Origin of the sequence: Pseudonocardia sp. ICBG1293 (genome assembly GCF_020131355.1) — a bacterium.
GTDB lineage: Bacteria > Actinomycetota > Actinomycetes > Mycobacteriales > Pseudonocardiaceae > Pseudonocardia.
In genome coordinates this window covers 284,305-510,780 of the sequence record NZ_JAHLEL010000051.1, presented here as the reverse complement: position 1 = coordinate 510,780, position 226,476 = coordinate 284,305, and the positions used below count along the sequence as shown (strand labels likewise).

Genomic DNA, 226,476 nt, shown 5'->3' with positions numbered 1-226,476 from the left:
CAGCGCGGCGGCGAAGCCCGCGAACCCGGCCGTCGACCCGACCACCGACAGCGCGACGGCGGTGAGCACGACGAGCAGCAGGATCGCCCCGACCTGCGGGAGCACTCCCTCGCTCGGGAGGCCGACCGCGACCCCGGCGGCCATCAGCCCGAGCACCAGCGCGGCGCAGGACCAGCCCAGGTAGAGGCCCAGCGGCAGCCGCGTGGTCAGCCGTTCGGCCCAGCCGTCGGCGGTCGTGCGCGACAGCCGGCCGTAGACGACGCCGAGCGCGACGACCAGCAGGACCAGCACGACCTCGGCGGTGACGACCATCCGGTTCGTGAACGCGACGATCCACACCGGGTTGAGCACCGCCGTCGCCGCGACCCACCAGCCGATCCGGCGGTGCACCTCCCGGCCCCGCTGGCCGGGCAGCAGCGCGTACCCGGCGTAGACCAGCACTCCCAGGTAGATCGGGCCCCAGATCGCGAACGCCCAGCCCGCCGCCAGCAGCGGGGTGTCGTTGTCCCGCGCCACGGCGCCGACCCCCGACCCCCCGGTCGCCGAGACGAGCACCTGCAGGATCGCCAGGACCGCCACGACGACCCCACGGACCAGGTCCGCGGTCGTCGGGCGCGGGGTGAGCACGGTCATGGCCCACATGGTGGACCGCGCGGACGTCGTCTGCCATCCGGCCGACGGGGGGAATCGATCTTCCCGCGGGCCGCGGTCAGCCGAGCCGCAGGAAGAACAGGTGGACCTCGCGCGAGTCCTCCGCGGACAGCCGTACCCCGTCGGGCAGCCGGCCGTACTCGACGAAGCCGCGCGCGGCGTAGAACGCGGGCAGCGGCGTGCCGCCGCGGGCGCCGAGGGTCAGCATCGCCAGGCCCGTCTCCCGGGCGTGCGCGACGGCCGCGTCCAGCAGCAGCGTCCCGAGGCCGCGCCCCTGCAGGTCCGGGCGGACCATGAGACGCGCCACATCGGCGCGGTGCGCGGCGATGCCGGTGTTCGGCACCAGGAAGATCGTGCCCAGCGGGGCGGTGTCCGCTCCCAGCACGAGCATCCGGGCCGCGCCGGACCGCACCGCACCGACGGTCTCGACCGCCAGCGCCCGGATCTGGTCCGGGTCGGCACCGGGCACGAAGTCCACGGCGCCGCCGGCCTCGGTGACGGCGATCCAGAGGTCGCCGAGCGCGGCGGCGGCGCCGGGGTGGGGGTCGACGACCCGGCGGACGGCCGGGACGTCCGGGGTCACAGGTTCGGGAACCAGAGCTTGATCTCCCGGTCGGCCGACTCCGGGGAGTCCGAGCCGTGCACCAGGTTGGAACCGGTCTCCAGGGCGAGGTCGCCCCGGATGCTGCCCGGGGTGGCCTTCTCGACCGGGTCGGTGCCGCCGGCGATCTGCCGCCAGGCGGCGATGGCGCGGGGACCCTCGACGACCGCGGCCAGGACCGGGCCCGAGGTGATGAAGGTGAGCAGCTCCTCGAAGAAGGGCTTGTCGTCGTGCTCGGCGTAGTGCTGGGCGGCCAGCTCGCGGTCCACCGTGCGCAGGTCGAGGGCGACCAGGTCGAGGCCCTTGCGCTCGATGCGCGAGACGACCTCCCCGACGAGCTTGCGCGCGACGCCGTCGGGCTTGACCAGGACGAGAGTGCGTTCAGTCACGTGCGACAGGGTAGCGACGACCCGATGCGGTCCCGGCACCCACCGTCACCCGTCCGTCCGACGGCCGCCGGTGGACCCCGTCGGCACGGCGACGGTCGCCGGGGAGGTCGCGCGCGACGCCCTCCGGCGCCGCGCCCACCCGGGCGATCCCGGACTCCGAGGGGACCGGAGACGACACCGCGCGGGCGCTCAGTCCTGCTGCTGGGACGGCAGCGTCCCCGCCGCCATCCGCCGGGCGACCTCGCGCCGCATCCACACCAGCACCGCCCAGACGACGATGAACACCGCCGCGATCACCACCAGCGACGGCAGGAACACCAGCGCCGCGACGAGCAGCGCCACCTGCAGCCCCAGCGCCGCGCCGATCCCCCAGGGCCGCCGCTGCACCCCGGACGCCAGGATCATCACGACCGCGATGCCGGCGACCACGCCGAAGCCCAACGCGGTGGAGCCGGTGCCGAACCGCGGCAGCACCAGCAGCGCCAGGAGCACGACGATCGCCTCCAGGATCAGCGTCGCCGCGAACACGCCGCGGGCGCCCCTCATCGGGTCGGTGGGCGGGGGCCGCACACCCTCGGGGACGCCGGGGACCTGGCTCATTCCGGTTCCTTCCCGAACAGCGCACGCGCCTCGCCGACCGTCACGACCGAGCCGGTGACGACCACGCCGACACCGGACCCGCCCGCCTCCTCGGCGATCTCGCGGGCCTGCTCGAGGGCCTCGGCCAGGGACGGCTCGACGCTGACCCGCTCGGACCCGAAGACCTCCGCGGCGAGCGCGCCCAGCTCGTCGGGGTCCATCGCGCGGGGCGAGGAGTTGGTGGTGACGACGACCTCGTGCAGCGCGGGCTGCAGCCCCTCCAGGATGCCGCGGGCGTCCTTGCCCTGCAGTACCCCGATCACGCCGACGAGCCGGGTGAAGCGGAACTCCGCGCCCAGCGCGGTGGCCAGTGCCTGTGCCCCGGCCGGGTTGTGTGCGGCGTCGAGCAGCACGGTCGGGCGGTCCGGGCCGCCCTCGACCGGTTCGAGCCGGCCCGGCGAGCGGACCGAGGCGAACGCGGCGCGGACCGCGTCCGGGTCCAGCGGCTGCGCGGTCCCGGCGCCGACCAGTGCCTCGGCCGCCGCGAGCGCGACGGCGGCGTTCGACGCCTGGTGCTCGCCGTGCAGCGGCAGGAAGACGTCGTCGTAGCGGCCGGACAGCCCCTGCAGCTCCAGGCGCTGGCCACCGACGGCGAGCTCGCGCTCCACCACGCCGAACTCGGCGCCCTCCCGGGCGACCTGCGCGCCGACCTCGGCGCAGCGCTCCAGGAGGATCTCCGCGACCTTCCTGTCCTGGGCGGCGAGGACGGCGACCGAGCCCTCCTTGATGATCCCGGCCTTCTCGCGGGCGATGTCGGTGATGTCGTCGCCGAGGTACTCGGCGTGGTCGAGCCCGACCGGGAGGACCACCGCGACGTCGCCGTCGGCGACGTTGGTGGCGTCCCAGCGCCCGCCGAGCCCGACCTCGATCACCGCGGCCTCGACCGGGGCGTCGGAGAACGCCGCGAAGGCCATCGCGGTGAGCACCTCGAACTTGCTCAGCGCGGGCGCGTCACCGCGTCGTGCGTCGACCAGCTCGACCAGCGGCTCGACCTCGCGGTACGCGGCCACGTAGCGCTCGGGGGTGACCGGGTGGTTGTCCAGGTTGATCCGTTCGGTGGCGCGCTGCAGGTGCGGGCTGGTGTAGCGCCCGGTCCGCAGGCCCACCTCGGTGAGCAGCGCGTCGACCATGCGGGAGGTGGAGGTCTTGCCGTTGGTGCCGGTGAGGTGCACGACCGGGTACCCGCGCTGCGGGTCGCCGAGCGCGTCGCACAGCTCCTGCATGCGCTCCAGGGACGGCTCCATCACCGACTCCGGCCAGCGCCGGTCCAGCGCCGCGTCGACGGCGAGGAACTCGGCGTACCCGGCGACGGTGGACTGCGCCGGGACGACGTCGGGGTCGCCGCTGCCGCGGATCTCGTCCAGGACGGCCGCGATCACCGCCTCCTGCGCGTCCGCCGCCGGGGCGTCGTCGCCGGCGCGCGCGGCGGCGTCCGACCGGTCCTCGCCGTCGGGAACGCCGTCCCCGCCGTGGGCCCCGTCGTCCGGATCGCCGTCGCCGGTGTCGTCGTCCCCGGTGTCGTGCCTGTCGTCCGCGTCGCCGGCCGGGTCCGCCCCGTCGCCCGGGTCCCGGTCGTCGTCCTCGCCGTCGCGGCCGAAGCCGCCCTCGGCCCACCGGTCCCCGCCGTAGGTCGGCGAGTCCTCCTCGGTGAAGTCGTTCCCGAGGTCGTGGCCGTACTCGTCGTTCTTCCTCGCCACGGCGGGATCAGGCCTCCGGGAGCGCGGCGAGCCGCGCGGTGATGCGGTCGATGTCGGCGACGGCGGTCGCGTGCCGGGCACGGATCCCGTCGACGACCTCGGCCGGGGCCTTCTCGGTGAACTTGGGGTTGGTCAGCTTCCTGTCAGCCGCGTCGCGCTCCTTCTCCGCGGCGGCCAGGTCCCGACCGAGCCGGGCGCGCTCGGCGGCGACGTCGATCGCGCCCGAGGTGTCCAGCTCCACGGTGACCGGCCCGCCGGACGTCGTGATCTCGAGGCTCGCGGAGGCGGCGAAGTCGTCACCGGCCGGGTCGAGCCGGTTGAGGAAGCGCAGCGACCGCTCGTGCGCGGCGAGCCCGGCGGTGTCGAGGCCGGTGAGGCGGGCGGCGACGGCCTTGCGGTCGGGCAGCCCCTGCTCGGTGCGGAACCGGCGGACCTCGGTGATGACCTTCTGCGCGTCGGCGACCCGGGCCGCGGCGGCCGCGTCGACCGGCGCGCCGGTGCCCCCGGCCGTCGGCCAGGCCGCGGTCACGACGGTCTCGCCGCCGGTCAGCGCCGTCCACAGCGCCTCGGTGACGAACGGCGCGATCGGGTGCAGCATGCGCAGCAGCGCGTCGAGGACGTGCCCGAGGACCGCCCGGGTGCCCGGCTCGGTGGCCGGGTCGTCGAGCTGGGTCTTGCACAGCTCGACGTACCAGTCGGCCAGCTCGTCCCACGCGAAGTGGTAGAGACCCTCGGTCGCCTTGGCGAACTGGTAGCCGTCGAGGAGCTCGTCGGTCTGCTCGCGGACCTCGGCCAGCCGGCCCAGGATCCAGCGGTCGGTGTCGGTGCGGTCGGCCTCGGCGGGCAGCGGCAGTCCCGCGTCGGCGCCCTTGGCCAGCGCGAACCGGGTGATGTTCCACAGCTTCGTGGTGAAGTTGCGCGACCCGGCGACCCACTCCTCCGACAGCGACATGTCGGTGCCCGGGTTGGAGCCGCGGGCGATGGTGAACCGCAGGGCGTCCGCGCCGTAGGAGTCGATCAGCGCGAGCGGGTCGATGACGTTGCCCTTGGACTTCGACATCTTCTTGCCGTGCTCGTCGCGGATGAGCCCGTGCAGGTAGACGTCCCGGAAGGGCGCCTTCCCCATCACGTAGGTACCGAACATCATCATCCGGACGACCCAGAAGAACAGGATGTCGTAGCCGGTGACCAGGACCGAGTTCGGGTAGTAGCGCTCCAGGTCCGGTGTCTCGTCCGGCCAGCCCAGCGTGGAGAACGGCCAGAGCCCGGAGGAGAACCAGGTGTCGAGGACGTCCGGGTCCTGGCGCCAGCCCTCGCCCGAGGGCGGCTGCTCGTCCGGTCCGACGCAGACGACCTCACCGGCCGGGCCGTACCAGACCGGGATGCGGTGGCCCCACCACAGCTGCCGGCTGATCGTCCAGTCGTGCATGTTGTCGACCCAGTCGAAGTACCGCTTGGCCTGCTCCTTCGGGTGCAGGACGGTCTCGCCGGAGCGGACCGCGTCGCCCGCGGACCGGGCGAGCGGCTCGACCTTCACGAACCACTGCAGGCTCAGCCGCGGCTCGATCGGGACCCCGGTGCGCGAGTCGTGCCCGACCGAGTGCAGGTAGGGCCGCTTCTCGGCGACGATCCGGCCCTGGGCGCGCAGCTCCTCGCGGATCGCGACGCGCGCCTCGAACCGGTCCATGCCGTCGAAGCGGGTGCCGGTCCCGGCGATGGTGCCGGCCTCGTCCATGATCGTCGGCATCGGCAGGTCGTGCCGGCGGCCCAGCTCGAAGTCGTTCGGGTCGTGCGCCGGGGTGATCTTGACGGCGCCGGAGCCGAACTCGGGGTCGACGTAGTCGTCGGCGACGACCGGGATCCGCCGGCCGGTGATCGGCATCTCGACCTCGGTGCCGACCAGGTGCGCGTAGCGCGTGTCGTCCGGGTGGACCGCGATCGCGGTGTCGCCCAGCATCGTCTCGACCCGGGTGGTGGCGACGACGAGCGAGGCGTCCCCGTCGCCGTAGCGCATGGAGACCAGCTCGCCCTCGGTCTCGACGTGGTCGACCTCGATGTCGGAGATCGCCGAGCGCAGCGCCGGGGACCAGTTGACCAGGCGCTCGGCCCGGTAGATCAGCCCGTCGTCGAACATCTTCTTGAAGACGGTGGCGACCGCGCGGGACAGGCCCTCGTCGAGGGTGAAGCGCTCGCGCGACCAGTCGACGCCGTCGCCCAGGCGCTCCATCTGCCCGAGGATCGAGCCGCCGGACTCGGCCTTCCACTGCCAGACCTTCTCCACGAAGGCCGCACGGCCGATCGCGTGCCGGTCCGGCTCGCCCGCGGCCGCCATCCGCCGCTCGACGACCGACTGGGTCGCGATCCCGGCGTGGTCCATGCCGGGCAGCCACAGCGCGTCCCGGCCCTGCATGCGGGCACGGCGGGTCAGCACGTCGATGAGCGTGTGGTCCATCGCGTGGCCCAGGTGCAGGCTGCCGGTGACGTTCGGCGGCGGGATGACGATGCAGAACGGGTCCTTGCCCGACGACGGGTCGGCCCGGAAGTACCCGGCGTCGACCCAGCGGCGGTACATGTCGCCCTCTACCTCGCCCGGGGTCCACTTGGCGGGCAGGTCGGCCGTACGCGCTGACAGGGTCTCGGTCACATGTCAAGTCTACGAGTCGACACCGACACGATTCCCGGCCCCCGGACCGTCGCGCTCAGGACCGGAAGTGCGCCTTCGGGATGACCCCGTGCACGCCGACGGTCCGGTCCACCACCTGCGAGACCGCGAAGTCGGCGGCCGCGGAGAGGTAGGCGTAGGCGGTCGCCCGGTCCATCCCCCGGTCGTCCTGCAGGAAGTCGAGCGCGTTGACCACGGCGCGGCGCATCGCGACGTCGAGGTCGGTCCCCTGGCCGCCGATGCTCCCGTCCGGGTCGGAGAGCCCGATCGGCACCCAGGCGTCCGGGGTCTCGCCGAACGGGTAGCCGAAGGCCACCGAGGGAGCCGTCCCCTCCCCCGGCCGGCACACGGTGAGCCGGAACGTGGCGCGCAGCGAGCCCTCCAGTGCGGTCAGCGCGACCTCCCCGTCGCCCATCGCCAGGTGCGGGTCCCCGACGTGGAACAGTGCCCCCTCCGCGCGGACCGGCAGGTAGAACGCCGAGTCCGGGCCGAGCAGCCGGATGTCGATGTTGCCACCGCCCAGGGTCGGCGGGATCGAGTTCAGCTCCGGGGCGTTCTCCGCGTCGGCCGCGGCGTGGGCCACCCCCATGGTGCCCATGAACGGGCGCAGCCCGAACGACACCTCCTGGCCCTCGCCGAACGCCAGGTAGGCCTCCGGGCCGTCCGCGCCGTCGCGGACGGCGGTGAAGACCGAGACGTTGCCGTAGCGCTCGGGGTCGCCGGTGGCGCGCCCGTCGGCGGCCGGGGGCGGCATCACCTCGTCGAGGGTGATCCCCGCGGGCGGCGCGCCGGACGCGGTGCGCCCGAGCGCCCCCTTCCCGTGCCTGCTGGAGACGACGCCGTAGGGCACCCGGGGCACCGCGGACAGGGTCTCCACCTTCAGCACGTCGCCGGGGCGCGCGCCCTCGACGAACACCGGGCCGGTGATGACGTGCGGACCGTCGGCGTCGAAGTCGCGCGGGGTGCGGCGGTAGTCCCTGGCGACCGCGACGGCGTCGGAGAGCACGCCGTCGGCCGCGACCCCGTGGCGCCCGAACCACGCGACCGGGTCCCGGCCCTGGTCCTCCAGGATGCCCTCGTGGGAGACCGTGTCGATGGTGACCGTCTGCCCGGACCGCATGGTGAGCACCGGGGCGGCCCCGATCGCCGGGACGTAGCCCCAGCGCACGTCGGCCGGGTCGGATCCCAGGTAGTGGTCGCCGGGGATGTCGCCCGTGCCGGGCTGCAGCGGCCCGTCCGGCAGCGTCGTCGCGGCGGTCACGGGAGCGGCCGACGCGCCGCAGCCGGCCAGACCTCCGGCGGCGGTGACGGCGGCGGCCGCGCGGAGGAAGTCGCGCCGGCCGAGCGCGGCGAGCAGCGGACGGGGATCGGGGGGAGCCATGCCCCCACCCTCGCCCGCGTCCGTTACGTCCGGATCACCGCTCGTTTACGCCCGGCCCGCGGGCAGCAGCAGGGCCCACGGCCGCGGCCATCCCAGCACCCCTGCGACGGCCGCCGGATCGCCCCGCCGCAGCAGGACCAGGTCGAGGACCCGGACCCGACCGGAGCCGGGCTCGTAGACGCGCCACCGGCCGTCCTCGTCGGCGCCCAGGACCAGCACCCAGTGCCGTGGCAGCCACCGGGACCCCACCAGCAGCGGGACCGGGCCCGGGGCGGCGGGCACCGCGGCGAGCGCGTCGCGGGTCGCCGGGCGCACCCGGAACGGCCCCGCGGCGGGCGCGTGCCGGCGCAGCCATGCCCGCGTCCCCCACGGCGTCGTCCCCAGGGCGCGGGGCCAGAGCCGGTTGGCCTGCCGGTGCGCGGTGCGCTGGGCGGCGGCGAACCGGCCCGCCACCGCACCGGGCCACCCCGAGCCGGCCAGCACCGCGGTCACCACCAGCACCGACGGTCCGCACGTGACGCCGTCGACCTGGCGGCCGAGGAGGGTCCCGGGAGTGAGCTCGTCCATGCCGCCACCCTCCCCCGCGGCGGGCGGCGCGGCACCGCGGGGCGGTCGGGCATCGGGGCGGTCGGGCAGCCCACGGCGGCGCCGGCCGCCGGTGTCCCGGGCGTGGTCACCGCCGGCCCGGGCCGGGGCCGACACGGTGCGCTCCGGGTGGTCGTCCGGTCCCCGGCCTAGGCTCGTCGGCATGCCCGTTCTCACACCCGAGGTCGTCGAGTTCCTCAACCACGGCACCCGCACCGGAATGCTCGGCTGGACGGCGAAGGACGGGCGCCCGCTCGTCGCGCCGATCTGGTTCCTCGTCGAGGACGACACGATCGTCTTCGACACCGGGGCGGACACCGCGAAGGGACGGGCGATCCTGCGCGACCCGCGCGTCGTCCTCACCGCCGACCTGCCCGAGCCGCCGTACGCCTTCGTGCAGGTGCAGGGCGTCGCCGAGACCAGCACCGACCCCGACGAGCTGCTGCGCACCGCGACCGCGCTCGGCGGCCGGTACATGGGTGCCGACCGGGCCGAGGAGTTCGGGCGGCGCAACGGTGTCCCCGGCGAGCTCGTCGTCCGGATCCGCCCGACGAAGGTGGTCGCGCACCTCGACATGACGGCCTGACCGGTTGACCTGAAGCCCGGTTCACCGTCCACCGTCCGCGGCGGGCGATGAGTTCGGCCGCCGGCGCCGGTCCGTCCCCGGGAGAGGACGGTGGACCATGGCTCGGCTGGATCTGCGGCACGGCACGCAACGGGTCTTCGCGCACCTGCTGGTGAGCACCCTGGTGGTGTCGGTCGTCAACTTCACGGTGTGGTTCGCCGTGACCTTCTGGGTGTTCCTGGAGACGGGGTCGGTCGCGGCGACCGGGATCATCGCCGGGATCTTCCTGGTGGCGACGGCGCTGACCGGGATCCCGTTCGGCGGGGTCGTCGACCGGTTCGGCAAGCGGGCGGTCATGCAGGTCTCGGCCGCGGTGTCCGCGCTGGTCTACGCCCTGTGCCTGGTCCTGCTGCTGCTCGCGCCGGCCGAGGGGTTCCGCGACCCGACGAGCCCGCTGCTGTGGACGCTGGTGGTCGCCCTGATGCTCGGGGTCATCGCCGGGAACCTGCGCACGATCGCGCTGCCGACGCTGGTCACCCTGCTCGTCCCGGCCGCCGTGCGGGACCGGGCGAACGGGCTGGTCGGCACCGCGACCGGGGTGAGCTTCCTGGTGACGTCGGTGGCGTCCGGGCTGCTCGTCGCCGTCGACGGGATGCGCACGGTGCTCGTCGCCGCCCTCGCCGTGCTGGTCGTGTCGCTGGTGCACCTGTCCCGGGTCCGCATCCCGGAGCTCCCCGCCCGTGTCCCGGAGCTCCCCGCCCCGACCGGCCCGGCCGACACACCCACCGGTCCCGCGACGGGCGACCGGGGCGGTCTCGACCTGCGCGGCACCGTCCGGCTCGTCGCGTCGGTGCCCGGGCTGCCGGCGCTGATCGTGTTCTCCTGCGTGAACAACCTGCTCGGCGGGGCGTTCATGGCGTTGATGGACCCCTACGGCCTGTCGATGATGTCGGTCGCGGCGTGGGGCCTGCTGTGGGGCGTGCTGTCCGCCGGGGTGATCGTCGGAGGGCTGCTGGTGGCCCGGATCGGGCTGGGGAGCCGCCCCGTCCGGACCCTGTTGCTGGTCAACGCCGTCCTCTGGGCCTCGACGATGCTGTTCCCGCTGCAGGCCTCGATCCTGCTGCTCACCCTGGGCATGGCGGTGTTCATGCTGCTGATGCCGTTCGCCGAGGCCGCGGAGCAGACCGTGCTGCAGCGGGTCGTGCCCTACGAGCGACAGGGCAGGGTCTTCGGGTTCGCGCAGAGCGTGGAGCAGGCAGCGTCGCCGCTGACCGCGTTCCTGCTGGCGCCGTTCACCGAGCTGGTGGTGGTTGCCGTTCATGAGCGACGGCGGTGCCGGTGCGGCGGCGATCGGGTCCTGGTTCGGCACCGGCACCGCCCGCGCGATCGCCCTGGTCTTCGTGGTCTGCGGCGCCCTGGGTGTGGTGCTGACCCTCGGCGCCCTCGCGAGCCGCCCGTACCGTCGTCTGTCCGCCGCCTACACCGCCGCGCCCGCCACGGATCCGGACACCACGTCCGACACCACCTCGGACAGCGGTGCCCGCGCGGCCGGGGCACCGGCCACCCCGGTCGCGGTCCCGACGGCCCCGGCCGTCCTGGCCGCGACGACCACCGTCCCCGCACCCACCGTCGCGGAGCGGCGCCCCACGGACCCGGACGCCGCCCCTCCGGCGTGACCCCACCGCCGCCCGTCGCAGTCCCACGGCCACACCCCCTGGCCGGCGTCCACACCCGTTGCACCGGGTGTGGGCGCCCCACCGGGAGTGTGGACGCGGCCGTCGCCCGCGGCGGGGAGCGTCAGGTCCGGCGGAGCGTGGTCGTCCAGAGGGACGTCCCGGCCTGGTCGCGCAGGTGGACCTCCAACGTCGTCCCGTCGGGGGCGACGTCGAGCTCGCCGAAGTGCTGGAAACCCTCCAGCGGGCTCGCGCCCTGCCTCGACGGGCCGCGGACGAACTCCGCGCGCGGTCCGAAGGTGGGGTCGAGCGGGTTCGGACCGAAGGACCCGGCGTGCAGCGGGCCGGACACGAACTCCCAGAACGGGTCGAAGTCGGTGAACGCGGCGCGCTCGGGGGCGTAGTGGTGCGCGGCGGTGTAGTGCACGTCGGCGGTCACCCAGACGACGTTGCGGACCCGTCGTCTGCGGATCCCGGCGAGCACCCCGGCGATCTCGGACTCCCGCCCGCTCGGCGGACCGGGCACCCCGTTGGCGACGGCCTCCCAGGCGGTGTCACCGTCGGGTACCAGCACCCCGATCGGCATGTCCGAGGCGACGATCTTCCAGGTCGCCCGGGACGACGCCAGCGCGTCGACGAGCCAGCGGGCCTGGCGCTCGCCCAGGATCCGCTCCCCGCGGCCGGTGTTGGCGGAGTTCGCACTCCGGTAGCTGCGCATGTCCAGCACGAACACCTCGACGTGCGGGCCGAACGGCACCCGGCGGTACACCCGACCGTCGACGGCGGTGCCCGGGTCGACCGGCTGCCACTCGTGGAACGCGCGGAAACCGCGGGCCGCGAGCACGTCCACCCGCTTCTCGGTGTAGCGCTCGCCCACCTCGCCGGTGAGGACCTCCCCCGGGTACCAGTTGTTCGTGACCTCGTGGTCGTCCCACTGCACGACCTGTCCGACCGAGGCCGCGAACCGCCGCAGGTTGTCGTCGCGCAGGTTGTAGGCGAACTGGCCGCGGAACTCGGTCAGGGTCTCGGCGACCTTCGCCTTCTCCGGGGTCATCTCGTTGCGCCACACCCGGCCGTCGGGGAGCGTGACGCTCTCGGTGAGCGGGCCGTCGGCGTAGACGGTGTCGCCGGAGTGCAGGAACAGGTCGGGGTCGCGGTCGGCCATCGCGGAGAAGATGCGCATCCCGCCGGTGGCACGGTCGATGCCCCAGCCCTGGCCGACGACGTCGCCGGACCACTGGATGCGCACGGGCTCCCCGCGCCCCGGGACTGCCCGGAAGGAGCCGGTCAGCGGGGCGCTCGCCGGGCCGCCGTCGAGCGGCTCCGCGACGACGCGGTAGTGCACCCGCCCCCGCGCCGCCGGGACCCGCAGCCTCCCGGTGAGGTCGGTGGCCGGGGTGAGGACCGGACCGGGGATGCGGAGCGGGCGCCGGAAGTCCGGCGAGTCCGCGACCTCCACGACCATCCGCGACGGCCGGTCGGCGCGTGTCCACACCAGACCCGACCCGGGCCGGACGTCCCCGGCCTGCACCCCGTGGGTCAGGACGGGCCGCCCCGAGCGGACGAGTGCGGGCGCGGCGAGTGCGGTGCCGGGCAGGGCCAGTGCCGCGGCGCCGGCGAGACCGCCGGCGGCCGCAGTGCGGAACAGGGAGCGTCGGGATACAGCCACGCCCGCCGTTCTAACCCGGACGGGTGAGGACGAACCGGACCGTCCGGGTGAACGGCGGGCGAAGACTCAGCCGAACAGTGCCGGGATCTTCAGCACCAGCTCGTACAGGCCGTAGGCGAACGGGACACCGACCCAGAGCCACGCCAGGACGGCACCGATCCACTGCACCGGCCCCCAGGTCGAGGACCCACCGGTCTCGGCAACGCTGCTCACGCGGTCTCCTTCTGCTGTGTGGAGCCCTGGGCGGCCGCCGCCGCGGTGGGCTCGTGGAACTTCCCGTCGACCGGCTTGATCAGCTCGTTGCACACGAACGCGATGACCAGCAGCACGATCATGATGATGAACGCCGTCGTGTACCGGGCGGGTCCCTCGACGCCGGCGTCGATCCGCGCGTCCGCGATCGCGTTGACGATCAGCGGGCCGAGGACACCCGCGGTGGACCACGCCGTCAGCAGACGGCCGTGGATCGCACCGACCTGGTAGGTGCCGAACAGGTCCCGCAGGTACGCGGGCACGGTGGCGAACCCGGCGCCGTAGAAGGACAGGATCAGCACCGCGGCGACGATGAACAGCGCCCGCGACTGGTTCGGGATCAGCGTGATCAGCAGGTACAGCAGCGCACCGACGCCGAGGTAGATGCGATACATGTTCTTGCGGCCCAGCACGTCCGACAGCGACGACCAGGCGATGCGCCCGGCCGAGTTCGCCAGCGACAGGATCGCGACGAACCCGCCCGCCGCGGCGGCGAGGGTGGCTGTCGCACCGTTCTCGGCGAAGAAGTCCTGGAAGATCGGCGAGGCCCGCTCCAGGATGCCGATGCCCGCGGTGACGTTGAAGCACAGCACGACCCACAGCAGCCAGAACTGCGGCGTGCGGATCGCGTTGTTCGCCGAGACGTTGCCGGTCGAGATCATCCCGCTCTTCTTGGCCGTCGACGGGTCCCAGCCCGGCGGCGTCCAGCCCTCGGCAGGCACCCGGATGAGGATCCAGCCGACCGACATGAAGACCAGGTAGATCAGACCCATCGTCAGGAACGTGGATCCGATGCCCGCCGAGGTGGCGTCCTCGCCGGAGCCGCCGAACGCCGACAGCAGCGAGTTCGTCAGCGGGGTCGCGATGAGCGCGCCGCCACCGAAGCCCATGATCGCCAGACCGGTGGACAGACCCGGACGGTCCGGGAACCACTTGATCAGCGTCGAGACCGGCGAGATGTAGCCGATGCCCAGCCCGATGCCGCCGACGAAGCCGTAGCCCAGCACGACCAGCCAGTACTGCTCGGCGTAGAGGCCGAGGCCGGAGATGAGGAACCCGGCGACGAAGCAGCTCGACGCGACGACCATCGCCCAGCGCGGGCCGTTGCTGTCGACCTTCGTGCCGAACAGCGCCGAGGACAGGCCCAGCATGATGATGCCCAGTGTGAACGGCAGCGCCGTCGCGACACCCGACAGGTCGAGTGCGGTCGCCAGCGGGGTCTTGAAGACGCTCCAGGCGTACACCTGGCCGATCGCCAGATGGATGGACAGCGCGGCCGGTGGGACGAGCCAACGGCTCCATCCGGGTGGAGCGACGATACGCTCCCGCGTGAGAAATCCGGACATGTCGCCCCTCCGTCGTATGTTGACGGAGCAACGCTAAGAGGTCGCGCGGATTGGTCACAGCTTGGCCGCGGTCGAGTGTCTGGGGGCGAGGGCGGGTACGGGCCTGCCGATCATGAAGTTATCTACGCTTCGTGATCGTCTGGAGGCCGCGTGCCCACCCTGCCATCATGGCTGACCGAGCCGTTGTGGGACCAGTTCACCGCGCTGCTGCCTCATCGAGACGAGTTCGATCCCACCCATCCGCTGGGCTGCCATCGCCGCCGGATCGCGGATCGGATCGTGTTCGACAAGCTCCTGCAGGTACTGCGGTTCGGCTGCTCGTATGAGGGCATCGCTGACAGCACCTGCTCGGCGACCACCATCCGCGATCGTCGTGACGAGTGGATCAGGCTCGGGGTCTTCGCCCAGCTGCGTCGGATCGTCCTGGACGCCTACGACCGCATCGTCGGTCTGCTGCTGCACGACATCGCCGTCGATGGCGCCATCACCAAGGCCCCCGGCGGCGGCGAGGTCGCCGGTCCGTCGCCGGTGGACCGGCGCAAACAGGGTATGAAACGTTCGGTGCTCGTCGAGGGATACGGCATCCCGCTGGGCCGAGTCCTGGCCGGAGCCAACCGGCACGACTCCCCGCTACTGGGCCCCACCCTCGACCGCCTCGATGCTCTCGGCCCGCTGCCCGACGACATCACCGTGCACCTCGACGCCGGCTATGACTCCGGCAAGACCCGCGACACGCTGGCCGAACGAGGCCTGCACGGCGAGATCGCGCACAAGGGTGAGAAAGCGCCGATCCAGGCCACCCGCCGCTGGCACGTCGAGCGGACCAACGCTTGGCACAACAGCTTCAACCGGCTGCAGCGCTGCTACGAACGACGAGAAATCGTCGTCGACGCGTTCTTCGACCTCGCCGACACGATCGTCACACTCCGTAGCTTGATTCGGCAGGCCTGGACCACACACCGCTGGAACGCCCGACCTGCACGACGTCCATGATCACCAACCAATCCGCGCGACCTCTAAGTAGTGCGGAAGGGCGTAGCAACCCGAGCGGATCTCGAAACGACAACGCCGGTCCCCCCGTGCGGGGTGGACCGGCGGCGGACGGTTCTCGCGGCGGCTCAGGCCGAGCGGTCGCGCCGCTCCCGGCGCTGCGGCTGACGCGGGACGATCGTCGGGTTGACGTTGTCCTTGACCGTCTGCGCCGTCACCACGACCTTCGCCACGTCGTCGCGGCTGGGGATGTCGTACATGACCGGGAGGAGCACCTCCTCCATGATCGCCCGCAGGCCACGGGCACCGGTGCCCCGCAGGATCGCCTGGTCGGCGACCGCGTCGAGGGCGTCCTCGGCGAAGTCCAGCTCCACGCCGTCCATCTCGAACAGCTTGCGGTACTGCTTCACCAGGGCGTTGCGCGGCTCGGTCAGGATCTTGACCAGGGCGTCCTTGTCGAGCGAGGTCACCGAGGCCACGATCGGCAGCCGGCCGATGAACTCGGGGATCAGGCCGAACTTGATCAGGTCCTCGGGCAGGGTCTCGGCGAAGCGCTCCGCGGAGTCCAGGTCCTTCTTCGAGCGGATGTCGGCGCCGAAGCCGATACCGGACTGGCCGACCCGCTCGCCGATGATCCGCTCCAGCCCGGCGAAGGCGCCGGCCACGATGAACAGGACGTTCGTCGTGTCGATCTGGATGAACTCCTGGTGCGGGTGCTTGCGCCCGCCCTGCGGCGGGACGCTCGCGGTGGTGCCCTCGAGGATCTTCAGCAGCGCCTGCTGCACGCCCTCGCCCGACACGTCGCGGGTGATCGACGGGTTCTCCGACTTCCGCGCGATCTTGTCGACCTCGTCGATGTAGATGATGCCGGTCTCGGCGCGCTTCACGTCGTAGTCGGCGGCCTGGATGAGCTTGAGCAGGATGTTCTCGACGTCCTCGCCCACGTAGCCGGCCTCGGTGAGGGCGGTCGCGTCGGCGATGGCGAACGGGACGTTGAGCATCTTGGCCAGCGTCTGCGCCAGGTAGGTCTTGCCGCACCCGGTGGGGCCGAGCATCAGGATGTTCGACTTGGCGATCTCGATGCCGTCGGAGGCGTCCCCGCCCGCGGCACGGCTGCGCTCACCGGCCTGGATGCGCTTGTAGTGGTTGTAGACCGCCACCGACAGCGTGCGCTTGGTGGTGGCCTGACCGACGACGTACTGGTCGAGGAACTCGTGGATCTCGGTGGGCTTGGGCAGCTCGTCGAGCTTGACCTCACCGGCCTCGGCCAGCTCCTCCTCGATGATCTCGTTGCAGAGATCGATGCACTCGTCGCAGATGTAGACGCCGGGGCCGGCGATGAGCTTCTTGACCTGCTTCTGGCTCTTCCCGCAGAACGAGCACTTGAGCAGGTCCCCGCCGTCGCCGATGCGTGCCATAGGTGTCGATCCCCAGTCCTGGTCCGGCGTTCTCGCGTCGCGCCCGTCGCCCCGTGCCGGGTTGACGGTACCTGCCCGCGGCCCGGACGGGGACCGGAAGCGGTGTCCGGTTCCCCGGCGGGTCGCCGGGCGGTCACCGGCGGCCGGAGCCGGCCGCCGGTGACCCGGGTGTCACTTGCCGCCGGCGGTACCGGACAGCTTGCGGCTCTGCACGATCTCGTCGACCAGGCCGTAGTCCTTGGCCTCCTCGGCCGTCAGGATCTTGTCCCGGTCGATGTCCTCGCGCACCTGCTCCGCCGAACGGTTCGAGTGCCGCGCGATGACCTCCTCCATCCGCTTGCGGATGCGGGAGATCTCGGCCGCCTGGATCTCCAGGTCCGACACCTGGCCGTACACGCCCTGGGTGGCCGGCTGGTGGATCAGGATGCGGGCGTTCTCCACGGCCATGCGGCGACCCGGGGTCCCCGCGCACAGCAGCACGGCCGCGGCCGACGCCGCCTGCCCGAGGCAGACGGTCTGGATGTCGGGGCGGATGAACTGCATCGTGTCGTAGATCGCCATCAGCGACGTGAACGACCCGCCCGGGGAGTTGATGTACAGCGAGATCTCGCGGTCCGGGTCGAGCGACTCGAGCACCAGCAGCTGCGCCATGGTGTCGTTCGCCGAGGTGTCGTTGATCTGCTCACCGAGGAAGATGATGCGCTCCTCGAAGAGCTTGTTGTAGGGGTTCGACTCCTTGACCCCGTAGCTGGTGCGCTCCACGTACGACGGGAGCACGTAGCGCGAACGCGCCGGGTCCGGCGCCCAGCCGCCGGGGCCGCGCAGGTCGGTCATCGACTCCGGGTGGCGCGGGTCGAAGGTGCTCACTGGTCGCTCCCGTTCTGCTCGCCGATCCGGCCGGCGTGCGTCACGACGTGGTCGACGAAGCCGTAGTCCTTGGCCTCCGGCGCGGAGAACCAGCGGTCACGGTCGGAGTCCCGCTCGATGGTCTCCACCGACTGGCCGGTGTGCTGGGCGATCAGCTCCGCCATCTCCCGCTTGGTGCGGCGGAACTGCTCGGCCTGGATGGTGATGTCGGCCTCCGTGCCGCCGACGCCGGCGGAGGGCTGGTGCATCATGATCCGCGCGTGCGGCAGCGCCGAGCGCTTGCCCGGGGTGCCCGCCGACAGCAGGAACTGACCCATCGACGCGGCCATGCCCATCGCCGTGGTCGCCACGTCGCACGGGATCAGGTTCATCGTGTCGAAGATGGCCATGCCGTCGGTGACCGAGCCACCGGGCGAGTTGATGTAGAGCTCGATGTCCTTGTCCGGGTCCTCGGCCGCGAGCAGCAGCATCTGCGCCGCGATGCGGTTCGAGATCTCCGCGTCCACCTGCTGACCGAGCACGATGATGCGCTGCTGGAGCAGGCGGTCGTACACGGAGTCGGACAGCGACATCGCGCTGATGCCGGACCGCATCTGCGGCCCGGTGCCGCGGCCCGCGGACGGGCCGGTGTCCTGCTGGCTCACTTCACCCTGCTTTCCGAAGTCGGGCCCACCCCGCGGCGCGGACGCCGTGGGAGGGGTCCCGGAGTCTTCCTCTGGATCGCTCTCGGTTCTCCGGTGTCGGGTCTTGCGAACCCGCATCCGGCCCCTGGGGACCGGTTCCGGGCCGACCCTACGCGGAGCGGATGCCCCGCGTAGGGAACGACGCCCGTTGTTCGCCGACAGCGCACGGCCTGCCGTGCCCGACCGTGCGGCGAGCGCCGGTCAGGCCTTCGCGTCGGCCTTGTCGGAGGCGTCGTCGCTGGTGGTCCCCGCAGTGGTCGCGGCGGTGTCGTCGGTGTCGTCGGCACCGTCCACATCGGTCTCGGGGATCTCCTCGACGGTGGTCTCGTCCTCGTCCGGGCCGAGCAGGTCCGACAGGTCGACGGCCTCGCCACCCGGCAGGGTGACGGTCGCGGAGCGCACGGCGGTGATCAGTGCCTTGGAGCGGCGGACGTCCTGGTAGATCACGCCGAGCTGACCGGCCTGCTGGATCTGCTGGACGAACTGCTCCGGGGCCATGCCGTACTGCTGGGCCTGGTAGACGATCCGCTCGGTGAGCTCCTGGTCCCCGACCGAGATCTCCTCCCGGTCGGCCAGGGTGTCGAGCACGAGGCGGTAGCGGACGGCCTTCTCGGCCTCCTCGCGCGTCTCGGTGTCGAACTGCTCGCGGGTCTTGTCCTGCGAGGAGAGGAACTCGGCGAACTTGTCCTCGTCGTGGTCGAAGGCGTGCACCGCGTCGTGGGTACGGGTCTCGACCTCGGCGGCGACGACCGACTCCGGCAGCGGCACCTCGGTGTCCTCGACGAGCTTGTCCAGGAGACGGTCGCGGGCCTGCGCGGCCTGCTCCATCCGCTTGGACCGGCCCAGACGCTCGCGCAGGTTCTCGGTCAGCTCGTCGAGGGTGTCGAACTCCGAGGCGAGCTGGGCGAACTCGTCGTCGGCGTCGGGGAGGTGGCGCTCCTTGACGGTGGTCACCTTGACGGTGATGTCCGCGTCGGAGTCGGCGTGCTCGCCGGCCACCAGCTTCGAGGTGAAGGTCTTCTCCTCGTCGGCCGACATGCCCTCGAGGGCCTCGTCGATGCCCTCGATGAGACTGCCCTGGCCGACCTCGTAGGAGAACCCGGTGGTGGTGGCCTCCTCGATCTCCTGGCCGTCGACGGCGGCGGAGAGGTCGATCTGGACGTAGTCGCCGGTCTGCGCGGGACGCTCGACACCGGCCAGGGTGCCGAACCGGGCGCGCAGCTGGTCGAGCTGCTCGGTGACCTCGTCCTCGGACACCTCGGTCTCGTCGACCTCGACGGTCAGGCCCTCGAGGTCGGGGAGGGTGATCTCCGGGCGGACGTCGACCTCGGCGGTGAACGCGATGCGCTCGCCGTCGGCGATCTCGGTGACCTCGATGTCGGGACGGCCGATCGGCGTGACGTCCTCGGAGGTCACCACCGCCTCCTGGTACTTCACCGGGATCGCGGCGTTCACGACCTCGTCCAGGACGGGCCCGCGGCCGATCCGGGCCTCCAGGATGCGGGCCGGCGCCTTGCCCGGGCGGAAGCCGGGGATGCGGACCTGCTGGGCGATCTTCTTGTACGCGCGGTCGAAGTCGGGCTTGAGCTCGTCGAACGGCACCTCGACGTTGATCCGGACGCGCGTCGGGCTGAGGTGCTCGACGGTGCTCTTCACGGTGGAACTCCTTGGGGCGGTACGAGTGATGCAACGGGCCGCGGCTCGCGTGGCCCCCGGTCGGTGGCCCCGCCCGCCGGCGCCGGACGACCCCGGCTCTCGCGCCGGGCGTCCCGTGCCACCGGCCGCCGGGTGCGTGGGACGCGCCCGGTGACGGCGGGGCTCGCGCGAGTCTAGGCGAGCCCGGTCACCACGCGGCGGCCCGGGCGCGGGTCACGGTGCGGCGGCCCCGCCCGGGGCGTCGGCCGCACCGACGTCGGCGACGGTCACGTCCACGGCCAGGGTGTCGTCACCGAGGACGGCGCGGACCCGGTCGGCGACCTCGTCGGCGACCTCGGCGAAGGGCCTGCCCAGCCGGAGGACGACCGCGATCTCCACCGGGTCGGCCAGCCGCACGCCCTGGACCCGGAGGCCGGGCAGGTACGACGCGATCGAGCCGAACGGGCCGCCGTCGAGCCGCAGCACGGACGGGTGGGCGAGGACGGCGTCCGCCACGGCCTGCGGCCCGGGGGCACCGGCGTCTCCGGCGAGCTCCGACATGGGCGCGACCCTAGAGCCCGGCGGGGGTCCGTGACACACGGCGGCGGCGCCCCGTCCCGGGACGCCGCCGCCGTCGTCGTGCGCGGGTCAGCTCTTGAAGGTGTCCTTGAGCTTCTCGCCGGCCTGCTTCAGGTTGCCGGTGGTCTGGTCGGCCTTGCCCTCGGCCTGCAGGTCCTTGTCGTCGGTGGCCTTGCCGGTGGCCTCCTTGGCCTTGCCACCCAGCTCCTCGGCCTTGTTGCTGATCTTGTCTCCGAGACCCATGGGGCTCACCTGCTTCCTGAGCGCGTGTCCGGCGGGCGGGAGTGCGAGCCGGTCGCTACCGTCGCTGACGAGCTGGACTACCCCCACCCCCACCGTTCCACACCCCCACGGGGCCCCGATGGCGAATGCGCAGGTCAGCGGCTCACGATCCGCCGACACCCCGGGTCGCGACGTGCCGTCGGCACACCCGGCGCGGGTGCCGTCGCGGGCCGCACTGGACGAGGCGACGCTGGTCGTCCGGGCCCAGGACGGCGACGTCGGCGCGTTCGAGGAGCTGGCCCGCCGCCACCAGAACGCCCTGTTCCGGGTGGCGGTGCGCGTCCTCGGCGACGCCACCGACGCCGAGGACGCGCTGCAGGACGCGCTGATCGACGCCTGGCGCCGGATCGGGACCTTCCGCGGCGAGGCCGCGTTCTCCACCTGGATGTACCGGATCGTGACCCACCGCTGCACCGCGCTGGCCCGGCGGCGGCGGCGGACCGACCCGCTCCCGGCCGACGACGGTCCCGGCGCGCCGCCCGACGACCGGTCCCCCACCCCGGAACGGGCCGCCGAGGTCGACGCGGAGATGGCCGCGCTGTCCCGGGCCGTAGCGTCGCTGCCCGAGGACCAGCGCACGGCCTGGGTGCTGCGGGAGCTGGAGGGGCTGGGCTACAGCGAGATCTCGCAGATCACCGGGGCGGGCGAGACCGCCGTCCGCGGCCGGATCCACCGGGCGCGCGGGGCACTGGCGGAGAGGATGCGGGCATGGCGGTAGAGAGGGCGGACGCGGGCCGCGTCGAGCCGCTGGCCTGCGGCCGGGACGCCGCCGACGTCTGGGAGCACGCGGCGGCCGGCGTGCTCGACGAGCACGAGCTGACCTGCCCGCACTGCCTGCGGGCACGCGCGGACTCCGAGCACCTGGGTGGGCTGGTGGCACGGATGGCGGCCGAGCCGCTGCGGCCGCCGCCGTCGGTGCTGGAGCAGGTGATGGGAGCGGTGGTCGCCGACCTGCGTCCGCACGAGCTGCTGGAGCTCGGACCGGACGCCTGGCTGGGCAGGCCGACCGCGGAGGCGGCGCTGCGTCACGTCGTCGACACGATGGACGGCCTGCGGGCCCGGCGGTGCCGCATCGAGCGGCTGCGCGACGCCGGGACCGGCCCGGCGGCGGTGTGGGTCCGGGTGACGGTCGCCGCGCGGTTCGGCGTCGACCTCGCCTCGGTGACCGCCCGCGTCCGGCAGATGATGATCTCGGCCGGGGACCGCACGCTCGGCGTGCCGATCGCCGGGGTGGACATCCTGGTGGAGGACCTGTGGGAGGAGCGGGCATGAGCGGGACGACCACGGTGTCGGTCTCCGACCTGGCCGTCGCGCGGGTGGCGGCGCGGCGGGTGCGCCGGGTCCCGGGGGTCGCGGTGCTGATGGGCGACGTCGCCCACACCCTGCTGGGCCTCGCCGCGGACTGGCTGCCCCGCGATCCGGTGCCCGAGGAGCTGCGGGTGCAGGGCCTGGTCGCGTCGGTGCACGGCCACGAGGCCGAGATCCGGGTGACGGTCGGGGTGCGGTTCGGGACGAACTGCGCCGCGCTGGCCGAGCGGGTGCGCCGGGAGGTGGCCGAGGAGATCGCGACCACGTGCGGTCTCGCCGCCAGGGTGCGTGTCACCGTCGCCGACATCGCGCTGCCGGACTGACCGGCGCGTCCGGGCGGCCGACGGGCCCCGGCCGGGTCAGGCCCGGCCGGCGAGCACGCAGTCGCCGCAGGTCCCCCCGCCGGGGGCGCGGACGTAGAGGCAGCAGGAGCGACGCCGGAACGCCCACTCGGTGTCCGGGTCGTCGTCGAGGCGCACCAGGCGCCCGGTGGCACCCGACGGCAGCGGACCGCGCAGCGCCGGGTGGTCGGCGAGCGCGTCGAGCAGGGCCAGGTAGCGGCGGCGGTCCGGGCGCCGCACGGCCTCCATGACCCGCGCCGCGCCGGCGATCGAGGACACGACGTTGCCGCGCAGCACCCGGGGTGACACCACGGCGCGGGCGGTGACGGCGGCGTACAGCGGCTCCAGGTGGGTGTCGGCGAGCGCGCGGGCGAGCAGGTCCGCCGCGGCGGCCGGGTCGTCGGCCACGTCCGGGGTGGCGACGCCGCCCGCTCCACCGGGCAGGCCGGGCGCCCACGGGTCGTCCGCCCCGGGGTCGCGGCGCAGCTCGCCCGGCGACGGGAGCACACCGTGCAGGGCCACGGCGGCGAAGGGCATCGACACGATCCGCGCCGCGAGCCCCATCACCGCGACCGAGGCCCCGACCCGGCGGTCCCCGCCGAGCGCGGTGGCGACCTCGTCGATCCGGGTGCCGAGCGGGTCCGGTCGCCCCGGGACGGGCGGGTCGTACAGCGCGTCCCACCGGACGGAGCCGGCGGCCGCGGGGGTCGGCACCGCGAACCAGGGTCCGATCGCGGCGACGTCGGCGAGAACGGCACCGACCCGCTCGCCGGACACCCGTTCGGGTGACGACGACGGCGGCGGAGCGGCGGCGGTGGGGCGGAGCGGCGACGCGTTCATCGCCCCCAGTCTCCCCCGCCCCCGGCAGCGGTGCGTAACGGTCCGGACGCGGGTGTCGATCCCATGCAGTAGACGGCCGCTCCCGACGGATGGTCACGCCTCGCTCACCGTCCGGACACGGGACGGCAACGTTGACCTGCTCGCATGGTCAGCGATCCACATCACGGGACAGGTGGGCCGCTCTCGGTAGCGCACCGCGGTTGCGACGTGCGACTCTGTGCACTCGCCAGACCGCACTCGCCGGGGTGTGCGGTCGAACCGTGCCGCAGGAATGGCCGGGTACTGGAAGTCAGCGCCCGGCCGCTCGGTGTGCCCGGAGGAAGATTCCGACCGCCGGTCACCCACCCGGCGGCACGGTGCACCTGAACGGCCCTCGTCGCACGTCCCACCCGGGCTGCGCGCTGTATCCTGGGAAACCTTTCGGACCGCAGCGAGCTGCCCGGTCCCGGGTCGTCCGATGCGGGTGGCTTCAGATGCACCGAGACGACAGGAGGAGCAGTTGGCCGCGATCAGTGACCAGACGCGTCGCCCCTCGCCCGGTGGGCTCTACGCCGCCGATCACGAGCACGACGCCTGCGGTGTGGCCATGTTGGCCGACGTCACCGGCAAGCGCAGCCACGCCATCGTGCAGAAGGCCATCGAGGCCCTGCTGCGCCTGGAGCACCGCGGTGCGCGTGGCGCCGAGTACAACACCGGTGACGGTGCCGGGATCCTGATCCAGGTCCCGGACGCGTTCTACCGCGAGGTCACCGACTTCGACCTGCCCGCGGAGGGCGCCTACGCCACCGGCATCGCGATGCTGCCGCGTGACGAGACCGAGGCCGCCGCGGCGATCGACCGGATCGACGTGCTCGCCGCCGAGGAGAACCTCACGGTCCTCGGCTGGCGCGAGCTCCCGACCGACCCCGACGCCGCGGACCTGGGCTCGATCGCCCGGGACGCGATGCCCGGGTTCCGCCAGCTGTTCGTCGGCGGTGTCGAGCTGACCGGGGACGCCCCGGAGGACGCGCCCACCGGCATCGAGCTGGAGCGTCGCGCGTTCTGCTTCCGCAAGCGGGTCGAGCACGACACCGAGACCTACTTCCCCTCGCTGTCGCCGCGCACCGTCATCTACAAGGGCATGCTCGCCGAGCCGCAGGTCGCCGCGTTCTACCCGGACCTGACCGACGAGCGCGTCACCTCGGCGCTCGCGATCGTGCACTCCCGGTTCTCCACGAACACGTTCCCGGCGTGGCCGCTGGCGCACCCGTTCCGCTACGTGGCGCACAACGGTGAGATCAACACCCTGCGCGGCAACCGGAACTGGATGGCGGCGCGCGAGTCGCTGCTGGAGTCCGCGAACCTGCCCGGCGACCTGTCGCGGCTGACCCCGATCGTCACCCCGGACGCGTCGGACTCGGCCACCTTCGACGAGGTCCTGGAGCTGCTGCACCTGTCCGGGCGCAGCCTGCCGCACGCGGTGCTGATGATGATCCCGGAGGCCTGGGAGCACAACACCGAGATGGACCCCGCCCGGCGGGCGTTCTACGAGTACCACTCCACGCTGATGGAGCCGTGGGACGGACCGGCGCTGGTGGCGTTCACCGACGGCACCCGGATCGGCGCGGTCCTGGACCGCAACGGTCTGCGCCCGGCCCGCTACTGGGTCACCGAGGACGGCCTGGTCGTCCTCGCCTCCGAGGTCGGCGTGCTGGACGTCGAGCCCGACAAGGTCGTCCGCAAGGGCCGCCTCGAGCCGGGCCGCATGTTCCTCATCGACACCGAGCGCGGCAAGATCGTCGACGACGACGAGGTCAAGGGCGAGCTCGCCGCCGAGCAGCCCTACGCCGACTGGCTGCACGCCGGCCTGATCCGGCTCGACGAGCTGCCCACCCGCACCCGCGAGACCCCCACCCACGAGACCCTCAACCTGCGTCAGCAGGCCCTCGGCTACACCGAGGAGGAGCTCAACGTCCTGCTCCGCCCGATGGCGGTCACCGGGGCCGAGCCGATCGGCTCGATGGGCAACGACGCGCCGATCGCGGCGATCGCCGAGCGCCCGCGCCAGCTCTACGACTACTTCATCCAGCTGTTCGCCCAGGTCACCAACCCGCCGCTGGACGCGATCCGCGAGGAGCTCGTCACCTCGCTGTTCAGCCAGCTCGGGCCGGAGCAGAACCTGCTCGACGCGACGCCGGCGCACTGCCGGACCATCGTCGTGCCGTTCCCGGTGCTGACCAACGACGACCTGGCGAAGATCGTCCACATCAACGACGACGGGGAGTTCCCCGGCTTCGCCTCGCACGTCGTCCGCGGCACCTTCGCGGCCCGCGACGGCGGCAAGGGCATGCTCTCGCGGCTGGCCGAGATCAAGCAGGAGGTGTCCCGCGCGATCGAGAACGGGGCCCGCCTGATCGTGCTGTCCCAGCGCGGGGTGGACGCCGAGCACGCGCCGATCCCGTCGCTGCTGCTCACCGGCACCGTCCACCACCACCTCGTCCGGGAGCGCTCGCGCACCCGGGTCGGGCTGGTCGTGGAGTCCGCGGACGCCCGCGAGGTCCACCACATCGCGCTGCTGCTCGGCTACGGGGCCTCCGCGGTGAACCCGTACCTGGCGATGGCCACGGTCGAGGACCTCGCCGAGCGCGGCGACGTCCCCGGCGTCGACGCCCGCACGGCGGCGAAGAACCTGGTCAAGGCGCTCGGCAAGGGCGTCCGCAAGACCATGTCGAAGATGGGTGTCTCGACCGTCGCGTCCTACACCGGCGCGCAGATCTTCGAGGCCGTCGGCCTGGGCTCCGAGGTCATCGACTCGGCCTTCCGCGGCACCGCGTCGCGGATCGGCGGCGTCGGCTTCGACGTCCTCGCCGAGGAGGTCCTGGCCCACCACCGGCGCGCCTACCCCGCCGACGACGTCCGGGCATCGCACCGGGCACTGCCGGTCGGCGGCGAGTACCAGTGGCGGCGCGAGGGCGAGCTGCACCTGTTCAACCCGCAGACCGTCTTCAAGCTCCAGCACTCGACGCGGGCCGGGCGCTACGAGGTCTTCAAGGAGTACACGAAGGCCGTCGACGACCAGGCGCGCAAGCTGATGACGCTGCGCGGGCTGTTCCGGTTCAAGGACGGCCTGCGCGAGCCGGTCTCGATCGACGAGGTCGAGTCCATCGAGTCGATCATGACCCGGTTCGCGACCGGGGCGATCTCCTACGGCTCCATCTCCCAGGAGATGCACGAGACCCTGGCGATCGCGATGAACCGCATCGGCGGCCGGTCCAACACCGGTGAGGGCGGCGAGGACCCGGACCGCTTCACCGCGGACCCGAACGGGGACTCGCGCCGCAGCGCGGTCAAGCAGGCGGCGTCCGGCCGGTTCGGCGTCACCAGCGAGTACCTGGTCAACGCCGACGACATCCAGATCAAGATCGCCCAGGGCGCCAAGCCCGGTGAGGGCGGTCAGCTGCCCGGCGGCAAGGTCTACCCGTGGATCGCGACCACCCGGTACTCGACGCCGGGCGTTGGCCTCATCTCGCCGCCGCCGCACCACGACATCTACTCGATCGAGGACATCAAGCAGCTCATCCACGACCTGAAGAACGCCAACCCGCGGGCCCGCATCCACGTGAAGCTGGTGTCCCAGGTCGGCGTCGGGACCGTGGCGGCCGGCGTGTCCAAGGCGCACTCCGACGTCGTGCTCATCTCGGGCCACGACGGCGGCACCGGCGCCTCGCCGCTGTCCTCGATCAAGCACGCGGGCGGCCCCTGGGAGCTCGGCCTGGCCGAGACCCAGCAGACGCTGATGGCCAACGGGCTGCGCGACCGGATCACCGTCCAGGCCGACGGCCAGCTCAAGACGGGGCGCGACGTCGTCATCGCGGCGCTGCTCGGCGCCGAGGAGTACGGCTTCGCGACCGCCCCGCTGGTCGTGTCGGGCTGCATCATGATGCGCGTCTGTCACCTGGACACGTGTCCGGTGGGCGTCGCGACGCAGAACCCGGAGCTGCGCAAGAAGTTCAACGGCAAGGCCGAGTACGTCGTGAACTTCATGAAGTTCGTGGCGCAGGAGGTCCGCGAGATCCTCGCCGAGCTGGGCTTCCGCTCGCTCGACGAGGCGATCGGCCGGGCCGACGTGCTCGACGTCGACACCGCCGCCCAGCACTGGAAGTCCCGCCACCTGGACCTCTCGCCGATCTTCCGGATCGCCGACGTCCCGGACGACGCGCCGCGCAAGCGGACCCGGGCGCAGGACCACGGTCTGGACAAGGCGCTGGACAACACGATGATCCAGCTGGCCGAGGGCGCGCTGCGCAACGGCGACCGGGTCCGCCTGGACCTGCCGGTGCGCAACGTCAACCGCACCGTCGGCACCATGCTCGGGTCGGAGCTGACCCGGGCGCACGGCGGCAAGGGCCTGCCCGACGACACGATCGACATCACGCTCACCGGCGCGGCCGGGCAGAGCTTCGGTGCGTTCGTGCCCAAGGGCATCACGCTGCGGCTGGTCGGCGACACCAACGACTACTTCGGCAAGGGCCTGTCCGGTGGCCGGCTGACCCTGCGGCCCGACCCGTCGTCGCCGTTCGCGGCCGAGGACAACGTCATCGCCGGCAACGTCATCGGCTACGGCGCCACCTCCGGGGAGATGTTCATCCGCGGTGTCGTCGGTGAGCGGTTCTGCGTCCGGAACTCGGGCGCGGTGGCCGTCGTCGAGGGTGTCGGCGACCACGGGTGCGAGTACATGACCGGTGGCCGGGTCGTCGTCCTCGGGCGGACCGGGCGGAACTTCGCGGCCGGCATGTCCGGCGGCGTCGCCTACCTGCTCGACACGGACCGGAACCGGGTCAACCCGGAGATGGTCGACCTCGACCCGCTCTCGGACGAGGACCGGTCGATCGTGCACGACCTCGTCGAACGGCACCACGCCGAGACCGGTTCCGCGGTGGCGCACGCGCTGCTCACCGACTGGGACGCCGCCGTCGAGCGGTTCGGCAAGGTCATGCCCAAGGACTACAAGCGCGTGCTGCTCGCGACGGAGAACGCCGAGCGCGAGGGCCGCGATGTCAACCAGGCGATCATGGAGGCTGCTCATGGGTGACCCCAAGGGCTTCATGACCACACCCCGCCGGACCCCCACCCGGCGGCCGGTGGACCTGCGGCTGATGGACTGGCGCGAGGTCTACGAGGACTTCCCGAAGCAGACCCTGGAGTCGCAGGCGGGGCGCTGCATGAACTGCGGCATCCCGTTCTGTCACCAGGGCTGTCCGCTCGGGAACCTCATCCCCGAGTGGAACGACCTGGTGTACCGCCAGGACTGGCGCGAGGCGATCGAGCGGCTGCACGCGACGAACAACTTCCCGGAGTTCACCGGGACGCTGTGCCCCGCCCCGTGCGAGGCCGCCTGCGTGCTGGCCATCAACGACGACGCCGTCACCATCAAGCAGGTCGAGGTCGAGATCGTCGACAAGGCCTGGGACGAGGGCTGGGTCACCCCGCAGGTGCCCGAGGCGAGGACCGGCAAGAAGGTCGCCGTCGTCGGGTCGGGCCCGGCCGGGCTGGCCGCCGCCCAGCAGCTGACCCGGGTCGGGCACGACGTCGTCGTGTTCGAGCGGGCCGACCGCATCGGCGGGCTGCTGCGCTACGGCATCCCCGAGTTCAAGATGGAGAAGGCGCGCCTGGACCGGCGCCTGGAGCAGATGGTCGCCGAGGGCACCCACTTCCGGGCCTCGGTCGACGTCGGCACCGACATCACCGTCGAGCAGCTGCGGGCCGAGTACGACGCGGTGGTGCTCGCCGGCGGCGCGACGGCGTGGCGTGACCTGCCCGCGGACGGCCGCGACGCCGAGGGCGTCTACCAGGCCATGGAGTTCCTGCCGTGGGCCAACCACGTGCAGCAGGGCGACATGGACGCGCCGCCCATCTCCGCCGAGGGCAAGGACGTCGTGATCATCGGTGGCGGTGACACCGGCGCCGACTGCCTGGGCACCTCGCACCGCCAGGGCGCACGCTCGGTGACCCAGCTGGAGATCATGCCGACGCCCCCGGAGAAGCGCACCGAGGGCATGCCCTGGCCGACCTACCCGACGGTCTACCGGGTCTCCTCCGCGCACGAGGAGGGCGGCGACCGGCTGTTCTCGGTCAACACCACCGAGTTCGTGAAGGACGCCGACGGCAGGCTCGCCGGCATCCGGATCGTCGAGGTCAAGCGCGGGGACAACGGCTTCGAGCCCGTCGAGGGCACCGAGCAGGAGCTCCCGGCGCAGCTGGTGCTGCTCGCGATGGGCTTCGTCGGCCCGGAGAAGGGCGCGCTGCTCAACGACCTCCAGGTCGATCTCGACGAGCGCGGCAACGTCGCCCGCGACGACCGCTACATGTCCTCGGTCGACGGCGTGTTCGTCGCCGGCGACATCGGCCGCGGCCAGTCGCTGATCGTGTGGGCCATCTCCGAGGGTCGCTCCGCGGCCGCCGGGGTGGACGAGTACCTGACCGGGCGCACCGTGCTCCCGCGTCCGATCGACCCCACCGACCGGCAGATCGCCTGATCCACCCGGCGTGACGACGGGGCCCGGCCGTTCGCGGCCGGGCCCTTCGTCGTCCCGGGGCCGACCCGGGGCTCAGTCGAGGCGTTCGAGCTCGTAGGCGTCGTCGCCGATCCAGATGCGCACGCCCTCGGCGTCGTCGGAGATGTAGCCGTCCTCCTCCTCGCCGAGCTCGCGGATCGCGCCGAGCGCGAGGCGGTCGAACTCGACGACACCGCCGCCGACGTCGACGGGCCGGTACTCCCGGGCCAGCATCGCGGTACGGCACCGCGTCGCCAGCCACACCGCGTTCTCCGGACCGACCTCGACCCGCCACCGCTCGTCGCGCATCGTCAGAGTATGGCCCGGATCACTCCGTCCGTCGCCCTCCTCCGACCGGCGATCGTCACGGAACGCTCCTCATCGGACGCACAGCGCAGTCCGGACCCGCCCGGCGCGGTGGCGGCGCCGTTCACGGTGGCGGGCGAGACAGGGGCCACTGCACCCACAACCCGACGCCGCGTCGGACGTTGAACCCCGTGACCGGCATCTGCAGAACCGGGAGCCCCTGTCGATGCCGGGCACCATCGGGTCATCGGGTACCGCGGCGTGTGCCGCGGACCCGATGCCCGGTGGTGTATCACCCGCGACCGGTCGCCACGCGACCGATGAGATCGCCGGGGCCCGCCGGTCCCAGTCGGTGAGTGCCCCGGAGCCGCCGGGGCCGTGTCACGGAGGTCGTCATGGCCGTCCCCTCCCCCACCCGGCGCCGGACGTTCGTCCACCGCGCGTTGTGGGTGCTGCAGATCCTGCTCGGGCTGTTCTTCGTCCTGGCCTCGGCGCTGCCGAAGTTCTGGGGCGACCCGTTCGCCGTCGCGATCTTCGAGGGCATCGGGGTCGGCCAGTGGCTGCGCTACGTCGTCGGGTTCCTCGAGCTGGCGGGCGGCATCGGGCTCCTCACCCGGCGCTTCGCCGCACCGGCCGCCGCGGGCCTCGTCCTGCTCATGATCGGTGCCGCCCTCGCCCAGGCGTTCGTCCTGCACGGCGGGGTCCTGGTCGTCACCCCCGTCGTACTCGGCGTCCTGGCGGCCGTGATCGCGGTCGGGCGCCGGAACGAGACTCTCGCCACCCCGCGCTGACCAGCGTTTACCCACGGCGATCATCGGGCATCTCCGGACGGAGAAGACCGATCCGGATACCCCGGTTCGCCCGAGTCAGTCCCGCAACGGGGAGGAACCCGCCATGGCCGACCGCCACGTCAAGCCGGTCGACGACGGCTGGACCGTCGAGAAGGAAGACGCCCAGCGCCCGAGTGCCCGTACGAGCACCCAGGCCGAGGCCATCACCCGGGCGGTGGAGATCATCGCCAACGACGGCGGTGGCAACCTCGTGGTGTACGGCACCGACGGTGCGGTGCGCGAGCGCCGCTCCATCGACTCCGACGCCGACACCGGTACCGCCACCCGGGCCGCCGCGAGCGCCACCGCCACCGCGGCCGGCGACACCGCGTCCCAGGCCGCGAAGACGACGGGCAAGGCCGCGGACAAGATCGGGTCCGACACGCGGACCACCGCCAAGAAGGTGGTCGGCGAGACCGGTGACAGCGCGGCGAAGGCCGGCGACACCGTCAAGAAGGGCGCCGACAAGGTCGCTGCCGAGGCGCGCAAGGTCAACGACCAGGGCAAGGACCCGAAGAAGGCGGGCAAGGCCGCCGCCGAGGCCGCGAAGGCCACCGGCGAGCAGCTGGCCGGGAACGCCCAGCGCACCGGCAAGCAGGTCGCCGGTGAGGTGTCGGCGTCCGCGGAGCGGTCCGCCGCGACCGTCAAGGCCGTTGCCGACCAGGGTGCCGAGTCCGCGGTGCGCACCGCGGACCGGGCCGCACGCGTGAGCGCCCGTGTCGAGGACGACCTCGACGACACCGGGGCCCGCCTGGCCCGTCGGCTGTACGAGAACGGCGAGCGCGCCGCGTCGCAGCTCGACGATCTCGCCCTGCGCGTCTACAAGCCGCTGAACCCGATCCGGTTCACCAGCCGCGTCGCCGCCGGGGCGGTCGCCACCGCGTTCGGCGTGACCGGTGCGGTCACCTCACGCGCGGGCAAGCTGTTCCAGCGTGGGACGCGCAAGGCCACCGGCCGCTGAGTCCCCGCCGTCACACGACGATGCCCCCGCCGACCTCGTCGGCGGGGGCATCGTCGTCGGTGCCGTTCCCGGGTGCCGGTCTCGGTGCCGGTCTCGGTGTCGTCAGCGCTGCCGTCGGTGCTGCCGTCGGTGCTCAGGACACCGGACGCAGCACGTAGTCGCCGGTCTCGTCGCTCCACTCCATCTCGACGAGGTCCCGGGCGCGCGCCGCCTTCGCGAAGGACAGGAAGCTCCCGAAGCCGTAGCGCTTCTCCGAGAAGTCCGGCACGCGCTTGCGGAGCTGGTTCTTCAGTCCGGACAGCTGCGGCGGGTCGCCGGCCGCGGCGAGTTCCCGCACGACGTCGACGAGCAGTGCGAACGCGTCGTGGTCGGCGTCCGGGTCGTCGGGCAGCGCCACCTCCGGGTCGCCCTGCGCCGCGCCGGTGGTCAGCGTGACCGCGCCCCGGTCCTGCAGGTGGCGCAGCAGCTCGCCGAAGCCCCGGAAGCCGTGGTCGGCCTCGTCGAAGGTCGGGTCCTTGCGCAGGATCGCCCGCTTGAGCCGGGAGGCCAGCACGGTGCCGTCGGCCTGGCGCGCGAGCCCCCCCAGGGTGCTGACGACGAGCCCCTCGACGTCGCGCTCCTCGGCACCGGTGGTGGCGGTGTCGTCGCTGCCGTCGGAGAAGGTGACGTCGAACGGGTCCGGCGGGACGACCGGGGCCGGTTCCGGCTCCGGGGCCGCGACCGGGGCCGGCGTCGCCACCGGGCCCGCCGCCGGGGCCGGCCGGGGGCTCCCCCGGCGGCGACGCGGCGGCGCGGGCGCCTGGGTCGGCTCGACCCCGGGGAGCCGGTCGTAGAACAGGAACTCGTCGCAGGCGGGCGGCAGCAGCGCCGACGTCGAGGACTGCACCCCGATCCCGATGACGCGCTTGTCCAGCTCGCGCAGCTTGTGCATGAGCGGGGTGAAGTCGGAGTCGCCGGTGCCGATGGCGAAGGTGGTGATGAACTCACGCTCGTAGGCGAGCTCGATGGCGTCGACGGCGAGCTTGATGTCCGCCGCGTTCTTGCGCGAGCCGCCGATCCGCTGGGGGATCTCGATGAGCTCCACCTGGGCCCGGGCCATCAACCGGCGGTCCTCGTCGAACGACGACCAGTCGGCGTAGGCGCGGCGGACCACGACCCGCCCGCGTTCGGCGAGCGCGTCGGCCACCGGCCCGAAGTCGAAGGGGACGACCCCGAGGCCGTCGCGGGCGCCGATCGCGAGATTCTCGTAGTCGAGCAGCAGTGCGATGCGTTCGTCCTCGTGGGCCACCGCGGAAGCCTAATGCGCTGGCCCGGACGCCCGCCCGCAGGGCACGGTGCACCGATGCACGCCGAGGACGTCGAGAACGCGGTGACGGTCATGACCGGAGCCCTGGAGGCGGTACCGGACGACGGCTGGTCCGACGCGGCCGGCCCGCTGGACTGGTCGTGCCGGGACACCGTCGTGCACGTCGCGGACGACCTGTTCGGCTACGCGGCCCAGGTCGCGATCGCCCCGCCCGACGACTATCCGCCGTTCGAGATCGTGGTGCCCGACGGCGTCGGTACCGCCGGGCTGCTGCAGGTGGTCGCGACCGGCGGGGCGATGCTCGCCGCCGCCGTCCGCACCGCGCCGCCGGGGGTGCGCGGCTGGCACCCCTACGGCGACGCCGACGCGTCCGGGTTCGCGGCGATGGGAGTCGTCGAGATCCTGGTGCACACCCACGACATCACCCGGGTCACCGCCCCGGGGTGGACGCTGCCGCCGGCACCGTGCCGGGATGCGCTGACCCGCCTGTGGCCGGACGTCGACGCCGACGACGACCCGGCCGGAGCACTGCTGCACCACACCGGCCGGGCACCGTGGCGCGGTGCCCCCGCCCCCGACCGGTGGCGCTGGTACGGCGCGCCGCGCTGAGGCGACGCCGGGCCGTTCCCCGATCGCGCGGTGAACTCAGCAGATCCTCACCGGGTTCTCACCCCCGCCTCACCGGGGCGCGGGATGATCTCGCGGGCACGACACGAGGAGAACGGTCCATGGACGCCGGCAGCACCGGGATCGACGCGGTCCCGATCACCACCTGGCCGTTCGTCACGGCGTTCGTCCTGGCCGGCGTGCTGGTGCTGGTGGCGGTCGTCCTGGGTGTCCGACGGGCCGGACGGTCCCGGCACCGGTCCGTGCGGGTCCTCGCCCGGCTGGGTGCGACGGGGGTGGCCGCGGTGGTGCTGCTGGCGAACGCCCTGGTCGGGGTCAACGCCGGTCTGGACTACCTGCGGACCGTCGGCGACGTGGCCGGCACCGGTCCGGCGGCGGGGATCGGCGTCGCGCAGCTGCTGCTGAGCCGCAGGGCCCCGGCGACCGGACAGGTGGTGCAGGTCCCGATCCCCGGGAGGGCGTCGCACTTCGCGGCCCGGCCCGCGGTCGTGTGGGTGCCACCCGCCTGGTACGAGCGCCCCCGGCCGCAGCTGCCGGTCATCGTGCTGCTGCACGGGACCCCGGGGCGCCCGGCCGACTGGGTGGACTCCGGGGGCGCCGCCGACGTCGCGGACGCCTGGGCCGCACAGCACCACGGGGTCGCCCCCGTCCTGGTGATGCCCGACGTCAACGGGTCCTACACCGCCGACTCCGAATGCGTCGACACCCCGACCGCGCAGGTCGAGACCTACCTGACCCGCGACGTGCCAAGGGTGGTGAGCAGGTTGTTCGGGACACGGCCGCCGGGGGCGTCGTGGGCGGTGGCCGGGTTGTCCGAGGGCGGCAGCTGCGCGGTGATGCTGGCGCTGCGCCACCCCACCGTGTTCGCGACGTTCGGCGACTACGCCGGGCTGCTGGGTCCCCGCGTCGGGGACTCGAACGGAGGCGTCGCGGACACCGTCGCCGGCCTGTTCGGCGGGTCGCCGACCGCGTTCGCCGCACACGACCCGGCAACGCTGCTGGCCACGAACCGGGTCCCCGGCCTCGCGGGCTGGTTCGAGGTGGGCGACGCCGACACCGACCCGGCCGCCGCCGCGGTCGCGTTGTCGGCGGCGGCGACCCGGGCCGGTGTCGGGAACCGGCTGGTGGTCGTGCCCGGGGGCGGCCACGACTTCGACCTGTTCTCCCGGGCCCTGTCGGACTCCTACCCCTGGCTCGTGGGACGGGTGTCGGCCCCCGCGCCCTGATCCGTGGTCAGGGCGCGCCGAAGCCGGCCGCCCCGAGGACCTGGCGGCCCTCGTCGCCGTTGACGAACTGCACCCACTTCTGCGCGAGCTCGGCGTCGCCCGCGTTCTTGAGCACGACGATCGGGTACTGGTTGACCGCCTGCGAGGCCTGCGGGATGTCGACACCCTGCGCCGCCCCGCCCGAGGCGGTGACGTCGGTCCGGTAGACGAGACCGGCGTCGGCGTTGCCGGTGGTGACCTTCTGCAGCACCGACTTGACGTCCTGCTCCTCGGAGACCGGAGCGATGTCGACGCCCGCCGCCTGCTCCACCTTCTCCGTGGCCGACCCGCACGGGACCTGCGGGGCGCACACCACGGTCCGCAGGTCCGGCTTCGTCAGGTCCTGCAGCGACGCGATCTGCTTCGGGTTCTGCGGCGCGACCGCGATCTGCAGGGTGTTGGTGGCGAAGACCGCGGGAGCGCCCTGGGCGTTGCCCGCCTCGGTCACCTTCGTCATGTTGTTCTGGTCGGCCGAGGCGAACACGTCCGCGGGGGCGCCCTGGTTGATCTGCTGGGCCAGGGCCGAGGAACCGGCGAAGTTGAACACCACGTCGGTGCCCGGATTGGCCGCCTCGAACCGCTTCTCCAGGTCGCCGAACGTGCCCGTCAGCGACGCCGCCGCGAACACCGTCAGGGTGCCACCCTGCGCCTGGCCGCTCGGCTGGGCGGCGGAGCCGCCGCCGTCGCCCCCGCCGCAGCCCGCCAGCGCGAACAGCGCCGTCGCTGCGACCGCGGCGCAGGCCACTCGTCCTCGGATCCTCACGAACACCCTCCCGGGATCGACCTCCCCCGCCGTTCGTCGATCACGAACTGCGGCTCGGCGGGCATCTTATGCACGCAGTCACCGCGTTTGCACCACCGATCGTCGCGCAGAACCGGTTTCGTGCGACGCGCATCGTCCGTCGACTCTCAGTGATCGTTCAGCGTCCTCTGGGGTTGCTCTGCGCAACGACCGTCAGGGTCGTCCGGGCGACGGGTCACGCCGCCGGGACACGGGAGGACGACGGTCGATGGTGGACGAGACGCTGCTCCCCCCCGGGGACGCGTCCCCGGGGACGGCGGGCACGGCGGGGACGGAGACGACCCGCGGGCGGGGCGGCCGCGGTGGCCGGGCGGTGCGGCGATGAGCGCCACCGGGACCACCGTCGAGCTCACCCCGCAGCCGGGGCCCACCGCGCCGGCGGCGGCGCCGGGTCGCGGCGACCGTGCTCGGCCTGCTCGGGGTGCTGCTCGGCGGGGCGGGTGCAGGGGTCGGCACGTTGACCCTGGCGGCACCACCCGGGACCGGACCGGTGGAGGCGACCGCCGAGTGGGCACGTGACCACGGACTGAACTGGCTGGTCACGGGACTGGAGGCGGTCCAGTACGCCGCGCAGGCGCCGTCCGAGGGCGGCGCGCCGGCCGGCGGGATCCCGCGGGCGCCGGGCGCACTCCCCGATCCGGCGACGACGCCGCCGCTCGCCCCGGTCGCGGCCGGTGCCCCGCTCCCCGGCGAAGGTGTGTGGCAGACCGTCGTCGCCGACCACGGGCGGCCCGCCGTACAGGTGACGACGCTGCGGGTCGACGACACCCACACCTCGTATCTCGCCGGGGTGCTGCGGATGGACCCCGCACTCGTGCGCGGCACCCTGCACCCGGGCGTCGGGGAGCCGTCCGGTCACTGGCACGCCTCGACGTCGCTGGCCGGACGGCCGGGTGACGGCGTGGCGGTGGCGTTCAACGGCGGGTTCAAGCTGTCCGACCCCAGCCACAACGGCTACTACGCCGAGGGCCGGACGGTCGCACCGCTGCTGCCCGGCAAGGCCAGTCTGGTCCTGCACACCGACGGCCGGGCCGACGTCGGGACCTGGGGCACCGAGGTCGGGATGGGACCGGACGTCGTGAGCGTGCGGCAGAACCTGCTGCCGCTCGTCGACGACGGCGCGGTCAACCCGACGTGCGCCACCGGCGGCACCGCCGAGTGGGGCAGCACGATCGGCCAGGACGCGTTCGTCGACCGGTCCGGTTTCGGGGTGACGGCCGACGGCACCGAGGTCTACGTCGCCGGCCCGGCACTGTCGGTGTGCACGCTGGGCAGACTGCTCGCCGATGCCGGTGTGGTCCGGGGCATGGAGCTGGACATCAACCCCGCCTGGGTCAGCGGTACCTACTTCCACGACCGGCCCGGGCACACCCCGCAGGGGTTCGCCCTGTTCCCGGCCGAGCAGGTGCCGCCGACCCACTACCTCGTCCCGACGATGCGCGACTGGTTCGCCTGGTACCTGCGGCCGTGACGGGCGGCTCCGCCCGGGACGGGTCAGTCCTCGGGCGGGGCCTCGCCGAGCTCGTCGACCTCCGCGCCCGCCGCGGCGATCTCCTCCTTGACCACGCCGTAGGCGACGCCCGGGCCGTAGCCCTTCCGGGCGAGCATGCCGACCAGCTTGCGGGCGCTGGACTGCCGCTCCTCGCGGCTCCCGACGGGCAGGCTCCGCAGCCGTCGCACGACCAGCTCACGGGCCCGGTCGCGCTCGGAGTCGTCGTCGATGCCGGTGAGGGCCTCGTCGGCGATCTCCCGGTCGACCCCCTTGCGGTGCAGCTCCAAGGCGATCGCCCGCTTGCCGAGACCGCGGTGACGGTGCCGGGACCGGACCCACTGCTCGGCGAAGGCCTCGTCGTCGACCAGGCCGACCTCGTCGAACCGGTCGAGGACGCGACGGGCGACCTCGTCGGGGATCTCCTTGCGGCGCAGGGCATCGCCCAGCTCCTTGACCGTGCGGGCCCGGTCGGTGAGCAGGCGCAGGCAGATGTCGCGGGCGCGCGTCTCCTGCTCCTGGGGTGTCTCGTCGCGCGGGGTCGCGTCCTCGCCCCGGCGACGCCCCCCGCCGCGCCCACCGTCCCGACGACGGCCCCGGGGCGTGCCGCCGGGACCCCCCGGGCCCCGTCCGGTGCCCCCCGGGCCGCCGGACAGGGTGTCCGCCGGCCCGCCGGCAGCCGTCTCCACGACCCTGTCGGTGGCCCTGCCGGTGGCCGTGCCGCTGTGAGTGGCCGTGTCGGCGTCGGTGGCCGGACGGCGGCGTGGAGTGACGCGGTCGCGGCGTGCTCCGCCATGGGGGGTGCCCCGGGGACCGCCGCGCGCGGCGCCGCGGCCGGACAGCTCGTCGAAGGAGACCACGCGCGGCCGGGCCGTCCCGGCCCCGCCGTCGTCGGCGGTCCCGTCCTGGACGGGATCCGGACCGGGACCGTCGAGGGTGAGCCTGCGGACCGGTGCAGGGGCTGCCGCCTCGTCCGTTCCCGGACCCGTCGACTCGTCGGTCGGCGTGCCCGCCGGCCGGTCCGCCGCCGCGGCCGTGGAGGGGGCTCCGGCCGCGCCGCTGAGCGTGGCGAACGAGACACGGTGGGGGCTGGTGTCCCACCCGGGGACCGACGGGGGCTCCGCCCCGGTCCCCACCGGCTCACCGCGGGTCGGATCGGTGGTCCGTACCGGTGGCGGGGCCTCGTCGTCGGTGACCGACGGGGTCACGCCGAACAGGTCGTCGAGCGGGACGGTGCGGGGCCCGGTCGGCTCCGCACCGTCCCGTCCGGACGTGCCTCCGGACCCGTCGTGCTCGCCGGTCACGCTCAGAAGTCGACCGGGGCCGGGAGGGGCTCGACCGGGCTCGCGTCCTCGGCGTCGACGACGGCGCCGATGCCCAGCTTCTCCTTGATGCGCTTCTCGACCTCGGCGGCGACGTCCGGGTTCTCCTTGAGGAACTTGCGGGCGTTCTCCTTGCCCTGCCCCATCTGGTCGCCCTCGTAGGTGTACCAGGCGCCGGACTTGCGGATGATCCCCTGCTCGACGCCCACGTCGATCAGCGAACCCTCCTTGGAGATACCGACGCCGTAGAGCACGTCGAACTCCGCCTGCTTGAACGGCGGGGCCACCTTGTTCTTGACGACCTTGACCCGCGTCCGGCTGCCGACCATGTCGGTGCCGTCCTTCAGGGTCTCGATGCGACGGATGTCCATCCGGACCGAGGCGTAGAACTTCAGCGCCTTACCGCCGGTCGTGGTCTCCGGGGACCCGAACATCACGCCGATCTTCTCGCGCAGCTGGTTGATGAAGATCGCCGTGGTGCCGGAGTTGCTGAGCGCACCGGTGATCTTCCGCAGCGCCTGGCTCATCAGACGGGCCTGCAGACCGACGTGGCTGTCGCCCATCTCGCCCTCGATCTCGGCGCGCGGCACGAGTGCGGCCACCGAGTCGATGACGATGATGTCGAGCGCGCCGGAGCGGATCAGCATGTCCGCGATCTCCAGCGCCTGCTCACCGGTGTCCGGCTGGGAGACCAGCAGGTCGTCGGTCTCCACACCGAGCGCCTTGGCGTACTCCGGGTCGAGCGCGTGCTCGGCGTCGATGAACGCCGCGACGCCGCCGGCGGCCTGCGCGCTCGCCACGGCGTGCAGCGCGACGGTCGTCTTACCGCTGGACTCCGGGCCGTAGATCTCGACGACGCGGCCACGCGGGATGCCCCCGACGCCGAGCGCGACGTCGAGCGCGATGGAGCCCGTGGAGATGGCACTGATCGGGACGCGGGTCTGGTCGCCCAGCCGCATCACCGAGCCCTTGCCGTGGTTCTTCTCGATCTGGGCGAGGGCGAGTTCGAGCGCCTTGCCGCGGTCCGGAGCGGACATCTCTTGACTCCTCGCTGGTGGTCGACGATCGGGTCCTGCTGGTGGCTTTCGGGGAGGCACACCACAACGGTATGGGGTACCCCTGACAGTTCCGGGCCCGGATCGGCGCCTGTGGACAACTCGTCCGTGAGCACGCCGCAGGACCGGTACCGCACGTCCTGCCGGAACCGTAGACGAACACGCGTTCGATCCGACACCGCGACACGCCGACCGGGCGCCCCCGGGAGCCGAGCGGTCCCCCGCCCACCCGTCGGACCACTACCGCCGTGCGGGTGGCACCTCGTAGACCGCGCAGACGGCACGCCAGATCCGGCGCAGGTCGACACCGGCCTCGATCGCCTGCTCGACGGTCCGGCCGCCGAGGTCGGCGAAGACGTGGTCACGGGACAGCGACGCCGCCCGCACCGGCCCGAACTCGCCCTCCATCAGTTCCCGGAAGTGGCTCAGTCGCACGCCCGCGAGGGTAGACCGGTCACCCGTTCCGTGCGGCGCCCGCCCGAGGAGGCCCGGAACCGGTAGCCTGGGTGATATGTCCGAACTGCTCGCCACCGTCCCGGTCGACGTCGCCGACGAGGTCCTCGCGACGACCGGCATCGGGTCGCCGCTGGCGTGGCAGGTCGTGTCGCTGCTGGCCCTGCTGTGCGCGCTGGTCGTGCTGGTGCGCTGGTGGATCCACCAGCGCCGTCGCTGACGGGTCCCGCCGTACCCGGCGGCCGTCGGCCCGGACGTTAGGCTCGCCGCCGGCGACACGAGCGGAGGACGGTGGAGATGGCGGGCACGACCCCGAACACACGCAGGCCGACGGGCACCGACGACGCGGAGCTGCAGAACGCCTACCGCATGGTCTCCGACGTGCTGGCCGGAGCGGTCCGCGAGACGCTCGCCGCGCCGGGACCCGATCCGGCCCGGTTCGCCGTGCGCCGGCTGACCGCGGTCGACCGGGACGTCCCGGCGGACGCCACCCGGCCCGGCTGGTCGCTGGCCTTCCTGGTGCTGGCCGACTGGTACGACGCCGCACGCACCGCGCTCGCCGGGGACGACGACCGTTCCGAGCGCGCCCTGGACTGGATCGGGCGGAACCTGGGCCCGCGCTACGCGGCGCGGGCCCGCTACACCGTCGCCCCGCTCGTCGACCCGGCCGACGCCCGCGAGACCTCGCACTACGTCGACGCGCTCGGCGTGGACTTCCTGGCCTCGATGGTCTGGACCGTGGCCGCGGTCGTCGCCGAGTTCCCGGCCGAGGACACCGCGGAGATCTAGGGCGCGTCTCCTAACCCGGCTGGTCGGGCCTGCGCGATGATCAGTAGGTGTCGCGCCGTGCCGTCCTGACCGATGCCCAGTGGGACCGACTCGAGCCGTTACTGCCCTCGTCGGACGGGATGCCAGGGCGCCCGTTCGCCGATCACCGCAGAGTGATCGAGGGGATCATCTACCGGTTCCGCTGCGGGCTGGCCTGGCGTGATGTCCCGGTCGAGTTCGGGCCGTGGCAGACCCTATGGAAACGCCACCGCCGCTACTGCGGTGACGGCACCTGGGACCACGTTCTCGCAGCTCTGCTCGCCGATGCCGACTCCGCCGGTCTCGTGGACTGGGCCGTGTCGGTCGACTCGACGATCATCCGCGCTCACCAACACGCCGCGACCCTGCAGCGGGACACAGGGGGCCGGATCGAACTACAAGAATCTGCTGATCGAGCCGCCCGATCACGCCTTGGGCCGCTCCCGCGGAGGGCTCGGCACGAAGATCCACCAGCTCGTTGACGGACACGGCCGCCCGCTGGTCGTACTCGTCGGCCCCGGACAGGCCGGTGACGCCCCGATGTTCGCGCACCTGATGTCACATCTGAGCGTCGGACGGGTCGGTCCGGGCCGACCGCGGACCCGACCCGAGCGGGTCCGCGCAGATAAGGCCTACTCCTCACGCGCCATCCGCGCCCACCTGCGCAGACGACGGATCGTCGCGGTCATCCCGGAGCCGGCTGACCAGCAGGGACACCGGAAACGACGCGGCACACGCGGCGGCCGACCACCGGCGTTCGACCGGGTCGACTACCGCGGCCGCAACGTCGTCGAACGCGGGTTCTGCGAGGTCAAGCAGTGGCGCGGCCTCGCGACCCGCTACGACAAACTCGCCCTGACCTACCGCGGCGGAGTTGCACTGAAGGCCATCGTCACCTGGTTGCGCACTTTAGGAGACACGCCCTAGCCGCGTACCCGGGCCGACGCCGCGCGCTGAGAGCGCGGGCCACGCCCGGTCCGACGGGTGACTGTCGGACCCCACCCGCATGATGGTCGGCGTGACCGCACTCGAGGGCTTCTCCCCCGCCACCCGCCAGTGGTTCGAGGGGGCCTTCGCCGCGCCCACGGCCGCCCAGGAGGGTGCCTGGTCGGCGGCGCAGGCCGGGCGCAACGCGCTGGTCGTCGCACCGACCGGGTCCGGCAAGACCCTGGCGGCGTTCCTGTGGGCGCTCGACCGGCTCGCGGCCACGCCGCCGCCCGCCGAGCCGAAGCACCGTTGCCGGGTCCTCTACGTCTCCCCGCTGAAGGCCCTCGCCGTCGACGTGCAGCGCAACCTGCGCTCACCGCTGACCGGCATCCGCCAGGCCGCGCAGCGCCTCGACGAGCCGGTCCCCGACATCACCGTCGGGATGCGCACCGGCGACACCCCGGCCGACGAGCGGCGCCAGTTCCAGCGCACCCCGCCGGACGTGCTGGTGACCACCCCCGAGTCGCTGTTCCTGCTGCTCACCTCGGCGGCGCGGGAGTCCCTGCGCGGGGTGACGACGGTGATCCTCGACGAGGTGCACGCCGTCTCCGGGACGAAGCGGGGGGCGCACCTGGCGGTGTCGCTGGAGCGGCTGGAGGAGATCACCGAGACCACCCCGCAGCGGATCGGCCTCTCGGCCACCGTGCGCCCGGTCGACGAGGTCTCCACCTTCCTGTCCGGCACCCGCCCGGTCGAGGTCGTGCAGCCCGCCGTGCCCAAGACGATCCGGGTCGAGGTGCAGGTCCCGGTCCCGGACCTGGCCGCGCTCGACGAGCGGCCGGCCCCGGGCAGCACCGACGAGGAGGTCGTGGGCTCGGCCGCCGGCACCGCGCGCAAGCCCTCGATCTGGCCCGCCGTCGAGGAGCGGCTGCTCGGTCTGGTGCGCGAGCACCGCTCGACCATCGTCTTCTCCAACTCCCGCCGGCTCGCCGAGCGGCTCACCTCCCGGCTCAACGAGCTCGCCGCCGAGCAGGAGGCCGCCGCCCTGGAGGAGGCCACGGACCTCGACGACCCGGGCGCTTTCCCGGCCGAGGCGGTCGGCCAGTCGGGGGTGGGTGGCGGGGCCGCGCCGACGGTCGCCAAGGCCCACCACGGTTCGATGTCGCGCGACCAGCGCACCCTCGTCGAGGAGGAGCTGAAGTCCGGCGTGCTGCCGTGCGTCGTGGCGACCTCCAGCCTGGAGCTCGGCATCGACATGGGGGCGGTCGACCTCGTCGTGCAGGTCGAGGCACCACCCTCGGTCGCGTCCGGTCTGCAGCGGGTCGGGCGTGCCGGGCACCAGGTGGGCGCGGTGTCCGAGGGCGTCGTGTTCCCCAAGTACCGCGGGGATCTGGTGTCGTGCGCCGTGGTCGCGGAACGGATGACGACCGGGTCGATCGAGTCGACGCGCTATCCGCGCAACCCGCTCGACGTGCTGGCCCAGCAGATCGTCGCAATGGTCGCGATGGAGCCGTGGACGCTGTCGGACCTGGCCGCGACGGTCCGCAGGGCGGCGCCGTTCGCCGCCCTGCCGGACTCGGCACTGCACTCGGTGCTGGACATGCTGGCCGGGCGCTACCCCTCCGAGGAGTTCGGCGAGCTGCGTGCCCGGATCACCTGGGACCGGGTCACCGACGAGCTGCGCGGCCGTCCCGGCGCGCAGCGCCTCGCGGTGACCTCCGGCGGCACCATCCCCGACCGCGGGCTGTTCACCGTGATGACGCCCGGCGGCGCGGACGGGGCCGGGTCGCGGGTCGGCGAGCTCGACGAGGAGATGGTCTACGAGTCCCGCGTCGGCGACACGTTCCTGCTGGGGACCTCGTCGTGGCGGGTCGAGGACATCACCCACGACCGCGTGATCGTGACCCCGGCGCCGGGGGTGCCCGCCCGGATGCCGTTCTGGAAGGGCGAGTCGATCGGGCGTCCGCTGGAGCTGGGCCGGGCCGTCGGGGCGTTCGTGCGCGAGATGTCCGGCCTCGCCGACTCCGACGCCCGTGAGCGGGCCGCCGCGGCCGGACTCGACGAGTGGGCCTGCGACAACCTGCTGTCCTACCTGCGCGAACAGCGTGAGGCGACCCGGCACGTCCCGAGCGACCGCACGATCCTGGTCGAACGGTTCCGCGACGAGCTGGGCGACTGGCGCCTGGTCGTGCACTCGCCGTTCGGGGCCCAGGTCAACGGGCCGTGGGCACTCGCGATCGCGGCCCGGATGCGGGAGCGCCGCGGGGTCGAGGTGAGCGCGTCGGGAGCCGACGACGGGATCGTGCTGCGCCTGCCGGACGCGGTCGACGACAACGGCACCGAGGTCGTCCCGAGCGCCGAGGACGTGTTGCTGGAGCCGGGGGAGATCGAGCAGATCGTCGTCGCGGAGCTCGGGAACTCGGCGCTCTACGCCTCCCGGTTCCGGGAGTGCGCCGCGCGGGCGCTGCTGCTGCCCCGTCGCGACCCACGCCGGCGCAGCCCGCTGTGGCAGCAGCGCCAGAAGTCGGCGCAGCTGCTGAGCGTGGCGGGCAAGTTCGAGCAGTTCCCGATCACCCTGGAGGCGATGCGGGAGTGTGTGCAGGACGTCTACGACCTGCCGGGGCTGCGGGAGCTGATGGGTGACGTCGCCGCGCGGAAGGTGAAGGTCGCCGAGGTCGAGACGGCCCAGCCGTCGCCGTTCGCGCGCAGCCTGCTGTTCGGCTACGTCGGGATGTTCCTCTACGAGGCCGACGCCCCGCTGGCCGAGCGCCGTGCGGCCGCGCTGTCGCTGGACTCGACGCTGCTCGCGGAGCTGCTCGGCTCCGAGGCGATCCGCGAGCTGCTCGACCCGGAGATGCTCGCCGAGATCGAGGCACAGCTGCAGCGCACCGATCCGGACCGGCACGCCCGTGACGTGGAGGGTGCGGCGGACCTGCTGCGTTTCGTCGGAGACCTGTCCGAGGCCGACGGCCGGGCCCGCGGCGTCGACCCGGCGTGGCTGGCGCAGCTGGAACGCGACCGCCGGGCGCTGCGGGTGCGGATCGCCGGTGAGGAGCGGTTCATCGCGGTCGAGGACGCCGGGCGCATCCGCGACGCGCTGGGCACCGCCCTGCCGGTCGGGGTGCCGGAGGCGTTCACCGAGCCGGTACCGGATCCGCTCGGGGACCTCGTGCTGCGCTGGGCGCGCACGCACGGCCCGTTCACCGCCGCCGAGCTCGCTCGCCGCTTCGGGCTGGGCGTGGCCGTGGTCGCCGGGGTGCTGGAGCGGCTGACCGGCACCGGCCGGCTGATGAAGGGCGAGCTGCGGCCACAGGCGTCGGTGCCGGCGGGGTCCGGCGGGGAGCTGGAGTACTGCGACGCCGAGGTGCTGCGCCGGCTGCGCCGCGCCTCCCTGGCGAAGCTGCGGCACGAGGTCGAGCCCGTCGAGCAGCGCGCACTCGGGCGGTTCCTGCCGCAGTGGCAGGGCGTGCAGGTCCGGTCCGGTTCCGAGCGGCGCGGCCGGGTGCGGCGTGCACCCGGTGCGGAGGACGTCCTGGGCGTGGTCGAGCAGCTCGCCGGCGCACCGCTGTCGGCGAGCGCGCTCGAGTCGCTGGTGCTGCCCGCGCGGCTCCCCGGCTACACCCCGGCGCTGCTCGACGAGCTGACCGCGGCCGGCGAGGTCACCTGGGTCGGGTGCGGCGCGCTGTCCGGGCAGGACGGCTGGCTGGCGCTCGCCCCGGCCGACGTGGCGGACCTGCTGCTGCCCGCCCCGGACCTGGACACCGCAGGCACCCCGCTGCACACCGCGGTGCTGGCCGCGCTCGGGCTGACCGACCCGGCCGGCCTGACCGACCCGGGGGCGGTACCGGACTCCGGGGGTGGGGCGCTGTTCTTCCGCGAGCTCGCGACGCGGGCCGGCGTGCTGCTGACGGAGCAGGAGGAACCCGCCCCCTCCGACGACGACGTCGTCGCCGCCGTCTGGGACCTGGTCTGGGCGGGTGCGCTCACCAACGACACGCTCGGCCCGCTGCGGGCCCGCCTGTCCGGTGGCGGCTCGCGACGCGGCGCGTCCGGGCGGCAGGGCGGGGCACACCGCACCGCACGTCGGCCGGCCCGCGGGCGCTACGCCCAGCTGCGTGCGGGTCGGCCGTCGATGCCCAGCCGGACCGGTCCGCCGTCGGTGGGCGGGCGCTGGTCGGTGGCCGTGCCACGGGAGCCCGACCCGACCCGCCGCGCGCACGCGACCGCGGAGGCCTTCCTGGAACGCCACGGGGTGCTGACCCGGGGCGCGCTGGGCACCGAGCGGGTCACCGGCGGGTTCGCCGCGGTGTACAAGGTGCTCCGGGCGATGGAGGAGTCCGGGCGGTGCCGTCGTGGCTACGTCGTCGAGGGGCTGGGCGCGGCACAGTTCGCGGTACCCGGTGCCATCGACCGGGTCCGTGCCCTCGCCGGAGCCCTCGGCGCTCCCTCCCCCGCCCCGCAGGCCGGTCCGCGCCGCCTCGGTGCCGGCCCCGGGGCGGTCACCGCCGACCCCGCCGACCGTCCCGGCCCGTCCGGCCCCGGCCCCGGCCCCGGCCCCGGAGATCTCGACGACCCCGGCCGCCCCTCGGCGCCCGTCGGCCGCGCCCCGCACGGCGGCCACGCCCCGCACGACGGCCCGCCCGATCCCACCGGCCGGGCCGGGTCCGTCGGCCGCGCCGGGGACGGTGAGCCGCTGCCCGACGACCTCGTCGGTGACGCGTCCGGCTCCCCCGGGACCGGCGACCCGTACGCCGGGGTGCCCGACGACCTGCGCGGCGGCCTCGGCGGGCTCGGCGGTGCGGGCCGGTACGGCGAGTTCGACGGCGGTGCCGGGCGGCGGCCGCAGGCGCCGAGGGAGGCGTGGCGCGAGCTGTCCCGGGTGGTGCTCGCGGCCACCGACCCCGCCCAGCCCTACGGTGCGGCCCTGCCCTGGCCGGAGACCACCGGCGAGACCCGGCACCGTCCCGGCCGCAAGGCGGGTGCCCTGGTGGCGCTGGTCGACGGGGCACCCGCGCTCTACGTCGAACGGGGCGGCAAGTCGCTGCTGTCGTTCACCGAGGACCGCGACGAGCTGCGCGCCGGGGCCGAGTCCCTGGCGGGAGCGGTGCACGAGGGCTGGCTCGGGTCGCTCGCCGTGGAGCGCGCCGACGGGCAGGACTCGCTGGTCTCGGCGCTGTCCGAGGTGCTCACCGAGGCCGGGTTCCGGGTGACGCCGAAGGGGTTGCGGCTGCGGGCCTGAGCGGGTCGGGCGGACGACGTCAGTACCGCCGGTTCGCCAGGACCGGGACGGCCGCCCGGGCGGCGGTCACCGTGTCGAGGTCGAGGTCCACCAGCAGCGTCCCGGGTCCGGCGTCCAGGGCCGCGAGGACCGCGCCGGTGGGACCGGCCACGGTGCTCCTCCCGATCCCCGTCGGGGCCCCGCCGGGGACGGGTCGGCCGGCCGCGTCCGGATCCGCCTGGTCGCAGGCCGCCACGACCGCGGTGGCGTCGAGGGCACGGGCGCGGACGAGCAGCTCCCACTGCTCGGCCTTCCCCGGACCGGCGCCCCAGGACGCGGGCACCACGACGACCTGCGCGCCGGCGTCGCCGAGGACCTGGAACAGACCGGCGAACCGCAGGTCGTAGCAGGTCGCGAGACCGACCGTCACCCCGTCGACGACGATCGTGACCGGCCGGTCCCCCGGCGCCACGGTGTCGGACTCGGCGAACCCGAAGGCGTCGAACAGATGGATCTTGTCGTAGTGCTCCTCGACGTCGGGCCCGGTGGCGAGCAGGGTGTTGCGGACGCGGCCGTCGTCGGTGGGGGTGAACATCCCGGCCACCACCGTGACCCCGGCTCCGGCGGCGAGCTCACGGACCCGGGTCGCCCACGGGCCGTCGAGGGGCTCGGCGACCGGGCCGAGCGGCACCCCGAACCGGCACTGGGTGGCCTCGGGGAACACGACGAGCCGCGCGCCCCGGGAGGCCGCGTCGGCGATGCCGTCGGCGACCGTGGCGAGATTGTCCGTCGGGTCGGTGCCGGCGGCGATCTGGACGAGGGCGATCCGCATGGGTTCTCCTGGGGTGGTTCGGTGTATACGTGTCGTATGCCGACGTCACGGGAGTCCGGTCGCGAGCGTGCGTTGCACTACCTGCGCGAGACCGTCCTGGTCGACCCGCGGGTGCAGGGCACGTTCCTCAACGAGAACGAGCTCGCGGGCCGGATCGGGGTGTCGCGCACCCCCGTCCGGGAGGCGCTGCTGCTGCTCGTGGCCGACGGCCTGGTCGAGATGCTGCCCGGTCGCGGCGCCTATGTGCCGCCGCTGACCGGCCGGCAGATCGCCGAGCTGATGGAGCTGCGCGGGGTCCTGGAGCAGCATGCCGCGCGCGCCGCGATGGTGACCCACGGCGTCCCGTTCGAGGCCATGGACGCGGCCCTGGACCACCAGCGGCGGCTCGCCGGCGCCGGTGGGGACCCGGCCGAGTTCATCGAACTCGACATGGTCTTCCACCAGACTCTCGTGGACGCCGCCGGGAACGCCCTGCTGTCACGGACCTACGCCGGGCTGCGGGTGCGCCAGCGCCGGATCGGCGTCACCGCCCTGTTCCGGACCGAGGACCGGCGACAGGCGGTGTGCACCGAGCACGGCCGGATCCTGGAGGCGCTGGCCGGCGACGACCCCGAGGTGGCGGCGAAGGCGATCGACGAGCACCTGCAGCTGACCCTGCGCGTGCTGCTCAGGGCGTGAGGGCGAGGTAGGCCTCGTCCTCGTCGTGGTCGGGGTCGCGGCCGAGGAGCAGCCCGACGACCGTCAGCACGCAGGCGACGGCCAGGTAGGCCGCGACCGGCACCCAGTTGCCCGACCCGCCGGACAGCGCGGTGAACGCCAGGGGCGCGACGGCGCCACCGACCACGCCGGCGATGGTGTAGGCCAGCGAGCTGCCGGTGTAGCGCAGCCGCGGCGAGAACTGCTCGGTGACGAACGCGGCCTGCGGCCCGTACATGAACGAGTGCAGGGCCAGCCCGACCACGATGCCGACGACGAGCAGCGCGAACGAACCGCCTGCGATCATCGGGAAGAAGACGAACGGCCACACCGCGCCCCCGACGGCGGCGACGCCGTAGACCAGACGCCGGTTGAACCGGTCGGTGAGCGCCCCGGCCAGCGGGATCGCGGGCAGCTGCAGCGCCGAGCCGATCAGGATCGCGCCGAGCACCTCCGACCGCGAGAACCCGAGATGGGTGGTGGCGAAGGTGAGCACGAAGACGGTGAACAACGCGTAGCTGACGTCCGGCCCGATCCGGCTCAGGATCCCCGCCAGCAGCGGCCGGCGCTCGGCGGTGAACACCTCGCGCACCGGCGACGACGGACGGTCACCGGACTCGGCGATCGCGCGGAAGACCGGCGTGTCCTCCAGCTTCAGCCGGATCCACAGCCCGAACGCCACCAGCACCGCCGACAGCAGGAACGCGAGCCGCCAGCCCCAGTCCAGGAACTGCTGGTCACTGAGCAGCAGGGTGAGCAGGGCCAGGACGCCGTTGGACAGCAGGTTGCCCGCGGGCGGACCGACCTGGGCCGCGGAGGCCCAGAACCCACGCCGGCGCGGCTCGCCGAACTCGCTGGACAGCAGGACCGCACCGCCCCACTCCCCGCCGACGCCGACGCCCTGGGCGAAGCGCAGGAGCACCAGCAGGACCGGCGCGGCGACGCCGATCGTGCCGTAGGTCGGCAGCAGACCGATGAGGAACGTCGCGACACCGATCAGCACGAGCGTGATGACCAGGACCTGCTTGCGGCCGATCACGTCGCCGAGCCGGCCGAACACCACACCGCCCAGCGGACGCGAGACGTAGCCGACGGCGTAGGTGGAGAACGCGAGCAGCAGGCCGGTCACCGGGTCCGCGGCCGGGAAGAACAGCACCGGGAACACCAGCGCGGCCGCCGCCGAGTAGACGGCGAAGTCGTACCACTCCAGCGAGGTGCCGGTGAGGCTCGCGACGAACGCCTTGCGCAGGTCACGGCGGTCGACCGGAGGTGACGACGAGGCGGAGGGCGAGGTCATCGCAGGCTCCCGGGGTCGGAGGCGGTCGGTGGGACGAGCCTCATACTTGCTGTATACACAGTGTGTGCGCAACCCTCGTGCGCATCGGTAACGCGACGTACACATCTGACGGAGGTCCCCCGTGACGCTCGAACTGGCCCTGCCCGACGGCAGCACCCGCTCGGTGGAGGTGCACCGGGTCTTCAACGCCGGGTACGCCGGACGTGCCCAGGAGGAGGTCGCCGCACACGTCGCCGAGCTGGCCGAGCTCGGTGTCCCGGCCCCCGACACGGTGCCCGCGCTGTACCCGGTCTCGCCGTACCTCGCCTCGCAGACCGGGCGGGTCCCCGCCCAGCACGGCCGGACCTCCGGGGAGGCGGAATGGGCGCTCGTCATCGGTGACGACGTCACGGACCCGCTGCTGACCGTGGCGTGCGACCACACCGACCGGGCCCTGGAGGTGCACGGCGTCGCGTGGAGCAAGAACGCGGGCCTCGACGTCCTGGGCCGCCGGGCCTGGCGGCTGTCCGAGGTCGCCGACCGGCTCGACGACATCTCCCTGCGCGCCTGGGTCCGCCACGACGGCGACGGCACCGGCGACGGCGCCGAGGAGCTCGTGCAGGACGCGACGCTGGCCGCGCTGCTGCCGCCCGGCTACTGGGTCGACCTGCTGCGCGAGCGCGGCTGGCTGGTCCCCGGCACCGTCCTGCTCTCGGGGACGGTCGCGATGCGGGCCGGGGTCGACCAGTTCGCCGACGCCTGGCGGGTCGAGCTGCACGACCCGGCCACCGGCGACACGATCGGGCTGGCCTACGAGGTGGACCGTCTGCCCGAGCCGATCGGCTGACCGACCGCCGGACGCGCGACCGGACCGGCCCGGCCCGCCGCCGGGTGGCACCATCGGCCCATGATCCGTCGCTCCCCCGGCCCCTCCTCCCGCGACCGGCGCCTCGCCGCCGGGCTCGCGGGGCTGCTCGGCACCGCCGCCGTCCTGCACGTGGTGCGTCCCGAGCCGTTCGACTCGATCGTCCCGCGCAGCCTGCCCGGTGGACCCCGGTTCTGGACCTACGCCTCCGGGGCCGCCGAGGGTGCCGTCGCCGCGGCCGTCGCGCACCCGCGGACCCGGCGCGCCGGGGGCTACGCCGCGGCCGCGCTGTTCGCGGCGGTGTTCCCGGCCAACGTGTCGATGGCGCTGCACTGGAACCGCAAGGCACCGGTGTACCGGGTGATCGGCTGGGGGCGGCTGCCGCTGCAGGTCCCGCTGGTGCTGTGGGGGCTGCGGATCGCCCGCAGCGCCCCGCGCGGCTGACCCGGGTCGGGCACCGGTAGACCGAAGTCGATCGTCCACCCGCCCGATGCCCGCTGCGTCGGGCGGGGCGCCCGGGGTGTGATGGCCACCGGGGCCGGGTCCGCCGGCGCCCGCGTCGTCGCGCTGGGGGGGACACATGACGTCGTCGACCACCGTCCGGGACTCCGATGCCGCACCCGCGGTCGTCCCACCGCCGGCGTGGTTGCCCGTGGGGATCGTCGCCGGGGTGGTGGCCGTCGTCCATCTCGTCATGGGCGCGCTCGGCCGCGGGTACTGGTTCGACGAGGCGTTGATGCTCGCGATCGGCCGCCACCACCTGGACTGGGGGTCGGCCGACCAGCCCCCGGTCGCACCGGCGCTGGCCGGGCTGGCCGACGCCGTCGCCCCCGGGGTGAACGGGGTGCTGCGGATCGTGCCGTCCCTGGCGACGGCCGGTGCGGTCGTCGTCGCCGCGCTGATCGCCCGGGAGCTGGGCGGTGACCGTCGCGCCCAGGTACTCACCGCGCTCGCCCAGGCCACCGGCCTGTGGGTGACGCTGTTCGGGCACTTCCTGACGCCGTACTCGCTCGAACCGCTGCAGTGGGCGCTGCTGCTGTGGCTGCTGGTGCGCTGGACCCGGGTCCGCGACGACCGGCTGCTCCTCGCCGTGGGACCGCTCCTGGGCCTGGCCGCGCTGACGAAGTTCCAGGTCATCCTGCTGGGCGCGGTGCTGGTCCTCGCGATCGGGGTGGCCGGGCCGCGGGCGATGCTGCGCCGGCCCGCGTTCTGGTGGGCCGCGCTGGTCGGCGCGCTGATCGCGTCGCCGACGCTGGTGTGGCAGGCCGTGCACGGATGGCCACAGCTGCGGATGACCTCGGTCGTCGCCCAGGAGTCGGCCCTGTTCGGCGGGCCGGGCCCGAACGCGGTGGCGATGCTGCTGCTGGCGGGTCTGCTCGGCTCGGTGCTCGTGCTGGTCGGTGCGGTCGCGGCGTTCACGTCGCCGCGGCTGCGGCCCTACCGCTTCGTGGCGGTCACCTTCCTGCTGCTGTGGATCGTGTTCGCGGTGACCGTGGGGCGCGCCTACTACCTGTGCGGGCTGCACGGCGCCGTCGCCGCGCTCGGTGCGGTGTGGCTCCAGCAGCGGCGCGAGGCCGGTCGGCGACGGTGGTCCTGGGTGGCGTGGCCCGCGGGGGTGCTGTCGGTCGCCCTCGCCGCGACGATGCTGTCCGCCGGTGCTGCGGCGGCCGACCCCGCGGTGCCGGACCGGATCGTCGGCGAGGTCGCCCGGGTGTACGACGGACTGCCCCCGGACCGGCGCGACCGTGCGGTCGTGGTGGGCGACTCCTACATCTTCGCCGCCTACGTCGACACCGCCGACCCGGCACTGGGCCTGTCACCCGGGTACAGCGGCAACCGCAGCTACGGCTACTTCGACCCGCCCCCGGACGACCACGACGTCGTGATCCTCCTCGGGAAGGACCCCGGCCTGCTCGCCCCCACCGGGGTGACGCTGCGACCGGTCGCCGACCTCGGGGACGGCAACCGCATCTGGCTGGGCGAGGGCATGGCGCATCCGTGGTCGCAGGTGTGGCCCCGGATGCGGACGCTCGTCCTCGACTGAGCCCGGGCCGGACCGGGCCCGCCCGGGTAGCGTCGCGGTCGTGCCCGAGGGAGACACCGTGTACCTGGCAGGCAAGCGGCTGCACAGCGCGCTGGCGGGGCACGAGCTGCTGCGCGGGGAGCTGCGCCACCCGCGTCTGGTCGAGCACGACCTGGCCGGGCTGACCGTCACCGGTGTCGTCCCGGTCGGCAAGCACCTGTTCACCCGGTTCGACGACGGCCGCAGCCTGCACAGCCACTTCCGGATGGACGGCTCCTGGCACCTGTACCGGCCGGGCATGCGCTGGCGCCGGGTCGCGCACGAGGCACGCGCGGTCCTGGAGACCGCGGACCGGGTCGCCGTCGGGTTCGCCCTGCACGACCTGGAGCTGCTCCCCACCGGTGACGAGCACACCCTCGTCGGTCATCTCGGGCCCGACCTGCTCGATCCGGACTGGGGACCCGGTCACGACGCCGAGGCCCTGCGCCGGATGACCGCCCGCGCCGACCACCCGCTCGGTCTGGTCCTGCTCGAACAGCGGGTGATGGCCGGGCTCGGCAACCTCTACCGCAACGACATCTGCTTCCTGCTCGGGCTCAGCCCGTGGGTGCCGGTGCGCGACGTGCCCGACCTGCCGGGGGTGATCGACCTGTCGCGGCGGCTGCTGTCGTCGAACAAGGACCGCCCGGAACAGACCACGACCGGCTCCCTGGCCGCGGGTGAGGCGCACTGGGTGTTCGAACGGCCGGGGCGGCCGTGCCGCCGCTGCGGCACCCGCATCCGGACCGCCGACCAGGGCGACGACCACCGGGCCCGGGTGACCTACTGGTGCCCGCGCTGCCAGACCGGACCCGCACCGCGCCCGGTGCGCCGCAGCACCGGTCCGCGACGCGGGGCACCGGGACGGCCGCCACCGGGGGTGGCCCGCACCCGCTGACGCCCGGCGCCGGGTCCCCGACCCGGGCGGCGGCTCATCGGTCCGGGTCCCACCCGGCGCCGACCGCCAGGACGCGCACACGATCACCCGCGTGCCGGCGGAGCTCGCCGACCGGGTCCTCGACCTCGCGGTAGTGGTCGAGCTCGTCCGCCTGCTCCGGCTCGTAGTGGATGGGGACCAGGTGCCGGGCGCCCAGGATCCGCGCCGCCTCCGCGGCCTGGCGCGGGTCCATCGCGGCGGGCAGGCGGCTCGACGGCTGCCGCAACGGCGCGTCGACCACCACCCCGTTGATCGGGAGGAACACCGCGTCGAACGGACCGGACCGCCGCGCGACGTGCCACCAGTGACCGTGGAACAGCGTGTCCCCACCGTGCAGGATCCGCCGGCCGTCGGCCTCCACCACCCAGCTGACCTGCGGGTCCCCGAACCCGTCGACAGCCGGGACGGCGGTGACCCGGAACGGCCCGAGCTCGCGGGTGCTCCACTCCTCGACGACCTCGGTGCGCAACCGGTGCTCGACCAGCTCCCGCTCGGCGAGGGCGGTGAAGGCCGTGTCCACATCGTCACCGGACCCCGGCGCCGGGCGCAACACCGGCGCGTCCGGGGCCAGCACCGCGGCCAGTGCTCCCGCGTCGGTGTGGTCACGGTGCAGGTGGGTGACCAGGGCCGCGTCGACCTCGCCGTCCGGGGCCACCAACCCGGCGCCGGGCCGCCAGCCCGGGAACATCGTCGAGACGTCCCGCACATGGTCGATCACCAGCCGCCGCCCTCCGGACCCGACCTCCAGCCCGGCCCAGCCCAACCGTCGCAACCGCATCCCGTCCCCCTCCGTCGGATCGTCGACGCCAATATTGGCGTACGACCGTTCACCAAACAATAGCGAACGACCGTGCGCTACCCTCGGAGCATGTCACCGCGACGGTCTGCGGCCGAGGCGCAGCGCACCCGGGGGCGGATCCTGGACCGGGCTGCCGCGATCGCCTCCGTGGAGGGCCTGGACGGCATCACGATCGGCCGGCTCGCCGAGGAGCTGACGATGAGCAAGTCCGGGGTGCACAAGCACTTCGGCACCAAGGAGGCGTTGCAGCTCTCCACCCTGGACAAGGCCTTCGTCGACTTCTGGCACCGCGTCGTGGAGCCTGCACGGTCGGACCCGCCGGGGCTCGTGCGGCTGCGGTCGGTGTGCCGGGGCTCGGTGGACTACCTGGAGCACCCGTTGCTGCCGGGCGGGTGCCTGATGACCGCCGCCCTCACCGAGTACGACGGACGTCCCGGCCGGGTGCGCGACGCGGTGGCTGCAGTGTGGTCGCGCTGGCAGGACCAGCTGCACACGGACCTGCGTGTCGCGGTCGAGAGCGGGGAGCTACCCGCGGGATTCGACACCGAGCAGGCGCTGTTCGAGATCGTCGCAGCCGGACTCGCGCTGAACGCCGCCCTGCAGCTGCGACGGGACACGACGGCCGCGGGCCGGGCGCGCCGGGCGATCGAACGGGCACTGCGGGCGGACTGACCGGCCCCGGACACACCACCGCCGCGACCCCGGGATCGGGACCGCGGCGGACGGCGCGGAACGGCGGAGCGGCTCAGGCGGTGCCGGGCTGCTGCTGGTTCTGGGTGTTCTGCTGCTGGGCCGGGGCCGGCGAGGACGGCAGCTGCTGGGTCTGGTCGCCCTGGCCGACCTGCGGGGCCTGCTGACCGCCGGCGATCGGCGCACCGGACATCGACGCCCGGATCTGCTCCAGCCGCGACATGCCCGCCATGTCGGTGGTCGACTGCTGGACCTCCAGCATCCGGCCCTGCACCGAGTTCTGGGCGAGCTCCGCGGACCCGAGCGCGGTCGCGTACCGCTTCTCGATCTTGTCGCGGACCTCGTCGAGGGAGGGCGCGTTGCGCGGTGCGGACAGCTCGCTCATCTGCTGCAGCGACTTCGCCGCCTGCTCCTGCATCTTGGCCTGCTCGAGCTGGCTGAGCAGCTTCGTGCGCTCGGAGATCTTCTGCTGCAGCATCATCGAGTTCCGCTCGACGGCCTGCTTGGCCTGGGCGGCGGCACCGATCGACTGGTCGTGCAGCGTCTTGAGGTCCTCGACGCCCTGCTCAGCGGTCACCAGCTGGGTCGCGAAGGTCTGCGCCGACTGCTCGTACTGCTGGGCCTTCTGCTCGTCGCCCTGGGAGCGGGCCTGGTCGGCCAGCACGAGCGCCTGGCGCGCCGACGACTGCAGCTTCTCGATCTCACCCAGCTGCCGGTTCAGCTTCATCTCCAGCTGACGCTGGTTGCCGATCACCGCGGCCGCCTGCTGCGACAGCTGCTGGTGCTGGCGCTGGGCATCCTCGATGGCCTGCTGGATCTGCACCTTCGGGTCGGCGTGCTCGTCGACCTTCGACGAGAACAGGGCCGACAGATAGCTGAAGAACTTGGTGAATCCGTTGGCCATCTCTGCGCGTCCTCCGCCTGCGTTCGCTCGCGACCGTGCCCGCCACCACGGCGGGCGTGCGGACCCCGGACCGACCCCGCGTTCCCCCCGTGGTCGGCCGGACCTCCGGCCCTGTCCATCCTGGCATCGCTGCCGGTCTGCCCGCACCCTACCGCGCGGGCGACCGGCCGGGGGCGGGCCGTGCGCTCAGGCCGCGGAGGCCACCGGCCCACCCGAGGTCGCCGGTGCGGCGACCGTGGAGCCCGGCCGTCCGGCCAGGCGGAGCTCGGCGTGGCGCTGCCCGATCGGGACGAGCACGTCGTCGCGGCGGTGCGCGGCCGCGGCGGAGGTCGCCGTGGTCATCTCGGCGGCGACCGCGGTGAGCAGGTCCGGCACCGACACCCCGAGCGCCTCGCAGATCGCCGCGAGCAGCTCGCTCGAGGGCTCCTTGCGCCCGCGCTCGACCTCCGAGAGGTACCCGAGGCTCACCCGCGCGGCCCGCGAGATGTCGCGCAGCGTGCGCCGGCGCGCCGTGCGCACCTCACGCAGCCCACTGCCGATCGCTTCCCGCAGCAGCATGTGCCCTCCTCGACTGCTCCCCGGACATCCGGTGATGTCTCACCGTACCGACTTCCCCGGTCCCGCCGCGCCGTGACGCTGTCCGCCCACGGCGAACACCTCAACGCCGAACCGGCCCCGGATCGTCCCCGCAGGTCACGCGGGTCGTGGTCGGACGGCCTTGCGGACGTAGCCGGCGCCGGTCACGACGGTGAGCACCAGGGCGACGGCCATCATCGCCCACTGGAGGACGAGCACCGCGGTCGTCGCCGCGGTGTCGGATCCCAGCAGCAGCGGCAGCGGCAGCAGGAACGCCCCGATCGCCACCGTCTGGGCGACGGTCTTGGCCTTGCCGCCGCGGCTGGCCGGGATGACGCCGCGCCGGCGGATCACGACGAAGCGCAGTGCGGTGATGCCGAGCTCACGGACGACGATCACGACCGTCACCCACCAGGGCAGCACGCCCAGGATCGAGAGCCCGACCAGTGCCGCCCCCATCAGCGCCTTGTCCGCGATCGGGTCGACGAGCGCGCCGAACCAGGTGACGAGTCCGCGGCTGCGGGCCAGCTGCCCGTCGAGCCGGTCGGTGGCGGCCGCGACCACGAAGACCGCGAACGCGACCAGCCGCCACACCACGTCCTCGCCGCCGCCGACGAACAGCGTCACCACGAAGACCGGGACGAGCAGCAGCCGCAGCACCGTCAGCGCGTTGGCGATGTTGAGCAGCGGCGGGTCGCCGACTCCGGCGGTGCCCCCGGCCGGGTGCGAACTCATCCGGCTGCGGAGGCCGCCGGAACGGCCCCGGCCGGCACCCGCGGTTCGAGCAGCTCGAGGGCCTCCACCAGCAGGTCGACGCCCTCGGTGTCGACGACCCGGCAACGGACCAGGTCGCCCGGTCGCAGCGAGTCCGGCTCCGGGCCGTCCTGCGCCGCGGCGACGACGGTGCACTCGCCGTCGGCGTCGGGGCCCTGGTGCGCGGCGCGACCGGTGCAGTCGTCCTCGTCGTCCTCCGCGGACTCCACCAGTACGACGACCTCGGTCCCGACGCGCTCCTCGGCGCGCTGTTCCATCAGCTCGTCGACCAGCGCCGAGATCCGCGCGACGCGGGCCTGCACCTCCGCCGGGTCGACGTGGCCGTCGTAGCCCTCGGCCTCGGTGCCGTCCTCGTCGGAGTAGCCGAAGACACCGACGGCGTCGAGCCGGGCCCCGGGCAGGAAGGCCTCCAGCTCGGCGAGGTCCTCCTCGGTCTCCCCCGGGAACCCGACGATGATGTTGGACCGGATCCCGGCCTCCGGCGCGAGTGCGCGGATGCGCTCGCAGAGGTCGAGGAAGTCGGTGCGCGACCCGAAGCGGCGCATCCGGCGCAGCACCCGTGCCGACGCGTGCTGGAACGAGAGGTCGAAGTAGGGCGCGACACCCGGCGTGGTGGCGATGACGCGGAGCAGGTCGGGCCGCAGCTCGGCCGGCTGCAGGTAGGCGACGCGGATCCGCTCGACCCCGTCGACGGCGGCCAGCTGCGGGAGGAGGTCGACCAGCGCGCGGGTACCCCCGGGGAGGTCCTTGCCGTAGCTGGTGGAGTTCTCGCTGACGAGGACCAGCTCGCGCACGTCCTGCCGGGCGAGCCAGACGGCCTCGCCGAGCACGTCGGCCGGCGGGCGGGACACGAAGCTGCCGCGGAAGCTCGGGATGGCGCAGAACGCGCACCGGCGGTCGCAGCCCGAGGCGAGCTTCAGCGACGCGACCGGCCCGCCGGACAGGCGGGTGCGCGCGATGTCGGGCACCCAGTCGTGACCGGGGACCGAGACGTCCGCGGTGGCGGCGGGGCGCTCCACCGGCGAGATCGGGAGGAGGGTGCGGCGGTCGGTGGGGACGTGCGGGGCGGGAGCGTGCCCACCCAGGACGTCGCCGAGCCGCTCGGCGAGCTCGGGGTAGGCGTCGAAGCCGAGCACCGCGTCGGCCTCGGGCAGGTCGGCGGCCAGCTCGGCGCCGTAGCGCTCGGCGAGACACCCCACGGCGACGACCTTCGCCCCCGCCGGGCGGGCCACGTCCGAGGCGGCCAGCACGGTGTCGATCGAGTCCTTCTTGGCCTGCTCGACGAATCCGCAGGTGTTGACGACGATGACGTCGGGGCTGCCGTCCTCGGCGTCGACCAGCTCCCAGCCGGACCCGGCCAGGCGGCCCGCGAGCTCCTCGGAGTCGACCTCGTTGCGCGCGCAGCCCAGCGTCAGCAGGGCGGCGCGACGGGGTGCGTTCTCGGGGGAAGCCACGGGTACCAGGGTAGACGCCGGGCCCGACGGCCCCGGTCTAGGCTCTCCTGCCGTGCCCGAGCCCGTCCCCGCCCCGGTCCCCGACGTGCTCGTCCGACGTGCCCGCACCCGTGACGTCCGCCGGATCCGCGAGCTGGTCGACGAGTACGCGGGGACGGTCCTGCTGGCCAAGGAGACCGTGACCCTCTACGAGGCCGTCCCGGAGTTCCTCGTCGCCGAGGTCGACGGCACGGTCGTCGGGTGCGGTGCGCTGCACGTGCTGTGGGAGGACCTGGGCGAGATCCGCACGGTCGCGGTGTCCCCGTCGGTGCTGGGCCGCGGGGTCGGGCACCGGATCGTCGCCGCCCTGATCGACGGCGCCCGCGAGCTCGGGCTGGAGCGGCTGTTCGTGCTCACCTTCGAGAAGCAGTTCTTCGCCCGGCACGGGTTCGCCGAGATCGACGGGACGCCCGTGTCCGCCGAGGTCTTCGCGGCGATGCTGCGCAGCTACGACGCCGGCGTCGCCGAGTTCCTCGACCTCGCCCACGTCAAGCCGAACACCCTGGGCAACGTGCGGATGCTGCTCACCCTCTGACCTCAGGCCGCGGCGGCCCGCACCGCCGCGACCACGGCCCACACCAGCGCCGCGACGATCGCGACGACCAGCGCCACCAGCAGCAGCACCGGGGCCAGCGCCACCACCACCCCGATCAGCACCTTCGCCGCCGTCCCGAGCGCGGCGAACCCGCCCTTGACCGCGCCCCACACCGGGTTGTCGCCGCGGGCGAGTGCCCGGCCGGCGCCGAGCGCGGCGCCGAGGCCCGGCCCGCCGTCGGCCGCCACCTGTTCCAGCGAGTCGGCCAGCCGGTCCACCTTCTCGCAGGCGAGCGCGGCGAGCCGGTCGACGAGCGCGGCCAGCAGCCGTTCCCCGGCGTCGCGCAGCCGGGTCATCGGCTCGGCGGGGGTCGGCGGTGCCTGCCCGGCGGCCGGTGCCCGGTCCGGCGGGGCCGCGGTCACCTCCTGCGTCGCGGTGCTCATCGGGTCCTCGTGGGTGCGGCCATGACGATCGGTCCTCTCGGTGACGGGTGCGGGTCGGTTTCCGTCCGGCCCGGCGCGGGAACGCTCCGGGCCGGCCCGACGAGCGGAAGGGGCCCCTCGATGCGTCCACGTGACCGGCCCACGCTGGACCTGCTGCTGCTCCGCGCGGTCCACGCCGCCCCCGGTGACGGGGCCGCGGTGCTCGCCGCCGTGCACGAGCGGTCCGGCGGTGCGGTGCCCCTGTCCGCGGGGTCGGTGCACCGGGCGCTGCACCGGCTCGAACGGAACCGGCTCGTGCGCCGCCCGGCCGGCAGCCGGGGGTACCGGCTGACACCGTTGGGCGGGCGGGTGCTGCGGTCGCGGACCCGGGAGTTCGAGGCACACGTGCGGGCGGTGCGGGCGCTGCTGCCCGGCGGCGCGGTCACGAGCGGTGCCGGGGCAGGAGCGGACCGAGCGGGCCGAGTTCGAGGTTGAGGTCGGCGGGGGTGAGCCCGAACTCCTCGGTCAGCTCGTCCATGGCCTCCTCCAGGTGCATGAGGGCGGTGCCGAGGTCCTCGACCTCGTCGTCGGTCAGGTCGCCCTGGTCCACCCGTCGCAGCGCCTGGCGTTCCATCAGCTGACGCAACAGCTCGACGATGGTCAGCACCAGCTTCATGAGGTCGCGGCGGACGGCGTCGCGGTCGATGTCGATCCGGCCGGCGGGCCGCGGGTCAGGCGTCATCCGACGGCTCCTCCCCCGCGTGCCGCCCGGCGGGGGCGATCGAGACGATCAGCGCGCGCAGCGAGATGCGGATCAGGTCCACCCCGGCCAGCGACACCGTCACGTCGCCGGCGAGCACCACCCCACCGGCGAGCAGCCGGTCGAGCAGGTCGACCAGGGCGACCTCGCGGTGGGCGAGGCCGGTCTCCCCCGCGTTCACCGCTCGTCCGCGACGAACGAGTACGGCACCCACGGCCCCGTGACCTCGACGATCAGTCCGGCACCGGAGGCGGCGGCGCCGACGGCGGCGCGCCAGGAGTCGCGGTCGGCGTCGTCGACCAGATAGGCGCCGTTGAGGACCATCGCCTCCGGGCGCCCGGTCAGCGCGGGGGCGTGCAGCCGGTGCCGCCGCGCCGTCACCGCGGCGCCCGCGGCCGCCTCGTGCAACGCGTGTGCGGCGGCGTGGGCGGCGTCGTCGTCGCCCGCGGCCCGGTCGAGCTCGCGTCGGCGGCGCCGCAGGTAGTCGGCACCGGACGCCGCCCGTCCGCCGTCACGACGCTCCGCCGCCGCCGCGGCGTAGGCCTTCACGCCCCACTCGGTGCGGCCCCGGAGCCGGTCCAGCACCGCGGAGAACGCCGGGGAGCGCTCGGCCAGGACGGCGCGGACCCGCTCGTCGTCGCGGTAGACCGTCGCCAGGGCGAGCGGCGCGACGACGGTGCGCGCCCCCAGCGCGTCGACGACGGCGTGGTGCTCGCGCGCCGTCGTCGCGAGCCAGGTGAGGTCCTCGAGCCGGGTGCTCAGGACGTCCTCGCCGAAGTCGAGCGCGGGAACGGTGCCGGTGGCCGCCCAGAGTGCGCCGCCGCCGGTCACGGTGTGCACCGGGCGGCCCCCGATGCCGGTGACACCGGTCAGGTCGGGCGGGGCTGCGTCCCCGACGGCGTAGACGTAGGTCAGATCCACGGATCAGTCCCTCCCGCGCGTCGTACGCCGCTTGGTGGTGCCGCGCCGGCGGGGGCCCGCGGAGCGGCGGCGGGGCGGGGCGGGAGCCCCGTCCCCGTCGGCCCCGTCGTCCGCTCCGGGGTCGTCCGCCTCCGGGCCCCGCTCCTCGTCGAACTCCCCGTCGAACTCCTCGTCGCGGCTCTGCGCGAGGTCCTCGTCGGTCCCACCGGCCGCGCCGACCGCATCGTCGATCGACCTCTCGAGGGCGTCGGCCCGGGCGGATCCGTCGTCGCGGTCCGTGCCGTCACGATCCGTGCCGTCACGATCCGTGCCGTCGCCGTCCGCTCCGGGGTCGGCGTCGGCCGGTAGCAGCCGTTCGAGGCGTGCGAGCCGCTCGCGCAGCCGGGTGTTCTCCTCCTACAGCTCACCACGGCCCCCCGACAGCGTCGGGTCGCGCTCCCACCAGTCGATGCCCATCTCCTTGGCCCGGTCCACCGAGGCCACGACCAGCCGGATCTTGATGGTGAGCAGCTCGATGTCGAGCAGGTTCACCTGGATGTCCCCCGCGATGACGATGCCCTTGTCCAGGACGCGTTCCAGGATGTCCGCCAGGTCGGTGCCCGACTGCTGGGGAGCGCGTTCGGTGCGGCGCTGCGGCGCACCGGAACCGCTCCAGCGGACGGCGGCGCTCATGGTCCCCCCTCAGTCGTCGTCGCCGCGGCCGCGCGGGTAGCGCCGGACCCGCTGGTACGACATCAGCTCGGCCTCGTCGTCGAGCTCGGCCTCGTAGACGGCCAGCACGTCGGACGAGTCGGGGATGCGTTCGGTCTCGACGACCTCGACCCCGACCATCCAGCTGTCCTCCTGCTTCCGGACGAACGTGACCCCCTCCGGTGCCCGCCCGGTCATCTCCGCGATCTGTTCGACGGCCGCGCGGGCGGCCGCCCGGGCGCCGATCCGGCGGCGCGGGGGCGGGTCGGCTCGTGGCTCGGGCTCGTCGTCCACCCGGTCCTCGTCCACCCGGTCCTCGTCCACCAGGTCCTCGTGCGGATCGACGGTGTCCTCCTCCGGGTCGTCGCCCTCCGGCGTCCGGTCGTCGGGGTACTCGTCGGCCGGGTCGTCCTCGGTCCAGTCGTCCTCAGTCGAGTTGTCCTCGGTCGAGTCGTCCCCGGTCGAGTCGTCCTCGGTCGAGTCGTCGGCATCGTCGTACTGCTCGGCGTCGTACTGCTCGGCGTCGTGCTGCTCGGCGTCGTGCTGCTCGGCGTCGTGCTGCTCGGCGTCGTACTGCTCGGCGTCGGGCTCGTTCTCCGGCACACCGTCGCCGACCGTCGCCACGCCGTCGTGGACGTCGCGGTCGGGGTCGTCCCGGCGGGCGCGCCGACGACGCGGACCCCCGTCGGTCCCCCGCCGCCGGGTCTCCGGCCGCCGGTCCGCGGCGGCCTCCCGGCGACGCGGACGCACCCCGGAGGCCCGGTCGGCGCCGTCGTCGGCGGGGCGGTCCCGGCGCGCGGGCCGTTCCCGGTCGCCCGCCTCGGTCCGGCGCCGGCGGACAGGCTCGTCCCCGCCGCTCCGCCGGCGCACCGGCCGGTCACCGGACGGCCGACGCCGGCCGGGCCGGTCGTCCCGCTCGCCGCGACGTTCCGGGCGCGACGCCGGACGCGGGTCGACGTCGTCGGCGGCGGGACGGCGGGGCGCCTCCCCGTCCGCGTTCCGCCGCCGGGGGGCACCCTCCCGGCGCGGGCGGCGACGCGGCGCATCGTCGCCGTCCCGCGGCCGCGATCCCTCCTCGCCCGCCGGTCGGCGCCGGCCCGGGTCGGCGCGCTCCTCCCGCGACCGGCGGCGCGGGGCGTCGTCCTCCTCGCGGGGGCGGGACCGGGCGGGGTCGTCCGCGTCGGCCGGGCGACGTCGTGGCCGGGGCTCCCCGGACCGGCGACGGGCGGGCTCCCCCGCACGCCGTTGGCGGGGCGGGTCACCCGCCGGTCCCCCGGACGACCGGTCCGGCGGGTCAGCCACGGTCGCCCCCGTTACCTTCTTGATCAAGCCCGCTGAGGGCTTGCAGGCCGCCGGCCGCGGTATGACTGACTGCCCCTGTCGCCCGATGATCTGGGGGGTGTTGTCGCCGTGGCCGGAGGGCGCCAACGACCGCTGATAGAGACCTGACCCGTGTGGTCTGCTCGTAACGTGGCTGCCGGCGCGGGTGCTCGTGGTCGGCCTGCCGCGACGAGAAGGGAGCGGCGGTTGCCCGATCCTGACCAGCACCCGACCGGGTTCGCGGTGTTCTGCGGCCTGGACGTGGGCAAGTCCGAACACCACGCCTGCGCGGTCGACACCAACGGGAAGCGGGTGCACGACAAGGCCCTGCCCAACGACGAATCGGCGCTGCGCACCGTGCTGTCCGGGCTGGCCGAGCACGGCGCGGTGCTGATGGTCATCGACCAGCCCGCCTCGATCGGAGCGCTGGCCATCGCCGTCGCTCGTGATCTGGGGATCACGGTGGCCTACCTGCCCGGGCTGGCGATGCGCCGCATCGCCGACCTGCATCCCGGGCAGGCCAAGACCGACGCCCGCGACGCCCACGTGATCGCCGAGGCCGCCCGGACGATGCCGCACACCCTGCGCCGGGTCGGCACCGACGACGAGACCCTCGCCGAACTCACTGTGCTCGCCGGTTACGACGATGACCTGGCTGGGCAGAGCACCCGGCTGACGAACCGGCTGCGCGACGCCCTGCTGCATGTTCATCCCGCCCTGGAACGCCTGCTCGGGCCACGCCTGGACCGCGGTGGCGTGCTCGACCTGCTCGCGGCCGCGCCCACCCCGCAAGCCCTGCGAGAGCTCGGCGCTGACGGGATCGCCGAGACGATGCGGGCCCGGTCGCCTCGACTGGCCCGCACCCTTCCCGCCCAGATCCTGACCTCGCTCGACGCCCAGAGCCTGACCGTTCCCGGCACGGCCGCGTTCGCCCGTGTCATCACCGGCGTCGCCGGGCAGCTGCGCCAGGTCCACACCGAACGCGACCAGCTCGCCGACGAGCTCGAAGCCCGCCTGGAGGCCCACCCTCTTGGACCGGTCCTGACCTCGATGCCCGGACTCGGGGTCAGGACCGCCATCAAGATCCTCACCATCGTCGGCGACGGCTCCGGGTTCCCCACCGCCGGGCACCTCGCCGCTTACGCCGGCCTCGCCCCAGTCACCCGCCGCTCCGGCACCTCGATCAAAGGCGAAACCCGATCCCAGCGCGGCAACCACGCCCTGAAATCCGCGCTGTTCCTGTCCGCATTCGCCGCCCTGGCCGACCCCGCCAGCCGCGCCTACTACGACCGCAAACGAGCCGCCGGCAAACGACACAACGCCGCCCTGATCTGCCTCGCCCGACGCCGCACCGACGTCATCTACGCCATGCTCCGCGACCGCCGCCCCTACAACCCGCCCACGGTCAACAACCCCGATCCAGAACTCGCCGCCGCTTGACGAACCCATAGAGACACCCCCCCGCTCGCCCCGTCAGCCGCGCCAGCAGGACCTCCTGCCGCGCGTCGCGGTCGGCCTCGGAGATCTCCCCCGCCTCGTGGGCCCGTTCCACCTCGTCGATCTGCCGGCGCACCGCCACCGGGTCGTAGAGCCGGGCGTGCGCCTGCTGCTGCAGCTGCTCCCCCACCCAGACCACGCCGCGCACCGGGGCGAGCGGCAGTCCGAGCAGGCCGCGCAGAAGCCCCATCAGTCCTCGGCCTCCGGTGGTTCGGGCAGGAAGTCGTAAGGCGCGACCGGGCCGATCAGACGCAGCCGCACCCGCTCGTCCCACTCGTCGCCGAGCGCGTCGACGGCCTGCTCGAAGTCCCCGACCCGGTCCCGGTGCACCAGCAGCGCCAGCTCCACCGCGCCGTCCTCGGCGGCCGGCTCCTTCACCGAGGTGGCGACCGCGAACGGGCCGAGCCGCTCCACGGCGAAGTCCGCGTCCTCGGACCGGATGCGCTCGACGTGCCCGGAGATCGCCTCACCGAGCCGGATCCGCTCGTAGTAGGTGGCGTCCGGGTCCTTGCCGCGGACCGACTCGCCGAGCCGCTGGATCTCCGGGTCGGCCTCGACGATGCCCGCGACGAGGCTGTCCTGGTCGTAGCGGCCGTGCAGCACGAACTGCCGGCAGCCGTCGAGCTGGGCCAGGGCCCAGGCGAAGTAGTCCTGGTGCGCGGCCAGGAGCTCGTCGACGACGGCACGGTCGTCGTCGACGACGCCACCGAACCGCATCGGCAGCACCGTGGTGCTCCCGGCGAGGGTGTTCACGGTCCGCTCGTGGGCCAGGAGGTCCTCGCGGCTGCCCAGGCGCGCGTCCCGCGGGACGTCGCTGACGACCGCGGCGAGCCTGCCGTGGTCGATGACCGCCACCTCCTCGCCCCCGCCGACGGGGGTCAGCCCCTCGGGCAGGTCGATGTCGGCGGCGACGACGGCGTAGACGTAGGTCGCGCTGCTCACCCGCTCTTCTCCTTCCGCGACCGCCGCTCGCCGCGGAGGTCGTCGAACTTCTCCTTGCCCGCCTCGATCACTCCTTTGGTGGCTCCTTTCGAGACTCCTTTCGAACCGCCCTCGGTGATGCCGCTGACGACCTGGCCGAGGTCCTTGCCCCCCTTCTGGTGCAGGTCGAGGCGGTTGGTGGCCTCGGCGAAGCGGAGATAGGTGTCCACGCTGGCGACGACGATGCGGGCATCGATCGTGACCAGCTCGATCCCGACCAGCGACACCTTCACGAAGATGTCGATGACCAGGCCCTTGTCGAGGATCAGGTCGATGACCTGGGCGAGGTCGCCCTGCGGGGCACGGTCGACGCGACCGCCGCCCCCCTGTCGCTGGCTGACGGTCACGGTGTCCGTCCCTCCGTTCGTGGGTGCGGCGCCGGGTCAGGCACGCGAGCCCGCCGTACGACGCCGCCGGTTCCCGGCGCGCCTGCCCCCGTCGTCCTCCGGACCGGGGTCCTCGGACCCGACGTCGTCGAGGTCGGCGTCGGCGTCGTCCGCCACGTCCTCGGGCGGCAGCTCCTCGTCGGCGTACCCCTCGTCGTCCCCGTCGGTGTGCTCGGCGTACTCGCCGTCGTCGTAGTCGGCGTCCTCGTCGTCGTACTCGCCGTCGTCGTACTCGTCGTCGTACTCGGCGTCCTCGTCGTATTCGTCGTACTCGGCCTCGCGCTCCTCCTCGAGCCCCTCCTCGTGGGTCTTGACGACCTCGCTGTCGCGGATCTCCCCGCGCCAGCCCTCCAGGTCCTCCCGATTGAGCAGGCTCTCGACCATCACGTGCCGGCCGTAGTGCTTGAACTCCAGCCGTGCACGGCGGCCGACGGCGCGCCAGATGTTGCCGGTCTTCTCGAACAGGCCGACCGGGTAGTACTCCAGGATCAGCACCACACGGGTCAGGTTGGGCGCGAGTTCGTGGAACGACACGCATCCGTTCGCATAACCCTTGGCGCCCTGTGAACGCCAGATGATGTGGGTGTCCGGAATCTGCTCGATGATCGTCGCGCTCCAGGTGCGCTTCGACCAGAAGACCTGTGCCTTCCAGTTGGTCTTCTCGTCGGACTCCTGATCGACCGACTGCACCTTCTTCATGAAAGTCGAGAAGTCGGCGAACTGCGTCCACTGGTCGTAGGCGACCCGCACCGGCACTCCGACGTCGAGGTGCTCGACGATGTTCATGAACTTGAACTTGCCGCGGCCCCCGCCGGAGCCACCGCCGCCCCCGGAGCCCTCCGCGCCCTCGGAGTCGTCGTCACCGCCGAGCCCGACGGCGCCCTTCACCCTGTCCTTGACGGCGGCGAAACCGCCCTTGACCGCGTTCGTCACCGGGTTGCCCCCCTCCTCCGAGCCACCGCCACCGAGCGCGGCGCCCAGGCCGGTCCCGCCGTTCTCGGCGACCCCGGTCAACCGCTCGGTCAGGCCCTCCACCTGGTTCATCGCGGCGCCCACCGCGCGGTCCGCGGCGGCCTTCAGCAACAGCTGCCCCGCCTGCTTCAGACGGTCCGTGGGCAGCTGGTCCAGGACCGAGGTGCCGCCGCCCTTCTCCTCCTCAGCCATCGGCCCGCGCCTCCGACTTCGTGGTCGACCGTCCGCCGGTACGCGGCGCACGGCCGTTGCGCGAGCCGCCCTTGCCCGACGACGACCCAGAGGAGGACCCCGACGACGCCCCGGACGACCGTCCCGACGAGGAGCGGGCGGTCCGCCGGACGGGGGCCGAGCGGCCGTCGTCGGCGCCGCCGTCCGACCCGGACGAGGACGCACCACCCCTCGACGAGGTGCCCGACGACGCCCCGGACCGCCCCGAGGACGATCCCGACGAGCGGGCCGTCCGCCGCTTCGGCGGATCCTCGGTGTCCGCTTCGGCGGACCGGGGACGCCGCGCCCGGGTGGTCGCCCCGGCGACCGCGCGCCCCGCCCCGCGGGACGCCGAACCGGCCGCACGCGTCGTGCTCCTCGCGGCCCGGCCGACCACCGGGGTGTCGCCCGCGGCATCGCCGACGGCGTCGGTCGTGTCGCCGACGGTGTCGGTCACGTCCTCGACCGCGTCGCCCCCGGCGCCGGCGGCCGCACCCGCGCCCTCCACCGCCGCGCCCGCCGCGTCACCGGCCTTCTCCGCGCCCGCGCCCGCCGCGTCACCGGCCTTCTCCGCGCCCGCGCCCGCGGCGTCACCGGCCGCGCCGGCGACCTCCTCGACCGGCTTGCCGAGATTCTCGACCCGCTCGACGAGCGAGTTCGTCAGCGCCTCGAGGCGGTTGCCCGCGGCCGAGACCGCCGCCTGCTTGCCCGCCTCGAACAGCCGTCCGCGGACCGCGTCCGACAGCCGGGTCAGCTCCGGCGACCCCGCCACCACCTTCGACGCCTGGGACACGATTCCGGCCGGCGTCAGGTTCATCTTCCGTCCGGCCAGCGCGCCCCCGAGCATGATCGCCAATTTGGCCTTCTTCGTTCTTCCCAGCACATAGCCGCCGACCACGGCCATTCCGATCTTGGAGGCGTTGCTCATGACCCCGTCCCTCTCCGTCGAGCGATTACCGGACAGCACACCGGAACGCCCAGCGTCCCCACCGTGAATCGGAACTGTGACACACCGTGAACCGATCTGCCTCCCCCGACGAATACGGACCGGGAGAGGTGACGGCCCCGATCTTGCACACTGCCGTCGAATTCGATCAACAGAAAGATCAGGTCCGCCGCCCGTCGATTAAGAATCGAATTGGGCCGAACGGAGCGATTGGCCGACGCACGCCCTAAGATCGAGACGGCGACAGGTCCTCCGCGTTGCGGTGAACGGCCGTGTGCGAGAACCGCTCACCTATCGGCCGCCCCGCCGCTCTCAGGATCCGGGGCGGTCGCGCGGACCCGTGTCGACCGTTCGACGAACGGCTGCGGAACGGGCCGCGACGCGGGCGTGTCCGCGCCCCACGCACGATCATCCGGTCCGGCCCCACGGCCGGCCGTGGATCGCGCCCCGCCCGGCCGGCCGGGCGGGGCTACCCTGGCCGCCATGTCCGACGGGGCCCGGCGCTGGCGTCCCTCCGCACGGCTGCGCCCGCTGGTGTCGGGGATCTGGTGCTGGTCCTCCCCGGCGGCCCCGGTGGGGACCCACCAGGGTGTGTCGAGCGCGCACCTGACGGTCGTGCTCCTGCTGGACGGCGCGCTGGACCTGATCGCCGCCCCGGATCCGCGACGCGGCCCCGGCCGCTTCACCGCCTCGGCCGCCGGCCTGCACGCCGCGCCCGCGGTCCTCGGCACGGGCGGGGCCGCGCAGGCCGGGATGCAGCTGGAGATGACCTGGCGGGGCGCCCGCGCGCTGCTCGGGCTGCCCGCCGGAGAGCTGGCCGGCGACGTCGTGGACCTCGCGCTGCTGCTGCCCGGGCTCGACGGCCTGCTGGACCGGCTGCGCGCGGCGCCGGACTGGGCCGCGCGCTGCGCCCTGCTCGACGCCGCGCTCTGCCGTCTCGCCGACGCCCGGGGCCGCCCGGTGGACCCGCCACCGGAGGTCGTCCGTGCCTGGGAGGTGCTGGTCCGCACCGGCGGGACCGCGCGGGTCGCCGACGTCGCCGGCGAGGTCGGCTGGTCCGAGCGGCACCTCGGCGAGCGGGTGCGACGCGAGACCGGGCTCGGGACGAAGACCGCCGCCCGGGTCATCCGGTTCGAGCGGGCCTGCACGCTGCTGCGCCACCCGCTCGCCCCTCCGCTCGCCGAGCTGGCCGCGACCTGCGGGTACGCCGACCAGCAGCACCTGGCCCGCGACTTCCGCGATCTCGCGGGGACGACCGCGCTGACCTGGCGCGCCGAACGGGTCCGGCCGGCGGCTCCGATTCGTCCACGACCGCGGCACCCCGCCCCGGCACCCTCGCACCCATGAGCGATCTGCCCGGCCTCTGGCCCAGCCTGTCCAGCCCCGACCCGCGCGCCCTGGTCACCTTCCTGACCTCGGCCCTGGACTTCACCGAGCGCGCCGTCCACACCGGCGACGACGGCGCGATCGTCCACGCCGAGCTGGTGCGCACCGGGTCGACCGGTGCCCCCGGCGGCGTGATGCTCGGCCCCACCCACGACGGGTGCCGCCCACCCGGCGGCGCGGCCGTCCACCTCGTCTGCGACGACCCGGACGCCCTGTTCGCCCGTGCCGTCGCGGCCGGGGCCGCGGTGGTCCGCGCGCCGTTCGACGCCGACTACGGCAGCCGCCTGTTCGAGATCGCCGACCCGGACGGCAACCACTGGAGCGCCGGCACCTGGTACGAGTAGCGGGTGGTCCGCCTCGCCCTGCACACCCCGGAGATCCCGCCGAACACCGGCAACGCGATCCGGCTGGCCGCCAACACCGGCGCCGAGCTGCACCTGGTGCGCCCACTCGGGTTCTCCCTCGACGAGCGGTCGGTACGCCGGGCCGGGCTCGACTACGCCGACCTGGCCGACGTCGTCGTGCACGACGACACCGACGCGTTCGCCGGCTGGGTCCGCGCCGTCCGGGCGCGGGTGTTCGCGTTCGTGCCGGGGGCACCGGTGCACCACACCGACGTGGCCTACCGCCCCGACGACGTGCTGCTCCTCGGCCGGGAGTCGACCGGGCTACCGGCGGCGGTGGTGGACGCGGACTGGGTGACGGGCCGGGTGTCGCTGCCGATGCGACCGTCGAACCGCTCGCTGAACCTGTCCAACGCCGCCGCCGTCGCCGTCTACGAGGCATGGCGCCAGCAGGGGTTCAGCTGATCCCGTCGAGGAACCGGGCGATCCCGGTGTCGAGGACCCGCTGCAGGTCGTACGGATAGTCGCCGACCCGGCGCAGCGCGGGCCCGCCGTGGCGGTGCAGTGCGGCGCGCAGCCCGGGGTCGTGCGCGGACCAGGTGTCGGCGTCCACCCCGGTGTCGGCCTGCGCCTCCTGCTCCGCGGCGAGGGTCAGCGCCATCCCGCGGACGAACGCGGTCAGCGCCAGGTGCACGTCGAACCGCTCCACCGGGTCGGCCACCACCTCCTCCAGCGCGGCGAGCTCGAAGTCGGCGAAGCGCAGCAGCGACGGGAGCGCCTGCGGCCGGGACAGCGACAGCACCCGGGCCAGCCACGGATGCCGGCGGTGCACCCGCCACTGCGCGTGCGCCGCCCCCTCCACCCGGTCCCGCCACGACCCGCCGGCCGGGGGCAGCACCAGCTCGGCGAAGACGGCCTCGATCATCGCCAGCAGCAGCTCGTCGCGGCTGCGCACCAGCCGGTACAGCGACATCGTCGGCACGCCGAACGCCCCGGCGAGGCGGCGCATGGACAGCGCGGCGAGCCCCTCGTCGTCGGCGATGCCGATGGCGGTGCGCACCAGCCCGGCCGCGTCCGGTGGCCGGTCCGACGCCGGGGGCTCCGACCGTCCGGCGACGACCGACCCGACCCGGGGCGTGGTCCGCAGGAGCCCCTCCTCGCGCAGCCGGCCCAGTGCCCGGGCGGCGGTGGACATCGCGACCCCGTGATCGGCCACCAGCTCCCGCACCGACGGTGCACGGTCCCCGGGGCCCAGGTCCCCGGTGTCGATGCGGGCGCGCACCGCGGCCGCGACCCGGTCCGTGGGTGAGCCGTCCACCGCGCGCCTCCTGTACCACCTGTGCCGCTACAGCACACGCGTCGCTGCAGCTCGAAGCCTCAGCATGGTCGCGTACACCGTACCGAGGAGGAGCACATGACCGACATCCTGATCAGCGGGGCCGGCATCGCCGGGACGTCGCTCGCGTGGTGGCTGCGCCGGCACGGGTTCCGGCCGGTCGTCGTCGAGTCGGCACCCGGGCCCCGGGCCGGGGGGCAGGCCGTGGACGTCCGCGGGCCGGCGCGCGAGGTCGTCGACCGGATGGGTCTCGGCCCCGCACTGCGGGCGGCGCGCACCGCGATGGACGGCATGTCGCTGGTCGACGAGGACGGCACGGAGGTCTTCCGCAGCACCGAGGTGACGCTCACCGGAGGGCCGGTCGCGGGCGACGACGTCGAGATCCTCCGCGACGACCTGGCGGCCCTGCTCACCGGAGCGCTCGACGGCGTCGAGACCCGCTGGGACGACCGGGTCGCCGCGCTCACTCCCGATCCCGCCGGGGGCACCCGGGTCCGTTTCGCCTCCGGCGCCGAGGAGCACTACGACGTCGTGGTGGGCGCCGACGGTCAGCACTCGGGCGTCCGGCGCCTGGCCCTGGGCCCCGACGACGACGGCCGGCTGGTCCCGCTGGGGCAGCACGTCGCCGTGTTCACCCTGCCCAACACCTTCGGGCTGAGCCGCTGGCAGGTGTTCCTGCAGCGCAGCGACGCGATGGCCGGGCTCTACACCGCGCACGACGACACCGAGGTCCGCGTGGTGCTCGGGTTCTCCGACCCGGACGCGACCTACCACCACCGCGACCTCGACGCCCAGCGCGCGCTGGTCGCCCGGCACTTCGCCGGCGGGGGCTGGTGGCTGCCCGCGCTGCTCGACGGGATGACCCGCGCCGCCGACCTCTACCTCACCCCGGTCACCCAGGTCCGGCTGCCCACCTGGTCGCGCGGACCGGTCGTGCTCCTCGGCGACGCCGCCTGGTGCCCGACCCTGCTCTCCGGCCAGGGCACCACGCTGGCCGTGGTCGGGGCCTACGTGCTGGCCGGGGAGCTCGCCCGGGCCGGCGGCGACCCCGGACCGGCGGCGGCCCGCTACGAGCGCCGGATGCGCGGCTGGGTGGAGGCGAACCAGGAGCTGGCGATGACCAACACCGCGCGGGTCCGGGATCTGACCGCCCCGGACGCCGCCGCTCCCGGTCTCACCGAGCACTGGGCCGCGACCGCCGCGACGGCGATCACGCTCCCGCGGTACTGAGCCCTCCGGTCAGGACTGCCGGATCGCCTGCACGTCGAGCTGGATCTGGATCGTCGACCCGACCACGGGGAGCCCCTTGGCGATGGTCTGCTGCCAGTTCAGCGTGTAGTGCTCGCGGTGCAGCTGGGTCGTGGCGACGGCGCCGACCCGGTCCCCGTTCCACTCGGCGGTACCGAGGAAGGTGGTGTCCAGCGAGACGTCGCTGGTGAGGCCGTGCAGCGTGAGGTCACCGTCGACGGTCCACCGGTTCCCGCCGTGCGCCACGAAGCGCACGCTGGAGAAGCGGAGCTCGGGGAAGCGTTCGACGTCGAGGAAGTCGGCCGAACGCAGGTGCGTGTCGCGCGCGGGCACGTTGGTGTCGACGCTGGCCGCGTCGATCACGACGTCCACCGAGGACTCCTCGAACGGCTCGGCGATCCGGATCTGACCCTGGAACCGGTTGAACCGGCCGTACACCTTGGACATCCCGATGTGCCGGGCGACGAAGCGGACCGAGCTGTGGTCGCCGTCGACGACGAAGACACCGGGCCGCGGCGGGCGCAGCGCCGGGTCCTCGCCGAGGACGATGTGCCCCATGTCGGCGTGCTCGCCCCACGACACCTCGACGACGTCGGTGACCTGCTGGTAGCCGCCCGCCTCGACCCGCACCCGGTACCGGCCGGGCATCAGCGACGCGGCGAACCGTCCGAACGGGTCGGTCTCGACGTGCACCGCACGCCGGTCGGCGGGGTCCATCACCGACACCTCGGTCCCGGCGAGAGCGCCGCCCTGCTGGTCGCGGACCTGGCCGGACAGCACACCGCCGGTCAGCGGAATCGGGACGAGCGCGTGCCGGTCGGTGGTGGCCCGTGCCGGGCGACGACGGTCCTTCTTCCTCCAGAACACCAGCCAGAACCTCCTCTGCCCGCGATGGCGGGCAGCACGACGCGCGGTCGCCGGTCGGCGACCCCACGTCACTCTGGCACGAACGTGACCGTCCCGTTAACCCGTGGGCCCGAAAAGTCGATCACCGACGGTGTCGGGATCATCACCGCCCCGCGACCGTCACCCGCGGTGTCACTCGTCGTCGCCGATCTCGCCACCGTCGGCGGTACCGCCACCACGGATCAGCACGAGCGCTCCCTCCAGCTCGTCCGGCTTGACCAGGACGTCGCGAGCCTTCGAGCCCTCCGAGGGACCGACGATGTTGCGGGTCTCGAGCAGGTCCATCAGCCGGCCCGCCTTCGCGAACCCGACGCGCAGCTTGCGCTGCAGCATCGAGGTCGACCCGAACTGCGAGGTGACGATCAGCTCCGTGGCCTGCAGCAGCAGGTCGAGGTCGTCGCCGATGTCGGCGTCGATCTCCTTCTTCTCACCGGCCTTCTGCGCGGTGACGCCCTCGGTGTAGCTGGGCTCGGCCTGCTCCTTGGTGAACGCGACGACCTTGGAGATCTCGTCGTCGTCGACGAACGCGCCCTGCATGCGGACCGGCTTGCCGGCGCCCATCGGCAGGTAGAGCGCGTCGCCCATGCCGATCAGCTTCTCCGCGCCCGGCTGGTCGAGGATGACCCGGCTGTCGGTCAGCGACGACGTCGCGAACGCCAGCCGGGACGGCACGTTGGTCTTGATCAGACCGGTGACGACGTCGACCGACGGTCGCTGGGTCGCCAGGATCAGGTGGATCCCGGCCGCCCGTGCCTTCTGGGTGATCCGGACGATCGCGTCCTCGACGTCGCGCGGGGCGGTCATCATGAGGTCGGCGAGCTCGTCGACGATGCACATGATGTAGGGGTAGGGGCGGTACACCCGCTCCGAGCCGGGCGGGGCGGTGATCTCCCCCGTGCGCACCTTGCGGTTGAAGTCGTCGACGTGGCGGACCCGGTTGGCCTGCATGTCCTGGTAGCGCTGCTCCATCTCCTCCACCAGCCAGGCCAGCGCCGCGGCGGCCTTCTTCGGCTGGGTGATGATGGGCGTGATCAGGTGCGGGATGCCCTCGTAGGGCGTCAGCTCGACCATCTTCGGGTCGATGAGGATCATCCGGACCTCGTCCGGGGTCGCCCGGGTCAGCAGCGACACCAGCATCGAGTTCACGAAGCTCGACTTGCCGGAGCCGGTGGAGCCCGCCACCAGCAGGTGCGGCATCTTCGCCAGGTTCGCGACGAGGTAGTGGCCCTCGATGTCCTTGCCCAGCCCGATCCCCATCGGGTGCTGCTCGTTGCGCGCGTTGCCCGAGCGCAGGACGTCGCCGAGCCGGACCATCTCCCGGTCGGTGTTGGGCACCTCGATGCCGACCGCGGACTTGCCGGGGATCGGCGCGAGCAGCCGGACGTTGTCGTTCGCGACCGCGTAGGCCAGGTTGCGCTGCAGCTGGGTGATCTTCTCGACCTTCACCGCGGGGCCGAGCTCGATCTCGTAGCGGGTGACCGTCGGGCCGCGGGTGAAGCCGGTGACCTGGGCGTCGACGTTGAACTGGTCGAGGACCCCGGAGATCGCCTCGATCATCGCGTCGTTGGCGGAGCTGCGGGACTTGGGCGGCGGCCCGGACTCCAGGGTGTCCGCCGGCGGCAGGATGTACTCGGTGTCGGACTGCGGCTGGCGGATCGCCATCGAGAGCTGCTCGCCCTCGATCGGCTCGTCGGCGACCTGCGGTGTCTCGACGACGGGCTTGCGCGGCTTCGTCGCCTGCGGCGCGGCCGCGGCCGGGGCGGCGGCGGGCGCCTCCTCCTCCGGGACGCCGGGCAGCGACGGGTCCACCGGGGCCGGGGCGTGCTCGCCCTCCTCCACCCGGAACGCGTCGGCCTCCGCGGCGCCCTGCCTGCGCCGCGCGGGCCGGCGCTTGCGCGGGGCCGGTTCGCCGTCCTCGGCCTGCCCCTCGCGCTCGGCGACCGCGTCGGCCACCGTGCGCGGACGGTCCGTGCCGGAGGCGTCCTCGCCGTCCTGCTCGGGCGGGAGCTGCCCGGTGAGCCTGCGGAACCGGTCCGGCAGCTCGCGCACCGGGATGCCGGTGACCAGCAGCACCGAGTACAGCGTCAGCAGGACGAGAACGGGGACGGCCGTCCACAGGCTCAGTCCGGCCTTGAGCGGGGTCCCGGCGACGAAGCCGAGCGCGCCGCCCGCGCCGCGCCAGGCGTCGGGCTCCGCCGGCGCGCCGGCACCCAGGTGCACCAGACCCAGCACGCCGAGCGCGAGCAGCAGGCTCCCGGTGACGATCCGCGGTCGCGCCTCGGGGTGCCCCTCGGTGGTGACCATGACGATGCCGACGCCCAGCAGGATCGCCGGCAACGCGACGCCCGCCTGCCCCATCACCGCCTCGACGAGGAAGGTGAACCAGTAGCCGACCGAGCCGCCCGCCTGCCACCACAGCCCGGCGGCGGCGATGACGGCGAGCACGAGCATCCCGAAGCCGATGCCGTCCCGGCGGTGCGCGGGGTCGATCTCCCGGGTGCGGCCGACCGCGCGCCCGGAGGCACGGACGGTCTTCGCCACGCCCCGGCCGACCGCGTCGATCCCCCGGTCCACCAGGTCCGGGCCCTGACGCCGGGCCGGAGGCCTGCGGCCCGCGGCCGGGCGCTTGCGGGCGGTGGACGCGCGCGAGCCCGACCGCCCCGAGCCGCGGCCCGCGGCCGCGGTCGTGGTGGTCCGGCCCGTGCCTGTGCGTCCTGCCATGTCACACACGGTAGCCCGGTTCGGTGATCGAACCGGGGACCGACGCGGCGGTGGCGGGGTCACCGACCCCGCCACACCCCTCAGACCGCGATGACCGTGGGGACGATCATGGGACGACGCCGGTAGGTGTCCGACACCCAGCGCCCGACCACGCGCCGCACGCCCTGGGCGATCCGGTGCGGGTCGGTGACGTTCTCGTTCTCCAGCCGGGACAGCTCGTCCTCGACCAGGGACTGGGCCGCGTCGAGCGCCTTCGGGTCGTCGGAGAACCCGCGACCGGACAGGGTCGGACGCGACAGCGCCCGCCCGGTCTTGTGGTCGATCGCGACGTTGATGGCGATGAACCCGCCCTCACCGAGCGCGATCCGGTCACCGAGTGTGGTCTCGCCGACGTCACCGACCGAGAGGCCGTCGACGTAGACCTGACCGACCTCGACCCGGCCGGTGATCGCCGCACGGCCGTCGACCAGGTCGACGACCACGCCGTTCTCCGCGATGACCACCGACTCCCGCGGCACCCCGGTCCGCACCGCGAGGGCGGCGTTGGCCCGCAGGTGGCGCCACTCCCCGTGCACCGGCATGACGTTCGACGGGCGCACCGCGTTGTAGAGGAACAGCAGCTCCCCGGCCGGGGCGTGCCCGGAGACGTGCACCTTCGCGTTGCCCTGGTGCACCACGGTCGCACCGAGCCGCGTCAGCCCGTTGATCACGCCGAAGACGGCGGTCTCGTTGCCCGGGATCAGCGAGCTGGCCAGAATGATCGTGTCGTCCGGGCGGATCGTGATGCTGCGGTGGTCCCCGCGCGCCATCCGGGACAGCGCGGCGAGCGGCTCGCCCTGCGACCCGGTGGAGACCAGCACCAGCTTCTCGTCGGGCAGCCGCATCGCCTCGTCGATGTCGACGAGCAGCCCGTCGGGGATGTTCAGCAGCGAGTGGTCGTCGGCCAGGCCCATGTTGCGGACCATCGAGCGCCCGGTCAGACACACCTTGCGGCCGTGCGCGTGCGCGGCGTCGAGCACCTGCTGGACGCGGTGCACGTGGCTGGCGAAGCAGGCCAGGATGATCCGCGACGGGGCCCGGCGGACCAGGTCGGAGATGACCGGCCCGATGTCGGCCTCGGGCGTCACGAAGCCCGGTACCTCGGCGTTGGTGGAGTCGACCAGGAACAGGTCGACGCCCTCCTCACCCAGCCGGGAGAACCCGCCCAGGTCGGTGAGCCGCCCGTCGAGCGGGAGCTGGTCGAGCTTGATGTCACCGGTGTGCAGCAGCAGCCCGGCAGGCGTGCGGACGGCGACGGCGACGGCGTCGGGGATGGAGTGGTTGACCGCGAAGTACTCGCAGTCCCATCCACCGTGCGAGACCCGGTCGCCCTCCTTGATCTCCTGCAGGTGCGGCGTCAGGCGGTGTTCCTTGCACTTGGCCGCGACCAGGGCGAGCGTGAACCGGGACCCGACGACGGGGATGTCCGGGCGCATGCGCAGCAGCCACGGCACGGCACCGATGTGGTCCTCGTGCCCGTGGGTCAGCACGAGCGCGTCGATGTCGTCGAGGCGGCCCTCGAGGGTGCGGAAGTCGGGCAGGATCAGGTCGATGCCCGGCTCGGAGTCGGACGGGAACAGCACGCCGCAGTCGACGACGAGCAGCCGGCCCTCGTACTCGAAGACGGTCATGTTGCGACCGACCTCGCCGATCCCGCCGAGTGCGTAGACGCGCAGGCCACCCCGCGCGAGGGCGGGCGGCGGGGCGTCCGGGAGCTCCGGGCGCTCGATGTTCTCCGGCGGCGCGGAGAGCGTCCGGCCGGGCCGGTTGCGTCGGTCGTTGCGCTGGGGACTCACAGGGGTTCGTGCCTCACATGGGTTCGTGTGCTTCTGGTTCGCGTTCTTCTGATGCGTGTTCTCCGGTGTCCGCGGCCACCGGGGTTCCGGTGGCCCGCACCCGACGGGGTCGGCGGACTACGTGCGGTGGTAGGCCACCTCGGCACCCAGGTCCGCCGCCGTGCGCCCGCCGAGGGCGCCGTGGCCGGGCTGGTAGACCGGAGCGTTCGGACGGGCCTGCGGGTCCAGCGCCACCCCGGCGACGGCGAGGTCCCCGGCGATCGCGGCGACCTGGTCCTCGGTGGCGGGCGGCAGCGGCAGCCGGGTGTCGCCGACGTCGATGCCGCGCAGCCGCAGCGCGGTCTTGGCGAACACCGCACCGCCGACCCGGCCCATCCCGCGGATGACCGGGAGCATCGCGTAGTGCAGCGCGCGGGCCCGCTCGTGCTCGCCGGCGTGGTAGGCGTCGATCAGGGCCCGCAGCCGGTCGGCGACGACGTGGCCGATCACGCTGACGAAGCCGACCGCCCCGACCGACAGCCACGGCAGGTTCACCGGGTCGTCGCCGGAGTAGTAGGCCAGCGTGGTGGTCGCCAGCACCTCGGTCCCGACCCGCAGGTCGTTGCGGGCGTCCTTCACCGCGACGATCCGCGGGTTCTGCGCCAGGCGCTGGAAGGTCTCGACGTCGATCCCGATCACGCTGCGCGGCGGGATGTCGTAGAGCATCACCGGCAGGTCACCGGCGTCGGCGACGGCACTGAAGTGCGCGAGCAGGCCCTCCTGCGGGGGCCGCGAGTAGTACGGGGTGACCACGAGCAGGCCGTGCGCCCCGGCCCGCTGCGCGCTGCGGGCCAGCTCGATCGAGTGTGCGGTGTCATAGGTCCCCGCACCGGCGACGACCGTCGCCCGGTCCCCCACCGCGGACACGACGGCGCGGATCAGCTCCGACTTCTCGGTGTCGGAGGTGGTCGGCCCCTCACCCGTGGTGCCGTTGACGACCAGGCCGTCGTTGCCGAGGTCGACCAGGTGGGTCGCCAGCTCCTCGGCCTTCGCCAGGTCCAGCTCGCCCTCGGAGTCGAACGGCGTGACCATCGCGGTCAGCACCTCGCCGAACGGTCGGCGCGGCGGGTGCTGCTGGCCGCCGGGGGCGGGATCGGGACCGGTGCTCATGACCGGTGACGGTACCGCCCTGGGCCGACCGTTCCCGGTCACATCCCGGACGGAGCGCCGCGGTAGGCCTCCACGTCGGCGGGCAGCCCGGTCACCTCCACCCGAGCGGCGTCCCGGCCGAAGGCGTGCAGGACCAGCTCGGCGGGATCGCCGGTCACCGTGACCACGCCGAACCCGGTCGCGACGACCTGCGTCGCTCCCTCCGGACGGGCCAGGACCAGGCCGACCGGGCTGCGCCGGAACAGCAGCCTGGCCTGGTTCGCGAGCAGGTTCCACAGCTGCCCGTCGCGCTCCGGGTCCGACGGACGCGGCTCCCAGCCGGGCTCCCCGCGGCGCAGGTCCTCGTGGTGGACGAAGAACTCGGCACCGTTGGCGACCTCGTCGACCTTGCCGACCTTGAACGGCGACCAGGCGGGCGGCCCCTTGCGCAGGTCGTCGATCATGTTCGGCCAGGCCGCGGACGCGTAGCCGTCCATCGCCTTGTCGGTCATCCCCGACAGGGCGGGCACGACGATCCCCGCGGCGTTCCACGGCTGCCGCTCGCGCACCAGCAGGTGGGTGAGCAGGTCCCGGGCGTTCCAGCCCTCGCACAGGGTCGGTCGGTCGGGTCCGGAGCGTTCGAACTCGGCGCAGAGGGCGGCACGTTCGGCGGTGGCGAGGCTCACCGTCCCCAACGTAGTGCCGAGCGTCCACGGCCGCACCGCGCGCCCAACGGTCGACAGAAGGCTGACGGAACGCAGCGCTTCTGTAGCCGGTGATACAGATCTCACCCGCCGGTGTCCCGATACTCCGATCCGTCCCACCACTGCTTCTCGACGGGGAGAACACACGTGACGAACGCTGCCCCCACGCAGCCGCCGCGGTCGATGCGCCGGATCGCGCTCGCGAGCATGACCGGAACGGTCATCGAGTTCTACGACTTCTTCATCTACGGCACCGCTGCGGCCCTGGTGTTCAACAAGGTCTTCTTCCCCGAGCTCGGAGCGGCGGCCGGTACCGCGCTCGCCCTGGCCACCTTCGGGGTCGCGTTCGTCGCACGACCGTTCGGGTCGGTGCTGTTCGGTCACTTCGGCGACCGGCTCGGCCGCAAGGGCACGCTGGTCACCACGCTGCTGCTGATGGGCTTCTCGACGCTGGCGATCGGCCTGCTGCCCACCACCGGCATGATCGGCGTCCTGGCCCCGATCCTGCTCGTGGTGCTGCGCATCCTGCAGGGCCTCGCCGTCGGTGGCGAGTGGGCCGGGGCGACCCTGCTCACCGCGGAGAACGCCCCGACCAAGGCCCGCGGCAAGTACGCGCTGTTCCCGCAGCTCGGCCCGTCGGTGGCGTTCGCGCTGGCGTCGGCGACCTTCCTGGTCACCGCGCTGACCATGAGCAACGAGGCCTTCCTGGCCTGGGGCTGGCGGATCCCGTTCATCGGCTCGGTGCTGCTCGTCGCGGTCGGGCTCTACGTGCGGCTCGCGCTGGAGGAGACGGCGGGCTTCAAGAACAGCGGCCCGGTGTCGACGAAGCTCCCGATCACCGAGGTGTTCACCACCCGGCCGGCCGCGGTGTTCCTCGGCGCAGGCTCGACCACCGCGGTGTTCGCCTTCTTCTACATCGGTGTCACCTACCTGACCAGCTACGGCACCCAGCAGCTGCAGCTGCCGCGCCCGTCGGTGCTGGCCATGGGCATCGTCGGCGGCATCGTCTTCGCCCTGACGACGATCGCCTCGGCGATCCTGTCCGACCGGGTCGGGCGACGGAAGATGGTCGTCGGCGGCAACATCGCCTCCGTCGCCGCCGGGCTGGTCGCGTTCCCGATCATCGACATCGGGACGGTGTGGTCGTTCGGGCTGGGCCTGTCGCTGGTGCTGGGCGTCGTCGGCATCGCCTACGGCCCGATCGGTGCCCAGCTGCCGGAGCTGTTCCCGACCCGCTTCCGCTACACCGGCGCCGGGATCGCCTACAACCTCGCCGGCGTGTTCGGCGGCGGTGTGGTGCCGCTGTTCACCGCGGCACTCGCCGCGTCGACGCTGGGCAGCCTCGGCATCGGCCTGCTGCTCTCGGCGGTCTCGCTGATCAGCCTGCTCTGCACGCTGGCCCTGCCGCAGACCGACGCCGACTCCCTCGCCGAGCAGGACGCCCAGCTCGCGGCCGTCTGACCGGCCGCCGGGGCGGCCCGCCCGGGCGGGCCGCCCCGCACCCGGTGCCGGCAGCCGCCGGCCGGCACACCCCCGGGACCGGCACGGCCCGGACGCCCCCCTCGGCGTCCGGGCCGTTCCGCCTACCCGCACGCGCACCGGCCCGCTACCGTCCGGACGGACCATCGGTGACGGCCGGGAGGCGGGGCCATGAGCAGCGGCGCGGCGCGGCGACCGGACGGCCCCGTCCGCGCGCTGCCCGCCCCCGAGCCCGGTGACCACCCGGTCTCCCCGTTCCTCACCGCGCCCTGGACCTCGGTCACCTCCCGGATCGCGCGGCTGGGCAGTCCCCGCCACTACGCCCGCGGCGAGCACATCTACACCCAGGGCGAGCTGTCGTCACGGTTCCATCTCGTGGTCTCCGGGCGGGTCCGCATCTACCTGCACCGCCCCGACGGCTCCGAGCGCTCCCTGGCCTACGCCGAGTCCGGCGCCAGCCTCGGTGAGGCCGCCTGCGTCGACGGACGGCCGCGGCACCTCGCCTCGGTCTGCACCCGGCCGTCGGAGATCGTCTCGGTGACCCGCGACGCGCTGCTGCACGCCGCCCGCGAGGAGCCGGAGCTACTGCTCGAGATCACCCGCCGGATCGCCTACAAGCAGCGGGTCATGCAGCTGCACGTGCTCATCGAGGGACTGCCCGCCCGCGAGCGGATCATCCTGCTCCTCGGCCACCTCGTGGAGGCCTACGGCGAGGTCGCCCTCGACGAGGTGGCACGGCTGTCGATCCGTCCGGCCGTCGACGAGCTGGGCCTGCTGGTGGGCCTCACCCGGGTCACGACCAGCCGGGAGCTGTCGCAGCTGGTGGCGGAGGGTCTGTTGGAGAAGGAGGGACGCGGGTTCGTCGTCCGGGACCTGCCGGACCTGCGACGACGGGTGCACGCGGTCCTCGCCTGAGCCCCGGGCGCCCGCCCGGCGGCGGCGACCGCCGGACCGGAGCCGCTCAGCCCTCGGCCACCAGCGGGCTGGAGGCGATCTCGGTGCCGTCGGCCAGGGTCTGGATCTGGAAGTCCGCGAACACGTTCGGGACCTCGACCTGCAGCTGGCGCAGGCACTCGACGGCGAGGTTGCGGATCTCGACGTCGGCCGCCTCGGAGGCGCGCATCGCGATGAAGTGCCGCCACGCGCGGTAGTTCCCGGTGACGACGATCTTGGTCTCGGTGACGTTCGGCAGCACCGACCGCGCGGCCTGACGGGCCTGCTTGCGACGCAGCGTCCCGTTCGGCACGTCGGCGAAGCGCGCCTCCAGCCCTTCGAGGAGCTTCTCGTAGGAGGCGAGCGCATCCGCCGAGGCCTTCAGGAACAGCTCGTGCAGCTCCGGGTCCCGGGCGATGACGTCGGGCTCGACCATCGCGGCGTCGCGCTCGGGGACGTAGCGCTGCGAGAGCTGGGAGTAGGAGAAGTGCCGGTGCCGGATGAGCTCGTGGGTCAGCGACCGCGAGATGCCGGTCAGGTAGAAGCTGACCGAGCCGTGCTCCAGGACCGAGAGGTGCCCGACCTCGAGGATGTGGGCGATGTAGCCGGCGTTGGTCGCGGTCCGCGGGTTCGGCTTGGTCCACGACTGGTAGCAGGCGCGGCCGGCGAACTCGGCGAGGGCCTGACCGCCGTCGGCGTCGGTGGACCACGGGACGTCCGCGGGCGGGGTGAACTCGGTCTTCGCGACGAGCTGCACGGTCAGCGGGACGGTCTTCGGCGCGGTCTCCGGCATGCCGCGAGGGTAACGACCGGCGTCCCCGGCACTCGCCGGGCCCCGCGCCCGCACCCACGGTGGCGGCCGCGGCACCCCTGGTGCGCTGCGACGTCGCCATCGACGCCACGAACGGGTGGCGTGATATCAGAAGTGACGCCATAGTGGTGTCATGGACCTCACGCCGTACGTCGCGCAGCTGCGCGACGACCTCGCCGCCGCGGCGGCCGCGGGCGACGAGCAGACCCGTCGCACGGCGGCCCTGCTCGGCTCCGCGATCGAGCCCGCCGCCCGGCTCGCGATCATGAACGCCCTGTCCGACCTGACCTCGGAGGCGACCGCCGCGCTCGGCGACCGCTCGGTCGAGGTCCGTCTGCACGGCCGGGAGGTGCGCGTGTCGGTGTCCGGGGGCGACCCGGAGCCCGGGCACACCCCCACCCCGGACCCGGCTCCGGCACAGGAGGGGTCGTCCCCGTTCGCGGGCTTCCCGTTCGCCGGTGGCGGCCCGGCTCCCGGCGGCTCGCCGTTCTCCGGTGACGCCGGTGACATCAGCCGGGTCACCCTGCGCATCGTCGAGCAGATCAAGGCCCAGGCCGAGCGCGCCGCCCAGAGCCAGGGCGTCTCGCTGAACACCTGGGTGTCCCAGGCGGTGCAGGGAGCGCTGGCCGGCGCCGAGGGACGCACCGGCCGCCCGCCCCGCGACGGGCGCAGCCTCCGGGGATGGGTGCAGGGATGAGCGACGAGCGGACCGGCCCGGACGACGGCACCGGCGACGAGCACGGCGCAGCCGGGGGTTCCGACCCGGCAGGCCGCACCGGCACCGGGGACGGCAGCGGCGCCGACACCGGCCGGGCACGACCCGGCGGCACCGACAGCGGCGCCGGCGCCGCCACGGCGCCCGATCCCGCAGCCGCGCCCGACCCCGCAGCCGCGAGCGACGACGGCACCGGTGGCACCGGCGCGGCCGCACCCGGTACGCCGGCCCGCAGCGAGCGGTTCGACTGCTCCGGCGCCGCCGAGATCGAGGTGACGACCGGCGCCGGCCGGGTCCGGATCGACCTGGTCGAGGGTGCCGACGAGGTGCACCTGGAGATCACCGCCGACCGCGCCGCCGCGCCGTGGTCCGGCGGCCTCGGCGGACTGCTGGACTGGATCGGCAGCTCCATGACCGGCGGCGCCGGAGCGCCCCGGGCCGGGGCCGGCTGGTCCGGGCGCGGGTTCGACCCGATCGTGGGCGCCCCGTGGGAGGCCACCGGCGACCCGTCGGCCGACGCCGTCGACGCGGTGACCGTCGAGTGGTCGGCGTCGGCACGGCGACTGGTGGTGCGCGGGCCGGACGACCCGACTCTCGGAGCGGTGCCGCTGCTGGTGACCGTCTCCGCCCCCGCCGGGTCGCGGCCCGCGGTGCGCACCGGCGCGGCCTCGGTCGAGCTGACCGGCCGGGCGTCCTGGGCGGCGGTGCGGACCGGGTCCGGTGCGGCCCGGGTGGCCCGGGTGCACGGCGACGCCGACGTCACCACCGGGTCGGGCTCGATCGACCTGGGCTCGTGCTCGGGCCGGGCGCACCTGCGGGCCGGGTCCGGCCGCGTCGAGGCCGGGTCCCTCGGCGGTGCGTCCCGCATCCGGACGGGCAGCGGTGACGTGCACGTCGGTGAGCTGACCGCGGATCTGGAGGTCCGTTCGGGGTCGGGGGACGTCGTCGTCGCCGACGCGGTGTCCGGTGACGTCCGGCTCGGCACCGGGTCGGGCTCGGTGCGGGTCGGGGTGCACTCCGGTGTCGCCGCCGAGCTGGACCTGTCGACCGGGACCGGCCGCGCCCGCTCCGAGCTCGACGTCCGCCACGACACCCCGCCGACGGCGCCGGCGGTGCGGCTGTCCGGGCGCACCGGCAGCGGCGACGTCCTCGTGACCCGGGCCTCCGCCGCCGCGGTCTGAGACCGTCGTCGGTACCTCGCTTGTCGAGATGTTCGACAGGCGCGGTATCGGCGTACGCTCGCCGGCGTGGACCATGCCGAGATCGCCGCGACCAACGCCTCGATGACCGCCCGGGTGCTGCAGATGCCCGCCACGCCCGTCCCGGACGGCGGCTACGCCCTGCGCGTGCTGCGTACCCGCGGACGACGCAGCGGGGAGCCGCGTGACACGCCGATCGGCGTGGTCGGGCACGGGGGCGCCGAGTACCTGGTCTCCCCCACCGGCGGACGGGACTGGGTGCGCAACCTGCGGGCGGCCCCCGCCTGCACGGTCCGCTCCGCCGGGGGTGACGCGCCGCGCCGCGCCGTCGAGCCCGGCCGCGCCGAGGCCGCCGCGGTCGTGGTCGGCTACCTGCGGGCGCTGGACGTGCCGTGGGCCCTGGCGGCCTTCCCGGTGCCGGCCGACGCCTCGGCGGAGCAGGTCGCGACGCACCTGGACACCATCGCGGTCTTCCGGCTCAACCCCGCCTGAGCACTCAGGCGGCGGCGACCTCGGCCCGGAGCTCGGTGGCGAGGTCCCCGCGCTCCCCCACCGCGACACCGTCGAGACCCAGCCAGCCCGCCATCGTCGCGAGCTCCGCGGCCAGCTCGGCCGCGATCCGCCCACGCGCGGCGGCGACACCGGGCTCGGCGAACGCCCCGGGCACCCGCAGCACCCCGGCCGCCCGGTCGGCCTTCAGATCGACCCGGCCGACGAGCTCCCCGTCGAGCAGGAACGGGAAGACGTAGTAGCCGTACTCGCGTTTCGGCTCGGGCACGTAGATCTCGATCCGGTAGCGGAACCCGAAGATCCGCTCGGTCCGGTCGCGTTCCCACACCAGCGGGTCGAACGGGCACAGCAGCGCCCGCCCGGCCACCGTGCGCGGGACCCGGGCCGCGGGGTCCCGGTAGGCCGGACGGTCCCAGCCGCGCACCGCGACCGGCTCCAGCGCCCCCGCGTCGACGAGCTCGGCGATCGCCGTACGGGTGCGCTCCGGGCCCAGCCGGTAGTAGTCGCGCAGGTCGGTCTCGGTGCCGACCCCGAGCGCGGACGCGGACCGCGCGACGAGCTCGCGCGCCGCGTCGGCCGGGTCGGGGGCGGGCAACGCGAGGATCTCCGGCGGCAGCACCCGCGCGGGCAGGTCGTAGCGGCGCTCGAAGTGCACCCGCGTGCCGACCGCCAGCTCGCCGACGGCGAACAGGTACTCACAGACCCGCTTGACCTCCGACCGCTCCCACCAGGTGGCACCCGGCGGGCGCGGGCGCACCTCACCGGCCCGCCCGTGCGGGGCGAGCGCCTTCTCGATCGCGCCGGCGCCCAGCGGCCCGGACTCCGCCACCACGTCGAGGATGTCCCCAGCCAGGGCCGGGTGCTTCTCCAGCAGCGGGCCGTAGTGCTTCCACCAGCGCCGCGGCAGCGCCTCGTGCGAGAGCAGCGGCATGTCCTGGACCGGGACCAGGCTCGCCTCGTGTGCCCAGGTCTCCGCCAGCAGCCGCGGTCGCCGTGCGCTCGGCGACCAGGCCGCGTCGTCGAGGAGGGCGGTGGGGTAGTCACCGAGCCTGCTGAACAGCGGCATGTAGTGCGCGCGCACCGCGATGTTGACCGAGTCGAGCTGGAGCAGCTTCACCCGGTCCAGCACCCTACCGAGGTGACGGCGGGTGACCGGCCCGGACGGGCGTGGGTCGGTGAAGCCCTGGGCCGCGAGGAAGGTCCGACGGGCGACGTCGGCGGAGATCGTGCGCACGGGCGGGATGCTGCCACGAGGCACCGACAGGACACCGCGCCGCGCCGTCCGCACCGGGCGGTGACGCGACCGGCCGGGGCGCACGGTAGGCATGACCCATGGCCACCGCGACCGTCCGCCCCGCCACCGACGACGACGTCGGCGCGATCATGGCGATCCAGGACCGCACCTGGCGCACCGCCTACGCCGGGCTGCTGCCCGAGGAGGCGTTCGCGGGGCTGACCTCGGACGCCGCGCGCTCGCACTGGGGCGACGCCGTGCACGCCGGGGACGGGTTCCACCTGTTCGTCGCGGTCGAGGGCGACGAGATCGTCGGGTTCGCCGCCGCCGCCCGCTACGCCGGCGCCGACGGCATGGCGATCGCCGAGGTCAGCACGCTGCTCGTGGAGCCGCGCTGGGGCAGGCGCGGGCACGGCGGACGCCTGCTCGCCGCCGCCGCGGCCGCGCTGCGCGAGTCCGGTTCGGACACCGGACGGGCCTGGGTGGCCGAGGCCGACACGGCGTCACGCCGGTTCTACGACCGCGCGGGCTGGGCGCCCGACGGCGCGGTGCGCACCCTGGACACCGGGTCCTCGACGCTGCGCGAGGTCCGCCACGCCGGGACGCTGGACCTGCGCCTGGTCGGCTGAGCGACTCAGCCGAGCCCGAGGAGCGGCTCCAGGCCGATCGTCAGACCCGGGCGGTCGCGCACGGCGCGCACCGCGAGCAGCACTCCCGGCATGAAGCTGGTCCGGTTCATCGAGTCGTGGCGCAGTGTGAGCACCTCCCCGTCGGTGCCCAGGACGACCTCCTGGTGCGCGATCAGCCCCGGCATCCGGACCGCGTGCACGTGGACGCCGTCCACGACCGCGCCGCGGGCACCGTGCGGGTCGTCGGTGGTGGCGTCGGGCACCGCGCCGAGCCCGGCCCGGCGCCGGGCCTCACCGATCACCGAGGCGGTCCGGGCCGCGGTCCCGGAGGGGGCGTCGACCTTGCCGGCGTGGTGCAGCTCGACGATCTCGGCGGAGTCGAAGAAGCGGGCGGCCTGCGCCGCGAAGTGCATCATCAGCACGGCGCCGACCCCGAAGTTCGGGGCGACGAGCACGCTGCCGGAGCCGCGCTCGTCGAGCAGCGCACGGACCTCGTCGAACTTCGCGGCGTCGAATCCGCTGGTCCCGACGACCGGGGCGACCCCGCGGGCGAGGCACTCCCGGATGTTGCCGAGCGCGGCGCCCGGGTGGGTGAAGTCGACCGCGACGTCGGCGCCGTCGAGGGCCGACAGGTCGTCGCCGGTGTCCAGCGCGGCGACCAGCTCGGTGTCCTCGGCGGCCTCGACCGCCCGGCACACCTCCGACCCCATCCGGCCCTTCGCCCCGAGGACCGCAACCTTGATCGTCCCGCTCACCCGTACACCTCGCGCACCTCGACGTCCTGGACCGCCGGGCAGTCTAGGTGTGATGTCCAGGGACGTTGTTCCGGGTTGAGCTGATGACGGCCTGTCGCGCAGACAGGCGAGGACCCCCGGTTGTGAAGTGGAGCTGTCTAGGAACCGCTTCACCAACCGGAGGCCCTCGTGACCCACGCTAACGCTGCGCTGACTCCGCGTGCCCGACTACGGCTGGCCCGTCTGATCGTCGACCAGGACTGGACCTGCTCCACAGCGGCCAGAATGTTCATGGTCGCCCCTCGCACCGCCCGAAAGTGGGCTGACCGCTACCGCGCCGAGGGCCCGCCCGGAATGGTCGACCGCAGCTCCCGACCACGGTCGATGCCGGCCAAGACCCCGCCCACGCTGGTGAAGCAGATCGTGCGACTGCGATGGCGCCACCGACTCGGACCAGTACAGATCGGCGGCCGACTCACTCTCGCCGCCTCGACCGTGCACGCGGTCCTGCGCCGCTGCCGGATCAACAGGCTCTCCCACATCGACCGGGTCACCGGCGAGCCCCTACGCCGCTACGAACACCCCTACCCCGGTTCGCTGATCCACGTCGACGTCACCAAGTTCGGCAACATCCCCGACGGAGGCGGACACCGCTACGTCGGACGCCGACAAGGCGCCCTGAACAAGCGGTCCACTCCCGGACTGCCCAAGGGAACCGACTACAAGCCGTGCACCCGGCAGAGCGTTCGTCCACACCGTCATCGACGACCACTCCCGCGTCGCCTACGCCGAGATCCACAGCGACGAGAAAGCCGACACCGCCACCGGTGTGCTCCGACGAGCCGTGGACTGGCTCAACGCCCGCGGCGTGACCGTCGAACGGGTCCTGTCCGACAACGGCAGCTGCTACCGCTCACACGCCTGGCGTGACACCTGCAGCGAACTGGGCATCACCCACAAACGAACCCGGCCCTACCGGCCTCAGACCAACGGCAAGATCGAACGTTTCCACCGCACCCTCGCCGACGGGTGGGCCTACGCCCGCTTCCACCCCTGCGAAACCGCTCGTCGAGACGCGCTCCCCGGCTGGCTGCACTTCTACAATCACCACCGGCCCCACAGCGCAACCAACGGCCTACCGCCGATCAACCGCCTGACCAACCTGCCTGGACATCACATCTAGGGCGCGGCCCGGTGCGGCCACGGATCCGGCACCGGCGGGGTGCGCGGCCCCGTGACCTCCGGTCGGGGGCGCGGCCGGGGCTCAGCCGACGACGAGACCGCCGATCCACACCGCGACCGTGACCAGCCCCGCGGCCAGCTCGATCAGGATGCTCCAGCCGACGGCGACGAGTGCCTCGCGCGCCGACCGCCAGGCGGTCGCGGCGTCGGGCAGGCGCGCCAGCTCGGCCAGCCACACACCGAGCACGAAGCCCAGGAACAGCCCGACGACCGGCACCACGAAGAACCCGACGACGCCGAGCGCGAGCCCGGCGAGCAGGGTGCGCGTCGGCACCCCGGAGGCCGCGAGCCGTCGCCCGGGGAGCAGGTACTTCGCGACCTGACCGGCGACGGTGACGAGCACGGCGATGCCCAGCACCCACCAGCCGACCGCGTCCCCGCGCGGGACGGCCCAGACCGCCACCCCGCCGACGATCAGCAGCGGACCCGGCAGCACCGGCAGGACGATCCCGGCCAGTCCGACGAGCATCATCAGGCCTGCGACGACGGCGAGGGCGGTCATGGCGTCCAGCCTGCCAGCAGGGCTCCCCCCTCCCGCGGACCACGCCGCGACACCGACCGGCTGTCATCGTCACGAATGGGTAAACGCTGTGAACCCGGTCTACCGATTTCTGGTACCCGCGTGCCAACCTCGTTGTCACCCGAAACAGTGACGGTCGCTCACCTGCGGCCGGCCCACCACCCGCGTCCGACGGTCACCACCCCGCGCCGCGGTCGACGAGAGAAGAGCAGCGTGCTCCGGTACCTCCTGCGCAGGGGCGCAGGGTGGCTCGCGATGATCGTCGTCGCGACCAACCTGGTCTACTTCCTGGCCAACTCGTTCCTGGACCCCCGGGTCAACTACCTGCAGCTGCGGCCGCCGCGCACCGACGCGGAGATCGCGCGCTCGCTGGGCCAGTACAACCTGGACTCGAACGTCCCGGTCCTGGAGCGGTGGTGGATCTGGGTCACCGGGATCGTGACCCGCTGGGACTGGGGCACCAGCCCGATCGGCGACCCGGTGAACGCACAGGTGGCCTTCCGGGTCGTGGTGTCCGGGCAGCTGGTGTTCTTCTCCCTGCTGCTCTCGATCGTGATCGGCGTGGCCCTCGGGGTCTACTCGGCCCAGCGCCAGTACCGGCTCGGCGACCGCACCGCCCAGCTGACCTCGGTGTTCACCCTGAACATCCCGTCGGCGGTGGCGGCGCTGGCGGTCGTGTTCGTCGCCATCGCGATCAACCAGGGCGTCGGCGGGACGCTGTTCTACGTCGCGGGGTCCGAGTCACCGGGGGTCACCGGCTTCTGGCCGCTGCTCCTCGACCGGGCCCAGCACCTGGTGCTGCCGACGGTCTCGCTGCTGCTCATCTCCTACGCCGGCTACCACCTGCTGCAGCGCTCGATGCTGCTCGACGTGGTCAACTCCGACTACGTGCGCACCGCCCGGGCCAAGGGGCTGACCCGCAGGCAGGCCATCCGCCGCCACGGGCTGCGCAGCTCGATGATCCCGGTCGCCACCCAGGTCGCGTTCGCGATCCCGGCGCTGTTCACCGGCGCGGTGATCACCGAGAAGACCTTCGCCTGGCAGGGCATGGGCGACTACTTCATCCGCACCATCGCGACCAACGACATCCACGGCGTCGTGGCCACGGCGGCGTTCGGCGCGGTCACGACGGCGGTCGGCGCGATGCTCGCCGACGTCGCCGTCGTCGCCCTCGACCCGAGGGTGCGGGTGAGCTGACATGAGCCTGGACATGCCCGAGCTCGCGCCCACCGTGGGCGACGGCGCCGATGGCGACCCCGGGTCCGCAGCGCCCCGGCGGCGCCGGGGCGCCCGCGCCGCCCTGGTCTGGCGCCGCTACCGCCGCAACCGGCCCGCGGTGGCCGGGCTGGTCGTCTTCGGCCTGCTGGTGCTGTTCTCCCTGGTCGGCGGGTACCTCTCCCCCTACGACCACACCGAGGTCGACTTCGCGGCGCTGACCGCGGCGCCGTCGCCGGACCACCCGCTAGGTACCACCGCAGGCGGCAACGACGTCTACGCCCAGGCCGTGCACGGTCTGCAGCGCTCGCTGACCATCGCCGTCACCGTCTCGCTGCTGACCACCCTGATCGCCGCGGTGGTGGGGGCGGGCGCGGCCTACCTGGGCGGCGGGCGCACCTGGGCCCGGCGCGGTGAGCGCGCGCTGCTGACCGTCGTCCACTTCCTGATGGTGGTGCCGTCGTTCCTGATCCTGGCGCTGGCCTCGCAGTGGGGGTCGGGCGACTACCGGATCCTGATCGTCGCGCTGACCCTGCTGGGCTGGATGACGACCGCCCGGGTGGTCTGGACGGTCGCGACCACGCTGCGCGAGCGCGAGTACGTCTCGGCCGCGCGCTTCATGGGCGTGTCCGGCCCGGGGATCGTCTTCCGCCACCTCATCCCGAACATCGGCTCGCTGCTCATCGTGACCTTCACCCTGAACGTGGCGAGCACCGTGCAGAGCGAGACCGCGCTGTCGTTCATCGGGTTCGGCGTGCAGATCCCCGACGTCTCGCTGGGCACGATGCTCGCCGACGGCGGGTCCTCCATGGCGACCGCGCCGTGGATCTTCATCGTGCCGTCGGTGCTGCTGGTACTGCTGACCGCGTCGCTCGCGTTCGTCGGCGACGGCCTGCGCGACGCCCTCGATCCCACGTCCCGGGCCGGAGGCAGGGCATGAGCACCCCCGTACTGTCCGTGCGTGACCTGACCGTCGCGTTCCCGTCCGAGGCCGGTCGGGTCGAGGCCGTCCGCGGCGTCGGCTTCGACCTGCTGCCCGGGCGCACGCTGGGGATCGTCGGGGAGTCCGGCTCCGGCAAGTCGGTGACCTCGCTGGCCGTGATGGGCCTGCTGCCCGAGACGGCGTCGGTGACGGGCTCGATCACCCTGGCCGGGCGCGAGCTGGTCGGCCTGTCCGACGAGGCCCTGTCCGGGATCCGCGGCGACGACATCGGGATGGTCTTCCAGGACCCGCTGTCCTCCCTGACGCCGATCTTCACCGTCGGCGACCAGCTCGTCGAGGCCATGCAGATCCACCGCGACATCGGCCGGGCGAAGGCCCGCGAACGGGCGGTGGAGCTGCTCGACCTGGTCGGCATCCCCGACCCCCGGCGACGCGTGCGCGCCTTCCCGCACGAGTTCTCCGGTGGCATGCGCCAGCGCGTGATGATCGCGATGGCGATCGCGAACGACCCGTCGGTGATCATCGCCGACGAGCCGACGACCGCCCTGGACGTCACGGTGCAGGCGCAGATCCTGGACGTGCTGAAGGTCGCGCGCGACGAGACCGGCGCCGCCGTCGTCATGATCACCCACGACCTGGGCGTGGTCGCGGGCGTCGCCGACGACGTGCTCGTCATGTACGCGGGCCGCCCGGTCGAGACCGCCCCGGTGGACGAGCTGTTCGCCGCGCCACGGATGCCGTACACGATCGGCCTGCTCGGCGCGGTCCCCCGCGTCGACAGCGTCGAGCGGCGCCCGCTCGTCCCGGTGCCCGGCAGCCCGCCCGCGCCGACCGACCTGCCGCCCGGCTGCCCGTTCGCGCCGCGCTGCCCGGTCGCCGTCGACGCCTGCACCACCGCCGAGCCCCCGCTGGTACCGGTCCCCGGCCGGGACGACCACGCCGCCGCCTGCGTGCGGACCGGTGAGGTCGTCGACGGTGCGATCGACGGCGAGCCCGTGTTCGCCGTCCCCGACCTGCCCGTCGCCGGCGACCGCGCCGCCGACCGTGCGGAGCGTCCCGCGGTGCTGTCGGTGAGCCACCTGCGCAAGACCTTCCCGCTGATGAAGGGCTCACTGGTCCGGCGCCGCGTCGGGACGGTGCACGCCGTCGCCGACGTCGACCTCGACATCCGCCGCGGGGAGACCCTCGGCCTGGTCGGCGAGTCCGGCTGCGGCAAGACGACGACCCTGCTGGAGATCATGAACCTGCTCCCGCCGGAGGGTGGGACGGTCGAGGTCGCCGGCACCGACGTCGCGACGCTGCGCGGCCGCGGCGACGTCGCCGCGCTGCGCCGCGAGATCCAGATCGTGTTCCAGGACCCGATGGGCGCGCTCGACCCGCGCATGACCGTCGGGGACATCCTCGGCGAGCCGTTGCGCGCGGCCGGCTGGTCGGACCGGCACCGGATCGGTGCCCGGGTCGACGAGCTGATGGCGCTGGTGGGTCTGGAACCCGGCCACGTCGACCGCTTCCCGGCCGCGTTCTCCGGCGGGCAGCGCCAGCGCATCGGGATCGCCCGCGCCCTGGCGACGAACCCGTCGCTGCTGGTGCTCGACGAACCCGTGTCGGCCCTCGACGTCTCGGTGCAGGCGGGGGTGCTGAACCTGCTCACCGAGCTGCAGCACGAGCTGGGCCTGAGCTACCTGTTCGTCGCCCACGACCTGTCGGTCGTGCGGCACGTCGCGGACCGGGTCGCCGTCATGTACCTGGGGCGGATCGTGGAGTCCGGCGCCGTGCCGGACGTGTTCGGCAACCCGCAGCACCCCTACACCCAGGCGCTGCTGTCGGCGATCCCGGTGCCGGACCCGCAGGTGGAACGGACCCGGCAACGGGTCGTGCTCTCCGGGGACCTGCCCAGCCCGACCGACGACCGGCCCGGCTGTGCGTTCCTGGGCCGCTGCCCGCTGGCCCGGACCCTGTCCGAGCACGAGCGGTCCCGCTGCGCCGGCGAGACCCCGGTGCTGACGGTCAAGGACGGCGCCAGCGACGCCGACTCCGACCACCGCAACGCCTGCCACTTCCGCTGACCCCCTCCCAGCCCGACCCAGGGGAACCGAACGAAGGAGAGACATGCGCAGACCCATCCGACACGGGGCGATCACCGCCGCCGTCGCGGCGCTGGCCCTGGTGCTCGCGGGCTGTGGCGGAGGTGGTTCCGGCGGGCCCGCGCAGACCGGCGAGTCCCTGTCGACGACGCCGTCGTACAACGAGCAGCCCTACGAGAACGTCAAGGACGGCGGGGAGGTCACGCTGCCCTTCCGTTCCGACCTGAACCCGCAGTTCAACATCTTCCAGGGCGACATGACGACCGACACCCGCCTCGCCTGGGGGTTCTACAACCCGTTGGTCATCACGTTCACCCCCACCGGGGACCCGGTCATCAACCCGGACTACGTGACGAAGGCGGACGCCGTCGACAACGCGGGGAAGACGACCGTCACGTACACGATCAACCCGAAGGCCGTGTTCAACGACGGCACGCCGATCGACTGGCGGGCGTTCGAGGCCACCTGGAAGGCCGACAACGGCACGGACACCGCCTTCATCCCGAACTCCACCGACGGCTACGACCGGATCACCTCGGTGACCCGCGGCGCCGACGACAAGCAGGCCGTCGTCACCTTCAACGGTCCCAACCCGTGGTGGCAGAGCCTGTTCAACCAGCTCCTGCACCCGAAGGCCTCCGCCCCGGACGTGTTCAACAAGGGCTACCTGAACAACCCGCACCCCGAGTGGGGCGCGGGACCGTACACCGTGGCGAGCTACGACAAGCAGACCTCCACCATCGCCTTCGAGCGCAACCCGAAATGGTGGGGCAAGAAGGGCAAGCTCGACCGCATCACCCTGGTCCAGATGGAGCAGCAGGCCAAGATCAACGCTTTCCGCAACGGCCAGATCGACGCGACCGAGGCGGAGTCCGCCGACTTCCTCGCCCAGGCCCGCACGGTCCCGAACGCCGACATCCGCATCTCCGGCACCCCGGCGAACTACCTGCTCATGCTGAACAGCACCACGCCGATCCTCAAGGACCCGGCGGTCCGCAAGGCCGTGTTCGACACCATCGACCGCGCACAGCTCGCCAAGATCGCCTTCCAGGGGCTGGACTACACCGAGGACCTGGGTGGTTCGCTGACCCTGCAGCCCTACCAGCAGGGCTACCAGGACAACCTCGCGAGCGCGGTGACCCTCGACCCCGAGGCCGCGAAGCAGGGGCTCGACGCCGCCGGCTGGGTGGCGGGCCCGGACGGCGTACGTACCAAGGAGGGGCAGAAGCTGACCTTCACCTACGTGCAGACCGGCGACACCCCGACCAAGCGCGCCTCGTCCGGCGCCATGGTGGCGATGCTGAAGAACATCGGCGTCGACCTGCAGGTCCGCGTCGTCCCGTCGACCGACTTCTCGAAGGTCCTGGCGAACAAGGAGTTCGACATGGTCTTCCTGGGGTTCAAGTCCTCCGACCCGTACGGCGTGGCCTACATCTGCCAGCAGTACTGCTCGAACTCGACGCTGAACAGCTCCGGAACCGGCACCCCGGAGCTCGACGCCGAGCTGCGCAAGGTCAACACCCTGCCCACCGCCGACGAGCAGTACGCCGCGGCCGCCGCGGCGGAGAAGAAGGCCCTCGCCACCTACGGCGTGCTGCCGGTCTACTCCGGCCCGTCGATCTGGGCGACCAAGCCCGGGCTCGCGAACTGGGGCTCGGCGCTGTTCGCGTTCCCGCCGCTGCCCGAGACCCTCGGCTGGCAGAACGGCTCCTGACCGACCCCGCCCGGCACCGGCGGGGCCCCCGGACCCGCACCGGGGACGGGGCTCCGCCTCCCCTTGCGCACGAACGGGCCCCTCGTACGAAAGGTTCGTACGAGGGGCCCGTTCGTGCGCAGAGAGGCGGCCGGGAGGGCCACGGAGGACGTGCGGGGTCAGGCCAGGTCGCGCAGGGCGGCGGGGAGGTCGTCGGTGTCCCCGTAGGGACCCACGACGGCGGCCGTGAGCGGCTGGGCCAGCAGCTCCGCGGCCAGTGCCGCGACCTCGGCCGGGGTGACGGCGTCGATGCGGGCCAGGCTGTCGGCGAGCGAGCGCTGCCGACCGTGGTCCAGCTCGGCGCGACCGAGGCGGTTCATCCGCGACGCGGTGTCCTCACAGCCGAGCACCAGTCCCCCGCGCAGGGCGCCCTGCGCGCGCACGACCTCGGCCTCGGTCAGCCCGTCGGCCGCGACCTCGCCGAGCACGTCGCGCACCACCGCGACGACCTCACCGAGCCGCTCGGGGGCGCACCCGGCGTACACCGACATGGCGCCGGCGTCGGCGTAGCGGACGGTCGAGGAGTAGACCTGGTAGGCCAGCCCGCGCTGCTCGCGGACCTGCTGGAACAGCCTTGAGGACAGGCCCCCGCCCAGGGCGGAGTTGAGGACGGCGAGCACCGGCAGGCCACGGCCGGCGCGGCCCGCGGTGGGGACGCCGAGCATCACGTGCGCCTGCTCGGACTCGTCGTCGAGCAGGCCGAGCGCACCGGTCCGCACGGGACGGGCGCCGGTGGCGGTGCGCGGCGGCACCGGACGGGCACCGCGATGGCCCTGCGCCGCGCGGTCCAGCGCGGCGGCCACCAGGTCGGAGACCCGGTCGTGCTCGAGGTTCCCCGCCGCGGCGACCACCATCCGTGGCGCCGTGTACTCCCCGCGCCAGAACGCGTGCAGGGTGTCGCGGCTCATCGCCCGGATCGACTCCTCGGAGCCGATCACCGGGCGCCCGAGGGGATGGTCCCCGAACAGGGTCTCGTCGAACAGGTCGCCGAGCAGGTCCGCCGGGTCGTCGTCGCGCATCGAGATCTCCTCGAGCACGACGCCCCGTTCCAGCTCGACGTCGGTGTGCGCCAGCTCGGCGTCGGTCACGACGTCGGCGAGCACGTCCACCGCGAGCGCCACGTCGGTGTCGAGGACGTGGGCGTAGTAGCAGGTGTGCTCCTTGGCGGTGAACGCGTTCAGCTCACCGCCGACGGCGTCCATCTCCTCGGCGATACCCGCGGCGGTGCGCCGGCGGGTGCCCTTGAAGAGCAGGTGTTCCAGGAAGTGCGCGGAGCCGGCCTGCTCGGGGGTCTCGTCGACCGAGCCGATCCCGATCCAGATCCCGAGCGCCACCGAGCGGACGCCGGGCACCGCCTCGGTGACCAGCCGCACCCCGCCGGGCAGGTCGCTGCGGCGGACGGTGTCACCGGGGTCACCGGCGGACAGCGGGGACACGCGGGCGGCGGCCCGGGACGAGTCCCGGGCCGCCGCAGCGTGGTCGTTCTCCGATGCCAACGGATCAGCTCGGGTTGGCGGCCTCGGCCGGGGCCTCGGCGTCGACGGCACCCTCGACGGCCGGGGCGTCGGTGACGTCCGCCGAGGCGGACTCCTCCACGACCGGGATCAGCGAGATCTTGCCGCGGTTGTCGATGTCGGTGACCTCGACGCGCAGCTTGTCGCCGACCTTGACGACGTCCTCGACCTTGCTGATCCGCTTCCCGTTGCCGAGCTTCGAGATGTGGACCAGGCCGTCCTTGCCGGGGACCAGCGAGACGAAGGCACCGAACGCGGCGGCCTTGACCACCGTGCCCAGGAACCGCTCGCCGACCTTCGGCAGCTGCGGGTTGGCGATCGCGTTGATCATGCCGATCGCCTCCTCCGCGGAGGGGCCGTCGTTCGCACCGACGTAGATGGTGCCGTCGTCCTCGATCGAGATGTCGGCGCCGGTCTTCTCGGTGATCGAGTTGATCATCTTGCCCTTCGGCCCGATGACCTCGCCGATCTTGTCGACCGGGACCTTCACCGCGGTCACCCGCGGCGCGTACCGGCTCATCTCGTCCGGGCCGTCGATGGCCTCGCCGATCACCTCGAGGATGGTCAGGCGGGCGTCCTTGGCCTGGTTCAGCGCGGCGGCGAGCACCTCGGACGGGATGCCGTCCAGCTTGGTGTCCAGCTGCAGCGCCGTGACGAACTCCTTGGTGCCGGCGACCTTGAAGTCCATGTCGCCGAACGCGTCCTCGGCGCCCAGGATGTCGGTCAGCGCGACGTAGCGCGTCTGGCCGTCGACCTCGTCGGACACCAGGCCCATCGCGATGCCCGCGACCGGCGCCTTGAGCGGCACACCGGCGTTGAGCAGCGACATCGTGGACGCGCAGACCGAGCCCATCGAGGTCGAGCCGTTCGAGCCGAGGGCCTCGGAGACCTGCCGGATCGCGTACGGGAACTCGTCGCGGGACGGCAGGACCGGGATCAGGGCCCGCTCGGCGAGCGCGCCGTGGCCGATCTCGCGGCGCTTGGGCGAGCCGACGCGGCCGGTCTCACCGGTCGAGTACGGCGGGAAGTTGTAGTGGTGCAGGTAGCGCTTGCGCGTCTCCGGCCCCAGCTGGTCGATCTGCTGCTCCATGCGCAGCATGTTCAGCGTGGTGACACCCATGATCTGGGTCTCGCCGCGCTCGAACAGCGCCGAGCCGTGCGCCCGCGGGACGACCTCGACCTCGGCCGACAGCGGCCGGATGTCGGTCAGGCCGCGGCCGTCGATCCGGACCTGGTCGGTCAGGATGCGGCGGCGGACCAGCTTCTTGTTCAGCGAGCGGAACGCGTTGCCGAGCTCGGACTCGCGACCGACGAAGCGCTCGCCGAGCTTGTCCAGCACCGACGCCTTGATCTCGTCGGTCCGGGTCTCGCGCTCCTGCTTGCCGGCGATGGTCAGCGCCTGCGCGAGCTCCTGCTCGACGGCCTCGGAGACGGCCTCGAAGGCGTCCGGCTGGTAGGCCGGGAACACCGGGTAGTCGGCGGTCGGCTTGGCCGCGACGTCGGCCAGCTGCTGCTGGGCGACGCACAGGCTGCGGATGAACGGCTTGGCCGCCTCCAGCCCGTCCGCGACGACACCCTCGGTCGGGGCGCTGGCGCCACCGGCGACGAGGTCGATGGTGTTCTCGGTGGCCTCGGCCTCGACCATCATGATCGCGACGTCGTCACCGACGATGCGGCCCGCGACGACCATGTCGAACGCGGCGCGCTCGAGCTGGTCGTGGGTCGGGAAGGCGACCCACTGGGTGTCGGTGCCCGCCTCGTTCGCGATGAGCGCGACGCGGACGCCGCCGACCGGGCCGGAGAACGGCAGGCCGGCGAGCTGGGTGGACGCCGACGCGGCGTTGATCGCCACGACGTCGTAGGGGTCCTTCGGGTCGAGCGACATGACCGTCACGACGACCTGGATCTCGTTGCGCAGGCCGTCCACGAAGGACGGGCGCAGCGGACGGTCGATGAGGCGGCAGGTCAGGATCGCGTCGGTGCCCGGACGGCCCTCGCGGCGGAAGAACGAGCCGGGGATCCGACCCGCGGCGTACATCCGCTCCTCGACGTCCACCGTCAGCGGGAAGAAGTCGAACTGGTCCTTCGGCCGCTTCGACGCGGTCGTGGCGGACAGCAGCATGGTCTCGTCGTCGAGGTACGCGACGACGGACCCGGCGGCCTGGCGGGCGAGCCGTCCGGTCTCGAACCGGACGGTGCGGGTGCCGTAGGTGTCGTTGTCGATGACGGCGGTGCTCTCGTGCACGCCGTCCTCGGAGATGACGTCAGTCATACGGGGGTGTTCTCCTCGTCGTTGGGAGTGGTCTTCGTCTACCCCACCACCGCGGCGCCGGCTCGATCCCCTGCTGGGCCGGTCTTCGATCGAAGCCCCCGGCCGCGCGTCGCGCTCCGGGGGCCACTACCGAGGACCGGCAGATCTCCGGTCACCCCGATTGGCGGGCTCTGTTCAGTTGTGTCGCTCGGTACGGTCGTTCCGTACTACGGAACGACCCGGCACCGGGATCCGGTGCCGGGTCGCCCCGGGCGGGTCAGCGGCGCAGACCCAGCTTCTCGATCAGCGCGCGGTAGCGAGCGACGTCGACCTCGCGCAGGTACTTGAGCAGCCGGCGACGACGACCGACCAGCAGCAGCAGGCCGCGCCGGCTGTGGTGGTCGTGCTTGTGCTGCTTCAGGTGCTCGGTCAGCCCGACGATGCGCTGGGTCAGCAGCGCGACCTGGGCCTCGGGGGACCCGGTGTCGGTGGCGTGGGTGCCGTACTTCTCGAGCGTGCTCTTCTTATCGGCGGTGGTCAGTGCCATTGCTCAACTCCTTCATCCTTGAGACGGTCCGTGGGGCCGTGCCGATCCCTACGAAGCCGGACGAACCGGGGGGACGGCAGGAAGTCGGTCTCGGCCGCCACGGACTGCAGCCGGACCCGGTGTGAAACGGTACCAGCGACCGGTACGGCGGCCGCCGCCGACCCGCGCCACCCGGCCCGGGGCCGGTGGCCCTGGCGCACATCGGGACCCGGGGCCCCGGTGTGGCGGCTCCCGGCCGTGCACCGGCACCGGCGGCGGGGGCGGTGTCGTGGCCGGCCGCGTCCGCACCCGCCGGGGCGGGTCCCGGCCGGGCCGGCCCCGGCCTCAACGGCGCCCGGCGGCGGCCCGGCGCAGCACCTCGGCGATCTCCGGGAACGACGGCGACAGCTCGGCCGCCGCGGCGACGAGCCGGGCCGGGGCGCTCACCCCGCGCAGCGCGTCCTCCGCGGTCGGCTCGACCGGGGCCCGCCGCGGCCGCGGCACCGGCGGCCCCGGGGCGGGGCCCTGCTCGGCGCAGCGACACCCGCCGGTCGGTCCGCACGGCGACGGGTCCTGCCGGACCCGGGCCAGCAGGGCGTCGCGGTCGGCGTCGGGCAGCGGGCCGCGCGCCAGCCGACGGTCCAGCGCGGTCATCCGGCCCAGCACCGCCGGGTCACCGATCTTGACCCGGCGCCCGCCCGCCAGCTGGGACAGCATCGCGGGGCTCAGCCCGATCGCGGCGGCGAGGCGGGCCTGGGTGATGCCCAGACCGGTCGTGAGCCGGCGGATGCGCTCGTCGAGGGGCTCGCCGTAGATCGCGCTCTGACGCTCGCGGTTGCGCGCGATCTCCTGCGCCACCGGGTCCGCGGTGCGGGGGTCGTCCATACCGGCCACCCTGGGCGACCACGGGACGTCCGCGTGGCCGTTCGGCCCCGGCAGGGGGTTTTCACCTAGTACTCCAGCCGCACTTCGTTAGCTGAGCTGTCTTCGTCGTCGATAGTGGCTTTCGCGGGCTCGGTGTTGGTGGCGACGTCGCCAGGTCGACCAGGCCCAGCACGGCGCCTGGGTGGGAATGTGGATCAGAGGTGCCAGGAGACGTCGGATCTCGGCGAGGGTGAGCGGGATGAGCCCGTGATCAGGTCTTTTGGGGCGATCGCCGCGGTGACCGAGAGGTAGGCGTGGGCGAGAATAGCCAGGGTGACGTGGCGGTACCAGGCGTCGTAACGCCGCACTTGATAGTGGTCGAGCCCGACCTCGTTCTTCGCGGTCTGGAAGCACTCCTCGATCGCCCACCGCGGGCCGGCGACGCGGATGAGATCGTCGTCGGTGGTGCCGGGCGGGCCGGCGCACAGGTAGTAGGCCAGATCGGGCTCCTCGCCGGCGGAGAGCTGTGTGTCGGTGAGGATCTGACGTCGGACCAGTAGCCATCGGCCCCATCCGGCCGGGGCGTTCTCGGGCGGATACAGCGAGGCCACGGCCCAGTCGTAGAAGCGTTCTCCCTTCACACCCGGACCGGCTGAGCGGCGCTTCCACGCCCGTCCGGGAGCGCGGGCGACCAGGTCGTCGGCCCGTCGTGAGCCGCTGATCTGACAGATGTCGGCGTCCAGGGACAACGGGACGGACTGGCTGCGCGGAACCGCGACGACGTAGCCGATCCGGCGCTGCTCGCACCAGGTGCGGAACTTGTAGTCCTGCCCGTATGCCTCGTCCGCGGTCACCCATCCTGCGGGAACCCCGGCATCGAGGGCACGGCCGAGCATTTCCTTGGCCAGCGTGGCCTTGGTGGCGAACTCGATCTCCTCAGGCACCGCCGCGGCTCGGCAGCGTTCCCGATCACCGGTCCAGGACTTGGGCAGGTAGAGCTCGCGGTCGATCAACGTCCGGCCCTTGCTCGTGGCATAGGCACAGAAGACTCCGAGCTGGCAGTTCTCCACCCGCCCGGCAGTGCCCGAGTACTGGCGCTGCACCCCCGCCGACTTCGTCCCCTTCTTCAGGAACCCGGTCTCATCGACGATCAGCACCCCACCGGACTCGCCGAGGTGCTCGACGACGTAATCCCGCAGGTCATCACGGACACCGTCGACATCCCAGGTCGCGGAGTTGAGCAGCCGCTGCATCCCATCCGGAGTCGTGTCACCGGCGACCTCGGCCAGCGTCCACCCGTTCTTCCCCGCCAACGGCGCCAACAACCCCCGCACATACGCCCGCGCCCGACGCCGCGGTTCCGTCCGGAAGAACCGGCCCGCCACCAGCCCGAACAGCCCATCCAGGCCACCGGCCCACGCCTCGAGATCCTCCTCCACCTGCACAAGATCGAAGCTTAGCGCACATCAACATCACAAACTGCGGCTGGAGCACTAGGGCGCGTCTCCTAACCCGGCTGGTCGGGCCTGCGCGATGATCAGTAGGTGTCGCGCCGTGCCGTCCTGACCGATGCCCAGTGGGACCGACTCGAGCCGTTACTGCCCTCGTCGGACGGGATGCCAGGGCGCCCGTTCGCCGATCACCGCAGAGTGATCGAGGGGATCATCTACCGGTTCCGCTGCGGGCTGGCCTGGCGTGATGTCCCGGTCGAGTTCGGGCCGTGGCAGACCCTATGGAAACGCCACCGCCGCTACTGCGGTGACGGCACCTGGGACCACGTTCTCGCAGCTCTGCTCGCCGATGCCGACTCCGCCGGTCTCGTGGACTGGGCCGTGTCGGTCGACTCGACGATCATCCGCGCTCACCAACACGCCGCGACCCTGCAGCGGGACACAGGGGGCCGGATCGAACTACAAGAATCTGCTGATCGAGCCGCCCGATCACGCCTTGGGCCGCTCCCGCGGAGGGCTCGGCACGAAGATCCACCAGCTCGTTGACGGACACGGCCGCCCGCTGGTCGTACTGGTCGGCCCTGGACAGGCCGGTGACGCCCCGATGTTCGCGCACCTGATGTCACATCTGCGCGTCGGACGGGTCGGTCCGGGCCGACCGCGGACCCGACCCGAGCGGGTCCGCGCAGATAAGAGGTCGTTTCAGAAGTCGGCGTGTCGGTCCTGTGTGGATCGGCGCTGGTAGCTGATCATGTCCGGTCGTGGCGCGGCGATCTTGTGTCGAGCGATTGGTGAGCGACGAGCTGTGGGCGCTGGTGGAGCCGCTGCTGCCCAAGCCGCGCAAGCACAAGCGGGGACGGACAGGCCGTCCGCGGGTGCCGGATCGGGCCGCTCTGGCCGGGATCGTGTTCGTGCTCAAGACCGGGATCAGCTGGAACGCGCTGCCCGCCGAGCTCGGCTGTGGGTCCGGAGTGACCTGCTGGCGGCGGCTACGGCAGTGGCAGCAGGCCGGGGTCTGGGCCCAGCTGCACCGGGTGATGCTCGACCGCCTCGCCCAGCAGGGCCTGCTGGACTGGTCGCGGGCGGCGGTGGACAGCGTGAGCGTGCGGGCCAAGCGCCGCGGCGAGGCCACCGGGCCCTCGCCGACCGATCGCGGGAAGGCGGGCAGCAAGTACCACGTGCTCTGCGACCGAGGCGGGCTCCCGCTGCATGCGCTGGTCACCGGGGCGAACACCCACGACAGTCGGATGCTCGCCCCGCTGCTGGACACCAACCCCGGCGTCCGCGAACGGGCGGGACAGCCGGGGCGTCCGCGACGTCGGCCGGACAAGGTGCACGCCGACAAGGGCTACGACTATCCCCGCTGCCGCCGCTACCTGAGTGGGCGTGGGATCGGGGTGCGGATCGCCCGGCGCGGGATCGAGGACTCCACCCGGCTCGGGCGGGTCCGCTGGGTCGTCGAGCGCACCATGTCCTGGCTGCTGGACTTCCGCCGCCTCGCGCTGCGCTACGACCGCGCCGAATCCACGATCACCGCGCTGTTATCGCTGGCCTGCGCCCTGATCTGCCACCGCCGCCTCACCAAGCCGAAGCCGAAGCCGAAGTGATGGTCGACCCAGCCCTCGCTGAGGCACTCGCCTACGAGGTCGGGGCCAGCGGCCGCCAGGCCAGCCACTCCAAGGCCCGGTCGGCCTCGTCAGGGTCGAAGCGGTGCGGGTCGAACGGCCCGCCCGCCCACTCCAGGCGCTCGGCGCGGTCGGGATGGTCAGGGTCGGCGAGCACGGCCTGGAAGTCCTCATACCCCCCGATCCCGCCGACGTCCTCGGGCGGGCACGCCCCCTGCCCGGCGACGCATCGCGGATAGCACACTCCCGGCTCGACGGCCGCGACCGCCTCGACGGTGATCTCGTGGGCCCAGTTGTCACCGAAGTCGTAGACGTAGACGTAACCGAACCGGTCACCAGCCTTGACCAGCCGAAACAGCTTCTCTTTCGTCTCGTCGGCGACATCCTGTCCGGGCCAGTCCGGGTCTGGGATCCCGTAGCGGCGCCCGACGATCTCGAACTCGTGCAGATGAGAGTTCGTCCAGCCCATCACTGACTGCACCACCTCGTGTAACACCGCCAAGTCGACCTCGCCCGGCACCTGCACCCGACGCCGGACCGCCGGCACCACCTCGGTCAGGACGATCTCCAACTCGAAAATCTTCGTCTTCTCAGACACACGAGGCGCGACCATCAGCCGATGCTGCCAGCCCCGCCGTCACCGGCAGAACCGGGCCCACCACTTCTGAAACGACGTCTAAGAGGTCGCGCGGATTGGTCACAGCTTGGCCGCGGTCGAGTGTCTGGGGGCGAGGGCGGGTACGGGCCTGCCGATCATGAAGTTATCTACGCTTCGTGATCGTCTGGAGGCCGCGTGCCCACCCTGCCATCATGGCTGACCGAGCCGTTGTGGGACCAGTTCACCGCGCTGCTGCCTCATCGAGACGAGTTCGATCCCACCCATCCGCTGGGCTGCCATCGCCGCCGGATCGCGGATCGGATCGTGTTCGACAAGCTCCTGCAGGTACTGCGGTTCGGCTGCTCGTATGAGGGCATCGCTGACAGCACCTGCTCGGCGACCACCATCCGCGATCGTCGTGACGAGTGGATCAGGCTCGGGGTCTTCGCCCAGCTGCGTCGGATCGTCCTGGACGCCTACGACCGCATCGTCGGTCTGCTGCTGCACGACATCGCCGTCGATGGCGCCATCACCAAGGCCCCCGGCGGCGGCGAGGTCGCCGGTCCGTCGCCGGTGGACCGGCGCAAACAGGGTATGAAACGTTCGGTGCTCGTCGAGGGATACGGCATCCCGCTGGGCCGAGTCCTGGCCGGAGCCAACCGGCACGACTCCCCGCTACTGGGCCCCACCCTCGACCGCCTCGATGCTCTCGGCCCGCTGCCCGACGACATCACCGTGCACCTCGACGCCGGCTATGACTCCGGCAAGACCCGCGACACGCTGGCCGAACGAGGCCTGCACGGCGAGATCGCGCACAAGGGTGAGAAAGCGCCGATCCAGGCCACCCGCCGCTGGCACGTCGAGCGGACCAACGCTTGGCACAACAGCTTCAACCGGCTGCAGCGCTGCTACGAACGACGAGAAATCGTCGTCGACGCGTTCTTCGACCTCGCCGACACGATCGTCACACTCCGTAGCTTGATTCGGCAGGCCTGGACCACACACCGCTGGAACGCCCGACCTGCACGACGTCCATGATCACCAACCAATCCGCGCGACCTCTAAGGCCTACTCCTCACGCGCCATCCGCGCCCACCTGCGCAGACGACGGATCGTCGCGGTCATCCCGGAGCCGGCTGACCAGCAGGGACACCGGAAACGACGCGGCACACGCGGCGGCCGACCACCGGCGTTCGACCGGGTCGACTACCGCGGCCGCAACGTCGTCGAACGCGGGTTCTGCGAGGTCAAGCAGTGGCGCGGCCTCGCGACCCGCTACGACAAACTCGCCCTGACCTACCGCGGCGGAGTTGCACTGAAGGCCATCGTCACCTGGTTGCGCACTTTAGAGGTCGTTTCAGAACGACTTGTCGAGTTTCCATTGACCCCTCGACGACAGATCAAACGGCAGGTCAGATAGCCGCTTGTCGTCTACAACAGACACGTCGACCTCGTTCTGAAATGACCTCTTAGTACTCCAGCCGCAGTTTGTGATGTTGATGTGCGCTAAGCTTCGATCTTGTGCAGGTGGAGGAGGATCTCGAGGCGTGGGCCGGTGGCCTGGATGGGCTGTTCGGGCTGGTGGCGGGCCGGTTCTTCCGGACGGAACCGCGGCGTCGGGCGCGGGCGTATGTGCGGGGGTTGTTGGCGCCGTTGGCGGGGAAGAACGGGTGGACGCTGGCCGAGGTCGCCGGTGACACGACTCCGGATGGGATGCAGCGGCTGCTCAACTCCGCGACCTGGGATGTCGACGGTGTCCGTGATGACCTGCGGGATTACGTCGTCGAGCACCTCGGCGAGTCCGGTGGGGTGCTGATCGTCGATGAGACCGGGTTCCTGAAGAAGGGGACGAAGTCGGCGGGGGTGCAGCGCCAGTACTCGGGCACTGCCGGGCGGGTGGAGAACTGCCAGCTCGGAGTCTTCTGTGCCTATGCCACGAGCAAGGGCCGGACGTTGATCGACCGCGAGCTCTACCTGCCCAAGTCCTGGACCGGTGATCGGGAACGCTGCCGAGCCGCGGCGGTGCCTGAGGAGATCGAGTTCGCCACCAAGGCCACGCTGGCCAAGGAAATGCTCGGCCGTGCCCTCGATGCCGGGGTTCCCGCAGGATGGGTGACCGCGGACGAGGCATACGGGCAGGACTACAAGTTCCGCACCTGGTGCGAGCAGCGCCGGATCGGCTACGTCGTCGCGGTTCCGCGCAGCCAGTCCGTCCCGTTGTCCCTGGACGCCGACATCTGTCAGATCAGCGGCTCACGACGGGCCGACGACCTGGTCGCCCGCGCTCCCGGACGGGCGTGGAAGCGCCGCTCAGCCGGTCCGGGTGTGAAGGGAGAACGCTTCTACGACTGGGCCGTGGCCTCGCTGTATCCGCCCGAGAACGCCCCGGCCGGATGGGGCCGATGGCTACTGGTCCGACGTCAGATCCTCACCGACACACAGCTCTCCGCCGGCGAGGAGCCCGATCTGGCCTACTACCTGTGCGCCGGCCCGCCCGGCACCACCGACGACGATCTCATCCGCGTCGCCGGCACGCGGTGGGCGATCGAGGAGTGCTTCCAGACCGCGAAGAACGAGGTCGGGCTCGACCACTATCAAGTGCGGCGTTACGACGCCTGGTACCGCCACGTCACCCTGGCTATTCTCGCCCACGCCTACCTCTCGGTCACCGCGGCGATCGCCCCAAAAGACCTGATCACGGGCTCATCCCGCTCACCCTCGCCGAGATCCGACGTCTCCTGGCACCTCTGATCCACATTCCCACCCAGGCGCCGTGCTGGGCCTGGTCGACCTGGCGACGTCGCCACCAACACCGAGCCCGCGAAAGCCACTATCGACGACGAAGACAGCTCAGCTAACGAAGTGCGGCTGGAGTATTAGGAGACACGCCCTAACCCGGCAGCCCGTCGGGCCCGGTCGCGTCACCGGCCTCGGTGAGGATCGCGCGGCACGTGTCCACGTCGCGCCCCATCTGCGCGACCAGGGCGTCGAGGCCGTCGTAGTGCTCCTGGCCCCGCAGCCGCTCGACGAACTCGACACCGACCTCGTGGCCGTAGAAGTTCTCGTCGACGTCGAGGACGTAGACCTCCACGGTGCGCACCCGCCCGGAGAACGTCGGGTTGGTGCCGACCGAGATCGCACCCATCAGGCGACGGTCGCCGATGCGGAACCAGCCCGCGTAGACACCGTCGGCGGGGATCGCGGTGTGCGGCGGGCTCGCGACGTTCGCCGTCGGGTAGCCCAGGTCACGACCGCGCTTGTGGCCGTGCACGATCACGCCGTCCACCCGGTGCCAGCGGCCCAGCGCGTGCGCGGCGTCGCGGACCGCGCCGGCGTCGATGCAGGACCGGATGTAGGTCGAGGAGAACGTCACGTCGTGGTCGGAGACCAGGTCGAGGGCCTCGCAGGCGAACCCGAAACGACGGCCCAGCTCGGCCAGCGTGCCGACGTCGCCCTCGGCCCGGTGGCCGAAGGTGAAGTTGCTGCCCACCACGACGACGGCCGCGTGCAGCCGGTCCACCAGCACCTCGTGGGCGAACCCGGCGGGCGCCATCCGGGACAGCGCCTCGGTGAACGGGATGACGCAGAAGACGTCCGCCCCCGCCTCGCCCACCAGCTCCGCGCGCCGGTCGAGCGTGGACAGCCGGGCCGGGTGGGTGCCGGGCCGGATCAGCTCCGCCGGGTGCGGGTCGAACGTCACGACGACGGCGGGCAGCCCACGTTCGTGGGCACGGTCGACCGCCCTGGCGATCAGCTGCCGGTGTCCCCGGTGCACCCCGTCGAACACGCCGACGGTGACGACGCACCGGCCCCAGCCGGGCGGAACCGCCTCCAGACCACGCCACCGCTGCACGGCCGCGAGCCTAGGCGAACCGGGTGGGATCCCGCGCAGCGGGCGACCACGGCAGGCCGGGGCCGTCAGCCCGCCGGGGCGAGCACGACGACCGGACGCGCGTCCCGGCCGCGGTCGGCCATCAGGGCCAGCGCGGCGCCGTCCGGGGCGAACACGCCGTAGGTGCCCTCGATCCCCGCCGCGGGCAGCGACCTGCCGAACCGCACGTCGGCGGCGGCGTCGTCGTCGAGGTCGACCCGCGGGAACGCCGTCGCGACGGCCGCGGCGAGGTCCAGCGACAGCCCGGGTTCCTCGGCGAGCTGCTCGACGGTGCGCGCGTGCTCCAGGACGAACGGCCCGACCCGGGTGCGCCGCAGCGCGGTCAGGTGACCGGCCGAGCCCAGCGCGGCGCCGAGGTCACGGGCCAGCGCACGGACGTAGGTGCCCGAGGAGCAGTCGACGGCGACGTCCAGGTCGCACCACGGGCCGTCACGGCGCACCGCGCGCAGCGCGAAGGCCGACACGGTGACCGGGCGGGCGGGGATCTCGACGGTCTCGCCGTCGCGGACCCGCTGGTAGGCGCGCTTGCCGTCGATCTTCACCGCGGACACCGCGCTGGGGACCTGCATGATCTCCCCGGTCAGCGCGGCCATCGCGGCCCGGAGGGCGGTCTCGTCGGCCTCGACCGGGACCGGCTCGCCGACCGGCGTGCCCTCGGCGTCGTCGGTGTCGGTGCCCTGGCCGAGGCGCACGGTGGCGGTGTAGGCCTTCGTGTCCAGCGAGAGGTGGCCGAGCAGCTTGGTCGCCCGCTCGATCCCGACGACCAGCACCCCGGTCGCCATCGGGTCCAGGGTGCCGGCGTGGCCGACCTTGCGGGTACCCATGATCCGGCGGAGCTTCCCGACGACGTCGTGGCTGGTCGGGCCGCGGTCCTTGTCGACGATCACGAGGCCGGGCGGCGGGGGCGGGGTCTTCGGCACGCGCGCGACGCTAACGGGCGAGCCGGTAGCCGACCCCACGGACCGTCACGACCACCTCGCGGAGCCCAGCTTCGCGCGCAGCGACGCCACGTGCGCCTCCAGGGTCCGCGCCGCGGAGGCGTCGGCGATCCCCCACACCTGCTCCAGCAGCTCGGTGCGTGGCAGCACCGCGCCCTCCCGGCGGGCCAGCGCGGCGAGCAGGTCGAACTCCTTGCGGGTCAGCGCGACCTCGGCGCCGCCCGCGGTCACCGCGCGCCGGTCCAGGTCGACGACGACGTCGCCGACGGCCACCGTCGCGGCCACCGCGGCGCCGGTCGCCCGCCGCAGGACGGCCTCGATCCGGGCCACCAGCTCCTCGGTGGAGACCGGCTTCACGAGGTAGTCGTCGGCGCCCGAGCGCAGCCCCTGCACCCGTGCCGCGACGTCGCCGCGGCCGGTGATGGCCAGGATCGGGACGCGGGACCGCTCCCGGATCTCGCGGCAGACGCCGATGCCGTCGCGGTCGGGCAGCCCCATGTCGAGCAGCACCACGTCCGGCTCCCGCTCGGCCACGGCGGCGATCGCGGCGGACCCGCTGGTCACGAGGTCGGTCGGGTAACCCTCGCGGACGAGGCTGCGACGCAGGGCGTCACCGAGGACCGCGTCGTCCTCGACCAGCAGCACCCGCACGCGCCCACCCTAGTCACGTTTCCTCAAAGGTTCCTCAAGCCCGGCACCCCCGCGGTTGCCCCGCGACACGCCCTGGCCCCATCGTTTCCGCACCGAACACGTCGAGGAGGACGGACATGGCCGAGGTCGCCAACGCAGACGGCTCGTCCGGGGCGGGGTCCACCACCCCCACCCGGCGCAGGAAGAGGGTCTACACCCAGCTCTGGTTCTGGGTCATCATCGGGATCGTCGGCGGGGCCCTCGTCGGGTGGCTCGCCCCCGACATCGGCAGGAGCACGAAGTGGCTCGCCGACGGCTTCATCCAGATGATCAAGGTCATCGTCGCTCCGGTCATCTTCTGCACGGTCGTCGTCGGCATCGCCTCGATCGGCAACCTGGCGCGGGCAGGTGGACTCGCGGTCCGCGCGCTCAGCTACTTCCTCGCCGCCACCGCCGTCGCCCTGACCATCGGGCTGCTCGCAGCGAACATCTTCGCGCCGGGCGCGGGCTTCACCGGGACTCCGTCGGCCGCCGACCTGGCCAGGGCGCAGGAGAACATCGACACCGGCTCGGCCTCCGGCCAGGAAGGCCTCGTGGGCTTCCTGCTCGACGACGTCCTCCCGACGAGCTTCTTCGGGCCGTTCGTCGACAACGAGATCCTGCGGGTCCTGGTTCTCGCCGTCCTGACGGCCTGCGCGGTGTCCGCGATGACCCCCGCACTGCGGGAGCGGGTGGTCGGCTCCATCGACACGATCGCCAAGGTCATCTTCGGCATCATCAAGCTGATCATGTGGGCGGCCCCGATCGCCGCCTTCGGCGGCATGGCGTACACGGTGGCCGCGTTCGGTGCGTCGTCGCTGACCAACCTGCTCCAGCTCATGGCCGTGTTCTGGGGAACCTGCCTGTTCTTCGTCGTCGTCGTCCTCGGCGGTGTGTCCGCGGTCGCCGGGTTCAACGTCTTCAAGGTGGTCCGGCTCGTCAAGGACGAGCTGCTGATCATCCTCGGGACCTCCTCCTCGGAGTCGGTTCTCCCCCGGCTGCTCACCAAGCTCGAGGCGGCGGGGGCCTCCAAGCAGACCGTCGGCATGGTGATCCCGACCGGCTACTCGTTCAACCTCGACGGCACCTGCATCTACCTGACCCTGGGCGCGCTGTTCATCGCCCAGGCAGGCGGGGAGACCCTCCCGATCGGACTGCAGATCGGCCTCGCGCTGCTCATGGTCCTGACCTCGAAGGGCGCTGCGGGAATCACCGGCGCCGGACTGGTCACCCTGTCCGCCTCGCTGCAGGCCTTCGGTGGCGAGTTCTTCACCGCCGAGGCGATCGCCATCGGCATCGCGGTGATCATCGGCATCGACCGTGTGATGTCCGAGGGACGCGCTCTCACCAACTGCATCGGCAACGTCGTGGCCACGCTGGCCATCGCCCGCTGGAACGGCGAGCTGGACCGCGAGCGGCTGGCGGCAGTGCTCGACGACCCGACGCTCGTCGACGCGGCCATGGAGGCCGAGCACGGTTCCGGCCTCGACGTCCCCGCTGCGGCGGACCGTACCGACGCCACCGACACGGGCAGCCGGCCGACGGTCGGCGCCGGATCCTGATCCCGGCGTCCCGCCCTCCTCGATGACCACGGCCCCGCCCGGCGGCTCCACCGCCGGCGGGGCCGTCGTCGCGCCGGGCCCGCGTGGTCGGCGCCCCGGGCGTCCGCCCCGGGTCCGGCCGGGCACTGCCGGCAGAGTTCCCGGCCCGCCCCCGCGGTGGCAGGCTGAGCCGGTGCGTCGGTCCTTCCGTTCCGCCCCACCGCTGCGCCGGTCGCGGCTGGTCCGGCAGCTGTTCCTGCTGCAGGTCGTCACCGTGCTGCTGACCGTCGGCAGGCTCGCAGCCCTCGGCGGATACGGCGCGAGCCGGCTGGAGCACGACGCCGCGGGCCGGCTCACCGCCGCCATCGCGCTGTCGCTCGCCTCGGAGCCCGAGGTCGTCGACGCCGTCCGCGACGGCGGCGGGGTCGCCACCCTCTCGGCCCGCCTGCAGCCCCTCGCCGAACGGGTCCGGCGGGCCACGAACACCGGCTTCATCGTCGTGATGTCCCCGCAGGGCATCCGCTACAGCCACTACAACCCGGACGAGATCGGCCTGCCCTACCAGGGCAACATCGTCCCGGCGTTGGCCGGGCGGACCTCCACCGAGGTCTACACCGGCACCCTGGGGCCCTCGGTCCGCACGGTCACCCCGGTCCTGGTCGACGGGCGGATCGCCGCGGTCGTCTCCGTCGGGGTGCTGCAGACCCGGATCAGCGACCTGGCGCTGCGTTCACTGCCGGGCATCGCGGTCGCCGCGGTGGTCGCGGTGCTCATCGGTTCGGGGCTGGCCGTGGTGCTGGCCCGGCGCCTGCGCCGCCAGACCCTGGGGCTGGAGCCCGAGGACATCACCGCCGCCTACACCCATCACGAGGCGGTGCTGCACGCCGTCGGCGAGGGGCTGCTGGTCGTCGACGGCGACGGACGCCTCGTCGTCGTCAACGCCGAGGCGCGGCGGCTGCTCGGGCTGCCCGTCCACTCCGTCGACGCCGGGGACCCCGCGCTGCCCGGACGCCCGGTCTCCGCGCTCGGCATCGACCCGGCGGTGGCCGCGGTGCTCGGCAGCGGGCTGCGGGAGGACCTCCACGACCGCCCGGCACTGGCGGGCGAGCGGGTGCTGCTGGTCAACAGCCGCCACGCCGGACCGGCCGCGGGCCCCGGGACCCGGGTCTTCACCCTGCGCGACCGCACCGAGCTCGCCGGGGTGCTGCGCGAGCGCGACGAGGCCCGTGACACCGTCGCTGCGCTGTCCGGGCAGGCCCACGAGTTCGGCAACCGGCTGCAGACCGTGCTGACCCTGATCGAGCTCGGTGACACCGCCGACGCCGCCGCGGCCGGAACCGCCGCCCTGGACCGCACCCGCGGCCCGGGGGCCCGCATCGTCGCCGAGGTCTACGACCCGGTGCTCGCCGCGCTGCTCGCCGACAAGGCGTGGCAGGCCTCGGAGCAGGACGTCACCCTCACCGTGACCGACGACTGCGATCCCGACGTGCTGCCCGGGCCACGCCTGCCGTTCGCCGCGGACGACCTCGTGTCGCTGGCCGGGAACCTCGTCGACAACGCGATCGAGGTGGTCGCCGGCCGCTCCGGCGAACGGTCCGTCGCGGTCGTACTGCGCACCACCGCGGACGGCAGCGAGCTGCTCCTCGAGGTCGCCGACAGCGGCCCGGGGGTTCCACCCGACACCGCCCGCGAGCTGTTCACCTTCGGGTTCAGCACCCGCGCGACCCCCGGCAGCCGTCCCCGCGGTATCGGGCTGGCGCTGGTCGACCGGATCTCCCGTCGGCTGGGCGGGTCGGTGACGGTCGGGACCCGCGGCGACGGGAGCGGCGCCCTGTTCACCGTGCGACTGCCGATCCCCGACACCGCCACGACGGACGCCCCGGTGGCACCGACGACGAACGGCCGGTAGTCCGACCGATCCGTGTCGACCGCGGCCGGACGCGGCCCGTGCACGGCACACGAGGCCCGGGCAGGGCGGTCGAGGAGCCACTCAGTCCGCATAGCGGTGAGGGCTGCTGCTGCAATCCCAGTGGGACCGGGCCGGGTCGACGGAATCCGCGATCGCGGGACGGCGTTCGCGCACCGTGCATCCGGCGGCGGTCATCCAGTCGCTCACCGACCATCCGCTGTACCGGTCCCTCATGAGCTGGATGGAGGCACGGCCTTCCGGGGTCAGGTTGTAGGCGTCCGAGTAGTCCATCCCGTCCTGGGTGAGGCACCCGAGCGAGATCACCAGCGAGACCCACCCCGCACCGCGCGCGGCCACCTCCTTGAACAACGAGACGGCGCTCGTGCCGGCTGCCATGAGCGTCCCGCACGCGCCCTGGATCTCACGGACGGCCGGGGGTGCGCTCGGGGACTCGGCAGCCGACGCCACCGGCCCCCCGAACACTCCCCCGACCAGTGCCAGCGCCAGCGCGATCACGACGAGAGTCCGCCGAGCGGTCCGTCGGAGGGTGCTGTTCGTCGGCTCTGTCGTCATGCCCGATGTCCTACCGGGAGCAGCGAACGGCCACGACCGATCGCGGAGTCCTCCGACCGCCACCCGCTCGGCCCGCACCGTGACCAGGCCGTTTCCCGCCGGGACGAGGCCGGTGGCGTTCGCATCCGCGAACGTCAGGCCCGGACCTCCCCCGGGACCGCCCAGCGTCCCGACCGGGCCCGCAACCCCACCGCGACCAGCCGCACCACCATGAACGCGGCCAGCCCGGTCCAGATCCCGGCCAGCCCCCACCCGAACAGCAGCGACAGCCAGATCATCGGCAGGAACCCGCCGAGCGCGGCCAGCAGCGTCGTGGTGCGCAGGAAGGCCGCGTCGCCCGCGCCGAGCAGCACACCGTCGAGGGCGAACACCACCCCGGCGATCGGCTGCAGCGCGGTGAAGAACCACCAGGCGGCGGGCACCGCCGCGAGCACGGCCGCGTCCCGGGTGAACACCGGCGGCAGCACCGGGTAGAGCGCGGCGAACAGCACCCCGAACCCGCAGCCGAGGACCAGGCCGTAGCGGGTGACCCGGGCGGCCAGCGCCCGCGCCGGACCGGTGTCGTCGCGGGTACCGTCCGCGTCGCGCTCCCCGTCGGCGCCGCCGAGGGCGGCACCGACCAGGGACTGCGCGGCGATCGCGACCGCGTCCAGCACCAGGGACTGGAACACCCACAGCTGCAGCACGATCTGGTGCGCGGCGACGGACTCGGACCCGAACCGGGCGGCGACGGCCGTCGCGGACAGGAAGCACGCCTGGAACCCCAGCGACCGCACGATCAGGTCGCGGCCCATGGTCGCCTGGGCACGCAGCACCGCGGTGTCCGGGGCGAAGCGGACCGGGTCGTCGGCGGGTGCACGGCGGCGCTCCACCACCAGCGCCCGCAGGAACCACGACGCCGCCAGGGCCTGCCCCGCGACGTTCGCGACGGCCGAGCCCTCCAGGCCCCAGCCCGCCCAGTCCCCGGTGCCGTGCACGAGCAGCGGGCACAGCAGCGCCGACACCAGGTTCCCGCCGATGACGATCCACATCGGCCGCCGGGTGTCCTGCACCCCGCGCATCCAGCCGTTGCCGGCCAGCGTGACCAGCACCAGCGGGGCCCCCAGCAACGCGATCCGCAGCCAGGACACCGCCCCCTGCGCGATCACCGGGTCCCCGGCGAGCAGGCCGGCCAGCGGTGCCGCGGCGAGCTGTCCGACCGCGACGACACCCAGCCCGACCGCCAGGGCCAGCCAGGTCGCCTGCACGCCCTCGGTCACCGCCGCCGAGCGCCTGCCCGCGCCGTAGAACCGGGCCGCGCGCGCCGTCGTCCCGTAGGACAGGAAGGTCAGCTGCGTCGTCACCTGCGCGAACAGCACGGCGGCGACGGCGAGCGAGGCCAGCTGCAGCCCACCCAGCCTGCCGACGACGGCCGTGTCCACCAGCAGGAACAGCGGCTCGGCCGCCAGCACCGGCAACGCGGGCAGCGCGAGCCGGAGGATGTCGCGGGGCCCGCCCGCGGGAGGGGCGGACCGGCTCACCGCCGGGGTCGGCGGCAGAGGAAGCAGAAGGCGGGCGGCAGGTTTCGCCACACCGTGCGGGTCATCACGACCTCGTCGAACGTGTCGTGCAGCGATGCCCTGAACCGCCGCGCCGAGGGCATCGGCAGGGTGTGGGAGTAGGCGAACGTCGCGAACGCACCGGTCTCGCCCACCGCCCCGACGACCTGGTCCAGGATCTCCTGCTGCATCGCGCGGTCGAACAGCGACCAGGGCAGCCCGGAGATCACCGCGTCGACCGAGGTGATGCCGCGCTCGTCGAGCAGCGCACCCAGCTTGCGGGCGTCGCCGTTCACGACCTCGACGCCGGGGTGGCGGTCCTGCAGGTAGCGGGCCATCCGGGGATCGAGCTCGACGGCGAGGTGCCGGCCCTCCGGCGGCAGCCGCCTGGCGACCTGGGTGGTGACGGCACCGGTGCCCGGCCCCAGCTCCACCACGACGGGTGTCCCGTGCCCCGGGGCGATACGGGCCAGCTTCGCCGACAGCCGCGGCGAGCTGGGCCACACCGCACCCACCTGCGCGGGGTTGCGGAGCCAGGCACGGAGGAACTCCGGCCATCCGCTGGGCTCGTTGCCGTGACTGTCGTCGCCCCCACGGGCCGCAGCGGGCTCGGATCGCACCGCACACCTCCTGGTCTCGCGGGACACGCTACGTGCCCCGACGCCGTGCCACCGGACCGCCCCGAGGTGTACCCGGTCGGGGTGTCGCGGCCGTGTACCCCGGATGAACCGGGTCAACCGGGCACCGTCAGCGGGCCAGCTCGGCGCGCAGCAGCTCCAGGAGACCGTCGCGGGTGCCGGCACGTTCGAACCCGGCGGCACCGGCGTGCCCGCCGCCACCGAGGGCCGTCGCCACCCGGGACAGGTCCGGGGAGCCGTCGCCCCGCAACGACACCGACCACTCGCCGGGGGCCGTCTCGCTCAGCAGCGCGGCCACCCCGCCCCCTGCCGCGGCCTGCAGGGGCCCGACCAGGGCGACCGTACGGTCCCGGAACCGGGTCGCGGTCGCGACGTCGACGGCCGCCCACACCAGATCCGCCCCGGCGGCGGCACCCGGCTCGCGGTGCGCCCCGGCCAGCACCGTGGCCTGCGCGGCCAGCCACGCGAACGGCACCGGGCCGCCGATGTCGCGCAGCAGCGGGGACGGTTCGACACCGGCCTCGACCAGTTCGGCACCCAGCCGCAGGGCGTCGGCACCACCGCGCCGGAAACCGCCGGTGTCGGTGTAGAGCCCCGCGAACAGGGACCGGGCCAGGACCGCGTCCAGCGGGGTGCCCAGCTCGGCGAGCACCGCCCGGACGAGGGTCACCGTGGCCGGGGCGCCCGGGTCGACGAGGTACCGGTCGGTGAACGCCACGAACGACGCGTGGTGGTCCACCGCCAGCGACGACCCGGCGGTGTCCAGCACCGGCTCCAGGTCGCCCAGTCGCGCTGCCGAGGAGATGTCGCAGCAGACCAGCAGGTCCGGCGCCCGCGGCGCGTCCCGCGACGCGACGACCAGCCCCTCCGGGTCCAGGGCGTCGACCAGACCGTCGGGCACCGGGTCCGGTCCGCCGAACGACACGGAGACCGGGGTACCCGCCCGGTGCAGCGCGGTGGCCAGGGCCAGGGCGCTGCCGGCCGCGTCGGCGTCGGGCCGCACGTGCCCGACCACGAGCACGTCACGGGCCCGGCGCAGCACCGCCGCAGCCCCGGCCGGATCGACCGGGCCGGGGCCGGGAACCTCGTCCTGCGGGCCGGTGCTCACTCCGCTTCGGTCTCCCGCGGGGCCTTGTACGGGTCGGCATCGCCCGCCGGGGACGCCGACGCGGCGAGCCGCGCCACCTCCTCGTCGGAGGCACGGGTGCGGGCCAGCAGCTCCTCCATCCGGCGGGCCGTGTCGGGGACGGCGTCCAGCACGAACGCGAGGCTCGGCGTGTGCCGCACCCCGGTCTGCTGTCCCACCCGGCTGCGGAGCACCCCGCTCGCGCTCTGCAGCGCGGCGGCGGCCCCCGCGAGGTCCGGCTCCTCCTCCAACGAGGCACCCATGACCGTGTAGAACACGGTCGCCTCGCGCAGGTCACCGGTGACACGGGTGTCGGTGATCGTCACCATCGCCAGTCGCGGGTCCTTCACCTCGTGTTCGAGGGCCTCCGCGACGATCTGGGAGATCCGCTTCGCGAGCTTGCGCGCGCGGGCCTGGTCGACCATGTCCTGCTCCTTCCAGCGGGTCGTGCGAGCCCGAGTCTAGGCACGGGTCGCGGGGTCGTGCCGCGTCCGTTCCGCGGTGGTCGTCCCCCGGGCCACGGGGACGGGGCCGCCGCCCGTGTCGTCCCCGTCGGCCGGGAACGGTCGTCCGGGGCCCGGTCGTCCGGGCTCAGTCGTCGTCCGGGCCGAACAACCGGATCCTGGCCGACAACAGCTCCAGCTCGGGGCGGGCGGCGACGAGCCGCTCGCACCGTTCCAGCAGGACCCGGACGTGTCCGGCGTCGGCGGCCACGCAGCTCACACCGATCAGCGCGCGCCGGTGCAGGTCCTGGTGGCCCGCCTCGGCCGCCGCCACCTCGAACCGGCGCAGCTCGGCCAGCAGCGGCCGGACCAGCGAGCGCTTCTGCTTGAGCGACCGGACGTCGCCGAGCAGCACGTCGCACTGCAGCGAGCCGACGTACACACACACCTCCGCTGACGCCGACGGGGCGGCCGGTGACCGGCCGCCCCGTCGGAGCGCGTTCGTCACACCGCTAGTCGCGCGGCTTCTCCCGCATCTCGAACGTCTCGATGACGTCGTCGACCTTGATGTCGCCGTAGGTGCCGAGGGTCAGACCGCACTCGAAGCCCGCGCGGACCTCGACCACGTCGTCCTTGAACCGGCGCAGCGACGAGACCGGGAGGTTCTCGTGGATCACCTTCGAGTCGCGCAGCAGGCGCGCCCGGGCGTTCCGGCGGATCTCCCCGCTCATCACCAGGCAACCGGCGATCGTGCCGAACTTCGAGGACTTGAAGACCTCGCGGACCTCCGCGCGGCCCAGCTCGACCTCCTCGTACTCCGGCTTGAGCATGCCCTTCAGGGCCGCCTCGATCTCGTCGATCGCCTGGTAGATCACCGAGTAGTAGCGGATCTCGACGCCCTCGCGGTTGGCCAGCTCCGTGGCCTTGCCCTCGGCACGGACGTTGAAGCCCATGACGATGACGTTGTCCGCGATGGCGAGGTTGATGTCGCCCTCGGTGATACCGCCGACGCCGCGGTGGATGACCCGCAGCTCGACCTCCTCACCCACGTCCAGCTTCATCAGGGCTTCCTCGAGCGCCTCGACGGTGCCCGAGTTGTCACCCTTGATGATCAGGTTGAGGGTGTTGGTCTCCTTCAGCGCGGCGTCCAGGTCCTCCAGGCTGACGCGCTTGCGACGGGACGCCAGCTCGGCGTTCCGCTCGCGGGCACGCCGCCGGTCGGCGATCTGACGCGCGACCCGGTCCTCGTCCACGACGAGGAACGTGTCGCCCGCACCCGGCACCGAGGTCAGACCGATGACCTGCACCGGACGCGACGGGAGCGCCTCGGTGACGTCCTGGCCGTGCTCGTCGACCATGCGCCGGACGCGCCCGGAGGCGTCGCCGGCCACGACCGAGTCGCCGACCCGGAGCGTCCCGCGCTGGACCAGCACCGTGGCCACCGGGCCGCGACCGCGGTCGAGGTGACCCTCGATGGTGACGCCCTGCGCCTCCATCTCGGGGTTCGCCCGCAGGTCGAGGGCCGCGTCCGCGGTCAGCAGGATCGCCTCGAGCAGGGCCTCGATGTTCGTGCCCTGCTTCGCGGAGATGTCGACGAACATGGTGTCGCCGCCGTACTCCTCGGCCACCAGGTTGTACTCGGTGAGCTGCTGGCGGATCTTCTGCGGGTTCGCACCCTCGACGTCGATCTTGTTGACCGCCACGACGATCGGCAGACCGGCCGCCTGGGCGTGGTTGATCGACTCGACGGTCTGCGGCATCACGCCGTCGTCCGCCGCCACCACGATCACCGCGATGTCGGTGGACTTCGCACCACGGGCACGCATGGCGGTGAACGCCTCGTGACCCGGGGTGTCGATGAACGTGATGAGCCGCTCCTCGCCCTCGAGCTCGGCCGCGACCTGGTAGGCGCCGATGTGCTGGGTGATGCCGCCGGCCTCGCCCTCGCGGACGTTCGCCTTGCGGACCGTGTCCAGCAGTCGCGTCTTACCGTGGTCGACGTGACCCATGACGGTCACGACCGGCGGACGGGCCTCGAGCGCGTCCTCGTCGCCCGGGTCGCCGAACTCGATGTCGAACGACTCGAGCAGCGCACGGTCCTCCTCCTCGGGGGAGACGACCTGCACGCGGTAGTTCATCTCCTGACCGAGCAGCTCGAGGACCTCGTCCGAGACCGACGCGGTGGCCGTGACCATCTCACCGAGGTGGAACAACACCTGCACCAGCGAGGCCGGGTTGGCGTTGATCTTCTCGGCGAAGTCGGTCAGCGACGCGCCGCGCGGCAGGCGGACCGTCTCGCCGTTGCCCTTGGGCAGGCGGACACCGCCCACCGAGGGCGCGGCCATGGCGTCGTACTCCTGGCGCTTCTGCCGCTTCGACTTGCGACCCCTGCGGGCCGGTCCGCCGGGACGGCCGAAGGCACCCGCGGCACCGCCGCGACCACCGGGACGACCGCCGCCACCGGGACGACCACGGAAACCACCGGCCGGGGGCGGACCACCGGGGCCGCCGCCACCGGGACGGAAACCGCCGCCACCACCGGGACGACCGCCACCGGGACCACCACGGCCACCGCCGGGGCCACCACGGCCGCCACCGGGACCACCGCGGCCACCGGCACCGGCGCCGGGACGACCGGCAGCCGGACGCGCGGGCATCATGCCCGGGTTCGGCCGCGGGGGCATGTTGCCCGGGTTCGGGCGGGGACCGCCCGCACCCGGAGCGCCGCCCGGACGGGGCGGACGCGGCGGGGCCTCACCGGCACGCGCGGCCGGCGCCTCGGGACGGCCGCCGCCCTGCTGGCCGCCACCGCCCTGCTGGGGCTGCGGCGGACCGGGACGCGGGCCCGGCTTGGGCGAGCCCTGACCGACACCGAACGGGTTGTTGCCGACGCGCGGCTGTCGCGGACCCGGACGCGGGCCCCGCTCGCCGGGCTGACCGGCGGGACGCGGTGCGCCACCACCCTGGCCGCCCTGTCCCTGACCACCCTGTCCCTGGCCGGGACGCGGTGTCGGAGCGGGCTTCGGCGCGGCCGGACCGGGCTTCGGAGCCGCCGGGCCGGGCTTGGGCGCGGCGGAGCCGGGCTTCGGCGCGGCCGGGGCGCCGGCGGCGGCCGCGGGGGTCTCGACGGCCGGAGCCGACGGGGCCTGCGGGCCGGGCTTCGGCGCGGCCGGCCCCGGCTTCGGGGCGTCGGTGCGCGCCGCGGGCTGCGACGGGGCGCCCGGGGTGGGCGCCGCCGGGGCCGGCGGCCCCGGACGCGGGCCGGGCTTGGGGGCCGGACCCGGGGTCGGGCGCGACGGCGACGGGGCGCCGGAGCCACCGGCGCGCGGACGACCGCCGCCGGGCGCACCGGAACCGCGGCGCTGACCGCCGGCGGGGCCTCCACCGGAGGCCATCGCGTCGCGCAGCTTGCGCACGACGGGTGCCTCCACGGTGGAGGAGGGGGACTTCACGTACTCCCCGAGGTCCTGCAACTTGCTGAGGACCTGCTTACTGCTGATCCCGAGCTCTTTCGCGAGCTCGTGTACGCGGGCCTTGCCTGCCACTGCTCTCCTCATCCTGACCGGAGGCCGGGCGGCAGCATCCCGCTCGACCTCGAACCTAGTGTCGAAGCACGTTCATGGTGCGATCTTCACTGCTGGCTCATGACTGGTCGACCTTGCTTTCTTCCGATGACGGGTCCGAGAGGTTCCCGGGCCCCAGCGGGTCGCGCGGCCCCTCCAGCCACCGCCTGACGGCGGTGACGTCCGGTGCCGAACGGACGCGTAACGCCCGGGCGAACGCCGAGCGTCGCTCGGCCCTGTCCAGGCACCCCGTCGAGAGGTGCAACCAGGCACCCCGTCCGGGGAGGCGGCGGCGCGGATCCGGGACGCAACATCCGTTCTCCACGACCACCCGCAACAGTACGTCGGCCCGTTCCCGGGTCCGGCACCCCACACAGGTCCGGATCGGTACCGACCGGGTGTGCGTGGGCGACGGTCCGCGACCACGGGCCGATGACGAGTGTAGCGCAGGGCGATCGTCGGGCATTCCCTCGCCCGACCCGCGCTGTCGATCTCCGTCGGTCAGGACGGCTCCCCCGCCGGGTCGACCGGCCCGCCGTCGGGGGTGACCGGATCGCGCGGGTCGGCGTCGCTGCGGATGTCGATCTTCCAGCCGGTGAGCCGGGCGGCCAGGCGGGCGTTCTGCCCCTCCTTGCCGATGGCCAGCGACAGCTGGAAGTCCGGCACCACCACCCGGGCGATCCGGGCGCGCTCGTCGAGCACGGTCACCGAGACCACCTTCGACGGCGAGAGCGCGTTGCCGACGAACTCGGCCGGGTCCTCCGACCAGTCGATGATGTCGATCTTCTCGCCGGCCAGCTCGCCCATCACGCCGCGCACCCGGGCGCCCATCGGGCCGATGCACGCCCCCTTGGCGTTGAGCCCGGAGCGGGTCGAGCGGACCGCGATCTTGGAGCGGAACCCGGCCTCGCGGGCCACCGAGACGATCTCGACGGAGCCGTCGACGAGCTCGGGGACCTCGAGGGCGAACAGCTTGCGCACCAGGTTCGGGTGGGTCCGGGAGAGCGTGATCGAGGTGCCCCGCGGGCCGCGGTTCACGCCGATGACGAAGCAGCGGATCCGGTCGCCGTGCTTGTAGACCTCGCCCGGCACCTGCTCGGCGGCCGGCAGCACGGCCTCGGTCCCGCCGGAGAGCTCCACCACGACGACGCCGCGGGCGTTGGCGCGCGCGTCGCGCTGCACGATGCCCGCGACGACCTCGCCCTCCTTGGTGGAGAACTCGCCGTAGGTGCGCTCGTGCTCGGCGTCGCGCAGCCGCTGCAGGATGACCTGGCGGGCGGTGGTCGCCGCGATCCGGCCGAAGCCCTCGGGGGTGTCGTCGAACTCCGGGCCGGGGGTGCCGTCCTCGGCCGTGTCGGACGCGTCGCGGGCCATCACCCGCACCACCCCGCTCCGGCGGTCGATGTCGACCCGGGCGTCGGGGTGGTGGCCGTCGGTGTGCCGGTAGGCGGTGAGCAGGGCCGTCTCGATGGCCGAGAGCACCGTCTCGAACGGGATCTCCTTGTCCCGCTCGATCGCGCGCAGCGCGGGGATGTCGACGTTCACCGGGTCTCCTCGTCGCGGACGGTCTCGACGGCGCCGCCGTCGTGGTTCGTGGGGGCCCCGTCGGCCCCGTCGGTGCTGCCGGACAGCGCGTCCGGGTCCAGCAGCGCGGTCTCCGCGGGCGGGGCCGGCTTGAACTCGACCTGCACCTGGGCGTGGTGGACCCGGGCGAGCGGGATCTCGCGCCGCTCCGGTGCCTTCCGCCCGGGCACGGCGACCGCGACCGTGTCACCGTCGAGCCGGCCGATCCGCGCGTCGAGGACGGTGCCGTCGTCCAGCGTGATGCGCGCCAGCCGCAGGTAGGCCCGTCGCCAGTGCCGGGGCTCGGTCAGCGGCCGGTCGATGCCGGGCGAGGTCACCTCGAGCGTGTACGAGCCCTCGATGAGGTGCTCGTGCGGGTCGAGCTCGGCGGCCGCGGCACGGCTGAGCCGGGCGATGACGTCGAGGTCGATGCCGGTCGCGGGCGAGGACTCGGGCAGGTCGACGACCAGCTTGACCGAGTGCCGGCGCCCGGCGGTGCGGACCTCCACGGCGTCGATCTCCAGCCCGGCCCCGTGGACCACCGGCTCGAGCACGCCGCGCAGCTGGTCGGCCAGCTGTGCGGGGTCCGGACTGCGCATCGGGTGACTCTCCTCGTGTGGGGGTGCCTGCCGGGGTGGCGACCGGTCGGCAGGGGTTCGGCTGGGCGACGTCGGTGGAGCAGCGACCGCCGGTGGGCGGGCGCGTCGGACGCTTGCGTACGGCGGACGACGGCGGCGCCGCACACCGCGCCGCGTCCGGCCGGGACCGGACGTGCCGATGACGGCGGGGACGGCTGACGAGCCTAGCGCGTCCGCCCGGCGGGCCGCCGGTCGGTGGCGCGTCGGCGGGCGGTCGTCCGCGACCCGGGCGGACACGGTCGGTGCCGGGCGGCCCGGTGCGTGCTGGCAGCATGACCCGACGTGAAGGACCGCGAGTCAGCCGTGCCGTCCCGGGTGCCGTCCCGGGTGTCACCGACCGGGCCGCCGCCGTCGGCGGTCCCGTCGCCGCCGGCCGGCCCGGCCCCGACCGGTCCCGCCGGGGTCCGCCCGTCCCGGCGCCGGGTGCTGGCCACCGCGGCCGCGGTGGCCGCGATGGTGCCGCTGGCGGGCTGCTCCGCCGCCACGACGCGCACCGAGGACGCCTCCGACGCCCTGCTCGCGCTCGCCGACGCCGCCCGGTCCGACGCCGCGCTGATCGTCGCCGCGGTGACCGGCGACCCGTCGCTCGCGGGCCGCCTGGAGCCGCTGCGTGCGGCCCGGATGGAGCACGCCGCCGCGCTCGACCAGGCGGGCGGGCGCACGCCGGGCCAGGTCGCCGCGCCCGCGACACCGCCCTCGGGCGACCTCGCCGCGGTGCGCGACGCCGTCGCCGGGTCGGCCCGCAGCGCGGGCGAGGTGGTCCCCCGCGCCTCCGCGCTGCAGGTGGGTCTGGTCGCCGAGGTCGCCGCCTGCTGCGCCACCTACGCGGCGGTGCTGACCGGGGCACCGGCATGAGCGTGGGTCCGCGGCCGCGGCAGGAGTCCGACGAGCCGCAGGTCCCCCAGGTCACCGTCGAGGCGCTGCAGCGCGCTCTGGCCTGCGAGCACGCGGCGCTGTGGGCGTACAAGATGGCGCTGGCGTTCGTCCCCCCGGAGTGGGCGGGCCGGGCGCGCGGGGACATCGAGGCCCACACCACCCTGCGCGGCCAGATCACCCAGACCCTGTCCGACGTCGGGCAGCGGCCGGTGTCGGCGCAGCCGGCGTACGCGGCGCCGCAGCCCGTCGTCGACGGGGTGTCGGCGGGGGCACTGCTCGTCTCGGCCGAGACCGACGCGATCGCGGCCTGGCGGTCGGTGACCGAACGGTCCTCGTCGGTCCCGCTGCGCGAGGCCGGACTGAAGGCGATGGTGGAGTGCACCGGCCGCCTGGCCTACTGGCGCGGGGTGACCGAACGCTCCCCGGTCGTCCCGGTGTTCCCCGGTCGCGGCTGAGGACCGTCCCCGTCCCGGCGCCGTCGTTCAGCGGAGCGCCGCGGCGGCCCTCTCGACGTCGTCGGGGGTGGTCGACAGGTGGAACGACAGCCGGGCGGCACCGTCGCGCACGGCGGCGGTGATCCCGGCCGCGGCCAGCCGGTCGGCCGCCCCCGGGGTGCGCACCGACACGATCGCCGACCCGGCGGGCGGCATCCCGAGCCGCTCGCGCAGGTCGTCGGCGAGGCCGGCACAGTGCGCGCGCACCTCGTCGGCGTCCAGTGAGGCGAGCCACGGCACCGTCACCGCGGCGCCGGCGTGGGCGAACCAGACCGGCGCCTCCTCGCCGCCCGCCGGCCCGGGCAGGACGGGCGGGTCCGGGGTGTAGAGCCCGGCGCCCCACCGGTCCCGGGTGCCGTACCAGCCCGCGCCGTGCGGGACCGGTTCCGGCCACCGCGCCCCGGCGGGTGGCCCGTCCACCCAGGACGGACGACGGGCCAGCCACGCGGCCCCCCGCGGCGCGAGCAGCCACTTGTAGCCGGCTCCGACCACGGCGTCGGCGTCGTGCAGGCGCAGCGGGAGCCAGCCGGCGGCCTGGGTGACGTCGAACAGCAGCCGCACGCCGGTACGGGCGCGGGCGGCGAGCAGCGCGTCGACGTCGGCGATCGCGCCGTCGGCGGACTGCACCACCGACACCGCGACCAGCTCGTGGTCGGCGGCGTGGCCCGCCAGCCCGGCGAGTGGGACCTCGGTGACCCGCACCCCGCGGTGGGCCTGCGCCGCGAACGGCCGGGTCACCGAGGAGAACTCCCCGCGGGCGACGAGCACCCGGGTGCCGTCGGGCACCGACGCGGCGAGGGGACCGATGAGCCCGGACGTCGTGGCGCCCTGCGCGACGTCGGCGACCGGCACCCCGGTGATCGCGGCGAACCCCGCGCGGGCCGCCTCGACGTCGTCGTCGAAGTCCTTCGGCGAGGCCGCGCCCACGGCCCAGCGCGCCACGACGTCGGCGACCACCTCCGACGCCCGTCGCGGCGGGATGCCGATGCTCGCGGTGTTGAGGTAGCCGGGCCGGTGTGGCAGTGCCCACCCGGCGAAGGAGACCGTTGCGTCCACGCTGCCCGACCCTAGCGAGCGTCCTACTGTCGACGGCGTGCACAGCGAGCTGATCGAGATCCGGACCGGTTCCGAGGAGACCGTCGTGGACCTGACGCACCGGATCGAACGCTTCCTGTCCGACTGCGGCGCCGGCGACGGCCTGCTCCACGTCTTCGTGCCGCACGCGACGGCCGGGATCGCGGTCATCGAGACCGGCGCGGGCAGCGACTCCGACCTGCTCGAGCAGCTGCGCGAGCTGCTGCCCGCCGACGACCGGTGGCGGCACCGGCACGGCAGCTCCGGGCACGGGCGCGACCACGTGCTGCCCGCGTTCGTGCCGCCGTCGACCACGGTGCCGGTGATCGACGGGCGTCCCGCCCTGGGGACCTGGCAGTCGGTCTGCCTCGTCGACACCAACGTGGACAACCCGACGCGGTCGGTCCGGCTCACGCTGCTGCCGGGCTGAGCCCCGGCGCGCTCCGGACCGCCGGGCGACCGGGGTCCGCCGCCCGCCGTAGCCCCGCTCCGGGGCCGTGCGACACCGCCGTACGCTGCGCCGGTGACCTCCGGCCGGACGACGACGACCGACCGCCCGGCACGGGCGACACCCTCGCAGCCGGGCGGCCCCACCCCCGGGCGGCGGCTGCGTCCCGCACTGGCCGCGGCCGTCGTGGTGCTGGTCGTGGCCGGTGCGGCGGCCGGGCTCGGCGGCATCCGCCCGGATCCCGCGACGACGAGCGGCCCCCCGGCCCCGGCGCCCGCTCCGGCCCCCGTCGAGCCGGCGGCGTTCGCCGTCACGGCACCGCCGGGGTGGACGGTCGCCGGCGGTGCACCCGCCCTCGACGTGTTCGGGGTGCCGTTCGCCCGGCTCGCCGAGGCGCCACCGTTCGCCGCGGGCGACTGCCCCGTCGGCGCCCCGCCGCGCGGGGTCGCCGCCGCCGCACTCGTCGCCGTCCCGGCCGGGACGACGGTCGAGCAGGCCGCCCAGGCCTTCGACCGGGGCGCCGGGGAGTCCGCCTACGCCGGGTCCGCCCCGCAGGTGGCGGTCGGGCCGCCGGGGCCACGCCCCGGTGAGGGCGAGCCGGGGACCTGGGTGGAGGCCACCGTGCGCACCGACGGCACCGCCGCGGGTGCAGCCGGGTGCCGGGCGACCGACGGCTCGGTCGGCGTGCTGGCGGTCCCCCGCACCCAGGCCCGCGACGGCTCGGTCGGCGTCGCGATGCTGGTCGTCGCCGCCGACGTGGGCGGCGGTCCCGGCGACGCGGTGCCCCGCTCCGCCCTCACCGACCTCGCCGCCTCCGCGGTCCGCCCCGGCTGACCCCCGCCTGGTTCGCACGAACGGGCCCTTCGTACGAAAGGTTCGTACGAAGGGCCCGTTCGTGCGGACGCGGGGTGGTGACGCGGGGTCGCGGCGGCGCGGGGTGGTGGCGGCGTGGAGCGGGGGGTCAGGCCCCCCGGACGATCCCCGCGACGAGCTCCGCGGCACCGGCGCGGTCGATCTCGCTGCGCTCCCCGGTGGCCCGGTCCTTGAGCTCCAGCTTCCCGTCGGCCAGCCCGCGCCCGACGACGACGATCGTCGGCACGCCGATCAGCTCGGCGTCGGCGAACTTCACGCCGGGACTCGCCTTGCGGTCGTCGAGCACGACCGACAGGCCCCTCGCCTCCAGCTCGGCGGCGACGGCCTCGCCGCCCTCCAGCAGCTCCGCGGACTTGCCCGCGACGACGACGTGCACGTCGAACGGTGCCACCGCCCGCGGCCACACCAGGCCGGAGCCGTCGTGGGACTGCTCGGCGATGGCGGCGACCAGACGGGAGACGCCGATGCCGTAGGAGCCCATCGTGATCCGGACCGGACGGGAGTCCGGGCCGAGCGCGTCGAGGGAGAAGGCGTCGGCGTACTTGCGGCCGAGCTGGAAGATGTGCCCGATCTCGATGCCGCGGGCGGCCTCCAGCACGCCGCTGCCGTCCGGGGACGGGTCCCCGGCGCGGACCTCGGCGGCCTCGATCGTGCCGTCCGGGGTGAAGTCGCGGCCCGCGACGAGGTCGACGACGTGGTGGTCGGCCTTGTCCGCGCCGGTCACCCAGGCGGTGCCGGTCACGATCCGCGGGTCCACCAGGTAGCGGACGCCGTTCGCGGCCAGCGCGCCCGGCCCGATGTAGCCCTTCACCAGGAAGGCGTTGCGGGCGAAGTCGGCCTCGTCGAGCAGCGCCACCTCGGCGGGCTCGAGCGACGCCTCGAGGCGCTTCATGTCGACCTCGCGGTCGCCGGGGACGCCGATCCCCAGCAGCTCCCACTCGCTCGCGCCGGGCCGGCGGGTCTTGACCAGCACGTTCTTCAGCGTGTCGGCCGCGGTGACGGTGCGCCCGGTGTTCGCGTTGAGGAAGGCCACCAGCGACTCGATGGTCGGGGTGTCCGGTGTGTGGTGCACCTGCGCGGCGGGGAGCCCCTCGAGCGGGACCGCGGCCGGCGCGGGCGTGGTGACGGCCTCGACGTTGGCCGCGTAGCCGCCGGGTCCGCGGACGAAGGTGTCCTCGCCGGTCTCGGACTCGGCGAGGAACTCCTCCGACGCCGAGCCGCCCATCGCACCCGAGGTCGCGGACACGATCACGTAGCGCAGCCCGAGCCGGTCGAAGATCGTGACGTAGGCGTCGCGGTGCTTGCGGTAGGACTCCGACAGTCCCTCGTCGGTGAGGTCGAAGGAGTAGGAGTCCTTCATCAGGAACTCGCGCCCGCGCAGGATGCCCGCGCGGGGACGCTCCTCGTCGCGGTACTTGTTCTGGATCTGGTAGAGGATGACCGGGTAGTCCTTGTACGACGAGTACTCGCCCTTGACCGTGAGGGTGAACAGCTCCTCGTGGGTGGGCCCGAGCAGGTAGTCACCGCCCTTGCGGTCCTTCAGGCGGAACAGGTTGGGGCCGTACTCGGTCCACCGGTTCGTCGCCTCATAGGGCTCGCGCGGCAGCAGCGCCGGGAACTGGATCTCCTGGGCGCCCATGGCGTCCATCTCCTCGCGCACCACGGCCTCGATGCGGCGGAGCACCCTGAGGCCGAGCGGCAGCCAGGAGTACACGCCCGGGGCCACGCGACGGACGTAGCCGGCGCGGACCAGCAGCTTGTGGCTGGGCACCTCCGCGTCGGCCGGGTCCTCACGCAGGGTGCGCAGGAACAGCGACGACATCCGGGTCAACACCTGCAGAAGGGTAGCGAGGGACCCCGGAGCCCCTCATCCCGGTTCCGGAGCGGGCAGACTCGGGGCATGGGAGACGAACAGCACGAGCTGCTCGCCGCCGCACGCCAGGGCGTGCTCGCGACGATCAAGCGCAGCGGCATGCCCCAGCTGTCGCCGGTGACCCCGCACTACGACCGCGCGGCGGGCACGGTGCAGGTGTCGATGACCGAGGGCCGGGCGAAGACGGCGAACCTGCGCCGCGACCCGCGCGCGGCGCTGTCGGTGGAGAGTGCCGACGGCCGGTCCTGGGCGACGGCGGAGGGCCCGGTCGAGCTCGTCGGTCCCGACGACTCGCCCGACGGACCGGCCGTGCAGGCGCTGGTCGACTGGTACCGGGCCGCGGCCGGGGAGCACCCGGACTGGGACGAGTACCGCGAGGTCATGGTCCGCGACCGGCGGGTGCTGATGACGATGCGGGTGCAGCGCGTCTACGGCGAGAACCTGGGCTGACCCGACCACCGCGCCGGGCGGGGTGCACGGGTGCGTTCCCGTGGGCACCCCGCCCCGGGCGGCTCAGACCGCCTCGTCCAGCAGCTCGCCGAGCATCCTCGCGACCGTCGGGGTCTCCACCAGGAACCCGTCGTGGCCGTACGGGGAGTCGATCACCCTGAGCGGGTCGGCGCGCGGGATGCGGTCGGCCAGCTCCTGCTGGTCGGCGAGCGGGTAGAGCCGGTCGGAGGTGACGCCGGCGACGTAGGTGCGGGCGCTCACCCGGGACAGCGCCGCGGGCACCCCGCCGCGGTCACGGCCGACGTCGTGGTGGTTCATCGCCTGGGTCAGGCGCACGTAGGACGCGGCGTCGAAGCGGTGCACGAGCTTGTCCGCGTGGTGGTCCAGGTAGGACTCCACGGCGTAGCGGCCGCCGTCCAGCGGGTCCTCGCCCGGCTGCGGGTCCCGGCCGAAGCGGGTCGCCAGCTCGAAGCCGGAGCGGTAGGACAGGTGCGCGATCCGGCGGGCGACGCCGAGTCCGCGCCACGGCCCCTCCGGTGTGTCGTGGTAGTCGCCGCCGTGCCAGTGCGGGTCACCGGTGATGGCCTGGATCTGCGGGCTCGCCCAGCCGATCTGGTCCGCCGTCGACGCCGCGGGCCCGGCCAGCAGGAACAGCCGCCGTACCCGGTCCGGTTCGGTCGCCGCCCACTCCAGCGAGCGCATGGACCCCATCGACCCGCCGATCACGCAGGCGAACGCGTCGATCCCGAGCGCGTCGGCGAGGTACTGCTCGGCGACGACGGTGTCCCGCACGGTGACCGTCGGGAACCGGCTGCCCCAGGTCCGGCCGTCCGGGGCCCGCGACGCGGGCCCGGTGCTGCCCTGGCAGCCGCCGACCGCGTTCGGGGCGACGACGAACCAGCGCGCCGGGTCCAGCGGGCCACCCGGCTCGATCAGCCCGGGCCACCAGCCCGGCGTCGGGTGTCCGGGGCCTGCCGGGCCCTGCAGGTGGGCGTCACCGGTCAGGGCGTGCAGCACCAGGACGGCGTTGGAGCCGTCCGGGGCGAGCTCGCCCCACGTCTCGTAGGCCAGGCGCACGCCGGGGAGCTCCCCGCCGGCCGCCAGCTTCAGCGGCGCGGGCAGGTCGAGGAAGTGGCGTCGGCCGGGGTCGTCCCCCTCCCGCCAGGCACCGCTGGCGGGAGGGGGCTCGATGTCGTTCACGGACACCAGGTAATCAGATACGCGCTCAGGCGCCCTTCGCGGCGCGGAAACCGGCGTCCAGGTCGGCCTTGAGGTCCTCGATGCCCTCCAGCCCCACCGAGAGCCGGACCAGGCCCGGGGTGACCCCGGACGCGATCTGCTCCTCGGCCGACAGCTGGCTGTGCGTGGTCGAGGCCGGGTGGATGACCAGGCTGCGCACGTCACCGATGTTGGCGAGGTGGCTGTGCAGCTCCAGGGCGTTCACGAACTTCTTGCCCGCCTCGATGCCGCCCTGCAGCTCGAACGCGACGATCGCGCCGCCGCCCTTGGGCAGGTACTTCTTCTGCAGCTCGTGCCACGGGCTCGACGGCAGGCCCGCGTAGTGGACCTTCTCCACCTCGTCACGGGCCTCCAGCCACTCGGCCAGCGCCTGCGCGTTCTGGTTGTGCCGGTCGATGCGCAGCGACAGCGTCTCGATGCCCTGCAGGATGAGGAACGCGTTCTGCGGGGAGATCGCCGGGCCGAGGTCGCGCAGCAGCTGCACGCGGGCCTTGATGATGTAGGCGATCGGTCCGACGGCGTCGGTGAACACCGCGCCGTGGTAGCTCGGGTCCGGGCTGGTCAGGCCGGGGAACTTCTCCTTGTTCGCCACCCAGTCGAACGTCCCGGAGTCGACGATGATGCCGCCGACCGAGGTGCCGTGGCCGCCCAGGAACTTGGTGAGCGACTCGACGACGATGTCGGCGCCGTGCTCGATCGGGCGCACCAGGTACGGCGTCGGGACGGTGTTGTCGACGATCAGCGGGACCCCCGCGGAGTGCGCGACGCCGGCGACGGCGGCGATGTCGAGGATGTTGCCGCGCGGGTTGCCCAGCGTCTCGCCGTAGAGGGCCTTGGTGTTCGGCCGGATCGCGGCCTTCCACTCCTCCAGGTCGTCCGGGTCGTCGACGAAGGTGACCTCGATGCCCAGCTTCGGGAACGTGTAGTGGAACTGGTTGTAGGTGCCGCCGTAGAGCGAGGCGCTGGAGACGATGTGGTCCCCGGCCTCGGCGATGTTCTGGATCGCCAGCGCCTGCGCGGCCTGCCCGGACGCGACGGCCAGGGCCGCGGCCCCGCCCTCCAGGGCGGCGACGCGCTGCTCCAGCACGTCCTGGGTGGGGTTCATGATCCGCGTGTAGATGTTGCCGAACTCGGCGAGCCCGAACAGGTTCGCGGCGTGGTCGGTGTCGCGGAAGACGTAGGACGTGGTCTGGTAGATCGGCGTCGCCCGCGCGTTCGTGGTCGGGTCGGGTGCGGCGCCGGCGTGCACCTGCTTGGTCTCGAACGACCAGTTGGCGGTGGTGTCGGGGTCGGTCACGGTGGGTCTCCTCCGGAGGGTCGACCGCCGGTCCGCGGAGCTGCCGAGGCGGGCCCGTGGCCCGGGTCGGTGGACGCGACGGCGGATGGCTGTGGTGCGCGAGGGCGGACGCGGGCGTGCGTGGGCCCGGGACGAACGCGGGTCAGCGACAGGGGCGACAGGCCGCGCTCGTGATCCGCATGCAGTCGACGTGGATACGCGCCACGAGGCAGGTCACACCGGCGAACCTAGTGCGCTGCCCCGGCAGGGGCAACGGCTCACACAGGTGATCACTACGCTGCTCGCCGTGCTCGTGCTGCTGCCGCCCTCGGAGACCAAGCGCGACGGTGGGGACGGCCCGCCGCTCGACCTCGCAGCGCTGTCCCACGACGCGGACCTGGGCCCCGTCCGGGGACAGCTGTGCGACGAGCTCGTCGCGCTGGCGGCCGACCGGCCCGCCGCCCGCGCCGCGCTCGGTGTCTCCGAGCGACAGGACGCCGAGATCGAGCGCAACGCGGCGGTGCGCACGAACCCGACGCTGCCCGCGCTGGACCGCTACACCGGGGTCCTCTACGACGCCCTCGACGCCGCGTCGTTCACCCGGGCCACCCGGGACCGGGCCCGGTCCCGGCTCGCGGTCTGCTCGGCGCTGTTCGGGCTGCTCGCCGCCGACGACCCGATCCCGCCCTACCGCCTGTCGGCCGGCTCGAAGCTGCCCGGCTCGGGCACCCTCGCGGCGCGCTGGCGGCCCGCCCTGGACCCGCTGCTGGCCCGCATCGCCGCCGGCGAGCTCGTGGTGGACCTGCGCTCGGGCGGGTACGCCGCGCTCGGGGCGGTGCCCGGCGCGGTCACCGTGAACGTGCTCGCCGAGCGGCCGGACGGGTCGCGTGCGGTGGTCAGCCACCACAACAAGTCGCACAAGGGCGGTCTGGCGCGGCTGCTCGCGACCTCGCGGGCCGAGCCCGCCGACGCGGGTGCGGTGGCCCGGATCGCACGGCGGGCGGGACACGTCGTGGAGCGCGACGGCGAGCACCTGGACCTCGTCGTCCCCGCCTGAGGTCCGCGCGACGGAACGGACATCGGGCATGATCCGGGCATGGTCGAGCAGCTGAACCTGTGGGTCGACGCCCTGCACCCGGTCTGGCAGTTCCTGGCGGTGTTCGCCATCGGCGTGGTGCCGTTCCTGGAGTCCTACACCGGCACGCTGGTCGGGACGGTGGCCGGCATGCCGGTGCTGCTCGCCGCGGCCGGGGCGATCGCCGGCAACGTCCTGGCGCTGGTGGTCGCGGTGCGGCTGGGTGACCGGGCCCGGGACGGGCTGGGGCGGCGCGACCCGCGGCCCGCGTCGGAGCGGAGGCGGAAGGTGATCGCGCGGGTGGACCGCTACGGCGTCCCGGTCGCGTCGCTGATCGCCCCCACCCTGATGGCGATCTCGCTGACCGCGTTCGGCATGGTCGCGGCGGGTCTGGACCGGCGTCAGGTCGTGCTCTGGCAGGTCGTGGCCGTCGTCGTGTGGGCGGGACTGTTCGCCGCGCTCGGGCTCGGTGCGCTGAGCGCGTTCGGCTGACCCGGCGTCCGCGGCGGTGGCCCGCGGCGGAAAACCGGTGGCGGTCCGGGGCGGCGCCGGGCAGGGTCACCACCGGCCGGAGGGACCGGTGGCGCGGGAGACCGCGTGGCACGGACGGGGAGGTGCGTACCGATGGCCGTTCCGCACGCCCGGGCGCGCAGCGCGTGCCCGTCCGCACCGTCCCCGTCGCGCGGCACCCCCGGTCCCTGAGGACCGGCTCCGCGCGGCACCCTCGCCGCCTCCGGAGCCGCACGTGTACTCCTCCGACCGTCCCGAACCCGTCCGCCGTCGCCGCCACAGGGCCGACGACGACGCACCCCACCGCCGTCCCGGCCGCGCCGACGCCGATGTGTCCGCACTGGACGGCCGCGCCGGGCACGACCCCGACACCGCCGAGGTCCCCGGCGGTGGTGACCGCTGGTCCACCTGGCCCGGGCTGCCCGCCGGGTCCCGGGGCCCGCACCCACGTCCCGGCTGGCTCGTCACCGAGACCGGCGCCGTCGACCACGAACGCGGTGTGCTCAAGACCGGCAAGGAGGCCGACGTGCATCTCCTCGAACGCGGCCTGCCCGGCCGTGCCGGGGTCCTGCTCGCGGCCAAGCGCTACCGCGACCCCACCCACCGCATGTTCCACCGCGACGCCGGCTACCTCGAGGGGCGCCGCGTCCGGCGCTCCCGCGAGATGCGGGCGATGGCGCAGCGCACCGCGCTGGGCCGCGACCTGCTCGACGGGCAGTGGGCGGCAGCCGAGTTCGCCGCGCTCGCCCGGCTGTACGGGGCGGGTGCACCGGTGCCCTACCCGGTGTCGGTCGAGGGGACCGAGATCCTGCTCGAGTTCGTGGGTTCACCCGACGGCCGCGCCGCACCCCGGCTCGCCGCGCTGCGCCCGGACCCCGACGGGCTCGCCGCGCTCTGGTCGGACCTCGCGGACGCGCTCGGGGTGCTCGCCGACCTCGGGTGGGCGCACGGTGACCTGTCGGCCTACAACGTGCTCGTCCACGGTGGCCGGGCGGTGCTGATCGACCTGCCGCAGGTGGTCGACGTCGTCGGGAACCCGCAGGGGCCGGAGTTCCTGGACCGTGACGTGCGCCGCATCGGCGAGTGGTTCGTCGGCAGAGGGCTGGACCCGGCCGCCCCCGCCCACCTGCTCTCCGAGCTGCGCGAACGGTCCCGGCTCGGCTGAACCGGCCGGGCGCCCGCCGGTCCCGCCGCCACCCCGCCCCCGGGCGGGGCGTAGTGTCGATCGACGAGCGCCCGGCCGGTCTGCCGCCGGGCCGAGCCCTTCCATCACGGAGCGCGCACCGCGACGACGCACCGCCGCGCCCGGGCCCGTCGGCCGAGCACACCTCCCCCGAGGTCTCCGCAGGACGTGCCACGTTCTCGAGGAGACCTGTCGTGACCAGGCCACAGTTCCGCCCACCGTCGTCCGACGCCGGGACGTCCGACCGTCCCGCGCGCCGGCGCGCCACCCGCCCGTCCGGCCCGTCCTCGGACGGCGCACCGCGTGCCTCGGCCCGGCGCGACGACCGCCGTGGCGACACCCGCGGCGACGACCGCCGCGACCGCCCGGCCCGCGACGAGGACCGCCGCGACGCCCCGCGTCCGGCCCGGGGCGCCCGCACCGGTGGCCCCGCCCGCGGCGAACGGTCCGGTGGCCCCCGCGGCGACGGTGGTGGCAACCGCGCCGAGCGCCGCGAACACCTGCAGGACGGGAGCCGGGTCGACCGCGGTCCGGCCCGATCCGCGCAGCGCGGCGGGGACCGTCCGGCAGGCCGCCGCGGCCGCCGCGGCGGCGGCTCCGCGGCCCGTCCGGCCCCGGCCGCCGTCACCGCCCCGAAGGCGGAGCCGGAGCCGCAGTGGGTCGAGCCGGAGAGCGGCATGCCGTCGTTCGCCGAGCTGGGCCTGCCCGAGCGCCTGACCAAGGCCCTGGCCGAGCAGGGCTTCACCGCCCCGTTCCCGGTGCAGGCGGCCACGCTGCCCGACACCCTCGCCGGACGCGACCTGCTGGGGCGCGGCCAGACCGGGTCGGGCAAGACCCTCGCCTTCGGGCTCGCGCTGCTGGCCCGCCTGACCGGTGAGCGTTCCCGGCCCACCGCGCCGCGTGGTCTGGTCCTGGTCCCGACCCGGGAGCTCGCGACCCAGGTCGTCGAGGTCCTGAAGCCGCTGGCCAGGGCCGTCGACCTGCGGGTGACCGACGTCGTCGGCGGCATGTCGATGAACAAGCAGGTCGCCGAGCTGCGGCGCGGGGTCGATCTGCTGGTCGCCACGCCGGGCCGGCTGTCCGACCACCTCCAGCAGGGCACCTGCGACCTCTCCGAGGTGACCGTCACCGCGCTGGACGAGGCCGACCGCATGGCCGACATGGGGTTCCTGCCCCAGGTCCGCGCGATCCTCGACCGCACACCCGGCGACGGGCAGCGCCTGCTGTTCTCCGCGACCCTCGACGGCGACGTCGACACCCTGGTCCGGCGCCACCTCACCGACCCGGTGACCCGCTCGGTCGCCCCGCCGCCCGGCAGCGTCGCGACGATGGAGCACCACGTCCTCGTCGTCGACCGCGACGACCGGTCCCGCGTCGTCGCCGAGATCGCCGCCCGGGAGGGCCGCACGATCCTGTTCGTGCGCACCAAGCACGGCGCCGACCGGATGGTGCGCGTGCTGCGCCGCGAGGGCGTCGCCGCCGGGCCGCTGCACGGCGGCCGCTCGCAGAGCCAGCGCAACCGCGCGCTCGACGACTTCCGCTCCGGAGCGGTCCCGGTGCTGGTCGCGACCGACGTCGCGGCCCGCGGCATCCACATCGACGACGTCGGGCTCGTCGTGCACGTCGACCCGCCCGCCGACCCCAAGGCCTACCTGCACCGCGCCGGGCGCACCGCCCGCGCCGGGGAGGACGGCGTCGTGGTCACCCTGGCGATGCCCGAGCAGCGCTCCGAGGTGGATCTGCTGACCCGCCAGGCCGGGGTCTCCGCCGAGGTCTCGACGGTCCGCCCGGGCCACCCCGACCTGGTCCGCGTGACCGGGGCGCGGGAGCCGTCCGGCGAGCCGATCATCGTGGCCAAGCCCCCGAAGCAGGCGCCCCGCCGCCGTCCGGCCGCGGGTGGGGCCGCACGCTCCGACCGGCCGCGCCGCCGGCGCTGACCTCCCCGGGGTCGCGGCCGGCGCTCCGGTCGCGACCCGCGGGGGTCAGCCCCGCCGCGCCTGCCGGCGCAGCTGCAGGATCCGGCCCGTCCCGGGCACGGCGACCAGCAGGATCCCGGCGATCGCGGCGAACAGCAGCGCCACCCCGGTGGGCAGCGTCCCGGTCAGCCACAGGAAGTTGATCGCGACCGGTTCGGTGTTCTGCAGGATGAACACCAGCAGGAAGATCAGCACGACCGCCGAGAGGATCAGCGCGGCCCACAGCCCGCCGGTGCGGGTGTGCGGGATCGCACGCTTCTCGGTGGTGGCCTCGGAGTCCGGGCCGCCGTCGCCGACCGGCACCGCCACCGTCGGCTGCTCGGCGGTGGGGTCCGGTGTGTGCAGTGCCGGATGGGTCGCCGGGTCCGCCGTCGGGTCCTCCGGTCCGACCCGGCCCCAGGCCGGGGAGTCGCCGCCCCGTCGGTCCTCGCTCATCCGTTCCGCCTTCCTCTCCCGCCGCTGTCCGGTCGTGCGCCCGCTCCCGGGGGCACGCGGGAGTATCGCGCACCCGGCCCCCCGACGACGGCGACGCGCGGGACCGGCGCCGTCGCCCGGTCGTGCGTCACCGGCCGAGGACCTACGGTCGGACCGGCAGCGCCGCCGACCCCGCGAGGAGCGCACGTGGACCACGCCGAAGCCGTCCGGATCTTCTTCGCCGCCGCGCCGGAGGGCATCGAGGTGCCGGGCGCGGTGACCGGTGGCGCGCCGGCCCGCCGGCTGCGCGACGCACTCGAGCCGGTCGCGATGCACGACGTCTGGTCCACCCGGGTCGGCGACGCCGTCGGGGCCCGCGGCCTGGACTTCTTCACCGCCTACGTCGGCGGCCGCGGCGGCCCGTTCGGCGGCCGGGCACCCGGGGCGCTCGTGGCCGCCGCCTTCGCCGTGTTCGAGCCCGGCTTCGTCGGCTCGACCTGGGAGCAGGCGCTGCGCCTGATCGACGTCGAGGAGCTGCAGCAGCTGCGCGACGCCGAGACCGCCGCGAGCCTGCGCGCGGTCCTCGGCGACGAGACCGGTGCGGGCCGCGTCGCCGAGGTCGCCGCGATCCTGGAGCGCGCCGTCGACGCGGTGTCCGGTGCGGGCAGGCCGCTGTTCTCCGCACTGCGCGCCCGGCCCCGCCCGTCGGACCCGGCCGGGCGGCTGTGGCGGGCCGCCGACCTGGTGCGCGAGCACCGCGGCGACGGTCACGTGGCCGCGTCGGTCGCCGCTGGGCTGGACCCGGTGCGGATGGGCATCCTCGCCGAGCTGTGGGTCGGCTACCCGCTCGGCGAGTACTCCGGCACCCGCGCCTGGCCGCAGGAGATGGCCGACGCGGGCGCCCGCAGGCTCGCCGAGGAGGGCCTGACCACCTCCGCCGGGCCCGACGCCGCCCTCACCGACGACGGCCGCCGGTTCCGCGACCGGCTCGAGACCGCCACCGACGCCTCCCAGGACGACCTGGTCGCCGCGCTGGGCGACGACCTCGACGCCGTCGTCGCCGACCTGGACCGCTGGTCGCAGGCCTGCATCGACGCCGGGCAGTTCCCCACGGACGTGCGCAAGCGCGCGGCGGGCTGAGCCCGGCTCAGGGACGGCGCCGCTCCATCGGGACGTGCGGGATCCCGTCCTCGACGAACCGCTCCCCCGCCGGCACGAAGCCGTGCCGGGCGTAGAACGCCTCCTGGACCTCCTGGGCGTCCAGCACACAGGGGCGGTCGCCGACCTCGGCGAGCGCCGAGGTCATCAGCCGGTGCCCCAGGCCGCGCCCGCGCGCGTCGGCGCGGGTGCACACCCGGCCGATCCGCAGCACCCCGCCGGGGTCGGCCAGCAGGCGCAGGGTGGCCACCACCGTGCCGCCGTCGGCCAGCCAGTGGTGCCGGGTGCGCGGCTCGAGGTCACGCCCGTCGAGCTCCTGGTACGGGCACTCCTGCTCGACGACGAAGATCTCGGTGCGCAGCGCGAGCAGCGCGTACAGGGTGGCCGGGTCGAGGTCGGCGGCCCAGGCGCGGTGCAGGGTCAGGTTCGTCGCCGGGGCCGGTGTGGGAACGGTCATCTGCAGAGGGGTACCAGAGCGTCGCGAGGCCGCGGAAGCGGTTAGCCTCGCGACGTGGCCCACCATGATCTGGTCGTCATCGGCACCGGTTCCGGAAACACCTTCGTCGACGAGCGCTTCGCCGGCCTCGACGTGGCGTTCGTCGAGCACGGGGTGTTCGGCGGGACCTGCCTGAACGTCGGGTGCATCCCGACCAAGATGTACGTCTACGCCGCGGACGTCGCCGAGACCATCCGGCACGCGCACACCTACGGCGTCGACGGCACCGTCGACAAGGTCCGCTGGACCGACATCCGGGACCGGGTGTTCGGGCGGATCGACCCGATCTCCGACGGCGGGCGCTCCTACCGGGTCGACCGCAGCCCGAACGTCACCGTGTACTTCGGGCACGCCCGCTTCACCGGCGAGCGCGAGCTGGGTGTCGAGCGCACCGACGGCTCGGGCACCGACACCGTCAGCGCCGACCGGATCGTCATCGCGGCCGGATCGCGGCCGAGCATCCCGCCGCTGGTCGCGGACGCCGGCGTGGCGTTCGAGACCTCCGACACCGTGATGCGCATCGACGACGTCCCGCGCCGGCTCGCGATCCTCGGCGGCGGCTACATCGCCTCGGAGTTCGCGCACGTGTTCTCCGCGCTGGGCGCCGAGGTCACCGTGATCGCGCGCGGGCCCAAGCTCCTGCGCCACCTCGACGACACGCTCGCCGACCGGTTCACCGAGATCGCCGCCGCCCGCTGGGACTGCCGGCTGGGCCACCAGGTCACCGCGCTGTCCGGGGACGGCAGCGGCGGCCCCGGGGAGGTGCGGATCACCCTCGACGACGGGTCGACGGTCGTCGCCGACACCCTGCTCGTCGCCACCGGCCGGATGCCCAACGGCGACCGGATGGACCTGGACCGGGGCGGGGTGACGGTGCACGCCGACGGCCGCGTCGCCGTCGACGAGTACCAGCGCAGCGTCTCCGCCCAGGGCGTGTGGGCACTCGGCGACGTCAGCTCCCCGCACCAGCTCAAGCACGTGGCCAACCACGAGGCCAAGATCGTCGGGCACAACCTGGCCCACCCGGACGACCTGCGCGCCACCAACCACGACTTCGTCCCGGCCGCGGTGTTCACCGAGCCGCAGATCGCCTCGGTCGGGATGACCGAGACCGAGGCCCGCGACGCCGGGTTCGACATCGCGGTGAAGGTGCAGAACGTCGGCGACGTCGCCTACGGCTGGGCGATGGAGGACCGCACCGGGATCTGCAAGCTGGTCGCGGAGAAGGGCACCGGACGGCTGCTGGGCGCGCACCTGCTCGGGCCGCAGGCGTCGACGCTGGTCCAGCAGCTGATCCAGGCCATGGTGTTCGGCCAGACCGTCACCGAGATCGCGACCGGGCAGTACTGGATCCACCCGGCGCTGCCCGAGGTCGTCGAGAACGCCCTGCTCGGCCTGGAGATCTGAGGCTCAGCCGGCGGCGCGCTCGGCCGGGTCGAGCGGCTCGCCGGGCGCCTCCGGACGCGGCCGCGCCTCCGGGTCGTACGTCGTCGCCGGGCGGGTCTCCTCGCGCAGCTCCTCGAGCAGTCCGGTCACCGCGTCCATGATCTTCGCGGTGGCCGCGTCGAGGGTGGTCTTCGTGAGCGGCTTCCCGGCAAACTCCGAGAGGTCCACCGGCGGGCCGAGCGCGACCGTGACCCGCTTGCGCGGGAACGGCGTCGGCTTCCCGTCGGCGGGCAGGAAGTCCTGGGTGCCCCAGTTCGCCATCGGGATCACCGGGGCGCCGGAGCGCAGCGCGATCCGGGCGACGCCGTTCTTCGGCTTCATCGGCCAGTGCTCCGGGTCGCGGGTGTAGGTGCCCTCCGGGTAGATCGCGACGATCTCCCCGCGCTCCAGGGCGTCGATCGAGCCGGTGAACGACTCCGCCGCCCGCTTCGACGACCGGTACACCGGGATGTGCCCACCGTGCCCGAGCACCCACTTCACCACCGGTACCGACCACAGCTCGCCCTTGGCCAGGAACCGCGGGATCCGGCCGTGGGCGGTGCCGAAGGCGATGTCGAAGATCGGGTCGGAGAACGAGACGTGGTTGCCGACCAGCAACGCCCCGCCGGTGCGCGGCAGGTGCTCCGCGCCGCGCCAGCCCAGCCGGGTGCCGAAGACGACAAACGGCCAGATGACCGCGATCGCGAGACCGAACCAGAACCCCGACCCCCGGCGGCGGCGCCGCACCGTCGCCACGACCTTCTGCCACACCGTCAGCTCCGGTGGCACACCCATCGTCGTCGTCCTCTCCCCGCCCGTCCGTCCGTGGCGCCCGGTGCCGGGCGCACCCCCATCTTCGCCCCTGCCGCCCCCGGGTGTGTCCGTGGTCCTACCCACCCTGCCCGCGCACCTCGGGGGTGACACGCACCTCACCCGTCCGGGCTACCGTTGCGCGTCATCATGTCTCGACGAGCGAGATACCCGCGCCCCGATCTAGGGTCGATCCGTCCGCACCGGTCGCGGACCGTGTCCGGGCCGACCCGATGTGAGGACGGTCCCACCGACCGGCCGCCACCGGCCCGCCGGACGAACACGCGCCGAGACCGTTCCGGTGCCTCGTGCACCCCGTCCCCTGCGAGGCGCCCCGTGCCCGATCCGACTCCGTGGCTCGACGACGCCGGAGACCGCCATCCCGATCCGGCCGGCGTGGTGCTGGTCGCCCACGGGGGGAAGTCCCACTCCACGGCCCCTGCGCGACGCGGGCTGGCGCTGTTGCGGATGCTGCCGTTCGCCCACTCCCTGGAACGGGGCGGACGTGGCCACCGGACCGAGCTGGGCTCGGGCGTCGCGGTGCACCTGCTGCGCTACCGGGTACGGGGCTGGAACGGCCCGGCCATGGACGCCTTCCGCGACGCCGAGTGGGCCGTCGGCGAGCTCGCCCACCGCTACCCGGGGCGCCCGGTCGTGCTCGTCGGGCACTCGATGGGGGCCCGCGCGGTGCTGCGCGCGGCCGGCGCACCCGGTGTCGTCGCGGTGTGCGGTCTCGCACCCTGGCTGGAGGGCTCCGACCCCGTCGACCAGCTCGCCGGGCGCTCGGTGCTCATCGCGCACGGCGACCGGGAGCGGATGACCGACCCCGCCGCGTCCTACGCCTACGCCCTGCGCGCCCGCTCGGTGACCGACCGGGTCGCCCGCTTCGACGTGCACGGCGACGGCCACGCCATGCTCCGCCGCGCCGGCGACTGGACCTCCCTGGTGCGACGTTTCGCACTCGGCGAGCTCGGGGTCGAACCCCGCGACCCGCTCATCTCGAACGCCATGGCGGAACCCGCCCCGGACGGGCTGCGGGTCGCCCTCGAAGGAGTTGACAGGTGAGTGCACCGCAGGCACGTCCGACCGTCGCCGTCGTCGGCAGCGGGGTGTCCGGACTGACGGCCGCCTACCTGCTGTCCCGCAGCCACGACGTGACGCTCTACGAGGCCGACGCACGCCCCGGCGGGCACGCCCACACCCACGAGCTGGCCTCGTCGGACGGCGGGACCACCCACGTCGACTCCGGCTTCATCGTGCACAACGACCGCACCTACCCGAACCTGCTGCGCCTGTTCGGCGAGCTGGGGGTGTCCACCCAGGACTCGGACATGTCCATGTCGGTGCGCTGCGACGGCTGTGGGCTGGAGTACGCCGGCGCCCGCAAGCTGGGCGGGCTGTTCCCCCAGGCGTCGAACCTGGCCCGGCCCGCCTACCTGCGGATGCTCGGCGAGGTCGTGCGGTTCCACCGGCACGCGCGCCGGGTCCTCGCCTACGAGGATCGGGCGGCGGCGCCGGATCTCACCACGCTCGGCGCGTTCCTCGCGATCGGCGGCTACTCCCGCTACTTCGTGCAGCACTTCATGATCCCGGTCGTGTCCTGCGTGTGGTCCGCGGGCGCGGCGCTCTCGCTGGACTACCCGGCGCGCTACCTGTTCACCTTCCTCGACCACCACGGCATGCTCGGGATCGGGGGCTCGCCGCAGTGGCGCACCGTCACCGGCGGGTCGCGGTCCTACGTGGAGCGCGTGGTCAAGCAGCTGCCCGCGGTGCGCACCGCGACACCGGTGCGCTCGGTGCTGCGCACGGCCGCGGGGGTCGAGGTCCGCGACGACGCCGACACCGTCGCCGCGTTCGACCGCGTCGTGCTCGCCACGCATCCCGACCAGGCGCTGGCGGTCCTCGGCGACGGCGCCACCGCCGACGAGCGCGCCGTGCTGGGGCCCTTCACCTACTCGCGCAACGAGACCTGGCTGCACCACGACACGTCCCTGCTGCCGCGCCGACGTGGTGCCCGCGCCTCCTGGAACTACCTCAAGCCCGCCTGCGCGGACGGCACGGGCGGGACCGACGGCACCGCGGCACCGGTGCTGGTCAGCTACGACATGAACCGGCTGATGCGGCTCACCGACCCCGACGACTGGGTGGTCACCCTGAACGGCACCGGGCGGATCGACCCCGACGCCGTCGTCGCGCGGATGACCTACGAGCACCCGGTGTACACGCCCGGGTCGGTCGCCGCGCAGCGTCGCCTGCCGGAGCTGAACACCCCGGTCACCGCCTACGCCGGCGCCTACCACAGCTGGGGCTTCCACGAGGACGGCTGTGCCTCGGGCGTCCGCGCGGCCCGCGCGCTCGGGGTCGGCTGGTGAGCACCCCGGCGCTCTACGACGCCGAGGTCCGGCACGCCCGCCGGCGCGACCTCGAGACGACGTTCTCGCACCCGATCTACTACTGGCTCGTCGACCTCGACGCGCTGCCGCGGCGGCCGTTCTGGCTGCGCCCGTTCGCCCGCTTCGAGTCGCGCGACCACCTCGGCGACCCGGACCGCGGCATCCGGGAGAACGTCGACGCGTACCTGTCCGCGCACGGGGTCGACCTGGCCGGAGGCCGGGTGCTGATGCTCGCCCACGCCCGGGTGCTCGGCTACGTGTTCAACCCGATCTCGGTGTTCTGGTGCCACCGCGCCGACGGCACGCTCGCCTGCGTGATCGCGGAGGTGCACAACACCTACGGCGAACGGCACTGCTACCTGCTCCGCCCCGACTCCTCGGGCCGGGCGAGCGTCGAGAAGGAATTCTACGTCTCGCCGTTCCTCACCGTCGACGGCCACTACACGATGCGCCTGCCCGAGCCCGGTGACCGGCTCGGCATCGCGATCACCCTGCACCAGGACGGGGCGCCCGCGTTCGTCGCGACCCTCGCCGGGGTGCGCAGACCGGCGACCACCCGCCAGGTCGCACGCACGGTGCTGCGCAGGCCGCTGGTCACCCAGCGGACCGCGGCGCTGATCCGGCGGCACGGCATCGCCCTGTGGACGAAGCTGCCGGTCGTGCCGAAACCGGCCCGTCCACCACAGAACCGCGCGGGCCTGCCCGACGAACACTCCACACAGGATCAGCACCAGGAAGGGCTCACGCGATGACGATGCAGCACGACGGGATCGCCGTGCCGGTGACCGGCGGGACCCGCGGCTCCCGGCCCCGTACCCACGCCGTCCCCCGTCCCAACGAGGGTGTCTGGCCCGGGCTGGCGACGCCGCCCGTCGCGCCGGCCAAGGCCCGGATCGCGGAGTCCCTGTTCCGCAACGCCGTCCGGTCGCTGCCGGTCCGTGTGGTGTTCCCCGGCGGGGAGCGCATCGGGTCCGGCGGCCCGTCCTCACCGGTGATGCGGATCGAGCGGCCGGCGGCGTTCTTCCACCGCCTCGGCGCCGACTCCAAGATCGGTTTCGGCGAGTCCTACATGGTGGGCGACTGGACGACCACCGACCTGCCCGGTCTGCTGACGCCGTTCGCGTCCCGGTTGTCGACCCTGATCCCGCCGGCGCTGCAGCGGCTGGGCCGTCGGTTCGCCGAGGCCCGCCAGCCCACCGCCGAGGTCAACTCGGTCGAGGGGTCGCGGGAGAACATCCACCGGCACTACGACCTGTCCAACGACCTGTTCTCGCTGTTCCTCGACGACACCATGTCGTACTCGGCGGGCTGGTTCGCCGACGGCTCCGACGACCTCGTCCTCGCCCAGGAACGCAAGATCGACGGCATCCTGGACATAGCGGGCGTCGAGGCCGGGATGCACGTGCTGGAGATCGGCACCGGCTGGGGCGGGCTCGCGACGCGGGCCGCCCAGCGTGGCGCCCGGGTCACCACGCTGACGATCTCGCAGGAGCAGAAGACGCTCGCCGAGGCACGGCTCGCCGAGGCGGGCGTGGCCGACCGGGTGCAGGTCCTGCTGCGCGACTACCGCGAGGCGCAGGGGTCCTACGACGCCGTCGTGTCGGTCGAGATGATCGAGGCCGTCGGCGTCGCGTACTGGCCGACCTACTTCGCCGCGCTGGACCGGCTGCTCAAGCCGGGCGGCCGGGTCGGCCTGCAGTCCATCACCATGCCGCACGACCGGATGATGGTGGCCCGCAACGACTACACCTGGATCCACAAGTACGTCTTCCCCGGCGGGATCATCCCGTCGGTGGAGGCCATCGAGCAGAACCTCGCCGACCACACCGGCGGGCTGCACGTCGCCGATCGGCGCAGCCTCGGCTTCGACTACGCCCGCACCCTGGGCCACTGGCGCACCCGGTTCCTCGACCGCTGGGACGAGGTCGAGGCGCTCGGCTTCGACGAGACGTTCCGACGGATGTGGGAGTTCTACCTCGGCTACTGCGAGGCCGGGTTCCGCGTCGGGTACCTCGACGTCTTCCAGTTCTCGCTGCAGCGCCGCCCGTCGTTCTGAGAGAGGCTCCCATGACCACCACCCCCGCGGAGCGCCTCACCGCGCTCCTGGAGGACGTCCTCGGTGCCCCGCTCCCGGTGCGGCTGCGCGCCTGGGACGGCAGCGAGGCCGGCCTGTCCGGTACCCCGGACGACCCGACCCCGCCGACGGTGATCGTCCACCGGCGGCGGGCGCTGCGCAGGCTGCTCTGGGCGCCGGGCGAGCTGGGCCTGGCCCGGGCGTTCGTCTCCGGCGATCTGTCCTTCGACGGCGACATCGCCGACGGCCTGTCCCGGTTCTGGGCGCTCGCCCGGCCGGGCACCGGTGCCGTGCGGCTCGACCTGCGCCAGAAGCTGGGGGCACTGGGCACCGCGGCCCGGCTCGGCGCCGTCGGCACCCCGCCCCGGCCGCCGGCGTCGGAGGCGCGCCTGGGCGGGCGGCGGCACAGCCGTCGCCGCGACCGCGACGCCATCAGCCACCACTACGACCTGTCCAACGAGTTCTACGCCTTCCTGCTCGACCCGCAGATGGCGTACTCGTGCGGCTACTGGACCCGCGACGCGGGGCCCGACTACGGACTGGTCGACGCCCAGCGCGACAAGCTGGACCTGATCTGCCGCAAGCTCGGCCTGGCGCCGGGGATGCGGCTGCTCGACGTCGGCTGCGGGTGGGCCTCGCTGCTGGTGCACGCCGCCGAGCACTACGGGGTGCACGCCACCGGCGTGACCCTGTCCGCGCAGCAGCGTGACTACGGCGTCGAGCGGGTCCGCCGGGCGGGGCTGTCCGAGCGGGTGGAGATCCGGCTGCAGGACTACCGCGAGATCGACGACCAGCCGTTCGACGCCGTCTCGTCCATCGAGATGGGCGAGCACGTGGGGCAGGAGAACTACGGCGTCTACGCCGCACAGCTGCACCGGATGCTGCGCCCGCACGGCCGTCTGCTGCTGCAGCAGATGTCGCGCGGCTCGGTCGGGTCGAACACCGCACCCGGCGGCGGCGCGTTCATGGAGGCCTACGTCGCACCGGACATGTACATGCGCCCGCTCGGCGAGACCCTCGGGTTCCTGGAGCAGGCCGGGCACGAGGTCGTGGACGTGCACTCGCTGCGCGAGCACTACGTGTGGACGGTCCGGCCCTGGCTGGAGACGCTGCAGACCCACCGCGACACCGCGGTCCGCATGATCGGCGAGGAGCAGTGGCGGATCTGGCTGCTGTACCTGGCGGGTGCGGCGCTCGCGTTCGAGGAGAACCGGATGGGTGTGCACCAGATCCTCACCGTGCGCCCCGGTGCCGACGGCGCCTCCGGCCTCCCGCGCAGCCGTACCGGGATCCTGGGTATCGACCCGGCCGTCGGCACGGCTCCGGCGGGCGCGCAGGCCCCCGCCGCGACAGCATGATCGCGTGAACCCGTACCCCTGGGCGGCGTGGGCCGTCAACCTCGGCGTCACCGCCGTCGCCGTCGCCGTCCTCATGGCCCTGGCCTTCGCGATCGGGGTGCGGCGCGGCCGGCACGACGGCGTCGACGTCGTCTGGGGGCTCGGGTTCGTGTGGGTCGCACTCGTCACCGCGGTGACCGCGACGGTGCTCGACCCGGCGGGCGACAGCTGGCGGCGGGCCCTGGTGGTCGTGCTCGTCGCGGTGTGGGGCGGACGGCTGGCCCGCCACATCGCCCGGCGCAACCACGGGAAGCCCGAGGACCGGCGCTACGTCGACCTGCGCGAGCGCGGCTCCATCGGCCGCCGCGTCTACCTCACCCAGGGCGCGGTGATGTGGGTCGTCTCGCTGCCCGTGCAGGTGGCCCAGTACGGCACCGCGGCGGCGGGATGGCTGGTCGCCGTCACCGTGCTCGGTGTGCTCGTCTGGGCGGTCGGGTTCGTCTTCGAGTCCGTCGGGGACGCCCAGCTGGCCCGGTTCACCGCCGACCCCGCGAACCGCGGCGAGGTGATGGACCGGGGCCTGTGGCGGTTCACCCGGCACCCCAACTACTTCGGCGATGCCTGCGTCTGGTGGGGGCTGGGCATCCTCGCGCTGCACCACCCGGCCGGGCTGATCGGCCTGGTCGGGGTCGCCGTGATCACGGTGAACCTGGTGAAGGGCACCGGTGCGGCGCTGCTGGAACGCGACATCTCCGACCGGCGTCCCGGCTACGCCGACTACGTCCGCCGCACCAGCGGGTTCCTCCCGCTGCCCCCGAGGTCACCGCAGCCGCGGTGAGCCGGTCGGCGATGATCGAACCGCACGAGCGTCCGGGGCGAACACCCGGCCGAGACCGTTACCCGCACCGAGGAGACATCATGGCCGTCGGCGACACCGCCACCGACTTCGAGCTGTCCGACGAGGCAGGCGCGCCACGCCGGCTGTCCGACCTGCTGGCCGCCGGGCCGGTCGTCCTGTTCTTCTACCCGGCCGCGATGACCGGTGGCTGCACCGCCGAGGCCTGCCACTTCCGCGATCTGGCCGGGGAGTTCGCCGAGGTCGGCGCCCAGCCGGTCGGGATCTCCTCGGACCGGCCGGACAAGCAGAACATGTTCGCCACCACGAACGGTTTCGGCTTCCCGCTGCTGTCGGACGCCGACCACACCGTCGCGAAGTCCTTCGGCGCCTACCGGGCCTGGCTGCCGGGCAACTTCCACACCCGGCGCAAGACCTTCGTCATCGGCCCGGACCGCCGGATCCTCGCCGAGATCGGGTCCGAGACCGACATGAACAAGCACGCCGACGAGGCCCTGGCCCTGCTCCGCGAGCGCACCGCGGCCTGACCGGCCACGGTCCGGCTCCGGCACGGCGGTCCCGGTCGTCCGTGCCGGGGCCCGGATCTCAGGGCAGGGTCAGGATCTCCGCGCCGTCGTCGGTCACGACGACGGTGTGCTCGAACTGCGCGACCCACGACTTGTCCTTGGTGACGACGGTCCAGTCGTCGTCCCAGGTGTCGTAGTCGATCCCGCCGAGGGTGATCATCGGCTCGATGGTGAAGGTCATCCCCGGCTCGAGGACGGTGTGCACGTCGGGCTGGTCGTAGTGCAGGACGACCAGGCCCGAGTGGAACTCGTGGGCGATGCCGTGGCCGGTGAAGTCGCGGACCACGCCGTAGCCGAACCGCTTGGCGTAGGACTCGATGACCCGGCCGACGACGTTCAGCTCGCGCCCGGGGCGGACGGCCTTGATGGAGCGCATCGTGGCCTCGCGGGTGCGCTCGACGAGCAACCGGGCCTCCTCCGACACCTCGCCGGCGAGGAAGGTGGCGTTGGTGTCGCCGTGCACCCCGCCGACGAAGGCGGTGACGTCGACGTTGAGCACGTCGCCGTCGTCGATCACAGTGGTGTCCGGGATCCCGTGGCAGATGACCTCGTTGAGGCTGGTGCAGCAGGACTTGGGGAAGCCGCGGTAGCCCAGCGTCGAGGGGTAGGCGTCGTGGTCGACCAGGAACTCGTGGACCACGCGGTCGATCTCGTCGGTGGTGATGCCCGGGCGGACGGTCTCCCCGGCGAGCGCCAGTGCCTGCGCGGCGACCTTCCCCGCGTGGCGCATCAGCTCGATGGTCTCGGGCGTCTGGATGTCGCCGCGGCGGCTGCGTGCCGGGGCCGGCTTGCCGACGTACTCCGGACGCGGGATGTGCGACGGCACCTCGCGGCTTGGGGTCGGCGTACCGGGGACGAGCAGCGTGCGGGTCGACATGGCCCCCATCGTACGTCCGGCGCCCTCAGCGGGTCGGGGTGCGCGGGGCCCGCATCCGCGCGACGGCGGCCGAGATCCCGCGCCAGCCCAGCAGCAGCACCGCGAGCGAGATCGCCGTGACGACGGCGAACGACAGCGGCAGCCGTCCCAGGAACCCGAGCCGCAGCAGGCACCCGACGACCACCGCCCCGACGAGCACGACCGCCCCGGCCCGCAGCGACGCCGGCGCCGACCGCACCCACGGCGTCGCCCAGGCCGCCGCGGCACCCAGCGCGAACGGCAGCGCGGTGCCGAGCAGACCCGCCACGCTGCCGGCCTCGGCGTGGCTGAGCCTTCCGACGGCGGCGAACACCACGACCGCGACGAGGTCGGCCGCGAACGCCAGGGCGGGGATCCGGCTGGGGTGCACGACGACCAGGGTAGGACCCCCGGCGCGCTCCCGTCCGACCGCCACCGGGCGGTGCCCCCCGGCGCCCGGCGTCCGACCGGCACCCGGAGCACGGTCCGGGCGGCGCCGGTGTCCGGTCCGTGGCCGGTCGGTGGCCCGTCCGGGGTCACGGCGGCCGTGGCGGGCGCTCAGCGCGGGACGTCCGCCAGGAAGCGTGCCGTCATCTGCACCGCGGGCCCCGAGGAGCCGCCGTCGACGATGAGCGTGGCGAAGGCCAGGTCACCGCGGTAGCCGGTGAACCAGCCGTGCGAGCGGTTGCCGCCGTCGGGTCCGGCGTACTCGGCGGTGCCGGTCTTGCCGTACACCTCGCCCTGCCCGGCCGCGGCCCGCGCCGTCCCGGACGTGACGACGGCGCGCATCATCGGCCGCAGCTGGTCGAGCACCGCGCGGTCCGGGGTGCCCGGCGCGACCACCGCCTCGGTCGTCGTCCCCCGGATCAGCGACGGCGTGACGGGCGCGCCGTGCGCGACCGTCGCCGACACCAGCGCCATCCCGAACGGCGAGGCGAGGACGTCGCCCTGCCCGAAGCCGTCGCTGGCCCGCTGCAGGTCGTCGGCGGCGGGCGAGACGGTACCGGTGATCGTCGTCATCCCGGGGATCCTCCAGTCCGCACCGAAGCCGAGCGCCTTCCCCGCCTCCGGGAGACCGCCCGCGGGCAGCCCCAGGGCGAGCCGGGAGAAGGTGGTGTTGCAGGACTGCGCGAACGCCTCGGTCAGCGGCACGGTGCCGAGGACGAACGAGTCCTCGTTGGGGATGGTGCGGCCGTCGATGACGGTGGTGCCGGGGCAGTCGACCGGCGACTGCGGGGTGAGGTTCTCCGCCGGCATCGCCCCGTACGCGGTGACGATCTTGAAGGTGGAGCCGGGCGGGTAGCGGCCGGTCAGGGCCAGCGCGCCGTCGCGGTCGGCGGCGGAGTTCTGTGCGACGGCGAGCACCGCCCCGGTCGAGGGCCGCACGGCCACGATCATGGCCTGCCGGGTGTCGGCGTCGACGGCGGCCTGCGCCGCGTCCTGGACCGTGCGGTCCAGCTCCAGGGTGACCGGCCTGCCCGGCCCGGCGGGCTGCCCGGCCACCGAGCGGACGGTCTCCCCGCGGGCCCCGACGACGTCGACCGTCCAGCCGGGTGTCCCACCGGCGGCCCGCTCGATGTCCGCCCGGGCACCCTGCATCAGCTGCCCCGCGAACCCCTGGTCGGGCGGCAGCAGCCGGGTCGCGGAGACGAACCGGACGCCGGGCAGGTCGTAGATCCGGTCGCGGACCCGCTGGTAGTCGGGCTCGCGCAGGACGACGACGGTGTAGGCCTGCCCGGCCGGCACCGCGTTCGCGCCCGCGGTGATGCTCGACGCCGTGATCGCGGGGTCGATGGTGCCCAGCGCGGAGCCGAGACCGCCCGCGGCCTGCCCGACCTGCGCCGTGTCGAGGGTCACCGTGACGACCGGGGTGGGCGCGAGCAGCGTGGCCCCGCCGGCGTCGAGGACGGGCGCGGGTGCGGCGGTCACGGTGCGGGTGACCGGCCGCTGCCCGTCGGAGAGCCCCGGTGCGAACGCGGCGGGCGAGAAGTCCACCGCCCATCCGGTGTCGTTGCCCGGGGTGTCGTCGGCCGCGACGAGCGGCAGCTCGAGGGGGTAGTTCCAGGTGCGGCCCTGTCCGAGGTCCCAGGCCACCTCGACCGTCGACACGGCCCGGTCGCCGTCGGTGCGCGTGCCGGTGACCCGTGCGGTCATGGCGGCCGGCGCGAGGTCGTCGCGGGCCCGCTGCAGGTAGTCACCCGCCGTCGCGGGGTCGGTGGCGTACACGGCGGCGCCCGGCGCGTCCCCGGCGGCCCAGGCGGTGACGTACCGCTCGGCGGTGGTCCCGGCACCTCCCCAGGGACGCAGCAGCGCCGCCGCGACACCCGCCGCGACGAGCACGACGACGGCCGCGGCCAGAACCAGCGGGCGCTTCCGCAGGGAGGCGATCACGATCGACGAGTATGCCGCCCCCGGTGTGTGGCCCGGGTGTCCGGGCGCCGGTCACTCCTCCGCGGACGCCACGGTCTCCCGCACGGTGCGCAGCATCGCGGTCAGCTCGGCGGCCCGGCCGGCGTCGAGGCCGATCGCCCCCGGTGCGGTGAACTCGCGCACCAGCGGCCAGGCCCGCTCCAGTGCGGCGCGGCCCTCGTCGGTGAGTTCCAGGCCGGCGCGGCGTCCGCGGCCCCCGGGTCCGTCGCGGCGGACGAGACCGCGTGCGACGAGGTCGGTGACCAGCTCCCCGACGCTCTGCGGGCGCAGCAGCACGACCCGGGCGAGCTCGGCCTGCGACGGCGGCGGTCCGCCGGCCCGGTCGCGGTCGGCGAGCTCGGCGAGCACCCCGAAGCCGGTCGCGGTCAGACCCGCACGGGCGAACACCCGGTGGAAGCCCCGGGCGACGACGTGGGCCGTCCGGACGAGCTCCCAGAGCGGGACGTCCTCGTCGTGCACAGACCGACGCTATCAGGGGCCTGGTACGCCTCCGTCGTTCACAGCACCCCGGCGAACGCCAGCGCCACGACCTGGGCGATCGCGTTGTGCACCACGTGCGTGATCACCCCGGGCCAGACCGAGCCGCTGCGCCGCCGCAGCTCCCCCGCGACCAGACCGACGACCAGCGCGGTCACGAACACCGCGTTCAGCCCGTGCGCGAGCGCGAACACCAGGGCGCTGCCCACCACGCCGACGACCGCCCCGTAACGCAGCAGCCCCGAGGTGACCACACCGCGGAACAGCAGCTCCTCCCCCAGCGGGGTCAGCACCGCGAGGAACAGCAGGGACAACGCCACCGACCACGCCCCGCCGCTTCCCGCGTCGGCGTAGGCGCCCTGGATGTTCTCCGGCTCGATCCCGACCAGGACCATCCCGATCGCCAGCAGCCTGCTGACGACGAACGCCAGGATCGCCCCGGCCGCGCCGAGCAGCAACCAGCGCACGGTCGTCGCCCGCACGCCGAACTCCGGCAGCGGGCGCCGCCGGACGGCGACGGCCGCGGCGAACCCGGCGATGCCCGCGATCCCCGACAGGGCCGCGAGGAACAGGCCCCCCGCGAGCGGACCGAGGTCGAGGGTCCGCAGCACCAGCGGCCCACCGCCGTAGGCCACCGCGGCCAGCACGACCAGTCCGACGACCATCTCCGGCCACCCGGGACGTGACGGACTCCCCGTGGTGACGGGCGCTGCGGAGCGGGAACGGGACACGACGGGCCTCCCCCGTGCGGTGGCGCCGGGGCGGATGCCCGCGACAGGCGCCGAGTCCACACCGTGCCGCTACGGCACGGTCAAGCCGGGGTACCCGTACGGGGCTAGATGTGATGTCCAGGGACGTTGTTCCGGGTTGAGCTGATGACGGCCTGTCGCGCAGACAGGCGAGGACCCCCGGTTGTGAAGTGGAGCTGTCTAGGAACCGCTTCACCAACCGGAGGCCCTCGTGACCCACGCTAACGCTGCGCTGACTCCGCGTGCCCGACTACGGCTGGCCCGTCTGATCGTCGACCAGGACTGGACCTGCTCCACAGCGGCCAGAATGTTCATGGTCGCCCCTCGCACCGCCCGAAAGTGGGCTGACCGCTACCGCGCCGAGGGCCCGCCCGGAATGGTCGACCGCAGCTCCCGACCACGGTCGATGCCGGCCAAGACCCCGCCCACGCTGGTGAAGCAGATCGTGCGACTGCGATGGCGCCACCGACTCGGACCAGTACAGATCGGCGGCCGACTCACTCTCGCCGCCTCGACCGTGCACGCGGTCCTGCGCCGCTGCCGGATCAACAGGCTCTCCCACATCGACCGGGTCACCGGCGAGCCCCTACGCCGCTACGAACACCCCTACCCCGGTTCGCTGATCCACGTCGACGTCACCAAGTTCGGCAACATCCCCGACGGAGGCGGACACCGCTACGTCGGACGCCGACAAGGCGCCCTGAACAAGCGGTCCACTCCCGGACTGCCCAAGGGAACCGACTACAAGCCGTGCACCCGGCAGAGCGTTCGTCCACACCGTCATCGACGACCACTCCCGCGTCGCCTACGCCGAGATCCACAGCGACGAGAAAGCCGACACCGCCACCGGTGTGCTCCGACGAGCCGTGGACTGGCTCAACGCCCGCGGCGTGACCGTCGAACGGGTCCTGTCCGACAACGGCAGCTGCTACCGCTCACACGCCTGGCGTGACACCTGCAGCGAACTGGGCATCACCCACAAACGAACCCGGCCCTACCGGCCTCAGACCAACGGCAAGATCGAACGTTTCCACCGCACCCTCGCCGACGGGTGGGCCTACGCCCGCTTCCACCCCTGCGAAACCGCTCGTCGAGACGCGCTCCCCGGCTGGCTGCACTTCTACAATCACCACCGGCCCCACAGCGCAACCAACGGCCTACCGCCGATCAACCGCCTGACCAACCTGCCTGGACATCACAGCTAGAACAGGACGGTCGCGAACCGGGCGACCTGCACGAACCCGACCCGCTGGTAGGCGGCCCTGGCCGGGGCGTTGAACGCGTTGACGTACAGGCTGGCCCGCCGGCCCATCCCCGCGAGGGCGACAGCGACCGCCGCCGTCCCGGCCGTGCCGAGACCGTGCCCGCGCCAGGCCGGGTTCACCCAGACCCCCTGGATCTGCCCGACCGTGCGCGACAGCGCACCGATCTCGGCCTTGAACACGACCTCGCCGTCCTGGAACCGGGCGAACGCCCGCCCGGAGGTGATCAGCTCGGCGACCCGGGCGCGGTAGCCCGCCCCGACGTCGCCCTCCCGGGGGTCGACGCCGACCTCCTCGGTGAACATCGCGACGGCGGCAGGCAGGTACCGGTCGAGCTCGGAGATGCGGACCGGACGCACCCGGGCGTCGGGCGCGATCATCGGGGGCCGTTCGAGGGTCATCAGCGGCTGGTCGGACCGGACCTCGCGGGCCGGGCCCCAGCCCGGTGCGAGCTCCTCCCAGAGCGGGAGGACGAGCTCCGCCCGCCCCACCAGCGACGAGCAGACACGCCCGGCCCGGCGTGCCCGGTCGGCGAACGCGCGCAGCGCCACCCGGCCCCCGCGCAGTGGGACCAGGTTGGCCCCGGAGAAGCACAGGCCGTCCGCCGGGGCCCCGTGGGACCACAGCTCACCGCCCAGCCGCCACGGGTCGAGGCCGACCGCCTCGATACGCGAGGCGACCATGCACGCGGCGACCGGGTCGGCGTCGAGCACGTCGTGCACCCCGGAGCGGTGACGATCGTCGAGAAGCCGTGCCCCGGCCACCCTCAGCACGGGTTCATGATGCCACGCCGACGCCCGTCCGGTACCGGCACTCGCTCAGCCGACGGTCACCTGCGGTTCGCCCGTGGCACCGTCCGCGCTCTCGCCCATCTTCTCGGCGATCCGCATGGCCTCCTCGATGAGCGTCTCCACGATCTTGTGCTCGGGAACGGTCTTGATGACCTCGCCCTTCACGAAGATCTGGCCCTTGCCGTTGCCGGAGGCGACGCCGAGATCGGCCTCGCGGGCCTCACCGGGCCCGTTGACGACACAGCCCATGACGGCCACCCGCAGCGGGACCTCCATGCCGGTCAGCCCGGCGGTGACCTCGTCGGCGAGGGTGTAGACGTCGACCTGGGCCCGCCCGCACGACGGGCAGGACACGATCTCCAGCTTGCGCGGGCGCAGGTTGAGCGACTCCAGGATCTGCTGGCCGACCTTGATCTCCTCGACCGGCGGTGCGGACAGCGAGACGCGGATGGTGTCGCCGATCCCCTGGCGCAGCAGCGCGCCGAACGCGACCGCGGACTTGATCGTGCCCTGGAACGCGGGCCCGGCCTCGGTGACGCCCAGGTGCAGCGGGTAGTCGCACTGCTCGGCCAGCAGCTCGTAGGCGCGCACCATGACCACCGGGTCGTTGTGCTTGACCGAGATCTTGATGTCGTGGAAGTCGTGCTCGGCGAACAGGCCCGCCTCCCACATGGCCGACTCGGCGAGCGCCTCGGGCGTGGCCTTGCCGTACTTCTCCATCAGGCGCTTGTCCAGCGAGCCCGCGTTGACCCCGATCCGGATCGGCGTGCCGTGGTCCTTCGCGGCCTGCGCGATCTCCTTGACCTGGTCGTCGAACTTGCGGATGTTGCCCGGGTTCACCCGTACCGCGGCGCAGCCGGCCTCGATCGCGGCGAACACGTACTTCGGCTGGAAGTGGATGTCGGCGATCACCGGGATCTGCGACTTCCGCGCGATCGCGGGCAGGGCCTCGGCGTCGTCCGCCGACGGGCACGCGACCCGCACGATGTCGCATCCGGCCGCGGTCAGCTCGGCGATCTGCTGCAGGGTCGCGTTGACGTCGGAGGTCAGGGTCGTCGTCATGGACTGGACGGAGATCGGGTGGTCGGAACCGACACCGACCGGGCCGACCTGCAGCTGCCGGGTCCTCCGGCGCGGGGCCAGGGTCGGCGCGGGCGCGGACGGCATACCCAGGGAGACGCTCACGACCTCCACTATCCCACCGGCGCCCGCCGGCTGCTGCTCCCGGTGAGCCGACGCACGCCGTCGGGACGATCCGACACGCCGCTTCCGTCCCGATCGAGTCCCCTGCCCGCGCCGGGCCGGCTCCAGGAGGACGGCCGGAACACGACGCTCCCGGCGGGACCGACCTGGCGACACCCGATCCCGATCGATGGACGGTCGCACTCCGGCACGGAAGGACAGAACTCCCGACCTTCGATGCCGGAGGAACGCACCGTCGCCGGATACCGTTGCCGGATGACCTCCACGCTGACCGGGCCGGAGTCGGAGATCCTGGATCTCCTCACGATGTCACCCGAGTCCAGCGGACAACTCATCGACATGCTCGCGAGCGAGACGGTGGACGAGCTCGTCGGACTCGCGGGATCGGTCGAAGCAGGCGTCGACCGTGCCTTGGAGAGACTGAGAACTCTGGGATTGGTGGACTTCTCGCCGACGTACAACGACTGGCAACCCACACGACTCGGAAGCGCCACCGCTGCGGCCGTGCGACCCGACTAGCGTGCACCTCGGCTGCTCACGTTCGTCGCGGAGCCTCCGAGGAAGAGGCGCCCGTGGTCGGGCGGGACGAAGTCCGCCGAGGATCGCGTCCGGTCGACCGCGCGGGCACCGTTGCGGCGCAGACCACGATCACACGCCCGAACGACATCGTGTCCGGTGACCGGGATCGATCTGGCCTGCGGGAACCTCCGGGGTAATGCTACGTACGCCCGTGCTTCTCCTGTGCGTCCTGCAGCGTCGACGAGTGCGGCAGCCAGGTCGCGAGCTCGACCGGCCACCCGTCGGCCTCCAGCACCCGGACGACGGCCGGGTCGTCGTCGAGGATCATCGCGATCTCGCGCTCCCGGGCGAGCAGCCGCAGCACCTCGCGCTTGACGTAGCGGGCGGGGCGGTGGTCGTCGTCGGGGCGCATGAACAGCGGCCCGGTCGGCAGGCCGAAGCTGCGCAGCCAGGTCTCGGTCAGCCTGCGGTTCCGCTCCGGGCGACCGGTCAGGTACACGACGTCGAACTCCTCCTGCGCCGCACGCAGCCGCTCGGCGCCCTCGTCGAGGAGGGGGTCGGCGTCGGCGGTGGCGAAGAACCGCTCCCAGCGGTGGACGTCGAGGTAGTGCAGCCGGTGCGAGACGTCGGCCAGGACACCGTCGATGTCGAAGACCGCCAGCGGGCGTACGCCCTCGGGTGCGGCGCTCACCCGAACAGCCGCACCGGGTTGACGATGTCGGCGATCGCGACCATGACCGAGAAGCCCAGGAAGACGAGCACGAACACGTACGCGACCGGGAGCAGCTTGGCCGCGTCCACCGGCCCGGGGTCCGGGCGCCCGAACAGCTTGGCGGTGTTGCGTTTGATCGCCTCCCAGATCGCCGGGACGATCTGGCCACCGTCCAGCGGCGGGACGGGGAGCAGGTTGAGCAGGAACAGCGAGAGGTTCACCGCGGCGAGCATGTTGAGGAACAGCGACACGTCCTGCTGCCACGGCACGTCCTGCTGGGCGAGGATCTCGCCACCGATCCGGGAGACGCCGACGACCCCCATCGGGCTGTCCTCACCCCGCTCCTCACCGAGGAACGCCGCGCCGAACAGGGCCGGGATGCGGGACGGGATCGCGACGACGGCCTCCGCCGTGCGGGCGATCCCGTTCCCGATCTGCCCGAGCGTCTCCCCCGCGGTCAGCGACTGGTAGCTGGTGTTGAGCATGACGCCCATGTAGCCCGCGGTGACCGTGGCGGACGGGTCGTCGAGATCCCGGGCCGACACGGTGTTCGGGATGATGTCGACCGTCAGCGGGACCTCGCGGCCCGCCCGCTCGACCACGATCGGGGTCGGGCCGGAGGAGGCGCGGATCGCGTCCTGCACCCCGGTGCCGTCCTCGGCGTCGAACGCCTGTCCCCGCACCGCGACGATCCGGTCGTCGGGCAGCACCCCGCCGGCCAGCGCGGGCGCCTGCGGCGCGCCGGCCGGGCAGCGGTCCGGCGGCGCCTGGCCCTGGACGGCGACGGCCGGGAGCACGCACTCCTCGAGGGCGGCGACCTGGGTCGTCGCCGCGGGCATCCCGACGCCCATCAGGGTCACGAAGAACAGGGCGACCGCCAGGACCAGGTTCATGAACGGCCCGGCGAACATGACAACGATCCGCTTCCACGGCGACCGCGTCCAGAACTGCCGGTCCACGTCCTCGGGCCGCACGTCCATCTGCGACTGCGCCCTGGCGTCGTCCATCAGCCCCTGGAACGGGCCGGTGCGGCGGCTGCGCCCCAGCGTCCCGCCCTTCGCGGGCGGGAGCATCCCGATCATGCGGACGTAGCCGCCGAGCGGGATGGCCTTGATGCCGTACTCGGTCTCGCCGCGGCGCACCGACCAGACGGTGCGCCCGAACCCGACCATGAACTCCGGCACCTTGATGCCGAACCAGCGGGCGGTGGCGAAGTGCCCGAGCTCGTGCCAGGCGATCGACAGCAGCAGCCCGACGAAGAAGATCGCGATCCCGACGATCGTCCAGAACACGGTCACGACGCCGCCTTCTCCCTCGCGTGGGCACGGGCCCAGTCCTCCGCCGCCAGCACGTCCGCCACGGTAGCCGGGTCACCCGTCCAGGCGTCGGCCGCCTCCAGCACCTCGCCGAGCAGGTCGGTCACGTCGGTGTAGCCGATCGCCCCGGCCACGAAGGCCTCGACCAGCTCCTCGTTGGCCGCGTTGAGCACGGCGGGCAGGCAGCCGCCCGCCGTACCGGCGGCGCGGGCCAGCCGGACGCCGGGGAACGCGTCGTCGTCGAGGGGCTCGAAGGTCCAGCTCTGCGCGGTGTCCCAGCGGCACGGCGCCGAGGCACCGGCGATGCGGTCCGGCCAGCCGAGCGCCAGCGCGATCGGCAGCCGCATGTCCGGCGGCGAGGCCTGGGCGATCGTCGAGCCGTCGGTGAAGGTGACCATCGAGTGCACGATCGACTGCGGGTGCACGGTCACGTCGATCCGGTCGTAGGGCACCCCGAACAGCAGGTGCGCCTCGATCACCTCGAGGCCCTTGTTGACCAGCGTCGCCGAGTTGATCGTGATGACCGGGCCCATGTCCCAGGTCGGGTGCTTCAGCGCCTGCTCCACGGTCACGTCCCGCAGCGAGGCCCGGGACCGCCCGCGGAACGGTCCGCCCGATGCGGTGAGGACCAGCCGGTCGACCTCGGCCTCGCGCCCGCCGCGCAGGCACTGGGCGAGCGCGGAGTGCTCGGAGTCCACGGGCACGATCTGCCCCGGTGCGGCCGCCGCCACCAGCGGGCCCCCCGCGACCAGCGACTCCTTGTTCGCCAGCGCGAGCCGGGCGCCGGTGGCGAGCGCGGCCAGGGTGGGACCCAGGCCCCGGGAACCGGTGATGCCGTTGAGGACGATGTCGGCGCCGCAGGCCGTGACCAGCTCGGTCGCAGCACCCGGGCCGTCGAGCACCTCGACCCCCGGCAGCTCCTCCCGCAGCCGCGCCGCCGCCTCGGTGGACGCGACCGCGACCCGCCCGACGCGGTGCGTGCGGACCTGGGACACCAGCAGGTCCACGTCCGATCCGCCCGCGGCCAGCCCGGAGACCGTGAACCCGCCGGCGCGGGTGATCACGTCCAGGGCCTGGGTGCCGATCGACCCGGTGCTGCCCAACACGACGAGTGACTTCATCACGGCACATCATCCTCGCCCCGCGAGCTGTGCGACGATGACCCCGCACGGAGCCGGACCAGGAGGAACCGCAGTGGCCAGCAAGGCAGTGGCGAGCAACGCAGTCCCCAGCAGGACGCGCGAGGTCGCGATCAGGTCCGGCGTCGACCCGGCGGACGAGCCGTCGGTGGACTGGGGCTGGCACCAGAACTTCCCGAAGGGCCTGCCGATCGCGGCCGCCCTCACCGGCGTCGCGCTGCTGCTGTTCACGATCGGCCACCCGACCAGCTGGACCGAGTTCCTGTTCTCCGCCGTCCCCGCCGCGGTCTGCCTGATCGGCGCGGTCGTGTACCCGGTGTACCGCCGGCGGCGCCGGCTCTGAGCACCTGCGATGGCCGCGCGCGATGCGGGTGAGCCGGTCGAGCTGACGATCGGTGACCGCGTCGTGCGGCTGTCCAGCCCCGACCGCGTCTACTTCCCGGAGCGGGGGGAGACCAAGCGGGACCTCGCCGCGTACTACACCGCCGTCGGCGACGGCGTCGTCCGCGCGTTGCGCGACCGGCCGTGCATGCTGCACCGCTTCCCGACCGGTGTCACCGGCGAGAAGGTGCACCAGAAGCGGCTGCCGCGCGGCGCCCCCGACTGGGTGCGCACCGTCCGCGTGACCTTCCCCCGCTACAACCGGACCGCCGACGAGCTGTGCGTCGCCCACCCGGCCGACGTCGTGTGGGCGGTGCAGATGTCGACCGTGGAGTTCCACCCGTGGAACTCCCGCGCCGCCGACGTCGAGTCCCCCGACGAGTGGCGCATCGACCTCGACCCGATGCCCGGGTCCTCCTGGGCCGACGTCCGCCGGGTCGCGGGCGTCGTGCACGAGGTGCTGGACGAACTCGGTGCGACCGGGTTCCCCAAGACCTCCGGCGGGTCCGGTCTGCACGTCTACGTGCGCATCCCACCCGACCACGGGTTCGCCGACGTCCGTCGCGCCGCGCACGCCTTCGCCCGCGAGGTGGGGCGCCGCTGCGACCGCGTCGACCTGACCTGGTGGCGCAAGGATCGGGACCCGACCACGGTGTTCGTCGACTACAACCAGAACGCCCGCGACCACACGATCGCCTGCGCCTACTCCGTGCGCGGCACCCCGGACGCACGTGTGTCGGCCCCGGTGACCTGGGACGAGATCGACGACTGCGACCCGCGGGACTTCACGATCGCCACCGTCCCGGCCCGCTACGCCGAGCTGGGCGACCTGCACGCCGGCATCGACGAGGCCGTGTTCGGCATCGAGCCGCTGCTGGAGTGGGCCGCTCGCGACGAGCGCGACGGCGACGAGACCCCCGATCTGCCCGATCTCGACGGGGACGGCCGCTAGGGCGCGTCTCCTAACCCGGCTGGTCGGGCCTGCGCGATGATCAGTAGGTGTCGCGCCGTGCCGTCCTGACCGATGCCCAGTGGGACCGACTCGAGCCGTTACTGCCCTCGTCGGACGGGATGCCAGGGCGCCCGTTCGCCGATCACCGCAGAGTGATCGAGGGGATCATCTACCGGTTCCGCTGCGGGCTGGCCTGGCGTGATGTCCCGGTCGAGTTCGGGCCGTGGCAGACCCTATGGAAACGCCACCGCCGCTACTGCGGTGACGGCACCTGGGACCAGGTTCTCGCAGCTCTGCTCGCCGATGCCGACTCCGCCGGTCTCGTGGACTGGGCCGTGTCGGTCGACTCGACGATCATCCGCGCTCACCAACACGCCGCGACCCTGAAGCGGGACACAGGGGGCCGGATCGAACTACAAGAATCTGCTGATCGAGCCGCCCGATCACGCCTTGGGCCGCTCCCGCGGAGGGCTCGGCACGAAGATCCACCAGCTCGTTGACGGACACGGCCGCCCGCTGGTCGTACTGGTCGGCCCTGGCCAGGCCGGTGACGCCCCGATGTTCGCGCACCTGATGTCACATCTGAGCGTCGGACGGGTCGGTCCGGGCCGACCGCGGACCCGGCCCGAGCGGGTCCGCGCAGATAAGGCCTACTCCTCACGCGCCATCCGCGCCCACCTGCGCGGACGACGGATCGTCGCGGTCATCCCGGAGCCGGCTGACCAGCAGGGACACCGGAAACGACGCGGCACACGCGGCGGTCGACCACCGGCGTTCGACCGGGTCGACTACCGCGGCCGCAACGTCGTCGAACGCGGGTTCTGCGAGGTCAAGCAGTGGCGCGGCCTCGCGACCCGCTACGACAAACTCGCCCTGACCTACCGCGGCGGAGTTGCACTGAAGGCCATCGTCACCTGGTTGCGCACTTTAGGAGACACGCCCTAGGCTCGACGCCCGGGGACGACGGGCCCCGCACGGACGCCGGCGGCTCATCGGCCGTGGATCCCGGGGGCACGGACCCGCAGCCGCGCGAACTCGGCCGCCATCGCCGGGCGCGACCAGTGTGCGTTGAGACCCGAGGGGTTCGGCAGGACCCAGACGCCGGTCGTGCCCAGGCGCTCCTCTTGCTCCCCCACCGCCGCGTCGCGGCGCCCGAACGCGGTCCGGTAGGCCCCGATCCCGACGACCGCCAGCCACCGCGGCTCCCGCTCCGTGACCAGGGTCCGCAGCCGCTGTCCGCCCGCGACCAGCTCGGCGTCGGTCAGCTCGTCGGCGCGGGCGGTGGCCCGGGGGGCCATGTTGGTGATGCCGAGGCCCAGTCGGGCGAGCTCGCCCTGCTCGGCGGGCCTCAGCAGCCGCGGGGTGAACCCGGACTCGTGGAGGACCGGCCAGAACCGGTTGCCGGGGCGGGCGAAGTGGTGCCCGGTCGCCGCCGACACCAGGCCCGGGTTGATGCCGCAGAACAACACCCGCAGCGGCGGGTCCTCCGGGCCGGGCAGGACGTCGTCGATCGTGGCGTCCCGGGCGCGTTCGAGGGCGTCACGGTCGGGCAGGCGGGGCACACCGGTCATCCGACCACGAGCGGCGCCGGGCCCGCGGCCAGGACACCGATGTGTTCCGGGTGCGGGGCCGGTCTGCCCACGGACGGGCGAGCCGGGATGCCCCGCCCGCGCCCCGAGAGGAGACTCCCCGCCGTGGACCTGCCCGTGATGCCCCCGGTGAAGCCGATGCTGGCCAGACCCGCCCCGTCCGTCCCGGAGGGCAGGCTCTATGAGCCCAAGTGGGACGGCTTCCGCTCGATCGTCTTCCGCGACGGCGACGAGGTCGAGATCGGCTCCCGCAACGAGAAGCCGATGACCCGCTACTTCCCCGAGGTCGTCGCGGCGGTGAAGGCGCACTTCCCGCCCCGGGCCGTGGTCGACGGCGAGATCGTCGTCGCCTCCGGGAACGCGCTGGACTTCGAGGCGCTCCAGCAACGGATCCATCCCGCGGCCAGCCGGGTCACGCTGCTGTCGACCGAGACCCCGGCCTCGTTCGTGGCGTTCGACCTGCTCGCCCTCGGCGACGACGACCTCACCGCGCGCCCGTTCGCCGAGCGGCGCGCGCTGCTGGAGGAGGCGTTCGCCGGCGTCTCCCCGCCGGTGCACCTCACCCCGATCACCGGCGACACCGACACCGCGCGGCGCTGGTTCGAGAAGTTCGAGGGGGCCGGGCTCGACGGGCTCATCGCGAAGGACCCGGCCGGGACCTACCAGCCCGACAAGCGCGTCATGACCAAGGTCAAGCACGAGCGGACCGCGGACTGCGTCGTCGCCGGGTACCGGGTGCACAAGTCCGGGCCGGACGCCGTCGGGTCGCTGCTGCTGGGGCTGTACGACACCCGGGGGGTGCTGGTGTCGGTCGGGGTCGTCGGGGCGTTCCCGATGGCGCGACGCCGCGAGCTCATGACCGAGCTGCAGCCGCTGGTCACCGGGTTCGACGACCACCCCTGGGCCTGGGCCAGGCAGGAGGAGGGTGAACGCACCCCGCGCAAGTCCGAGACGAGCCGGTGGAACGCGGGCAAGGACCTGTCCTTCGTCCCGCTGCGCCCGGAACGGGTGGTCGAGGTCCACTACGACTACATGGAGGGCGCACGGTTCCGCCACACCACCCAGTTCGTGCGGTGGCGCCCGGACCGCGACCCCACCTCCTGCACCTACGCGCAGCTGGAGCGCCCCGTCGACTTCGATCTCGCCGAGGTGCTCGCCGGACGCGGATGATCCTTCTCCGCGGAACCGGCACCGCCCCCCGGGGGGGGACCCCGGACTCCACGGAGAGGGATCACGACCGCGAACGGCTCCCGCGCGTTCGCCCGTGGCGCGCGGCGTCCCCGGCCAGGGTGCGCCGCATGGACCTGGACACGGTGCTGCGCGGCCAGGACGGCGGGTTCTCCCGACCGGCCCACCGCATGGGGACGGGTGGTGGCTGCTGCGTCGTGGGCCGGGCCGGGCGCCGTCCTCGACGGGCCCGCAGCGGCGTTCCTGCACCGGATGTCGGTGCCCACCACCGCGTTCCCGGTGGTGGGGGTGACCGTGCCCGCACACGCGCGGCGCACACCACCGGACGGGATCCGGGTCCGTCGGCGCGGAGCCCGGCGCACCCCACGAGGCGTCGCACGCTCCACGGAGGAGGATCACGCTCGGCAGCCGCAGGACTCCCGGTGCACGAAGGTCGTCGGCAGCCGCAACGAGTGCCGCTCCGCCTCGGGCTCGGCCATGCGGCGCAGCAGCAGCCGTACCGCCTCGCGCCCGATCTCGGCGAAGGGCTGCGCGACGACGGTCAGGCGCGGGCTGAAGGCGTCGGCCCACGGGAAGTCGTCGAACGCGGCCAGCGCCAGGTCCCCGGGGATGCTCAGGCCCAGGTCGTGCGCCGCCTGGACCGCACCGATCGTCATCGCGTTGTTACCCGTGACCAGCGCGGCCGGGCGGTCGGACGAGGCCAGCAGGTCCCGCACCGCGACGCGGGCGGGCTCGCTCTCCGAACGACCCTCCACCACCGGCCCGGGCGGGAGCCCGGCCCGGCGCATCCCGAGCCGGTAGCCCTCCAGCCGCTCGGTGGTCGTCGAGAGCCCGGGCAGACCGAGCACGAAGCCGATCCGGTCGTGCCCGGCCGCGGCGAGGTGGGTCACCAGCCCCGCGGCGGGTTCCACGTTCTCCGAGCCGACCTCGTCGAGCTCGCCGTCGAGCATCCGGTCGACCAGCACCGTCGGCACGCCCTGCGCGGCCAGTGCCTCCAGGGTCGCGGTGGAGTTGCCCGAGGGGGCGAACAGCACGCCGTCGACCCGGCTGCGGAGCTGCGCGACGGCCGTCGCCTCGTAGCCCGGGTCGTCGTGCGGGTCGGCCAGCAGCAGGGTGTGCCCGGCCGCCGCGGACTCGTCCTCCACCGCATACAGCAGCTCGCCCAGATACGGGTTGGAGATCGCCGACAGGGCGAGCCCGAGGGTGCGGGTGCGGGCGGTGGCGAGCGAGCGGGCCGCGGCGTTGGGTGTGTAGTGCACCTGGGCCATCGCGGCGAGCACCTGCTCGCGGGTGGCGTCCCGGACGGGCCGGGTGCCGTTGAGGACGTGGGACACGGTCGCGGTGGACACCCCGGCAAGCCGGGCGACCTCGGCCATGGTCGCGATCACACACCTCCGACGCGGGTCACGGGTTGGCGACAGGCTACAGGCAACCGGTTGCGCAAGCGGTTGCTCCACGCATACCGTGCACCGGTTCATACCGGACGGACGTGTCCCGGATCCACCGTTGTACACCCGCCGGAGCCCTCGACGACGAGGAGAGTGCCCGTGCGCCCGAGAACCAGGTCGCGTCCCGCCGTCCTCACCGCGCTGCTGGCGGTCATCGGACTCGCCCTCACCGGCTGTGCCGGGGCCGGCACGTTCGGTCTGCCGGAGGGTACGCGGATCGTGACGATCGCGATCGTGTCCAACCCGCAGATGGAGGACGCGATCGAGCTGAGCCCACGGTTCGAGGCCGAGAACCCCGGCATCACCGTGCGCTTCGTGAGCCTGTCCGAGAACGAGGCCCGCGCGAAGATCACCGCGTCGGTGGCCACCGGCGGCGACGAGTTCGACGCGGTGATGATCTCCAACTACGAGACCCCGCAGTGGGCCCGCAACGGCTGGCTGGTCGACCTCGACCCGCTGATGGACGCCACCCCCGGCTACGACCGGGACGACTTCACCCCGACCATCCGCGGCGCGCTCTCAGGCCCGGACGGACACATGTACTCGGTGCCGTTCTACGGCGAGTCGGCGTTCCTGATGTACCGCAAGGACCTCTTCGAGCAGGCCGGGCTGACCATGCCCGCGACGCCGACGTGGGACCAGGTGGCCCAGTTCGCCGACCGGCTCACCGACCGCGAGCAGGGCCGTGGCGGCATCTGCCTGCGCGGCAAGCCCGGCTGGGGCGAGGTCATGGCCCCGGTCGACGCGATGATCAACTCCTATGGCGGCCGGTGGTTCGACCAGGACTGGAACGCGCAGCTGACCTCGCCCGAGGTGCGCAAGGCCGTCAACTTCTACGTCGACCTGGTCCGCCGCGACGGCCAGGCCGGCGCCGCGGGCTCCGGCTTCTCCGAGTGCGGCAACCAGTTCAGCCAGGGCAACACCGCGATGTGGTTCGACGCCACCGTCGCCGCCGGCCTGCTGGAGAACCCGGACGAGTCCAACGTCGTCGGGAAGGTCGGCTACGCCCCGGCACCGACCGGCGTCGACGGGCTGTCCTCGGGCTGGCTGTACTCGTGGGCGCTGGCCATCCCCCGCACCACGGCGGACAAGGGACCCGAGCAGGTCGAGGCGACCTGGAAGTTCCTGTCCTGGATGACGTCGAAGCCGTACCAGCAGATGGTCGGCGAGGAGCTCGGCTGGACCTCCGTCCCGCCCGGCGCCCGCCAGTCGACCTACGAGATCCCCGAGTACGTCGCCGCCTCGCAGGCCTACGCGCCGCAGACCATCGCGGCGATCAACGCCGCCAACCAGGACCGGCCGACCCGTGACCCCGTCCCCTACACCGGGCTGCAGTTCGTCGGGATCCCGGAGTTCCAGGATCTCGGGACCCGGGTGAGCCAGCAGATCTCCGCGGCCATCGCCGGGCAGCAGACCGCCGACGAGGCCCTCGAGCAGGCCCAGCAGTACGCCGAGACCGTCGGCGAGTCCTACCAGCAGAGCGGGGGCGACCGGTGACGACGACGGAGGCACCACCACAGGCGGCACCGGAGCGGCAGACCTCGCCCGCCGCCGAGCGGCGGGACGGCTGGATCCGCCGGACCCCGCTGCTGCCCGCGCTGATCTTCACGATCATCGTCACGCAGCTGCCGTTCCTGGTGACGATCTGGTACTCGCTGCAGTCCTGGAACCTGGTGCGCCCCGGCAGCCAGCGCTTCGTCGGGCTGGAGAACTACGCGACGGTCTTCACCGACTCGCAGTTCCGCGGCGTCGCGCTCAACTCGATCCTGCTGACCCTGGGCGCCGTCGCCATCGCGATGGTCCTCGGCCTGCTGATCGCGCTGCTGCTCAACCGCGCGTTCGTCGGCCGCGGCGTGGTCCGGACGCTGATCATCACGCCGTTCCTGATCACCCCGGTGGCGGGCGCGCTGCTGTGGAAGGCGGTGCTGTTCGATCCGACCTACGGCCTGGTGAACTTCGTCCTCGGCCCGTTCGGCGCCGGTCAGACCGACTGGGTGTCCACCTTCCCCCGGGCGGCCGTGATCATCGCGCTGGTGTGGCAGTGGACGCCGTTCATGATGCTGCTGATCCTGGCCGGGCTCGGCTCCCAGCCGCCGGAGGTCCTCGAGGCCGCCCGGATGGACGGGGCGACCGGGTTCGCGGTCTTCCGGGAGGTGACGCTGCCGCACCTGCAGCGGTTCATCGAGCTGGGGGTCGTGCTCGGCGCGATCTACCTGGTCAACACCTTCGACACGATCTACATGATGACCCAGGGCGGGCCGGGTACGGCCTCGGCGAACCTGCCGTTCTACATCTACCAGCGGGCCTTCCTGGGCTTCGACATCGGCGAGTCCGCCGCGATGGGCGTGGTCACCGTGGTCGCGACGATCGTCGTCGCCACCCTGGCCCTGCGCCTGATCTTCCGCAGCTTCTCCGCCGCCGAGGAGGCGTGATGACCGCAGTCGCCGAACGGACCTCCACCCCCGCGACGAGGCCGCGGAAGGCCTCCCGCGGGGCCGGGCCGCTGCTCAGCGTGCTCGCCTGGATCGTCGGGCTCGGGTTCTTCTTCCCGGTGCTGTGGATGGTGATGACCGCCTTCAAGACCGAGGCGCAGGCCGTCACCATCCCGCCGACGGTGTTCTTCGTCCCCACGTTCGACAACTTCGCCGAGGTCTTCGGCGGCGGCGTCGGGCCCTACCTGCTCAACTCGCTGTTCGCGACGGTCGCCTCGACGGTCCTGGTGCTCCTGCTCGGCACCCCGGCCGCGTTCGCGCTCTCGCTGCGGCCGGTGAAGAAGACCCAGGACGTGCTGTTCTTCTTCATCTCCACCAAGATGCTGCCGGTCGTCGCGGCGATCGTGCCGATCTACGTCGTCGTCAACTACCTGGGGGCGCTGGACAACATCTGGACCCTCGTCGTCCTCTACACCGCGATGAACCTGCCGATCGCAGTGTGGATGATGCGCTCGTTCTTCCTGGAGGTCCCCAAGGAGCTCCTGGAGGCCGCGAGCATGGACGGGGCGTCGCTGTGGCGCTCGCTGCGCGAGGTCGTGCTGCCGATCATCTCGCCCGGCATGGCCGCGACGGCGCTGATCTGCATGATCTTCGCCTGGAACGAGTTCTTCTTCGCGGTGAACCTGACCGCCTCGCGGGCCGCGACCGTCCCCGTCTACCTCGTCGGGTTCATCACCTCGGAGGGCCTGTACTTCGCCAGCCTCTGCGCCGCGGCCACCGTGGCCGCGCTGCCCGTCGTCATCGCCGGGTGGATCGCCCAGAACAAGCTGGTCCAGGGCCTGTCGTTCGGGGCCGTCAAGTGATCGTGTTCGTGACCAGGATGGGAGCCCGCCGTGGCTGACGTGGTGTTCGACCAGGCATCTCGGATCTACACCCCCGGAGCCAAGCCGGCGGTCGACCGGCTCGACCTGACGATCGAGGACGGCGAGTTCGTCGTGCTCGTCGGGCCGTCCGGGTCGGGCAAGTCGACGGCGCTGCGGATGCTCGCGGGTCTCGAGGAGATCGACGGCGGTTCGATCCGGATCGACGGCGAGAACATGGTCGGCGTCGCCTCCCGGGACCGCGACATCGCCATGGTGTTCCAGAACTACGCCCTCTACCCGAACAAGACCGTCGGGGAGAACATGGCGTTCCCCCTGAAGATGGCCGGGATCGAGAAGGCCGAGCGTGCGGTCAAGGTCAAGGAGGCCGCGGAGATCCTCGGCCTGACCGACTACCTCGACCGCAAGCCGCGCGCCCTGTCCGGCGGTCAGCGCCAGCGCGTCGCGATGGGCCGGGCGATCGTGCGCGAGCCGCGGGTCTTCCTGATGGACGAGCCGCTGTCGAACCTCGACGCGAAGATGCGGGTGCAGACCCGCACCGAGATCGCCGCGCTGCAGCGGCGCCTCGGCGTGACCACCGTCTACGTCACCCACGACCAGGTCGAGGCCATGACGATGGGCGACCGGGTCGCGCTGCTCGCCGACGGGAAGCTGCAGCAGTTCGCCACCCCCGCCGACCTCTACGACCGGCCGCAGAACGCGTTCGTCGCCGGGTTCATCGGCTCCCCCGCGATGAACCTGTTCACCGCACGGGTGACCGAGCGCGGGGTGACGCTCGCCGGGCGGGAGGTCGCCCTCCCCCAGGACGTCCGGTCGACCATCGGGGCGCACCAGCTCACCGAGGTGACCCTCGGCATCCGCCCCGAGCAGTGGACGGTCTCCGCCGACGGCGGCGAGGGCATCCCGGCCCGGGTCGACGTCGTCGAGGAGCTCGGGTCCGACGCCTACCTCTACGGCACCCTGGCCGAGTCCTCCGGTGACCTGTCGGCGACGGCGTCGCTGACCGGACCGCGCGACGACGCCGTCGTCGTGCGCACCGCGGGGCGCACCGGGGCACGACGGGGCGACCGGGTGGCGCTGACCCCGTCCACCGAGGGGCTGCACCTGTTCCACCCGGAGACCGGCGACCGGCTCTGAGCGGGTCCGCCCGGCGGCGCGGGGCGTCGCCGGGCGGGTCAGCCCGGGTGCGAGGCGGCGAGCTGGCCGCAGGCCGCGTCGATCTCCTGACCGCGGGTGTCGCGGACGGTGCAGGCCACCCCGGCCGCGCGGACCCGGCGGACGAACTCCTCCTCGACGGGCTTCGGCGAGGCGTCCCACTCGCTGCCCGGCGTCGGGTTCAGCGGGATGAGGTTGACGTGCACCCGGGAGGTCCCGATGTGCTGCCGCAACACCTTCGCCAGCATGTCGGCGCGCCACGGCTGGTCGTTCACGTCGCGGATCAACGCGTACTCGATGGAGACGCGGCGGCCGGTCGTGGTGGCGTAGCGGCGGCCGGCGTCGAGGACCTCGGACACCTTCCACCGGTTGTTGACCGGGACGAGGGTGTCGCGCAGCTCGTCGTCCGGGCAGTGCAGCGAGATCGCCAGGGTGACCGGGATGCCCTCCTCGCGGAGCCGGTCGATCGCCGGGACCAGTCCCACGGTGGACACGGTGACCCCGCGCGCGGAGATGCCCAGCCCGTCCGGCGCCGGCTCGGTGATCCGGCGGACGGCGGCGACGACCCGCTTGTAGTTCGCGAGCGGCTCGCCCATCCCCATGAACACGACGTTCGACAGCCGGGTCGGCTCGTCCAGCACACCGTCCCGTGCCTGGGCGGCGGCGCGACGGACCTGGTCGACGATCTCGGCGGTCGACAGGTTGCGCTGCAGACCGCCCTGACCGGTGGCGCAGAACGGGCACGCCATACCGCAGCCCGCCTGGCTGGAGATGCAGACCGTCGCCCGGTCCGGGTAGCGCATCAGGACGCTCTCGGCGAGCACGCCGTCGTGGCCGCGCCACAGCGTCTTGCGGGTCGCGCCGCCGTCGCACGCCTTCTCCGTCAACGGGGTGACCAGCGGCGGGAGCAGCGGGCGCAGCTTCTCCCGCACGTCGCCGCCGAGGTCGCTCATGGAGTCGAGGTCGTCGGTGAGACGACCGAACCAGTGGCGGGCCAGCTGGTCGAGCCGGAAGCGCGGCACGCCGAGCTCCGTCGCGACGGCGGCGCGGTCGGCCGGGTCGAGGTCGGCGAGATGGCGGGGCGGAGTACCGCGGCGGGGTGCGTCGAAGACGAGCGGGAGACTGGACATGGCACCACCAGTGTGCCAGCCCGGCTGCGGGTCAGCGGATCCCGGGGATGCGCACGTTGAAGCGCCGGGACAGGTCCTCCAGGATCCCGAGCCGGCGCGCCGCCGCCACCCACAGCACGATCCCCGCGCAGAGCCCGGTCACCGGCACCGCCGACCCGGTCCCCTGCCCCTGGTGGGTCAGGGCCAGGAACGCACCGAACGCGGCGATCAGCAGCACCAGCCCGCCGGTCGCGACGAGGCTGCGCTCCTCCAGCACGGTGGACGCCTGGATCAGCAGCACACCGACCAGGGCGGCCGACAGCGCGGTGGCCAGCCCGCCGTAGCCGACCAGCGACGACAGCGACGGCAGCAGCACGACGCCGGCGACCCCGATCAGGACCAGCCGCTGCATCCGCCGCTTGCGCTCGGGGTGCAGGGTCACCGCCATCGCGGCGTTGCGCCGGCGCACGATCCACAGGTACGCGGTCAGGAAGATGCCGAGCGCGACGAGGACGGTGGCGAACCCGTTCCCCAGACCGCCCGCGCCGACCACCCAGGCCAGCAGGCCCAGGACGATCTCCAGACTCGGCACGGGAACGCCCAGCGAGGGCTGGCGCATCGTGTACGGCATGCGCCCACGGTAGCGAGGGCCGCCCGGGAGGCGTCCCGGGTGTGCCGCGACGACACACCCGCCATACCCCGAACCGGACATCATGGGAAGCTCGTCACGTGCCCGGGTCCCCGATCCCGGGCCGCCACCACCACACCGCCGGGTCCTCGCCCGGCTTCCCCGAGGAGAGCCATGACCCTCCCCACCACGTCCTCCGCCGAGCCCGCCCCGCGCTCCGGCGGGCCCACCCTCGGCCGCCGCACCATGATCGCCGGCGCGGGTGTCGCCGCGATCGGCGCCGTCGCCGCCTGCGGTGGCGGCGGCTCGACCACCACCGACAACGGCGGCCAGGCCCAGACCGGGGACGCCCCGCAGGGCTCCCCGGGCACCGTCCTCGGCCCGACCTCGGAGGTGCCGGTCGGTGGCGGCGCCATCTTCGCCGACGCGCAGGTCGTCGTCACCCAGCCGCAGCAGGGCACGTTCACCGGCCTGTCCGCGATCTGCCCCCACCAGGGCTGCGCCGTCAGCCAGATCACCGACGGGCAGATCGTCTGCCCGTGCCACAACAGCCGGTTCTCCCTCGACGGCGCCGTCGTCGACGGGCCGGCCCAGCGGCCGCTCGACCCGCGGCAGGTCACCGTCGCGGACGGCTCGATCACCCTGGCCTGAGACCGCACCCGGCGCCGCGGCTCAGGACGGCAGCACGAGCCCGTCGACGCGGCGCCGGGTGTGCAGCCGGTAGCCCACGCGCACGGTCCGGTCGGCGACGTCGTCGATCGCCCGGCGTGCGGTGCGGGCGGAGAACTCGATGCGCAGGACCTCCTCGAGGTCCGCGCGGCGCTCGAACCGCCAGGTCGACAGCACCCGGCGGAGCGCGAAGCCGTGCGCGGCGAAGAACCGGTCGACCGCGGGCGGGTCGTAGCGCGGCAGGTCGGCGCGCAGCCACGTCCCGTACGGCCGCACCGTGAAGTCCAGGTCGACGACGGCGAGCACCCCACCCGGGCGCAGCACCCGCATCGCCTCGGCGATCCCCGGCTCGCAGCCGGGCCCGAAGAAGTACGCGGTGCGCGCGTGGACCAGGTCCATGCAGGCGTCGGGCAGCGGGAGCCGTTCGGCACCGGCGGTGTGCACGACGATGCGGTCGTCGTCCGCCACCCGCCGCCGCGCCCGCTCGACCAGCGGTGGGTGCGGCTCGACGCCGGTGACGGTCGCCGCCCGTTCGGCGAAGCGCGGCAGGTGGAAGCCGTCACCGCAGCCGACGTCGAGGACGTCGGCGCCCTCCCAGCCCCCCGTCTCCGCCCGGAGCGCGTCCCACAGCTCGCCGTCGGCGTCCTGGGCGCGGTTCTCGGTCTCGTAGACCTCCGGCCAGTTCCAGATGTTGGGGCTGGGGATCGCCGGGCCGGGCTTCGGCTGCCCGCCGAACCCGGCGTAGCCGCGTCTCACGCGAGCGGGACGACGATCCCGAGGATCGCCCAGGCGACGAAGGCGGTCGGCAGGAGCGAGTCCAGGCGGTCCATCAGACCGCCGTGCCCGGGCAGCAGGTTCCCCATGTCCTTGACGCCGATGTCCCGCTTGACCAGGGACTCGACCAGGTCGCCCAGCGTCGCCGTCGCGACGAGCAGCAGCCCGACCAGCAGGCCCCAGTACCAGGGCGCGTCGAGCAGCAGCCCGAGGCAGAGCGCGCCGGCGACCATACCGGCGACGAGCGACCCCCCGAAGCCCTCCCAGGACTTCTTGGGGCTGATCGTGGGGGCCATCGGATGCCGGCCCGCGACGACGCCGGCCGCGTACCCGCCGACGTCGGAGGCCACCACACAGAGCAGGAAGGTCAGGACCCGGCCCACGCCGTCCGGTGCGACGGTCAGCTGTACGGCGAAGGCCACCAGCAGCGGGACGTAGACCGCGACGAACAGCGACGCGCTGATGTCGCGGACGAAGTGCGCCGCACCGGTCCGCATCCGCCACAGCAGGCAGCCCAGCACCGTCGCGGCGAGCGCGATCGCGGCCCCGTGCAGGCCGAACGGCCAGGACAGCCACACGACGGCCTGGCCGCCCACCAGGAGCACCGGCGTCGAGACCCGGATGTCGGCGCCGCGGCGCAGCGCTCCCGCGAGCTCCCAGGTGCCGATCGCGGTGACGCAGGCGAGCACCAGGACGAAGCCCTGGCGCTGGATCAGCAGGCTCAGCAGGATGACGACGCCGAGCCCGACGCCGACGGCGATCGCCGCGACGAGGTTGCGCCCCAGCCGGGAGCGCTTGTAGCCCTTCTGCCCCCGGACGGGTTTCGGCACGTCGGGGGTCGGTGACACACCGGCCGGCCCGTCACCGGGCAGGTCGGAGGTCACGGGGACGACGGCGTCGGAGGAGGAGGAGGAGGGCACCGGGCTCAGACCTCGAGGAGCTCGGATTCCTTGTTCTTGACCAGCTCGTCGATCTGCCCGACGTAGCGGTCCGTGACGCCCTGCAGCTCCTTCTCCGCGCGGGCGACCTCGTCCTCGCCCGCCTCGCCGTCCCGCTGGATGCGGTGCAGCTCGTCCATCGCCTTGCGGCGCAGGCCGCGGAGCACGACCCGCGCGTCCTCACCCTTGCCCCGGGCGACCTTGACCATGTCGCGGCGCCGCTCCTCGGAGAGCTGCGGGATGATCACGCGGATGATCTGCCCGTCGTTGGACGGGTTGACGCCCAGGTCCGAGTCGGCGATCGCCTTCTCGAGCTGCTTGAGCTGGCTGGCGTCGTAGGGCTTGATGACCGCCATCCGCGCCTCGGGGATCGACACCGAGGCGAGCTGGTTCAGCGGGGTCCACGCGCCGTAGTAGTCCACGACGATGCGGGAGAACATGTTCGGAGTGGCCCGGCCGGTCCGCACCGACGCCAGATCGTCACGGGCGACCGTGACAGCCTTCTCCATCTTCTCCTCGACGTCGAAGAGGGTTTCCTCGATCACGGTTGCATCCCCCGCCTGGTCGTTCTCGCTGGCTGTCACGATCCTCTCACCCGCCGCCCGGGCGGTGCGCGGAGCACCACCCGGGCGACGGCGGGAGGATCAGTTCTGGCCGACCTCGAAACGGACGAAGTCGTTGATGGTCAGACCGGCCTCGTCGGCGACGGCCTTGACCGACTTCTTCGGGTCCACGACGGAGGCCTGCTCGAGGAGCACGACGTCCTTGTAGTAGCCGTTGACCCGGCCCTCGACGATGCGGGGCAGGACCTGCTCGGGCTTGCCCTCCTCGCGGGCGGTCGCCTCCGCGATCTTCTTCTCGTTCTCGACGATCTCGGCGGGGACCTGCTCGCGGGTCAGGTACTCCGGCCGGGCCGCCGCGACCTGCATCGCGAGACCGCGGGCGGCCTCAGCGTCGCCGCCCTCGTAGGCCAGCAGGACGCCGATCTGCGGGGGCAGGTCGGTGGCGCGCTTGTGCAGGTAGACGGCGGCCTGGCCGTCGACCCGGGCGTAGCGCTTCAGCTCGAACTTCTCGCCGATGCGGGCGGACAGGGCCTGCACGGCCTCGCCCACGGTGCCGTCCTCGAGCTTGGTCTCGCGCAGCGCGTCGAGGTCGGCCGGCTTCTCGGCGACCGCGGCGGCCAGGATCTTCTCGGCCAGCGCGATGAAGTCGTCGGACTTGGCGACGAAGTCGGTCTCGCAGTCCAGCTCGACCAGGGTGCCGCCGTCGGCGACGACCAGGCCGTTGGCGGTGGCGCGCTCGGCGCGCTTGCCGACGTCCTTCGCGCCCTTGATGCGGAGCAGCTCGACGGCCTTGTCGAAGTCGCCGTCGGACTCCTCGAGCGCCTTCTTGCAGTCCATCATCCCGGAGCCGGTGAGCTCACGGAGCCGCTTGACGTCGGCGGCGGTGTAGTTCGCCATCGGGTGTCTCTCGTCCTCTGGGTCGTGACGGGAAGGGGGTCACCGGGTCGCACCCGGCGGGCCCGCGGTGTGCGGGCCCGCCGGGTGCGCGCACTCAGTTCTGGGTGCCGTTGCTGGTGGACGCGGGGGCGGTCGCGACCGCCGCACCGTCGCCGCCGGCGGCGGAGAGGCTGGCACCGTCGGAGCCGACCTCGTTGCCCGCCAGGACGTCCTGCTCCCACTCCGGGAGCGGCTGCTCGGTGGCGGCCTCGCCACCCTCGCCCCGGCGCTGGCCACGGGAGACCAGTCCGTCGGCGGCGGCCTTGGCGATGACCTTGGTCAGCAGCGCGGCCGAGCGGATCGCGTCGTCGTTGCCCGGGATCGGGAAGTCGACCTCGTCCGGGTCGCAGTTGGTGTCCAGGATGGAGACGACCGGGATCTTGAGCTTCCGGGCCTCGCCGACGGCGATGTGCTCCTTCTTGGTGTCCACGATCCAGACGGCGGACGGGACCTTGGACATGTCGCGAATACCGCCGAGGGTCTTCTCGAGCTTGTCCTTCTCGCGGGTCAGCGTGAGGATCTCGCGCTTGGAGCGGCCCTCGAAGCCACCGTTCTGCTCCATCGCCTCGAGCTCCTTGAGGCGCTGCAGGCGACGGTGGACGGTCTGGAAGTTGGTGAGCATGCCACCCAGCCAGCGCTGGTTCACGTACGGCATGTTGACCCGGGCCGCCTCTTCGGCGATGGCCTCCTGGGCCTGCTTCTTGGTGCCGACGAACATGATCGTCCCACCGTGCGCGACGGTCTCGCGCACGAACTCGTAGGCGCGGTCGATGTACGACAGCGTCTGCTGCAGGTCGATGATGTAGATGCCGTTGCGCTCGGTGAGGATGTAGCGCTTCATCTTCGGGTTCCAGCGACGGGTCTGGTGCCCGAAGTGCACGCCGCTGTCGAGCAGCTGCTTCATGGTGACGACGGCCATGGCCTGCGTTCACCTCTCGGTCGGGCGCGGCGGATGCCGCGCAGGCGGTTCGTGGGCCCACCGGTCGGCGGACCACCCTGGCGCCCGCGGCGGAGCCGGACCCGCTCCCCGGGTCGCACGTGCGTGCGACGTCGGATGGCAGGACCGCCCGGCCTCCGCTCCCGACGCCGTACCCTGGGGGAACGGCGCGACGGGCGAGCGGGCGCGCGAAGTCACCACGACGGACGTGGTGCGCGGACCAGTGTATGCCGGGGTCCGGCGGCCGATCGCGGCGGAGCCCGGTTCCCGCGACGGTGGTCCACAACCGGCCGGTACGTCCACAGGAGCACGGCGCGCCCCCGCGACGAGCGGCCGTCGCCGCAGGCTGGACGGGTGTCCCCCACCGCCCGGCCCGCTCCGCCGACCCGCACCCCGCGTCGCACACCCCGCCCGGGGTGGCGGGTCGGGGCGCGGGTGGTGGCGGTGCTGCTCGCCGTGGTCGTCACCGGGACGGCGTTGCTGCCGCCGGGGGCCGCGGTCGCCGAGCCGGTCCGCGAACCGCCGGGAGCTGCGGACGTCGAGCCGGTCCGGGGGCCTCCGTCGCCTGCGGGGCCCGGCTCTCCCGGGCCCGGCGCCGTCCCGCCCGGCGCTGCCCTGCCCGATGCCGCCCTGCCCGATGCCGCCCTGCCCGATGCCGCCCCGCCCGATGCCGCCCCGCCCGGACCGGGCCCGGCTGCGCCCGGGTCGCCGGAGGCGGCACGCCCGGCGCCGGTGCCACCGCGCCCGCCCGGTGCGGGGATTCCGGCACCGGGGGCGGACTACTCCTGGCCGCTGCTCCCTCCGCCCGCGGTGACGGCGGTGTTCCGCAAACCCGCGTTCCGCTACGGCCGCGGGCACCGCGGCGCCGACCTCGCGGGGGTGCCCGGCCAGGCCGTGCTCGTCGCGCGGGAGGGGGTGGTGGTCTTCGCCGGGGCGGTCGCCGGGCGCGGGGTCGTCTCGGTCGACCACCCGGACGGGCTGCGCAGCACCTACGAGCCGGTCACCGCCGCGGTCGTCGCCGGGGCCCGGCTCGCCGGGGGTGACCCGGTGGGGTCCCTCGAACCCGGGCACGCAGGGTGTCCGACCGAGGCCTGCCTGCACTGGGGGGTGCGTCGGGAACGGCTCGACCACCTGGACCCGCTGGTGCTGCTGCGTCCGCCCCGGGTGCGGCTGCTGCCCTGGGCAGGGGCACCGGAGCCCGCGGGGCCCGCCCCGGGGGTCAGCCCGCCAGTGCCGGCTGCAACGACACCCGCAGCCGGGTGATCACCCGGGCGTGCAGCTGGCAGACCCGGGACTCGGTGACCCCCAGGACGGCGCCGATCTCGGCCAGGGTCCGGTTCTCGACGTAGTAGAGGCCCAGGACCAGGCGATCCCGCTCCCCCAGCCTGCCAATCGCAGCGCGCAGCTCCGCACCGGTCTCCCGCCGTACGGCCGCGGTCACCGGATCCACCGAGTCGTCCGCCGGGAGGGTCGCCAGCGGCGAGCCGGACGGTCCGCCCGCGCCGAGGTCCTCGGCGCTGACCAGGTACATCGGCCTGCGGGCCTGACGCAGGTCGCGCACCGCGACCCCCAGCTCGGCGGCGAGCTCACCGTCGGTCGCGGGACGCCCCGCGCGGAACTGCACCGCCTCGCGGGCCCGTTCGACCTCGCGACTGCGCGCCCGCACGGTGCGGGGCACCCAGTCCTGGGCCCGCAGCTCGTCGAGCATGGCGCCCCGGACCCGCTGGGCGGCGTAGGCCTCGAAGCGGATGCCACGAGCGGGGTCGAAGCGGTCGATCACCTCCATCAGCCCGAACGTTCCGGACTGCAGCAGGTCGGCGAGCTCGATCGACGACGGCAGCCGGACGGCGAGCTTCGCCCCCACTCCGCGTACCAGCGGGGCGTGGTGCTCCACCAGCCGGCGCCGGGCGCCGGGGGCACGGGTCGCGAGGAACTCCCGCCACAGCGGTACCGCCGCCGGCTCGACGGTCTCGATCAGGTGACCCCGGGTACCGCCGGGCGTGTCGCGCGCCGGCCGGCCCGTCGACGGGACGAGCGCGATGCGCGTCGGGGCCGCACCCGCGTCCGGCCCTCCGGTCGGGCCCCCGGGGAGGTCGTGGCGCACGTGCCCGGGTGGTTCGCCGACCGGGCCGAGGACCGCCGGGCGCGGCGGGTCGCCCCCCGCGGCCACCCGGTCGAGGGCCGTGGCCAGGGCGACGGGGAAGGCGTCGGGACGGAGAGACGTCGCGGGGGACGTCTCACGCCCGAGGGTGCGCCTGGTCATGAACCACCTTCAGCCGGTCGACGGTCACATGCGTGTAGAGCTGTGTCGTCGACAGCGTAGCGTGACCGAGCAACTCCTGTACGTAACGAAGGTCGGCTCCGCCCTCCAGCAGATGGGTCGCCGCGGCGTGCCGCAGACCGTGTGGTCCGACGTCCGGGACACCCGGCACCGCCCGGATCGCACGGTGCACGACGGTCCGCGCGACGCGCGGGTCCAGCCGCCCGCCGCGCACGCCCAGCAGCAGCGCGGGCGGCGAGGACGGGGTCACCAGCGCAGGCCGGCCGTCGTCGAGCCAGCGGCGCAGCGCCCGCGCAGCCGGGACACCGAAGACCACGGTGCGTTCGCGGTCGCCCTTGCCCCGGACCCGCAGGGTACGGGCGGACTCGTCGACCGACCCGGTGTCCAGCCCGCACAGCTCCGCGACCCGGATCCCGGTGGCGTAGAGCAGCTCGAGCACCAGCAGGTCGCGCAGGGCCTCCGGGGAGTCCTCCGCCGCGCCCGCGGTGACCGCGGCCAGGACGGCGGCCGTCTCCGCCACGGCCGGGACCTCCGGCAGCACGGTGCCCGCACGCGGCGACCCGAGCCGGGCGGCCGGGTCGTGGTCGAGCCGGCCGGTGCGTACCGCCCAGCCGCAGAACGTCCTGGCCGCGGCGGTGCGACGGGCGACGGTGGCCCGTCCGGCGCCGGCGGAGTGGGTCGCGCCGAGCCGGCGCCGCAGATGGTCGAGGTCGAGCGCGGCGAGGCCGGGAAGACCACGGAGCAGGTCGGTCAGGTCCGAACGGTAGCCGCGAACGGTGTGCGGCGAGCGATTGCGCTCGTGGCGCAGGTGCCCGGTGAACTCCTCGACCGCCGCGGCGACGTCCGGTGCGAGGTCGTCCCCCGCGACGGCCCCGTCACCGGCCGCACGGGCGCCGACTGGGCCCGCGGGAGTGCCCCCGGCGCGGTCCGGGGTCGGCTCGGTGGCCGCAGGACCGGAGGACTCTGTGCGTGCCATGACCGGACGGTCCGCCGCCACGGCGCCCCGGTCAAGGACCCGCCCGGCGCGCCGGGCGCTGCCACAGTCCCTGGTGGTACTCGGCGAGACCGCGGGCCTCCAGCTCGGTCAGGGCCGCACGCAGCTGGTCGGGGCCGACGCCGGCGGCCTCGCCGATCCGCCCGGGCGACCAGGCGGCCCTGGCGGGCAGCGCGTCGTGGACCGCGAGCACCCGTGGGTCGAGCCCGTCGGTCGGGCGAGCCTCCCCCTGCGGGGGCGGGGCGAGGTCCACACCCAGCCGGCCCACCACCTCCAGGACGTCCTCGGGGCGCCCAACGAGGCCAGCCTGGTGCGAACGGACCAGCTCGTGGCAGCCGACCGACATCCCCGACGTCACCGGGCCGGGCACCGCCATCAGCGATCGTCCGAGCGCGGGCGCGTCGGCGGCGGTCCGTCTCGTCCCGCTGCGGGCCCCCGCCTCGACGACGAGGGTCCCGACGCCGAGGGCGGCCAGCAGCCGGTTGCGGACCAGGAACCGGAGCCGCCCGGGGATCGTCCCGGGCGGGTACTCGGTCAGCACCAGCCCGGTCGCGGCGACCCGTTCGAGCAGCCCGGTGTGGGCGGCCGGGTACACGCGGTCCGGACCGCAGGCCAGCACCGCGACGGTCGCGCCGTCGACGGCGAGCGCCCCGCGGTGCGCGGCCGCGTCGATCCCGAACGCCGCGCCGGAGAGGATCGCGACGCCGCGGCGGGCGAGCGTCGCCGAGAAGTCCGCGGCCACGTTCAGCCCGTACGGGGTGGCCGCGCGCGAGCCGACGACGGTGACCGACCGTTCGGCGAGCGTCGCGACGTCCCCGGGGCCGCGGGCCCACAGCGCGATCGGGGGCGCGAGGTCTGCCCGCGGGGCCTCCGCGAACGACCGGAACGGCCACGACGGCCACCCCGGATCCTCCGGGACGAGCAGCCGGGCCCCGGAACCCGCGGCGGCCTCCAGGTCGGTCTCGGACCGGTCGGTGCCCCGCCGGGCCGCGGCGGCGCCCAGCAGCGCGTCGGGGACGGCGCCGCGGCGCAGCCGGTCGGCCGCCTCGACCGGCCCGTACCGGTCGACCAGCGCGACGAGGTGCCGGTTCGGGGGCTCGACGCAGCGCAGAAGGTAGGCGCGGGCGCGCAGCACCTCCTCGGACACCGCGGCGTCGGCGCCCGGCCGGGCGGCCGGGACCGGGACGCTCATGCCGCACCCCGCTCACGGAAGTACAGTGCCGCGTCGACCAGGCCGCGGTCGGGCCGTTCGGCCCCGGCCAGGTCGCTGAGCGTCCAGGCGACCCGCAGGGCCCGGTCCGCGCCGCGGGCGCTGAGGTCCCCGGCCCGCAGCCGGGCCTCCAGGGGTGCGATCACGCGCGCGGGCAGCGGGAAGCGGGTCCGCAGGGCTGGACCGGGCACCTCGGCGTTGCACCGCCACCCGTGCTCGGACCACCGCTCGGCTGCCGCGGCGCGGGCGTCGAGCACCCGTCGCCGGACGGTCGCGGTGTCCTCGCCCTGCTTCTCGCTCGCCCGCAGCGCGGTCACCGGCTCCATCGCGACCCGGAGGTCGACCCGGTCGAGCAGGGGGCCGGACAGCCGTGACATGTAGCGACGGCGGACATCGGGCCGGCAGGTGCAGTCGCGGTCGATCGGCGGCGCGCACGGGCAGGGGTTCGCCGCGAGCACGAGCTGGAACCGGGCCGGGTAGCGCACCGTGCCGTCGGCGCGGGAGAGGCGGACCTCGCCCTCCTCCAGCGGGGTGCGCAGCCCGTCGAGGACCGAGGCGGGCCAGTGCGGGCACTCGTCGAGGAAGAGCACCCCGCGGTGGGCCAGCGACACCGCGCCGGGCCGGGCGACACCGCTGCCCCCGCCCAGCAGCGCCGCGGTCGACGCCGAGTGGTGCGGTGCGACGAAGGGCGCGGACGTGCTGAGCACGCCGGTGTCGCCGAGTCGGCCCGCCACCGAGCGGATCGCGGCCAGCTGCAGTGCCTCGGCGCGGTCGAGCTCGGGCAGCAGTCCCACCACCCGTTGGGCCAGCATGGTCTTGCCGGTGCCGGGCGGACCGACCAGCAGCAGGTGGTGCACGCCCGCGGCAGCGATCTCCAGGGCACGCCGGGCGTCGTGCTGGCCGAGCACGTCGGCCAGCTCGGGTGCCGGGACGACCGGGGCGGCCTGCCGGCCGCCGTCGTGCCGGTGCAGCAGCCGGTTGCCCGCCGCCCAGTCCAGGACGTCACCGAGGCGGTCGGCGCCGAACGCCTCGATCCCGTCCACCAGCGCCGCCTCGGCGAGCGCCGCCCGCGGCACGACGGCGCGGACCATGCCGGCGTCGCGGGCGGCGAGCAGACAGGGCAGCACTCCCGGTACCGGGCGGAGCCTGCCGTCGAGGGCGAGCTCGCCGAGCAGCGCGGTGCCGCGCAGCCGGTCGGGTGGCACCGCGTCCGCGGCGACCAGGACCCCGAGGGCCAGGGCGAGGTCGAAGCGGCTGCCGGTCTTGCGCAGGGTCGCCGGGGAGAGGGCCAGCACGATCCGCTCGTTGGGCCAGGTGCGGCCGGAGTGCACGATCGCGGACCGCACGCGGTCCTTCGCCTCGTTGAGGGCGGCGTCGGGCAGGCCGACCAGGTGCACGCCGGGCATCCCGCCGCCGATGACCGCCTCGATCTCGACGGGGACGCCGTCGACGCCGTGCAACGCCACCGACCAGATGCGCGCCGGGGGCCGCATCAGAACGCCGCCGGGTAGTGGGTGAGCGTGGCCGGGCTGCCGGGCCGCATCAGGACGGCCACCACGTCGAACCGGATCTCGACCCAGTTCACCCGGTGGGCGGCCATGAACGCCTTCGCCAGCAACCGGATCCGGCGTGTCTTGCGCGGGGTCACCGCCTCGGCGGGCTCGCCGTAGCGGAGCCCGGAACGGGTCTTGACCTCGCAGAACACCAGACGTCGCTGGGGATCGACCGCGACGATGTCGATCTCGCCGTGCGAGCACCGCCAGTTGCGGCTGAGCACGACCATCCGTGGGCCCGTTCGAGGTACTCGGCGGCGGTGTCCTCACCGCGACGGCCGAGCTCGTCCTTCGCTGCCATGGGTCCACGATCCGGCCGGGCGGGCACGCCGCCGGGGTGGATCGTCCGGCTGTGGACGGTCCCGCCGGTTGTGGACGGGCACCGGCGGCCGCGCCGCAGGGCGGGGAGGACCGTCGGTGGGGTCTGCTACGCGCTCAGCCGGGGAACTGGTCGTCGTCGGGGAGGCGCAGGTCCGGGGTGTCGAGCTCCTCGATGTTGACGTCCTTGAACGTCACCACCCGGACGTTCTTGACGAACCGCGCAGGCCGGTACATGTCCCACACCCACGCGTCGGACATGCGGACCTCGAAGTAGACCTCGCCGTCGGCGTTGCGGGGGGCGACGTCGACGGAGTTGGCCAGGTAGAACCGACGCTCCGTCTCCACGACGTAGGAGAACTGGGCGACGATGTCGCGGTACTCCTTGTAGAGCGTGAGCTCCATCTCGGTCTCGTACTTCTCGAGATCCTCGGCGCTCACCGGCCCGCTCCTCCTGTGACGATCTCCAACGACTCCCACGCCCCGACCACGTCCTCCGGGTCTCCGGGGTCGACGTCCTGCTCGGGGAGCGCCCCATTGTGGACCAGCGCCGTCGGGACCTCGCGCCCGGCCACCGCGGCGACGTTCGCGAAGGAGAACCGGTGCTCCGGGCAGGGCCCGTGCCGGCGCAGCGCCGTCTCGTGGTCGGGGGTGCTGTAGCCCTTGTGCACGGCGAAGCCGTAGCGGTCGTGCTCGGCGTCGAGTGCGGTCATGATGCGATCGCGCGTGACCTTGGCCAGCACCGACGCGGCCGCGATGCAGGCCGCCACCCGGTCCCCCTTCGGTACCGCGAGGGCGGGTCGTCCGAAGCCGCGGACCGGGAACCCGTCGGTCAGGACGTACCCGGGCCGGACCGTGGTCAGCGCGGCCACCGCGCGGCGCATGCCCTCGATGTTGGCCACGTGCACCCCGCGGCGGTCGACCTCGGCCGCCGGGATCACGACGACGGCGTGGTCCAGTGCCCGCACCCGGATGCGGTCGTACCAGTGGTCGCGGGCGGCCGGGGTCAGCAGCTTGGAGTCGGTCAACCCGTCGAGGGCCCTCGCGTCCGCGGGCCGCAGCACCGCCGCGGCGACGACCAGCGGTCCGGCGCTGGCACCGCGGCCCGCCTCGTCGACGCCCGCGACCGGCCCGAGACCGTGCCGCTGCAGGACGGTCTGCAGCGTCCAGGTGCCGCCGTCGCGGACGACCGCACGGGGCGGACGCAGCCCGTCGGGCAGGGCCCGTACGGGCCGTCGGCGGGCGCGCGGCCGTCCGGCGGAACGGGCGCGGGTGGGGGGAACCGGCACGGTGCTCCCGGTCAGGATGTCCGGCGCCACCCGTGCGGGGGGCGCGTCGTGGGCAGGAACCGCTCGGCCTCGGCGCGGGCGAGCAGGGCACGCCGACGGCCTGCCGCGAGGGGGAGCGTCCCCAGGATGCCCAGGGCCAGCGGCAGCCCGCCGGGCGGACCCGGGAGCCCTGCGGCGTCGGCCGTGGTCTGCGGGTCGACCGCGCTGACCCAGCCGAACCGGTCGAACGGCAGCACGATCAGCCGGACCTTGCCGATGACGTTGGCCTCGGGGATCGGGCCGTGCCCGGCCGCCCGGGAGTCCGCGGAGTTGTTCCGCGAGTCGCCCATCATCCAGTACTGCCCCTCGGGGACCGTGATCGGACCGAACGGGATCTGCCGCGCCGGACCCGCCTCGGGCAGGTAGTAGATGTAGGGCTCCTCCAGCGGCTGCCCGTCCACGACGACCTGGTTGAGCGCGTCGCAGCAGGACACCGTCTGGCCACCGACCGCGATGACCCGCTTGACGAAGTCCTTCTCGTCCGGCGGGGCGATGCCGACCAGCGAGCCGAGCGACTGCAGACCCTTGAGCAGCGGGTTCTCGCTGCCCTCGCCGCTGTAGGTCTCGCTGGCCCAGCCGTCGGTACCACGGAAGACCACGATGTCGCCCGGGGTGATGTCGGTGAAGTTGTAGGTGACCTTGTCGACGAGCACCCGGTCGTTGTTGCAGCCCGTGCAGCCGTGCAGCGTGGTCTCCATCGAGCCGGACGGGATGACGTAGACCTTCGCGAGGAAGGTCTGAATGAGGACCGTGAGCAGGATGGCGACCCCGGCCAGGAGCAGGATCTCCTTCCAGAAGGCGGTCTTCGGCTTCTCGTCGTCCGTGGCGGCCGCGGACGAGCCGCGCCCGGTGAGGGCGGCGATCCGGCCTCCGATGCCGACGGGCCCGCTGCGCCGGGCGGCGCGGCCCGGGGTGGCACGGTCCGGCTCGCCGGGGCCGTCCTCCGGGTCGCCGGGGACGTCGTCGGGGTCCTCCACCGGCTCCGCAGGAGCAGCCGCCGGACGGCGGGCGCGCGGGGGCCGCGGCGGTGCGTCGGGACCGGGGTACGGCAGAGCCGTGGTCCCGGCGTCGGCGTCGAGGTCGTCGCCGGCCGGACCGGCGGCCGCGCGGGTGCGCCGCGGGTCGGCGTCCGGCGAAGACCGGCGACGCGGGGCCGGGGCGCCGTCGGCGTCGGGCGGAGCGGGGCGGCGGGCCGTCGGGGCGCTCTCGGGCACGAGCCCGTCGAGCGGCGGTCCGGCGGGGCGACGACCGGCACGCGGGACGGCGCGGTCGGGCCCGGCGAACGCGGCGGTGCCGTCCGGACGGCCGGGGCCGCCGCCGTCGGGGCGGGGCTGGGCGAGGGAACGACCGGTGTACTCGGCGGACGGGCCACGGGCCGGCGGCCGGCCCGCCCCGGGAGCGCGCGGGTCGGGACGGCCGTACTCGTCGGGCGCACGACCGTCCGGTGCGGCGCCGTCGGCGCCGCGGCCGTTGCTGCGCGGGCCGGGGCCGCGGGGCCCGGGGCCTGCGGGGTCCACAGGGGTGCGGCCGGTGCGGCCGTACGGTGCGTCGCCGCCGGGCCGGCCGTTGCGCCGGGGCGCCCGGGAGGACGGGGCGCCTACCGGCCCGAACCCGGCGGGCGGGCCCGCGTCCGGATCGAGGCCGGCGGCCCGGTGGTCGGAGCCGACGTCGGGCGCGAAGCGGTCGCGGACCGGACGGGCACCGTGGCGACCGGTGCCCTCGGGGCGCGCCGGCGGTGGTGCGGGGTGCCGGGGCTCCGGGTTCTGCTCCGGGCGGCGGCCGGGCGGCGGCCAGGGCCTGCCGTTCGGCACCGGGCCGGGCTCGGACCCTTCCGGCCGGTTCAACCGCGCCGCGTAGCGGGCGCGCAGCGAGTCCGGGCCCTCGGGGGCCGGGGAGGGGCGGTCCTCCGGAGCCGGTGCCCCGGCTCCGTGCCGCCCCGGACGTCCACCGGCGAGCTCGTCGAAACCGTTGCGGTACCGGCGGCCACGGGGAGGGGCCTCCTCGGCGCCCTCCTCCGGACCCACGTGCCGGGTACGGACTCCGCGCGGCGCGCCTTCGGGCTCACCGTCGACGGAACCGTCCCGGACCGGCGCCCCGTACTGCAGCGCCGTCCCGAGCAGCCACTGCTGCTCGTCGCCACCCGGTTCACCGCCGGTGGGCGACGGGTCCTCGGGGGCCCGCCGCCGACCGGGGCGCTCGGGGACATCGCTGCCGCGATACCGCCGGGGGCGGGCCCGGCGGTCGTCGGGGAGCTCGGGGAAGGCCACGCGTCGAGATTACGTCACCGGTCCGTCACGAGAGGGTGACGGTCAGGACGCGGTGGTCTCCCGGCGCTCCTTGATCTTCGCGGCCTTGCCGCGGAGGTCGCGGAGGTAGTACAGCTTCGCCCGGCGGACGTCACCACGGGTGGCGACCTCGATCTTCTCGATGTTCGGCGTGTGCACCGGGAAGGTGCGCTCGACGCCGACGCCGAACGAGATCTTGCGGACGGTGAAGGTCTCACGGGCACCCGCACCGTGGCGGCGGATGACGACGCCCTGGAAGATCTGGGTACGGGTGCGGCTGCCCTCGATGACCTTCACGTGCACCTTGAGGGTGTCCCCGGGCCGGAAGTTCGGGATGTCGGAGCGCAGGGTCTCCGCGTCCAGTGCGTCCAGGGTGTTCATGTCGACGGTCCGTCCTCGTGTGTCGTTCGTGCGGGTCGTGCGGTGCCGGTCCCGGTTCGATCCGGGATCGCGCCCGGGCCACGGGGCGGTCGTGCCGTACGGCGGCGACGCTCCTCACGTGGCGGGCTCGGTACGGCCGGTGCCGCCGGTGGGACCCGGGGGCACGCGGGACCGTCACCGGGCACCACACGCGGCGCTGGCAACCCGTCCATAGTGCCAGACGGGCAGATCGCCCCGGACACCCGGTGGTCCGAGGACGGCCGGAGCGGCTCGACGGCCCGCTCGTACCGGACGGACCGGGCACCGTCGGACGCCGGTGGACGCCCGCCGGGCGACGGCGGAGCGGGTCGCCGGGCGGCTGCGCGGTACCGGACCGGGGCATCCACCGGCGGGAACGGTCAGCCGGTGGGCCCGGTGCCGTCGTCGTCGGGGCGCCCGGCGGCCAGCACGGCGCGGTCGGCGGCGTCCAGGGCGTCCGGTCCGAGCGCGTCGAGGAGGTCCGGGCGCCGGTCCCGGGTCCGTTCCAGGGCCCGGTCGCGTCGCCAGCGCGCGATCGCGGCGTGGTTGCCGCCGCGCAGCACCTCCGGCACGGCCAGACCCCGCCACACCTCCGGACGGGTGTAGGAGGGCCCCTCGAGCAGCCCGTCGGAGAAGGAGTCCTCGGCGGCCGAGCGCGGGTTGCCCAGCACCCCTGGCAGCAGCCGGGCGACGGCCTCGACCATCACGAGCACCGCGACCTCCCCGCCGACCAGCACGTAGTCCCCGATCGAGACCTCGTCGACGGTGACGCCGCGGGCGCGGGCGTCGAGGAGCACGCGCTCGTCGATGCCCTCGTAGCGGCCGCAGGCGAAGACCAGACGCTCCTCGGTGGCCCAGGTGTGCGCCGTGGCCTGGGTGAAGGGGCGTCCGGCCGGCGTCGGGACGACCAGCCGGGCGGGCAGGTCGGGGGTGGCCAGCACGTCGTCGAGGGCCTCGCCCCATACCTGGGGCCGCATGACCATGCCCGGGCCGCCGCCGTACGGGGAGTCGTCGACGGCCTGGTGCACGTCGTGGGTCCAGTCCCGCAGGTCGTGCACGGCGACCTCGAGCAGCCCGCGGTCGATCGCCCGCCCCAGCAGTGCCTCGCGCAACGGTTGCAGGTAGGACGGGAAGATGGTCACGACGTCGATCCGCACGGCGCGGATCGTCGCAGGCGCCCGTGCGCCCGGGCAGAAGGAGGTCGCGCGATGTCGGAGTCCTGGGCCGAGCCGCTCTGGTCCACGACGGCGCAGTGGAGCCTGCTGCCGCCGGTACTGCTGGCCCTGCTGCTGACGACGGCGATCGGCCTGGAGCGCGAGGCCGGGGCGAAGAGCGCCGGACTGCGCACCCACGTCCTGGTCGGCGTCGGCGCGGCGGTGTTCATGGTCATCTCCAAGTACGGCTTCGCCGACCTGCTGGGGACCGCGCACGTCGCGCTCGACCCGTCCCGGATCGCGGCACAGATCGTGTCCGGGATCGGGTTCATCGGCGCCGGGCTGATCTTCGTCCGGCAGGACGTGGTGCGTGGGCTCACCACCGCGGCCACGATCTGGCTGGCCGCCGCGGTCGGGACGGCGTGCGGCGCGGGCCTGGCCCCGCTGGCCGTCCTCGCGACCGCGGCGCACTTCCTGGTCACCCGGGGCCTGCAACCGGTGGCGCGGGTCGTGCGCCGGCGCCGGCGGCGACCGCCGGTGCTGCGGATCCGCTACGACGACGGCTACGGCGTCCTGCGCGGGGTCCTGGAGCGCTGCACCGCGGCCGGGTTCTCGGTCGCGGGGGTCGCCGTGCACCGCGGCTCCGTGGCCGGCGACGGCGCGCGCGTCGCGGCCCTCACGCTGCGCCTGGACGGACGCGGCGACCTCAACGGCCTGGCCGCGGCGCTGTCGGAGACCGACGGCGTGCGCTCGGCGGAGACCCGGGTGGACCCGACGGAGGACCCGGACGACCCGGACCGCGCCGACGACTGAACGCCGACGACCGGACCCCGGCGACCGCGGACGACTCAGCCCGCCCGTCGGGACCGCCGCCGCTCCACGGCCCGCCGGGTGTCGTGCAGGGTCACCCCGCGCCGGTCGAGCACCTGCGAGGCCGCGGTGTCCGGGTGCAGCAGACCGAGCAGGACGTGCTCGGTCCCGATGAACCGGTCCCCGAGCCGGATCGCCTCGCGTAGCGCCAGCTCGAGGGCCTTCTTCGAGGACCGTTCGAACGGGATGTGCCCGGCCCGCCACCGTCCGCGCCGCGGACGGTCCAGCGCGCCGGGCCCGAAGCCCGCCTCCACCGCGTTCCGGACGGCGTCGAGGTCGATGCCCAGGGTGGCGAGGGCGTCGGCGCCGCGACCGGGCGCACCGTCCGCCCGGTCGAGCTCCGCGGTGACGGTGTGGGCGTCGACCCCGGCCGTGGAGAGGAGCTCCTCCCCCGGCGAACCGGTGCAGCGCAGGACCCCGAGCAGCAGGTGCTCCGGCCCGATCCGCTCCGCGCGCCTCGTCCGTGCGATCTCCTGGGCCAGGACGACGACCCGGCGGGCCTCGTCGGTGAACCGTTCGAACACGTGCGTCTCCCCTCTACAGGCCGAGCCGGCGGTACTTCTTGTGCACCGCCTGCCGACTGATCCGCAGTGCGTCGGCGATCTGCTGCCAGGACCATCCCTGGTCGCGGGCGTTGGTGACCTGCAGCTCCTCCAGGGAGTCCTGCAGCTCGCGCAGTGCCACCACCGCCCGCAGCCCCACGGCCGGGTCCGTGCTGGACGCCGCCGCGGCCGCCGCCGTCGCATCGCTCATGGTGTCAACTCAGGTTGACACCGCCGCCATGTCAACCTGAGTTGACAACGACGCCACGAGAACGGCCCGGCACCACGGGAGGGCGCCGGGCCGCGATCAGTCCTGCGGGTCGAGCAGTCCGTCGGGCGGGTCGAGCACCACGCGCCCACCCGCCAGGTCGACGGTGGGCACGATCGCCTCGACGAACGGGACGAGCGCCTCGTGTCCGGCGGGCCGGGTGACGACCAGCAGGGAACCGCCGGGTCCGTGCACGACGTCGGTGACGGTGCCCGCCGTGGTCCCGTCGGCCAGCTCGGCCCGCAGGCCGGTCAGCTGGTGGACGTGGAACTCCTCGGGGTCCTCCGGCTCGGCGAGCGCCGAGGTCGGCAGCCGGAGCTGCACCCCGCGCAGGGCCTCGGCGGCGTCGCGGTCGGCGACACCCTCGAAGAGCACGAGCCAGCGGCCCGAGTGGGCGCGCGCACCGGTGACGGTGAGCGACCCGGGGCCCGCGGCGCGGGGCCGGTGGCCCTGCAGGACCGCTCCGGGTGCGAACCGGTCGGCCGGGGCGTCGGTGCGGGGTTCGACGACGACCTCCCCCCGCAGACCGTGCACACGCACGACGACGCCGACCAGGACCTGGCCGGCGTCGTCGGGTGCGGAGCTCGTCACCGGTCGGTGTCGACGACGTCGACGCGCACGCCGCGACCGCCCACACCACCGATGACGTTGCGCAGGGCGGTGGCGGTGCGGCCACCCCGGCCGATCACCTTCCCGAGGTCGTCGGGGTGCACCCGGACCTCGAGGATCCGACCGCGACGCCCGGTGACCAGGTCCACCCGGACGTCGTCGGGGTGGTCGACGATGCCGCGCACGAGGTGCTCGAGCGCATCCGCCATGAGCGTCACGACTGGGTCGACTCGGCGGCCGGCTCGGCGGCGTCCTTGGTCGCGTCGGCGACGTCGTCGCTCTTCGTCGCGGCCTCGGCCGGGGCGGCGTCAGCGGTCTTGCCGACCCGGTCGCCACCCTTCTTCTTCGGGGTGGTGGCCGCGGTGGTCGGCTCCTCGTTGGCCGCAGCCAGCGCCTCGTTGAAGCGGGCCAGCTTGTCGACCTTCTCGACCTGCGGCTTCAGGGTGCCCTCGGTGCCCGGCAGACCCTTGAACTTCTGCCAGTCGCCGGTGACTTCGAGCAGGTTCTGCACCGACTCGGTCGGCTGCGCGCCGACACCCAGCCAGTACTGCGCACGGTCCGAGTCGATCTCGATCAGGCTCGGCTCGTTCTTCGGGTGGTACTTGCCGATCGTCTCGATGGCCCGGCCGTTGCGGCGCGTACGGGAGTCCGCGACGACGACGCGGTAGTACGGCTGACGGATCTTGCCCAGACGCATCAGCTTGATCTTGACGGCCACGCTGTGGTGCTCCTCGCGAATGTCGATTCGTGCTGCGATGAGTCAGCCGGCCTCGCGTGGGGTTACGGGCTCGCTCACTCGTAGGTGTCGGCCGTGGCAGGTAGAGGGCCGGCCACGGACCCGATCGGCCATTCTGCCAGACGTCGTTCAGACCGTGGGAAAGGCCCCGACCAGCATGAGGGCCAGGGCCAGCCCGGGCAGGAAGTTGTTGACCGCGTGGGCCACGATCCCGGCGGTCACACGGCCGGTCAGCAGCCGTGCGATCCCCAGCGGGAGCGCGACGACGAACAGCAGCGGCGCACGCAGGAACTCCAGGTGGGCCAGTGCGAACACCGCCGTGGTGAGCACGAACACCACCCAGCGGTTGCCGATCCAGTACGCGACGGCGTTCCACAGCAGCCCGCGGTAGACGATCTCCTCGCAGACCGGCGCCACCACCACCACGCCGACCATCACGGCCAGCGCCACCGGCCACGTCGTGCGGATGCCCTCGAAGGCGACACCGACCGAGGTCGTCAGGTCCGGGCCGACCAGGTAGAGGTAGGCCAGCGCGGCCGGGATCGTCACGAACAGTCCCGCGACGCCGATCAGCAGCCCGATGCCGACGTCCTCCCAGCGGAACCTCAGGCCCAGGTCGGCGGCCGGGCCACTGCCGAACACCCGGGTCCAGACCACGCAGGTCAGCGCGGCCAGGATCGTCGGGACGACGATCGCGAGCAGGACCTCCTGTGCGGAGTTCACCTCGCCCAGCCCCAGCGCCAGCAGGAACGACGACCCGAGGAACACGACCTCGACGACGAGGAAGGCCAACAGCCCCCGGAACGGGCGCGGCGGGGGCGGCGAGGGCTCGATGCCGAACAGCCCGCGCCGGGGCGGCGGACCGTGCGGCGCGGACGCCGGGCCGTGGGGACCGGGGCCGTAGGGACCCGGGGCGTAGGGACCCGGGGCGTAGGGACCCGGGCCGTGGGGAGCCGGGCCGTGGGGACCGGGCCCGTACGGCGGGGGCCCGCCCGGCCACCCGGCGGGCGGCGGGGCGGCGGCGGGGGACGGGGTGGAGCCGGCCGGGTCGTCGGCGGAGGCCCCGGGCGGCCCCGGTGGCGAACCGGGCGAACTGCTCATGCCCCCGTTGATACCCGACGTCCGCGGACCAGGACCACCGACGGGGCCCGCAGCACGCCGAGATCCGCCCGCGGGTCACGGTCGTACACGACCAGGTCGGCCAGGACGCCCGGCGTGGGGCCGGCAGGACGCCCCAGCCAGGCCCGCGCCGCCCAGGAGGCGGCCCCGATCGGGTCGGGGTGCCCGGCGCGGGCGAGCTCGGCGATCTCGTCGGCGATCCGGCCGTGCCGGATGCCACCGCCGGCGTCGGTTCCCGCGTAGACGGGCACGCCGGCCTCGATCGCGCGGCCGACGGTCTCCCAGGCGTGGGCGTGCAGGTCCCGCATGTGCCCGGCGTAGCGGGGGTACTTCACGGCCTTCTCGGCGATGCCGGGGAAGGTCTCGACGTTGATCAGGGTCGGGACGAGCGCGGTGCCGCGGGCGGCCATCTCGGCGATCAGGTCGTCGGTCAGGCCGGTGCCGTGCTCGATGCAGTCGATCCCCGCACGGACCAGCCCGGGCAGCGCGGCGGTGCCGAACACGTGCGCGGTGACCCGGGCGCCCGCCTCGTGCGCGGCGGCGATCGCCTCGGCGAGCACGTCGTCGGGCCACAGCGGTTCGAGGTCGGCGTCGTCCGGGCCCGCGGCGCGGTCGATCCAGTCCCCCACCAGCTTCACCCAGCCGTCGCCCCGTGCCGCCTGGGCACGCACCTCGTCGACGAGCAGACGCGGGTCGTCGAGCTCGGCGGCCAGCCCGGGGATGTAGCGCTTGGGCCGCGCGACGTGCCGACCCGCGCGGATGATCTCCGGCAGGTCGTCGCGGGCCTGCAGGGGCGAGGTGTCGACCGGGGAACCGCAGTCACGCAGCAGCAGGGTGCCCGCGTCGCGGTCGGTGCGTGCCTGGGCCGCGCACTCCTCGAGGTCGGTGACCGGACCGTCCGGACCGAGGCCGACGTGGCAGTGCGCGTCGACCAGGCCGGGGACGATCCAGCCGTCGGTGACCAGGTCCTCCGCACCCGGCAGCGGCTCCGGGCTGACCCGCCCGGAACCGTCGACGTACAGGGTCGTGCCGGTGGCGCCGTCCGGGCCGAGCACCGTCCCGCGGAGCCGCCACCCTGCGGCCGGAAGATCAGACATGCGCCGGAGGCTACTTCTTCTTCCCGAAGTTCAGCTTCGACGGGTCGAACCCGGGCGGGAGCTGGTCGAGGTTGCCCAGACCCGGCGGGAGCTGCTGCAGGCCCGGTGGCAGGTTCGACAGGTCCGGCGCACCGGAGGCGGCGCGGTTCGCGGGGTTGCCGCTGCGCCGGCCCTTCTTGGCCTGCCTGGCCTTGCGCGGGTTCTTCGGGACCTTCTTGGTCGCGCTGCGCCCGCCCCCACCGAAGCCGAACTGCCCGGCCATCTGCTTCATCATCTTGCGGGCCTCGAAGAAGCGGTTGACCAGGTCGTTCACGTCGGAGACGGAGACGCCGGACCCGTTCGCGATGCGCTGCCTGCGCGACGCGTTGATGATCTTCGGGTCCTCCCGCTCGGCGGGGGTCATACCGCGGATGATGGCCTGCAGGCGGTCGATCTGGCGGTCGTCGACCTGCTCGAGCGCGGCCTTCGCCTGCCCCGAGTTCATCCCCGGGAGCATGTTCAGGATGTTGCCGATCGGCCCCATCTTGCGCAGCTGCAGCATCTGCTGGAGGAAGTCCTCCAGGGACAGCTCGCCGGAGCTGATCTTGGCGGCGGCGGCCGCGGCCTGCTCGGCGTCGAAGACCTGCTCGGCCTGCTCGATCAGGGTGAGCAGGTCGCCCATCCCGAGGATGCGGGAGGACATCCGGTCGGGGTGGAAGACGTCGAAGTCCTCGAGCTTCTCGCCGTTGGAGGCGAAGAGGATCGGCTGCCCGGTGACCTCGCGGACGCTCAGCGCCGCACCACCGCGGGCGTCGCCGTCGAGCTTGGTGAGCACGACCCCGGTGAAGCCGACGCCGTCGCGGAACGCCTCGGCCGTGGCCACCGCGTCCTGACCGATCATCGCGTCGACGACGAACAGGACCTCGTCGGGCTGCACCGCGTCCCGGATGTCGGAGGCCTGGCGCATCAGCTCCTCGTCCACGCCCAGGCGTCCCGCGGTGTCGACGACGACCACGTCGTACTGCTTGTCCCGGGCGTGGGCGATGCCGTCGCGGGCGACGCCGACCGGGTCGCCGGGCCCCTCGGGGAGCTCGCCGGACCCGGTGGCACCGGGGTGCGGTGCCCAGGTCGGGACGCCGGCGCGATCGCCGACGATCTGCAGCTGGTTCACCGCGTTGGGCCGCTGCAGGTCACAGGCCACGAGCAGCGGGGTGTGCCCCTGCCCCTTGAGCCAGCGTGCGAGCTTGCCCGCCAGGGTCGTCTTACCGGCACCCTGCAGTCCGGCCAGCATGATGACGGTCGGCGGTTCCTTGGCCAGGTGCAGCCGCCGCGTCTCGCCGCCGAGGATCGCGACGAGTTCCTCGTTCACGATCTTGACGACCTGCTGGGCCGGGTTCAGGGCCTGGGAGACCTCCGCGCCCTTGGCCCGGTCCTTGATGCGCGTGATGAACCCGCGCACCACCGGCAGGGCGACGTCCGCCTCCAGCAGCGCGATCCGGATCTCGCGCGCGGTGGCGTCGATGTCGGCGTCGGAGAGCCGGCCCTTGCCGCGCAGGTCGCGCAGCGTGGATCCGAGCCGCTCGGAGAGGGAGTCGAACACCCTTACCAGCCTACTTGGCCAGCGCCAGCCCCCCACGGGCACCGGAACGATCGGTGCGCCGGACCGAGGTCCACCCGGTCTCGCCGCCCGTGGCCAGGGCCTCGGCGGTGGCGCGGGCGCGGGCCGCGTGCGCCGCGAACGGGCGCGCCCGCACCACTCGTCCGCGGGCGTGCTGGCCCTCGAGCGCCTGGTCAGGGGTGGTGTCGAGCCACAGCAGGTGCGGCGCGCGGCGGCCGAGCACGGCCAGCGCACGCACCGCCGCCCGCATCCGCGGCGAGGTCGCGGGAAGGTGCACCACCACGGTGTCCGCGGGGCCGAGGGCCACCGTGACCACCGACGCGCGGTGGGTCAGGTGGGTCAGCCACCGGTACGCCGGGTACGGCGTCGCGTCCGGGAGCAGGCGGGCGAGCACGGCGCGGGCGGCCCCCGAGTCGAGGACCCGGGTGCCCGCCGGCGCGTCGAGCCCGGCGAGCAGGGTCGACTTGCCCGCCCCCGGGATGCCCGCGACCAGCAGCAGCGACCGCCCCGGCAGCACGACGACGATCGGCGCGGCCGGACCGTCGCCGGACGGGGCACCGTCGTCCGGGCCGACGTGCGGCGAGGCGCCGGGTGCGGCGGTGCCGTCGGGGACGGCGGGGCGGGGCTCGGTGTCGCGGGTCGGCGGGGCGGCGCCGGTCGGCACGGCACGGGCGGTGGTCATGTGTGGTGAAACGGTCCGGTCGCCCGGATCGTTCCGATCACCCGGTGTGTCCGGCCCGCCGCGGACCGTCCCCGGCCCGGCCCGCCGGGCCGCGGGACGCACGTTCCCGCCCTGCGCGGGGCGCGAACGTGCTGATCAACGCCCCGGTGCGGGTGGGGCGGGCGCCGGGTGGGCCGGGGCGGCGGGGCCGGTGATGATCACCCGGTCGGCCGCAGGGCTACAGGGCGTCGGTGCCGCGCTCGCCGGTGCGGACGCGGACCACGGTCTCCACCGGGACGCCCCAGACCTTGCCGTCGCCGATCCGGCCGGTGTGCGCGGCGTCGACGACGGCCTGCACGACCCGGCCGGCCCGCTCGTCGTCGACGAGGACCTCCACCTTCACCTTCGGCACGAAGTCGACCGAGTACTCCGCGCCCCGGTAGACCTCGGTGTGCCCCTTCTGGCGTCCGAAGCCCTGGACCTCCGAGGTCGTCAGCCCCAGTACCCCGAGCTCGGAGAGCGCGTCCTTGACCTCGCCCAGGACGAACGGCTTGACGATCGCGGTCACCAGCTTCATCGGTCCCCCTCCTCGGTGGTCCGCCCGGCCGGCCCGCGGCCCGCCGTGCGCATCGTGCTGAACTCGTACGCGGTCTCGGCGTGCCCGGCCTCGTCGATCCCGCCGTGCTCGTCGTCGGGCGTGGCGCGGAAGCCGACCGTCCGCGAGACTCCCCAGGCGATCAGAGCCGTCATCCCGAACGCCCACGTCGCCGCGACCAGCACCGCGAGGGCCTGCCCGCCGAGCTGGGCGGGGCCGCCGCCGTACAGCAGGCCGTCGGCGCCCGCCGGGTTGACCGCATCGGTCGCGACGAGACCGAGCATCAGCATGCCGATCACCCCACCGATCCCGTGGATCGCGACCACGTCGAGCGAGTCGTCGTAACCGAACCGGTACTTCAGCCGGATCGCCAGCTGGCACAGCAGCCCGGCGAGCACGCCGATCGCCAGCGCGCCCCAGGTGTCGACGAACCCGCAGGCCGGCGTGATCGCGACCAGCCCGGCGACGGCGGCCGAGGCGGCCCCGAGGCTGGTGGGGCGCCCGTCGAGCCGGTCCTCCAGGACGAGCCAGGCGACCACCGCGGCGGACGCGGCCGTCATCGTCGTGACGAAGGCGTTCGCGGCGGTGGCCCCGGCGGCGAGCGCGGACCCGGCGTTGAACCCGAACCAGCCGAACCACAGCAGCCCCGCGCCGAGCAGCACCAGCGGCAGGTTGTGCGGGCGCATCGGCTCGCGCGGCCAGCCGCGGCGGGCGCCGAGCACCAGGGCCAGCGCCAGCGCGGACGCCCCGGAGTTCACCTCGACCGCGGCGCCACCGGCGAAGTCCAGGGTGCCGATCGTGTTCACCAGCCACCCACCGCGTGCGGACACCGCGCCGTCGACGGCGAAGGTCCAGTGCGCCAGCGGGACGTAGACCACGACCACCCAGACGGTCACGAACAGTGTCCAGGCCCGGAACCGGGCCCGGTCGGCGACGGCACCCGACACCAGGGCCCCGGTGATCACCGCGAACATCAGCTGGAACATCGCGAACGCCTGCACCGGCACGTCGCCGACCAGCAGGGACGGGTCGCTGATCCCGGCCAGCTCGAACCCGCCGATCAGCCCGCCGTGCGAGTCACCGAAGGCCAGCGAGAACCCGAACACGACCCAGACCAGCCCGATCACGCCGAGACAGACGATGCTCATCATCATCATGTTGAGCACGCTCTTGGCGCGGACCATGCCGCCGTAGAACAGCGCCAGCCCCGGGGTCATGAGCATGACCAGGGCGGCGCTGCCGAGCAGGTAGGCGGTGTTCCCGGTGTCCACGTCGACACTCCTCGTCGCACACTGCACCGGGCGGGCCCGCACCGGCGACGAGCATGATCGTCTCCGGATGGGCGCCGTTGCAAGACGACACGACCTGCCTCACGTGCCCGCCCGGGCCTCCCCCCGTCCGGCGGCCACGGTGAGGACCGCGGACTCGATCGCGGCGCGGGCGGCCCGGTCCGGGGAACCGCCGATGCCGAACGAGTCGACGACCGAGGACCCCAGGGTCTCGACCCGGGCCCAGACGAGGTCGACACCGGTCCGTTCGAGCGCGGCGGTGACGTGGTGCAGCAGCCCGATCCGGTCGGTGCCGCGCAGCTCCAGCACGACCGCGCCGGTGGCCTCGTCGTCGAACCACAGCACCCGGGGCGGGGCGGTGCGCTCCACCTCCGGCGTCGACGGTGCGTAGTCGCGTTCCTTGCGGGCCAGCGCCTCGGCGAGGTCCAGCGACCCGGCTCGCACCCGCACCAGGTCCGAGCGGACCAGCGCCGGGTCGGGCAGCCCGCCGAACCGCGGGGTGACGGCGAAGGTCTCGACCGCGACCCCGTCGGTCACGGTCACCCCCGCGGTGTGCACCTGCAACGAGTGCAGGGCCAGCACCCCCGCGACCGCCGACAGCACGCCGCGCCCGTCGGGCAGCGCGACGGTGACGGTGGAGACGCCGTCCTCGCCGACGAAGCGGACCTGCGGCTCGCCCGCCGCCGTGACCGCGTCGACCATCTCCCGGTGGGCCGGGTCCGGCGGGCCGGGCTCGACGAACGGGCGGCCGTCGAGCGCGGACAGGCACCGCCCGGCCAGGCCCTGGATGAGGGTCCGCCGCCACGGGCTCCACACCCCCGGTCCGGTGCCGAGCGAGTCGGCCTCGGCCAGCGCGTCGAGCAGCTCCAGGAGCACCGCGACGTCGACGTCGCCCCGGCCGCCCGGTGCGACGGCCTCGCGCAGCGTGTCCAGCACCCGCGACACCGTCGCCGGGTCGTCCGGGTCGCGGCGGGTGGCGGTGTGCGGCAGCAGCAGGTGGTGGCGCACCATCGCCGCGAGCAGCACCAGGTCCCCCTCGCGCAGGCCGAGCCGCTCGCCGATCTGCCGGACCAGCGACTCCCCCACCACCGAGTGGTCGCCCCCGCGGCCCTTGCCGATGTCGTGCAGCAGAGCGCCGACCAGCAGCAGGTCCGGCCGCGCCACCCGGGTGGTGAGGCGGGCCGCCTCGGCGCAGACCTCGACGAGGTGGCGGTCGACGGTCCAGACGTGCGTGCGGTCCCGCGGCGGCAGGTCGCGCACCGCGCCCCACTCGGGGAACAGCCGGCCCCACAGCCCGGTGCGGTCCAGCGACTCGACGACGGCGACGGCCGCCTTGCCCGTCCCGAGCAGCGCGAGCAGCTCGGCCAGGGCGGTCCGCGGCCACGGGGCGCGCAGCTCGGGCGCGGTGTCGGCGAGCCGGGACAGCGTGCCCGCGGAGATCGGCAGCCCGGTGCGGGCCGCGGTGGCGGCGACCCGCAGGACCAGGGCGGGGTCCTTCGTCGCCGAGGCGTCACGGGCGAGCCCGACCTCGCCGGCGTGCTCGACGACACCGGAGTCCAGCGGCCGGCGCACCGGCGGGCGGCGGAGCGCGGCGAGTCCTCGACGCGGCAGCGCGTTGCGGGCCTGACGCAGCCCGACCTCGGTCGCGAAGGCGACCGCGCGCGCCGCCCCGGACAGGGCGCGGGCGAGGTCGAACCGGTCCCCGACGTCGAGGGTCGTGGCGATGTCGTCGGCCTCCTGGGCACGCAGGACGTCACGGGCCCGGCCGGAGAGCCGGTGCAGCTCGGTGCGCACGTCGAGGAGCAGGGTGCGGGCGGCGGCGACGTCGGGTCCCGGACGGTCGACGAGCTGGGCGGTGGCCAGGGCGTCGAGCAGCTGGACGTCCCGCAGGCCGCCGTGGCCGTTCTTCAGGTCCGGCTCGATGCGGTGGGCGACGTCGCCGTTGCGCCGCCACCGCTCGGTGGTCGTGTCGACGATCTCGTCGAACCGGCTGCGCATCCCGGCCCGCCAGGCCGCGCGGACGGCGTCGCGGACCTTGCCGGTCAGGGCCGCGTCCCCGGCGACGTGCCGCAGCTCCAGCAGCCCGAGGGCCGCCCGCAGGTCGGTGGCCGCGACCTGGACGGCCTGTCCGGGGGTGCGCACGGAGTGGTCCAGGCCGATCCCGGCGTCCCAGAGCGGGTACCAGAGCTTCTCGGCGAGGCCGTCGACGTCGGTCCGTCCGTCGTGCAGGAGCACCAGGTCCAGGTCGGACCAGGGGCAGAGCTCACGCCGGCCGAGGGCGCCGACGGCCGCCAGTGCCGTGCCGCCGCCCTCGCCGCCGATCCCGAGTGCCGTGCACCGGGAGGAGAGCCAGAAGTCGTGCAGGTCGACCAGAGCGGCCCGTAACGCCTCCGGGCCGTGGTGGTGCCGGCCGTTGGATTCCAGGAGGACCGATTTCGCCTTGACCAGGTCCGCGCTTCGCCCGACCCGAGGACCGTCATCGCCCCGCGCCACCCGCTTTCTGTTCTTCCGGGTCCGGAGCCTCGTGAGCTCCGATACCTGCCCTGTTGTCCGTTTGTGGTGCGGACGCCGGACGGCCCGCCGTGCTCCGGTCGGGAGCACGACGGGCCGTCGGCGGTGGTGCACGGGTCAGATGGCGTCGGCGCCGCGTTCCCCGGTGCGGACGCGGACCACGGTCTCGACCGGGGTCACCCAGACCTTGCCGTCACCGATCTTGCCGGTGCGGGCGGCCTCGACGACCGCGTCGACGACCTTGTCCAGCAGCGCGTCGTCGACGACGACCTCGACGCGGACCTTCGGCACGAAGTCGACCGAGTACTCCGCGCCCCGGTAGACCTCGGTGTGGCCCTTCTGGCGGCCGTAGCCCTGGACCTCGCTGATGGTCAGGCCGAGGACGCCGATCTGCTCCAGCGCGCCCTTGACGTCCTCCAGGACGAACGGCTTGACGATGGCGGTCACGAGCTTCATGGATCAGGCCTCCTGCTTCGCGACGGGGGTGGCCTTCGCCTCGGTGGCGGGCTTCGGCGAGGAGCCGAGGCCGCTGCCGCCGCGCAGGCCGGAGAACTCGTAGCCGGTCTCGGCGTGCTCGGCCTCGTCGATGCCGGCCTGCTCGGCCTCGTCCTCGACACGCAGGCCGAGGGTGAACTTGACGATGAAGGCGATGATCGTGGTGACGACCGCGCAGTAGACGATCGTGGCGAGCGCCGCGACGGCCTGGATGCCGAGCTGGCTCACGCCGCCGCCGTAGAACAGGCCGTTGGTCTCGTCGGGGGCGATGTCGGTGGCGAAGAAGCCGATCGCCAGGGTGCCCCAGAGGCCGGCGACCAGGTGGACGCCGACGACGTCGAACGAGTCGTCGTAGCCGAGCTTGTACTTCCAGCCGACCGCGTAGGCCGACAGCGCACCGGCGATGACACCGATGGCGAGCGCGCCCAGCGGCGAGACCGAGGCACAGGCCGGGGTGATCGCGACCAGACCCGCGACGATGCCGGAGGCGGCGCCGAGCGAGGTGGCCTTGCCGTAGCGGATCTTCTCGATGATCAGCCAGCCGAGGATGGCGGCCGCGGTGGCGGCGATCGTGTTGGTGAAGGCGTAGGCGGCGGCCCAGTCGGCGGCACCGGAGGAACCGGCGTTGAACCCGAACCAGCCGAACCACAGCAGACCCGCACCGAGCATGACCATGGTCAGGTTGTGCGGACGCATGGCCTCACGCGGCCAGCCGCGGCGCTTGCCGAGGACGATGCAGAGCACGAGCGCGGCGACACCGGCGTTGATGTGGACCGCGGTACCACCCGCGAAGTCCAGCGCGCCCAGCGAGGTGGCGATCCAGCCCTGCTCCAGGTCGAACACCCAGTGCGCGATCGGGAAGTAGACCAGGGTGGCCCACAGGCCCGCGAAGAGCATCCAGGCGCCGAACTTCATGCGGTCCGCGGCGGCACCGGCGATCAGCGCGACGGTCAGGATCGCGAACATCGCCTGGAAGCTGACGAACGCCAGCTGCGGCAGCGACTCCGCGGCCTGGTCGTTGGCCAGGATCGCGGTGAGGCCGAAGTAGGCGAACGGGTCGCCCAGCAGGCCGCCGCCCAGATCCGGGCCGAAGGTCATCGAGTAGCCGAAGAGGATCCAGAGCACGCCGACGAGGCCCAGCGAGCTGAAGCACATCATCATCATGTTGAGCACGCTCTTGGACCGGGCCTGGCCGCCGTAGAACAGCGCGACCCCCGGTGTCATGAGCAGTACGAGCGCGGCGCTCGCCAAGATCCAGGCGGTGTCGCCGCCGTTGAGGGCCTCTGCAGGCACTGTTCCTCCTGTGTCCGTCCATCTGGCTGACTGGGGAGGAAGAATGGTGAGCCCGTGTTTCGCATTCGACGCCTGTCCGTTTCCTGACGGTTAACAGGGCGGCCGGACAGATGACGGTTGCGTTACCGAACCGGATCCGGGGAACCGAAGGTCATCCGATTGGTCCGGTTCGTGATGTGGCGCACGGCGCGGGCCGCCGCCGGGCGGCGGCCCGCCCGGGCGTCAGTCGAGCAGTGCCTCGACGAAGGCGGTGGGCTCGAACGGGGCCAGGTCGTCCGGGCCCTCACCGAGCCCGACGAGCTTGACCGGCACCCCCAGCTCGCGCTGGACGCGGAACACGATGCCGCCCTTGGCGGTGCCGTCGAGCTTGGTGAGCACCACCCCGGTGACGTCGACGACCTCGCCGAACACCCGGGCCTGGGTCAGCCCGTTCTGCCCGGTGGTGGCGTCCAGGACGAGCAGCACCTCGTCGACCCGGGCCTGCTTCTCGACGACCCGCTTCACCTTGCCGAGCTCGTCCATCAGGCCGGTCTTGGTGTGCAGCCGGCCCGCGGTGTCGAGCAGGACCGCGTCGACCCCGTCGTCGGTGCCCCGCTTGACGGCGTCGAAGGCGACCGAGGCCGGGTCGGCGCCCTCGGGCCCGCGGACCACACCCGCCCCGGATCGCTCGCCCCAGGTCACGAGCTGCTCGGCGGCGGCGGCGCGGAAGGTGTCGGCCGCACCCAGGGTCACCCGGTGCCCGCCCGCGACCAGCACCCGGGCCAGCTTCCCGGTGGTGGTGGTCTTGCCGGTGCCGTTGACGCCGACGACCAGCAGCACCGCGGGGCGCCCGTCGTGCGGCAGCGCGTGCACGGAACGGTCCTGACCGGTACCGAGGGCCTCCACGAGCACGTCGCGCAGGGCGGCGCGGGCCGCATCGGGGGTGCGCACGCCACGGGTCGCGATCTGCTCGCGCAGCTTCCCGACGATCTCGGCCGTCGTCTCGGGGCCCAGGTCGGCCTGCAGCAGGGTGGCCTCGACGTCCTCCCAGGAGTCCTCGTCGAGGTCGCCGGCACCGAGCAGCCCCAGCAGGCTCTGGCCGAGCCCGGAGCGCGAGCGGGACAGCCTGCCGCGCAGGCGGCCGATCCGTCCCTCGGCGGGAGCGATCTCCTCGGTGGGGGCGCCGGGGGCGACCTGCTCGGTGGGCGCGTCCGCCGCGGGGGGTGCCGGGATACGTTCGGTGGTCGCCCCCGCCGCGGGGGGCGCCGTGGCCCCGGTGCCGGCCTCGGGGCGGCGCAGCTGGCGGGTCGCCGGGTCCTTGCTGGCCTCGGCGGTGTCGATGACGCGGCCGTCGCCGGGGGTGCCGGTGACGGTCCCCGTCTGCTCGGTCGGGACGGTGGCGCTGCTGGGCGGCGCCGTCGAGGGGACCGGCGGCGCGGTGCTGACCGGGAGGCCACCGGGCGGGGTACGCGCCTCGGTGGCGCCGTCGACGACCGGCGTACCGCCGGGTGGGGTCCGGACCTCGTCGGCGGTGGGCGCCTCCTCGGCCGGCGGCGCCCCGGCCGGTGCGCCCGGAACGGGTGCGGCGCCCTCGTCGGGGCGGGGCCGCTCCGGGGTCCCGGCCGGGCCCGAGGTGAAGTCGAATCCGCCACCGGCCTGGTAGCTGCCGCCCCGCTTCGGCGGCTCCCTGTCGGTCCCGTCGGTCTCGAGCTCGCGTTGCCGGTCGTCCTCGCGCAGGCTGATCCGCCGCCGGCGGGCGATCACCAGCCCGGCGACGACGGCGATCAGCAGCACGGCCACGACGACCGCGACGACGATCCAGATGGTCTGCGTGGTCACCCGTGCAACCCTGCCACGCCCGCTCGCGCTCCCGCCGGTCGCGTCGGGGGCCGTTCCGCGACCGGTACCCCCGGGCCGGGCGACGCGCGCCGGCCAGCCCGGCCGCCTGTGGCTAGGAGACCGGACGCAGCCGCTGGGAGATGACCTGGGTGATGCCGTCGCCGCGCATGGAGACGCCGTAGAGGGCGTCGGCGACCTCCATCGTCGGCTTCTGGTGGGTGATGACGATGAGCTGGCTGGTCGTGCGCAGCTCCTCCATCAGCGAGATGAGCCGGCGCAGGTTGACGTCGTCCAGGGCGGCCTCGATCTCGTCCAGGACGTAGAACGGCGAGGGCCGGGCCCGGAAGATCGCGACGAGCAGCGCCATCGCGGTCAGCGAGCGCTCACCGCCGGACAGCAGGGACAGCCGCTTGACCTTCTTGCCCGGCGGGCGGGCCTCGACCTCGATGCCGGTGGTGAGCATGTCGTCGGGGTCGGTCAGCACCAGCCGGCCGTCGCCGCCGGGGAACAGCGTCGCGAACACGGTCTCGAACTCGGCGGCGACGTCGTGGTAGGCGGTGGTGAAGACCTCGAGGATCTTGTCGTCGACCTCGCGGACGACGGTGAGCAGGTCGCGCCGGGTGTTCTTGAGGTCCTCGAGCTGGGTGGACAGGAACCTGTAGCGCTCCTCCAGCGCCGCGAACTCCTCCAGCGCGAGCGGGTTGACCTTGCCGAGCAGCGACAGGTCCTTCTCGGCCCGCTTGAGGCGGCGTTCCTGGGTGGGCCGGTCGAACGGGCCCGGCGGCGGCGCCGAGACCTGCTCGCCGCGCTCGCGGGCGGCCTCGTACTCGGCGGTCTCGGCGGCCGAGGGCGGGACCGGGACGTCGGGCCCGTACTCGGCGACGAGGTCGTCGACGCCGATGCCGTGGTCGCCGAGGATCTTCTCGGTCAGCTGCTCCAGGCGCATCCGGGTCTGCTGGCGCACCATCTCGTCGAGGTGCACGGCGTCGGTCAGCTTCTCCAGCAGCGCGGTCAGCGCCGTGGTGGTGTCGCGGGCCTCGGTGTGCGCGCGTTCGCGCTCGGCGCGGGCGGCCTGGACCTCGTCGCGCTCGGCGGCCGCGGCGGCCAGGGACCGCTCGATGCGCTCGGCGGCGACGTACCCGGCGTCGACGACGAGCCGGGCGACCTCGGAGGCCCGTTCCCGTTCGGCGGCCGCGGCGGCGGCGCGGGAGCGGGCGACCCGCTCGCCGTGGGCCTGGCGGCGCAGGGTCTCGGCACGCCCGGCGATGGCGCGGGCGCGCTCCTCCGCGGTGCGCAGCGCGAGACGGCACTCGACCTCCTCGGAGCGGACCTCCTCCACGCGCTCGGCGGCCTCGTCACGCAGCTCGGTGTCGGGCTCGTCGTCGACCGGGGCGTCCGAGGCGAGCGAGAGCTGGTGCTCGGCGGCCTCCAGCTCGATCAGCGAGTCCGAGCGCCGCTGCTCCACGGTGTCGCGACGCTCGCGCAGCCGCTGGGCCTCGGCGCGGGCGGAGGTGACGACCTGCTCCAGCCGTCCGAGCTGGGCCGCCCCGGCCGAACGGCGCCGCTCGGCGTCGGCGACCGCGGCCCGGGCCGCGGTCAGGTCGGCCCCGCGGGCGGTCTCCTCGGCGCGGGCACCCTCGGTCGTGGGGCGCAGCGACTCCAGCTCGGCGTCCACGGCGTCGCGGGCGGTGACCGCGTCGTCGACGGCGGCCTGCAGCTGCAGCGCCCCCTCCCCGGCGCCGGTGCCGCCGCGGGCGGTGTGCGCGGTCAGCAGGTCCCCCTCGGCCGTCGCCGCGGTCAGCCCGGGCCGGGCGCCGACGGCGGTGGCCGCCTCGTCGAGGTCCTCGACGACGACCACCCCGGCCAGCAGCTCCCCCAACGCGCCCGCGAGCGCGGGCGGGGCGGTGACCAGCGCGGCGGCCCACCGCCCGGCGGGCGGGGCGTCGTGGGGCACCGGGAGCGGCACCCGCTCCGAGCCGGATCCGTTCCCGGCGGCGCCCACGAGCAGGGCGGCCCGGCCCGCGTCGCCGGTGCGCAGCGACCGCAGGGCCTGTGCCGCGGACCCGACCGAGTCCACCGCGACCCCCTCGGCGACCTCCCCGAGCGCGGCGGCGACCGCCGCACGCCCGGACGGCTCGACCTCGACGAGCTCGGCGACGGCACCCAGTACCCCGCCGTCGCCGGAGGCCAGCAGGGCCCCGGTGCCGTCCCGGCGGACCAGGCCGACCTGCAGGGCGTCGACCCGGGCCCGCCAGTGCGCCCGGCGCTGCTCGGCGTCGCGCTCGGCGGCGACCAGCTCGGCGACCCGTTCGGCGGCGCTGCGGTGCGCCGCCTCGGCCTGCTCGACCCGGGCGGCGAGCGCCTCGGTGTCGGCCTCGTCGCCGGAGACGCCGAGGGACTCCCGCGCGGACTCCAGCTCCGCCTCGGCCTCGCCGGTGCGCGCGGTCGCCTCGGTCAGCGCCTCGGACAACCGCTCGATCTCCTCGGCGGTCGCGGCGACGCCGGAGCGCAGCGCGTCGGCCTTCCCGGCGAGGGTGGCGATCCCGGCGCGGCGGTCGGCGACGGCGCGCACGGCCGCGAGGTGCTCGCGCTCGGCGGCGGCGAGGGTCCGCTCGCGCTCGGCCTTCTCGGTGACGACCTCGTCGAGCCGGCGGCGGGCCTCGGCGACCGCGGCGACCAGCTCCTCCTCCTGCTCGGCGACCGCGTCGGCCTCGGCCTCGGTCTCGTCCGGGTCGCGGCCGGGGGTGCGCCCGGACTCGACCGAGGAGGTGAGGTGGCGGACGCGTTCCTCGGCGAGGCGCACGGTGCCGCGCAGCCGCTCGGCCAGCGCGGACAGCTGGTACCAGGTGTCCTGGGCGACCTGCAGCCGCGGCGCGTCCGCGGCGAGTGCGGCCTCCAGCTCGCCCTGGCGCCCGCGGGCGACGTCGAGCTGCTCCTCGACCTCGGCGCGGCGGCGCCGGGCCTGCTCCTGCGAGGCCTCCTCGCGGTGGGTCTCCTCGGACAGCGTCACGTAGTCGTCGGCGGCCAGGCGCAGCCGGGCGTCGCGCAGCTCGGTCTGCACGGCCTGCGCGCGGCGCGCGATCTCGGCCTGCCGTCCCAGCGGCTTCAGCTGGCGGCGCAGCTCGGCGGTGAGGTCGGTGAGCCGGGTGAGGTTGGCCTGCATCGCGTCGAGCTTGCGCAGCGCCTTCTCCTTGCGCTTGCGGTGCTTGAGGACCCCGGCGGCCTCCTCGATGTAGGAGCGGCGGTCCTCCGGCTTGGACTGCAGCACCCCGTCGAGCTGGCCCTGCCCGACGATGACGTGCATCTCGCGGCCGATGCCCGAGTCGCTCAGCAGCTCCTGCACGTCCAGCAGCCGCGCGCGCGAACCGTTGATCTCGTACTCACCGGCGCCGTCGCGGAACATCCGCCGGGTCACCGAGACCTCGGAGTAGTCGTTCGGCAGGGCTCCGTCGGAGTTGTCGATCGTGAGGGTGACCTCCGCGCGGCCCAGCGCCGCCCGGCCGGACGTCCCGGCGAAGATCACGTCCTCCATCTTGCCGCCGCGCAGTGCCTTGGCCCCCTGCTCGCCGAGCACCCAGCTGATCGCGTCGACGACGTTCGACTTGCCCGAGCCGTTCGGCCCGACGACGCAGGTGATCCCGGGCTCCAGGCGCAGCGTGGTGGCCGAGGCGAAGGACTTGAAGCCCTTCATCGTCAGCGTCTTCAGGTGCACGGGCGGGGCTCTCCAGGGGCGCGGGGGTCCACAGGGTAGCGGGGCGGGCCGCCGCGCCCGGCGGCCCGCCCGGACACCTCAGGGGGTGGGCGCCGAGGCGTTGACCAGCCAGCGGACGCCGAAGCGGTCGGTGAGCTGACCGAACTCGTCGCCCCACGCCTGCTTCTCCATCGGGACGTCGACCACGCCGCCATCGGCGAGCCCGGCGAAGAAGCCGCGCAGCTTCTCCGGGTCGTCCCCGGACAGGCTGACCGAGATGCCCGACGGGGCGCCGGTCGGCCGCTGCGGGTCCCCGTCGGACGCCATCAGGGCGAAGCCGTCGGGGGTGCCGAGGTAGGCGTGCATCACGCCGTCCGGCGGCGGGACGGGGCCCTCGGCCCCCATGTCGCCGAAGGTCATGACCTGCAGCTCGCCGCCGAGCACGGAGCGGTAGAACTCCATCGCCTCGCGGGCGCGGGAGTCGAAGTGCAGGTACGGGTTCATCTGGACGGGCATCGCGGCCTCCCGGGTGGTGTGGGTCGAGGGGTGGACCCCCGGGAGCGGCTGAACTGAGCGTTCAGGCCTCGACGAATCCCGCGAATGCGCCGGACGGCTCAGCCCACTGCTCCGACACCGCGGTGACCCGGCCCGGCGTCCCGTCACCGCGGAGCAGCTCGAGCAACCGCTCGCAGGCCCCGCGGTCACCCTCCGCGGTCACCGCCACCCGACCGTCGGAGAGGTTGCGGGCCTGTCCGACGAGGCCGAGCTCGAGGCCCCGTGACCGGGTCCACCAGCGGAAACCGACCCCCTGCACCTCCCCCTGGACCCATGCGATCAGCCGAACGGTCGAATCTGTGTTGCCACTCACAGTACTGGTACGTTACCCGACCGTGACCCGACGACGCACACCGCGCGCCGCGAGCGCCGTGCTCGGCGGGGTGGGGGCCGGCGCCGTGCTGGCCATGACCGCCCCGCTCGCCGCACCGGCGCTCACCGCAGCGGGCTCGCCCGACGCCGAACGCCCCGGCGGGCCGGTCTCGGACACCCGGCCGCTCCGGGCGGTCGGCGCCGCCCACGCGACGACGGCCCCGGCCCCGGGCGGTGACGGCGCCCCGGTCGACGGCGCCGCGCTCGTCCGCGGTGCGCTCGCCGCGGCCCCGGCCGACCCGGGCTCCTCCGCCCGGACCGCGCTCGACGCGCTCTCCGCGCACCAGGCGGCCACCGCTGCGGCCGCCACCGCCGAGCCCGCCACCGGCCGCACCGCCGGGCAGGCCCCCGCGGCCCGCCCCACGGTCCCGTCGGCGAGGGGTGTCGTGGCCGGGCTGTCCGGCGAGCTCGCCCGCGTCGTGGAGCTGACCAACGCCGAGCGGGCCGCCGCCGGCTGCGGTGCGCTGCGGGCCGACCCGCGGATCAGCGCCGCCGCCCAGGGACACAGCGAGGACATGGCCGCCCAGGGCTACTTCGCCCACGACAGCCGCGACGGGCGCGACTTCGCCGACCGGATCACCGCCGCCGGCTACGGGTCCCCCGGCGCGGAGAACATCGCGATGGGCCAGCCGGACGCCGCCACCGTGGTGGCGGACTGGATGGACTCCCCCGGACACCGCAGGAACATCCTGAACTGCTCGCTGACGACGATCGGCGTCGGTCTCGCCGACGGGTACTGGACCCAGGACTTCGGCCGCTGAGGGGCGCGCCGCCTCAGCCGTCGAACCGGTACCCCATCCCCGCCTCGGTGATCAAGTACTTCGGCCGCGACGGCACCGGCTCCAGCTTGCGGCGCAGCTGGGCGAGGTAGACCCGCAGGTAGTGGGTCTCGGTGCCGTACTGCGGGCCCCACACCTCCCGCAGCAGCCGCCGCTGCTCCACCAGCTTGCCGCGGTGGCGCACCAGCAGCTCCAGGATCCCCCACTCGGTCGGGGTCAGGTGCACCTCGGCGCCGTCGGCGCGCACGACCGTCTTCGCCGCGAGGTCGACGGTGAAGTCCGCGGTGCTCACCACGGCCTCGCCGTCGACGGACGACACCGCGGCGCGGCGCACCGCGGCCCGCAGCCGGGCCAGCAGCTCGGCCATCCCGAACGGCTTCGTGACGTAGTCGTCGGCGCCGGCGTCCAGCGCCCGGACCTTGTCGCCGGAGTCGGTGCGCGCCGACAGCACGATCACCGGTACCGGGCTCCAGCCGCGCAGCCCCTCGACGACCTCGGTGCCGTCCAGGTCGGACAGCCCCAGGTCGAGCACGACGACGTCGGGGTGCCCGTCCGCGGCCGCCCGCAGTGCGGCCGCACCGTCGGCGGCGACCAGCACCGTGTAGCCGTGCGCGGTGAGGTTGATCCGCAGCGCGCGCAGGATCTGCGGGTCGTCGTCGACGACGAGCACCCGTACGCCGTTCCCACCCCCGTTCACCGGGTCACCCCCACCGGCGCGGCGGGCAGCGACACGACGACGGTGAGCCCACCGCCCGGGGTGTCCTCCGCGGTCAGCTCCCCGCCCATCACCACGGTCAGCCCCTGCGCCACCGACAGCCCCAGCCCCAGGCCGGACGTCGCGTCGCGGTCGCCGAGGCGCTGGAACGCGGCGAACAGCGCATCGCGCTCGCGCGGGGCGACACCGCGCCCCCGGTCGACGACACGCAGCTCGACCCGGTCGGAGTAGGCGCTGGCGCGCAGGACCACCTCGGTACCGCCGTGCCGCAGCGCGTTGTCCACGACGTTGGCGAGCACCCGGTCGAGCAGGCCGGCGTCGGCGAGCACGTCGGGCAGGTCCTCGCCGATCTCCACGCGGACCCGGTCGGCGCCCTCCAGCCCGAGCAGCGCGGTGGCGGCGACCTCGTCGTAGCCGACCGGGGCGAGCAGCGGGGTCACCGCGCCCGCGGCGAGCCGCGAGGAGTCGAGCAGGTTGTCCACCAGACCGGTGAGCCGGTCCGCCGACTCCTCCACGGTGGCCAGCAGCTCGGCCCGGTCGTCCGGGCCGAGCGGGAGGTGCTCGTCGCGCAGGCTGCCCGCGGCGGCCTTGATCGAGGTGAGCGGGCTGCGCAGGTCGTGCCCGACCGCCGAGAGCAGCGCGCCGCGGGTCTCGTTGGCGGCCGCGCGGCGCTCGGCGTCGGCCGCACCGGCCTCCGCGCGCTGCCCGCGCAGCGCGAGCAGCGCCTGTCCGCCGACGACCTCCAGCAGCCTGCGGTCGGCCGCGGGCAGCGCGCGGCCGGTGCCGACCAGGTGCAGTCCGGGTGCGACCACGACGTCCACGTCGGCCCGCTCCGGCCGGTCGCAGGCCCCGGCGGCGCCGGTGCACGCCACCCGTCGCCACACCCGGTCCTCGCCCTGTTCGAGCAGCGCCACCGAGCGCAGCGCCCAGGTCTCGCGGACCCGGTCCAGCAGCCGCGGCAGCGGGTCGGACCGGGTCAGCACGGTCCGCGCGAACGACGCCAGCAGCGCCGCCTCCGCCCGGGCCCGCGCCGCCTGCTCCGCGCGCCGCGCGGCCCGGTCGACGACCAGCGCCACCAGCACCCCGACCAGCAGCATCGCGGCGACGGTGATCACGTTGCCGGGAGTGGCGATCGCGAGGGAGTACAGCGGCGGGGACAGGAAGAAGTTCAGCAGCAGCCCGCCGAGCAGCGCCGCGAGCAACGCGGGGCCGAGCCCGCCGGCCAGGGCGGCGAGCACGGTCGCGAGGAAGTAGAGGACGACGTCGGTGGACAGGTCCACCCAGTCGGTCAGCGCGATCCCGAGCACGGTCGCCGCGGCCGGGCCGAGCACCGCGGCCGTCCAGCCGAGGGCCTGCCGCCCCGGGGTGAGCCCGCTGCGCAGCCGTGGCAGCCGCAGGGCCCGCCCGGCGGCGGAGTGGGTGACCATGTGCACGTCGATCGGTCCGGACTCCTGCACCACCCGCGCGCCGATCCCGGGGTCGAACACCCGGGCCAGCCGGGAGCGTCGGGACGTGCCCAGCACCAGCTGGGTGGCGTTGACGCCGCGGGCGAAGTCGAGCAGCGCGTCGTCGACCGACTCCCCGACGACGGTGTGGACGCTCGCACCGACGCCCTCGGCCATCCGCCGCACCCGGTCCGCGGCGACGACCGGTGCCCCGGCGCGGCCGGGGGCCAGGCCGTCGCCGCGCAGCACGTGCACGGCCATCAGGTCCGCGCCGCCGGAGCGCTTGGCGATCCGTGCCGCCCGCCGCAGCACCGTCTCGGACTCCCGGCCGCCGGTGAGGGCGACGACGACCCGCTCGCGGGTCTCCCACACGTCGGAGACCTGCTGCTCGGTGCGGTAGCGGCGCAGCGCGACGTCGACCTCGTCGGCGATCCACAGCAGTGCGAGCTCCCGCAGCGCGACCAGGTTCGGCACCCGGAAGTAGTGCGCGAGCGCCGCGTCGACGCGTTCGGGCGGGTAGACGTTGCCGTGCGCGAGGCGCCGGCGCAGGGCCTCGGGGGTGATGTCGACGATCTCGATCTGCTCGGCGCGGCGCACCACCTCGTCGGGGACGGTCTCGTGCTGGCGGGCGCCGGTGATCGTCTCGACGACGTCGCCGAGGGACTCCAGGTGCTGCACGTTCACGGTGGAGATGACGTCGATGCCGGCGTCGAGCAGCTCCTCGACGTCCTGCCAGCGCCGGGCGTGGCGCGAGCCCGGGGCGTTGGTGTGGGCCAGCTCGTCGACCAGCACGACCTGGGGACGCCGGGCCAGCACCGCGGCGAGGTCCATCTCGTGCAGCTCGGTGCCGCCGTGCCGGACGGTGCGCCGCGGCACCACCTCCAGGCCCTCCAGCAGGCCCGCGGTGCGCTCGCGCCCGTGGGTCTCGACCACCCCGACGACCACGTCCGCGCCGCGCCCGACCCGCCGGTGGGCCTCGCCGAGCATGGCGAAGGTCTTCCCGACCCCCGGTGCGGCGCCGAGGTGGATGCGCAGTTCTCCCCTCACCCGGCCATTGTGGTCCCGCCCCACTACCGCGCGTCCCGCACGGACAGGTTGAGTTCGGTGACGTTCACCCGTGGCTCGCCCAGGAAGCCCAGGGTGCGGCCGCTGGTCGCCCCGGCGACGAGCTGCTCCACCCGGTCGAGCGGCAGCCCGGTGACCCGGGCGACCCGGGGTGCCTGCAGTGCGGCGTAGGCCGGACTGATGTCGGGGTCGAGCCCGGACGCGGACGCGGTCACCGCGTCCGGCGGGACGGCGGCGGGTGCGACGGACTCGCGGGCGGCGATCGCGGCGCGGCGCTGCTGCACCGTCTCCGCCAGCCCGGAGTCGAAGCCGCCCTTGTTCGAGGCGCCGGACGTCGTGGTGTCGGCCGGGCCGAGACCCAGGTCGGCCTCCGCGGTCGCCGAGGGGCGGGTGTGGAAGTACGGGTCGGCCGCCGGGTCGGCCGCGACCGGGTCGATCCCGATGAGCGACGAGCCGGTCCCGCCCGGCAGCACCGAGCCCTCCGCGGCGGTGGACAGCCCGGGGATCCGGGCCACCCCCCAGATCGCGAGCGGGTACACGATGCCGCAGAGCACCGTCAGGACGAGGAGCACGCGCAGACCGGTCGCGGTCTGGCGGCGCAGGGTGGTGAGCATCAGATCCCCGGGACGAAGCGGACGAGCAGGTCGATCAGGAAGATCCCGACGAACGGGGTGACGACCCCGCCGAGGCCGTAGATCAGCAGGTTGCGCCGCAGCAACGAGGCCGCCGACGACGGCCGGTACCGCACCCCGCGCAGCGCCAGCGGGATCAGCGCGACGATGACCAGCGCGTTGAAGATCACCGCGGACAGGATCGCCGACTCCGGCGTCGCCAGGCCCGTCACGTTGAGCAGTCCGAGCGACGGGTACAGCGCGACGAACATCGCCGGCAGGATCGCGAAGTACTTCGCGAGGTCGTTGGCGACGGAGAACGTCGTCAGCGCGCCGCGGGTGATGAGCAGTTGCTTGCCGATCTCGACGATCTCGATGAGCTTGGTCGGGTCGGAGTCCAGGTCGACCATGTTCCCGGCCTCCTTCGCGGCGGAGGTGCCGGTGTTCATGGCGACGCCGACGTCGGCCTGGGCCAGCGCGGGCGCGTCGTTGGTGCCGTCACCGGTCATCGCGACCAGCCGGCCCCCCTCCTGCTCGCGGCGGATGTAGGCGAGCTTGTCCTCGGGGGTGGCCTCGGCGAGGTGGTCGTCCACACCGGCCTGCGCGGCGATCGCGGCGGCAGTGCGCGGGTTGTCGCCGGTGACCATGACGGTGCGGATGCCCATCGCGCGCAGCTCGGCGAACCGCTCGGCCATGCCGGGCTTGACGACGTCGGACAGCTCGATGACGCCGAGCACCCGCCCGTCGGTGCCGGTCGGCCCGGAGGCCCTGGCGACGACCAGCGGGGTGCCGCCGGCGTCGGAGACGGTCTCCACCAGCCGGTCCACCTCGGCGCGGTCGCCCGCGTGGGCCCAGTCGAGGACCGCGGCCGCGGCGCCCTTGCGGACGACGCCACCGGGGAGGTCGATACCGGACATCCGGGTCTGGGCGGTGAAGGGGACGAACTCGGCGACGGCCTCGGTCGCGTCGGCCTCGGGGGGCAGGCCGTGCTCGGCGGCGCAGAGCTCGACGATGCTGCGTCCCTCGGGGGTCTGGTCGGCGAGGCTGGACAGCCGCGCCGACCGCGCCAGCTCGTCGAGGTCGGTGCCCCCGACCGGGTGCAGCGCGGTGGCGCGCCGGTTGCCGAAGGTGATGGTGCCGGTCTTGTCCAGCAGCAGGGTGTCGACGTCGCCCGCGGCCTCGACGGCGCGCCCGGAGGTGGCCAGCACGTTGCGCAGCACCAGCCGGTCCATCCCGGCGATGCCGATCGCGGACAGCAGCGCGCCGATGGTGGTCGGGATGAGGCAGACCAGCAGCGCGGTGAGCACCAGCAGCGGCACCTGGGTGCCGGCGTAGGCGCTCATCGGCGCGATCGCGACGACGGCGAGCAGGAAGATGATCGTCAGCGCCGAGAGCAGGATGGTCAGCGCGATCTCGTTCGGGGTCTTCTGCCGGGCGGCGCCCTCGACCAGGGCGATCATCCGGTCGACGAAGGACTCCCCCGGCCTCGTCGTGATCCGCACGACGATCCGGTCCGACAGCACGGTGGTGCCGCCGGTGACGGCGCAGCGGTCACCGCCCGCCTCCCGGATGACCGGTGCGGACTCGCCGGTGATGGCGGACTCGTCGACCGAGGCGATGCCGTGGACGACGTCGCCGTCGCCGGGGATCGTCTCCCCCGCCTCGACGACGACCAGGTCGCCGAGCGTCAGCGTGGCGCCGGGGACCTGCTCCTCGGCCGCGGACGGGTCGGCCGGGTCGGTGCCCCGCAGGCGGCGGGCGACGGTGTCGCGCTGGGTGGCGCGCAACGATGCGGCCTGGGCCTTGCCCCGGCCCTCGGCGACGGCCTCGGCGAGGTTGGCGAACAGCACGGTGAACCACAGCCACACCGCGACGAGGAGCGCGAACACGCTCGGGTCGGCGACGGCGAGGACGGTGACCAGCACCGACCCGACCCAGACGACGAACATGACCGGGTTGCGGGCCTGCACGCGCGGGTCGAGCTTGCGCAGCGCCTCGGGCAGGGCGGCCAGCAGCCGGCCGGGCGCGAACGCCCCGGCGGCGACGGGCGCCGCGGTCGGCGGCGCCGCCTGCGGCTCGGTCGTCACGGACACGGGTTCCTCCGGCTCGGCACGGTGGTGGGTGGCGGTCACGACAGGGCCTCGGCGATCGGGCCGAGCGCGAGCGCCGGGAAGAAGGTCAGCGCGGAGACCAGCAGCACGGTGCCGCCGACCAGGCCGGCGAACAGCGGCCCGTCGGTGGGCAGGGTCCCGGCACCCGCCGGGACCCGGCGCTGACGGGCCAGCGAGCCGGCCAGCGCGAGCACGGCCAGCATCGGGACGAAGCGCCCGAAAAGCATCGCCAGTGCCAGCCCGATCTGGAAGAGGTCGCCGGTGGCGGTGAGCCCGCCGAAGGCGGAGCCGTTGTTGTTGGCGGCGGACGCCCAGGCGTAGAGGACCTCGGAGAAGCCGTGCGCCCCGCTGTTGCCGAGCGCGTCCGCGGTGCCCGGCAGGGCGATCGCCAGGCCCGCCCCGATCAGCACGAACGCCGGCATCACCAGGATCGACACCGCGGCGTAGGTGATCTCGCGCCGGCCGAGCTTCTTGCCCAGGTACTCCGGCGTGCGCCCGACCATCAGCCCGGCCAGGAACACCGCGATGACCGCGAGCACGAGCAGGCCGTAGAGCCCGGAGCCGACGCCGCCGGGTGCGACCTCGCCGAGCAGCATGTTCAGCAGCGCGACGCCGCCGCCCGCGCCGGTGAGGCTGTCGTGGGCGGCGTTGACCGCGCCGGTCGACGTGCCGGTCGTCGACACCACGAACAGCGCGGAGCCGGGGATGCCGAAGCGCACCTCCTTGCCCTCCGTCGCACCGCCCGCGGCGAGCGCGGCGGGCCCGTTGGGGTGCAGCTCGGCGAGCCAGGTCGCGGCGAGGAACAGCGCCCACAGTCCGGCCATCACCGACAGCAGCACCGCGCCCTGGCGCACCCGGCCGGTCAGTACGCCGAAGGTGCGGGTCAGCGCCACCGGGACGACCAGCAACAGGAAGATCTCGAGCAGGTTCGACAGCGGGCTCGGGTTCTCGAACGGGTGCGCGGAGTTCGCGTTGAGGATGCCGCCGCCGTTGGTGCCGAGCTCCTTGACCGCCTCCTGCGACGCGGCCGGGGCGAGGGCCAGGGTGTGGCTGCTGCCGTCGACGGTGGTGACGTCGACGCCCGCGCGCAGCGACTGGACGACGCCGGTCGCGACGAGCACCACCGCGGCGACCGCGGCCATCGGCAGCAGGATGCGGGTGACACCGCGGACGAGGTCGACCCAGAAGTTGCCGATCCGGCCGTCCTCCTGCGCCCCCTGCCCGTGGGCCACGGACCAGGGCGACCGCGACGGCCATGCCGACCGCGGCGGACACGACGTTCTGCACGGTCAGCCCGACCATCTGCACGGTGTGGCCGAGCACCTTCTCCGGCACGTAGGACTGCCAGTTGGTGTTGGTCACGAACGAGACCGCGGTGTTGAACGCCATCGCGGGCGAGACGCTGTCGGCGCCGTCGGTGCCGCGGCCGAACCCCAGCGGCAGCAGCCACTGCAGGCGCTGCATCAGGTAGAGCAGCACGATCGAGACGAACGAGAAGCCCAGCACGCCCGCGGCGTAGGTCGTCCAGCGCTGCGTGGACGTGGCGTCGATCCGGCAGATCCGGTGGACGAGCCGCTCGATCCGCCAGTGCCGGGTGTCGGTGTAGACCCGCGCCATCCAGTCGCCCAGCGGTTTCCAGGTCACGGCGAGCAGCGCCACCAGCGCCGCCGCCTGCGCGAGCCCGGCCATCAGAACCGCTCCGGGCGGAGCAACGCGATGACCAGGTACACCAGCAGCCCCAGGGCGAGCAGGCCCCCGGCCGCGTTCTCGACGACGGTCGCGATCACAGCTTCTCCATCCCGCGCAGGGTGAGTGCGAGGACGGCGAAGGACGCCACCAGCAACGCGATGCAGGCCAGGTCGGCCACGGGACTCTCCTCGGTCGTGCCCGCCCGCCGGCATGTCCGGCGGGCTGCGGGGATCGTGCGCCGCACCGGGGTCCGCGACGGCCGCGATGACGCCGGATTGACGCCCACCGGGCCGCGCGTTGACGGGTTCTTGACGCCCGGTGGTGGTCGTCACGTCCACCGGACGGGTGGACGACCTCAGGGCCCCGTCAACGCACGCGCGTGACGTCGCCAACAGCGCGTCAGGGGCCCGGCCGGTGCCCCACCGGGGGTGCACGCTCGCGCGCGTGCGCCGGCGGTGTCCGCACACGACGGTTGCGCGCCACAGCGCTGGTTACCCTGCTCGGTGACGGCCCGGGCACCCGCCCGGGGTGGTCCGGCGGGAGGTCTGTGCATGTCGGTGATCGACAACGCGGTCTACGTCGACGGCAAGCAGGCGGCGGCGCCGGACTCCGTCGACGGTGCGGTCGAGGCGTGGCAGGGGTGCCGTGCCGACCACGGTGACTCCGCGCCGGCGTTCTGCTGGATCGGCATGCTGCGGCCGGGGACCGACGAGATCCACCAGGTCGCGGCGGAGTTCGGGCTGCACGCACTGGCGATCGAGGACACCGTCAACGCCCACCAGCGGCCCAAGCTGGAGCGCTACGGGAGCACCGAGTTCGTGGTGCTGCGCCCGGCCCGCTACGTCGACTCCGACGAGGTCGTCGAGATCGGCGAGGTGCACCTGTTCCTCGGGCCGGACTTCGTCATCACCGTCCGGCACGCCGCCGAGCCGCAGCTCGGCGAGGTCCGCGACCGGCTGGAGAGCGACCCGGAGCTGCTCTCGCACGGCCCGATGGCGGTGTTGTACGCGGTCCTGGACCGGGTCGTCGACGACTACGTGCCCGTCCTCGAGGGACTGCAGGACGACATCGACGAGATCGAGGTCCAGGTCTTCCGCGGTGATCCGCACGTCTCGCGGCGCATCTACCAGCTCACGCGGCAGGTCATCGCGTTCCAGCGGGCCGTCGAGCCGCTGCAGGAGATCTTCGTCGAGCTGCGGGCCCGGTTCGCCAAGTCCGGCGACGCCCCGGACCTGGAGCTGCGCCGGGCGATGCGCGACGTGATCGACCACGCCACCCGGGTGCGGGAGCGTGTCGAGGGGTTCCGCGACCTGCTGGGCAACATCCTGACGGTCAACTCCACCCTGGTCGCGCAGCGGCAGAACGAGGAGATGACCCGGCTGACCGAGGCCGGCTTCGCGCAGAACGAGCAGATGAAGCGGGTGTCGTCGTGGGCGGCGATCCTCTTCGCCCCGACCCTGATCGCCGGCATCTACGGCATGAACTTCGACGAGATGCCCGAGCTGCACTGGGCGCTGGGCTACCCGATGGCGATCGGGCTGATGCTGCTGCTCGGGCTGGGGCTGTACCTGGCGTTCAAGCACAACGACTGGCTCTGAGGGCCGGGCGCCGGCACCCGGCGTCGGCGGTGCAGGGGTCACCGGTGCCGGGGCCGCGGTGGTCTGCGGGATCGTCACGACCAGCGGCGGTGGCGGCTCGGTCACGCAGCGACCGGTCGTCGGGTCGGTCGTGCGGACACCCTGCGGGTACGGCCCGGGCGCCGGCGGGGTGGAGGGCGCACCACTGCACCCGGTCGCGTGTCAACGGGCCGCCAGCGCTGGGCCGGACGGCGTCAGGACGGCGTAGCGACGGCGGACGACGGCGGGCCCGCGGGGCGACAACGGAGGGGCACGGCGCCCGCACCGGGCGCCCGCCACCAAGGAGTCATCCCGGTGACCCTCGCCGACCTCCTCCCCTCCCTGCGTCCCACGCTCGCCGCCCGTCTCGAGCCGGGCCTGTGGCCGGTCACGACCCGCACGACCTCCGACGGCGCCCTGCAGGTCGGTGGGGTCGACCTCGCCGGGCTCGCCGCCCGTTTCGGCACCCCGGTGCAGGTGCTCGACACCGCCGACGTCCGCGCCCGCTGCCGCGCCTACCGGGCCGCGCTGCCCGACGCCGAGATCGTCTACGCCGGCAAGGCCTTCCTCTGCCGCGGGATGGCCCGCCTGGTGGCCGACGAGGGCTGCTCGGTCGACGCCTGCTCCGGCGGCGAGGTCGCGGTGGCCGCGGCCGCGGGGCTGCCCGGCGACCGGATCGTGCTGCACGGCACCGTCAAGACCGACGAGGACCTCAAGGCCGCGTTCGCCGCGGGCGTCGGGCGGATCGTGCTGGACTCGGCGGCGGAGGTCGACCGGATCGCCGCGCTGGCCCCGCACCGGCAGAAGGTGCTGCTGCGTATCAGCCCCGACGTCGACGCCGGCACCCACCCGGGGCTCACGACCGGCACCGCGTCGTCGTGGTTCGGGATGCCGCCCGCCGAGGCGTGCGAGGTCGCGGGGCGGGTGCTGGCCCGTCCCGAGCTAGAGCTCGTCGGCCTGCACTGCCACCTCGGGTCGCAGGTGCCGTCGGTGGCGCGCTACGAGCGGGCCGCGGTCCGGATGGTGGGCGTGATCGCGGCGCTGCGCGCGCGGTACGGGATCACCGTCGCCGAGCTGGACCTCGGCGGCGGGCACGCGGTCGGGTACGCCGAGGGCGAGCCCTGCCTGGACCCGGCGACCTTCGGCCGGGCCCTGCGGGGCACCCTCGCGCGGAGCTGCGCGGCGCACGGGCTCGACGAGCCGCGGCTGCTGGTCGAGCCGGGCCGCGCGGTCGTCGCCCGGGCCGGGGTGACCCTCTACCGGGTCGGTGCGGTGCAGCGCTGCGGCGACGGCACCACCACCGTGCTCGTCGACGGCGGCATGAGCGACGACCCGCGCCCGGCCCTCTACGGCGCCCGCTACCCGGTCCGGCTCGTCGGACGCGCCACCCGGGCGCCGCTGGAGACGGTCCGCGTCGCGGGGCGGCACTGCGAGTCCTCCGACGTCGTCGCCGAGGGGGTCCGGCTGCCCGCCGACATCGCCCCCGGGGACCTGCTGGCCGTGCCGGTGTCCGGCGCGTACCACGCCTCGATGGCCTCGACCTACAACCAGGTCCCGCGGCCCCCGGTGGTCGCCGTCGCGGCGGGGGCGGCGCTGCCGCTGCTGCGGCGCGACAGCCCAGAGGACCTGCTGCGCCGCGACTGCTCGTGAGCTCCCGCGCCGGTCAGCGCCGGGGTCGCGGCGCCGGCTGGCACCGCGGGCAGGTGAACGACGAGCGGTTCATGAACGCGTCCCGGCGGATCGGGGTGCCGCAGCGGCGGCACGCCCGGTCCGCCCGGCCGTAGACGTTCAGCGACCGGTCGAAGTAACCCGAGGCGCCGTTGACGTTGACGTAGAGCGCGTCGAAGGAGGTGCCGCCCTGGGCGAGGGCCTCGTGCATCACGGTCGTCGCGGCGTCGAGGACGGCGTGGCCCTGGGCCCGGGTGAGCTTCTCGGTGGGCCGGGTGCCGTGCAGCCGGGCCCGCCAGAGCGCCTCGTCGGCGTAGATGTTGCCGATCCCGGACACGACGGTCTGGTCGAGCAGGGCCCGCTTGACCTCGGTCCGGCGCCGGCGCAGCGCGGCGACGGCGTCGTCGGCCGAGAAGGCCGGGTCCATCGGGTCCCGCGCGATGTGCGCGACCGGCTCGGGGACGAGCCCACCGCCCGCGGCCGCGGCGAGCGGGTGCACCGACAGCCCGCCGAAGGTCCGCTGGTCGACGAAACGCAGCTCGGGCCCGTCGTCGTCGAACCGGACGCGGACCCGCAGGTGCTTCTCCTGCGGCGCGTCCGGGGCCTCGACGAGCATCTGGCCGGACATGCCCAGGTGCGCGAGCAGCGCGTCGTCGCCCTCGCCCGCGGTGTCGAGCTCCAGCCACAGGTACTTGCCGCGCCGGGCCGCCGCGGAGAGGGTGCGCCCGGTCAGCCGGCCGGTGAAGTCACCGGAACCGGTCGGGTGCCGGCGTACCGCGCGCGGGTGCAGTACCTCGACGCCGGCGATGCGCCGGTCCAGCACGTGGTCGGCGAGGCCGCGGCGGACGACCTCGACCTCGGGCAGTTCCGGCATCGACGGCTATCGCCCGGAGCCGGCGCTCTCGTCGGACAGCGCGCGCCAGGCGATCTCGGCCGCCTTCTGCTCGGCCTCCTTCTTGGTGCGCCCCGCGCCGGTGCCGAGGTCACGACCCCCGACGACGGCCGTCGCGGTGAACACCTTCAGGTGGTCCGGGCCCTCCTCGTCGATCCGGTACTCGGGCACGCCGTGCCCGCCGGCGGCGGTGAGCTCCTGCAGGCTGGTCTTCCAGTCCAGGCCCGCGCCGAGCAGCGGGGCGCTGTGCAGCAGGTCCGCGAACAGCCGGTGGATGAGCTCACGGGACGGCTCGAGGCCGTGCGCGAGGTACACCGCGCCGAGCAGCGCCTCGGTGGCGTCGGCCAGGATGCTGGCCTTCGACCGGCCACCGGTCAGCTCCTCACCGCGCCCCAGGTACAGGTACGCCCCGAGGCCGTGCGGACCGTCTCCGGGCGTCGGCAGCGCGACCGCGACGGTGGCGAGCGCGTGCATGTTGACCACGCTCGCGCGCAGCTTCGCCAGCTGACCCTCGGGCAGGTCCGGGTGGTCCCGGTAGAGCCGCTCGGTGATCACGATGGACAGGACCGAGTCGCCCAGGAACTCCAGGCGCTCGTTGGTCGGCAGCCCGCCGTGCTCGTAGGCGTAGGACCGGTGGGTGAGCGCCAGCGTGAGCAGCGCCTCGTCCAGGTCCACACCAAGTGCGGACAGCAGAGGTGACCGGTCCGTCGCCGGACCGGTCACGCTCTTGTCGCCCACTGCTGCGATCAGGCCGGGCTGGTGACCTGACGGCCGTCGTACTGCCCACAGGTCGGGCACGCGATGTGCTGCAGCTTCGGCTCACGGCAGGCGCGGTTCGAGCAGGCGACCAGGGTCGGCGCAGTGGCCTTCCACTGCGACCGGCGCGCACGCGTGTTCGACCGCGACATCCGGCGCTTGGGAACGGCCATGATGACACTCCTCGGTACTTCGGACGATCAGGTCTTCCCACCGGGCAGCGGGCTCACGGGGAGCCGCCGCTCAATCGGTGGAGGGCAGGCGCTCACGGAGCGCCGCCCAACGAGGATCCAGTGTCTCATGCCCGTGATCCGACGGGAGATCGGCCCACCTCTCGCCGCACTCGACGCACAGACCGGGGCAGTCCTCGCGGCACAGCGGCGCCATCGGCAGCTCGGTGACGATCGCGTCGCGCACGGTCTGGGTCAGGTCGATGCGCTCGTCGACCAGCCGCGGGATCTCGTCGGCGTCGGTGGTCTCCTCGGTGACCGAGTCCGGGTAGGCGAACAGCTCACCGATCCGGACCTGCACGTCCTCCCCGAGCGGCTCCAGGCAGCGTGAGCACTCCCCCGTCAGCCGGGCGTCGGCGGTGCCGGAGACGTACACGCCCTCGGTGACCGACTCCAGGGACACGTCGAGCTCGACGTCGGACCCGCCGGGGACGGTGATCACCCCGGTCAGGCCGATCTCGGCGTCGCCCGACGGCGCGGGGACCGTACGGGCCACGGTGCGCTGGGTACCGGGGCGGCGGGCCAGCTCACGGGTGGAGAGGACCCAGGGGTTGTCGTCGGGACGGTTCTGGCTGCGCGCGGTGTTCATCTCGCCGACCAGCGTACGCGGCCCGCTCAGCCGCGTCGTCGCACGTCGAACGCGTCGGCGACGAGGGCTCCCAGCTCCAGGAACGCGGCCGCGGTCGCGGGGCGCAGCCGAGCGGGGTCGATCCGCCCGCCGGTGGCCAGGTGCGGGTCGTGCGGGACCTCGACGACCCCGCGCACCCGCTGGGCGAAGTGCTCGCGGATCCGGGCGGCGTCGACCTCGGCGCTGCGCCGGTCACAGGACAGCACGACCACCGCGTCGCGGACGAGGTCGCCGTGGCCGTGCGCGGCCATCCAGTCCAGCGTCTTGCTGGCCCGGCCCGCGCCGTCGACGGTCGGGGCGCCGACGACGACCACCGAGTCGGCGCACGCGAGGGTGCCCTGCATCGTGGAGTGCACCAGACCGGTGCCCGAGTCGGTGATGATGATGTTGAAGAAGCGGCCCAGCAGGGCGACGACGCGCTCGTACTCCTCGCGGGAGAACGCCTCGCCGGAGGCGGGGTCCTGCTCGGAGGCCAGCACCTGCAGGCGCCCGGCGAGACTGGTGTAGCGGGACACGTCGGTCCAGGTACCGACCGACTCCAGGTCGTCGAGCATCTCGCGGACGGTGATCCGGGAGTCGCCGGTGAGGCGGTCGGCCAGGGTGCCGGCGTCGGGGTTGGCGTCGAGGACGACGGCCCGGTCGCCGCGGTGCTCGGCCAGCGCCTGCCCCAGGCAGGCCGCGACCGTGGTCTTCCCGACGCCGCCCTTCACCGACATGACCGCCACCCGGTGCGCGCCGGCCAGCGGCGCCCGGACCCGGGCCAGCAGTCCCGAGCGGAGCTCCTCGGCCTCGCTCGGGCCGGGGTTCACCCGGCCGCCGGTGACGTCGTGGAGGACCCGCCGCCATCCGGTGCGGGGCCGCTCGGGCCGCGGCCGCAGCACGGCGTCCTCCCGCAGGTCCGCCGGGCCGGCCCCGGGCCCCTCCCGCCGGGCCCCGGGTCGCGGGGTCGGGGCATCGGCCGGGGGCTGCGCCGGGTTCGTCACAGGAGGTCCTTCCAGCCGGTGCCCGTACCGTGCCCACCAGGTCGTCGGGTCGGGTTCGGGCCGGCGTGCCATGCGCGGAGAGTAGTACGGCGGGTGACCTGGGTTCCTGCGTCCGGCGTATCCGACCACAGCAACCGCGCCCGGTGAAGCCCCTGTGCCGCACCGGCACCCGCGATCACCCGGCGGTGCGGGCCGCCTGTCGCGTCGCACCGGGCGTCTCGCCGAGCACCGCCCGGTAGCGACGCGTGAAGTGGGCCTGGTCGGCGTACCCGAGGTCGGCGGCCAGCGCGGCCAGCGCGGTGTCCGGCTCGGTCCGCAGGACGGCGGCGGCGTGCTGCAGGCGACGGCACTCGATCAGCCACAGCGGGGTCAGCCCGATGTGGGCGCGGACCAGCCGTTCCAGGGTCCGTGGCGCGACGCCGACGAGCTCGGCGAGCTGGTCGGCACGCCGGACGTCGGTGCGGGACTCGGCCAGCGCGCAGGCCCGGTTGACCAGGCGTCCGGCGTCGGTGACCCGGTCCGTCAGCGGTGCGAGCCAGTCCCGCACGGTCGCGGCCGGGTCGCCGCCCGCCATCGCCGCCCCCAGGACCGCCACCGGCGCGCCGTGGACCTCCTCGGCGGCACCGCGCAACGCGGCCGGTGCGGTGGTCGTGAACAGCGGGGTCGCACCGGGCCGGAGCAGGACGCCGACCACCCAGGACCGCCCGGCCAGCTCCCGGACGTCGACGCCGGTCCGCGGCCCGTGCAGCGTCGCGGTGGCCGGGTCGGTGACGAGGTTGAACGCCGGGTACTGCAGCACACGCTGGCGCACCGGGCGCCCCGGCGGCACGTCCCAGCGGGCGGTCCACACCCACCGCACGAGGTCGTCGAGCCCGATCGGCACCCGCTCGAGCACGACCTCGGGGGCGCCCGGGTTCAGGTGCCCGCGCGACTCGACGGTCATCACCCACACCCCCTGTCGGCAATGTTCAATCCGTCCGGGGACGGGGCGGGCAGGCTCGACGCATGGAGCTCACGACCAGCGTCACCGGCACCCACACCACCGACGGCCGCCCCCACGGGGTCACCTCGCTCACCCCGCACCTGGTGGCCTCGCCCGCCCGCGCGGCGATCGAACTCTACTGCGCCGCCCTCGGGGCCCGGGTGCTCTCGGTCACCGAGATGGGCGGGATGGTCGGGCACGCCGAGCTGGAGCTGGCGGCCGGCCGGTTCACCGTGTCCGACGCGATGCCCGACCACGGCCTCGTCGCCGCCCCGGGGGGCGACCACCCGGTGTCGCTGTCGCTCGCGGTGTACGTGCCCGATGTGGACGCGGCCGTCGCGACGCTGGTCGAGGCCGGGTCGACGGTGCGCGAGCCGGTCTCGACGTTCGTCTCCGGGGACCGGTTCGGCTCGGTCGTCGATCCCTACGGGGTGCGATGGGCGGTGATGACCCGGGTGGAGGACCTGTCGCCGGAGGAGAGCGGGCGCCGGGTCGCGGAGTGGGCGGCGCGGCAGGGCTGACGGGACGGCGGCTGCACCGGCTCACGGTCATTGGGCCACCGTGCGCGCGGGGCCGGAGCAGCGCACCGCGGCTCCTCCCTCGCAACGACGTTCTCCCAGCTCACGAATTCGCAATAGCAAACGGAAACTGGTACTCGAACATTTATTCGACTATTCTCGACGGTGTGACCGCCACCCAGGAACCACCCGCCCACGCCACCGGCGTGCCCGGCGACGGGTTCCCCTCCGGTGACCTCACCCTGATCCGGTTCCACCTCGACCACGCCCTCGCCGCCGACACCTCCACGTCGTCCGAAGCCGAGCTGGTCGACCAGATCCAGGAGATCGAGACCCTCCAGGCCTCCCTGGCCGCCCTTCAGGCGGACCGGATCCGGGCCTTCACCCGGGCCCACGTCGAGAACCGGCGCCTCGACGACCGGACCGATGTCGACGAGATCCACCGCAGCGTCGTCGCCCAGATCCAACTGGCCTGCCGGATCTCCACCACCGAAGCCCGCACCCGGGTGGCCGACGCCCGCGACCTGCACGCCGGACTCGACGACGTCCGGCGCCTCCATGAAGCCGGGCAGCTCAGCGCCGCCAAGATCACAGCGATCGCCGTCGAGTGCCGCGATCTCGACACAGCCCAGCGGGCGCAGGTCGACGCCCGGCTCGCCGCCGCCGGTGACCTCACCCGGTACGGCATCGGCCGGCTACGCGCGACGACCCGGCGCCTGGTCGCCGAGATCGCCCCGGAGCGCTTCCGCGCCCGCGTCCACACCGCCAGAGCCGCACGCCGAGTGACACTGCGCCCGGCGCCGGACGCGATGAGCTATCTGACCGCCTACGTCCCGGTCGAACAGGGCGCCGCCTGCCTGGCCGCACTGCAGAAGGCCTTCGTCGAGATCCAGGTCGACCCACAGCCACTGACCCGCACCCGCGGCCAGGTCCTCGCCGACACCCTCGTCGAACGCGCCACCGGCCAGGCCACCGCGACCGCAGTGAACCTGGAGGTCCAGGTCACCGTCCCGACCCAGGCCCTACTCGACCCGACCTCCCCGCTGCCCGCCGAGATCCCCGGCCTCGGACCCGTGCCCGCCGACCTGCTCGCCACCCCAGAGGGGACGAAGTCCCTGCGCAGACTGCTCACCGACCAGGGCCTGGTCATCGGCGGCGACTCCCGACGACGCGCCTTCACCGGACTGCTCGCCACACTCGTCAGAGCCCGTGCGGAGAACCGGTGCACCGAG

218 protein-coding genes and 6 pseudogenes (2 of these 224 cut by a window edge) are annotated in these 226,476 nt (G+C 73.9%); 85 read left to right on the top strand and 139 right to left on the bottom strand.

Annotated elements, in window-relative coordinates; genetic code table 11:
• The 8 genes from KPF47_RS28425 to KPF47_RS28390 form a co-directional block, all read right to left on the bottom strand.
• Positions 1-633, bottom strand: the 5' portion of a protein-coding gene (locus KPF47_RS28425; protein WP_224391878.1) for a hypothetical protein. Its footprint begins 144 nt before the window's first position; 633 of the gene's 777 nt are visible here — the first part of the coding sequence; the start codon lies at positions 631-633; its stop codon lies beyond the left edge, outside the window.
• A 76-nt stretch (positions 634-709) separates the two neighbouring features.
• Positions 710-1,234, bottom strand: a complete 525-nt coding sequence (locus KPF47_RS28420) for a GNAT family N-acetyltransferase (RefSeq protein ID WP_224391877.1) — start codon at positions 1,232-1,234, stop codon at positions 710-712.
• On the bottom strand, positions 1,231-1,641 hold the full coding sequence (ndk, locus tag KPF47_RS28415) for a nucleoside-diphosphate kinase (RefSeq protein WP_224391876.1): 411 nt from the start codon (positions 1,639-1,641) through the stop codon (positions 1,231-1,233). The genes KPF47_RS28420 and ndk overlap by 4 nt, the downstream gene beginning before the upstream one ends.
• Before the next feature lie 189 nt (positions 1,642-1,830).
• On the bottom strand, positions 1,831-2,241 hold the full coding sequence (locus KPF47_RS28410) for a DUF4233 domain-containing protein (protein ID WP_224391875.1): 411 nt from the start codon (positions 2,239-2,241) through the stop codon (positions 1,831-1,833).
• Complete coding sequence (locus KPF47_RS28405) at positions 2,238-3,635, bottom strand: folylpolyglutamate synthase/dihydrofolate synthase family protein (protein WP_224391964.1); 1,398 nt, start codon at positions 3,633-3,635, stop codon at positions 2,238-2,240. Before KPF47_RS28405 ends, KPF47_RS28410 begins: the two co-directional genes overlap by 4 nt.
• 349 nt (positions 3,636-3,984) lie before the next feature.
• Positions 3,985-6,621, bottom strand: coding sequence for a valine--tRNA ligase (locus tag KPF47_RS28400; protein WP_224391874.1), 2,637 nt, complete (start codon positions 6,619-6,621; stop codon positions 3,985-3,987).
• Positions 6,622-6,676: 55 nt separating this feature from the next.
• Positions 6,677-8,020 carry an acetamidase/formamidase family protein gene (locus tag KPF47_RS28395; RefSeq protein ID WP_224391873.1) on the bottom strand — a complete coding sequence of 448 codons (1,344 nt, stop codon included), beginning with the start codon at positions 8,018-8,020 and terminating at the stop codon, positions 6,677-6,679.
• A gap of 45 nt (positions 8,021-8,065) precedes the next feature.
• Positions 8,066-8,770, bottom strand: coding sequence for a hypothetical protein (locus KPF47_RS28390; RefSeq protein ID WP_224391872.1), 705 nt, complete (start codon positions 8,768-8,770; stop codon positions 8,066-8,068).
• On the opposite strand from KPF47_RS28390, the gene KPF47_RS28385 reads away from it, so the two are divergent.
• Together KPF47_RS28385 and KPF47_RS28380 are read left to right on the top strand one after the other, a co-directional pair.
• The gene (locus KPF47_RS28385; protein ID WP_224391871.1) at positions 8,769-9,191 is read left to right on the top strand and encodes a PPOX class F420-dependent oxidoreductase; all 423 of its coding nucleotides are present in this window, start codon (positions 8,769-8,771) and stop codon (positions 9,189-9,191) included. The two genes, KPF47_RS28390 and KPF47_RS28385, sit on opposite strands and share 2 nt — an antisense overlap.
• 97 nt (positions 9,192-9,288) lie before the next feature.
• Positions 9,289-10,428 (top strand): annotated as a pseudogene (locus KPF47_RS28380) (MFS transporter); the annotation flags it as partial.
• 539 nt (positions 10,429-10,967) lie between these two features.
• On the opposite strand, the gene KPF47_RS28375 reads toward KPF47_RS28380, so the two are convergent.
• The 3 genes from KPF47_RS28375 to KPF47_RS28365 all read right to left on the bottom strand — a co-directional run bounded on the left by KPF47_RS28375 (position 10,968) and on the right by KPF47_RS28365 (position 14,110).
• A complete protein-coding gene (locus KPF47_RS28375; RefSeq protein WP_224391870.1) occupies positions 10,968-12,512 on the bottom strand; it encodes an alkaline phosphatase in 1,545 nt (514 codons plus the stop codon).
• Between the two features lie 66 nt (positions 12,513-12,578).
• Positions 12,579-12,725, bottom strand: coding sequence for a hypothetical protein (locus KPF47_RS28370; protein WP_162557699.1), 147 nt, complete (start codon positions 12,723-12,725; stop codon positions 12,579-12,581).
• The gene (locus KPF47_RS28365; RefSeq protein ID WP_224391869.1) at positions 12,722-14,110 is read right to left on the bottom strand and encodes an OFA family MFS transporter; all 1,389 of its coding nucleotides are present in this window, start codon (positions 14,108-14,110) and stop codon (positions 12,722-12,724) included. The genes KPF47_RS28370 and KPF47_RS28365 overlap by 4 nt, the downstream gene beginning before the upstream one ends.
• 150 nt (positions 14,111-14,260) lie before the next feature.
• Between KPF47_RS28365 and KPF47_RS28360 the strand changes: the two genes are divergently transcribed.
• A complete protein-coding gene (locus KPF47_RS28360) occupies positions 14,261-15,103 on the top strand; it encodes an IS5 family transposase (RefSeq protein ID WP_224386276.1) in 843 nt (280 codons plus the stop codon).
• 125 nt (positions 15,104-15,228) lie between these two features.
• Here KPF47_RS28360 and clpX read toward each other — a convergent pair whose 3' ends face one another.
• The 6 genes from clpX to KPF47_RS28330 form a co-directional block, all read right to left on the bottom strand.
• The gene (gene clpX, locus KPF47_RS28355; RefSeq protein WP_224391868.1) at positions 15,229-16,518 is read right to left on the bottom strand and encodes an ATP-dependent Clp protease ATP-binding subunit ClpX; all 1,290 of its coding nucleotides are present in this window, start codon (positions 16,516-16,518) and stop codon (positions 15,229-15,231) included.
• 171 nt (positions 16,519-16,689) lie between these two features.
• A complete protein-coding gene (locus KPF47_RS28350; RefSeq protein WP_224391963.1) occupies positions 16,690-17,352 on the bottom strand; it encodes an ATP-dependent Clp protease proteolytic subunit in 663 nt (220 codons plus the stop codon).
• A 29-nt stretch (positions 17,353-17,381) separates the two neighbouring features.
• Positions 17,382-17,978 (bottom strand): ATP-dependent Clp protease proteolytic subunit, encoded by a 597-nt coding sequence (locus KPF47_RS28345; RefSeq protein WP_224391962.1) that lies wholly within the window; start codon positions 17,976-17,978, stop codon positions 17,382-17,384.
• A gap of 291 nt (positions 17,979-18,269) precedes the next feature.
• On the bottom strand, positions 18,270-19,724 hold the full coding sequence (tig, locus tag KPF47_RS28340) for a trigger factor (RefSeq protein WP_224391867.1): 1,455 nt from the start codon (positions 19,722-19,724) through the stop codon (positions 18,270-18,272).
• 213 nt (positions 19,725-19,937) lie between these two features.
• On the bottom strand, positions 19,938-20,264 hold the full coding sequence (locus KPF47_RS28335) for a hypothetical protein (RefSeq protein WP_224391866.1): 327 nt from the start codon (positions 20,262-20,264) through the stop codon (positions 19,938-19,940).
• A gap of 87 nt (positions 20,265-20,351) precedes the next feature.
• Positions 20,352-20,525, bottom strand: a complete 174-nt coding sequence (locus KPF47_RS28330) for a CsbD family protein (RefSeq protein WP_224391865.1) — start codon at positions 20,523-20,525, stop codon at positions 20,352-20,354.
• A gap of 172 nt (positions 20,526-20,697) precedes the next feature.
• Between KPF47_RS28330 and KPF47_RS28325 the strand changes: the two genes are divergently transcribed.
• The 3 genes from KPF47_RS28325 to KPF47_RS28315 are packed head-to-tail and all read left to right on the top strand — an operon-like array spanning position 20,698 to position 22,195.
• On the top strand, positions 20,698-21,282 hold the full coding sequence (locus KPF47_RS28325; RefSeq protein WP_224391864.1) for an RNA polymerase sigma factor: 585 nt from the start codon (positions 20,698-20,700) through the stop codon (positions 21,280-21,282).
• Positions 21,273-21,836, top strand: a complete 564-nt coding sequence (locus KPF47_RS28320) for an Asp23/Gls24 family envelope stress response protein (protein ID WP_224391863.1) — start codon at positions 21,273-21,275, stop codon at positions 21,834-21,836. Before KPF47_RS28325 ends, KPF47_RS28320 begins: the two co-directional genes overlap by 10 nt.
• Positions 21,833-22,195 (top strand): Asp23/Gls24 family envelope stress response protein, encoded by a 363-nt coding sequence (locus KPF47_RS28315; protein WP_224391862.1) that lies wholly within the window; start codon positions 21,833-21,835, stop codon positions 22,193-22,195. The genes KPF47_RS28320 and KPF47_RS28315 overlap by 4 nt, the downstream gene beginning before the upstream one ends.
• 36 nt (positions 22,196-22,231) lie before the next feature.
• Here KPF47_RS28315 and KPF47_RS28310 read toward each other — a convergent pair whose 3' ends face one another.
• Positions 22,232-23,053 carry a (2Fe-2S)-binding protein gene (locus KPF47_RS28310; protein WP_224391861.1) on the bottom strand — a complete coding sequence of 274 codons (822 nt, stop codon included), beginning with the start codon at positions 23,051-23,053 and terminating at the stop codon, positions 22,232-22,234.
• Positions 23,054-23,639: 586 nt separating this feature from the next.
• Here KPF47_RS28310 and gltB point away from each other — a divergent pair.
• Together gltB and KPF47_RS28300 are read left to right on the top strand one after the other, a co-directional pair.
• The gene (gene gltB, locus KPF47_RS28305; RefSeq protein WP_374108911.1) at positions 23,640-28,124 is read left to right on the top strand and encodes a glutamate synthase large subunit; all 4,485 of its coding nucleotides are present in this window, start codon (positions 23,640-23,642) and stop codon (positions 28,122-28,124) included.
• Positions 28,117-29,568 (top strand): glutamate synthase subunit beta, encoded by a 1,452-nt coding sequence (locus KPF47_RS28300; protein WP_224391859.1) that lies wholly within the window; start codon positions 28,117-28,119, stop codon positions 29,566-29,568. Before gltB ends, KPF47_RS28300 begins: the two co-directional genes overlap by 8 nt.
• Before the next feature lie 72 nt (positions 29,569-29,640).
• Here the strand turns inward: KPF47_RS28300 and KPF47_RS28295 are convergent, their stop codons facing one another.
• Positions 29,641-29,895: a hypothetical protein gene (locus KPF47_RS28295; RefSeq protein ID WP_224391858.1), complete on the bottom strand. Its 255-nt coding sequence runs from the start codon at positions 29,893-29,895 to the stop codon at positions 29,641-29,643.
• 392 nt (positions 29,896-30,287) lie between these two features.
• On the opposite strand from KPF47_RS28295, the gene KPF47_RS28290 reads away from it, so the two are divergent.
• Together KPF47_RS28290 and KPF47_RS28285 are read left to right on the top strand one after the other, a co-directional pair.
• Entirely contained in the window at positions 30,288-30,683 is a 396-nt protein-coding gene (locus KPF47_RS28290; RefSeq protein WP_224391857.1) for a DoxX family protein, read from the top strand.
• A gap of 103 nt (positions 30,684-30,786) precedes the next feature.
• Positions 30,787-31,683 (top strand): DUF2188 domain-containing protein, encoded by an 897-nt coding sequence (locus tag KPF47_RS28285; protein WP_224391856.1) that lies wholly within the window; start codon positions 30,787-30,789, stop codon positions 31,681-31,683.
• A gap of 133 nt (positions 31,684-31,816) precedes the next feature.
• On the opposite strand, the gene KPF47_RS28280 is transcribed toward KPF47_RS28285, so the two are convergent.
• Complete coding sequence (locus KPF47_RS28280; RefSeq protein ID WP_224391855.1) at positions 31,817-32,971, bottom strand: PIN domain-containing protein; 1,155 nt, start codon at positions 32,969-32,971, stop codon at positions 31,817-31,819.
• Positions 32,972-33,025: 54 nt separating this feature from the next.
• Between KPF47_RS28280 and KPF47_RS28275 the strand changes: the two genes are divergently transcribed.
• Both KPF47_RS28275 and KPF47_RS28270 read left to right on the top strand, forming a co-directional pair.
• Positions 33,026-33,598: a maleylpyruvate isomerase N-terminal domain-containing protein gene (locus KPF47_RS28275; RefSeq protein WP_224391854.1), complete on the top strand. Its 573-nt coding sequence runs from the start codon at positions 33,026-33,028 to the stop codon at positions 33,596-33,598.
• 119 nt (positions 33,599-33,717) lie between these two features.
• Complete coding sequence (locus tag KPF47_RS28270; RefSeq protein WP_224391853.1) at positions 33,718-34,842, top strand: alpha/beta hydrolase family protein; 1,125 nt, start codon at positions 33,718-33,720, stop codon at positions 34,840-34,842.
• Between the two features lie 7 nt (positions 34,843-34,849).
• Here KPF47_RS28270 and modA read toward each other — a convergent pair whose 3' ends face one another.
• Complete coding sequence (gene modA / locus KPF47_RS28265) at positions 34,850-35,644, bottom strand: molybdate ABC transporter substrate-binding protein (RefSeq protein WP_224391852.1); 795 nt, start codon at positions 35,642-35,644, stop codon at positions 34,850-34,852.
• Positions 35,645-36,086: 442 nt separating this feature from the next.
• Here modA and KPF47_RS28260 point away from each other — a divergent pair, with 442 nt between their 5' ends.
• Entirely contained in the window at positions 36,087-37,154 is a 1,068-nt protein-coding gene (locus tag KPF47_RS28260) for a hypothetical protein (protein ID WP_224391851.1), read from the top strand.
• A gap of 23 nt (positions 37,155-37,177) precedes the next feature.
• Here the strand turns inward: KPF47_RS28260 and KPF47_RS40490 are convergent, their stop codons facing one another.
• From KPF47_RS40490 to KPF47_RS28245, 3 genes are all read right to left on the bottom strand, one after another.
• The gene (locus KPF47_RS40490) at positions 37,178-38,476 is read right to left on the bottom strand and encodes a regulatory protein RecX (protein WP_308015515.1); all 1,299 of its coding nucleotides are present in this window, start codon (positions 38,474-38,476) and stop codon (positions 37,178-37,180) included.
• Positions 38,477-38,478: 2 nt separating this feature from the next.
• The gene (gene recA / locus KPF47_RS28250) at positions 38,479-39,531 is read right to left on the bottom strand and encodes a recombinase RecA (protein ID WP_224391850.1); all 1,053 of its coding nucleotides are present in this window, start codon (positions 39,529-39,531) and stop codon (positions 38,479-38,481) included.
• 258 nt (positions 39,532-39,789) lie between these two features.
• Entirely contained in the window at positions 39,790-39,984 is a 195-nt protein-coding gene (locus tag KPF47_RS28245; protein WP_224391849.1) for a DUF3046 domain-containing protein, read from the bottom strand.
• Between the two features lie 76 nt (positions 39,985-40,060).
• On the opposite strand from KPF47_RS28245, the gene KPF47_RS28240 reads away from it, so the two are divergent.
• From KPF47_RS28240 to KPF47_RS28225, 4 genes and pseudogenes are all read left to right on the top strand, one after another.
• Positions 40,061-40,222, top strand: coding sequence for a hypothetical protein (locus KPF47_RS28240; RefSeq protein WP_224391848.1), 162 nt, complete (start codon positions 40,061-40,063; stop codon positions 40,220-40,222).
• 77 nt (positions 40,223-40,299) lie between these two features.
• The gene (locus KPF47_RS28235) at positions 40,300-40,791 is read left to right on the top strand and encodes a hypothetical protein (protein WP_224391847.1); all 492 of its coding nucleotides are present in this window, start codon (positions 40,300-40,302) and stop codon (positions 40,789-40,791) included.
• A 47-nt stretch (positions 40,792-40,838) separates the two neighbouring features.
• Positions 40,839-41,736: pseudogene (locus KPF47_RS28230) on the top strand (IS5 family transposase).
• 82 nt (positions 41,737-41,818) lie between these two features.
• Positions 41,819-46,975 (top strand): ATP-dependent helicase, encoded by a 5,157-nt coding sequence (locus tag KPF47_RS28225; protein WP_374108910.1) that lies wholly within the window; start codon positions 41,819-41,821, stop codon positions 46,973-46,975.
• Positions 46,976-46,994: 19 nt separating this feature from the next.
• Here the strand turns inward: KPF47_RS28225 and KPF47_RS28220 are convergent, their stop codons facing one another.
• Entirely contained in the window at positions 46,995-47,786 is a 792-nt protein-coding gene (locus KPF47_RS28220) for a carbon-nitrogen hydrolase family protein (RefSeq protein ID WP_224391845.1), read from the bottom strand.
• A 36-nt stretch (positions 47,787-47,822) separates the two neighbouring features.
• Between KPF47_RS28220 and KPF47_RS28215 the strand changes: the two genes are divergently transcribed.
• Positions 47,823-48,464 (top strand): GntR family transcriptional regulator, encoded by a 642-nt coding sequence (locus KPF47_RS28215; RefSeq protein ID WP_224391844.1) that lies wholly within the window; start codon positions 47,823-47,825, stop codon positions 48,462-48,464.
• Here the strand turns inward: KPF47_RS28215 and KPF47_RS28210 are convergent.
• A complete protein-coding gene (locus KPF47_RS28210; protein ID WP_224391843.1) occupies positions 48,454-49,779 on the bottom strand; it encodes an MFS transporter in 1,326 nt (441 codons plus the stop codon). The genes KPF47_RS28215 and KPF47_RS28210 overlap by 11 nt on opposite strands.
• Before the next feature lie 121 nt (positions 49,780-49,900).
• Here KPF47_RS28210 and KPF47_RS28205 point away from each other — a divergent pair, with 121 nt between their 5' ends.
• The 4 genes from KPF47_RS28205 (at position 49,901) to KPF47_RS28190 (ending at position 53,583) form a co-directional block, all read left to right on the top strand.
• Positions 49,901-50,605 (top strand): DUF2848 domain-containing protein, encoded by a 705-nt coding sequence (locus tag KPF47_RS28205; protein WP_224391842.1) that lies wholly within the window; start codon positions 49,901-49,903, stop codon positions 50,603-50,605.
• 60 nt (positions 50,606-50,665) lie between these two features.
• A complete protein-coding gene (locus tag KPF47_RS28200) occupies positions 50,666-51,067 on the top strand; it encodes a hypothetical protein (protein ID WP_224391841.1) in 402 nt (133 codons plus the stop codon).
• Positions 51,068-51,203: 136 nt separating this feature from the next.
• Positions 51,204-52,667 (top strand): glycosyltransferase family 39 protein, encoded by a 1,464-nt coding sequence (locus KPF47_RS28195; protein WP_224391840.1) that lies wholly within the window; start codon positions 51,204-51,206, stop codon positions 52,665-52,667.
• A gap of 40 nt (positions 52,668-52,707) precedes the next feature.
• The gene (locus tag KPF47_RS28190; protein ID WP_224391839.1) at positions 52,708-53,583 is read left to right on the top strand and encodes a DNA-formamidopyrimidine glycosylase family protein; all 876 of its coding nucleotides are present in this window, start codon (positions 52,708-52,710) and stop codon (positions 53,581-53,583) included.
• Positions 53,584-53,617: 34 nt separating this feature from the next.
• Here the strand turns inward: KPF47_RS28190 and KPF47_RS28185 are convergent, their stop codons facing one another.
• Positions 53,618-54,400 (bottom strand): MBL fold metallo-hydrolase, encoded by a 783-nt coding sequence (locus KPF47_RS28185; RefSeq protein ID WP_224391838.1) that lies wholly within the window; start codon positions 54,398-54,400, stop codon positions 53,618-53,620.
• Positions 54,401-54,490: 90 nt separating this feature from the next.
• On the opposite strand from KPF47_RS28185, the gene KPF47_RS28180 reads away from it, so the two are divergent.
• The gene (locus KPF47_RS28180; protein WP_224391837.1) at positions 54,491-55,093 is read left to right on the top strand and encodes a TetR/AcrR family transcriptional regulator; all 603 of its coding nucleotides are present in this window, start codon (positions 54,491-54,493) and stop codon (positions 55,091-55,093) included.
• A 73-nt stretch (positions 55,094-55,166) separates the two neighbouring features.
• On the opposite strand, the gene KPF47_RS28175 is transcribed toward KPF47_RS28180, so the two are convergent.
• From KPF47_RS28175 to rimO, 4 genes are all read right to left on the bottom strand, one after another.
• Entirely contained in the window at positions 55,167-56,015 is an 849-nt protein-coding gene (locus KPF47_RS28175) for a PspA/IM30 family protein (protein WP_224391836.1), read from the bottom strand.
• Positions 56,016-56,201: 186 nt separating this feature from the next.
• A complete protein-coding gene (locus tag KPF47_RS28170; protein ID WP_224391835.1) occupies positions 56,202-56,573 on the bottom strand; it encodes a helix-turn-helix domain-containing protein in 372 nt (123 codons plus the stop codon).
• Positions 56,574-56,708: 135 nt separating this feature from the next.
• Entirely contained in the window at positions 56,709-57,326 is a 618-nt protein-coding gene (gene pgsA, locus KPF47_RS28165; RefSeq protein ID WP_224391834.1) for a CDP-diacylglycerol--glycerol-3-phosphate 3-phosphatidyltransferase, read from the bottom strand.
• Positions 57,323-58,819: a 30S ribosomal protein S12 methylthiotransferase RimO gene (gene rimO, locus KPF47_RS28160; RefSeq protein WP_224391833.1), complete on the bottom strand. Its 1,497-nt coding sequence runs from the start codon at positions 58,817-58,819 to the stop codon at positions 57,323-57,325. The genes pgsA and rimO overlap by 4 nt, the downstream gene beginning before the upstream one ends.
• Positions 58,820-58,871: 52 nt before the next feature.
• On the opposite strand from rimO, the gene KPF47_RS28155 reads away from it, so the two are divergent.
• A complete protein-coding gene (locus KPF47_RS28155) occupies positions 58,872-59,393 on the top strand; it encodes an amino-acid N-acetyltransferase (RefSeq protein WP_224391832.1) in 522 nt (173 codons plus the stop codon).
• Between the two features lie 2 nt (positions 59,394-59,395).
• Here the strand turns inward: KPF47_RS28155 and KPF47_RS28150 are convergent, their stop codons facing one another.
• On the bottom strand, positions 59,396-59,836 hold the full coding sequence (locus KPF47_RS28150) for a hypothetical protein (protein WP_224391831.1): 441 nt from the start codon (positions 59,834-59,836) through the stop codon (positions 59,396-59,398).
• Between the two features lie 120 nt (positions 59,837-59,956).
• Between KPF47_RS28150 and KPF47_RS28145 the strand changes: the two genes are divergently transcribed.
• A complete protein-coding gene (locus tag KPF47_RS28145; RefSeq protein ID WP_224391830.1) occupies positions 59,957-60,310 on the top strand; it encodes a PadR family transcriptional regulator in 354 nt (117 codons plus the stop codon).
• Here KPF47_RS28145 and KPF47_RS28140 read toward each other — a convergent pair.
• The 5 genes from KPF47_RS28140 to gvpO form a co-directional block, all read right to left on the bottom strand.
• Positions 60,258-60,557, bottom strand: a complete 300-nt coding sequence (locus KPF47_RS28140; RefSeq protein ID WP_224391829.1) for a gas vesicle protein K — start codon at positions 60,555-60,557, stop codon at positions 60,258-60,260. The two genes, KPF47_RS28145 and KPF47_RS28140, sit on opposite strands and share 53 nt — an antisense overlap.
• Positions 60,547-60,756 (bottom strand): gas vesicle protein, encoded by a 210-nt coding sequence (locus tag KPF47_RS28135; RefSeq protein ID WP_224391828.1) that lies wholly within the window; start codon positions 60,754-60,756, stop codon positions 60,547-60,549. The genes KPF47_RS28140 and KPF47_RS28135 overlap by 11 nt, the downstream gene beginning before the upstream one ends.
• Complete coding sequence (locus KPF47_RS28130; RefSeq protein ID WP_224391827.1) at positions 60,753-61,496, bottom strand: GvpL/GvpF family gas vesicle protein; 744 nt, start codon at positions 61,494-61,496, stop codon at positions 60,753-60,755. The genes KPF47_RS28135 and KPF47_RS28130 overlap by 4 nt, the downstream gene beginning before the upstream one ends.
• 396 nt (positions 61,497-61,892) lie before the next feature.
• Positions 61,893-62,168 (bottom strand): gas vesicle protein, encoded by a 276-nt coding sequence (locus tag KPF47_RS28125; protein ID WP_224391826.1) that lies wholly within the window; start codon positions 62,166-62,168, stop codon positions 61,893-61,895.
• Between the two features lie 9 nt (positions 62,169-62,177).
• The gene (gene gvpO / locus KPF47_RS28120) at positions 62,178-63,488 is read right to left on the bottom strand and encodes a gas vesicle protein GvpO (protein WP_224391825.1); all 1,311 of its coding nucleotides are present in this window, start codon (positions 63,486-63,488) and stop codon (positions 62,178-62,180) included.
• A 225-nt stretch (positions 63,489-63,713) separates the two neighbouring features.
• Between gvpO and KPF47_RS28115 the strand changes: the two genes are divergently transcribed.
• Complete coding sequence (locus KPF47_RS28115) at positions 63,714-64,946, top strand: IS110 family transposase (RefSeq protein WP_224386690.1); 1,233 nt, start codon at positions 63,714-63,716, stop codon at positions 64,944-64,946.
• Here KPF47_RS28115 and KPF47_RS28110 read toward each other — a convergent pair.
• From KPF47_RS28110 to KPF47_RS28090, 5 genes are read right to left on the bottom strand one after another with little or no spacing between them, the layout of a single operon-like run.
• Complete coding sequence (locus KPF47_RS28110; RefSeq protein ID WP_224391824.1) at positions 64,912-65,193, bottom strand: gas vesicle protein GvpG; 282 nt, start codon at positions 65,191-65,193, stop codon at positions 64,912-64,914. The two genes, KPF47_RS28115 and KPF47_RS28110, sit on opposite strands and share 35 nt — an antisense overlap.
• Positions 65,193-65,945, bottom strand: a complete 753-nt coding sequence (locus tag KPF47_RS28105; RefSeq protein WP_224391823.1) for a GvpL/GvpF family gas vesicle protein — start codon at positions 65,943-65,945, stop codon at positions 65,193-65,195. Before KPF47_RS28105 ends, KPF47_RS28110 begins: the two co-directional genes overlap by 1 nt.
• Positions 65,942-66,331, bottom strand: a complete 390-nt coding sequence (gvpJ, locus tag KPF47_RS28100; protein ID WP_224391822.1) for a gas vesicle protein GvpJ — start codon at positions 66,329-66,331, stop codon at positions 65,942-65,944. The genes KPF47_RS28105 and gvpJ overlap by 4 nt, the downstream gene beginning before the upstream one ends.
• 36 nt (positions 66,332-66,367) lie before the next feature.
• Positions 66,368-67,534: an SRPBCC family protein gene (locus KPF47_RS28095; RefSeq protein ID WP_224391821.1), complete on the bottom strand. Its 1,167-nt coding sequence runs from the start codon at positions 67,532-67,534 to the stop codon at positions 66,368-66,370.
• On the bottom strand, positions 67,527-68,480 hold the full coding sequence (locus tag KPF47_RS28090; RefSeq protein ID WP_224391820.1) for a hypothetical protein: 954 nt from the start codon (positions 68,478-68,480) through the stop codon (positions 67,527-67,529). Before KPF47_RS28090 ends, KPF47_RS28095 begins: the two co-directional genes overlap by 8 nt.
• 501 nt (positions 68,481-68,981) lie before the next feature.
• Between KPF47_RS28090 and KPF47_RS28085 the strand changes: the two genes are divergently transcribed.
• The 3 genes from KPF47_RS28085 to KPF47_RS28075 are packed head-to-tail and all read left to right on the top strand — an operon-like array spanning position 68,982 to position 70,693.
• Positions 68,982-69,845, top strand: coding sequence for an AraC family transcriptional regulator (locus tag KPF47_RS28085; protein WP_224391819.1), 864 nt, complete (start codon positions 68,982-68,984; stop codon positions 69,843-69,845).
• On the top strand, positions 69,842-70,228 hold the full coding sequence (locus KPF47_RS28080; protein ID WP_224391818.1) for a VOC family protein: 387 nt from the start codon (positions 69,842-69,844) through the stop codon (positions 70,226-70,228). The genes KPF47_RS28085 and KPF47_RS28080 overlap by 4 nt, the downstream gene beginning before the upstream one ends.
• A gap of 3 nt (positions 70,229-70,231) precedes the next feature.
• Entirely contained in the window at positions 70,232-70,693 is a 462-nt protein-coding gene (locus KPF47_RS28075; protein WP_224391817.1) for a tRNA (cytidine(34)-2'-O)-methyltransferase, read from the top strand.
• On the opposite strand, the gene KPF47_RS40485 is transcribed toward KPF47_RS28075, so the two are convergent.
• Positions 70,686-71,546, bottom strand: coding sequence for a GntR family transcriptional regulator (locus KPF47_RS40485; protein ID WP_224391816.1), 861 nt, complete (start codon positions 71,544-71,546; stop codon positions 70,686-70,688). The genes KPF47_RS28075 and KPF47_RS40485 overlap by 8 nt on opposite strands.
• A 96-nt stretch (positions 71,547-71,642) precedes the next feature.
• On the opposite strand from KPF47_RS40485, the gene KPF47_RS28065 reads away from it, so the two are divergent.
• Positions 71,643-72,794, top strand: a complete 1,152-nt coding sequence (locus KPF47_RS28065) for an FAD-dependent monooxygenase (RefSeq protein ID WP_224391815.1) — start codon at positions 71,643-71,645, stop codon at positions 72,792-72,794.
• 9 nt (positions 72,795-72,803) lie between these two features.
• Here KPF47_RS28065 and KPF47_RS28060 read toward each other — a convergent pair whose 3' ends face one another.
• From KPF47_RS28060 to KPF47_RS28040, 5 genes are all read right to left on the bottom strand, one after another.
• Entirely contained in the window at positions 72,804-73,679 is an 876-nt protein-coding gene (locus KPF47_RS28060) for a YceI family protein (RefSeq protein ID WP_224391814.1), read from the bottom strand.
• A gap of 171 nt (positions 73,680-73,850) precedes the next feature.
• On the bottom strand, positions 73,851-76,439 hold the full coding sequence (locus tag KPF47_RS28055; RefSeq protein WP_224391813.1) for a DNA translocase FtsK: 2,589 nt from the start codon (positions 76,437-76,439) through the stop codon (positions 73,851-73,853).
• Positions 76,440-76,519: 80 nt separating this feature from the next.
• Positions 76,520-78,208: a ribonuclease J gene (locus KPF47_RS28050; RefSeq protein ID WP_224391960.1), complete on the bottom strand. Its 1,689-nt coding sequence runs from the start codon at positions 78,206-78,208 to the stop codon at positions 76,520-76,522.
• 183 nt (positions 78,209-78,391) lie between these two features.
• Complete coding sequence (gene dapA / locus KPF47_RS28045) at positions 78,392-79,423, bottom strand: 4-hydroxy-tetrahydrodipicolinate synthase (protein WP_224391812.1); 1,032 nt, start codon at positions 79,421-79,423, stop codon at positions 78,392-78,394.
• Positions 79,424-79,461: 38 nt separating this feature from the next.
• Positions 79,462-80,088 (bottom strand): TIGR03085 family metal-binding protein, encoded by a 627-nt coding sequence (locus tag KPF47_RS28040; protein WP_224391811.1) that lies wholly within the window; start codon positions 80,086-80,088, stop codon positions 79,462-79,464.
• A gap of 165 nt (positions 80,089-80,253) precedes the next feature.
• On the opposite strand from KPF47_RS28040, the gene KPF47_RS28035 reads away from it, so the two are divergent.
• Both KPF47_RS28035 and KPF47_RS28030 read left to right on the top strand, forming a co-directional pair.
• Positions 80,254-81,567 (top strand): MFS transporter, encoded by a 1,314-nt coding sequence (locus tag KPF47_RS28035; RefSeq protein WP_224391810.1) that lies wholly within the window; start codon positions 80,254-80,256, stop codon positions 81,565-81,567.
• 189 nt (positions 81,568-81,756) lie between these two features.
• The gene (locus KPF47_RS28030) at positions 81,757-82,500 is read left to right on the top strand and encodes a Crp/Fnr family transcriptional regulator (RefSeq protein WP_224391809.1); all 744 of its coding nucleotides are present in this window, start codon (positions 81,757-81,759) and stop codon (positions 82,498-82,500) included.
• A gap of 46 nt (positions 82,501-82,546) precedes the next feature.
• Here the strand turns inward: KPF47_RS28030 and thyX are convergent, their stop codons facing one another.
• Complete coding sequence (thyX, locus tag KPF47_RS28025; protein WP_224391808.1) at positions 82,547-83,311, bottom strand: FAD-dependent thymidylate synthase; 765 nt, start codon at positions 83,309-83,311, stop codon at positions 82,547-82,549.
• 151 nt (positions 83,312-83,462) lie between these two features.
• Between thyX and KPF47_RS28020 the strand changes: the two genes are divergently transcribed.
• The 3 genes from KPF47_RS28020 to KPF47_RS28010 all read left to right on the top strand — a co-directional run bounded on the left by KPF47_RS28020 (position 83,463) and on the right by KPF47_RS28010 (position 85,735).
• Positions 83,463-84,026, top strand: a complete 564-nt coding sequence (locus KPF47_RS28020; RefSeq protein ID WP_224391807.1) for a toxin-antitoxin system HicB family antitoxin — start codon at positions 83,463-83,465, stop codon at positions 84,024-84,026.
• Positions 84,023-85,225 carry a DUF4097 family beta strand repeat-containing protein gene (locus KPF47_RS28015; RefSeq protein ID WP_224391806.1) on the top strand — a complete coding sequence of 401 codons (1,203 nt, stop codon included), beginning with the start codon at positions 84,023-84,025 and terminating at the stop codon, positions 85,223-85,225. Before KPF47_RS28020 ends, KPF47_RS28015 begins: the two co-directional genes overlap by 4 nt.
• Positions 85,226-85,291: 66 nt before the next feature.
• Positions 85,292-85,735: a nitroreductase family deazaflavin-dependent oxidoreductase gene (locus tag KPF47_RS28010; RefSeq protein ID WP_224391805.1), complete on the top strand. Its 444-nt coding sequence runs from the start codon at positions 85,292-85,294 to the stop codon at positions 85,733-85,735.
• A 4-nt stretch (positions 85,736-85,739) separates the two neighbouring features.
• Here KPF47_RS28010 and KPF47_RS28005 read toward each other — a convergent pair whose 3' ends face one another.
• On the bottom strand, positions 85,740-86,987 hold the full coding sequence (locus KPF47_RS28005) for a winged helix-turn-helix domain-containing protein (protein WP_224391804.1): 1,248 nt from the start codon (positions 86,985-86,987) through the stop codon (positions 85,740-85,742).
• 98 nt (positions 86,988-87,085) lie between these two features.
• On the opposite strand from KPF47_RS28005, the gene KPF47_RS28000 reads away from it, so the two are divergent.
• Complete coding sequence (locus KPF47_RS28000) at positions 87,086-87,616, top strand: GNAT family N-acetyltransferase (protein ID WP_224391803.1); 531 nt, start codon at positions 87,086-87,088, stop codon at positions 87,614-87,616.
• Between the two features lie 5 nt (positions 87,617-87,621).
• On the opposite strand, the gene dapB is transcribed toward KPF47_RS28000, so the two are convergent.
• Positions 87,622-88,371 carry a 4-hydroxy-tetrahydrodipicolinate reductase gene (gene dapB / locus KPF47_RS27995; RefSeq protein WP_224391802.1) on the bottom strand — a complete coding sequence of 250 codons (750 nt, stop codon included), beginning with the start codon at positions 88,369-88,371 and terminating at the stop codon, positions 87,622-87,624.
• A 168-nt stretch (positions 88,372-88,539) separates the two neighbouring features.
• Here dapB and KPF47_RS27990 point away from each other — a divergent pair.
• Positions 88,540-89,533: pseudogene (locus KPF47_RS27990) on the top strand (IS481 family transposase).
• 81 nt (positions 89,534-89,614) lie between these two features.
• Here KPF47_RS27990 and KPF47_RS27985 read toward each other — a convergent pair.
• Positions 89,615-90,094 (bottom strand): DUF456 domain-containing protein, encoded by a 480-nt coding sequence (locus KPF47_RS27985; RefSeq protein WP_224391801.1) that lies wholly within the window; start codon positions 90,092-90,094, stop codon positions 89,615-89,617.
• A 231-nt stretch (positions 90,095-90,325) separates the two neighbouring features.
• Here KPF47_RS27985 and KPF47_RS27980 point away from each other — a divergent pair, with 231 nt between their 5' ends.
• Genes KPF47_RS27980 through KPF47_RS27965 form a run of 4 tightly spaced genes read left to right on the top strand, consistent with a single transcriptional unit; the run spans position 90,326 to position 96,068 of the window.
• Entirely contained in the window at positions 90,326-91,309 is a 984-nt protein-coding gene (locus KPF47_RS27980; protein WP_224391800.1) for an ABC transporter permease, read from the top strand.
• Between the two features lies 1 nt (position 91,310).
• Positions 91,311-92,267: an ABC transporter permease gene (locus KPF47_RS27975; RefSeq protein WP_224391799.1), complete on the top strand. Its 957-nt coding sequence runs from the start codon at positions 91,311-91,313 to the stop codon at positions 92,265-92,267.
• Entirely contained in the window at positions 92,264-94,336 is a 2,073-nt protein-coding gene (locus tag KPF47_RS27970) for an ABC transporter ATP-binding protein (protein ID WP_224391798.1), read from the top strand. Before KPF47_RS27975 ends, KPF47_RS27970 begins: the two co-directional genes overlap by 4 nt.
• 43 nt (positions 94,337-94,379) lie before the next feature.
• Positions 94,380-96,068 (top strand): ABC transporter family substrate-binding protein, encoded by a 1,689-nt coding sequence (locus KPF47_RS27965; protein WP_224391797.1) that lies wholly within the window; start codon positions 94,380-94,382, stop codon positions 96,066-96,068.
• Between the two features lie 158 nt (positions 96,069-96,226).
• Here KPF47_RS27965 and KPF47_RS27960 read toward each other — a convergent pair whose 3' ends face one another.
• From KPF47_RS27960 to KPF47_RS27940, 5 genes are all read right to left on the bottom strand, one after another.
• The gene (locus KPF47_RS27960; RefSeq protein WP_224391959.1) at positions 96,227-97,534 is read right to left on the bottom strand and encodes a pitrilysin family protein; all 1,308 of its coding nucleotides are present in this window, start codon (positions 97,532-97,534) and stop codon (positions 96,227-96,229) included.
• 73 nt (positions 97,535-97,607) lie between these two features.
• A complete protein-coding gene (locus KPF47_RS27955) occupies positions 97,608-99,893 on the bottom strand; it encodes a polyribonucleotide nucleotidyltransferase (protein WP_224391796.1) in 2,286 nt (761 codons plus the stop codon).
• A gap of 256 nt (positions 99,894-100,149) precedes the next feature.
• Positions 100,150-100,419: a 30S ribosomal protein S15 gene (rpsO, locus tag KPF47_RS27950; protein ID WP_224391795.1), complete on the bottom strand. Its 270-nt coding sequence runs from the start codon at positions 100,417-100,419 to the stop codon at positions 100,150-100,152.
• 324 nt (positions 100,420-100,743) lie between these two features.
• Positions 100,744-101,283 carry a helix-turn-helix domain-containing protein gene (locus tag KPF47_RS27945; protein WP_224391794.1) on the bottom strand — a complete coding sequence of 180 codons (540 nt, stop codon included), beginning with the start codon at positions 101,281-101,283 and terminating at the stop codon, positions 100,744-100,746.
• A 194-nt stretch (positions 101,284-101,477) separates the two neighbouring features.
• Positions 101,478-102,701 (bottom strand): IS701 family transposase, encoded by a 1,224-nt coding sequence (locus KPF47_RS27940; protein ID WP_374108788.1) that lies wholly within the window; start codon positions 102,699-102,701, stop codon positions 101,478-101,480.
• Between the two features lie 105 nt (positions 102,702-102,806).
• Between KPF47_RS27940 and KPF47_RS27935 the strand changes: the two genes are divergently transcribed.
• From KPF47_RS27935 to KPF47_RS27925, 3 genes are read left to right on the top strand one after another with little or no spacing between them, the layout of a single operon-like run.
• Positions 102,807-103,259: an IS5 family transposase gene (locus tag KPF47_RS27935; RefSeq protein ID WP_224391793.1), complete on the top strand. Its 453-nt coding sequence runs from the start codon at positions 102,807-102,809 to the stop codon at positions 103,257-103,259.
• The gene (locus KPF47_RS27930) at positions 103,210-103,458 is read left to right on the top strand and encodes a hypothetical protein (protein ID WP_224391970.1); all 249 of its coding nucleotides are present in this window, start codon (positions 103,210-103,212) and stop codon (positions 103,456-103,458) included. The genes KPF47_RS27935 and KPF47_RS27930 overlap by 50 nt, the downstream gene beginning before the upstream one ends.
• Positions 103,459-103,474: 16 nt before the next feature.
• Complete coding sequence (locus tag KPF47_RS27925) at positions 103,475-104,320, top strand: IS5 family transposase (protein ID WP_224386179.1); 846 nt, start codon at positions 103,475-103,477, stop codon at positions 104,318-104,320.
• 31 nt (positions 104,321-104,351) lie between these two features.
• Here KPF47_RS27925 and KPF47_RS27920 read toward each other — a convergent pair whose 3' ends face one another.
• Positions 104,352-104,951 carry a plasmid pRiA4b ORF-3 family protein gene (locus KPF47_RS27920; RefSeq protein WP_224391792.1) on the bottom strand — a complete coding sequence of 200 codons (600 nt, stop codon included), beginning with the start codon at positions 104,949-104,951 and terminating at the stop codon, positions 104,352-104,354.
• Between the two features lie 180 nt (positions 104,952-105,131).
• Between KPF47_RS27920 and KPF47_RS27915 the strand changes: the two genes are divergently transcribed.
• From KPF47_RS27915 to KPF47_RS27905, 3 genes are all read left to right on the top strand, one after another.
• On the top strand, positions 105,132-105,974 hold the full coding sequence (locus KPF47_RS27915) for an IS5 family transposase (RefSeq protein ID WP_224386276.1): 843 nt from the start codon (positions 105,132-105,134) through the stop codon (positions 105,972-105,974).
• Positions 105,958-106,356 (top strand): transposase, encoded by a 399-nt coding sequence (locus KPF47_RS27910; protein WP_374108909.1) that lies wholly within the window; start codon positions 105,958-105,960, stop codon positions 106,354-106,356. The genes KPF47_RS27915 and KPF47_RS27910 overlap by 17 nt, the downstream gene beginning before the upstream one ends.
• A 107-nt stretch (positions 106,357-106,463) precedes the next feature.
• Positions 106,464-107,687, top strand: coding sequence for an IS701 family transposase (locus tag KPF47_RS27905; protein ID WP_374108783.1), 1,224 nt, complete (start codon positions 106,464-106,466; stop codon positions 107,685-107,687).
• A gap of 139 nt (positions 107,688-107,826) precedes the next feature.
• Here the strand turns inward: KPF47_RS27905 and KPF47_RS27900 are convergent, their stop codons facing one another.
• The 3 genes from KPF47_RS27900 to KPF47_RS27890 form a co-directional block, all read right to left on the bottom strand.
• A complete protein-coding gene (locus tag KPF47_RS27900; protein WP_224391791.1) occupies positions 107,827-108,789 on the bottom strand; it encodes a bifunctional riboflavin kinase/FAD synthetase in 963 nt (320 codons plus the stop codon).
• Between the two features lie 65 nt (positions 108,790-108,854).
• Positions 108,855-109,748, bottom strand: a complete 894-nt coding sequence (truB, locus tag KPF47_RS27895) for a tRNA pseudouridine(55) synthase TruB (protein ID WP_224391790.1) — start codon at positions 109,746-109,748, stop codon at positions 108,855-108,857.
• A gap of 45 nt (positions 109,749-109,793) precedes the next feature.
• Entirely contained in the window at positions 109,794-110,417 is a 624-nt protein-coding gene (locus KPF47_RS27890) for a response regulator transcription factor (protein WP_308015512.1), read from the bottom strand.
• 116 nt (positions 110,418-110,533) lie between these two features.
• Between KPF47_RS27890 and KPF47_RS27885 the strand changes: the two genes are divergently transcribed.
• Both KPF47_RS27885 and KPF47_RS27880 read left to right on the top strand, forming a co-directional pair.
• Positions 110,534-111,997: a cation:dicarboxylate symporter family transporter gene (locus KPF47_RS27885; protein WP_224391789.1), complete on the top strand. Its 1,464-nt coding sequence runs from the start codon at positions 110,534-110,536 to the stop codon at positions 111,995-111,997.
• Positions 111,998-112,169: 172 nt separating this feature from the next.
• A complete protein-coding gene (locus KPF47_RS27880; protein ID WP_224391788.1) occupies positions 112,170-113,885 on the top strand; it encodes an ATP-binding protein in 1,716 nt (571 codons plus the stop codon).
• Between the two features lie 81 nt (positions 113,886-113,966).
• Here the strand turns inward: KPF47_RS27880 and KPF47_RS27875 are convergent, their stop codons facing one another.
• The 10 genes from KPF47_RS27875 to rimP all read right to left on the bottom strand — a co-directional run bounded on the left by KPF47_RS27875 (position 113,967) and on the right by rimP (position 123,928).
• Positions 113,967-114,401 carry a hypothetical protein gene (locus KPF47_RS27875; RefSeq protein WP_224391787.1) on the bottom strand — a complete coding sequence of 145 codons (435 nt, stop codon included), beginning with the start codon at positions 114,399-114,401 and terminating at the stop codon, positions 113,967-113,969.
• 191 nt (positions 114,402-114,592) lie between these two features.
• Positions 114,593-115,978: an MATE family efflux transporter gene (locus KPF47_RS27870; protein WP_224391786.1), complete on the bottom strand. Its 1,386-nt coding sequence runs from the start codon at positions 115,976-115,978 to the stop codon at positions 114,593-114,595.
• A complete protein-coding gene (locus tag KPF47_RS27865; protein WP_224391785.1) occupies positions 115,975-116,616 on the bottom strand; it encodes a methyltransferase domain-containing protein in 642 nt (213 codons plus the stop codon). The genes KPF47_RS27870 and KPF47_RS27865 overlap by 4 nt, the downstream gene beginning before the upstream one ends.
• Before the next feature lie 127 nt (positions 116,617-116,743).
• Positions 116,744-117,742, bottom strand: a complete 999-nt coding sequence (locus tag KPF47_RS27860; protein WP_224391784.1) for a bifunctional oligoribonuclease/PAP phosphatase NrnA — start codon at positions 117,740-117,742, stop codon at positions 116,744-116,746.
• The gene (rbfA, locus tag KPF47_RS27855) at positions 117,739-118,185 is read right to left on the bottom strand and encodes a 30S ribosome-binding factor RbfA (RefSeq protein WP_224391783.1); all 447 of its coding nucleotides are present in this window, start codon (positions 118,183-118,185) and stop codon (positions 117,739-117,741) included. The genes KPF47_RS27860 and rbfA overlap by 4 nt, the downstream gene beginning before the upstream one ends.
• Positions 118,186-118,351: 166 nt before the next feature.
• On the bottom strand, positions 118,352-118,645 hold the full coding sequence (locus KPF47_RS27850) for a DUF503 domain-containing protein (protein WP_224391958.1): 294 nt from the start codon (positions 118,643-118,645) through the stop codon (positions 118,352-118,354).
• Positions 118,646-118,715: 70 nt separating this feature from the next.
• Complete coding sequence (gene infB / locus KPF47_RS27845) at positions 118,716-121,748, bottom strand: translation initiation factor IF-2 (protein WP_224391782.1); 3,033 nt, start codon at positions 121,746-121,748, stop codon at positions 118,716-118,718.
• Between the two features lie 97 nt (positions 121,749-121,845).
• Positions 121,846-122,232: a YlxR family protein gene (locus KPF47_RS27840; protein ID WP_224391781.1), complete on the bottom strand. Its 387-nt coding sequence runs from the start codon at positions 122,230-122,232 to the stop codon at positions 121,846-121,848.
• A gap of 35 nt (positions 122,233-122,267) precedes the next feature.
• A complete protein-coding gene (gene nusA, locus KPF47_RS27835) occupies positions 122,268-123,311 on the bottom strand; it encodes a transcription termination factor NusA (protein ID WP_224391780.1) in 1,044 nt (347 codons plus the stop codon).
• The gene (gene rimP / locus KPF47_RS27830) at positions 123,308-123,928 is read right to left on the bottom strand and encodes a ribosome maturation factor RimP (RefSeq protein WP_224391779.1); all 621 of its coding nucleotides are present in this window, start codon (positions 123,926-123,928) and stop codon (positions 123,308-123,310) included. Before rimP ends, nusA begins: the two co-directional genes overlap by 4 nt.
• Positions 123,929-124,249: 321 nt before the next feature.
• Here rimP and KPF47_RS27825 point away from each other — a divergent pair, with 321 nt between their 5' ends.
• Both KPF47_RS27825 and KPF47_RS27820 read left to right on the top strand, forming a co-directional pair.
• Positions 124,250-124,822, top strand: a complete 573-nt coding sequence (locus KPF47_RS27825; RefSeq protein ID WP_224391778.1) for a hypothetical protein — start codon at positions 124,250-124,252, stop codon at positions 124,820-124,822.
• Positions 124,819-125,298: a ferritin-like domain-containing protein gene (locus KPF47_RS27820; RefSeq protein WP_224391777.1), complete on the top strand. Its 480-nt coding sequence runs from the start codon at positions 124,819-124,821 to the stop codon at positions 125,296-125,298. The genes KPF47_RS27825 and KPF47_RS27820 overlap by 4 nt, the downstream gene beginning before the upstream one ends.
• Before the next feature lie 27 nt (positions 125,299-125,325).
• On the opposite strand, the gene KPF47_RS27815 is transcribed toward KPF47_RS27820, so the two are convergent.
• Positions 125,326-126,393, bottom strand: a complete 1,068-nt coding sequence (locus tag KPF47_RS27815) for an aminotransferase class V-fold PLP-dependent enzyme (RefSeq protein ID WP_224391776.1) — start codon at positions 126,391-126,393, stop codon at positions 125,326-125,328.
• 37 nt (positions 126,394-126,430) lie between these two features.
• Here KPF47_RS27815 and KPF47_RS27810 point away from each other — a divergent pair, with 37 nt between their 5' ends.
• Together KPF47_RS27810 and KPF47_RS27805 are read left to right on the top strand one after the other, a co-directional pair.
• A complete protein-coding gene (locus KPF47_RS27810) occupies positions 126,431-126,841 on the top strand; it encodes a secondary thiamine-phosphate synthase enzyme YjbQ (protein ID WP_224391775.1) in 411 nt (136 codons plus the stop codon).
• A gap of 93 nt (positions 126,842-126,934) precedes the next feature.
• Positions 126,935-127,693 carry a hypothetical protein gene (locus KPF47_RS27805; protein WP_224391774.1) on the top strand — a complete coding sequence of 253 codons (759 nt, stop codon included), beginning with the start codon at positions 126,935-126,937 and terminating at the stop codon, positions 127,691-127,693.
• 127 nt (positions 127,694-127,820) lie between these two features.
• On the opposite strand, the gene KPF47_RS27800 is transcribed toward KPF47_RS27805, so the two are convergent.
• The gene (locus tag KPF47_RS27800) at positions 127,821-129,566 is read right to left on the bottom strand and encodes a proline--tRNA ligase (RefSeq protein ID WP_224391773.1); all 1,746 of its coding nucleotides are present in this window, start codon (positions 129,564-129,566) and stop codon (positions 127,821-127,823) included.
• A gap of 66 nt (positions 129,567-129,632) precedes the next feature.
• Here KPF47_RS27800 and KPF47_RS27795 point away from each other — a divergent pair, with 66 nt between their 5' ends.
• Positions 129,633-130,055, top strand: coding sequence for a PPOX class F420-dependent oxidoreductase (locus tag KPF47_RS27795; protein WP_224391772.1), 423 nt, complete (start codon positions 129,633-129,635; stop codon positions 130,053-130,055).
• Between the two features lie 63 nt (positions 130,056-130,118).
• Here KPF47_RS27795 and KPF47_RS27790 read toward each other — a convergent pair whose 3' ends face one another.
• Together KPF47_RS27790 and KPF47_RS27785 are read right to left on the bottom strand one after the other, a co-directional pair.
• The gene (locus KPF47_RS27790) at positions 130,119-131,255 is read right to left on the bottom strand and encodes a homoserine O-acetyltransferase (protein WP_224391957.1); all 1,137 of its coding nucleotides are present in this window, start codon (positions 131,253-131,255) and stop codon (positions 130,119-130,121) included.
• A 25-nt stretch (positions 131,256-131,280) separates the two neighbouring features.
• Positions 131,281-132,591: a bifunctional o-acetylhomoserine/o-acetylserine sulfhydrylase gene (locus KPF47_RS27785; RefSeq protein WP_224391771.1), complete on the bottom strand. Its 1,311-nt coding sequence runs from the start codon at positions 132,589-132,591 to the stop codon at positions 131,281-131,283.
• Positions 132,592-132,877: 286 nt separating this feature from the next.
• Between KPF47_RS27785 and yaaA the strand changes: the two genes are divergently transcribed.
• From yaaA to KPF47_RS27765, 4 genes are all read left to right on the top strand, one after another.
• A complete protein-coding gene (yaaA, locus tag KPF47_RS27780) occupies positions 132,878-133,627 on the top strand; it encodes a peroxide stress protein YaaA (RefSeq protein WP_224391956.1) in 750 nt (249 codons plus the stop codon).
• 39 nt (positions 133,628-133,666) lie between these two features.
• Complete coding sequence (locus KPF47_RS27775) at positions 133,667-134,137, top strand: hypothetical protein (RefSeq protein WP_224391770.1); 471 nt, start codon at positions 133,667-133,669, stop codon at positions 134,135-134,137.
• Between the two features lie 253 nt (positions 134,138-134,390).
• Entirely contained in the window at positions 134,391-135,320 is a 930-nt protein-coding gene (locus tag KPF47_RS27770) for an RIO1 family regulatory kinase/ATPase (RefSeq protein ID WP_224391769.1), read from the top strand.
• 212 nt (positions 135,321-135,532) lie between these two features.
• Positions 135,533-137,275 (top strand): DEAD/DEAH box helicase, encoded by a 1,743-nt coding sequence (locus tag KPF47_RS27765; protein WP_374108904.1) that lies wholly within the window; start codon positions 135,533-135,535, stop codon positions 137,273-137,275.
• A 45-nt stretch (positions 137,276-137,320) separates the two neighbouring features.
• On the opposite strand, the gene KPF47_RS27760 is transcribed toward KPF47_RS27765, so the two are convergent.
• Positions 137,321-137,749 carry a lipopolysaccharide assembly LapA domain-containing protein gene (locus tag KPF47_RS27760; protein WP_224391768.1) on the bottom strand — a complete coding sequence of 143 codons (429 nt, stop codon included), beginning with the start codon at positions 137,747-137,749 and terminating at the stop codon, positions 137,321-137,323.
• 186 nt (positions 137,750-137,935) lie between these two features.
• Between KPF47_RS27760 and KPF47_RS27755 the strand changes: the two genes are divergently transcribed.
• On the top strand, positions 137,936-138,868 hold the full coding sequence (locus KPF47_RS27755; protein WP_224391767.1) for a hypothetical protein: 933 nt from the start codon (positions 137,936-137,938) through the stop codon (positions 138,866-138,868).
• 7 nt (positions 138,869-138,875) lie between these two features.
• On the opposite strand, the gene KPF47_RS27750 is transcribed toward KPF47_RS27755, so the two are convergent.
• Positions 138,876-139,343, bottom strand: coding sequence for a GNAT family N-acetyltransferase (locus KPF47_RS27750; RefSeq protein WP_224391766.1), 468 nt, complete (start codon positions 139,341-139,343; stop codon positions 138,876-138,878).
• A 54-nt stretch (positions 139,344-139,397) separates the two neighbouring features.
• On the opposite strand from KPF47_RS27750, the gene KPF47_RS27745 reads away from it, so the two are divergent.
• Positions 139,398-140,789, top strand: coding sequence for a mycothione reductase (locus KPF47_RS27745; RefSeq protein ID WP_224391765.1), 1,392 nt, complete (start codon positions 139,398-139,400; stop codon positions 140,787-140,789).
• A gap of 3 nt (positions 140,790-140,792) precedes the next feature.
• On the opposite strand, the gene KPF47_RS27740 is transcribed toward KPF47_RS27745, so the two are convergent.
• Positions 140,793-141,602, bottom strand: a complete 810-nt coding sequence (locus KPF47_RS27740; protein ID WP_224391764.1) for a 1-acyl-sn-glycerol-3-phosphate acyltransferase — start codon at positions 141,600-141,602, stop codon at positions 140,793-140,795.
• A gap of 351 nt (positions 141,603-141,953) precedes the next feature.
• Here KPF47_RS27740 and KPF47_RS27735 point away from each other — a divergent pair, with 351 nt between their 5' ends.
• The 7 genes from KPF47_RS27735 (at position 141,954) to KPF47_RS27705 (ending at position 148,804) form a co-directional block, all read left to right on the top strand.
• Positions 141,954-142,682 (top strand): alpha/beta hydrolase, encoded by a 729-nt coding sequence (locus KPF47_RS27735; protein WP_224391763.1) that lies wholly within the window; start codon positions 141,954-141,956, stop codon positions 142,680-142,682.
• Positions 142,679-143,989, top strand: a complete 1,311-nt coding sequence (locus KPF47_RS27730) for an FAD-dependent oxidoreductase (protein WP_224391762.1) — start codon at positions 142,679-142,681, stop codon at positions 143,987-143,989. Before KPF47_RS27735 ends, KPF47_RS27730 begins: the two co-directional genes overlap by 4 nt.
• The gene (locus KPF47_RS27725; protein WP_224391761.1) at positions 143,986-144,762 is read left to right on the top strand and encodes a DUF1365 domain-containing protein; all 777 of its coding nucleotides are present in this window, start codon (positions 143,986-143,988) and stop codon (positions 144,760-144,762) included. Before KPF47_RS27730 ends, KPF47_RS27725 begins: the two co-directional genes overlap by 4 nt.
• Positions 144,759-146,066 (top strand): cyclopropane-fatty-acyl-phospholipid synthase family protein, encoded by a 1,308-nt coding sequence (locus tag KPF47_RS27720; RefSeq protein ID WP_224391760.1) that lies wholly within the window; start codon positions 144,759-144,761, stop codon positions 146,064-146,066. Before KPF47_RS27725 ends, KPF47_RS27720 begins: the two co-directional genes overlap by 4 nt.
• Before the next feature lie 11 nt (positions 146,067-146,077).
• The gene (locus tag KPF47_RS27715; RefSeq protein ID WP_224391759.1) at positions 146,078-147,442 is read left to right on the top strand and encodes a cyclopropane-fatty-acyl-phospholipid synthase family protein; all 1,365 of its coding nucleotides are present in this window, start codon (positions 146,078-146,080) and stop codon (positions 147,440-147,442) included.
• A 4-nt stretch (positions 147,443-147,446) separates the two neighbouring features.
• Positions 147,447-148,259, top strand: coding sequence for a DUF1295 domain-containing protein (locus tag KPF47_RS27710; protein WP_224391758.1), 813 nt, complete (start codon positions 147,447-147,449; stop codon positions 148,257-148,259).
• 80 nt (positions 148,260-148,339) lie between these two features.
• Positions 148,340-148,804: a peroxiredoxin gene (locus KPF47_RS27705; RefSeq protein WP_224391757.1), complete on the top strand. Its 465-nt coding sequence runs from the start codon at positions 148,340-148,342 to the stop codon at positions 148,802-148,804.
• Positions 148,805-148,862: 58 nt separating this feature from the next.
• Here the strand turns inward: KPF47_RS27705 and map are convergent, their stop codons facing one another.
• The 5 genes from map to KPF47_RS27680 form a co-directional block, all read right to left on the bottom strand.
• Complete coding sequence (map, locus tag KPF47_RS27700) at positions 148,863-149,720, bottom strand: type I methionyl aminopeptidase (protein ID WP_224391756.1); 858 nt, start codon at positions 149,718-149,720, stop codon at positions 148,863-148,865.
• A 25-nt stretch (positions 149,721-149,745) separates the two neighbouring features.
• Positions 149,746-150,129, bottom strand: a complete 384-nt coding sequence (locus tag KPF47_RS27695) for a DUF3054 domain-containing protein (protein ID WP_224391755.1) — start codon at positions 150,127-150,129, stop codon at positions 149,746-149,748.
• Between the two features lie 167 nt (positions 150,130-150,296).
• A complete protein-coding gene (locus KPF47_RS40480) occupies positions 150,297-152,129 on the bottom strand; it encodes a penicillin-binding transpeptidase domain-containing protein (protein WP_224391754.1) in 1,833 nt (610 codons plus the stop codon).
• A 51-nt stretch (positions 152,130-152,180) separates the two neighbouring features.
• Positions 152,181-152,627, bottom strand: a complete 447-nt coding sequence (locus KPF47_RS27685; protein ID WP_224391753.1) for a MarR family winged helix-turn-helix transcriptional regulator — start codon at positions 152,625-152,627, stop codon at positions 152,181-152,183.
• 38 nt (positions 152,628-152,665) lie between these two features.
• A complete protein-coding gene (locus KPF47_RS27680; protein WP_224391752.1) occupies positions 152,666-153,310 on the bottom strand; it encodes a CPBP family intramembrane glutamic endopeptidase in 645 nt (214 codons plus the stop codon).
• Between the two features lie 295 nt (positions 153,311-153,605).
• On the opposite strand from KPF47_RS27680, the pseudogene KPF47_RS27675 reads away from it, so the two are divergent.
• Positions 153,606-154,599: pseudogene (locus tag KPF47_RS27675) on the top strand (IS481 family transposase).
• Here the strand turns inward: KPF47_RS27675 and KPF47_RS27670 are convergent.
• Together KPF47_RS27670 and ispG are read right to left on the bottom strand one after the other, a co-directional pair.
• The gene (locus KPF47_RS27670) at positions 154,596-155,429 is read right to left on the bottom strand and encodes a DUF4081 domain-containing GNAT family N-acetyltransferase (RefSeq protein ID WP_224391751.1); all 834 of its coding nucleotides are present in this window, start codon (positions 155,427-155,429) and stop codon (positions 154,596-154,598) included. The pseudogene KPF47_RS27675 and the gene KPF47_RS27670 overlap by 4 nt on opposite strands.
• Before the next feature lie 45 nt (positions 155,430-155,474).
• Entirely contained in the window at positions 155,475-156,632 is a 1,158-nt protein-coding gene (ispG, locus tag KPF47_RS27665) for a flavodoxin-dependent (E)-4-hydroxy-3-methylbut-2-enyl-diphosphate synthase (RefSeq protein WP_224391750.1), read from the bottom strand.
• Between the two features lie 273 nt (positions 156,633-156,905).
• Here ispG and KPF47_RS27660 point away from each other — a divergent pair, with 273 nt between their 5' ends.
• Positions 156,906-157,169 carry a hypothetical protein gene (locus KPF47_RS27660; RefSeq protein ID WP_224391749.1) on the top strand — a complete coding sequence of 88 codons (264 nt, stop codon included), beginning with the start codon at positions 156,906-156,908 and terminating at the stop codon, positions 157,167-157,169.
• A 199-nt stretch (positions 157,170-157,368) separates the two neighbouring features.
• Here KPF47_RS27660 and KPF47_RS27655 read toward each other — a convergent pair whose 3' ends face one another.
• Genes KPF47_RS27655 through dxr form a run of 3 tightly spaced genes read right to left on the bottom strand, consistent with a single transcriptional unit; the run spans position 157,369 to position 160,318 of the window.
• Positions 157,369-157,860, bottom strand: coding sequence for a hypothetical protein (locus tag KPF47_RS27655; RefSeq protein ID WP_224391748.1), 492 nt, complete (start codon positions 157,858-157,860; stop codon positions 157,369-157,371).
• The gene (locus KPF47_RS27650) at positions 157,857-159,179 is read right to left on the bottom strand and encodes an RIP metalloprotease (RefSeq protein ID WP_224391747.1); all 1,323 of its coding nucleotides are present in this window, start codon (positions 159,177-159,179) and stop codon (positions 157,857-157,859) included. Before KPF47_RS27650 ends, KPF47_RS27655 begins: the two co-directional genes overlap by 4 nt.
• Positions 159,176-160,318 carry a 1-deoxy-D-xylulose-5-phosphate reductoisomerase gene (gene dxr / locus KPF47_RS27645; protein ID WP_224391746.1) on the bottom strand — a complete coding sequence of 381 codons (1,143 nt, stop codon included), beginning with the start codon at positions 160,316-160,318 and terminating at the stop codon, positions 159,176-159,178. The genes KPF47_RS27650 and dxr overlap by 4 nt, the downstream gene beginning before the upstream one ends.
• Before the next feature lie 73 nt (positions 160,319-160,391).
• Here dxr and KPF47_RS27640 point away from each other — a divergent pair, with 73 nt between their 5' ends.
• From KPF47_RS27640 to KPF47_RS27630, 3 genes and pseudogenes are all read left to right on the top strand, one after another.
• A complete protein-coding gene (locus KPF47_RS27640) occupies positions 160,392-160,679 on the top strand; it encodes a DUF2631 domain-containing protein (RefSeq protein WP_224391745.1) in 288 nt (95 codons plus the stop codon).
• 9 nt (positions 160,680-160,688) lie between these two features.
• Positions 160,689-161,669, top strand: coding sequence for a non-homologous end-joining DNA ligase (gene ligD, locus KPF47_RS27635; protein ID WP_224391744.1), 981 nt, complete (start codon positions 160,689-160,691; stop codon positions 161,667-161,669).
• A 47-nt stretch (positions 161,670-161,716) separates the two neighbouring features.
• Positions 161,717-162,614: pseudogene (locus tag KPF47_RS27630) on the top strand (IS5 family transposase).
• A gap of 44 nt (positions 162,615-162,658) precedes the next feature.
• On the opposite strand, the gene mug reads toward KPF47_RS27630, so the two are convergent.
• Positions 162,659-163,240, bottom strand: coding sequence for a G/U mismatch-specific DNA glycosylase (gene mug, locus KPF47_RS27625; protein ID WP_255660516.1), 582 nt, complete (start codon positions 163,238-163,240; stop codon positions 162,659-162,661).
• Between the two features lie 123 nt (positions 163,241-163,363).
• On the opposite strand from mug, the gene KPF47_RS27620 reads away from it, so the two are divergent.
• Positions 163,364-164,428, top strand: a complete 1,065-nt coding sequence (locus tag KPF47_RS27620; protein WP_224391743.1) for an ATP-dependent DNA ligase — start codon at positions 163,364-163,366, stop codon at positions 164,426-164,428.
• A gap of 413 nt (positions 164,429-164,841) precedes the next feature.
• Here KPF47_RS27620 and KPF47_RS27615 read toward each other — a convergent pair whose 3' ends face one another.
• Positions 164,842-165,822: a LacI family DNA-binding transcriptional regulator gene (locus KPF47_RS27615; protein WP_224391742.1), complete on the bottom strand. Its 981-nt coding sequence runs from the start codon at positions 165,820-165,822 to the stop codon at positions 164,842-164,844.
• A gap of 165 nt (positions 165,823-165,987) precedes the next feature.
• Here KPF47_RS27615 and KPF47_RS27610 point away from each other — a divergent pair, with 165 nt between their 5' ends.
• From KPF47_RS27610 to KPF47_RS27595, 4 genes are read left to right on the top strand one after another with little or no spacing between them, the layout of a single operon-like run.
• Positions 165,988-167,391, top strand: coding sequence for a sugar ABC transporter substrate-binding protein (locus KPF47_RS27610; protein WP_374108903.1), 1,404 nt, complete (start codon positions 165,988-165,990; stop codon positions 167,389-167,391).
• A complete protein-coding gene (locus KPF47_RS27605) occupies positions 167,388-168,326 on the top strand; it encodes a carbohydrate ABC transporter permease (protein WP_374108902.1) in 939 nt (312 codons plus the stop codon). The genes KPF47_RS27610 and KPF47_RS27605 overlap by 4 nt, the downstream gene beginning before the upstream one ends.
• Positions 168,326-169,189 (top strand): carbohydrate ABC transporter permease, encoded by an 864-nt coding sequence (locus tag KPF47_RS27600; protein WP_224391740.1) that lies wholly within the window; start codon positions 168,326-168,328, stop codon positions 169,187-169,189. Before KPF47_RS27605 ends, KPF47_RS27600 begins: the two co-directional genes overlap by 1 nt.
• A gap of 30 nt (positions 169,190-169,219) precedes the next feature.
• Positions 169,220-170,344 carry an ABC transporter ATP-binding protein gene (locus tag KPF47_RS27595; protein WP_224391739.1) on the top strand — a complete coding sequence of 375 codons (1,125 nt, stop codon included), beginning with the start codon at positions 169,220-169,222 and terminating at the stop codon, positions 170,342-170,344.
• Positions 170,345-170,382: 38 nt separating this feature from the next.
• Here KPF47_RS27595 and rlmN read toward each other — a convergent pair whose 3' ends face one another.
• Both rlmN and KPF47_RS27585 read right to left on the bottom strand, forming a co-directional pair.
• Complete coding sequence (gene rlmN / locus KPF47_RS27590; protein ID WP_224391738.1) at positions 170,383-171,492, bottom strand: 23S rRNA (adenine(2503)-C(2))-methyltransferase RlmN; 1,110 nt, start codon at positions 171,490-171,492, stop codon at positions 170,383-170,385.
• Positions 171,493-171,523: 31 nt separating this feature from the next.
• Positions 171,524-172,102 (bottom strand): hypothetical protein, encoded by a 579-nt coding sequence (locus KPF47_RS27585; RefSeq protein WP_224391737.1) that lies wholly within the window; start codon positions 172,100-172,102, stop codon positions 171,524-171,526.
• A gap of 171 nt (positions 172,103-172,273) precedes the next feature.
• Between KPF47_RS27585 and KPF47_RS27580 the strand changes: the two genes are divergently transcribed.
• On the top strand, positions 172,274-172,750 hold the full coding sequence (locus KPF47_RS27580; RefSeq protein WP_224391736.1) for a Rieske (2Fe-2S) protein: 477 nt from the start codon (positions 172,274-172,276) through the stop codon (positions 172,748-172,750).
• A gap of 21 nt (positions 172,751-172,771) precedes the next feature.
• On the opposite strand, the gene KPF47_RS27575 is transcribed toward KPF47_RS27580, so the two are convergent.
• The 5 genes from KPF47_RS27575 to rpsB form a co-directional block, all read right to left on the bottom strand.
• Positions 172,772-173,524: a class I SAM-dependent methyltransferase gene (locus KPF47_RS27575; RefSeq protein ID WP_224391735.1), complete on the bottom strand. Its 753-nt coding sequence runs from the start codon at positions 173,522-173,524 to the stop codon at positions 172,772-172,774.
• Entirely contained in the window at positions 173,521-174,462 is a 942-nt protein-coding gene (locus KPF47_RS27570) for a phosphatidate cytidylyltransferase (protein WP_374108901.1), read from the bottom strand. The genes KPF47_RS27575 and KPF47_RS27570 overlap by 4 nt, the downstream gene beginning before the upstream one ends.
• Before the next feature lie 5 nt (positions 174,463-174,467).
• Positions 174,468-175,025 (bottom strand): ribosome recycling factor, encoded by a 558-nt coding sequence (frr, locus tag KPF47_RS27565; RefSeq protein ID WP_224391734.1) that lies wholly within the window; start codon positions 175,023-175,025, stop codon positions 174,468-174,470.
• Positions 175,026-175,124: 99 nt separating this feature from the next.
• A complete protein-coding gene (gene tsf / locus KPF47_RS27560) occupies positions 175,125-175,940 on the bottom strand; it encodes a translation elongation factor Ts (RefSeq protein WP_073578170.1) in 816 nt (271 codons plus the stop codon).
• A gap of 94 nt (positions 175,941-176,034) precedes the next feature.
• Positions 176,035-176,898, bottom strand: a complete 864-nt coding sequence (rpsB, locus tag KPF47_RS27555) for a 30S ribosomal protein S2 (RefSeq protein WP_161152314.1) — start codon at positions 176,896-176,898, stop codon at positions 176,035-176,037.
• A gap of 372 nt (positions 176,899-177,270) precedes the next feature.
• Here rpsB and KPF47_RS27550 point away from each other — a divergent pair, with 372 nt between their 5' ends.
• Positions 177,271-178,179 carry a M23 family metallopeptidase gene (locus tag KPF47_RS27550; protein ID WP_224391733.1) on the top strand — a complete coding sequence of 303 codons (909 nt, stop codon included), beginning with the start codon at positions 177,271-177,273 and terminating at the stop codon, positions 178,177-178,179.
• On the opposite strand, the gene KPF47_RS27545 is transcribed toward KPF47_RS27550, so the two are convergent.
• From KPF47_RS27545 to trmD, 10 genes are all read right to left on the bottom strand, one after another.
• Positions 178,136-179,179 (bottom strand): FliA/WhiG family RNA polymerase sigma factor, encoded by a 1,044-nt coding sequence (locus KPF47_RS27545; protein ID WP_224391732.1) that lies wholly within the window; start codon positions 179,177-179,179, stop codon positions 178,136-178,138. The two genes, KPF47_RS27550 and KPF47_RS27545, sit on opposite strands and share 44 nt — an antisense overlap.
• Positions 179,154-180,173 carry a tyrosine-type recombinase/integrase gene (locus KPF47_RS27540; protein WP_224391731.1) on the bottom strand — a complete coding sequence of 340 codons (1,020 nt, stop codon included), beginning with the start codon at positions 180,171-180,173 and terminating at the stop codon, positions 179,154-179,156. Before KPF47_RS27540 ends, KPF47_RS27545 begins: the two co-directional genes overlap by 26 nt.
• Before the next feature lie 31 nt (positions 180,174-180,204).
• Positions 180,205-181,383 (bottom strand): DNA-processing protein DprA, encoded by a 1,179-nt coding sequence (locus KPF47_RS27535; protein ID WP_224391730.1) that lies wholly within the window; start codon positions 181,381-181,383, stop codon positions 180,205-180,207.
• Positions 181,380-182,894 carry a YifB family Mg chelatase-like AAA ATPase gene (locus tag KPF47_RS27530; protein ID WP_224391729.1) on the bottom strand — a complete coding sequence of 505 codons (1,515 nt, stop codon included), beginning with the start codon at positions 182,892-182,894 and terminating at the stop codon, positions 181,380-181,382. Before KPF47_RS27530 ends, KPF47_RS27535 begins: the two co-directional genes overlap by 4 nt.
• Positions 182,894-183,184: a YraN family protein gene (locus tag KPF47_RS27525; RefSeq protein WP_308015511.1), complete on the bottom strand. Its 291-nt coding sequence runs from the start codon at positions 183,182-183,184 to the stop codon at positions 182,894-182,896. Before KPF47_RS27525 ends, KPF47_RS27530 begins: the two co-directional genes overlap by 1 nt.
• A gap of 205 nt (positions 183,185-183,389) precedes the next feature.
• Positions 183,390-183,713, bottom strand: a complete 324-nt coding sequence (locus KPF47_RS27520; RefSeq protein ID WP_020627284.1) for a DUF2469 domain-containing protein — start codon at positions 183,711-183,713, stop codon at positions 183,390-183,392.
• Complete coding sequence (locus KPF47_RS27515; protein ID WP_224391951.1) at positions 183,710-184,480, bottom strand: ribonuclease HII; 771 nt, start codon at positions 184,478-184,480, stop codon at positions 183,710-183,712. Before KPF47_RS27515 ends, KPF47_RS27520 begins: the two co-directional genes overlap by 4 nt.
• 92 nt (positions 184,481-184,572) lie before the next feature.
• Positions 184,573-186,867, bottom strand: a complete 2,295-nt coding sequence (gene lepB, locus KPF47_RS27510) for a signal peptidase I (RefSeq protein ID WP_224391728.1) — start codon at positions 186,865-186,867, stop codon at positions 184,573-184,575.
• 42 nt (positions 186,868-186,909) lie between these two features.
• Entirely contained in the window at positions 186,910-187,266 is a 357-nt protein-coding gene (rplS, locus tag KPF47_RS27505) for a 50S ribosomal protein L19 (RefSeq protein ID WP_224391727.1), read from the bottom strand.
• A gap of 398 nt (positions 187,267-187,664) precedes the next feature.
• Positions 187,665-188,441 (bottom strand): tRNA (guanosine(37)-N1)-methyltransferase TrmD, encoded by a 777-nt coding sequence (gene trmD / locus KPF47_RS27500; protein ID WP_224391726.1) that lies wholly within the window; start codon positions 188,439-188,441, stop codon positions 187,665-187,667.
• 51 nt (positions 188,442-188,492) lie between these two features.
• Here trmD and KPF47_RS27495 point away from each other — a divergent pair, with 51 nt between their 5' ends.
• The gene (locus KPF47_RS27495) at positions 188,493-189,251 is read left to right on the top strand and encodes an MgtC/SapB family protein (RefSeq protein WP_224391725.1); all 759 of its coding nucleotides are present in this window, start codon (positions 188,493-188,495) and stop codon (positions 189,249-189,251) included.
• A 35-nt stretch (positions 189,252-189,286) separates the two neighbouring features.
• On the opposite strand, the gene KPF47_RS27490 is transcribed toward KPF47_RS27495, so the two are convergent.
• The 18 genes from KPF47_RS27490 to KPF47_RS27405 form a co-directional block, all read right to left on the bottom strand.
• The gene (locus tag KPF47_RS27490) at positions 189,287-189,832 is read right to left on the bottom strand and encodes a Clp protease N-terminal domain-containing protein (RefSeq protein WP_224391724.1); all 546 of its coding nucleotides are present in this window, start codon (positions 189,830-189,832) and stop codon (positions 189,287-189,289) included.
• Positions 189,833-189,845: 13 nt separating this feature from the next.
• Positions 189,846-190,061, bottom strand: coding sequence for a helix-turn-helix domain-containing protein (locus tag KPF47_RS27485; protein WP_224391723.1), 216 nt, complete (start codon positions 190,059-190,061; stop codon positions 189,846-189,848).
• Between the two features lie 96 nt (positions 190,062-190,157).
• Positions 190,158-190,709: a ribosome maturation factor RimM gene (rimM, locus tag KPF47_RS27480; RefSeq protein WP_224391722.1), complete on the bottom strand. Its 552-nt coding sequence runs from the start codon at positions 190,707-190,709 to the stop codon at positions 190,158-190,160.
• Complete coding sequence (locus KPF47_RS27475; RefSeq protein WP_149663515.1) at positions 190,706-190,936, bottom strand: RNA-binding protein; 231 nt, start codon at positions 190,934-190,936, stop codon at positions 190,706-190,708. The genes rimM and KPF47_RS27475 overlap by 4 nt, the downstream gene beginning before the upstream one ends.
• Before the next feature lie 5 nt (positions 190,937-190,941).
• Positions 190,942-191,445: a 30S ribosomal protein S16 gene (gene rpsP, locus KPF47_RS27470; RefSeq protein ID WP_224391721.1), complete on the bottom strand. Its 504-nt coding sequence runs from the start codon at positions 191,443-191,445 to the stop codon at positions 190,942-190,944.
• A 147-nt stretch (positions 191,446-191,592) separates the two neighbouring features.
• Positions 191,593-192,564 (bottom strand): CPBP family intramembrane glutamic endopeptidase, encoded by a 972-nt coding sequence (locus KPF47_RS27465; RefSeq protein WP_224391720.1) that lies wholly within the window; start codon positions 192,562-192,564, stop codon positions 191,593-191,595.
• The gene (locus KPF47_RS27460; protein WP_224391719.1) at positions 192,561-193,679 is read right to left on the bottom strand and encodes an amidohydrolase family protein; all 1,119 of its coding nucleotides are present in this window, start codon (positions 193,677-193,679) and stop codon (positions 192,561-192,563) included. The genes KPF47_RS27465 and KPF47_RS27460 overlap by 4 nt, the downstream gene beginning before the upstream one ends.
• 10 nt (positions 193,680-193,689) lie before the next feature.
• Positions 193,690-195,258 (bottom strand): signal recognition particle protein, encoded by a 1,569-nt coding sequence (gene ffh, locus KPF47_RS27455; protein WP_224391718.1) that lies wholly within the window; start codon positions 195,256-195,258, stop codon positions 193,690-193,692.
• A gap of 10 nt (positions 195,259-195,268) precedes the next feature.
• Positions 195,269-195,958, bottom strand: coding sequence for an AAA family ATPase (locus KPF47_RS27450; protein WP_255660514.1), 690 nt, complete (start codon positions 195,956-195,958; stop codon positions 195,269-195,271).
• Between the two features lie 217 nt (positions 195,959-196,175).
• Complete coding sequence (locus KPF47_RS27445; protein ID WP_224391717.1) at positions 196,176-196,514, bottom strand: P-II family nitrogen regulator; 339 nt, start codon at positions 196,512-196,514, stop codon at positions 196,176-196,178.
• Positions 196,511-197,803: an ammonium transporter gene (locus tag KPF47_RS27440; RefSeq protein ID WP_224391716.1), complete on the bottom strand. Its 1,293-nt coding sequence runs from the start codon at positions 197,801-197,803 to the stop codon at positions 196,511-196,513. Before KPF47_RS27440 ends, KPF47_RS27445 begins: the two co-directional genes overlap by 4 nt.
• Before the next feature lie 99 nt (positions 197,804-197,902).
• On the bottom strand, positions 197,903-200,314 hold the full coding sequence (locus KPF47_RS27435; protein ID WP_224391715.1) for a [protein-PII] uridylyltransferase: 2,412 nt from the start codon (positions 200,312-200,314) through the stop codon (positions 197,903-197,905).
• A gap of 135 nt (positions 200,315-200,449) precedes the next feature.
• Positions 200,450-200,788 carry a P-II family nitrogen regulator gene (locus KPF47_RS27430; protein WP_224391714.1) on the bottom strand — a complete coding sequence of 113 codons (339 nt, stop codon included), beginning with the start codon at positions 200,786-200,788 and terminating at the stop codon, positions 200,450-200,452.
• A gap of 3 nt (positions 200,789-200,791) precedes the next feature.
• Positions 200,792-202,120 (bottom strand): ammonium transporter, encoded by a 1,329-nt coding sequence (locus KPF47_RS27425; protein ID WP_224391713.1) that lies wholly within the window; start codon positions 202,118-202,120, stop codon positions 200,792-200,794.
• A 222-nt stretch (positions 202,121-202,342) separates the two neighbouring features.
• Complete coding sequence (ftsY, locus tag KPF47_RS27420) at positions 202,343-203,938, bottom strand: signal recognition particle-docking protein FtsY (protein WP_224391712.1); 1,596 nt, start codon at positions 203,936-203,938, stop codon at positions 202,343-202,345.
• A gap of 112 nt (positions 203,939-204,050) precedes the next feature.
• Positions 204,051-207,650 carry a chromosome segregation protein SMC gene (smc, locus tag KPF47_RS27415; RefSeq protein WP_224391711.1) on the bottom strand — a complete coding sequence of 1,200 codons (3,600 nt, stop codon included), beginning with the start codon at positions 207,648-207,650 and terminating at the stop codon, positions 204,051-204,053.
• Between the two features lie 78 nt (positions 207,651-207,728).
• Positions 207,729-208,145, bottom strand: coding sequence for a VOC family protein (locus KPF47_RS27410; RefSeq protein WP_224391710.1), 417 nt, complete (start codon positions 208,143-208,145; stop codon positions 207,729-207,731).
• A gap of 61 nt (positions 208,146-208,206) precedes the next feature.
• Positions 208,207-208,497 (bottom strand): acylphosphatase, encoded by a 291-nt coding sequence (locus tag KPF47_RS27405; RefSeq protein WP_224391709.1) that lies wholly within the window; start codon positions 208,495-208,497, stop codon positions 208,207-208,209.
• 22 nt (positions 208,498-208,519) lie between these two features.
• Here KPF47_RS27405 and KPF47_RS27400 point away from each other — a divergent pair, with 22 nt between their 5' ends.
• Positions 208,520-209,317, top strand: coding sequence for a CAP domain-containing protein (locus KPF47_RS27400; RefSeq protein ID WP_224391708.1), 798 nt, complete (start codon positions 208,520-208,522; stop codon positions 209,315-209,317).
• A 13-nt stretch (positions 209,318-209,330) separates the two neighbouring features.
• Here the strand turns inward: KPF47_RS27400 and KPF47_RS27395 are convergent, their stop codons facing one another.
• From KPF47_RS27395 to KPF47_RS27365, 8 genes and pseudogenes are all read right to left on the bottom strand, one after another.
• Positions 209,331-210,032: a response regulator gene (locus tag KPF47_RS27395; RefSeq protein WP_308015508.1), complete on the bottom strand. Its 702-nt coding sequence runs from the start codon at positions 210,030-210,032 to the stop codon at positions 209,331-209,333.
• Complete coding sequence (locus KPF47_RS27390) at positions 210,029-212,542, bottom strand: DUF4118 domain-containing protein (RefSeq protein WP_224391707.1); 2,514 nt, start codon at positions 212,540-212,542, stop codon at positions 210,029-210,031. Before KPF47_RS27390 ends, KPF47_RS27395 begins: the two co-directional genes overlap by 4 nt.
• 23 nt (positions 212,543-212,565) lie before the next feature.
• Positions 212,566-213,174 carry a potassium-transporting ATPase subunit C gene (locus KPF47_RS27385; protein ID WP_224391706.1) on the bottom strand — a complete coding sequence of 203 codons (609 nt, stop codon included), beginning with the start codon at positions 213,172-213,174 and terminating at the stop codon, positions 212,566-212,568.
• Entirely contained in the window at positions 213,174-215,264 is a 2,091-nt protein-coding gene (gene kdpB, locus KPF47_RS27380) for a potassium-transporting ATPase subunit KdpB (RefSeq protein ID WP_224391948.1), read from the bottom strand. Before kdpB ends, KPF47_RS27385 begins: the two co-directional genes overlap by 1 nt.
• Before the next feature lie 35 nt (positions 215,265-215,299).
• Positions 215,300-216,514 carry a potassium-transporting ATPase subunit KdpA gene (kdpA, locus tag KPF47_RS27375; RefSeq protein WP_374108900.1) on the bottom strand — a complete coding sequence of 405 codons (1,215 nt, stop codon included), beginning with the start codon at positions 216,512-216,514 and terminating at the stop codon, positions 215,300-215,302.
• A gap of 55 nt (positions 216,515-216,569) precedes the next feature.
• A pseudogene (locus tag KPF47_RS41145) lies at positions 216,570-216,899 on the bottom strand (potassium-transporting ATPase subunit KdpA); the annotation flags it as partial.
• Positions 216,900-216,970: 71 nt separating this feature from the next.
• On the bottom strand, positions 216,971-217,069 hold the full coding sequence (gene kdpF / locus KPF47_RS27370; protein ID WP_020624320.1) for a K(+)-transporting ATPase subunit F: 99 nt from the start codon (positions 217,067-217,069) through the stop codon (positions 216,971-216,973).
• The gene (locus KPF47_RS27365; protein ID WP_224391705.1) at positions 217,066-217,215 is read right to left on the bottom strand and encodes a hypothetical protein; all 150 of its coding nucleotides are present in this window, start codon (positions 217,213-217,215) and stop codon (positions 217,066-217,068) included. The genes kdpF and KPF47_RS27365 overlap by 4 nt, the downstream gene beginning before the upstream one ends.
• A gap of 307 nt (positions 217,216-217,522) precedes the next feature.
• Here KPF47_RS27365 and KPF47_RS27360 point away from each other — a divergent pair, with 307 nt between their 5' ends.
• A complete protein-coding gene (locus KPF47_RS27360; protein ID WP_224391704.1) occupies positions 217,523-218,569 on the top strand; it encodes a magnesium and cobalt transport protein CorA in 1,047 nt (348 codons plus the stop codon).
• Positions 218,570-218,902: 333 nt separating this feature from the next.
• On the top strand, positions 218,903-220,237 hold the full coding sequence (lysA, locus tag KPF47_RS27355) for a diaminopimelate decarboxylase (RefSeq protein WP_224391703.1): 1,335 nt from the start codon (positions 218,903-218,905) through the stop codon (positions 220,235-220,237).
• A 13-nt stretch (positions 220,238-220,250) separates the two neighbouring features.
• On the opposite strand, the gene mutM is transcribed toward lysA, so the two are convergent.
• From mutM to KPF47_RS27325, 6 genes are all read right to left on the bottom strand, one after another.
• Complete coding sequence (gene mutM / locus KPF47_RS27350; protein ID WP_224391702.1) at positions 220,251-221,129, bottom strand: bifunctional DNA-formamidopyrimidine glycosylase/DNA-(apurinic or apyrimidinic site) lyase; 879 nt, start codon at positions 221,127-221,129, stop codon at positions 220,251-220,253.
• Positions 221,130-221,135: 6 nt separating this feature from the next.
• Entirely contained in the window at positions 221,136-221,885 is a 750-nt protein-coding gene (gene rnc, locus KPF47_RS27345) for a ribonuclease III (protein ID WP_224391701.1), read from the bottom strand.
• Positions 221,886-221,893: 8 nt separating this feature from the next.
• The gene (gene rpmF / locus KPF47_RS27340; RefSeq protein WP_020626225.1) at positions 221,894-222,076 is read right to left on the bottom strand and encodes a 50S ribosomal protein L32; all 183 of its coding nucleotides are present in this window, start codon (positions 222,074-222,076) and stop codon (positions 221,894-221,896) included.
• 70 nt (positions 222,077-222,146) lie between these two features.
• Positions 222,147-222,722 carry a DUF177 domain-containing protein gene (locus tag KPF47_RS27335; RefSeq protein WP_224391700.1) on the bottom strand — a complete coding sequence of 192 codons (576 nt, stop codon included), beginning with the start codon at positions 222,720-222,722 and terminating at the stop codon, positions 222,147-222,149.
• A 26-nt stretch (positions 222,723-222,748) separates the two neighbouring features.
• A complete protein-coding gene (locus KPF47_RS27330) occupies positions 222,749-223,744 on the bottom strand; it encodes a MinD/ParA family protein (RefSeq protein ID WP_224391699.1) in 996 nt (331 codons plus the stop codon).
• A gap of 175 nt (positions 223,745-223,919) precedes the next feature.
• Positions 223,920-224,687, bottom strand: a complete 768-nt coding sequence (locus tag KPF47_RS27325) for a helix-turn-helix domain-containing protein (protein ID WP_224391698.1) — start codon at positions 224,685-224,687, stop codon at positions 223,920-223,922.
• A gap of 62 nt (positions 224,688-224,749) precedes the next feature.
• Here KPF47_RS27325 and KPF47_RS27320 point away from each other — a divergent pair, with 62 nt between their 5' ends.
• Both KPF47_RS27320 and KPF47_RS27315 read left to right on the top strand, forming a co-directional pair.
• Positions 224,750-225,247: a glyoxalase/bleomycin resistance/extradiol dioxygenase family protein gene (locus tag KPF47_RS27320; protein WP_224391697.1), complete on the top strand. Its 498-nt coding sequence runs from the start codon at positions 224,750-224,752 to the stop codon at positions 225,245-225,247.
• Positions 225,248-225,411: 164 nt separating this feature from the next.
• A protein-coding gene (locus tag KPF47_RS27315; protein WP_224391696.1) for an HNH endonuclease signature motif containing protein crosses the window boundary here: on the top strand, positions 225,412-226,476 show its 5' portion. Its footprint extends 204 nt past the window's final position; the window shows 1,065 of its 1,269 coding nt (coding positions 1-1,065); its start codon is at positions 225,412-225,414; its stop codon lies beyond the right edge, outside the window.

Bases quoted from the DNA above. Each gene is read 5' to 3' on its own strand.
- KPF47_RS28410 (WP_224391875.1), bottom strand. From the start codon at position 2,241: ATGAGCCAGGTCCCCGGCGTCCCCGAGGGTGTGCGGCCCCCGCCCACC.
- KPF47_RS28395 (WP_224391873.1), bottom strand. From the start codon at position 8,020: ATGGCTCCCCCCGATCCCCGTCCGCTGCTCGCCGCGCTCGGCCGGCGC.
- KPF47_RS28385 (WP_224391871.1), top strand. From the start codon at position 8,769: ATGCCCGTTCTCACACCCGAGGTCGTCGAGTTCCTCAACCACGGCACC.
- KPF47_RS28390 (WP_224391872.1), bottom strand. From the start codon at position 8,770: ATGCCGACGAGCCTAGGCCGGGGACCGGACGACCACCCGGAGCGCACC.
- KPF47_RS28365 (WP_224391869.1), bottom strand. From the start codon at position 14,110: ATGTCCGGATTTCTCACGCGGGAGCGTATCGTCGCTCCACCCGGATGG.
- clpX (WP_224391868.1), bottom strand. From the start codon at position 16,518: ATGGCACGCATCGGCGACGGCGGGGACCTGCTCAAGTGCTCGTTCTGC.
- KPF47_RS28350 (WP_224391963.1), bottom strand. From the start codon at position 17,352: ATGACCGACCTGCGCGGCCCCGGCGGCTGGGCGCCGGACCCGGCGCGT.
- KPF47_RS28345 (WP_224391962.1), bottom strand. From the start codon at position 17,978: ATGCGGTCCGGCATCAGCGCGATGTCGCTGTCCGACTCCGTGTACGAC.
- KPF47_RS28335 (WP_224391866.1), bottom strand. From the start codon at position 20,264: ATGTCGGAGCTCGCCGGAGACGCCGGTGCCCCCGGGCCGCAGGCCGTG.
- KPF47_RS28330 (WP_224391865.1), bottom strand. From the start codon at position 20,525: ATGGGTCTCGGAGACAAGATCAGCAACAAGGCCGAGGAGCTGGGTGGC.
- KPF47_RS28320 (WP_224391863.1), top strand. From the start codon at position 21,273: ATGGCGGTAGAGAGGGCGGACGCGGGCCGCGTCGAGCCGCTGGCCTGC.
- KPF47_RS28315 (WP_224391862.1), top strand. From the start codon at position 21,833: ATGAGCGGGACGACCACGGTGTCGGTCTCCGACCTGGCCGTCGCGCGG.
- KPF47_RS28310 (WP_224391861.1), bottom strand. From the start codon at position 23,053: ATGAACGCGTCGCCGCTCCGCCCCACCGCCGCCGCTCCGCCGCCGTCG.
- gltB (WP_374108911.1), top strand. From the start codon at position 23,640: ATGTTGGCCGACGTCACCGGCAAGCGCAGCCACGCCATCGTGCAGAAG.
- KPF47_RS28300 (WP_224391859.1), top strand. From the start codon at position 28,117: ATGGGTGACCCCAAGGGCTTCATGACCACACCCCGCCGGACCCCCACC.
- KPF47_RS28295 (WP_224391858.1), bottom strand. From the start codon at position 29,895: ATGCGCGACGAGCGGTGGCGGGTCGAGGTCGGTCCGGAGAACGCGGTG.
- KPF47_RS28290 (WP_224391857.1), top strand. From the start codon at position 30,288: ATGGCCGTCCCCTCCCCCACCCGGCGCCGGACGTTCGTCCACCGCGCG.
- KPF47_RS28285 (WP_224391856.1), top strand. From the start codon at position 30,787: ATGGCCGACCGCCACGTCAAGCCGGTCGACGACGGCTGGACCGTCGAG.
- KPF47_RS28275 (WP_224391854.1), top strand. From the start codon at position 33,026: ATGCACGCCGAGGACGTCGAGAACGCGGTGACGGTCATGACCGGAGCC.
- KPF47_RS28270 (WP_224391853.1), top strand. From the start codon at position 33,718: ATGGACGCCGGCAGCACCGGGATCGACGCGGTCCCGATCACCACCTGG.
- recA (WP_224391850.1), bottom strand. From the start codon at position 39,531: ATGTCCGCTCCGGACCGCGGCAAGGCGCTCGAACTCGCCCTCGCCCAG.
- KPF47_RS28240 (WP_224391848.1), top strand. From the start codon at position 40,061: ATGTCCGAACTGCTCGCCACCGTCCCGGTCGACGTCGCCGACGAGGTC.
- KPF47_RS28235 (WP_224391847.1), top strand. From the start codon at position 40,300: ATGGCGGGCACGACCCCGAACACACGCAGGCCGACGGGCACCGACGAC.
- KPF47_RS28225 (WP_374108910.1), top strand. From the start codon at position 41,819: ATGGTCGGCGTGACCGCACTCGAGGGCTTCTCCCCCGCCACCCGCCAG.
- KPF47_RS28220 (WP_224391845.1), bottom strand. From the start codon at position 47,786: ATGCGGATCGCCCTCGTCCAGATCGCCGCCGGCACCGACCCGACGGAC.
- KPF47_RS28215 (WP_224391844.1), top strand. From the start codon at position 47,823: ATGCCGACGTCACGGGAGTCCGGTCGCGAGCGTGCGTTGCACTACCTG.
- KPF47_RS28210 (WP_224391843.1), bottom strand. From the start codon at position 49,779: ATGACCTCGCCCTCCGCCTCGTCGTCACCTCCGGTCGACCGCCGTGAC.
- KPF47_RS28200 (WP_224391841.1), top strand. From the start codon at position 50,666: ATGATCCGTCGCTCCCCCGGCCCCTCCTCCCGCGACCGGCGCCTCGCC.
- KPF47_RS28195 (WP_224391840.1), top strand. From the start codon at position 51,204: ATGACGTCGTCGACCACCGTCCGGGACTCCGATGCCGCACCCGCGGTC.
- KPF47_RS28185 (WP_224391838.1), bottom strand. From the start codon at position 54,400: ATGCGGTTGCGACGGTTGGGCTGGGCCGGGCTGGAGGTCGGGTCCGGA.
- KPF47_RS28180 (WP_224391837.1), top strand. From the start codon at position 54,491: ATGTCACCGCGACGGTCTGCGGCCGAGGCGCAGCGCACCCGGGGGCGG.
- KPF47_RS28175 (WP_224391836.1), bottom strand. From the start codon at position 56,015: ATGGCCAACGGATTCACCAAGTTCTTCAGCTATCTGTCGGCCCTGTTC.
- KPF47_RS28170 (WP_224391835.1), bottom strand. From the start codon at position 56,573: ATGCTGCTGCGGGAAGCGATCGGCAGTGGGCTGCGTGAGGTGCGCACG.
- pgsA (WP_224391834.1), bottom strand. From the start codon at position 57,326: ATGAGTTCGCACCCGGCCGGGGGCACCGCCGGAGTCGGCGACCCGCCG.
- KPF47_RS28150 (WP_224391831.1), bottom strand. From the start codon at position 59,836: ATGAGCACCGCGACGCAGGAGGTGACCGCGGCCCCGCCGGACCGGGCA.
- KPF47_RS28145 (WP_224391830.1), top strand. From the start codon at position 59,957: ATGCGTCCACGTGACCGGCCCACGCTGGACCTGCTGCTGCTCCGCGCG.
- KPF47_RS28140 (WP_224391829.1), bottom strand. From the start codon at position 60,557: ATGACGCCTGACCCGCGGCCCGCCGGCCGGATCGACATCGACCGCGAC.
- KPF47_RS28125 (WP_224391826.1), bottom strand. From the start codon at position 62,168: ATGAGCGCCGCCGTCCGCTGGAGCGGTTCCGGTGCGCCGCAGCGCCGC.
- KPF47_RS28110 (WP_224391824.1), bottom strand. From the start codon at position 65,193: ATGGGGCTTCTGCGCGGCCTGCTCGGACTGCCGCTCGCCCCGGTGCGC.
- KPF47_RS28095 (WP_224391821.1), bottom strand. From the start codon at position 67,534: ATGGCTGAGGAGGAGAAGGGCGGCGGCACCTCGGTCCTGGACCAGCTG.
- KPF47_RS28090 (WP_224391820.1), bottom strand. From the start codon at position 68,480: ATGAGCAACGCCTCCAAGATCGGAATGGCCGTGGTCGGCGGCTATGTG.
- KPF47_RS28085 (WP_224391819.1), top strand. From the start codon at position 68,982: ATGTCCGACGGGGCCCGGCGCTGGCGTCCCTCCGCACGGCTGCGCCCG.
- KPF47_RS28080 (WP_224391818.1), top strand. From the start codon at position 69,842: ATGAGCGATCTGCCCGGCCTCTGGCCCAGCCTGTCCAGCCCCGACCCG.
- KPF47_RS28065 (WP_224391815.1), top strand. From the start codon at position 71,643: ATGACCGACATCCTGATCAGCGGGGCCGGCATCGCCGGGACGTCGCTC.
- KPF47_RS28055 (WP_224391813.1), bottom strand. From the start codon at position 76,439: ATGGCAGGACGCACAGGCACGGGCCGGACCACCACGACCGCGGCCGCG.
- dapA (WP_224391812.1), bottom strand. From the start codon at position 79,423: ATGAGCACCGGTCCCGATCCCGCCCCCGGCGGCCAGCAGCACCCGCCG.
- KPF47_RS28030 (WP_224391809.1), top strand. From the start codon at position 81,757: ATGAGCAGCGGCGCGGCGCGGCGACCGGACGGCCCCGTCCGCGCGCTG.
- thyX (WP_224391808.1), bottom strand. From the start codon at position 83,311: ATGCCGGAGACCGCGCCGAAGACCGTCCCGCTGACCGTGCAGCTCGTC.
- KPF47_RS28020 (WP_224391807.1), top strand. From the start codon at position 83,463: ATGGACCTCACGCCGTACGTCGCGCAGCTGCGCGACGACCTCGCCGCC.
- KPF47_RS28015 (WP_224391806.1), top strand. From the start codon at position 84,023: ATGAGCGACGAGCGGACCGGCCCGGACGACGGCACCGGCGACGAGCAC.
- KPF47_RS28000 (WP_224391803.1), top strand. From the start codon at position 87,086: ATGGCCACCGCGACCGTCCGCCCCGCCACCGACGACGACGTCGGCGCG.
- KPF47_RS27985 (WP_224391801.1), bottom strand. From the start codon at position 90,094: ATGACCGCCCTCGCCGTCGTCGCAGGCCTGATGATGCTCGTCGGACTG.
- KPF47_RS27975 (WP_224391799.1), top strand. From the start codon at position 91,311: ATGAGCCTGGACATGCCCGAGCTCGCGCCCACCGTGGGCGACGGCGCC.
- KPF47_RS27970 (WP_224391798.1), top strand. From the start codon at position 92,264: ATGAGCACCCCCGTACTGTCCGTGCGTGACCTGACCGTCGCGTTCCCG.
- KPF47_RS27965 (WP_224391797.1), top strand. From the start codon at position 94,380: ATGCGCAGACCCATCCGACACGGGGCGATCACCGCCGCCGTCGCGGCG.
- KPF47_RS27955 (WP_224391796.1), bottom strand. From the start codon at position 99,893: ATGACTGACGTCATCTCCGAGGACGGCGTGCACGAGAGCACCGCCGTC.
- rpsO (WP_224391795.1), bottom strand. From the start codon at position 100,419: ATGGCACTGACCACCGCCGATAAGAAGAGCACGCTCGAGAAGTACGGC.
- KPF47_RS27945 (WP_224391794.1), bottom strand. From the start codon at position 101,283: ATGGACGACCCCCGCACCGCGGACCCGGTGGCGCAGGAGATCGCGCGC.
- KPF47_RS27920 (WP_224391792.1), bottom strand. From the start codon at position 104,951: ATGGTCGCGCCTCGTGTGTCTGAGAAGACGAAGATTTTCGAGTTGGAG.
- KPF47_RS27885 (WP_224391789.1), top strand. From the start codon at position 110,534: ATGGCCGAGGTCGCCAACGCAGACGGCTCGTCCGGGGCGGGGTCCACC.
- rbfA (WP_224391783.1), bottom strand. From the start codon at position 118,185: ATGGTCGACCAGGCCCGCGCGCGCAAGCTCGCGAAGCGGATCTCCCAG.
- KPF47_RS27840 (WP_224391781.1), bottom strand. From the start codon at position 122,232: ATGCCCGACGATCGCCCTGCGCTACACTCGTCATCGGCCCGTGGTCGC.
- rimP (WP_224391779.1), bottom strand. From the start codon at position 123,928: ATGCGCAGTCCGGACCCCGCACAGCTGGCCGACCAGCTGCGCGGCGTG.
- KPF47_RS27820 (WP_224391777.1), top strand. From the start codon at position 124,819: ATGAGCGTGGGTCCGCGGCCGCGGCAGGAGTCCGACGAGCCGCAGGTC.
- KPF47_RS27795 (WP_224391772.1), top strand. From the start codon at position 129,633: ATGGGAGACGAACAGCACGAGCTGCTCGCCGCCGCACGCCAGGGCGTG.
- KPF47_RS27775 (WP_224391770.1), top strand. From the start codon at position 133,667: ATGGTCGAGCAGCTGAACCTGTGGGTCGACGCCCTGCACCCGGTCTGG.
- KPF47_RS27760 (WP_224391768.1), bottom strand. From the start codon at position 137,749: ATGAGCGAGGACCGACGGGGCGGCGACTCCCCGGCCTGGGGCCGGGTC.
- KPF47_RS27750 (WP_224391766.1), bottom strand. From the start codon at position 139,343: ATGACCGTTCCCACACCGGCCCCGGCGACGAACCTGACCCTGCACCGC.
- KPF47_RS27740 (WP_224391764.1), bottom strand. From the start codon at position 141,602: ATGGGTGTGCCACCGGAGCTGACGGTGTGGCAGAAGGTCGTGGCGACG.
- KPF47_RS27720 (WP_224391760.1), top strand. From the start codon at position 144,759: ATGACGATGCAGCACGACGGGATCGCCGTGCCGGTGACCGGCGGGACC.
- KPF47_RS27715 (WP_224391759.1), top strand. From the start codon at position 146,078: ATGACCACCACCCCCGCGGAGCGCCTCACCGCGCTCCTGGAGGACGTC.
- KPF47_RS27705 (WP_224391757.1), top strand. From the start codon at position 148,340: ATGGCCGTCGGCGACACCGCCACCGACTTCGAGCTGTCCGACGAGGCA.
- map (WP_224391756.1), bottom strand. From the start codon at position 149,720: ATGTCGACCCGCACGCTGCTCGTCCCCGGTACGCCGACCCCAAGCCGC.
- KPF47_RS27680 (WP_224391752.1), bottom strand. From the start codon at position 153,310: ATGGTCGTCGGACTGGTCGTGCTGGCCGCGGTGGCCTACGGCGGTGGG.
- KPF47_RS27660 (WP_224391749.1), top strand. From the start codon at position 156,906: ATGACCTCCACGCTGACCGGGCCGGAGTCGGAGATCCTGGATCTCCTC.
- dxr (WP_224391746.1), bottom strand. From the start codon at position 160,318: ATGAAGTCACTCGTCGTGTTGGGCAGCACCGGGTCGATCGGCACCCAG.
- ligD (WP_224391744.1), top strand. From the start codon at position 160,689: ATGGCCGCGCGCGATGCGGGTGAGCCGGTCGAGCTGACGATCGGTGAC.
- mug (WP_255660516.1), bottom strand. From the start codon at position 163,240: ATGACCGGTGTGCCCCGCCTGCCCGACCGTGACGCCCTCGAACGCGCC.
- KPF47_RS27615 (WP_224391742.1), bottom strand. From the start codon at position 165,822: ATGGCCGAGGTCGCCCGGCTTGCCGGGGTGTCCACCGCGACCGTGTCC.
- KPF47_RS27600 (WP_224391740.1), top strand. From the start codon at position 168,326: ATGACCGCAGTCGCCGAACGGACCTCCACCCCCGCGACGAGGCCGCGG.
- rlmN (WP_224391738.1), bottom strand. From the start codon at position 171,492: ATGTCCAGTCTCCCGCTCGTCTTCGACGCACCCCGCCGCGGTACTCCG.
- KPF47_RS27585 (WP_224391737.1), bottom strand. From the start codon at position 172,102: ATGCCGTACACGATGCGCCAGCCCTCGCTGGGCGTTCCCGTGCCGAGT.
- KPF47_RS27580 (WP_224391736.1), top strand. From the start codon at position 172,274: ATGACCCTCCCCACCACGTCCTCCGCCGAGCCCGCCCCGCGCTCCGGC.
- tsf (WP_073578170.1), bottom strand. From the start codon at position 175,940: ATGGCGAACTACACCGCCGCCGACGTCAAGCGGCTCCGTGAGCTCACC.
- rpsB (WP_161152314.1), bottom strand. From the start codon at position 176,898: ATGGCCGTCGTCACCATGAAGCAGCTGCTCGACAGCGGCGTGCACTTC.
- KPF47_RS27545 (WP_224391732.1), bottom strand. From the start codon at position 179,179: ATGACCAGGCGCACCCTCGGGCGTGAGACGTCCCCCGCGACGTCTCTC.
- KPF47_RS27540 (WP_224391731.1), bottom strand. From the start codon at position 180,173: ATGGCACGCACAGAGTCCTCCGGTCCTGCGGCCACCGAGCCGACCCCG.
- KPF47_RS27535 (WP_224391730.1), bottom strand. From the start codon at position 181,383: ATGAGCGTCCCGGTCCCGGCCGCCCGGCCGGGCGCCGACGCCGCGGTG.
- KPF47_RS27530 (WP_224391729.1), bottom strand. From the start codon at position 182,894: ATGCGGCCCCCGGCGCGCATCTGGTCGGTGGCGTTGCACGGCGTCGAC.
- KPF47_RS27525 (WP_308015511.1), bottom strand. From the start codon at position 183,184: ATGGTCGTGCTCAGCCGCAACTGGCGGTGCTCGCACGGCGAGATCGAC.
- rplS (WP_224391727.1), bottom strand. From the start codon at position 187,266: ATGAACACCCTGGACGCACTGGACGCGGAGACCCTGCGCTCCGACATC.
- KPF47_RS27495 (WP_224391725.1), top strand. From the start codon at position 188,493: ATGTCGGAGTCCTGGGCCGAGCCGCTCTGGTCCACGACGGCGCAGTGG.
- KPF47_RS27485 (WP_224391723.1), bottom strand. From the start codon at position 190,061: ATGAGCGATGCGACGGCGGCGGCCGCGGCGGCGTCCAGCACGGACCCG.
- KPF47_RS27475 (WP_149663515.1), bottom strand. From the start codon at position 190,936: ATGGCGGATGCGCTCGAGCACCTCGTGCGCGGCATCGTCGACCACCCC.
- KPF47_RS27465 (WP_224391720.1), bottom strand. From the start codon at position 192,564: ATGAGCAGTTCGCCCGGTTCGCCACCGGGGCCGCCCGGGGCCTCCGCC.
- KPF47_RS27460 (WP_224391719.1), bottom strand. From the start codon at position 193,679: ATGTCTGATCTTCCGGCCGCAGGGTGGCGGCTCCGCGGGACGGTGCTC.
- KPF47_RS27450 (WP_255660514.1), bottom strand. From the start codon at position 195,958: ATGACCACCGCCCGTGCCGTGCCGACCGGCGCCGCCCCGCCGACCCGC.
- KPF47_RS27445 (WP_224391717.1), bottom strand. From the start codon at position 196,514: ATGAAGCTGGTGACCGCGATCGTCAAGCCGTTCGTCCTGGGCGAGGTC.
- KPF47_RS27430 (WP_224391714.1), bottom strand. From the start codon at position 200,788: ATGAAGCTCGTGACCGCCATCGTCAAGCCGTTCGTCCTGGAGGACGTC.
- KPF47_RS27410 (WP_224391710.1), bottom strand. From the start codon at position 208,145: ATGCCCGTCCAGATGAACCCGTACCTGCACTTCGACTCCCGCGCCCGC.
- KPF47_RS27385 (WP_224391706.1), bottom strand. From the start codon at position 213,174: ATGCTCACCACCCTGCGCCGCCAGACCGCGACCGGTCTGCGCGTGCTC.
- KPF47_RS27360 (WP_224391704.1), top strand. From the start codon at position 217,523: ATGTCGGTGATCGACAACGCGGTCTACGTCGACGGCAAGCAGGCGGCG.
- mutM (WP_224391702.1), bottom strand. From the start codon at position 221,129: ATGCCGGAACTGCCCGAGGTCGAGGTCGTCCGCCGCGGCCTCGCCGAC.
- rpmF (WP_020626225.1), bottom strand. From the start codon at position 222,076: ATGGCCGTTCCCAAGCGCCGGATGTCGCGGTCGAACACGCGTGCGCGC.
- KPF47_RS27335 (WP_224391700.1), bottom strand. From the start codon at position 222,722: ATGAACACCGCGCGCAGCCAGAACCGTCCCGACGACAACCCCTGGGTC.
- KPF47_RS27325 (WP_224391698.1), bottom strand. From the start codon at position 224,687: ATGACCGTCGAGTCGCGCGGGCACCTGAACCCGGGCGCCCCCGAGGTC.
- KPF47_RS27320 (WP_224391697.1), top strand. From the start codon at position 224,750: ATGGAGCTCACGACCAGCGTCACCGGCACCCACACCACCGACGGCCGC.